This window comes from Arthrobacter arabinosi, from assembly GCF_054511115.1.
The window spans coordinates 418,945-644,041 of the sequence record NZ_JBTNDF010000002.1 but is presented as its reverse complement, the minus strand read 5'-3'; the positions used below and the strand labels follow the sequence as shown (position 1 = coordinate 644,041).

The following is a 225,097-nucleotide window of genomic DNA, read 5'->3' as shown; positions in this document are numbered from 1 at the left end:
CCACGCCATGCCGTGACGAGCGCAAGGAGCAGGAGGACCTGCCCGCAGAGGATCCCCTGCGTCGTCCCGGAACGATCCGCGATCCACCCGAACACGGGCGACAGGGCGTACATTCCGGCGACGTGCAGGCTGATGGTCAGACCGACGACGGACAGGCCGGCGCCGTGGTCGTGGAGGTGCACCGGGGTCATGGACATGAGCGAGACCATGGCGGCGTGGCTCACCGCGATGGTCACGACGGCGAAGCGGGCTGCGGGATTGTCGGCCAGGATGCGGAGCCCTCGCCGGCGTTCGGGGGTCACGCTGCCGGCGGGCCGGGCATCCGCCTGCCGGGCGAGGGCGGTCAGGAGGGGGTCCGGCCGGAGCCCGAGCGCATAGACGGCCGCGGCGCCCGCCTGCGCCGCCGCGGAGAAGACGAAGCCGCCACTGAGTGGGGGGATGCCCAGCACCAGGGCGACGGCCGCGCCGGGTCCGAAGAGATTGGGGCCCAGCACCGCCCCGACAGTGGTCGACCAGACGACGACGGCGAGGCTGCGCCCGCGCGTCTCCTCGGAGGCGAGGTCGGTGGCCGCGAACCGGGCCTGGAGCCCTGTCGCGGAGCCCACGCCCAGGAGCGCGAGCGCGAGGAGCAGCAGGGGGAACGCGGAGAGCGATGCCGCGATGATCGCCAGCACCGCGCCGATGCCGGACACGACGGCGCCCGTGGCCAGGGAGATCCGGCGTCCCCTGCGCTGGGCGAGCGATGCGAGGGGCACGGCTGCCGCGGCTGCGCCCAGCGTGGCCATGGTGGCAGCCATCCCGGACCACGCGCTCGAGCCGGAGGTCTCAGCGGCGAGCAGCGCGCCGAGGGAGAGTGTCGCGCCCGCCCCGAGGCCGCCCAGGATCTGGGCGGCCACGAGGACGCGGATGACGCGGCGCTGCTGGGCCTGCGCGCCGGGCTGCCCTGCCGGGTGCCCGGCCTGCGGCTCCCGGTGCCGGTCGGTCCGCTGCGTGTCCGGCTGCTTCTCCACGGTCCCCACTCCTCCCGGTCGTCACGACCGGAGCAGTCTATCCGCGGGGTGCCCTCAGGCGTTCGCTGCTTCCGCCTTCTGCGCCGGCGTGGTCGTGCCGTTGGTCGGGAAGCCGTCCGGCTCCGCCTCGGGCACCCGCACGGTCGCCATGGAATCATGCGCCTCGGGTGCCGTGTGGTTGCTCGGCTCGAACCGCACGATGATCTGCTTCGAGGTCGGCGTGTTGCTGCCTTCCGCGACCTCGTCGAGCGGGACCAGCACGTTCGCCTCCGGGTAGTACGCAGCTGCGCAGCCACGTGCCGTCGGGTACGAGACCACACGGAAGGCGCGGAGTACGCGCTGCACGCCGTCGTCGTACACGCCGTGGACGTCCACGTTCTGGCCGTCCGCCAGGCCCAGGTCCACGATGTCCTCGGGGTTCATGAACACCACGTGGCGGCCCTTCTTGATACCGCGGTAGCGGTCGTTGTGGCCGTAGATGGTGGTGTTCCACTGGTCGTGGGAGCGCAGCGACTGCAGGATCAGCGTGCCCTCGGGGCGCTCGAGGTACTCGAGGTCGTTCACGGTGAGGACGGCCTTGCCCGTGGGCGTGTTGAACGTCCGGGAGTCCCGCGGCCCGTTCGCCATGATGAAGCCGCCCTTCTGGCGGATCTTCGTGTTGTAGTCCTCGCAGCCCTCGACCACATGGGCGATGTGCTCGCGGATGAGGTCGTAGTCCTTCTCGAAGCCCTCCCAGTCGGCGTCGATCCTGCCGTCGATCGTGGCGCGGGCGAGCCGGCTGATGATCGCCGGTTCGGAGAGCAGGTTGTCGGAGACGGGCTCGACACTGCCCCAGGAGGGGTGCACCGCGCACACGGTGTCCTCGACGGAGACGAACTGCTCGCCGGTCGCCTGGCGGTCGATCTCCGTACGCCCCTTGCAGGGGAGGATGAGCGCCTCCTCGCCGGTGATGAGGTGCGAGCGGTTGAGCTTGATGGAGATCTGCACCGTCATGTCGGTGTTCTCGAAGGCCTTCTCGGCCACCTGGGTGTCGGAGATCGCCGAGACGAGGTTGCCGCCGAGCGCCACGAGCACCTTGACGTCGCCGTCGCGCATGCGCCGGATGGACTCCACGGCGTCGACGCCGTGCTCCTGGGGCGGTTCGAAGCCGAACTCCTTGCCGAGGGAGTCCATGAAGGTCTGGGGCATCTGCTCCCAGATGCCCATGGTGCGGTCGCCCTGGACGTTGCTGTGGCCGCGGATGGGGGAGGCGCCGGCGCCGGGCTTGCCGATGTTGCCGCGGAGCAGCAGGAGGTTGATGATCTCCTTGATCGTGGCGACGCCCTTCTTCTGCTGCGTGATGCCCATCGCCCAGGTGATGATGACCTTGTCCGCGGCGAGGTAGCGGGCAGCGAGCTCGTCGATCTCCTCGATCCGCAGGCCCGTGGCCTCGAGGACCGTGGCGTCGTCGAGCTTCATCAGGTAGTCGCGCAGCTCGTCGAGGCCTTCGCAGTGCTCCTCGAGGAACGCGTGGTCCAGGACCGTGCCCGGGTTCTTCGCCTCGGCCTCGAACACGCGCTTGGACACGGCCTGCAGGAGGGCCATGTCGCCGCCCAGCCTGACCTGCAGGAACTGGTCGGAGATCTCGGTGCCCTTGCCCGCGACGCCCTTGACCTTCTGCGGGTTCTTGTAGCGCTTGAGGCCCGCCTCCGGCATCGGGTTCACGGAGACGATCTGCCCGCCGGACTCCTTGCACGCCTCCAGCTCGGTGAGCATGCGGGGGTGGTTCGTACCCGGGTTCTGGCCCATGACGATGATGAGGTCGGCGTCGGCGTAGTCGTCGAACGTGACCGTCGCCTTGCCGATGCCGATGGTCTGTCCCATGGCCCAGCCGGAGGACTCGTGGCACATGTTCGAGCAGTCGGGCAGGTTGTTGGTGCCGAAGCCGCGGACGAAGAGCTGGTACAGGAACGCCGCTTCGTTCGAGGTGCGGCCGCTCGTGTAGAACGCGGCCTCGTCCGGGCTGTCGAGGCTCTTCAGCTTGTTGCCGACGATCTCGAACGCCTCGTCCCAGCTCACCGGCCGGTAGTGGTCCTCTCCCGCCGGCTTGTACACGGGCTCCACGAGACGCCCCTGCATGCCCAGCCAGAACTCGGAGCGCTCCCGGAGGTCGCTGATGGAGTGCTCGGCCCAGAAGTCCGAGGAGATCACCACGGGCGCCGCTTCCCAGGTGACGGCCTTGGCGCCGTTCTCGCAGAACTCGAAGGTCTTGCGCTTGCCCGGATCGGGCCAGGCGCAGCTCGGGCAGTCGAAGCCGTCCTTGTGGTTCATCTTGAGGACGGTCTGGAGGGTGCGCTTCACACCCATGTGCTCGATCGCGGGCTTCATGGAGTGGTAGACACCAGGGATGCCGGCCGCCCAGTCCTTCGGCCGCTTCGAGACCTCGATGTCCGTCTCGTCGATCTCTTCTACACGGGGTTCCTTGCGCGTCACGGCGACCGTCCTCCTTCGCGGCCCACGGATGGGCACTCCTCGACAGGTGGTGCACCCGCCTTTGTACCTCAGGCCTAGCAGGGTACCGGTGTCGGCCGCAAGCCTCCCGTTGCCGTTCCACCGTGGTTTGACGCGACGGGGCGCAGCGGTGCGGCGAACGACGTCCCACGAGAACTTGTTTAGTTGACCTAACCAAATGGTGGGCGTACAGTTACTTAGAGCAACGAAGTATAGGGATCGGGGGCGGCATGTCCGTAGCGCAGCACACGGCTGCAGAGCTGGTGCACCACATCTTCGACCTGCAGCGCGCGCTCCGGGCGGTCACCGCCGCAAGCATGAAGAACTCCGCACTGGGTCCGGCGCACACGGGAGTCCTCTTCTTCATCGGCGAGGGAGGGCCGCTGCGTGCATCGGCCCTCGCGGCCCGTCTCGGCGTCGGCCCGTCGGCCCTGAGCCGGCAACTCGCGGACCTGGAGCAGTACGGGTTCGTGGTCAGGACGGCGGATCCGCTGGACGGGCGGGCGTGCCTGCTCTCGCTCTCACCGCAGGGCCGTGCGTACCTCTCCGAGACCTACGATGGCCGGGCCCAGACGCTGCGGGAGATCCTGTCCGACTGGACGGAGAGCGAGGCCGCAGCGGCGTCGTCGTCCGTCCAGCACCTCACGACGGCGTTGCGTGCGGCAGGACCGCACGTCACCGGGGCGGCCCACGCGACCGCCGTCGCATCAGGAACAGCATCAGAGAATACGGGCAACGGCGGCCGTCACACCCTGGACCCCGCGTCCGAGATCATGAAGGAAGAACGTTGATGGCCACCCACTCCACCAGGGCGACAGCAGTCGGGGTCTCCGACCGACCACCGGCCCCGCATCCCGGGGCCGCCGAGCCCATGAGCCACCGGCAGATCCTGCAGGCCCTGACCGGCCTGCTCGCGGGCCTGTTCACGGCGATCCTCAGCAGCACGATCGTCGCGAACGCCCTCCCCACCATCATGAGCGACCTCGATGGCTCGCAGACCGACTTCGCCTGGGTCATCACGGCGGCGCTTCTGGCCAATGCCGCGACCACCCCGATCTGGGGCAAGTTCGCCGACCTGTTCGACAAGAAGCTCCTGGTGCAGCTCAGCATCGTGATCTTCGTGGCCGGTTCGGTCCTCGCGGGGCTCGCCCAGACCATCCCACTGCTCCTCGCGGCCCGCGTCATCCAGGGCGTCGCCATGGGCGGCCTGACGGCCCTCGCGCAGGCGATCATCGGGACCATCATCGCGCCGCGGGAGCGCGGCCGGTATTCCGGCTACATGGGCGGCGTCATGGCCGTCGCGACGGCCGGCGGACCGCTCCTCGGCGGCTTCATCGTCGACTCGCCGCTGGGCTGGCGCTGGACGTTCTTCGTCTGCGTGCCGCTCGCGATCATCGCCCTCGTCCTGCTGCAGGTGACCCTGAAGCTCCCGGACACGCGCCGCAAGGCCAGCATCGACTGGCTCGGGTCCGTCCTGCTGACGACCGGTGTCAGCCTGCTCCTCATCTGGGTCTCCTTCGCCGGCAAGGAGGGCTACTACGCCTGGTTCTCACGCGAGAGCGCCCTCATGGTGGGCGGCAGCCTCGTCCTGTTCGCCCTGCTCCTCGTGGTGGAGTCGAAGGTGAGCGAGCCGGTCATCCCGCTGAAGATCATCTCCCAGCGCACCACGGCGCTGGCCATACTCGCCTCGATCGCCGTCGGCGTTGCCATGTTCGCCACGTCGAGCTACCTCGGCCAGTACTACCAGGTGGCACGCGGAGCGACGCCGACCGAGGCCGGGCTGCTCACCCTGCCGATGATCGCGGGCAACCTCATCGGTTCGATCGGTGCGGGCGTGCTCGTGACCAGGTTCGGCAGGTGGAAGCGGTTCCTCGTCGCCGGATCCCTCTTCCTCATCGCCGGCCTGGGCCTCGCCGGGACCATCGACCACCTGACCGACCTGTGGATCGTGGGCAGCTACACCTTCGTCTTCGGCCTGGGCCTCGGCCTCCTGCTGCAGAACCTCGTCCTCGCCGTCCAGAACACCGTGGCGGTCAAGGACATCGGCTCGGCCAGTGCGTCCGTCGCCTTCTTCCGTTCCATGGGTGGTGCAGCCGGTGTCGCCGTCCTGGGTGCCATCCTCGGCACGCAGGTGGAGAACAGGACGGCCGAGGGGCTCGCCGCTGCAGGCGTCCCGGCCAGCGGGGGAGCAGCGGGCGGTTCGCTCGACCTCGTCGACCTGCCGGCGCCGATCGCCGAGATCGTGCGGGCTGCGTACGGCGACAGCACGGCCACGATCTTCCTGATCACCGCGGTCATCGCGGCCGTCGGACTCGTGTGTGTCCTGTTCATCAGGGAGACCCCGCTGCGCCGGACGGTCGACTTCGCCCAGGCGGCGCCGGCCGGCCCCGCTGCGTCGATGTCTCCCGCTGCGACCGGCACGACGCCGTCGGTCGCCGGTGCGCCGACGGGCTCCCGGTCCGATGGGCGGCCGGCCGGTGAGGCTCAGCCCGTGGTCGCCGCGGTTGCCGCGGCTGCCGTGGAGCAGTCGGGCGCGGTCGTCCCGTCCGGGTCCGACGACGGCGGCTCGCAGGCCGCGGGCGCGTCCGACGTCGTCGCCGTCCAGCCGTCCCACGGCAGGCACAGCGCCGGTCCGGTGGAGATCCACAGGGTCGACGTGCAGCGGGCGGCCAGGGAGCTGTCCGAGCTGAGCGATCTGTCCGGGATGTCCGGGTCGTCGGCGCTGTCCGAGCTCTCCGCCCTGGACGCCGACCTCGAGGACCGTGCCGGGGCCAACCGCTAGCCGGACCAGCAGGAACCAGCAGTACGCCGGGCCGCCGGGTTCCCCGGTGGCCCGGCGCCGTGCGGGCGAGGGCCTGTTTGTTCCTGCAATCGACAAACCCTCTTGTCCCCACCGCGGATGTGACGTACGGTACTTCCCATCGGTCGTCGAAACGTTTAGACGAGCCGGTGCCGGAGAATCTGCCGGCCGCCCCTGAGGAGACATCGGAGTCGACATGGCCAATATCCACGACGTCGCACGCGTCGCCGGAGTGTCCATCAGCACTGTGTCCTACGCCCTCAGCGGCAAGCGACCGATCGGGGAGAAGACCCGGCTCCGCATCGACGACGCGGTGCGCGAACTCGACTACATGCCGAACGCCGCCGGTCGGATGCTCGCCGGGACGAGGACCAGAATCTTCGCCCTCACTGCTCCGCTGCGGAGTGATACCTACGCACCCGCGCACATGGCCTTCGTCCTCGCGGTGGCGACGGCGGCGAGGAAGTACGACTACGACGTCCTCCTGCTGACCGAGGACGAGGCGATCGACGGGCTCCGCCGGGTCTCCGCCAGCAGGCTCGTGGACGGGATCATCGTCCTGGACGTCTCCATCCACGACGAGCGGGCCGATCTCGTACGCTCGCTCGGCGTCCCTGCAGCGCTGATCGGCGTCCCGGGGAGGTCCGAGGGGCTGGTCTGCGTCGACCTGGACTTCGAAGCCGCCGCGGCGCTGGCGGTGGACCAGCTCGTCGATGCGGGACACTCCTCCGTCGCGCTGCTCGGCCATCCGGAGGCGGTGTACGAACGCGGTTCGAACTTCCCCACACGGTTCCGCGACGGGTTCCTGCGCCGAGCTGCGGAGCGTGGGGTCCACGCGCGCTTCTCGATGGCAGAGACGGGTGCCTCGCCGGTCCGGGCCGCCCTGTCCGCACTGCTCGACGCCGACCCCGCACCCACGGGACTCGTGGTCCATGCGGAGGAGGGCGTGTACCGCACCGTCCTGGATGCCACGGGGGAGCGTGGACTGTCCATCCCGCACGACCTCTCCGTGATCGCCGGGGTCCCGACCTTCGACACGTCCTCCTTCACCCCGCCGCTCGACGTCATCCCGCTGATCCCGGCGGATTCCTGCAGCCGCGCGGTCGAGCTCGCCGTCCAGCAACTCGACGGCGTCGTCGAACCCCGCGTCGAACTCATCGCCCCCGTCTACCGTGACCGGGGGTCGGTCGCGGCTCCTCGCCCCGGCCCGTAGGCCCGACCCGACCCACCCCGTCCAGTTCGACGAGGGCATCCTTCGCCCACAGTCGAAACGTTTCGATAAAGAGCCGTTCCACGGCCACCACCACTACAAGGGAGTAGGCATGAAGAAGAGCAGAATGATCCTGGGGGCAGCCCTGACCGCTGCCGCGGTCGCCTTGTCCGGATGCTCGGCGTCCGAGCCCGACGCCGGAGCCGGCGGTGAGGGGGACACCCTGAAGCTCTGGCACTTCGAGAGCGACACGAGCGCCATGGGCATCGCGTGGACGGAGGCCATCAAGGTCTTCGAGGAGGAGACGGGCGCGAAGGTCGAATTCGAGGAGCGCAGCTTCGAACAGATCCGTTCCACAGCCAGCCAGGTGCTGAACTCGGACGAGGCCCCGGACCTCCTGGAGTACAACAAGGGCAACGCCACGGCGGGCCTGCTGTCCAGCCAGGGCCTGCTGACCAACCTCGACGAGGCCGTGGACCAGTACGGCTGGGACGACAAGCTGGCGCCGTCGCTGCAGACCACCGCGAAGTACGACGAGCGGGGCATCATGGGCTCCGGCAGCTGGTTCGGCGTCCCGAACTACGGCGAGTTCGTCGAGGTCTACTACAACAAGGACATGTTCGCCGAAGCGGGGCTCGAGGTGCCCGCGACGCTCGACGAGTTCGAGGACGTCCTGCAGGCGTTCACCGACAAGGGCATCACCCCGATGGCGGAATCGGCGGCCGAGTACCCGCTCGGCCAGCTCTGGTACCAGCTCGCGCTGACCCAGGCCGACCGCGGCTGGGTCGAGGACTACCAGCTGTACAAGAACCCGGTGGACTGGCAGGGCGAGGAGGTCTCGTTCGCCACGGAGACCGTCAAGGACTGGACCGACAAGGGCTATATCTCGCCCAACGCCACGGGTTCCACGGCGGAGGATGCCGGTACCGCCTTCATCAACGGGACCAACCCGATCTTCTTCTCCGGCAGCTGGTGGCACAACCGGTTCACCACCGAGGCGACCGGGTTCGAATGGGGTACGTTCCTCTTCCCCGAAGCCGAGCTCGCCCCGGGTTCCGCGGGCAACATGTGGGCCGTTCCCGAGAAGGCGGCCAACAAGGAGCTGGCCTACGAGTTCATCGACATCACGATGCGTCCCGAGATCCAGAACCTGATCGGCAACAACGGTGGCGTGCCCGTCGCCGCCGATCCGGCGGACATCACCGACGAGAAGAGCTCCGAGCTCATCGCGAACTTCAACGAGCTCACCGAGAAGGACGGCATCGCGTTCTACCCGGACTGGCCCACGCCCACGTTCTACGACGAGCTGAACGCCGGCCTGCAGGAACTGATGAACGGTACGAAATCGCCGGAGGAGTTCCAGGACCAGGTCGGCGAGCAGTACCAGAGCGGCGTCGACGACATCGTCGGCTGACCGACGCCCCTCCCCGGCCGCGTCGCCGCCGTCCGTTCCCGGGCCGGCGGCGCGGCAGGGGCCCCTGACTACCCCTGTCCTGGAAGGTGCACGCCCATGGCGATCACAACCCGGTCGAAGGGGCGCTCCCCGCGCCCCACCGCCAGTCTCATCCCCGGCTCCAGTCCCAACGCCTTCTGGCTGTACCTGCTGCCCGGCCTTGCCCTGCTCACGCTCATCATCGTGGTGCCGCTTCTGTGGAACGTCTACCTGACCTTCACCTCCTACCGGGGTATCCGCCCGCCGGAGTTCATCGGCCTCGAGAACTGGGTGGAGCTCTTCGGGGACACCACCTTCTGGACCTCGTTCCGCAACTCCGTGGCCATGATCATCGCGATGGTGGTGGTGCCCACCGTCGTGGGTCTCGTCCTCGCGGCGATGCTGTTCGACCTCATCGGACGGAAGTTCGGCGGCCGCCTCGCGAGCTTCCTCCGTGCCACCTACTACCTGCCGCAGATCCTGCCCGGGGTCATCGCGGCGATCGTGATCGGCTGGATCCTCCGGCCCGAGAACGGCGCCCTGAACCAGGTCCTCGCCGCCGTCGGCCTCGGCGGACTGCAGGGCAACTGGCTCGGGGACCCGGACACCGCCCTGCCCAGCATCATGGTGATCATGGTCTGGGTGCAGCTCGGCTACCCCGTGGTCATCTTCATGGCCGCCCTGCAGCGGGTGGACCCCGAACTCTACGAAGCCGCGGAGCTCGACGGCGCCAACTGGTTCCAGCGCTTCCGGGCCATCACGGTCAGCATCATCCGCCCCGAGATCTTCGTCGTCACCCTCACGTGTGCGATCGCGGCCCTCAAGGTCTTCGGCCCCGTCTACGCCCTGACCGGCGGCGGGCCGGGCACCTCCACGATCGTGCCCGCGTACTACGCGTACAGCGAGTTCTTCCAGTCCCAGCAGGTGGGCTACGGCGCGACGATCGCCACCGCGCTGACGGTGGTCATCGCCGTCGTCAGCATCATCTTCGTCCTCGTGCAGACGAGGCTCGAGCGCAGCGAGGAGGCACGCTGATGGCAGTCCCCACACTGACCGCACCCGAGGCGGTCCGGGAACCACCCCGACCACGACGGCGCAGCGGGCCGTCCCGCAAGACCGCCGGCGATTGGCTCATCCTGGCCGTGGCGATGCTGATCGGACTGCTCATTGCCGTCCCGTTCCTGCTGATCCTCGCCAACTCGTTCAAGTCACCCACCGACTACGCGTCCGGCGGCCCGCTCTCGCTGCCCTCGGCCCTCTACGTCGACGGCATCACCGCCTTCTGGGAGCGCGTCGACTTCCCGCGGAAACTCTGGAACAGCTTCTTCATCAGCACCGTGGTGGCCGTGCTCGCCGTCGGGATCTCGATGTTCAACGCCTTCGCCCTCGGCATCGGGCGGGTGCGTGGCCGCACCTGGCTCGTACTCCTCATCCTCCTCGCCAATATGCTGCCCCAGGAGGTGCTGCTCTACCCGCTGTACTTCATGTTCCGGCAGGTGGGCCTCTACGACAGCGTGTGGGCCGTCATCATCATCTTCACCGTCATCCAGAGCGCGTTCGGCACCTACCTGCTGGCCTCCGTCTACGGGACGTTCCCGAAGGAGCTGCTGGAGGCGGCGTCACTGGACGGCGCGAGCCGCTGGCAGATCCTGTGGCGCGTCATCTTCCCCATCTCCAGGCCGACCCTGAGCGTGCTGCTCATCTTCTTCTTCATCTGGACCTGGAACGAGTTTCTGATCCCGCTGACGTTCCTGGTGGGCAACGACAACCAGACCGTCCCCGTGGCGATCACCGTGCTGCAGGGCGACCGACTCATGGACGTCACCACGACGAGCGCATCCGCCCTCCTCGGGCTCCTTCCCACGCTCATCTTCTTCCTCATCTTCCAGCGCACCCTCACCAGGGGCATCACAGCAGGAGCAGTCAAGTAACCATGAAGTTCACCGACGGATTCTGGCACGTCCGCCCCGGCGTCGATGCGCAGTACGCGCAGGAGGCCTACGACATCGAGGTGGAGGACGGTAGGCGACTGGTCGTCTCGGCCCCCACCAAGGTCATCGAGAGGCGGGGTGACACACTGAACCGCGCCCTCCTGACGGTCACCCTGAGCACCCCGCTGGACGGCGTGATCGGCGTGCGGATCGAGAACCACCGCGGCGACACCCCGCATCGGGGGTTCGAGCTCGTCGGTGCGGAGGACGGCCTGGGCACGGCCACAGCGGACGACGACGGCGGTGTCCTCACCGCGGGCGGCCTCACCGCGCGCGTCGGCAGGGGAGGCCCGTGGGATCTGTCCTTCCAGGCCGACGGCCGCACGCTCACCTCCAGCGGCCACAAGTCGGTGGGTCGGATGGGTCTCGCGCCGGACGCGCCCGTGACCGCCGAGCCGACCGGGGTCACCGGCGTGACGACGACGGGCCGCGCCCCGGCGTCGTCGTACCTCCACGCCCAGCTCTCCCTCGGTGTCGGGGAACTGGTGTACGGCCTGGGAGAGCGGTTCGGTCCGCTCGTGAAGAACGGGCAGACCGTGGACATCTGGAACGCGGACGGAGGCACGTCCAGCGAGCAGTCCTACAAGAACGTCCCGTTCTACCTGACGAACCGCGGCTACGGCGTCTTCGTGAACCACCCCGAGCACGTGTCCTTCGAGGTGGGCTCGGAAGCCGTGGAGCGCGTGCAGTTCTCGGTCCCGGGGGAGACGCTCGAGTACTTCGTGATCCAGGGTCCGACGCCCGCGGACATCCTCGAGCGCTACACCCGCCTGACGGGACGCCCGGCGCGGGTACCCGCATGGTCCTACGGGCTGTGGCTGTCCACGAGCTTCACCACCGACTACGACGAGCGGACCGTAACCCACTTCGTCGACGGCATGGCGGAGCGGGACCTGCCGCTGAGCGTCTTCCACTTCGACTGCTTCTGGATGCGGGAGTTCAACTGGACGGACTTCGAATGGGATGCCCGTGTGTTCCCCGATCCGGAGGGCATGCTGAAGCGCATGCACGGCAGGGGCCTGCGGGTCAGCGTCTGGCTGAACCCGTACATCGGGCAGCGGTCCGCCCTCTTCGACGAGGCGGCGCAGGCGGGTTACCTCCTCCGCCGCGCGGACGGGTCGGTGTGGCAGTGGGACCTGTGGCAGGCGGGCATGGGCCTGGTGGACTTCACCAACCCTGACGCGACGGCCTGGTTCCAGGACAAGGTGCTGACCCTGCTCGGGCAGGGTGTCGACGCCATCAAGACGGACTTCGGGGAGCGGATCCCGCTCGGCGTCCGCTGGCACGACGGAACGCCCGCGGAGACCATGCACAACCTCTACCCGCAGCTGTACAACAGGGCAGTCTTCGACGTGCTCGAGAAGGCCCGTGGCCAGGGTGAAGCCGTCCTCTTCGCACGGTCGGCAACCGCCGGCGGGCAGCAGATGCCCGTGCACTGGGGTGGCGACAACTCGTCCTCCTTCGAGTCGATGGCCGAGACGCTCCGCGGAGGGCTCTCCCTCGCGCTGAGCGGCTTCGGGTACTGGAGCCACGACATCGGTGGCTTCGAGGGATCACCGGACCCGTCCGTCTTCAAACGGTGGGTCGCCTTCGGCCTGCTCTCGAGCCATTCCCGCCTGCATGGATCCACCAGCTATCGCGTGCCGTGGGCGTTCGACACGGGTGAGGAGACCGTGGGTCAGAGCGCCGTCGAGGTCACGCGGACCTTCGCCCGCCTGAAGTTGTCCCTCATGCCCTACCTGTACGCCGCCGGGCTGCAGGCCCATGCGACAGGCACGCCGGTCATGCGGCCCATGCAGCTCGCCTTCCCCGAGGATCCGGCCGTCGCGCACCTGGACCGGCAGTACATGCTGGGGCCCAGCCTGCTCGTGGCACCCGTCTTCTCGGCCGACGGCGCTGTGGAGTACTACCTTCCCACCGGGTCGTGGACCCACCTGCTCACGGGGGAGGTCGTCGTCGGAGGCGGCTGGCGGCAGGAGACGCATGGTTTCGACAGCCTGCCCCTGTGGGTACGGGAGGGAACAGTGCTCGTCACCGGGAGTGCGGACGACCGGCCCGACTACGACTACCTCGCGAATCCGCTGGTCACCGTGTACCCGGGTGCCGGTGATGGGTCCGGGGCCGACGGGACCCGTGTCCGTGTGGTCACCCCGGCCGGTGCCGAGGGCGAGTTCCGCGTGTCCCGTACCTCCTCCGGATACCGGGTGACAGGCCCTGCCGGTATCGCGTTCCGGTCGCGCCTGGCGGGCGGCGGGGAACACCTGTCCGATGGTGGGGTCGTCGACCTCCCCGCCCGGCCGGAACCGGCGGGGGCCGATCGCTAGGTCGGTGCAGCCATGCGATCAGGCGATGCCGGTGGTGCCCAGCAGCGATCCGACCAGGTAGGTGAAGGCCATGGCCAGGGCGCCGCCGATCACGAGCCGGATCGTGGCGCGCCGTCGGGAGCTCCCGCCCACGTGCGCGCTGATCGCCCCCGTGATGGCGAGCGCGACGAGCACCGCCACGAAGGTGATGGGGATCCGGAGTTCGGCCGGCGGGAGGAGGATCGCGAGCAGGGGCAGGACGGCGCCCGCGGCGAAGGAGGCCGCCGAGGCGAATGCCGCGTGCCAGGGGTTGGCGACCTCGAGTTCGTCGATGTTCAGCTCCGCGGAGAGGTGCGCTGCGAGGGCGTCGTGCTCGGTCAGTTCGGCCGCGACCTGGCGGGCGGTCGCCGGCGCCAGTCCCTTCTGCTCGTACAGGCCCGCGAGCTCGGCGAGTTCGCCGTCGGGATCCTCCGCGAGCTCCCGGCGCTCCTTCTCGATCAGGGCTTCCTGGCTGTCCTTCTGGCTGCTGACGGAGACGTACTCGCCGAGCGCCATCGACACGGATCCACCGACCACGGCGGCCGTACCCGCCACCAGGATGGGCGTGACCGCGTTCGTCACGCCCGCGACGCCGACGACGGTCGCCGCGGTGGAGACGATGCCGTCATTCGCGCCGAGGACGGCGGCACGCAGCCAGTTCAGGCGCCCTGCCACGCTGTTGTCATGGGGTTCGCTGCGCTGTACCGGCATCTCCGTCATGCAAGCAGTAAAGCACCGGGTCCCCCGCCCGGCCACACAGGACCGGCTTGCCTTGCCACCCCCAGTAGCATCGAGGAGTGAAACCCTTCCTGCTCCTGGCCACCCGCGCCGACGACTACGCCGCCGACTCCGAGTACCGGAGTTTCCTCAGCTTCGGCGGCCTCGGCGAGGGCCAGCTTCGGCGGGTCCGGCTCGAGGCGGAACCCCTGCCCGCCTTCGACCCCGCGGACTATTCGGGGATCTTCCTCGGGGGCAGCCCCTTCAACTCCTCCGACCCCGAGGAGTCGAAGAGCGCAGTGCAGCAGCGGGTCGAGCGCGAACTCGGCCGGCTGCTCGACACGGTCGTCACGGAGGACTTCCCGTTCTTCGGCGCCTGTTACGGTGTCGGCACCCTCGGCAGGCACCAGGGCGCCGTCATCGACACCACCTACGCGGAGCCGATCGGCGCGATCGACATCACCCTCACCGCCGACGGCCGGGCCGACCCCCTGCTCGCGCAGCTGCCGCCGTCGTTCTCCGCCTATGTGGGCCACAAGGAGGCGTGCGCCACGTTGCCGTCGTCGGCGGTCCTGCTGGCGTCCTCCACAACCTGCCCCGTGCAGATGTTCCGCGTGGGCGAGAACGTGTACGCCACCCAGTTCCACCCGGAGCTCGACGTCGATGCGCTCGTGGGTCGCATCAGGACCTACCGCCACGCCGGGTACTTCCCGCCCGAGGAGGCGGACGACTACATCGAGCGGGCGCGTGCCTCCGCGGTGGACCAGCCGGCGGCGATCCTGCGTGCGTTCGTCCGCCGATACGCCCGCGACTGACGTGCGCCACGGCGGGGCGCGCCCCCAGCTCACCGCCCTGAGCCGTCACCGGACGGACCCTCACCCTCCCAGGAGGAGATGCTGGGCTCAGCCTCGTACGTGGTGGTCCGGCTTCACCGCTGCCCGCAGGCCGCGAGCGATACGCAGGGCAGGAGTGCGACGACGGTCGTCAGGCTGCCGGCGGCGGGGTTCTTCCGTGACTGGGTAGAGGCTCAGCGCCTCCTGGCGTTTCTGCTCCGCCCTGGACGCGATGTCCTCCGTGAAGCCGGCCACAGGTGAGCCGGGTGTGAGGGCATCGGGGGCGTTCTCCTGCGAGGCGGGCCGGTAGGCCCAGCCGGTGCCGAGATCCGTCAGTGACCGGTGCTTCACGTCGTAGAAGCCGTCCCTGACACCGATGGCGGTCCCGGCCGCACCGGCTGCAGCCGCCAGGAAATGCAGGTGGAATCGCGTGGTGACCCAGGTCTGGTCGGCCCGCAGCGGCAGCCCGTCACGCCACACGGACATGAACGGGATGAAGGAGTCGGGATCCATCAGGTCGCCCAACGCGTCGAAGGCCGGCCGGTCCACGCCGGGAATGGCCTCGACGTACTGGATCGTCCTGCCCTCCGCACGGGCCGCCGCCACGGTGGCCCGGACGTCGTCGATCACCTTCCTGCTCTGCTCCTCCGACTGCAGGTCGCTCTGGAGGCAGAGCACCAGGTCAGCGCCACCACGGGCCAGTCCTCGTTCCCGCTCCTCCATCACGCCGAGGAAGGCGTCGTCGAGGCCCAGGGCGACGTCGAGCAGCGCGGCGGACGGCTCGTCCCGGACGCTGACGTGATCGAAGCCCTGCAGGAGTTCGATCGCGGTGCGCGGGCGGTCGTCGCCTTCTTCACGCGCCCCCCTGCCGATCATCGGCACCACCGAGAGCCCGGTGCCGTACAGCCTCGCTCCCGTGAGCGACTGCGCGGCGACGGCGCCGGCGACCAGGCCCGCATGGAACGGCCAGAGGTCGTTCAGGTAACCGCCGCCCAGGAGATGGATGCTCTCCACTTTCCGGAGTCGCTCCAGCCCCAGGTCATAGGCCGGGGACCCGAGATTCCGCACCAGGTCGTCGACGCGTCGCATGACGACGTCCGGGTCGGCGGAACCTGCCTCCCAGCAGGACCGCCACAGCGTGTTCGTGACGTGCAGGCGTGGATGCAGGCCGTGGAAGAGCTCGGATGCAAGACCGGGATTGGGGCAATCCAGCCACACCTCGGTGTCCGGTCGCGTAGCAGCCAGGTGCTTCAGCCAGGCCGCCGCGATGAGCTCATCACCGAAATTCGGGTGGCCTGCCGGGGAAATCAGGTAGATGGAGGACATGACCCGTGAGCCTATCAACAGGAGCGATCGCCTCAGGGCCGCCTGCAGGGAAACGTGTCCTGACGCGGGTCGGTGCCGGGAGGTACTGTCGGACCACAGGCCGCGCATGGCGACACAGAAGAGGTAGCTGCTATCCGTTCCCGCACGAAGACCCCACCGGCCGGCCGCGCCGTCCCCGTCGTCCCGGCCCCCGGCGAGAAACGCCACCACCAGGTGCTGATCATCGGCGGCGGCAATGCCGGCGTCTCCCTGGCCGGGCGGCTGCGCAGGTACCGGGTCAAGGACGTCGCCGTGATCGAGCCGAGAAGCCGGCACCTCTACCAGCCGCTCTTCTCGCACATCGCCGGCGGCACGGCGGACGCCCTCGAGGCCGTGCGGCTGCAGGCGGATGTCATGCCGCGGGGAGTCACCTGGATCCAGGACAAGGCAACGGACGTCAGTACCGGCTCCAGGACGGTGCTGCTCGAGTCCGGCAGCGCGGTCACCTACGACCACATGGTCGTCTGCCCCGGCATCCAGAACGACTGGACCGCCATCCCCGGCCTCAAGGCCGCGATGGAAGGGCCGCACGGCGCCTCGAACTACGAGTACGAGCTGGCCCCCAAGGCCTGGACGCTGTTCCGGGACCTCACCCGCGGCACCGTCGTCTTCACCCAGCCGCCCGGACCGGCGTCGTGCGACGGCGCGGCGCAGAAGCCCATGTACCTCGCGTGCGACCACTGGCAGCGCACGGGCGTGCTCCAGGACATCCGCGTGGTTCTCGCCGTGTCCACGCCCACCATCTTCGGCATGGACATCATCGACGAGGAGCTCACCCGGAAGATCGAGGAGTACGGCATCGAGGTCCGCTACAGCACGGAGCTCGCCGCCGTCGATCCGGAGGGCCGCACGGTCGAGCTGGCGAACAGCGTCACCGGCACCTCGGAGACGCTCGGCTACGACGTCCTCCACGCCGTGCCGCCCCAGTCCGCTCCCGAGTGGCTGAAGTCCACGGACCTGCCGGCGCACGGCGCGCGGGGCGGGTTCGTCGAGGTGGATCCCGTGATCCTCCGGCATCCGCGCTTCCCGGACATCTGGTCCCTCGGTGACGCCGCCTCCACCCTGAACTCGAAGTCCGGGGCTGCGCTGCGCATGCAGACGACGGTCCTCGCGAAGAACCTCCGGGCCGTCCTCAAGGGGAAGAAGCCCACGGCCGAGTACAACCACTACTCGGCGTGCCCGTTCGTGGTCAGCCACAACACCGTCGTCTTCTCGGAGTTCGACGACAAGTACAAGCCGATGCCCACGGTGCCGGGGTGGGACGACCTCGCCCGCGAGCGGCGGCTGACGTATGTACTGGACCGGTTCGTGCTGCCGAAGGTCTACTGGAATCTCATCCTGAAGGGCCGTGCCTGACCGTCCCGCAGCCCCTGCACCTGCTCCGGGCAGCCCTCGTCGTCGTGCGTTCCACACCCTTGTTCGGGCCGGAGCCGCCCCGTAGCATCCGGTCATGGAGATCATCGAGTACCACCCCCGGCGTGACCAGCTCGTGTATACCTTCGGTGGTAGTGCTCCCGTCCTGACGGTCCGGCCCGGGACGGCGCTCAGGCTCTGGTCCGAGGACGCCTTCAACAATGCCCTCACCTCGGTGGACGACGTGTCGGGGGAGAAGGTGGACCTGAACTTCGTCAACCCGCAGACCGGCCCGTTCTACGTCGAGGGTGCGGAACCGGGGGACACGCTGGCGTTGCACGTCGTCGATCTCACGCCGGCACGCTCCTACGGCGCGTCCGCAACCATCCCGTTCTTCGGCGGACTCACCAGCACCGACCGCACGGCGTCCCTGCACGAGCCCCTGCCCGATATCACCTGGATCTACCACGTGGACACCGAGCGGCGGACCGTCGGATTCCAGTCGCGGCTCGGGGACTTCGAGGTCGCCCTGCCGCTCGAACCGATGCTCGGGACGATCGGCGTCGCCCCGCCCGGTGGGGAGGTGCGGTCCTCGCTGGTGCCCGAACGATTCGGCGGCAACATGGACGCACCGGACGTCAAGGCGGGCACCACGGTCTACCTGGGCGTGAACGTGGAGGGTGCACTCTTCTCCATCGGCGACGGGCACTACCGCCAGGGCGAGGGTGAGGCCTGCGGCACCGCCGTCGAGGGGGCGATGCACTCGACCCTCATCGTCGATCTCATCAAGGGCGGCGCTCCGGCGTGGCCGCGGCTCGAGACGGACTACCACTGGATGGCCGTCGGGTCCTCGCGCCCCATGGAGGATTCGTGGCGGATCGGGCAGCTGGAGATGGTGCGCTGGTTCGAGGGCCTCTTCGGGCTGCACCGGCTGGACGCCTACCAGCTCCTGACGCAGACCGCGCTGGCCCCCATCGCGAACGCCGTCGACGCCAACTACAGCGTGGTGGTCAAGGCCGCCAAGGCACTCTTCCCCTCCGCCGATGCGTACGGCGGCCTCCACGCGCACCTGCGACGGCAGGGCGCCGAGCTCCACTGATCCCCGTCACCCGCACCTACTGCCACCCGCCACCTCCCTCATCGACCGAAGGATTCCCATGGACCTGCATCTCGACGGCACGACAGCACTCGTCACCGGCGGTACGAAGGGCATCGGCCGCGCCATCGTCGAATCGTTCGCCGCGGAGGGCGCGAATGTCGCGTTCTGTGCCCGCGATGCCGCCGAGGTCGACGAGACCGAGGCGGCCCTGGCGACGTCGGACGGGCGGGTGGTCGGCCGCGTGGTCGACGTCGGCGACGCGCCGGCGCTCGCAGCCTGGGTCGCGGCCGTCGCGGACGAGTTCGGCAGGATCGACTCCGTGGTCAGCAATGTCAGTGCCCTCGCGATCGAGGACTCGGAGGAGAACTGGGAGGCCGGCCTGCGCGTCGACCTCATGGGTACGGTGCGGCTGGTCAAGGCATCGCTGCCGCACCTGGTGCGGAGCCCGACGGCGTCCATCACCGCGATCTCGAGCGTCTCGGGACGCGAAGTGGACTTCGCGTCGGGCCCCTACGGGACGGTGAAGGCTGGACTCATCGCCTACATGGCCGGCCTCGCGTTCCAGCTCGCCGGACAGGGCATCCGGGCCAACACCGTCTCGCCGGGCAACACGTACCACGAGGGCGGGGTGTGGCCGAGCATCGAGCAGGGCAACCCCGACCTGTTCGCGACGGCGATGGCCCTGAATCCGACAGGGCGGATGGGCACTCCGCAGGAGGTGGCGGACGCCGTCGTGTTCCTCGCGAGCCCGCGCTCGAGCCGCACCACGGGCGCGAACCTCCTGATCGACGGCGCACTCACGCGCGGCATCCAGTTCTGATCCGGGCGGTTCCATCCCGGGCGGCCCAAGCCCGGCCATTCCCGACGAGCGCCACGACGGGCGCCACGACGGGGGCGCCGGACCAGCCGGCACCCCGCCGCGCGTGCCTACTCCGACAGGAAGCTACTCCGGCAGGAAGCTACTCCGGCAGGAAGCTACTCTGACAGGAAGCGGAGCAGGATCTCGTTGATCTCGGCGCCGTGGGTCCAGAGCATCCCGTGCGGGGCGTCCTCGATCTCCACGTACTCGGCGGAGGGGAGGCGCTTGGTGAACTCGCGGCCGGTGAAGTCGATGGGCAGGATGCGGTCGCCGGTCCCGTGCACGATCAGGGAGGGGACGGTGATCTTCTCGACGTCGCTCCGGAAGTCGGTCAGCCAGGAGTCGACGACGGCGAACGACGCGTACCAGGACGCCCCCGAGGCGATGTTCCAGGCGTTGCGCAGTGCTTCCTCGCTGAGGCGGTTGCCGAGGAAGTCGTCCGTGTTGAAGAAGTCCTTGTAGAAGGTCGTGAACCAGGCGTAGCGATCCTCGACAGCGGCGCCCCGGATGCCGTCGAACACCGACGCCGGGACGCCGGAGGGGTTGTCGTCGGTCTGGAGGAGGAACGGCTCGAGCGAGGCCAGGAAGACGGCCTTCGCCACGCGTGCTTCGCCGTAGGTGCCGATGTAGCGGCCCACCTCGCCGGTACCCATCGAGAAGCCGACGAGCACGGCATCGTTCAGGTCGAGGGTCTCCAGGACCGTGTTCAGGTCCGCCGCGAAGGTGTCGTAGTCGTAGCCCGTCGTGGGCTTGCTGGACCGGCCGAAGCCGCGCCGGTCATAGGTGATGACGCGATAGCCCGCCGTGAGGAGTGCAGCTGTCTGCTTCTCCCACGAGCCGCCGTCGAGGGGATAGCCATGGATGAGGACGACCGGGCGGCCTGCACCGTGGTCCTCGTAGTAGAGCTCGATGTCCGTGCTGTTCTCGGTGCCGACCTTGATGAAACCCATAGGTGTGGTCCTTGTCTCGAGCGGGGAGAACGTTCGTTCTCCCTCGGTCGCCAATATAGAGAACCATCGTTCTCAATTCAAGTAGAATGGCAATATGACAGACACCGAGGTCCGACGTCGCATCGTGGAGACCGCGGACGCGCTCTACAACGCGAAGGGCATCCAGGCCGTCGGCATGGATGAGCTGCGTGCTGCCGCGCATGTCTCGCTCAAGCGGGTCTATCAGGAGTTCCCGTCCAAGAGCAGCATCGTCATGGCCGTCCTCGAGCGCCGGCACCGCTCATGGACGGAGGGACTCGATGGGCAGGTCCGTGCCGCCAATGGTCCGCGGGCACGCCTCCTGGCGATCTTCGACTACCTCGCGCAGTGGTTCGGCGAGGACTCCTTCCGCGGCTGCGGCTTCATCAACAGTTTCGCGGAGCTCGGCGCCGTGAGCCCCGAGGTCGCCGACTACGCCAGGAAGCACAAGGAATCGTTCCAGGACTACGTGGGGGATCTGGCCGAGGCGGCGGGAGCGCCGGTGTACCTGGCGCCGCAGCTGTCCATCCTCGCCGAGGGCGCCCAGACGACGGCGGCGATCGCCGGCTCCTCCGAGGCGGCAGGCCAGGCGCGCCGGGCCGCCGAAGTGCTCATCGACGCGGCCCTCCGCGAGGGGATGCGGGGAGCGGCTTAGCCGGTCAGGTCCTGGTAGTCCGGGTGGTCCTCGATGAAGGCCGCCACGAATGCGCACTGCGGGACGACCGCGAGATGCCGTGCGCGGGCGTCGTCGAGCGCATATCGGATGAGGGTGCTGCCGACGCCGTGACCCTCGACGTCCGGATCCACGACCGTGTGGGTGAAGGTGATCGAGTCACCGGACCGTTCGTAGGCGGCGGTCCCGACGGCGCTGCCGTCGAGGGTTGCCACATAGCGGCTCTGGGTGTCGTCGTTGCTGATCCGGACTCCTGTGGTGTCGGTGCTCATCCGCCCACCCTCGCATCCGCTCCGGTCCGGGTCAACGTGCCTGTCCGGGATGGAGGCAGCCCGTTTTCCGTATCGGGTCGTCGGGTCGCGGCGCTCCGATCGATCCTTACCGCTGCTGGGCGGTTCAGCAGGTACGGTCGGAGCCATGACTCCCAACATCCTGGTGACCGGTGCGAGCAGGGGCATCGGCGCAGCCATCGCCCATGACCTGGCGGGACGCGGGCACCGTATCGCCGTCCATGCCGGCCGGGACGGGCGCGCCGCCACCGCCGTCCGGGACGCGCTTCCGGGCGACGGGCACGCGGTGGTCGTCGGCGACGTCGGCGACCCCGACGCCTGCAGGCGCATCGTCGACGAGGCCGTCGGCGCGCTGGGCGGGCTCGACGTCCTGGTGAACAACGCCGGCATCTTCGAGGCGCATCCCATCGACACCGTGTCCTTCGACGACTGGCAGGCGGCGTGGCGCAGCACGCTCGACGTCAATCTCCTCGGCCCTGCCAACCTGGCGTGGCTCGTCGCACGGCATTTGCTGGACCGGCCGGCGGGCCCGGAAGGCGGTCGGCTGGTCAGTGTCGGATCACGCGGTGCCTATCGCGGAGAGCCCGTCACCCCTGCGTACGGCGCGAGCAAGGCTGCGCTGCACGCGATGACCCAGTCCCTCGCCGTGGCGCTCGCGCCCCACGGGATCCTGACCGCCGCCGTCGCGCCGGGGTTCGTCGAGACCGACATGGGCAGGACCGTGCTCGACGGTCCGAAGGGCGACGCGGTGCGGGCGCAGAGCCCGTTCAACCGCGTCGCGACGCCGGAGGAGGTGGCGCAGACCGTCGCCTGGCTCGCCACCGATGCTCCGCTCTGGGTCAGCGGCACCGTGGTGGACGTCAACGGGGCGTCCTACCTGCGGTAGGTGAGACGCTGTGGCCGGGGGAGGGGTGCCTAGAGGAGATGGATCCCGCTGTGGGCGAGGGCTCGCAGGTCCGTCCGTCGCTCGAGGTGGCGGCGGAAGAGCTCGACGTCGGAGCCCTCCGCGGAGGCGAGGGATGAGCTTGCCGCGATGAACGCGGTGCCGAGGCGGAAGAGTGTCCGCGACGCGAGTCCTGCGTGGGATGGTGCCGTGAGTGCCGGGTATCCGGCGTGAAGGGTTGCGCTGGTCATGACGTCTCCTGGGTGTCGATGAGGGGGAATGCGTTGAAGTGCAGCTGGACGGGCCGGGTGCCCGGGGTGCCCGGCTCGGCGCGGTAGGCGTCGAGCCTCTCGCGCAGGATCCCGCTCAGCTCATGGGTGAGCGCTGCGAGCTGGTCCGCTGTCAGGTGGGCGTTCATCGTCGCGATCATGGCGGCGTCCGCCCATTCCGACGGGACGGCCTCGCAGCCACTGGCCATGAAGGTCGCGAGCGCCTCAGCCCGGCCGCGTTCGAACCGGCGGTTCACCTGCCGGGTCGCTTCCCGGGTGGTGGGGTCCTGTTCCAGTTCGGGGGTGCTGAGCGTCAGTGACCCGCGGGGGCGTTCCCACCAGCGCTCGCGGGCGGTACCGCGATTCTCCACCTCGCGGACGAGCCCGTAACGGGCCAGCTGCCTCAGGTGGTAGCTCGTCGCCCCGCTCGATTCGCCGACCCGCTTGGCGATGCTGCACGCGGTCTGCGGACCGTAGCTGGACAGGACCTCCAGTAGCTGGACCCTGAGGGGATGCGTGAGGGCCTTGAGTGCTTCCCCGTCGAGGACGCGGTTGCCGTCATCGGAAGCGTGTCCTGCTGTGCCCATGGTCTCTTCCATGCGACCAGCGTGCACTTACAAAGAAGTGTTTGCAATACTTTCTTTGCACTTTTCCGGTCTCTTCGTCGGCGGGTGCCTGCCGCCGTCGTCGGGCCATCCCGGGCACCGCGGGACGTCTGGTGCGTGACGCGCGATGACGCTGGCAGGTGGACGACGGCGCACCCGTGCACCTACGCTCGACACCAGAATCAAGAGCTCCAACGCAAAACCCTGGTTCGTTGGACGGCAACCCTCTCGCTGTAGCGGGGTGCCCCAGGTGAGGATTCGGCCCGGCACAGGCAGTGCGGGCAAGTATGGCGCTTCCGCCTCGGTGGTGCCCCGACATGAGGACTCCGCATGCCCACACCACCGCGCCGTATCCGTTTCAATGCCTTCGACATGAACTGCGTGGGCCACCAGTCGCCGGGGCTCTGGCGTCACCCGGACGACCAGTCGTGGCGCTACAAGGACCTGAGTTACTGGGCCGACCTCGCGAGGACCCTCGAGAAGGGCCTCTTCGACGGCATCTTCATCGCCGACGTCCTCGGCACCTATGACGTCTACGGCGGGTCCAACGAGGCCACGTTGAGGCAGGGCACGCAGACGCCGGTCAATGACCCGTTCCTGCTCGTCTCCGCGATGGCGCTCGTCACCGAACACCTCGGGTTCGGTGTCACCGCGGGCACCGCGTACGAGCACCCCTACCCCTTCGCGCGGAGGCTCTCCACGCTGGACCACCTCACCGGGGGACGTGTCGGCTGGAACGTGGTCACGGGCTACCTGCCCTCTGCGGCACGGAACATGGGCAACGAGGACCAGCTCGAGCACGATGCCCGGTACGACCACGCGGACGAGTACCTCGAGGTCCTCTACAAGCTGCTCGAAGGGTCGTGGGAGGACGATGCCGTGGTCCGCGACCGCGAGACCGGTGTCTTCACCGACCCGGCCAAGGTCCACGACATCGACCACGACGGAACGTACTTCACGGTCCCGGGGATCCACCTCAGTGAGCCCTCGCCCCAGCGGACGCCGGTCATCTACCAGGCCGGAGCGTCCTCCCGTGGCATCGCTTTCGCGGCCGGCAACGCCGAGGCGGTGTTCGTCGCTGCACCCACAAAGGAGAGGCTGAAGGACGTCGTCCAGAAGATCCGCGATGCGGTGGAGGCCGAGGGTCGGGATCGCTACTCGGTGCGGATCTACACGCTGCTCACCGTCATCACGGACGAGACGGAGGAGAAGGCCCAGGCGAAGCACGCCGATTACCAGCAGTACGTCAGCTACGAGGGAGCCCTCGTGCTCGTCTCGGGGTGGCTCGGCGTGGATCTTTCCGCCTACGATCCGGATGAACCGCTCGGCAACGTGAAGTCCAATGCCATCCAGTCCGCTGTCGCGAACTTCCAGAAGGTGAACGACGACGGGTCGCCGTGGACTGTGCGGGACATCGCCGAGTCTGCGGGTATCGGTGGGCTCGGCCCGCGCATCGTCGGCTCCGGTGCGCAGGTCGCCGATGAGCTCCAGGCGTGGGTCGAGGAGACCGATATTGACGGTTTCAACCTGGCCTACGCGATCACGCCGGGGACCTTCGAGGACGTCATCGAGTTCGTCGTGCCGGAACTGCAGAAGCGGGGTGCGTATCCGACGGAGTACACGGAGGGCACACTGCGCCAGAAGCTGTTCGGCAAGGGTGACAAGCTGCCCGACGAGCACCGCGGTGCGCAGTATCGGCTCCAGCCCGTCCGCCCGTAGGGTGCGGCTGTCCGGTTCTCGAGTCGTTGGGGGAGCGCGCGTGGCGTGCGGTGACCATCGATGACGGTACGCGGGAATAGGCCTCCGCTGGCGGCGGAACACCTGCACGAAGGTGGCCAGCTCGACGGTGCGAGGACTAGCGTCGAAGACAAGGCATCCGACGACACGTCAAACGACAGAAGGAGTTCCCATGTCACGCGTAGCCATCATCGGTGGGCACGGAAAAGTAGCACTGCACCTCACCAAGATCCTGACCAGCCAGGGTCACCAGGTCAGTTCGATCTTCCGCAACAAGGACCACGCGGGCGATGTCGAGCAGGCCGGCGGGACCCCCGTCGTCGCCGACGTCTCCGAGCTGTCGGTGGCGCAGATGGCCGACGTCTTCCGTGGTCATGACGCGGTCGTATGGTCTGCCGGCGCTGGTGGCTCGAGCCCGGAAGCCACGTATGCGGTGGACCGCGATGCGGCCATCCGTTCGATGGATGCGGCACAGGAGGCCTCGGTCGGTCGATACGTGATGGTGTCCTACCTCGGTGCACGCAAGGACCATGGCGTTCCGGAGGACAACGGTTTCTTCTCCTATGCGGAGTCGAAGGCTGCTGCTGACGAGTACCTGCGGAACACGGAACTCGCGTGGACCATCCTCCAGCCCGGGTCCCTGACCACGGATCCCGGGACCGGGAAGATCGAGGTGTCCGCGAAGCCGCAGCAGGACTCGGTGGCCCGTGAGGACGTGGCTCTCGTAGCCGCAGTCGTGCTCGGCAACCTCGGTACGGTGGACAAGACCATCCAGTTCAACAGCGGTGAGACGCCGGTCGCGGAGGCCATCGAGGCCGCACTGTAGTCCGACGACGGCGGTACGAAGGCGGCGCCCTCCGGTGGGGTGCCGCCTTCTGTGCGTCGGGCGATCAGCGCTCCTGTGTGGGTGGTCGGTCCTGAACCGGCACCGGTCGCACCGATCGCACCGGCCGTACCGGCCGCACCGGCCGCAACGCGCAGTATTGCGCGGTATTGCGGGCACCGCTCTGGACGAATCGAGCCGGACTGGGCCGGACCACGCGGGGTCGAACGGTGCGGGGACGAACTGCGCCGGGACGCACTGTAAGCACCAAGAACAGCGAACATCAGGCGCTGTGCTCCGAGACGTCCGGGGTGCGTTCTAGAAGCTTCGGCTCGGCCGGGCATCGCCGTCGATCAGTGCTCCGTTGACCACTCGCCCGGCCTGCCAGTACCGGTTCCGGCGCGCGATTCCCGGAGGACCCAGAGTCCGAGGCGCAGTGAACCACGGAATGCCATGTCGGGACTGGACGCTCCATGCATCCTGATGGATGACGTGGTGATGACGGGAACACAGGAGGACGCCGTTGTCGATGCTCGTCGTGCCACCTGCCGACCACGGCTCCAGATGATGGGCTTCGCACCAACTGGCCGGGATGGAGCAGTCAGGAAAAGCGCAGCCCTTGTCCCTGGCCACGAGCGCTCGCCGAAGGTGTGGCGGAAAAAGGCGCTGCGCCCGTCCGATGTCGAGTATCTGACCGCTGCTGCCCAAAACCAGCGGGATGATGTCCGCGTCGCACGCCAGCTTCCTGATGTTCCTTGCGCTGATCTGCTCGGAGAACACGGAGTAGCCGGCCCGCTGAGTCGCGCCGAGGAGATCGTTGTAATCGATCGTCACCATCACCTGCGGACGATGGCCACCCGTCGATGGAAGGGCCGCAGTGCTCAAGGCGACTCTACAGGCGGCAACGAGTCCTTCCAGGAGTGCCTGGGCCCTCGTCTGAGGTGGAGGATCGACGAAAGCACTATGGGACTCGTCCACGCCCTGGCCGTCAAAGCCGTCAAAGCCGGTCGAGCCGGTCGAGCCGGTCGAGCCGGTCGAGCCACCGGCGATATTCGGGGTTTGGCCGTGCGTGGCATCGTCCGTCCTGCCCGATGCACCGCGCGGGTTGGCGGTCGAATTCATGACCGTTGCCAGATGTTCGAACTGCTCGTCCGTTGCGCCGATCTCGAGGAAGTGGAGTCCGTGGCGTCTGCCCTTGAGGAAGACGCCCTGCCGTGCGCGCAGCACCTTGTCCGTTGGTTCCTGCCCGTCCTGATCGAAGGCGCTCTCCCAACTGCGCGCGATCACGCGAAGGATGTCTTCGTCGGCTTCGATCGCCTGCCGTGTCAGGTGCTGCTCCGTCGACTCGAGCTGCTCTGGTGTCGCGAACGGGTCCACCCGCTGCACCGCTTGTGCGACGATGATCGCGGCACGCCCACTCATGCGACCTGAGGCCATTGCTGCCCCGAGTGTCGTGAGCCGCGGTGGAATCGTCGCTCCGGTCGGCGACACGCGGGGGAGAACCAGGTCTGCCAGGGTCAACCGTCGCTTTGCTTCCGCCCGGCTGATACCCAGTGTGGCGCGAAGGAAGTCGGCACAGTTCCTGAATCCGTTGGCGGATGAGGTGCGTCCCTCTTCGGCATCCCTGCCAGGGTCGTCTGTGCTGACGGACCGCTCTGCCCGCGCCAGGAGCGAACCGCCGGCCAATCGATCACCATCGGGGTCAGCGAGGTTGTGCTCCTCGGCCAGCCTGGCTGCCAGGACCTGCAGGTAGTCGACGAGCTTCGAGGCGTTTTCGACATCGACGATGAACCGCACGGCCTCCTTCCTCGTCATGACTCGGTGCTCTTGACTCACGCCTCGTGCGCACTCGCCAAGCGCGTCGCACGCCCAGTCCAGAGGACTCGGCGTCGCGTTGACGGGCTCGATCGGTGCGATTGCCATACCTGAATTTTATCGAACACACCTACTATTTCGGCGGACAGAAGTGTTATGTGGATAAGAGTGGCCTCCTCCGTCCACATACCCCGGCTGCTGTGAATATGGTGCGGCAGGGCACTGTCGAGCACTTGAATGCCGCCCTGACCCGGTTGGTCCCTGCTACGGCGTCGCCGCCCCGCCAAGGTGCGTGACGACGGCGCCGGCCCATGCACCGGCCCCGTTCTCGCCTGGGTCCGACGGCTCGGTCCCGTCGGAACTGCGTGAGCGGTTGTTCGGACGATACGGCCACGCGCCCGTCGGCGGCTGAGCGAGCTTCACCAGGCAGCCCACCGCCGTCGTCCCGCCGTGCCCCGGGTCACCCCGGCGCGGGCACGCTACCGCCGTCGTCCTCCGGTGAGTCCGCCGATGAGGCCCCAGGTGCGTCGCCCGCCCGCCACACGAATTCCGGCACCGTCCCGTTGATCTCCCAATCACCCACGATCCTCGACTTGTAGATGACCGGATTGTGCGACGAGATGGTGCGGGCGTTCCGCCAGTGCCGATCGAGCTGGAGGCCCCGGCGGGTCGATGACGCCCCGAGCGCGTTGAAGATGGTCGCCGCCGCCCGCTGAACCTGGTCCGTCACCACGATCTGCGCCTGCGACGACGCGAACTCCACCGCAACTGCGGCGGAGTCCGCGTCTGCACGTGGGAGGTCGAGGTGTGCCTCGTAGGCCTCCTGCACCAGTTGGGCCACTCGCAGTGCTGCAGCCTCGGACGCGAAGGCAAGCGCCGACACTTCTCCCACGACCTGCTGCACCTGGATGTCCTCACTGGGTCTCGTACCGTTCCCGTGGCTGAAGGTGCGGCTCCGCCCCCGGACCTCCGCAGCCACGTCGCGGACAGCCGCACGCGCGATCCCGGCAAGGGTCGCCACGTGGACGAGCTGGTACACGCCGGTGTCGTACGGTGGATGCTCCGTCTCCGTGATCACGTCCGCCCCGGACACGACGACGTCGCGGAAGATCGACGTGCCGCTGGCCGTGAGGCGCTGGCCGAAGCCGTCCCAGTCGTCAATCACCTCGACCCCGGGCGCGTCCCGCTGCACGAGCGCGATGACGTCGACGCCGTCGGCCGTCCGTGCACCCGTTTGGATCCAGTCCGCGTACAGGCTCCCGGTGGTGTAGTACTTGGTGCCGTTCACGCGGTAGGAGTCACCGTCGCGCGTGATGGTGGTACTGACACCGCCGACCGGCACCGGCCCGGTCTCCGTCCACGCGTTTCCGAGCACCGCGCCCTGGGCGACGCGGCGCAGCCAGACCGGATCGTCGGCGTACAGGCGGTCCTCGACGAACGCGACATGGCAGCGGAGGGCCTGCGCCAGGTTCGACTCCGCGGCTGCCAGTTCGATCAGCAGCCGGAAGAACTGCGGGGCGCTCACCCCGCTCCCGCCGTACTCGACCGGCACCCGCAGCGCCGTGAATCCTGCGTCCGCGAGTTGCCGCACCTGGGCGTGCAGGAGGATCCGCTCGTCCTCACGCTTCGCCGCACCGGCAGCGATCTCGTCGAACAGCGGACGGAAGCGCTCGGCAAGCCGTACGTAGGTGGACGGAGCGTCGGCGGAACGGGCGTCGGCTGTGGTCGAGAGGGTGTCGGTGGTCATCGGTCGGCTCCTGCCGGATCGTGGTCGGGGGTGGAGGTGGGCGCGCCGGGTTTGCCGGGTGCAGCACCGGATACAGCACCGGGAGCACCCGGAACGACGCCGGCAGGTACGCGGGCAGGCATGTCGGGTACGGCGTCGAGCAGTGCACGCGTGTAATCGGTGGCCGGTGCCGTGAAGATCGAGGACGCCGTACCCGACTCGACCACGCGGCCGTCCTTCAACACGAGGACGTCGTCGCTCACGTGGTGGATCACGCCGAGATCGTGGCTGATGAACAGGTAGCTGAGTGCGAGCTGCTCCTGGAGATCCGCGAGAAGGTCGAGGACCTGAGCCTGGATGGAGACGTCGAGCGCCGAGACGGGTTCGTCGAGCAGCAGGACCCGTGGCTGCAGCGCCAGGGCCCGGGCGATCGCGACGCGCTGCCGCTGACCGCCGGACAGGGTGAGCGGTCGCCGGTCGACGAGGTCCAGGGGGAGACCCACCTGCCCGAGGAGCTCTGCCGCGCGGTCCCGTCGCTCCCCGGGGAACCCGATGGAGCCGGCGTCGAGCGCGTCGGTGATGACGCGGCCCACGCTGAAGCGGGGGTCGAACGAACTCAGCGGATCCTGGTTGACGAGCTGGATATCCGGCCGGTGGGGGCGGCGGAGGGCCTCGGTCCGCACGGCGCTCCCCACCCACGGCAGACCACCGAGGGTGACGGTCCCGGCGTCGGGCTCGGTGAGGCCGAGCGCGATGCGCGCCGTCGTCGACTTGCCGGACCCCGACTCACCGACGATACCGAGGGTCTTCCCCGCCGCAAGTGTGAAGGAGACGTCGTCGACGACGGTACGGCGTGTGCCGCCCGGCGCAGCATAGGTCTTCACGAGGTTGCGTGCCTCGAGCGCCGGGGCGTCGGCGGAGAACGCGGAGGGCCGTGTGGGCCTTGACGCAACGGACACCCGGGGGACCGCCGAGAGCCGGGTGCCCTTGCCGGCCGCGGACGGGACGGCGTCGATCAGTTGACGTGTGTATGCGTGGCGCGGGTCGCCGAGCACCTCGGACGCCCGTCCGGACTCGACGATCCGCCCGTGCTGCATGACGGCGATCTCGTCGGCGAGGTGACTCACGAGGGCGAGATCGTGCGAGATGACGATGAGCCCGCGGCCCTGCTCCTTGAGCCCCGCGAGCAACTCGAGGATCTGCGCCTGCACCGTGGCGTCGAGCGCGGTGGTGGGTTCGTCCGCGATCACGAGCCGCGGGTTGAGCACCGTGGCCTGCGCGATCAGTGCCCGCTGCCGGAGCCCGCCCGACAGCTCGCCGGAACGCTGGCGGGCACGGACCTCGGGGTCGGGGATCCCGGCGTCGCGCAGTGCGGCGTGGACGCGGTCCCTCCGCTCGTCCCGGCCGCGGACGCCGTGGGCGCGGAGCGCTTCGTCGATCTCCTGGCCGACCGTGCGGAGCGGATCGAGGGAGACGAGGGCGTCCTGCAGCACATAGCCGATGTCCTTGCCGCGGAGTCCCCGCCACTGCCGTTCGGAAAGGCGGGTGGCGTCCCGGCCGAGGACGTCGAGCCGGTCCGCCGAGACGCGCGCGTTGGGAGCGTTCAGGCCCACGAGCGAGCGTGCCGTGACGCTCTTGCCCGAGCCCGATTCGCCCACGAGGGCGAGCGCCCGTCCTGGCGCGAGGGCCAGCGAGACGTCGCGCACGACGTCGACCGTGCCCCGCGGCGTGGTGAAGGAGACGTTGAGGTTGTCGATCGCGAGCAGCGGCTGCTCGGCGATGGTCCTGATGTCGGTGTTCCTGGTGTCGCTCACGGTCAGACCTCTGCTTCGAGTCGGCGCTGCAGGTGGTGTCCCACCACGGTGGTGGTCAGCGCGGCGAGGGTGATGAAGATGCCGGGGAAGGCCGCGATCCACCAGGCGACCTGGAGGTAGTTGCGGCCGTCGGCGAGCATGGCGCCCCACTCGGCGGCCGGAGGCTGCGCACCTAGGCCGAGGAAGCTGAGTGACGACGCCCAGACGATCGCCTGCCCGATCCCGAGCGTGACGAGCACGAAGAGGGGCCGCGCCACATTGGGGACCACCGTGTGCCAGAGGATGTGGGACCTCGACCGGCCGAGCGCCAGGGCTGTTTCCACATACGGGGCCGCGACCACCTGCAGGGTCTGCGTGCGCAGCATCCTTGCATAACCGGGGGCAGAACCGACCCCGACGGCGACGGCGGCGGTGACGACGCCCGTGCCGGACACCGCGATGACGATCAGGGCCAGGAGCAGGCCCGGGAAGGCGAACAGGATCTCGACGAAACGGCAGATCGCCGAGTCCAGCCACTTGCCGGAGACGCCGGCGGTGATGCCGAGTGCGCCCCCGAGGACCAGGCCGATCGCCGTGGCGGCGAGCCCGAGCAGCAGGGACTGCCCCGTGCCGGCGATCACGCGGGAGAAGACGTCCCGCCCGTTCTGGTCGGTGCCGAACAGGTGCGCGCCGCCCGGGGACTGGAAGGCGTCGGCGGGATCGATCTCGAACGGGTCCTGCCGCAGGAAGACGGACGGTACGACGGCGGCGAGCACGAGGAAGGTGAGCAGTGCGGCAGCGATCCAGACCCCGATCGGGGTGGTGCGGACGAGGCGTCGGGCGCGGGATGGAGCGGGCGGCGCGGCGGGGACATGGGCGCCGCCCTCCGCCGTCGTCGTGGGGTCGAGGGTGAGGCTCATGCTGCGGATCCCTTCGGGTTCGTGCGGGGGTCGACCACGCGGTAGAGGACGTCCACCACGAGGTTCACGAGGATGTAGACCGCGGCGATGATGACCACCACGGCGAGGGTGACGGGCAGGTCGCGGTTCACGATGGCGTCCACGAGGGACCGGCCCAGCCCGGGCCGGGCGAAGATGATCTCCGCGACGACCGCGGAACTCACGAGGGAGCCCACGGCCCAGGCGGAGAGGGTGATGCCGGGCAGGATCGCGTGGCGGAGGGCGTGGGTCAGCCGGACGGCGGTGTCGCTCAGGCCGCGGGCCCGGGCGCTCAGGACGAACGGCTGGGCGAGGGCGTCCTCGAACGAGGACCGGGTGACCTGGGCGATGAACCCGGCCAGGGGGATCGCGAGGGAGAGCGCCGGGAGCACGAGCGACCGGAAGCCGTCGTTGCCGGCCACAGGGAACCAGCCGAGGGTGACCGCGAAGACCACGGCGAGCATGATGCCCACCCAGAACTGGGGGAGGGAGGCGAAGAACACCTCGACGGCACGGCCGGCGCCGTCGAGCGCGCGCCCCCGGCCGACCGTCAGGAGGGTGCACGCGAGGGCGATCACCCAGGCGAAGAGAAGGGCGAGCCCGGCGAGCTGCAGCGTCGGCAGGATCTGCGGCCCGATGATCTCCAGGACAGGGACCTTGAAGATGTACGAGACGCCGAAGTCGCCCGTGACGAGGTCGCCGAGATAGGAGAGGTACTGGACGGGGACGGGCTGGTCGAGCCCGTACTCGGCGCGGACCGCCGCGACCGTGTCCGCGGACGGCGAGGAGCCCGCACCGCCGAGGATCGCCGTGATCGGATCGCCCGGAGTCAGGCGCAGGACGAAGAACGTGAGGGTCACCGCCGCCCAGAGGACGAACAGGCTACCGGCCGCCCGCCTCGCGATGACCTTTCCGGCGGTACCGGCGGTCGCCGTCGTGCGGGGTGCTGCAGTGAGGGAATCGAGGGACTGGGTGCTCATTCGGAATCCACCGTCGTGACGTCGTAGAGGTAGGGGAGGGACAGGCTCGGCTCGAGGGCGAGGTTCCGGTAGCGGTCGCTCCGGAGTGCCACCTGGCTGGCCTGGTTGTAGAGGGGCAGCTGCAGGGCGTTGTCGCTCACGATCTGCTGCGCCCGGTAGTACAGGTCCGCGCGTTGCGTGGGATCGTCCGTGGCGAGGGCGTCGTTGAGGATGCCGTCCAGCTCCGGGTTGCGGAAGCCCGATCCGTTGGGTACGAAGCCCGCTGATTCCGTGTACTCGGAGGAGAACACGATCCGCAGGACGTCGGCCGTGTTGGTGTTCCAGTAGTCGGCACGGAGGTCGTAGTCGAAGGTGTTGCCGAGTTCGCTGACGGTCGCGCCGTCCCCGTTCTCGATGAGTACCTCGAACCCGGCCTTCTTCGCCGTCGCCTGGATCTGCGTGACGAGGGCCTGATGCGCGGCGGGCCACGCGCCGGGTGTGTAGGGGAAGTGGACGGTCAGGCGCTCGCCGTTCTTCACGCGGTAGCCTTCGTCGTCGCGCTCCGTCCAGCCGGCCTCGTCGAGCAGGCGCGAGGCCTCCTCCGGGTCGGGATCGTAGACGTGCTCGAAGTCGGGGGAGTAGAAGCCGGTGGCGGAGCTCAGCGGCCCGCCGGCCCGCGTCACGGTGCCGAAGTAGACGCTGGTGATGCCGGCGTCGACGTACGCGCTGCGCAGGAACGCCTTGCGGACGTCGATGTCGTCGAACGGTGCACGCGTCGTGTTGAGGATCAGGTTGGTCGGATTGCCCGGCCTGTCCTGCAGGATCAGCTCGACGTTCGGGTCCGCCCCGGCCTCGTCGACATGGACGGACGGCATGAGGTCCAGGGCATCGACCTGACCGGCCCGCAGGAGTCCGTAGCGCGTGGAGTCCTCCGGGACGATCCTCCATTCGATCTTCTCGATGTGCGCGGGACCCTCGTGCTGCGCGTACGGCGGGGCCGAGTTGTAGTCCTCGTTCCGGACCAGGCTGACCCTGGACTGGGGTACGTAGTCCACGATCCTGTAGGGTCCGGTCCCCACGGGAGCGTTGCAGTTCTCGGCCTGGGGGCGCTCGAGCGCCGCCGGTGATTCTATGCCGAGGAACGGCTGCGCGAGCACCTCGAGGAACGCCGCGTACGGGCGGTTGAGGGTGACGACGGCCGTGGTCTCGTCCACGACCTCCGTGCCCACGTACGGCGTGAGGTAGCCGCCGGCCGTCCCGGACTGCGTGTCGGGATCGATCATGTGGTCGAGGTTGGCCTTGACCGCCTCCGCGGTGAGCTTGGTGCCGTCGGTGAACCAGACGTCGTCGCGCATGGTGAAGGTGTAGGTGAGGCCGTCCTCGGAGACCGACCAGTCCGCGGCCAGCCATGGGTGGATGGCGCCCTCGCTGTCCTGGGAGACCAGTGAGTCGAGGTAGTTCGCCGCGATGGATGCCTGTGGCATGTCGCCGTTGACGTGGGGGTCCAGGCAGGAGATGTCCTTGCCCGTGGCGAACACGAAGGTGTCGTCCTCGCCGGCGGCCGCTGACCCCCCGCAGCCGCTCGTGGTGAGGACCAGTCCCGCCGCCGCGGCGAGCAGGGCGATGCTGCGGGGTGCGGAGGGGTGGGGTGCAGGCGGGCGGGGGGATCGGCGGGTGGGCCGGGGAGTGGCGGTGCTGGGACTTGCTGTTCTCACGCGGTGCTCCTGAATCATCGCCCGATGGAGGGCTGATACAGGTCGCCGGCAGGCGCCCCGGGCATGCAGGAGCACGGAGGGACAGACCAACGAAAGCGAGTAGCTTCTCCATCGGTCCTGGCAGTAGCACCGTTCCCCGTTGCTACACGGGGAGGGTTGCTGCGGCGTCGTCGATCCAGGTCTCTCGGCCGCTCGGGATGGTTATGGGTCCAGCTAAGCGCACGGGACGGCGGGGACGCCAGAGGCCCCCGTCACAATCGGTCACGCAGCGTTACGGGAGGAGGCACAGGGCCACACCGCGCCGCCGTGATCCGCGCCAGAGCGCCGTCGAGCGGCTTACAGTCCGTCGGCCGCGTGGAAGGTGCGCAGCGCCTCGACGACGAGCCTGTGGTCCTCGAGCTGCGGAAGGCCGGAGACGGTCACGGTGGCAACGGGGCCGACGTCCTTGATGTACAGGGGGAACGAGCCGCCATGCGCTGCGTAGATCGTCGTGTCGAACAGGGGATCGTCCTCCACGCGCCCTCCGTTCCGCCGCCCGCGGAGGCCGACGAGCAGGGAGGGAACGAGATAGCGTTCGGCCGTGAGGCTCTTGGCGTCGAGCCAGTAGTCGTTGTCGGGCGTGGTGCCGTCGAGCGCGGCACGGAACAGGATGTGGTCCGGCCGCCGGATGCAGACCGCGATCGGCAGGTTGCGTCCTACCCCGAGCTGGACGAGCAACTGCCCCAGGGCGACGGCGTCGTCGTTCGTGAAGCGGGTGAACTGGAGTTCGGCGACTTCCCTCTCGACCGTCTCGATCAGCGCTTCGAGCGCCTCGGCAGACTGGTTGCTGCCGCCGTCGGGATCGAACGACTGGACGGCAGAAGGGAGGGCGTCATTGCTCATCTCCCTAATTTACGTGGTTCACGGGACGTGGCGGGTTTTTCCTCGGTCGGCGAGCAATTTTTCCGGGGATGCGGTGCGGGTACCACGTGTGCCAGTCACCCTGGTCGACGTCAGAGTCCGGGTGCGCAGGGACCCGTGCCGAGAAGCGCGAGACCGGCGAGATCGCCCTCCCCGAAGGAGAGCTGTCCGACGTTCTCCGCATACATCAGCTGACCGGGGTCATCCACATGATCGAGCCCGACGACGTGCGCGAGCTCATGCATGATCGTCGCCCGCAGGTACGCGCGCCCGTCCGGGTAACCGAGGGAGGTGGCCGCGTCGGTCGTGTCGAGCTGCACCTGCCCGCCCACGTACACCAGCGGTTGCCCGGGTGCCTGGGCGTAGTCGCTGCCGCCCAGCCCGGCGACGTCCCCGGCCAGGCCCGGGATCTCCGCCTCACTGGTCCAGGTGAAGAGCACCGGCACCCACGCCTTCCCGTACAGCTCCGGCTGGTAGAGGTCGCGCTCCTCGCTGGGCGCCTCCGTCGTCGTGCCGTCGTCGACGAACCGCAGGCCCGTGGCGGCCGACACCGCCGCCACGGCCTCCTGTACCAGCCCCTCCGACCCGATCGGGGCGTTGTCCGGCCGGACGACGTAGTGCACGGGCCGGCACGGATCGTAGGCCACCCATGGCTGGTCCTCGACGGGCGAGTCCATCAGCGTGAACGCCGTCGACGCCGGTGCGGGTGGGGGCGTCCCCAGCGGAATGTCGCTGGCCTCGACTCCGCGCGGCGGGACGTCGGCGCCCGGCACGTAGGGCAGCGCGACCGGCAGGACGAAGCGGTCGAACAGCGGCGGCGTCGCGTACAGGGCTGCGATCAGGAGCAGGGCGGCCACCGTGCCGAAGCGCCGCTTCCGGCGCCTTCGACCGGGCGACGAGTGCTTCCGGGGCGGCCCGTACACCGGTGCGGCCCGCCAGGGTGGGGGGGCGGACGGCGTGCCGAGGGCGTCGTCGAGCGACCACTGCGGGATCCTGCCCGACGGCGACCGCCGGACGGCCTCCAGCCGTGCGTCGCGGCCCTCGTGGTACCACTCACGATCCATTGCCCCCATGCGCCCCGCGCTTCCCCCCGCCGACTGATGTCCGTCCCATCCTGCTGTGCTGTTGCCGCAGGATGGGGGGCGTGTCGCGAGTCCTTGGGGAAACCTGAGGGAAGACTGGGCTCGGCACGGTGCTGCAGCCGCGGCGTCGTGCCTGCCGTCGCGGGGCCAACGGCGCAACAGACGGCGTGTCGCAGGTCGACACGCGCTCCGACACGTCGAACCCGTGCACGACGGCGCGGGCCTCCCCGCAGCCGGGGAAGCCCAGGAAACGACGACGGCCCCGCCCAGGACGGAAGCCCCAGGAACGACGACGGCCCCACCCGCCAGCCGGAGGCAGCGGACGGGGCCGAACCTAGGAGACGGCAGCGCCCCTGCGGACGTCTCGTACTGCTGCCATGCCTTCACGCAGCACCCGATCGGCGAGCGGGGACGCGCCGGGCAGGATCCGGGCCACCCGCTCGACGATGCAGGAGGCCGCGCCCGTCCGCTCGGAGTGCTCGACCACCGCGTCCCACAGCTCACGGACGGTGTCGCACGCGCTCGTCCGTCCCGTGCTCCCCGCAACGATCCACCGTTCTCCGGTCACCCGGACGACGGGTGCGCCGGGCAGGCCGGCGGCGACGGCATTGACGAGCTGGGCGACGAGCAGCAGGTCCCGTGTCGTCCGGACCGGCCCGAGCACCGGATCGGCGACGACGGCGCGGCCGCATGCACCGCACATCAGGCCGGTGCGCCTTCCGTGCCCTGCGCCGTCATGGCATCACGTCTCCCGAGTTGGGCCCGAGGGTCTGACCGACGAAGAGGTTCCCACCGGGATCGCTCGCGAGGAGCAGGGCCGTCGGTGCGACCTCCGCCGGCACGCCGAACCTCCTCAGCGGTAATTCCTTCCGTTTCGCCACTTTCCAGTCCTCGGAGATGCCGTCGACGAGCGGTGTCTCGATCGGCCCCGGGGCGATGCAGTTGGCGAGCACGTTGTCCGCCGAGACCTCGAGGGCGAGTGCCTTGGTCATGCCGATCACTCCCGCCTTCGCCGCGCTGTAGTGACCCAGCCCCATCCCGCCCTTGATGCCGAGCTGCGACGAGATGTTGATGATCCGCCCCCACCGCCGGCGCCGCATAGGTCCGACGACCTCACGGCAGCAGAGGAACACCCCGGTGAGATCCACCGCGATGGTCTCCGTCCACAGCGCGAGCGTCATGTCCTCGAGTGGGGACTCGGTGAGCAGTCCGGCACTGTTGACCAGGACGTCGACGGTTCCGATCCCGTCCCGCGCCTCCGCGAAGGCGTCCCGCACGCTCTCCTCGTGCGCGACGTCGACCTCGATGATCCCCGGGCCCGCGACCCGATCCATCACCACCACCCGGTCCCCCTGGGCGGCGAACGCCTCGGCGATCGCCGCCCCGATGCCGCTGCCACCGCCGGTCACGACGACGGCCCGGGGCCCCGTGCGGCGACCGTCAGGGCCCGCCGTCACGCGCGCATCTTGATGGTCAGGCCGCCGTCGACGACGAGCGACTGTCCTGTGACATAGCGCGAAGCGTCGGACGTCAGGAACCCGATCACATCCGCGACTTCCTCCGGCCGGCCGACGCGACCCCACGGGATGTCCTTCCCCGCCCGCTCGAGCCCTTCCGGGCCGAGGGAGTTGACGGGGTCCAGGGACTGCGGGGTCTCGATCAGACCCGGGATCACCGCATTGGCACGGATCTCCCGGGGCCCGAGCTCGGATGCGACACTGCGGATGAGCCCGAGGACGCCCGACTTCGCCGCGGCATAGTGCGCGTGTTCCTCCCAGCCGTAGATACCCCCGGCGATCGAGGACACCGCCACGAGCGCCCCGGGGCCCGTCATCCGCTGGGACGCCGAGCGGAGCGTGCGGAGCACCCCGGTCAGGTCGACGTCGAGCATCGCGTTCCAGAGGTCGTCCGTCAGCTCGTTCAGAGGGGCGTTGCGCAGGATGCCCGCGTTGGCGACGGCGTAGTCGAGGCGCCCGTACTCGTCCAGTGCGCGCTGCGCGAAGGCGTCCACGGAGTTCGTGGACCGTACGTCCACCTCGTGGATGACGGCGTCACCGCCGGCGGCACGCACACCGGAGAGGGTCTCCTCCGGATCGTGCGGGTCGCCGGGGAAGGTGCCGATGACGGTGCGGACGTTCCTGCCTGCGTAATGGACGGCCAGGGCGCGGCCGATCCCGCTGGCGGCACCCGTGACGATGGCTACCTCAGACTGCTGCATGTGGTTCCTCGAGGGCCACGGCCGCGACGGGCCGTGCCGCGATCATGAGGACACCGGAGAGCAGCGTGCCCAATGCTCCCACCCAGAGGGCGCCGGCGCCGGTGCCCGCCTGTGCGGCGACGATCGTGAACAGGGCTCCGCCGAGAATCGTCCCGGGCTGGCTCATGGCGCCGATGAACGCGACGCCCGTGGCACGGCAGCTCACGGGGTAGCACTCGGCCATGAAGTACTGGATCGCGGCATACGGCCCCACCAGGAAGAACAGGCCGGTCCCGTACGTGACGATGATCAGGAACGGGCTGGACACGAGCGGGCTGAGCATCACGGCGAAGGACAGGCCCGAGATGATCCAGCCCACGATGATGGTGCGCTTCCGGCCCACCTTGTCGCCGATCCAGCCGTGGAACACGTAGCCGAAGTAGGCGAGGAGGTTGATGACGATCAGCATCCAGAAGGCATCCGACAGTTCGACGCCCTTGGCGTTGGCGAGCACCGAGGTTCCGAGGACGCTGAAGATGGCGATGCCGAAGAAGTTGAGGATCCACGCCAGCGAGAAGACGATCGTGTTGCGGCGGAACTCCGGCTCCCAGATGCGCTTGAGGGGGGAGGTGGAGGAGTGCTCGACGCCGTAGGCGGCGGCCAGCGCATGCGCCTCGTCGGTCCGGCCGCCCTTCTCGAGTTCGGTCAGCTTGTGGTGGAGCTCGAACTGCGGGGTCTCCTTCAGCTTCTTGCTGATGAGCAGCACGATGATGATCGCGGGGATGGTCGCCATGAGGTACAGCGCACGCCACCCGAGAAGGGGCAGGAACACGAGGGCGAGGGCGCTGGCGAGCAGGAAGCCCAGCGGCCAGCCGCCCTGGATGAAGGAGTAGTGGAAGCCCGGACGCTTCCGCTTCCGCTCGTCCTCGGTGACCTGGTAGACCTCGTTCATGTAGGTGGCGTTGACGGCCTGCTCCGAGAAGCCCAGCCCGCCGAAGGAACGCACGACGACGAGGAGCGAGTTGCTGATGACGCCGAGGCCGGCAGGGATGAAGGCGGTGACGCCCGAGACGACGGCGGTGCCGCCAACGGTGACCATCATGCCCTTCCGGCGGCCCAGGCGGTCGATCACGGGGCCGATGCCGAAGCAGACGATCGCCGTTCCGACGGCGATCCAGGTGTTGATGGCGTACGCCTCGGGGGCGGTCCAGCCGAACTCCGACTGCATGGCCGGCAGGAGCGTGCCGAACAGGCCGTAGTCGAAGACCGCGACGGTCCAGGCACACAGGGCGAGGACGGTCGCCGTGCTGGTCTTCTTCTTGGAGAACACGGGGAACTGCCGTTGCTCGTTCCCTGTCGGCGTCGAGAGATCGACGCCCGCCTCTTTGATGGACATCAGTTGCCTTCCTTTCGGGGGTTTCGTGCCAGGAACGAGTCGGCGATCTGGTCGAACGTGTGCCAGGTGACGCCCTCGTGGGAGTTGAAGTGCTGGATGAGGCGCTCGAGCATGAGGAGGACCTGCGGCCGGCCCGAGACGTCGGGGTGGATCGTCATGGTGAAGACGGCGGAGTCCATCTCGGCGTAGACCCAGTCGAACTGGTCCCGCCACATCTGCTCGATGTCCCGCGGGTTGACGAAGCCGTGGGAGTTGGGTGCGGCCTTGATGAACATCATCGGAGGCAGGTCGTCGAGGTACCAGTTCGCCGGGATCTCCACGAGGTCGGTCTCCTGCCCACGGACGAGCGGCTTCATCCAGGCCTCGGCGGGCTTGGAGTAGTCGATCTTCGTCCAGCTGTCACCGACCCTCACGTAGTAGGGCTCGAAGTCGTTGTGCATGAGGGAGTGGTCGTACTTGATGCCGCGCTCGAGCAGGATCTCGTTGGTGATGGGCGAGAACTCCCACCACGGTGCGACATAACCGGTGGGGCGACGCCCCGAGACCTTCTCGATGAGCTCGATGGACCTGTCGAGGATCGCCGTCTCCTGCTCGCGGGTCATGGCGATCGGGTTCTCGTGGGAGTAGCCGTGGACACCGATCTCGTGTCCGGCGTCGACGATCATGCGGGTGAGGTCCGGGAAGGTCTCGAGCGAGTGGCCCGGGACGAACCAGGTGGAGGGTAGCGAGTACTTCTCGAAGAGCCGGAGGATCCGGGGGCCGCCGACGTCCCCGCTGAAGAGCCCGCGGGAGATGTCGCAGGGTGAATCCTCGCCGCCGTAGGAGCCGAGCATTCCGGCAACTGCATCGACGTCGACGCCGAAGGCGATCTGGATGTCTTTCGTCATGGGGTGGCCTTTCCTGGTGCGGATGGGTCGTAACTGGACAGCGGAGGTTCAGGGAGGTTCAGGGAATCCAGGTCGCCCCGGCGGCGGATCTCGTAGCCCACCTGCGCGGTGGGCAGCCCGAGCGAGAGCAGGGCCTGCAGGAGCGTGCGGGCCTGGGGTGGACGGAGCAGCCCGGAGGGAACGGCTCCGGCGTCCTCGAGCGTCCTGCCGCCGCCCGCTCCGTACACGCCCTGCACCGGTCCCGCGTGCACGCGGGTGCTGGTGACGACGACCACGCCGCCCTGCACGGCGTCGCGCACGGCGTCGCACAGCTGCGCGTTCGCGTTCCCCAGGCCGGTGGCCTCGAGCACGATGCCGCGGGCACCGGCGGCCACCGCTGCGCCGAACAGGGCTGCATCGGCCCCCGGGTAGCAGGCGACGACGTCCACCCGGAGGCCGGCCCCCGGCGGGGGAGTGCCGAGCGGCGCGGGACGGCCCGGCGCAGGCCGCAACAGGATCTCGCCGGTGGTCGTGATCGATCCCGCCGGTCCCAGCTCCGGATTGCTGAACGCGCGGAGTCTCGTCGTCTCGGTCTTCCGGGTCGCAGGGAGGGTGAAGATCTCGCCGTCGAACACGATCAGCGCGCCCCGGCCCCGAGCCTCGGGTGACGCTGCGAGGGTGATGGCGGCACGCAGGTTCTCCGGGCCGTCCGGGTCCGGGCTGTCGGCTGCGCGCTGGGCACCTGTGAAGATGACCGGCCGTGGGTCGTCGTGGAGGAGGTCGGCGAGGTAGGCGGTCTCCTCCATGGTGTCCGTGCCGTGCGTGACGACGACGCCGAGCGCAACCGGGGATTCCAGTGCGGCCCGGATGCCTGCGCAGACCGCCAGCATGTCGTCGAAGGTGAGCAGGTAGGAGCCCTTCTGCATGAGGTCCACCACCTCGACCGCAACGGCTCCGGAACCGGCCGTAGCGAGAACCGCGCTGCCCGCGTCGGCGGCCACGGTGGCACCTCCGGCGTCGTCGGCACGGGAGGCGATCGTGCCACCCGTCGCCAGGAGTACGACGTGCCCGGTGAGTGATTCCATCGGTGCTCTCTCCTTACCCAATCGTTTGGGTGAGTGCTGCGGAACGCAGGTCCATGAGGTGGTTCGAGAGGTGATGCGGCGTGGACCAGCGGGGGAACTGGACGAAACCCAAACGTTTGGGTTAACTGAGGAAAACCATAGGATGTGACCTGGGTCTCGTCAATGGATCGGCGGAGATTTCACAGGACGGAAACACACCCACGGGCGGGGCGGGAGGAGGACGCGTGAATGCAGCAGGCAGGGGGCGGGCAGCAGTGACCCTGAAGGACCTCGCCGCAGAACTGGGGATCCACGTCTCGACGGTCTCGCGCGTGCTGCACTCGGATACCGAGGTGGCGCGGGGTGCGGCCTCGAAGGAGACCGCCCGGAGGGTGCGCGACCTCGCGAAGCTGAGGGGCTACTCACCCGACCCGCAGGCGACCAGCCTGCGCACCCGACGCACGCGGGCCATCGGCGTCATCGTGCCCCGACTCTCCGACATCGTCCTCGCGACCATGTACGAGGGAGTCGAGGAGGCAGCTGCCGAGAGCAAGCACTCGACGTTCGTGATGAACTCCCACGACGACCTCGACGAGCAGCGCCGCAAGGCGGAGATCATGCTGGCACGGCGGGTGGACGGCTTGATCCTCGGTGATGTCCATGCGGGCAGCAGCCTCGTGGACGACCTCACTAAGCGGCACGTGCCCTTCGTCCTCATGAACCGCCGCTATCCCGGATTCCCCTCCTCCACCTGCGACGACACGGGCGGAGGTCGCCTGGTCGCGGATCATCTGTGGGACACGGGGCACCGCTCCGTCGCGATCATCGCCGGTGAACCGTATGCGAGCACGGGAATGGACCGGACCGCGGGCTTCGTCGAACGGTGGCGCGACCTGGGAGGCGAGGTACCGGGGGACAGGATCGTGCCGTCACGTTTCGACACGGAGGGAGGCCGCCGAGCGGGTGAGGAACTGCTGCAACAGGCCGGTCCGGCCCCGACGGCCGTGTTCGCCGTCAACGACTTCGCCGCCATCGGAGCCATGGGTGCGTTCCGTGCCGCAGGGCTCGTCGTGGGCCAGGACATCGCCGTCGTCGGCTTCAACGACACGTCCCTGGCCGCGCAGCTGCCCATCCCGCTCACCTCGGTGCGGTCACCGATGCTCGAGATCGGCAGGGCCGCCGTCGGCATGCTCCGGCGCGTCATGGCCGGCGAGGATGTCGCCTCGGTGCGCCACACACCGGAACTCTTCGTGCGGGAGAGCAGCGCGTCCGTCGCCATCCGGGAGGCCGAGGGCTCCCGGATCGGCTGACGCGCTGCTCTACCCCCAGACGGCGCGCCGGACCTTCGCCGCGTCGGCCCGCGCTGCGAGGGCCTGGTCCATCGTCACGGGCTCGAAGTGGGTCAGCGTCCCTGGTGCGCTGCGGGCGACGACGTCCATGTCCGCGCTGATGACCGTCGCCACCATCGCGTATCCGCCGCCGGACACGGCGTCCCTGTGTAGCACGATCGGTTCCTTGCCGCCCGGCACCTGGATCGATCCGATGGCATAGCCCGCGTCCACGATGTTCGAGGGATCCGATCCTGCCCCGAAGGGCTGCGTGCGAGGCTTCCATTCGAGGTCCGGACCGGAGTAGCGCAGCCCGGTGCGGTCGGCCACGGGAGTCAACGTCCACGCTGCGCTGACGAGGGTCTCCATGCCCTCCGCGGTCAGGCGGTGGTCGTAGAGGCCGGGCATGATCCGGACCGTCACCTCCTTCGGATATCCGGGGCGCAGCTCCTCGGGAATCGCATCCATCGATGGTAACGAGCCCGAAGCGACGCCCACGGGCACGGTGTCACCGGCCTTGAGCGTGCGGCCCTGCAGGCCGCCGAGGGCACCCAGCGTGTAGGTGCTGCGGCTCCCGAGGACCTCGGGCACGTCGATCCCGCCCCGTGCAGCGACGTAGTAGCGCGTCCCGCCCGAGAGCATCCCGAAGGACACCTCGTCGCCGGCGGCCAGCGACAGGCGGCTCCACTCGTCCACCGGCGTCCCGTTCACGCGCACCTCGACGGGCGCGCCCGTGACCGCGATGACGGCGTCGGTGTCCGTGGTGAAGCGTGGCCCGAGGTACGCGCATTCGAGGACGGCATCACCGGCCGTGTTGCCCACCAGCGCATTCGCCATGGATGCGGACAGCTGGTCCATGGCGCCGCCCTGCGGGATGCCCACGTTGTAGTGACCGAACCGGCCCCGGTCCTGGACCGAGGTGGCAAGGCCGGGTTCGAGGATGTCAAATGCCATCGAGCTTCTCCAGAATGTCCCGGTTGTGCGCGGAGGGGTCGGTCAGGGCCTTCTGCAGGTCGAAGGTCACGGGCGTCTGGCGGTAGGTGAAGGTTCCCGCGTCCACCTCGGCCTGGATCGCCCTGTATTCGTCCTCGTCGACCGGCTTGAACTTCACGATGTCCCCGGGGCGGAAGAAGATCATGAAGTCCGAGAAGTCGGCGAGCTTCTGGGCGGGGTCGAAGATCGGGGCCGCGGCGATCCCGAACATCTGATACCCGCCGGCGCCCCGCACCGAGTAGATGCAGGCGAAGCATCCTCCGTGGCCCACCGTCAGCGGCGGGGTGTCCGTGCGCGGACTGAGGTACTTCGGGACCTCGAGCTGCTCCTCCTGCGGGACGATCTGGAACATGAACGGCAGCCCGGCGACGAACCCCACCATGGACACCAGCCACGGCGACTCGTGGTGCTTCCGGATGAACTCCTGCGGCGAGGACAGGCCGTTCTCCTCCGCCGCGAAGTCCAGGTCCGTGCCGTCGGGCCGCTGGTGGCCCTTGCGGAAGCGTGCGCCGGTCTCCCGGGTGTAGGGGTCGTCGTACCAGACGGGGACCTCGATGATGCGCGTTTCGAGGGTCTGTTCGCTCAGGTGCGCGACCTCCTCCTCGACCTCCCGCACGAGTGACTCCAGGTCGTCCGGCGGCACCGTGTCGGGGTCGAAGCGCAGCAGCAGGGAGGCGTTGGCGGGGCAGATGTCCACCACGCCGCCGATTCCCCGCGCGGTGAGCCGGGCCGCCATCGCGTTCGCCTTGAAATTCGCCGCGAGGCTCATGCTCTCGGAGATCTCGACGAAGAGGAATTCGTCACCACCCCACGTGTAGCGGGCAGCGTCGAGGTGTGTGGGTGCGTGGCTCATGCGTTCTCTCCGAGGAGGTCCGGGGTCGATTCGATGAACTTCGAATGGTGGGTCATGTCCCGTACCTCGGGGCGGTGGAGGACCGTCGACAGGAGTGGGAGGGTGGTCCTGACGCCCTCGATCCTCACCTCCGCCAGTGCTCGCGCGGAGCGCCGGATGGCCTCGGTGCGGGTCTCGTCCCACACCACGAGCTTGGCGAGCAGGGAGTCGTAGAACGGTGCGACGGCGGACCCCGCGACGACGCCGGAGTCGATCCTCACCCCGGGGCCGCCCGGCCAGTCGAGGCGCGTCAGGGTGCCGGGGCTGGGCAGGAAGCCCTGCGACGGGTCCTCGGCGTTGATGCGGAACTCGAAGGCATGGCCCCGGAAGGTGACGTCCTCCTGCCTGAGCCGAAGGCGGCCCGTGGCGGCGACCAGGAGCTGTTCCCGGATGAGGTCGATGCCGGTCACCATCTCGGTGACCGGATGCTCCACCTGGAGCCGGGTGTTCATCTCGATGAAGGCCGCCTGCTCCCGGTCCGGGTCGTAGAGGAACTCGACGGTTCCCAGACCGGCGTAGCCGCACTGGCGGCCGAGCTCGATGGAGGAGGCACGGATGGTGTCGCGGACGTCGTCGGACAGGAGCGGGGCGGGGGCCTCCTCGATGATCTTCTGCTGGCGGCGCTGCAGCGAGCAGTCGCGGTCACCGAGGTGGATGACGCGCTCGCCGTCGCCGAGGATCTGCACCTCGACGTGGCGCGCACGGGAGACGAATTGCTCGAGGTACACCGTCGGATCGCCGAAGGCGGCCTGTGCCTCCGCCCGGGCGACGTCGAGGGTCTGGAGGAGGTCGCCCTCCTCGGTCACGAGGCGGATGCCCCGCCCTCCGCCGCCGGCGGACGCCTTGACCACCAGGGGATACCCGATCTCCCGCGCGATGGGCAGGGGGTCGACGTCGGGGTCCAGGGCGCCGTCACTGCCGGGCAGCGTCGGCACGCCCGCGTCCTGCGCGGCCTGCCGTGCACGGGACTTGTTGCCCATCAGTTCGATGGCGTCGGGTGAGGGACCCACCCACGTGATGCCGGCGTCGAGGACGGAACGGGCGAAGCGGGCGTTCTCCGACAGGAAGCCGTACCCGGGATGGAGCGCGTCGCACCCGGAAGCCTCGGCGGCCGCGAGCACCGCGGCGCCGTCGAGGTAGCTCTTCGCGGCCGGTGCCGGACCGATCACCCGGACGTCGTCGGCGAGCGACGCCGCGTAGGAACCTGCGTCCGGTTCGCTCGCGGCGAGGACGGTCCCGAATCCCAGTTCCCGTGCCGCACGGATGACGCGGACGGCGATCTCGCCGCGGTTCGCGATCAGGAGGCGTTCCATCCGCTAGCCCTCGGACACCGTGGCGATGACGTCGCCGGGATTGACGGTCCCGGAGTCCTCGACGGCGAAGCTCTCGAGGGTGCCGGCCACATCGCTGCGGATCTCGGAGAACTGCTTCATGATCTCCACCACCCCGATGGTCTGGCCCGCCTCGATGGCATCGCCCTCGTTCGCGTACGGGTCCTTGTCCGGACCGGGTTTGCGGTAGAAGATGCCGGGCAGTGGGGAGACGATGTCGGCCATGGTGGTCCTTTCGGGGGCAGGTGGGATATCAGAGGGCGTCGAGGGCGGAGCGGACCGCTGCCGCCACCTCGGGGGAGTTGGGGGCGTCCGAGTGGACGCAGACGCTGTCGAACGGGATGGTGAGCCACGTGCCATCGGAGGCTTCGACGACCCCGTCCGTCAGGGCGCGCGCCACGCGACGAGCGGCGGCGGCAGGGTCGGTCGGCTCCGGGCGGCGCTGGATGAGGAGCTCGCCGGCCGGCCCGTAGTTGAGGTCCACGTAGAGCTCGGCCACGAAGGGCACCCCGAGTTCCTCGCAGACTGTCTGGTGTGCGGTCCCGGCGATGCCGTAGACGGGGACGTCGAAGAGCTGCGCCACCCGTGCGGCGCCCCTCATGAGGTCCGCGTCCCGTGCCAGCATGCCGTAGAGGGACCCGTGGGGTTTGATGTGGCTGAGGCTCGAGCCCTCCCGCCGCAGGAAGGCGCTGAGCGCACCCACCTGGTAGAGCATGATGTGCTCCACCTCCTGGGGGGACAGCTTCATCTCCCGACGCCCGAAGCCCACGAGGTCCGGCAGTCCGGGATGGGCCCCGATCAGTACGCCCTTCTCCTTCGCCGCGGCGACGGTCTCCGCCATCGTGTCCGGATCCCCGGAGTGGAAACCGCAGGCCACATTGATGGCGTCCACGGTCTCGAGGAGGGCGGGATCGTTCCCGAAGGAGTGGAGGCCGAGGGACTCGCCCATGTCCGAATTGATCGTCGGCGTCCCGCGCCGGTCTGCAACGTCCGTCATGCGACAACCATAGAGACGGTTCCGGTGCCTATATAGTGGGCGCTTGCCCTCGGTTCTCCCTCGCCGGAGGGCGGATGCACACAGGAGGCCTCCATGATCGTCGCTGATCTGCTGGCAGCGGATGCGCTTCAGCTGCGCCTCCATACGCCGTCGTCCGTGGAGCGGCTGGGCTGGGACATCAGCTGGTGTGCGCCGGCGGAGACCATCGACCCGACGCCGTTCCTCAGCGACAACGTCGTCCTGCTGACCAACGGGATCGGGCTGAACATCGAGGACCAACGCACGTGGACCGCCTATGTGGAACGGCTCGTCCGGGTCCGGGTGGCGGCCATCGCCTTCGGGACCGGGACGGCGCACCGGCTCGTCCCGCCGGGGCTGGTGCGGGCGGCGACGGACCTCGACGTGCCGCTGCTGGAGATCCCGCAGACCGTCCCTTTCCTGCAGGTCCACCGCCACGTGACGAACGTCCTGGAGGTGGAGCGCTTCACGGCCGTGAACCGGTCCTGGGAGCTGGCGCAGGAGTGCGCGCAGCTCGCCGCCTCCGGCTCCCACCTGCAGGCAGTGCTCGACGCCGCCGCGCTCGCGGCCATGGGCCGGCTCGCCATCGTGGACGCAGCCGGCGTGGTCATCGCGCGCTCGCCGTCGGCCTCGGTCTGGACCCAGGCGGACCTCACGGACCAGCCGGCTGCCGGGCAGGGCAGCATCCCGCTGCCCATGGGCAGCGGTGACTCGTTCCAGCTGGTGGTGCGGGAGGCGACGTCGGACCACCCCGTGGCGACGCTGCTCGCACCGGCAGCCTCGATCATCGCCGTGCAACTGCAGACCGCGCTCCACACCACGACGCACAAGGAACGCGAACTGGAGACCCTCCTCGACCAGGTGCCCGACTGGTCAGGCGTCGCCCTGGAGGAGTTCGCCGGGACTTTCCGGTCCACCGGCCTGGACGTCCACCGGCCCACGCTCGTGCTGGCCGCGACCGCGGGGCGCCGCAACCTCTCCAACGCCTGGCGCATCCGCCTCCTGCTGCAGTCCCGGTTCGACGACGTGCGGGTGCAGGTCCGGTCGGGCATCCTCTACGCCTTCGCCCAGGGGCCCCTGGACGGCGCTGACGTGGAGGATGCCGCGACTGAATTGCTCGCCGCGTGTGTCCGGGAGCTCCCCGGCCAGCCCCTCGTGCTCAAGGGTGCCTGCCGGACCATCGACGAGCTGCGCCTGGGCATCCACCAGGCGGGGATGATGGTGGGGGAGGTCCGCGCGCCCGTGCGCGCCCCGGATCTGGGGATCCGCTCGCTGATCGCCTCCACGGCCTCGTCCGGTGCCCGCGCCGGCGCGCACAAGCTCCTGGCGCCGGTCATCGAGTACGACGCCGCGCACGCGGTGGATCTGCTCGGCACGCTGGAGGCGTTCCTCGAGCACGACGCACAGCCGGGGCGCACCGCGCGGAAGCTGTTCATCCACCGCAATACGCTGGCCCAGCGCCTCGGGAAGCTCGAGGCCCTGCTCCGCGTGTCGCTGACATCGCTCGACGGGCAGGCCACCTGCCTTCTGGCGCTGCAGATCCTGCGCTCGGGGCCGCCGGCGTCGCACACGGCGGCGTCCCTGATCGATCGCCGCTAGCAGCGGTCGCGCCCCGGGAGCGACGACGGCCCCGCCCGCCACCCGGAGGCAGCGGACAGGGCCTTGGTCGATGAGGGCCTAGGAGGTCCGGATGTCCTTCGTGTCGTAGTCGAACCGGAAGGTCACCGTGGTGTCGGTGATCAGGTGCAGTTCGTGGTTGGCGCCGTCACGCGTGCCGAACCGGCCGTAGTTCTCCTCCCACGAGCCGTTGACGAGGATCTTGAACTGGTAGGTCCCGGCAGGCAGCTGCAGGGTGTGCAGCCAGAGGTTCTCGGTCGGCTCCCAGTCGAACTGCAGCTCGCGGAGATCGGTGCTCCAGTGGCCGGCGTCGCCGAAGAGCGGGGCGAAGTCGCCGGACAGGGCCACCGACTGCGGCTGGTCCTGCCACGCGAGGTCGGCGGTCGAATCGGGGGTCGCGCCGGGAGTTGCGTCGGGGGTCTCATCGGTCGGCGACGCGGCGAGCGCCTCGGCGGCGGAGGCGACGAGGTCGGCCGGAGGCTCCTCGGCCACAGCGTCGGGCGAGATCTCGAGGGTCGGGGTGACGTCCGGCGGCGTCGGATCCTCGGACCCGGACGCCTGCGCCTCCTCGCCCAGCTGCTCGGGTGCCTGGGGTGCATGGACGACGGCCTCGGCCTGCTCGGGCACGGGAGCGCCACTGATCATGGCGTTGACGAACTGCTCCGGGTCGGTGAACGCCGCGACGGCACGGACGCCCTCGTCGGTGGCGGTCCAGCCGTTGCGGCCCTTGACGAGCCACCCGGCCTTCACGAGCTTCGACGTCGCCGTCGTCAGCGCCTTGAAGCCGCGGGGGACGCCGCCGGAGAGGAGCTCCGCCTCCTTGTCATCGAACGGTACTTCCGCGACGGACTTGGCCATCAGCTCACTGGGCGCGATGACGGAGCCGGACGCCTGGTGGTCGGCTAGCAGGGCGAGGGTGGTGCGCAGACGGGCGTTGGTGCGGTTGCGGGGGGCGATGGCGATCTCCTTCATGGTGTTCCTGCGGCTGACTGCCGTTCGTCGGGACCGACCAGCCGCGCGGTGGACGTTCCGGGGCATTCCTACCGCGGCGCGCTCCGTGGCGCAAGGGCCGACGACGACAGCACACTGATTTTATCGTCAGGACGGCGCTTCTTCGTGCCGGGGAGCGCGGACCGCCATATCCCGTCATCTGACGGACCGGTGCGCATGAGACGGACGACGCCGACCAGGTCCCAGAGTAGGAGACGACGTCGGGCGAGCAGAACCTCGCGACTACCCGATTCTGCTCCGTCGGCTACCTGCCGGCACCGGGAGGACAGCGGGAGGGCTGTGCGCGCCCGGGTGCTATCGTGCGCTGGATGGCGTCCCTCGCAGCTCCCCGGCGCACGTCCACCGTGCGGACGACGGCACGCATCGTGCTCGGCGCCTTCCTCCTGTTCGCGGGCACGGCCCACCTGGCGTTCGCCCGAGCGGAGTTCGCCGCACAGGTCCCGGGCTGGCTGCCGCTCGACACGGACGTCGTGGTGGTCGCGTCGGGCGTCGTCGAACTGGTGCTCGGCGCCGCGCTCGTGGGCCTAGGCCGGTACCGGGTGGTCGTGGGCTGGGTGGTTGCAGCTTTCTTCGTCGCGATCTTCCCCGGCAACATCGCCCAGTACGTCGACGGCGTCAGCGCGTTCGGGCTCGAGACCGACGCTGCCCGCCTCACCCGCCTGTTCTTCCAGCCCGTGCTCGTGGTGTGGGCGCTGTGGTCCACGGGAGCGTGGCGGGATCGCCGGACACTGCTCGGTGAGGGTCGACGTCGATACGCACCGCCGGATTAGAGCGCCACACGTCGGCAATCCTCAGTATGCTTCGTAAATCAGGCGATAGCTCCGCTTCTGCCCACCCGCACCTCGAGGAGACACCATGAAGACCCTCCGCCCCCTGCAATCCGTCGAGAAGCTCGAGAACGCCACCGGGCTCGACCCGATCGTGACCACGATGCGCGGCGTCGTGCAGGCCGTGATCAAGCCCGGCGCCCTGCGCGACATCCTGCACGGCGTGCCGATCGGCCACCCGCTGCACCCGCTGATGATCCTCGTGCCGACGGGCACCTGGTTCTCCGCGGCCATCCTCGATGCGATCCCCGGGTCGAAGAAGGCCTCGGCCATCCTGATCGGCACCGGCGTGGTCACGGCCGGCCCCACCGCCGTGGCCGGCTGGACCGACTGGTCGGAGGGACACGAACAGCAGCAGCGCGTCGGTATCGTGCACGCCGGCGCGAACATCATCGCCGTCGGGCTGTACGCGCTCTCCCTCGTCCAGCGACTGCGCGGCAAGTCCGGCAAGGTGCTCTCCTACACCGGGCTCGTCGTCGTCTCCGCCGGCGGTTTCCTCGGTGGGCACATGTCCTACCGGCAGTCGCTCGGCGCCAACCACGCCGAGGACGTGCCGCACCGTGTCGAGCCCGGCTGGCACCCGATCGGCGCGCTCACCGACCTCCCCGACGGCAAGCTCGAGCGGAAGATGCTCGGCGAGGTCCCGCTCGTCGTCTTCCGTCAGGGCAACGAGGTGTCCGTCCTCTCGGACACCTGCAGCCACCTCTCGGGACCGCTCAACGAGGGCACAGTGACGTACGACGACGGCGCCTGCGTGGTCTGCCCGTGGCACAACAGCACGTTCTCGCTGAAGAACGGCGAGGTCAGGCAGGGCCCTGCGACGTCACCGCAGCCGTCGTTCAGGACCCGCGTCATGGCCGGACTGGTCGAGGTGTCGCTGCCCAACGCGGGCTGACGGCGTACCCCGGGGCCCGGTACGGAGGCGTCGGGGCAGCACGCCCCCGTACCGGTTCCCGGGTCTTCGAGGGCAGGGGGTGCATGTCGTGCCGCCCTGGGCACGCTGAGCCACCCCGGACCTATCGACCGTTCGCCCCATCTGCCCCGATACCGCAGCCCGTCGCAGCCTGCCGGTAGCCGCGGCACCATCGATGCGCGACCCGGGCATCAGTCGGTCGCCTGACACGACGATGCCCGGCACGCGTAGTGCAGGGCATCGTCCTGGGGTCTTCGATCAGTTGCTCAGTAGTTCAGTGATTCCTTGATCGATGAACTGCTGGTCCGCGGGATTGAAGGGAGCCAGATGCCCCCAGATGGTCGGAATAGGTCTGGCGGTGGCGTCCGGTATGCGGCTTGCTTCGTACTCGCTGTCGATCGGCGGAAAATACCGGTCCGTGTCGGCGTTCATGATGATCGTCTTCGCGCGGATGGCCCCGAGTGCCGCGTCGAAGTCACCGCCGAAGGTCGGGTGGTCGCCGAGATCGTTGTGGGTCCACGTCTGGATCTGAGCAAGGAGGTCGTTCGCGTCGCACTTGAGGAAGAACGGTTCCCAGAAGATCTCGATGAACTCCTCGATACTGCTCGCACCGAAGCCGCGGTATACCTCTTCGCGGTAGAACGCCTCCGAGAAGCCCCATCCGGCGTAGATCGATGCGAAGGTCCGGAGGCCTCGGACCGGGGGCTTGTCACCGTAGAAGCCGTCATTCCAGTCAGGGTCGGCGGTGATGGCACGCACGAGCGCGTGCAGGAATACCTTGTTGTACTGCGCTGTGCGGGCGGAGCCGGAGATCGGCGCTATGGCCTGCACCATCTCCGGATGCAGTGCCGCCCACGCGTAGGTCTGGCACGCACCCATGGACCAGCTCGAGACGAGCCGGATCGTCTCGATACCGAACTGCTCGGTCACGAGCCGGTGCTGGGCATTGATGTTGTCATAGGCGGTGACCCGTGGGAAGGTGCCCCGGCCGAACGGGGGAGGCGTGTTGCTCGGCGAGGAGGAGACGGCTGCGCCGAAGTGGTTCGGCACGATGATGAAGTACCTGCTCGGCTTCAGGGCGCGGTCCTCACCGGTCATCCACGTTGCCGTATCCGTCGGAGTAGCAGTGAACCAGGTCGGGCAGATCACGACGTTGTCCTTGGCGTCGTTCAGCTCGCCCAACGTCGTGTACCCCAGCTGGGCGGACGGAAGGACTGAGCCCTTCTGAAGGGTGAAATCCCCCAGGTCGAAAAGCCTATGCTCCATGACATTGCTCCCTTCGCCGGGGCTCCCTCGTTGGAGCTCAGCCTGATCGTACAGAGGACCTCGCTCCCGGGTACAGGCTCAGCGCGCCACAGCGATGGGGTACAGGTCGGTCGCCTCGAGCATCACGGATTCGATGCTCGCCGCCAGGGCACCGTCCGTCTCCGACGCCGCCTTCGCCTCGGTCCAGCGGGGGTCGGCGCCGAACGCCGCCCAGTTCGCCTTCGGATCGCCGTCGTGTTCGAGGAGGTAGACGAGGACGTCGTCGCTGCCGACCGGCGTCCAGTAGCCGAGGCTCCTCATGTTGTGTTCGGTGAACAGGTCGATGGTCGAGGAGCGGAAGCGCTCCACGAGGGCGTCCATCTTGCCGGGGTTCGCGGTGTAGGTGCGGAGTTCGTAGGTCATGGTTCTCCCGGTGCGTGCTGGCTGGTGGTCAGACCCAGACTAAGCCCGCGAGCGAGCGCCTTTCGTGGCGGACCTCTTCCGTCGGATCACGCAAGTCGTCGGACGATGAGCCTGGGCGGTTGTCGACGCGGGTCGTTCCGGGATCACGCACGATGTGGAATGTCAGTGGTGCGGGAAATCATGGATCGACGCCACCGTCTGAAAGGAGCCCGGATGATCGGAACTTCCGTTGGCGAGCTGACCGCTACTGAGATCGACTGTGCGCCCGTCGACGACGCCTTTCTGGACCTCCTCCTGCACCCGGCCGCTGAGGAAGCGTTCCAGTGGATGGCCAGCGTCGATGGCTGTTGCAGCGACTGGCGGGACCTGGGGTCGCGGGCCCGGGTGGTCCGTCTGATCCGGCTGATCGCCGCCAGTGGTGACTGGCTGATCATCCAGTCCAAGAACCTCGACCGCGGTCCGTCGGGACGATACGCCCAGGTCATGAACACGGGAAGCGGCTACCTCGTGGAGGTCGCCTACTGCGATGACGCAGGGACCCACAACTGGCGGATCGGACTGGGCGCGGAGGCGGACGACGCCGGGAACAAGCCTCACGCCGCCGTCGCACCGATCCAACAGCTCGGCTTTGCGGCCGTCACCGAGGTGCTGGATTCCTGGCTGCGCGGGCACGGCATACCCCTCGGGTACGGCGGGGCACTGCACGTGTACAGGTGACCCGTCCGGACGGCCGACGACGCGGTGTCCCACGTACGGCACAAAGCAATCGGGAGGCGTCAGGCGAAGAGCCCCGGACGACGGCAGGTCAGGTAGGTGTTGAGCTCCCGGGCCCGGCGCACCTCTGCCTGGTCCACGCCGGCGAAGAGCAGTTCCTCACCGTCGCCGGCGAGCCCGAGGAACGTCCCGTAGGGGCCTGTGATGCAGCTCAGCCCGGTGAAGCCCGGCGCCGTGTGGTTCGCGTAGGCGATGTACACCCCGTTCTCGAGGGCCCGCGCGGGCACCAGCAGCGTCGAGATGCGCTCGGCGTTGTAGGTGTGCACCGGCGGCCGGTTCCCGACGTCGCCCGTGGCCGGCACCGCGGTGGGGACGAGGAGCAGATCGGCGCCACGCTGGGCGGCGCTGCGCACGAATTCCGGGAACTCGACGTCGTAGCAGATGCCGAGCGCCACGCCCATGCCCAGCAGCGGGACCACCTCGGGAAGCTCGTCGCCGGGGACGAAGACGGACTGCTCCTCGGCCCCGAACAGGTGCGCCTTCCGGTACCGGGTCAGCTCCGCGCCCTGGTGGTCGAAGAGGGACGCGGTGATGTGCCGGGCGTCCGCGGTGGCCTCGACGGAGGATCCGACGAGCGCGATCCGGTACCGCCGGGCGATGCAGGCGAGCGCGTCCCGTACCGCCTGCCCGTCCGACTCCGCGACGAGCGCGGGAGCGTAGCCGGTGGCGAAGAGCTCCGGGGTCACGAGGATCTCCGCGCCCTGGGCGGCCGCGCGGGCGGCATGCCCGTCGAGGCGGCGGAGGTTCTCCTCCACGGCGCCAACCGTCCCGGCGGCCTGGAGCACAGCGAGAGCGGGCACCGCTGCTCCTTCCGGGAGGCCGGGGATGCGGGGTTCCGCCGGGCAGATTTCGACGGCCGATCCATTGACAGCCCTCATGATAGGCACAACGATGTACCAGAACCGAATGACATTCGATTATTGGAGAAGCGCATCATGGATCCAGCTGACGCCACCACGGCAAGCGATCTGCAGTCCAGGCTCGGCGAGATCGCCGCCCACGAGGAGGACGACGCCTCCCGCGCCGCACTCTCGGGACGGCACCTCGGCCTGTACGCCCTCGTGACCCTCGGGATCACCCTGCTGGGCTTCCTGGTGCTGGCGCTGTGAGCACGAAGAACCCGCAGAGCACCGGCAGCACCCAGATGAACACGAACGACGTCGGCAACGGCGGATCGCTCGGCTCGCTGCCCCTGCTCCGCAGGGAACGGATCTGGAACGGCGCCGACTTCACCGGCGTCAACATCAGCCTCGCCATCGCCACCTGGGCGTTCCTCGTCGGCGGGTCGACGGCGCTGCTCGTCGGTTTCCAGCAGGGCATCGCCGCCATGATCATCGGCAACGCGATCGGCCTCGGGTTCATGATCCTGGCCAGCGTCGTCGCCAGCCAGCGCTACGGCGTGGAGCAGTACACCATCCTCCGGCCCGTCTTCGGGCTCGTCGGGGTGGGGATCCTCGTCTTCACTGTCATCCTGATCACCGAGATGGGCTGGTCCTCGCTGCTGGCCATCATGGTCGGCCGGGCCGTCACCCAGGTCTCCAACTCCACGTTCAGCACAGACTTCGGGCCCGAGAGCGTCATGGTCACGGTCTTCGCCCTCCTCGCGATCGCAGTCTCCTGGTGGATCCTCTCCCGCGGACCCGTGACCATCGGCCGGTTCAACAAGTTCATCGCCCCGGGCCTGATCGTCGTGACCGTCTTCCTCATGGTCTTCCTGGTCCTCAACACCTCCTGGGGCACGCTGTTCAGCGCCGCGCCGCTGGCCCCGTTCGAGGACGAGCGCCTCAACTTCGCCCTCGCCGTCGAGTTCAACGTGGGCGTCGGCGTGTCCTGGTACCCGGTCATGGGGTCCCTCGCCCGGCTGACCAAGACCCCGACGGCCGCCCTCTGGCCGTCCTACCTCGGGCTGTTCGGTGCCACCCTGATCGCGCAGGTCGTCGGCATGGCCGCCGCCCTGACGCTCGGGGATTCCGATCCGACCGTCTGGATGCTGCCGTTCGGCGGCCCCGTCCTCGGCGCGTTCATCCTGCTGTTCATCGCGTTCGCGAACATCACGAGCACGTCGTCGATCGTCTACTCGACGGTGCTCGCCATCCGGCAGGCGAGCGGTACTCTGCTCTCCGGGGTCCGGTGGGCGTGGCTGTGTGCGGCGTTCTTCGTCCTGCCGGCCGTCCTCGCGTTCTTCCCGGGGTTCATGTACCAGCGGTTCATGGTGTTCGTGACCCTCAGCGGCGCGTTCCTGGCTCCGATGTGCGGGGCGATCATCGCCGACTACTTCCTGCTGCGTCGCCAGCGCGTCGTCCTCCAGGACCTCTACCGCCACCGCCAGACAAGCGCCTACCACTTCCACGGTGGCGTCAACTGGGCCGGCATGGCCGCCGTCGTCGCCGGGGCCGCCTTCTACCTCGTCATCTACAACCCGGTCACACTGACCGCACTGCCCGTCTTCGGCTACATCACCGCGTCCTTCCCCGCCGCCATCGTCGGCGGCGTCGTCTACTACGCCCTCGCCCGCGTCCTCTACGTCCGCCGCGGCCTCGGCGGCTACGCGACCGGTCCCGAGCAGGAAGTCGAGGGTCGCGCATGAGCCGCACCTCCCGCGCCGCCGTCCACCGCCGCGGTTCGCAGGACCTCGACCTGACCGCCGTCGACGTCGCCGATCCCGCCCCGGGCACCGTCCTCGTCCGCATGGGCGCCTCGGGCGTGTGCGGATCGGACCGGCACGTGCTCGACGGCGACTGGACGCTGCCCTCGCCCACGGTGATGGGCCACGAGGGCGCGGGGACCGTCGAGGCGATCGGCGACGGCGTCACGGACGTCGCGGCGGGCGACCACGTGATCCTCTCCTGGTTCTACCCCTGCCGGCGCTGCACCGCGTGCCTGTCGGGGAAGTCGTATGTGTGCACGGGCAGCCGGTCCGAGGAGTGCCTCCTGCCCGACGGCAGCAGCCCGCTCACCCTCGACGGCGACCGCGTGTTCCCGTACCTGACCGTCGGGTCCATGAGCGAATACGCGGTCGTCCCCGAAGCCGGCGCCATCCGCATCCCCGACGAGGTCCCGTTCGACGTCGCCAGCCTCATCGGCTGCTCCGTCGCCACCGGCTTCGGAGCGGTCGTGAACGACGCCGGTGTCGAGGCCGGCACGTCCGCCGTCGTCGTCGGGACCGGCGGCGTGGGGCTCTCGATCATCATGGCGCTGCGGCTCGTGGGCGCGAACCCGATCATCGCCGTCGACCTCAGCGAGGAGAAGCTCGCGGCGGCGCGGGAGTTCGGCGCCACCCACACCCTCGTGCCGTCCGACGGGCTCGCGGAGGAGGTCGCCGCGATCACGCAGGGAGGCGCCGCCTACGCGTTCGAGGCGATCGGCCGGGTGCAGACCATCGAGTCCCTTCCCTCGCTCATCGCCCCCGGAGGCAAGGCCGTTCTCGTGGGACTGCCGCCGGAGGACAGCCCGGTCTCCATCGACGCGCTGATGCTCGCGGAGAGCGGGAAGTCTCTCATCGGCTCCAACTACGGCTCCACCGTGCCGGGGCGGGACTTCCCGCGCCTCGCCGCGCTGTACCTCGCGGGGCGGCTGCCCGTGGACCGGCTCATCTCGCACCGGATTAGGCTGGACGAGGTCAACGAGGCCTTCGACGCGATGCGCCGGGGCGAGCGGGCGCGCAGCGTCATCGTGTTCTGACGACGACGAGGGGGACGACGACGACGGCGACGACGACGGCGGGAGCCTCGCCGAACCGGGACAGCAGAGGGCGGCTCAGCCGCCGGTACAAGGGGGAGCATGGGGCGGCCACGCCAGGCGATTCTGTCGCCGGAGAAGATCTATCGGGCAGCACTGGAGCTGGTGGACGAGTTCGGCGATTTCACGCTGCCGGGGCTGGCGAAGAAGCTGTCCGTCAGCCCGTCCTCGATCTACCACCACGTCCAGGGACGCCCGGAGATCATCAACGGGATCCGGTCCGTCATCGGCTCCGACGCCCTGGCGGCGGGGGACTTCTTCACGGCGGGTCCTGATTGGCGGGACCGGGCCGCCGCGTGGGCGAGGAGCTACCGCAGCGCACTCGGCCAGCATGCGAAGGCCATCCCGCTGCTCGTGGGGGAGGCCGTGACGGACACCGCGACGCTGGACATCTACGAGCACCTCGCCGCGGTGTTCGTGGAGCAGGGCTTCGCGCCGAACGACGTCGTGGTGGCCGTGACCGTCCTCGACAGCTTCATGCTGGGGTCCGCGCTGGACATGGCGTCCCCCGAGCTGTCCTGGCTCGCCGACGCCGAGGGCCAGCCCGCGCTGCACGGTGCCTTCGCCGGCGCCTCCCTGGACGGGAAACGCTCGGACCTCGGCTTCGAGGCGGGCGTGGCGGCGATCATCGGGTACCTCGAGACGCTGCTGCCGGTACGCTCCTGACCGTGGGTCGTCCCGTCGGCACGGTTCGTCGACCCGGTCGACGGCATAAGGGCTAGGGTCAGCGAACAACCAGGGCGCGGTCGACCATCGCACCCGGTGTGACCGGGAGGGTCGACGCATGCTCATTGCCGTAGCTCAGGAGGACGTACGCCGGGTCTACCGTCGAGGATCGGTCGGGCAGCTCGTGACGGCGCTCGTGTGGGCAGCGGCCGTTATCGTCGCCTCACAGGGTTCCTTGATGAGCGCCGCGTGGGCCCTGTTCCTCGGGGGAATCCTGATCTTTCCGCTGACGACCCTCGGGCTGCGGATCCTCGGCGGTCCATCCTCCTTGCCGAAGGGTCACCCGATGTCCGCGCTGGCGTTCCAGCTGGCCATGCAGATCCCCCTCGGCGTCCTCGTGATTCTCGCCCTCACCGCACCCCAACCGGGCCGTTTCTTCCCTGCGGCGATGGTGCTCGTGGGGGCCCACTATCTTCCGTTCGTGTTTCTCTACGGCATGAGCTCGTTCCTGCTGCTCGCCCTGCCGCTGATCGTCGTCGGCGTGCTGATCGCGGTGGTGACACCCGAGTGGTCGCTGGTGGGAGCATGGTTCACCGTCGCGGCGCTCCTGGTGTTCGGCGTCGTCGAGTTCCTCCGTGACCGGCAGCTGTCTCCTGCGGACCGGGCCCGCACGGCGGACGCCTGACGCTCGGCCCGTGGCAACGCTCAGGACGGCGGCGTCCGGACGAGCACGGTGTCGCGCAGATAGGCCACGAACGCGTCGGGCTGTTCGAACAGCGGACGGTGTCCTGAGGTCGCAAGTTCCGTGGACTCCTTGACCGGGGCCTCGAGCAGCTCGAACCATTCGGCGAACGGCTCGGCGCGGCCGCCGGCCTCGTGAGCGCCCTGCACGAAGTAGACGGGGACCTCGAGGCTGGTGACGTCGGTGCGGAAGTCGGTGTCCTGGAGCTGGGGGTAGATGACGGAGAAGGTGTCCATGAACGCGCCGAGCAGGTGGATCTGGTCGGTGAGCGTGTACTCGGGGACGAGGAAGTTCTCCGAGAACCCGCCCTCGCCCTCCGAATTGCCGGTGTGGTCGTAGGGGTACACCTGGTGTTCGTAGGCCAGTGCGGTCTCGTAGTCCAGCATGTCCTCGTAGGGTGGCGGGCCGATCCGTTCCAGCTCCTCCACCAGCGCAGTATCGCCGGACCGCTCGGCCCAGGCGAGGGTGTCCTGGTAGAAGATGGTGTCGGTCTCGAGCGGGTCCACCATCTGCCCGGTGCCGATGTACGCGTGGTAGAGCTGCGGCTCCTGCTGGACGGCGAGGATGCCGTAGATCGTCCCGCCCGACTGTCCCGACAGGTAGATCTTGTCCTCGCCGAAGCGCTCCCGCAGGACGTTCGTGACGGTGATCGCGTCCTCGACGGAGCTCTCGAGGGTGAGAGTGGAGGCCGGGTCCAGCTCCGGGTAGGACGTCCCGGTGCCCCGCTGGTCCAGGGTGGCGACGACGAAGTGCTCCTCCAGCTCCTGCAGATGGTTGCGCATGGCGCCCAGCTCGGATCCGCCCGGGCCGCCGGCGAGGAACAGCAGGACCGGCTTCTCGACGTCGACGCCGCGCAGCATGAGGCCGAGGTCCTTGCCTCCGGTCTCCACCGTGGTGAGCTCGGCGATGCTGCCGGTCACGGGTTCGCCGTCGGCGGCCTGGATGGGATCGGTGCCGGCCGGCCGGGCGAGAACCACCGCGAGCGCGATGAGCGCCACCGCCGCAAGGGCGGCAACAGCACGGCGGACGACGACGCCGGCACCCGTCCGGTGGGTTTGGTCGGGGGAGCGCGTGAATCGTCGCGCCACTCCGGCGCCGAGCGCTGCGCCCAGGATCATCGCGGGCAGGGCAAGGAGGGCGTGGAAGCCGCGCCCGACGATGAACGCGAGGATGCCGTAGGGGCTGGTGGCGATTTCATCGACGGTGGGTCCGTCGGTGCCGATGCGCGTGAGTTCGAAGACGACGACGACCACGACGGGGGCGGCCAGCATCACCCACCGCGACCGGAGGATGAAGCCGGCGGCGACGCCGACCAGCAGGCAGAGGAGCATCGTCCCGAGCGACTCCGCGGTGGTGAGGGGGCCGCGGGGAGTCCACCAACCCAGCAGGAGGCCGCAGCCGACGGCGACGGCCAGTGCCACGGCAGCGCCCACGCGGCGGTCGGCCCAGACGGGCTCCATCAGTGTTCGCGCGCGCGTGGAGGGAGTGGGGTCTGCGTCGAGTTGGGTGGCCATCGTGCGTCAGCTGCCTTCCGGAGGTGGCGGGCCGGGATCCTCCTCCAGCATTCCGGGACGGCCCCGGCCCAGATAGGGCCGAAGGTCCACGCGGCGCTCCTTCAGTTCCAGCAGGCCTCGGCCCTCGTGACGACCTCACGCGCGCAGTCGTCGGTGTCGGCAGATTGATCGCCGTCCTAGGAAGCTGGATTTCTGTCGTCTTCGGGGCTACTTGCGTACGTTTCTCCCAGGGTCTCCACCGCCTTCACCATCAAGCTGAGCCCATTCAACAGGTCCTTATCCTCGGTCATTTCACGGCAGTTGTGAGTTTGTCCACCCACGCTGGGAAGAAAGAAGAGCATGCTCGGTACTGCGGCGTTCATGACCAGGGCATCGTGTCCGGCGACAGTCTTCATGGGGCGGCTCGACAACTGACAGCCGGTCGCTGCTCGTTCGAGGATTTCGACGCCTTGTGGCCACATGCGCGTAGTCTCACGCAGCGACTCGGCAGAGACTTCCAGACTCGCCCCTGTCAACCGGCCGATCTCTTCGAGGACCATGTCGAGCTTGGTCCTCGAAGCGGTCAGGATGGCGGGGTCGTCGGACCGCAGCTCGACCTTGGAGCGGACTTCGGACGGGGTGCAGTTCGGGGACTCGGGAGTGATCCGGAGAGAACCGACCGTCGTGTGGAGTCGACCATCGGGCTGATCGAGGCCCATGTCCCGCACCGCGGTGACCAACAGTGCGGTCGCGTACAGCGCATCAACGCGCTCGGCCATGGGGGGTGGACCAGTATGTGTCTGCAAGCCCGTGACCTGGACGTCCAGTTTCAGAGCACCCCACGCGCCCTCCACGACGCCGATGTCCACACGTTCGCGTTCGAGTATGCCGCCTTGCTCCACGTGGACCTCGAGGTAGGCGGCGGGCAGGGGGACCTCGTCGGTTCCCAGAGCATCGATCTTGGCCAGGCTTTCTCCGAGCGTGGCACCGCAAGAATCTGTCGCGCCAAGAGCAGCGTGGACCGGGATGCGGCCGGTGAAGACGCTGCTACCGAGCACGCTCGGCTGGAACCGGGCGCCTTCCTCGTTGGTCCAGTTCACCACGCCCAGGTTGAACGGCAGCTCACCTGACCGGATCTTCGGCTCGAGAATGCGTGCTGCCCACAGTGCGATCACCACACCGGTCTGTCCGTCGAATCGTCCGCCGTCCGGCTGCGAGTCCAGGTGCGAGCCGAGGAGGATCGTGGGCCGTTCGTCCGGGGGGAGCACGAACCCGAAAAGGTTCCCGACCGCGTCACGTGCCACTGTGTAGCCGCGTTCCCGGAAGCTGGACGTCAGAAGGCTCCGGGCTGCACCATCCGCCGGTGTGCCGGTCAGGCGATGGAGGCCACCGTTCTTCGCTCCGATCTCGGAGAATGCACTGAAGGTACGCAGGAGCCCGTCCCGGTCGTCAGCGCCGACCATCAGATCAGATCCAGCCACTCTTCGAACTGTGGGTGCTTCGAGACGAGGAAGCTGCGGTAGAGCTTCCAGGTGCCGTATTTGTAGTAGTCGAACTCCTCATCCCGGACCGCATTGTTGATCAGGCCCCACAGCCCCCACTTGGTATCACAGATCATGCGGCACACCATGACACGAGCGAAGAACGGCTCGTCGTCCTTGCCCCGGTAGCGACGGACGAGTACCCGGGTATCGTCCACGCTGGTGAACATCTCCGTGAAAAGAAGAGCAAGCTCGTAGGTCACTTCGTTGTTGGCTGCGTAGTCGAAATCAACCAGCTTCACTGACCCGTCGTCTCCCAGCAGGAAATTGCCCGGCATCGGATCGTTGTGCGCGGGGACAAGGGTCAGCCCGGAGGCGCGAAAGCGCTCGGCCGCGCGACCATACGCCTCGACGACGTCGTCAGCCCAGGAGGGTAGGGCGATCGCAGAACCGCGGACCTGATCCAGGTGCTCGTCCACCATGTCCAACATCGTCTTGGTCTGGGGTAGTGGCGGCGTCTTGTGCCACGCCTGATAGATGTCGATGATCTTCTCCAGAAGTTCCATGCTCTGGAAGTCGAGAGTCGTCGCGGTTCGGTAACCCTCCCCAAGGAACTCGGAATACTCGATCCCGGTCTCGGCGTCGAAGAACAGGACGCGCGGGCTGATGCCGACCTCTGCTGCCTGACGGGCGGCTGCGTTGGCCACCGAGCGGTCGATGAACGCCTCCGTGCCCGGGCCGGGGATCTTGGCGAATATCTCGTGGTCGATCCCGGTCATGGTGAGCCGGAAGTTGTGGTTCGTCAGGCCCCCTGGGACCGGATTGACGACCGGTGTGGACCCTGCCCATTCCGGGTTGCGGCCGGAGCTGTCCGAGAGTGTGTCGATGTCGGTCTGGGTAGTCATCAGGACAGTTCCTTCTCTAGTTCGGTCATGAAGTGACGGTCGGCGAGGGCGATTTCGGCGAGGGTCATGTGCCAGAGTCCGTACTTGATGGAGTCGAGGTTCTCGTCCGGGTCGGTGGCCGCGCGCAGGGAGGTGAGCAGGGACCACCGCAGGTGCTCGATGAGCGAGATGACCTGCACGACGGCGATGTCCTTCGATGAGGCCTCCGGCATCACCTCCCGAATCAGTGCCTCCGCGCTGAGCACCGTGGGGCATGCCTCGGAGACCAGGAGGGCCGTGTCATGGACCTGGGACAGCTGTGCGGCTGAGCCCCAGCCGACGATCCTCACCTGGCCGTCCCGATGGACCATCAGATTGGACGAGGTCGCTTCGCCCTGCGAGGGTCGCAGCTCGACGCCTCTGCGGTACTCGAGCAGTACCTCCCTGAAGCGCAGCAGGTGCTCGACGCCGGTTGTAACCCGTGGATCGAGGGCTACTCCTCGATCGCGGCACTCCTCCTCGAGCTGGATAAGGTCGGCGATGGGACTGCGTGGGGCCAGGTTCAGATCGAGTGCAGCAAAGGCTCTACGCGTGCTGAGAAGGTTCGAGCGGAACTGAGGGTCCGCGTAGTAGTCCAGGCGCACCACGCGCCAGTCGTCCGCCAATTCCTCCACGAGGAGGATGCCGATTTCCTGGTCGTAGGCGTGGACTCTGGGGCCGATTCCGTTCTCGCCGGCCGCCACCGCTGCCTGGATCATGCTGTGGCGGTTGCGCCAGGACCACGCATGGCGACTCATCACCTTGGCGATGACCCGGCCGTGTTCCTCGCTTAGGCCACGGACAAGCGTGTTGTCGGAGGCCCACCAGCTAGGGGAGGGCAGCTGGGGAATGGGGCCGAACCATTGGATCTCTTTGAGATCGCGCATCCGTGTGAACTCCGAAAGCCGTTCCTGAACAGGCATGAAACTTCTCCTTTGATGGTTAGGCGTGGCTCCTCAGCCGTCGTTCTACGGTGGAAACTGGCTCCATCATGAGAGGACGCTGATGGTCCAGGCCGGCGTCATCCGCGCAGCGGTTCGCGGTGTGGGTAAGGGTGGTGAGGGTGGCGTTGAAGAGATCGTGCGACAGCTCAACGGGTACACCTGTTTCGTCCCGCGAGATCCGGTCGATGTCGAACAGTGGAGTCCCAATGGTGACCTTCAGCAGCTGGGCGACGCTCGCGCTGGCCAGGGAAATGTTGATGGTTTCGTCCACGGACGCCAAGTTGACGCCGTACTCCCGCTCGAACATCTCGTACAACGAGTTCAACGAGCGATCGAGCAGGTGCGGAAAACGCGCGGCCGGCAACGTCATCTGCTCCAACGAGAGCGGCTCGGAATCCGCCAGGCGAAGGCGCAGGATGACCAGGACCCGCGCTCCACGACCAAGGCCGAGGGTGGCGGTCTCTGTGGTGTTGGCCCCACGTTCCTCGGTCCTGAGTACGCGAGTGGTCGACAGCATCCCCTGCTCGCTCAGTAGCGCCGGGATGCCTTGAACTCGGTGCAACGGGCGGTGCACCTTGAGTGAAGCATGTGGGTCCAGTCCTCCCAACTGCATGGCGGGATGCTCCTGCCGGACAAGGGTTCCGCCGTTGCGGCCCACCCGACGTTCCACGATTCCCTCGCCCTGCAGCCACTCCAGGGCCTTGCGCAGGGTTCCGCGGGCCACGCCGAGTTGCGACGCCAAGAGTCGCTCGGCGGGGAGCCTTGACTCCCCGCGGTCATTCAGATCAGCCATCAGCATCAAGAGACGATCGACGGTGACGTCTATCCTCATTGGTACATCTGAATGGACCATCGAATTCTCTCGCCGGCAGGCTTCGCGGAATTAGCGCCCAGTATATGATCTGGATCACACCGGCTGTCCAGGCGCTCTTTCTTCGACCCTGGTGATGGTCTGCCGCGCCGGCATGGCAGGACCGGTCAGTTCGGGCGGATCCGGGGCGTGGGGCTCTCGCCGAGCGGGATCCCCGTCGGTGTGCAGGTAGCGCTGAGCCACAATCAACCATCTTCAACGAGGGACGCATTATGACCATTGATGCACGGTTCGAAAATGCTCTGAGTATCCTCGAGGCGGGCTCGGACATGGCCCGGTCCTGGTTCGACGAAGCACATTTCCGCGTTGAACAGAAAGACGACGGAACTCCCGTTACGGAGGCCGACCGCAGCGTGGAGCGACACCTCCGCGACGAGCTCTCACGTCACTTCCCGGACGACGGCCTCCTGGGTGAGGAATTCCCGGAGGTGGAGGGGACATCCGGCGGCCGATGGATCATGGACCCGATCGATGGCACCAAGTCCTTCATCCATGGTGTGCCGCTGTACTCCACGCTCCTGGCGTACGAATCGGCCCGGGGCATCGAGTTCGGCGCCATTGCCCTACCCAGTCTGAATCGTTTGGTCTACGCCCAGTCAGGCCGTGGATGCTTCGATGGGCAGGGCAGGCGATTGGAAACGTCGAGCCGCCGCGACGTGCAGGGAGCCTATATCCTCTCGACGTGGCTCGAGGACTGGCCGACCGAGCTGATCGACCGGATTCAGAACCAGGACGGCGTCATCCGTACGTGGGGAGATGGGTTCGGCTACGCGCTCGTAGCGGCCGGACAAGCGGACGCGATGATCGACTTCACGGTCTCGCCCTTCGACGTGGCTCCTATGCCGGTCATCATGCGAGAGGCCGGGGGGATCTTCACCGACTTCGGGGGACTCGATTCGATCTATTCCGGAGTCGGTCTGGCCACGGCCACCCGCGAGTTGCACGATCGTATGCTGCGGGATCTCGCGGCAACCGGTGGCTCACCAACCCAAGACGCCAGGGATTAGCACGGCTTGCTTTCCACCGTCATCACGAACCGTCGTGCGACAGGTCGTCGGTGAATCGGAAAAGATCCGCGCCGAGCCGGCGGGCCCGGTCGGCGAGCGCATCAGGGGCGTCGGCAGCAGGCGACGACGGCGGGGGCCAGCCCGGCGGGTTTGCTCTGGATGTCGATGTCGAACACCACGTGGTCCGGGTGGGCACTTGGTGTCGTTTGCCTTCCGGATGTGGCGGCCGGGATCCTCGTCCAGCATCACTGAACGGTCCCAGCCCTGATAGGGCCGAACGTCCACGGGGCGGCGTGGGCGAGCCGTCCAGCGGGGCTCTGTCCGAGGACCAATGGCCCTGTGCTCCGTCGTCGCGGACACAACAATGGGAAAGGACACGATTCCGCCGCCCGTGCTGCGGCCCACCCGGAAGCCGAGGCGACATGCTGAAGATCACGAAGGACAAGCCCTCCATTCCCGATCAGCGCGAGGATCGGAAGCGAACGGGTCTCGCCCGGAAGATCGTGGGCGGATTCTTCCTGTTCACGGGAGGAGTGCACCTCGGGATCGTCATGGCCGATCCGCAGCTGTATGCGCCCTTCGCGCAGGAATCGTTCATCCCGCTCGTGGAGAAGGCCTGGGACAGCATCTTCATGGCCGCTCCGGCGCGGTGGGGTCTCGCGCTGTCAGCGGGTGAGGCCACTTTGGGGGTCCTGCTCCTGCGCGGCGGTCAGTGGGCGAAGGCCGGCTGGATCGGCGTCATCGCCTTCCACCTGGGACTCATGCTGTTCGGCTGGGGCTTCTGGCTGTGGAGCGTCCCGGCGCTCGCCTTCCTGATCTGGGCAGCCCGGAAAGACTGGCCGTTCCTGGGGGAGTGACGGGCGGACTCCCGGTTCTGGGTCGGGGCGAACCCAGGCGGAGACTGCCGTCGTTCGCGTCCGGGTTCAGCGTTGGAGATCAGGCGTCGTGTTTTCCCGACGGCGACTCCGACGACGACCCCGGCGACGGCTTGGATGCTGACCGGGCGATCGCGCCGACCACGAGACCGACACTCGCCCCGATGGCGGCTCCGATCGCGATTCCGGGTCCGCCGGCGATCGCCACCCCGATCGCGCATCCGGCCCCCGAGCCGAGGGCGATCCCGATGCCGGGGTAGGACTCCTTCAGGGTTTCCTCTGGGCTTCGCTGTTCCATCGCTCGAGTGTCGTGGCCCTGGTCCGGGGTAGCAAGGGCCGTGCGACCCGTCGTCCCTATGTCGCCACGGCCGGGCGCGAGACCGGGAAAGGGACGAGAGCGCACACCGGAATCCTGCCGTTCTCCTAGGGCTTTCCTTCGCTTCCCGGCATTCAAGCACTCCTAGGCTTGGGCGGCAGGCATAGGGGGAGAACGTGGAAGCAGGTCAGGGTGCCGCCGAACAGGCGCGGCAGATGGGGGAACGGGTCTCCCGGCTGGAGGCGGAACTCGAGCAGGCGCGTAAGGCCCAGCAGGCGTGGCTCGCCGGGGCCGAGGGCGAAGCCCGTGTGGGTGAGCAGCTGCGCCGGCTGGAACCGCACGGCTGGAGAGTCCTCCACGACGTGCATTGGCCGGGCCGGCCGAGGGCGAACATCGACCACATCGCGATTGGACCCGGTGGGATCCTGATCATCGATGCCAAGAACTGGTCGGGCGATGTGCGCCTGCGCAACGGTGAGCTGTGCCAGAACGGCTACGCGCGGAAGCGGGAGACGGCGTCCCTGCTCGAGCAATGCAGCGCCGTTGCCGTTCTGCTCGAGCCGCAGCATCGAAGGATGGCGCAGGGCTGGATCTGTCTGGTGGGACAGTCCGACCTCGAGGGTTCGACGGTTACAGGCACGAGGATCGTGGGCATTGATCAGCTGGTGGATGCGGTGCTTGCGCTACCGTCGGTCCTCGAGGAGCCGTTCGTCAACGCCATTTACGAGTACCTGAAAGGGCTACTGGCAGGGCCGGTGAGCCCGGCGGTGGCGTCAACCGCTTTGCTCGATCGATCCACAGCTGAGTCACCACTGCTCGCTGCCCGGCGGGCAGCAGCCACGCGTTCTGTTTCCGCAGGTCGGCCTGGAGCGACCCCCCAAATTCGCGCTGTGAGGCCTATGAATCGACGACGCCGCAAGAACGAAACCGGTTGGCTCGGTGCCATGTGGCGCCTGGTGCTCTTGGCCCTGGTGCTCTGGATCGGGGCAGGAGCGCTCCAGCAGATCGCCGAATCGCTGTCAGCACCGCCCTCGCAGCCATCACCGGGCGTCGTGCAGCAGCATGTGCCCGGATAGTTCACCGTATGGCGGCCTCAGAAGGGATGTCGACACCGTCCTAGCGGCCGCGGGCCGGGCAGTCCTTCGTTTCCATATGGAGGCAGTCGGCGTGTAAATAACATGAGGTCACTATTCGAAGAAGTCCTCATCAACTTCCACGACGGTGTAAGTCTTGGCCACCTGTACGCCGACCGAATGACGAATCATCAGATCGGTGAGCTGTTTGCCGTCGATCAAAATGATGCGTGTAGGAATGGCGCGGGCGTAGTCGAGGGCTTGAGCCGAGAACCGGCTGGTCGTTATGAAGACTCCTCGCGTCGCTCCACGTCCAGCGAGTGCTCCCACGAACGACTGAATCGCCTCTCGTCCAACGGTTGAATCGGCAGCGTATCGTTTCGCCTGAATGTAGATCTGATCCAGACCGAGCGCGTCCTGATCGATGACTCCGTCCACACCGCCGTCTCCCGTGCCACCAATACGGCGGCCCCGGTTTTCTGCGCCGCCGTAACCCATCGCGAGAAGCAGCTTCACGACCGCTTCCTCGAAGAAGTCGGGGTGGCGGTCCTGAAGCCGCTTCAGCAGGTCCGTTGCAACGTCGGCCCGCAAAAGTTCGATGCCGCTCTCGATCTGCTCGGTGGGATCGAGCTCGGAGTCCTCATCTATCTGCCCTTGAGCGGCGTTGCTCGCTGAGAGATTCTGGGGCCGCGGCTCGTAGTCGTTGTAAGCAGGTATGGCTCGGAGAGTGTTCTTCGTGATTCTGGCACCATTAGCGGCAAGTAGCTCTCTGCCAACATCGGTGATTGTGAAGCGTCCACGTTCTGGTTTCGCAACCGCCGTCGCCCGGGTCAGAGCGGACATGGCCCAGCCGATCCGGTTCTCAGCGCTCGATTGCCCAGAGGCGAGAAGGATGGCCCGTTGGTCTTCAGGAATTTCTTCTTCATCGAGCACATCAGCAATCAGTTCGCGGCGGGTCCTTGTCCTACCGTCCGAGAGAACCCTCAACACCGGCCGCATGAATTCGTGCCACTTCGGCATTGATTCGATCACTGTAGGTTGTGGATCAGACACAGTAGGTCACCTTGCTCGTTGTGGAAGCCATCACTGGCAGCGTACGCAGGGCCAGCAAACAATTTATGGACTGACCCCGTTAAGTGCCTCGATGATCCACAGAAGATAGCTCATCAGCTAAGTGCCGCAGGTCGACGCTTAGCCGGCGTGCACGATCAGCGATCGCATCAGAGCCACCCCTGGGCCTCGGCGACGGGGACAGGTCGGTTGCCACGATTGACGCTGCCGAAGCGTCCCGCTGGATGTCGATGTCGAACACCACGTGGTCCGGGTGGTGCCAGGTCGAGAAGACCTCCACAGGCCGCCCGTGCTGATCGAAACTGGTGCCCTCGAGCAGAAGGACGGGCGATGACGCCCCCAACCGCAGCAGCCGCAGTAGCTCCCGGTCGCCCGGCACGGCCCGGATCTGCCGCTTGCCTGAGGTGATCTGTACCCCGTACTTCTTGCTGAGCACCGCATGCAGCGATGCATCCCGGAGATCCTCGGCGGTCAGATCGGCGAATGTCGGAGCAGGCAACCACGTGTGGATGACGGCGATCGGCACGCCATCGGCTGTCCGAAGCCGCTCCAGCGAGAGCACTTGCTGCGTCCCGAGGAGCGCAGTGGATGCATCGGCGTCCTGCAGAGACAGAGACAGCACCTCCGTGCCGACGGTCGCTCCGGCGCTGCCCAGCTGGGCCGACAATCCGGAGGTGCTATGCACCAGCCGGTGGTGTTCCTGCCGGGGCGCCACGGTGCTGCCACGTCCACGGCCACGCTCGATCAGACCTTCATCGGTCAACGCACCGAGGGCCTGACGGACGACGGACCGGGACACCCCGTACCGTACCTGCAACTGCGCCTCACTGGGCAGGGACGTGCCCGGCGGCAGCGAGTGGTTCAGGATCTGCGCACGCAGATGCCCGCGCAGCTGCAGGTGCAAGGGCTCGCTGCTCCCGGCGTCCAGCGGACGCTCCAGGGAATCGGGGGCGTCTGGTCCAGTCATGATGATCTGCTCCGGCTCAGGGTGATCGAGGACCTAGCTATCGGAGCCGTCCGAGGAGGACGACGCGTCGTCCTCCTCCTCGATGACCTTCCCGTCGTGGACCCGGTTGAGCTCGATGCCCTCGAGGTAGCTGGGCACGGGCGGGTCGAGGTCTTCGTCGCTTGTCATGATTCCGATCCTAGGTGCCAACCCGCTACTTCTTCTGCGCGGTCTGCCAGACGTGGTCCCAGCCCGGCGCCAGCGCAGCGGCGCGGCGCATCGACAGCACCAGGCTCGCCTCGCGCGCGATCCCCTGACCCGCGATGTCGAACGCCGTCCCGTGGTCCACCGAGACACGGACGACCGGTAGGCCGACGGTGATGTTCACGCCGTCGTCACCGTAGACCGCCTTGAACGGTGCGTGGCCCTGGTCGTGGTAGCAGGCGATGACCATGTTCCACTTCCCCTTGACCGCCGCGGGGATGAGCGCGTCCGCGGGGATGGGCCCGTGCACGTTGACGCCCTTCTCACGCGCGGCGGCGACGGCGGGGGCGAGGATGTCGGCGTCCTCGTCGCCGAACAGGCGGTTCTCGCCGGCATGCGGGTTCAGTCCGGCGAGGCCGATGGGCTCGTCCGGTTTGCCGAGCGCTTTCGTGAACGCGCTGACGAGCTCGATGACGTTGGTGGTGCGCTGCGGGGTCACGTCCTCGATGGCCTGGCGCAGGGAGACATGGGTGGTGAGGTGGAAGAAGTAAAGGTCGCCCGCCGAGAGGACGAGGCTGAAGTTCTCCACGCCGAACTCGTGCGCGAGCAGCTCCGTGTGGCCGGGCCACTTGTGCCCGCCGGCGTGCATCGCGGCCTTGTTGAGCGGAGCGGTGACGATGCCCTGTACCTTGCCCTCGCGGGCGAGGCGGCAGGCCTCGACGACGAAGCGGTAGGAGCCGTCACCCGCGGCGGGACTCAGCTCGCCGAGCTTCACGTCCGCCAGGGACGGGCCGGTCTGCAGGAGTTCGATGATGCCGGGCTCGTTCGTCGCGTCCTCGATCGAGGTCAGGACGCGGACCGTGTCCGGGTCGCCGCCGATGTTCTTGACGCCCTGGCGCATGGCGGCCTCGTCGCCGATGACGACGGGCACGCACTCCTGCCGGACGTCGTCGTGCCCGAGGAGGGACTTCGCGGTGATCTCCGGCCCGATGCCGGCGACGTCGCCGAGGGTGACGGCGAGGGTGGGGATGCTCATGAGTATGCCTCCGTGGAGTGGGCGAGAGTGGTGGTGAGTTCGGTGATGGTGTCGAGCAGGGCATGGACCGGGCCGAAGCCGCCAGCCTTCGTCACGACGATCTTCCCAGCCGCGGTGCCGCCTTCGACGACGCCGACCGGGATGCCCTCCTGAATGGCGCCGGTGATGCGCAGCGCCCGGGCGCGGGTGGCGTCGAGGACGGCGCGGGCGCCGTCCCCACCGACGAGCACGAGGGCACCGACCTCGGTGGAGTCGAGCGTCTGCTGCACCACCGAGGCGAGGCTGCGTGCGATGGCCGCTCCGCTCAGCGGCAGTCCGGTGCCCGTGGCCTCGGGGGAGAGGACGACGACGACGCGCGGTAGGGCGTCCCGTGCCGCCAATTCCCCGGTGGCCCACTGCGCGAGCCGGTCCGGCTGGTCGAGGAGGGCGGCGTCGGGCTGGAGCACGTGCACATCGGCAGGGTCCAGGTGCGTGCGCAGGTGGTCCGTCTGGGCGCGGGCGACGTCGTGCAGGGAACTGACGACGACGACGATCCGCTGCCCCTGGGCAGCAGGAGCGGATTCCGCACGACCCCGCACAGCTCCGGCATCCGCCCATGCTGCGGCCATCGCAGCCGCGAGTCCGGCGGACCCGGCGGGTACCGCCGTGGAGCCGGCCAGGACGAGAGCCGCCGCGAGGGTGCGCAGGTCGTCGTCGGACGTGGCATTCACCACGACCATCCGGCCGTTCGCGGCCTCCCGGAGGGCCAGCGCGTCCTGCTCCGGCCGGCCACTGAGGCTGATGGTCGTGGTGCCTGGCAGGAGGTGCGAGAACTCGCTCGTCGGAACCGGAGTGACCGGGTCGCGGCCCGCTGGGGAGTCCTCGACGGGTCCGCCGTGGACGCGCAGCAGGCCGTCCTGGACGGTCCTTCCCATCGCCGGGTAGGCCGGGCACACGACCGCGAAGCAGCCGGGGTGCCGCTCCTGCCACGCGTCGAGGGCGCCGGACACCTGCGCCGGGACGCTGCCGCGCATGGTGGAGTCGATCTTCAGGTAGAGGCGGTTCGCGCCGGCGGTGACGAGGTCGGCCACCGCCCCCGCCGTCGCCGTCCGGGCGCTCGCCGTGTCCATCGCCCGGGCATCGGAGTTCATGGCCAGGGCACTGCCCGGAACTGCCGACCTCGGGATCAGCTCGCCGAGGAGCAGCCGGGAGGACCAGCCTGCGCGGGAGAACTGGACCACGGAGTCGGTGGCGCCGGTGACGTCGTCGGCGGCAATGCCGACGATAGGTGCGGTGGGTGTCGTCACTCGTTGTCCCCGGCCCGGCGGCGGCGGGTGGTGGGCGCGGACGGGTCGCCTGCGGGCGGGAGTTCGGAGGCGGAGGTAGGGACGACGCCGACGGCGTCGTCCGTGTCGAGTCCGCCCTGGCGCTTGAGCACCCAGGTGGCGAGGAGCGGCGCGAAGATCGCGGTGACCAGGACGGCCGAGGCGACCTGCGCTGTCGCGACCTCCACGAAGGGGGAGAAGCTCGGATCCGCGGCAGCGACGATGGCCGGCGTGGCGATGGAGTTGCCCGCCGTCGTCGCGGAGGCGATGCCGATGCCGGACTTGATGCCGCGCCGGAGGATGAACCGGTAACCGAAGTAGACGAGGGTGCCGGTGATCAGGGTGGCGGCGATACCGACGAAGATGCCGCTGAGGCCACCGGTGATGACGTTGCGGAGGTCGATGCCGGTGCCGAGCGCGAAGGCGAAGAACGGGATGACGATGTTCGGCACGGGCCGCATGACCTCGGTCCACTTCGCGTCGAGGTTGCCGACGATGAAACCGAGGATCAGCGGGATGACGGCGGCGAGGAGGGTGAGGAACGGGATGTTGCCGAGGCCTGAGATGCCGAGGAAGAGCAGGGTGAAGAAGGGGCCGTCGTTGATGGCGGAGGCCATGTAGGCGCCGCGGTCGCGGTAGTCGCCGTAGCGGCCGGTGAAGGCGAGCCAGAGGCCGCCGTTGCTGTTGTCGAAGCTGGCCAGCAGGGCGAGGATCGAGATGCCCAGGATGCCGTCGATGCCGACGACGAGGCCGAGGCCCGCGACGAGGGCGGCGGGGATGATCGTCTTGAACAGCAGGACGACGCCGGTGGTGGCGAGCACGGGGCCCGAGGCCTTCGCGGTGATCTGCATGCCGGTGGCGAAGATCAGGACGGCGATGAGGGGGAGAGCTGACTCGGCGAACAGGGCGGTGGTGAAGCTGCCGAGTTCGAGGAAGCCGGGGGTGAACGTCCCGACGATCGAGCCGAGGATCAGGGGGATGAGCATGAGGCCGCCGGGGATGCGGTTCATGCCGTCGAAGAGGGGGATGCGGGATTTCGGAAGCGATTCGGCTGCCATTGGCGAATCTTCTCTCTGTGCGGGAGGTCTGTGCGGACGGGAGAGTGCGTACAACTAGTACGGACACGATGTACCTACTGTAAGACGCGTGGGGCACGTCACACAAGAAAGAGCCATCCGTTCGCCGGGCCTGGCAGAAGTACTTCGGAGTCTTCACTGTCGTGGCACACGTCCACCTGACCTGACGGGAACCGATGTTGATCATCACCTTGAACGGCGACCGTGGGTGCCGCGCCGCCCGCGCCGAGCAGTGACCCCCTCGACGACCGCCGCGTCGGCACTGGTGGTCATTCCCGCGTTCGGTTCGCCGGAGCTGACCGATGCGGTGGTGCGTGACCTGGTCCGCGACGGGAGCGACCTCGACCCGGCCCTGCGCATCGTGGTGGTCGACAACGCCGGTGACTACGTTCTCCCCGAGGGGCGCATCGAGGTCCACCGTCCGGGGCGCAACCTGCGGTGGATCGGCGCCGCGAACTGGGCCCTGCAGACGGCGTCGCGCGATGGACAGGCGGTCTGCGTGGTGCTGAACAATGACATCCGGCTGTCGCGGGGGTTCCTCGACGGCTTGCTCGCGCCCTTCTCGACCGCGGACGACATCGCGCTCGCCGCGGCCTGCTACGACGATTTCTGGCTCCACCAGCGGGCCTCCGCGATCCCGGGCACCGCCGCGGAGTACGTCCCGCGCGACGTGCTGCGCGACGTCGATTTCTGTGACGGCACCGCCATAGCGTTCGCGGTGCCCTCCGTCGTCGAACTGGGGGGTCTGGACGAGGTCACCTTCCCGCGGCACGGCTACGGGGCGGACATCGACCTGGCGATCCGCGTGCGGGCGGCCGGCCTGCGGTGCGTGGTCACTGAAGGCGCCTACGTCTCGCACCTGAGGCGGCAGACGATGAACCGGACCGGTCAGAGCTCCGAGGGGAACCGGGCGGAGATCCTCCACGGTCTGGACGCCAAGTGGGGCGCCGGGTGGCGGGCGGACGTCGGGCTCGGCCCGGACTCGTTCCCCGCCCACAACACCGGGAGCGGGGCGTCGTGGTACCTGACCCCTCCGGCATGGTGAGCCGTCCCGGACGATCCCCGGGTCGGATCGTCTACGCCGGTTTCGCCACGCGCCACCACAGCGGCGGCGTGCACGTGATGACCCAGCACGTCCGGCTGCTGCGTGAGCTCGGCCACGAGGCCTGGTTGTGGCTGCCCGACGAGGACGACCGCACCGACTGGATCGCCGACGACGTGCCGATGCTGTTCGGCGCCACCACGCCGATCGGCGCCGACGACCTCCTGGTGCTGCCGGAGACGCCGACCGTCCAGGGCCGCGATCCGGCCCCCGGAGCCCGCAAGGTCATCTTCAACCAGAACCACTTCTACACCTTCGCCGCCGGCGCCCCCGGCGACGACTTCCCCGGGTGGTCGCCGGCGCCCGCCATCTGGGTGGTGTCCGCGGAGAGCCGTGACGTGCTGTCCGCCGCGCTGCCCGGCCTTCCGGTGAGCGTGGTGCCCAACCCGGTCGACGGCGAGCTGTTCGCCCCCGGCGCGGCCGGGCAGCTCCGGGTGAGCTGGTTCCCCAAGAAGCGGCCGCGGGAGGCTTCGCTGCTGAAGCGGCTGCTGGCCGACGACCCACGGCTCTCGGGAGTTGAGCTGGTGGAACTGGTCCAGGCCCCACGGGCGGAGGTGGCCGCCACCCTGGCGGGCTCGGCGGTCTTCGTCGCCCTCGGGCACACCGAGAGCTTCGGTCTGCCGGTCGCCGAGGCGCTGGCCTCAGGCTGTCTCGTGGTCGGGTACGACGGCGGTGGCGGGCACGAATTGTTCGAGGCACCCGGCGCGTGGCGGGTGCCGGATCAGCGACCGCTGCTGGTCCGCGACCGGGTGGCGTCCCTGATCCAGGACCTCGACGCTCTGGCGCCGGTCCGCGCGGCGAACCGCCGCTGGGTGCTCGACCGCTATCCGTTCGCCCGGACCGGCGCTGCACTGCAGGAGGCGGTCGCGGCCGCGTGGGCCCGGCCCGGCGCCGACGCCGTGGCCGTGCATCCGGTCGCCTGGCTCGACACCCTCGGTCCGAACTTCACAGCGTATGCGTGAGGGTTCAGTGGGCGCCCTTCACGACGTTGACGAGGTCCTCGCCGGCCACGTAGCGGCGAACCTGCGCGTTGACCAGCGCGAAGGCTCGTGGGCCGGACTGCGCAATCGAGCCGGCGGCGTGCGGGGTGATGATCAGGTTCGGCGCGTTCCACAGCGGGTGGTCGGCAGGCAGGGGCTCCGGCTCCATCACGTCCAGGGCGGCGCGCAGCCGCCCGGACGTCAGTTCCGCGAGCAGCGCCGGGGTGTCCACGACCTTGCCGCGCGCCACGTTGACCAGCAGGGCGCCGTCGGGCATCCGGGACAGGAACTCCGCGTCCACGAGCCCTGTCGTATCCGCGGTGAGCGGAACGGTCAGCACCACCACGTCAGCCTTGGGCAGCAGGTCCGGCAGCTCGGAGGTGGCGTGGATGCCGTCCCGTGCCGTGTGCGCCACGAGCACGGGAACGGCGTCGAAGCTCCGCAGCCGGCGCGCGGTCTGCTCGCCGAGGTCGCCGGCGCCGATGATCAGCACGCGCTTGTCGCGCAGGTCGTCGGCCTCCATCGGATCCCATCGGCCCTGTCGCTGCGCTTCACCGAAGTGGGGCAGTTGCCTCAGCGTCGCCAGGACGACGGCCAGCACCAGTTCGGCGACGGCCGAGCCGTGCACCCCACGCGCGCTGCACAGGGTCACACCGTCCGGGACGTGCTCGAGGATGTCCTCGACGCCCGCACTTGTCAGCTGCGTGACCTCGAGCTTCGGCATGGCGGCGAACTTCCCGGCGAGGTTGGTGGAGTCCTCGACCTGCGGCACCCAGAAGACGGTCTCCGCCAGGCGCTCGGGCTTCTCTCCCTCGCCGTCCCAGACGATCACCTCGACCCCCTCGGGGAGGGCTCCGAGGAGATCACGGGCATTCGAATCGGGTACACAGATGACAGTCATTTCGTCAGTCTAAACATTCCTCCGACGAGGCAGGGCTATCGTGTCAACAGGACTTCTACAGAGCTGAGAAATTCACCCACGCTGGCGGGAAACACCCGTGCCCGATAAATCAGCCGCGCCTGTCGGTGCGGCTTCGAAGGCAGAACCGAACTTCCACAGGAGACGCGTCATGGCCATCACACAGCTCACCTACCCCCATCAGGAGCCGGAGCTCACCGGCGAGGACACCCGGCTCCGCAACTGGGCCAGGAACTCCCGGCTGGGCCCGCCCGGCTCGGTCGTCGCGCCGGCCACCGAGGCGGAGCTGTGCGACTTCCTGTCCTCCAGTGACGGCCCGGTCCGGATGATCGGGAACCGGATGTCGCCCGGCCGGATGATCGAGGTCGCGGACGGGGCCGGCACGCTGCTGGACCTGAGCAGGCTGAGCGGCCTGATCTCCAGCACGGAGGACACGGCGACCTTCGCCGGCTCGACTTCCCTGGCCGAGGTGTACGCGTTCCTCACCGCGCGGGGGCAGATGCTGGACGCCTCACCCGGGGTGATCGCCGAGCAGACGCTGGCCGGCGCCCTGTCCACCGGAACCCACGGTCAGGGCCTGCAACAGAGCTCGATCGCCGGCGCCGCGCTGGCCATCCGCATGGTGCTGGCCGACGGCACGGTCGCGGAGTTCGACCATGACCACCCGGACTTCCCCGCCGTCCAGCTCGGCCTCGGCTCACTGGGCGTGATCACCGCCGTGACGTTGCGTGCACGGGAGTCGATGATCTACACCTGCGTCAAGAAGGCCGTCGACGCCGGCACCCTGGAAACGGATCTGGAGATCTGGAACCGGGAGAACATCCTGGTCAAGGCGTGGTGGTTCCCTCGGGAGAACCAGGTCCAGGTGTGGACCGCCAACGAGGCGACCGAGGGCGAGATCTCCCGGTACCGCGCCGGCGGCAGTCAGCTCGTGGAATACGCGACGACCAATGCGTCCATGAACAGCACCGTGGAGTCCACGCTGCAGCAGCTGCGCGATGACAGCAAGGGTCTCGCCGACAACGGCAGGTCGCTTCGCACGGTGTCACGCTTCCGGGACTTCACGGACGTCACGGGTGACATCTACCAGGTGTTCTGCCGGGGGATCGCGACCCCCCAGATCAACGTCGAGATCGGCATCCCGCTCGCGCAAGCCGGAGCCGTCATCAGGAAGATCAAGGACTGGCACGCGGAGACGCGTCCCACGATGCACTACCCGGTGATCCTCCGCTGCACCGGCGCGTCCGACGGATGGCTGAGCCCGTCTCATGGCCAGGACACCTGCTACTTCGGCTTCGTGGTCTACTACGCGGCCGACGGTTCGCTGTCCGAGGAGGGAAGCAGCTTCCTTCGAGCCGTGGAGCGGGCCCTGGCCGAGGAGGGTGGCCGGCCCCACTGGGGCAAGTACTTCGACGAGTCGCTCTACGACTGGCCGGCGCTCTACCCCCAGTGGGAAGCCTTCCGCCGGGTGCGCGAGACGCTGGACCCGGAGCACCGGTTCGCGAATGCATTCACTGTCGCTCTACTCGACTGACCCGACCCCGCCACTAGGACAGGAACACTACTGATGAACGCCTGGGTGACCTTGCTGACCCAACCCGACTACCTGATCGGGGTCCGGACGCTGCGTGCCTCGCTCGAGCGCTCCGGCAGCACCGCCCCTCTCGTCGTCATGGTGACCGAGGGGATAGACGAGCAGGCCCGGCGCCTCCTGCAGGACGACGGCTGCCTCTTGCGCGACGTGGCACCGTTGCGGCCGGCCGGGGGATCGGCGGACAGCTACGCCAACGCCCGGTTTGCCGAGGTGTGGACCAAGCTGGCCGTCTGGGGCCTCACTGAGTTCGAGCACGTCGTCTTCCTGGACGCCGACATGCTGGTGACCCGGAACATGGACGAGCTGTTCTCGCTGGACCTACCCGACGGCGGCATCGCCGCCTGCCACGCCTGCCGGTGCAACCCCAACCGGATCGCGAGCTATCCGCCGAGCTGGACACCCGAGACCTGCTTCTACACGCACTGCCGGGGCGGGGACCACGTCACCGAACCGGGGACGACGGACAACTACCTGAACGGCGGCTTCCTCGTGCTGTCGCCCGACGAGGCGGTCCTCGCCGACATGGTGGACCGGCTGGCCAGCGTGGACGACCTGTCGCACTACCCGTTCGCCGAACAGGACTTCCTCAACGAGTTCTACCGCGACCGCTGGCGTCCGCTGCCCTACGTCTACAACGCGCTGAAGACCCTGCCGCACCAGCACCCGTCCGTGTGGGACCCGGCGGCGGTGAAGAACATCCACTACATCATCGACAAGCCATGGGCGAAGCCGCTCGACCCCGCTGACCGGTACGTCGAGGTGAACCGGCTCTGGTGGGAGATGGCCGACACCCTCAGCGCGCCCGTCGGCTCCTGACCTCGCAGGCGAAGGTGCTAGGTTTCGACTCCGCTATCATGTGGCGGGGTTCGAACCTGCCGCGCGTTCCGCGCCGCGAGCGACCACCCGCTTATCATCGACCGGTGCGAGACCATTACACGAAAGCACCTTGGGCGGCAGGACGAAGCATAGAACGGAAAGCCTGAAATTGCGGCAACGCGTCTAGCCGAAACAGGCGACTGTCCTGCGGAAGCGATGGGAAGATTCACACCTTGTCCAAGCGCGGAGGTTCCCTCGGTAGAGCGGTGTTGGGCTAATTGCAGTGCAGCAGACTAGGTAGATGTCCTCGATATCGACAGGCCGTAGCGGAATCGGTGGCTGAGAAACCGTGAGGCCGTACTGGTTCGCGACGAAAGCAATATGGCCTGTTGTTTCGCGCGCACTCTCAGAGCCTGCGCGACCAAGTGCTGCTCGCATGGAACGTTGAACTCGGTTCGTGTATGGGGCGCTCAGGCGTGCTGCAAGGTCGTCTTGCCGCTCTCCGAGGGAAGGTGCCGTGTTGTTCCACGAACCCGATTGCGGGCCGACGCGCTCAGGGCGTCCTTCCGCACCAGGTGAGCGTTCGATCACGCCGGTCTTCCGGCGAGTAATTCCTGTTGGGAGACCCATTCTCGCGCGACGGGATCGAGGAACTCGGAGTAGTAGACCCGCATTTCTACGTGTCTCAGCTCGAGGAGTTGGGGGTGCACGCTCAGCGAGGCGAGGCTTTGATCGCCAAGCACGCCATGAAGGACACCACAACCGACATGACCAGCGAGCCGGCCGAGTAGGGGAGCGACGGGGTGGCACGGCAGGGAGGACCTGCCGTCCCCGTCAGCGCCGGTGTGTCATCCTGTGGGCATGGTCGATCTGCAAGTGCAGAAATTGGAGGCCGAAGCCAGGCGTGTCCCCGACCCCGGCGGGCCCCTGAGCAACTACTCGGACGCGCTGGAAGCGTGGGCTGCCACGCGCCCCGAGCTGCCCTATAGAAGGCTAAAGCCCATCATCGACCGCTTGATGTGGGAGCACCGATAGATCTCGCAGGCATCAATTGATATGGGAGCTGCCGGTAGTTTGAGAGACGCTCCAAGCCCTACTGGGTCTCAACAGATGTCCTCATCACGAGGGAAACCCGGAGACGGAACCATGTCATGCGGTTTTCGTCTCCACCCCTTCATGCGTCGACTTAGGGCGTTGATTGAGGGCGTTGATCAGCAGCGTGGTGTGTGGCGGCTGGGATGCTGGGTACATGACAGTCCAACCCCCGGACGACGGGCAGCCCAGGCCGCTGCGGTTCCTGACCCTGCAGCAGGTCGCCGAGGAATTGAACACCACCCCGAGCACCATCCGGGCACTCATTGCCTCGGGGGAGGTGCCGGCCATCCAGATCGGCGGCCGCGGCCAATGGCGTATCGAACGGTCCAAGCTCGAGGAATACATCACCGCCGCTTACACCAGAGTTCGCGCCGACATCGCGAAGGGTGAGATTTAAAGGTGGACGCTCAGCAGCGTGAAGCGCTACTGGCGGAAGCGCGTGCCATTCCGGACGCGGGCGGGCCCCTCGCCGAGTATAACGACGCGTTGCAGGCCTGGGCCGACTCTCACCCCGAGGTCGACCGCGGGGAGCTGACCCTGATCATCATTCGACAGCTCAGGGAGCATCGGTAGACCGCTCAGGACGACCTACGACGGACGGTCGTCTTGTCCGTCACGTGCGGGGGTGACCGCACTCAACCACACCCAGCCCTCACGCTGGATGTCGATCATGGGTTCGAGGAAGCGGATCTTGACCGCGGTGCGGGTGTAGGAGAGGGCATGGGCCTGGACCCGGATGGCTTTGGAGGGGTAGCGGATCCACGCGTACGCCCGGCTAGGCTCCGGAAAATCGGTGGCAGGAGTGTTCTCGAGGTCGAGCTCGGCCGCGGTGAGCATGATGAGTTCCTCGCGCATCACGAACTCCTCGATCCGCTTTTCCATCGCCCGGGCGTAAAAGGCCTTGTACCTGCGGTTCTGACCCATAATTCGCTACGTGCTTCGCTATCTCCGGTGTGTATCGACCCGGCACGAACCGTTTACACCCGATCGAAACCCGATAAACACATTGATCGTGAGCCGATCAGGGATCGGTCAGAAGTCCTGACAGTGGCTGGTGTCCGGTTAGAAGCCGTCGACGGTGGTGACGCGGCGCAGCCGCCAGTCCGTCGAACGGGGGTCCGCGCTCATCTCGAATTCCAGGACCGGGGACGCCGGCCCGGTCTGTGCTTGAAACCGCCAAAACCGGGTACCAGCACTACCCCCAGGCATGGGTAGGGGAGTAGGGGCAGAGGCGGGCCCGGGTCGGTTGTCCGGACTGGACCAGGAAGCAGGGGTGCCGATGACCTGCCAGAGCCCGCCCCGCCAGCGCAGCGCCAGCGGGAGCCCTGAGGGCAGGAACCGGACGGCCGCAGTCTCATCGAGCACCAGATCGACGTCCGGCCCACCTTTCGTTGCACCTTTGGCCCCACCACCCGTCCTGCCGCCTGCCTTACCGCCCTGTGCGGGGGTGTGCTGGTGGGTCGTGTTCCTGCGGTGGGTTGTCGTGGTCGCCATGGGTGTGTCTCCTGATCCTGCCTGCCGTCCCTCGAACAGGTTCCTTAAAATAGAACACAGGTTCGATTATATGGGAAGTTCGAACCTGACCACCGAACCCGGTTGCTGACACGAGGGGTGTGGGGCATCCACGTGTGGTCGGGTGGAGCCCGAAGGGTGGAGCTCAAAGCCGTCCCCAGGTGGGAGCGCCGCACCCCGTCCCGCGTGTCCTCTGGTTACCCTCGACACCATGAACCGCACGAACAGTACGGACCAGACAGACCGCACAGGTCAGGCGGACCAGGCGAACCCGGTTGATGACATGGGATCAGACGGTACTGCTGATCCGATGGATGAGCTGGCCGCATTCATCCTCGCGCGTGTCACCGACGATCTGGAAGTGCTCGCCGGGGCCGGGGTGATGCCTGTCCAGGTGGGCGAGCGGCTGCTGGCCGAGTGTGAGGTCAAGCGTAGCCTGGTCGGACACGTCCAGAGCATCGATTGGGCGTATGAGCCGGCCGGGGATCAGGACTACATGCGGACGGTCCTCGAGCTGCTCGCCCTACCCTGGGCCGCGCACCCCGCCTACAACCCGGACTGGGCGACCTGACGCCGATGCAGACCCCCATCCAAGCCTCTTCTGACTCGACGGAGACGCCGTCGGAACGTCGAGACGACCTGACGAAAGCTCCCGCGGGCGTGGATGAGCCGATCCTGTCCGGGGACGAGTGCCTGTGGGAGGCGTGTGAAAGCCGGCAGGAGTGGCTGCTCATGTACTCCCGCGGTATCCCCGTGCTGGTGATCGCCGACTGGTGCAGGGTCGCCGTGAAGCGCGTGGTCCGGGCCGTCGACCGGCAGATCGAACGCGACCCGGCATGGTTCGACCGGTGCTGGCTGATCCATGATCAACCCGCGTGGCCGGCGAACGGGAAGCATTGCCGCCGGACCCGGGAGCAGGCGTGGTGGGAGCACTATGCCCGCCTGACAGCGCATGTGCGCGAGCACGGGAGGATCCCGGCGCAGAACGACAGCCAGGAGGCTCGCGTGCTGTATCGATGGGTGGAGAACCAGCGCAGGAACCACGACGCCGGCACCCTCACCCCCGACCGGACCGAAGCCCTCAACAGGCTGGGAGAGTGGATAGGCACCCGGAGAGGCAACGCCGACGCGCTGTGGGCGCGGCGCCTCGACGAAGTTCGGCAGTTCAGGGCCGAGAAGGGCCGATTCCCGTACTCGGACCAGGATCGGTACCCCGAGGAGCGAACACTCGCCATCTGGCTTGTCCGGCAACGCACCTGGCACCGCAAGAACCGGCTACGACCCGATCGACTTCAGCAACTCGACCAGGCCCTGCCCGGCTGGTATCCGTTGCGCCACGTTTAGTTCTCGTTGAATCAAAGTTGTCGTGGTTGAGGCTGCGTACCGCTTACTCTGGCCCACCCTGCGGACAGTACGAGGCAGCGCAGGCAATCGGACTTCGATCGTTTCTCCTGCTCTAGCCCCACCTCGCATCCATGGAGGCTGTGCACGGCCACTGCTCGCTCGAGGTGAGCTATCCCATGTCGGTGACGCAGGTGGTTGTATGCAGACGGGCCCTTGGTTCCTGCTGTGCAGCATGTGTGCGGGAAAAGCAGCGGATCGGAGGGAGCTTTTGCCGTGCCCATGTGCGCAGGAAGTGCAGCAATCATTCAGGACGATCAAACCGTTCACCTCTGCATGCTGCAACAATCCAAGGGTGAGCGACGAAAGCGAGTCCCCAGATCCCCAGCCCGACCCAGGTGTAGAGAGAGAAGCGCCAGCCGAGGAGGGCGTAACAGAGGGTGTCGTTGTCCGGCTTGAAGACATCATCAAGCAAGCGAACGAGAACAAGCGATCGATTGATGCCCTGGTGCAGGACTCAAAACCTTGGGCGCAGCTCCATCCCACCAAAGACCTAGCTTCGAGTATCAGCGGAATGTTCTCTTCCTGGCAGGCTCAGAACTCGGAATTATTATCGGCTATTGCTCCCATGGATGCTGTTCGCGCGTCCATGACCGGACATCTCGGGCTCAGCAAATCGGTGGCCGAGTTAATTGGACGACAGAATCAGCAGGTTGCAAGGTCATTCTTCAACGCATTTGGGGCGATAAGCGAAGCGCGCCGGAGCATCGGCGCACTAGAGGGGATTCTCAACAGGCCCGGTTTTGCAACTGGCACCCAACGCTTCCTAGCGACAACTGAAGATTTAAGGTATGGCTCCGGCAGGACCGTCTGGCACTATACGAGCGGATACGTCCTGATGCAGGTCTTAAGTAAGGACTACCTGTGGGCGTCAATCCCGCATAACTTAAACGACTCATCAGAAGTCAAGCATGGGTTGGACATCATTCGGCGGGCTTTCGATCAGGGACTGGCAGAACTCGCAAGAAACCCGAAGTATGTTGACAAGGGGTTGGACTCCTTCAGGCAAGCCGTCGATAGAATATTTAATGAGAGATTTTTGAATGAGGTTCTAAATGAGATTTACATCATCTCGGCTTCCGCGAGCCAGGACAGCCTCACCCTATGGCGCAACTACTCGGGCGGAGATGGGTTCGCCATCGGGATCCGTTCGGGTGTGACACTGTCGGCGGACGGTATATCTGAGAGTCCAGAGGCCAACCAGGCAGACGCTAGGGACGCTGTTCCTCCGATCCGTGGATGGTACAAGGTGGCTTATGGGGAGAAGCAGAAGAGGCACCTAGCGCAGCACTTCGCCGCTAATGCACTTGAGGACATGAAGAAGGCTCTGCCTTCCAACCGATCACAGTTGTTGCGGGAGCAGCGCAAACACATCCTAATTTTGGCGTCGACGATGAAGCACATTGCCTTCAAAGATGAGAACGAAGTCAGGTGGATCACAACGAACTGGATGCCTGTCGAGGTGATGCCTCGAGGCTCTGTGGTGCATTACGAACACACTCCTCAAGGCATCGTGCCAGTCCTGCACGTTCGAACGGCATCGGAAGATGAAGCAAAACCGCTCCCAATTAAGGGAATTCGATGCTCGCCCGCATCCCGCGAGGGTGTGGAGCGGACTATTCGAGGACTGCTCGTGGATCGTGGTTATAAAGCAGCGAGCAAGGACGTGCGGCAGTCAAAACAGCCCTATAAGGGGTAGGTGGATCAGGATAACGGTGCAGCAGACCCGGCGCGTATCTGAGATTCGCTCAGGTTGCTGCTTCTCTTCGGTTCGCAGCCTCCGCGGACTACTATCGAGCGAAGCTCATCACGCGACATGAGGACGGCAGCATGGTTATCCTCCACCCGGCCCGCTTGGGATTTCTCACGGTCGTTCTTAGTGCTGCGTTGTCGCTTGCCTCCTGCACGACCGGCTTCACTTCAGGTGAGGGACCAACGGACGCACCGGCTGGAACACCTGCTGAGACGGCTGTTGAAACGATGTTGGGGACACCTACCTCTGAGCCAACGTCCACGGTTCCGTCATCACCTCCGTCGACGAACTCGGGTAGCCCGTCGAGTACAGCTTCGCCTTCTCCTACTTTCATCACTGACGATGAGCTGTCCGGTGACGCGCTTAAGACCTTCTCGGGAACGTGGGAGGACGTGGACTATGCATTCGATCTGCCGTCAGGTTGGGCTGTTGTGGATGACCCTTCCGGGCCCGCTGGAGTGTACGTCATCAATTCGCAGAGCGTTCGTGTAGCAAGTCTTAGCATCCTTGTGGCATGGGGGGCGGAGTGCTCGCCTGACAGTTGTGTTGACCGTCCTGCTACCTACCTGGGGGATTGGGCGGGCGGGGCGCCGTTGTCGAAGTCCGGCCCCTTCCTTGTCCGAAGCGTCGCGATGGATCTGTCGGCCTTTCCGCGAGAGCGCGAGGTGAATGATTGGCCGACGAACGTTCAGGTGGTTACCTCCCTGAGCTCCAATACAGGGGCACCCTCGCAGACCATGGCGCCTCGATACATGTATGGGCTGGGCCAGGTCGAGACGGGCGTCGTAGCTTCCAACGGGGTGACTAGTCGAACCATCCTCTTCATCTCAACCCGGGACTTCAACACGCTGCAGGAAGCACAGGACTATGCAGGATCGGACGAGCACCGGAAGATCCAGAAGATCATTGCGTCCTTCCGCGAGCAGAAGAACTAGGCGCGCTATCCGAGTCCTGCACCTTCATCATTCGATCAGCTCGGCTGACTCATCCTGCGTCGTCGGAGCGATATGTCAGGGTGAAGTCATGAAGAAACTCACGACATCAGTCGCCCTTACATTTGCTGCTGCCCTTGCCCTGTCGGGATGCGGGGGAGCGGACGCACCCACGACTGAGACAGTGGAGTCGGCTGCCCCGGTAACGGAGGATGCACCCCAGGTTCCAGATCTGGTCGGGTCGTGGAAGCAGAGCAACCCGAACAGCGAAGAGAACTACCAGCAGGCCACGGTCACCGCGGACACCATCACGATCGAATGGGTCGCCGACGGCGGTAACACGACGTCGATCTACTGGGTCGGGACCTTCGAAGCACCGACGGAGGAAAACGGTTCCTTCACGTCCGTGCGGGATAAAGAGGCAACCGACTCTGCCTTATTGGCATCCACCGAGGACAGCAAGGACTTCATGTTCGAGGGAGAAGCCATCAACTATAAGGTCAGCGCGCTCGGAACGACGACAACGGTCGAACTCGAGAAGAACTAGAACGAGCAGCGCCCCGATGAGCATCGCTCATCGGGGCGTCCCGGCCCTGATCGTTCAGGCGACCGTGAGGAGGCCGACCTACTTCGGGCCTTCGCTGTACGCGTCGACGATGGACCGGGTGATCCGGCCCCTGGAGCTTGAGCTGTACCCGTTGTCCTGCGCCCACTGGCGAATCTGCTGCGTGTCCTCACGCTTGGACCGGCTGGTCGATGCCGAATGCTGGCCGCCCTGACCCTTCCGACCGCCGCGTGCCTTACGCGCCTTGTCCGCATACTCCGACAGGACGGACCGCAGCTTTTCAGTGTTCTCCGTCGTCAGATCGATCTCGTAGTCGGTGCCGTCGACACCGAAACGGACTGTTTCCTGTGCTTCTTCACCGTTCAGATCATCAAGCAATTGAACCTGTACATGCTGTGCCGTTATTACTCCCGAGGCGCTCGATGTGGATTAGTTAATCCCAGCTACTCACCTTATCGCACTGATTGCTTTCGAGCCGCCGATATCTCTTGGCGAACAGATTTCTGTCTAGGATCTTGCAGCTTCAAAAGCGGCGTCCTGAACCTCCATTGAGGGCCCACTCCAAGTACTAGTGATCGCTATAGTGATCAGCCCTGAGCGCTTTCTAACGTCTTCCTCGGTCCACATCGCAGGGTGGTTTTGGACGATTTCTTTATTGAGCACTAGAAGGCTGAAGGCGTCAAGCAGCGTTCGCTTGCCCTTACCTGGCTGACCGCCGTCAACTAGTCCGGTTGCTTGATTATCTGTCCAAGGACGGTTGGACAATGAACCGTTCAACGATTTAGTGACTAGTGTGAGGTTCCCGATTGTGTTGACGAGCCGATCGCGGCGAGCTGCTTCCTCAGGGGTCAGCTTGGGCGTTGAGTCCCAATGGGTGCGCCATCCCTGAGGCATGATGTGTTCTATTTCTAATCCACTGGGGACGCTCACCGATTCATGTTTGTGGCTTTGGCCTCGAAGTTGCTGCTCCACCGCACCAAGTACCACTCGGAGCCGCCATTGGCGGATATTCCCGTACAGCTTTACATCGGGAAGGGCGGTAAGCATCTCTTGGTCGGAGGGCCAGTAGCGGGTCTCGGCGGTTTGTTCCGAGAGGAAGCGCTGGATAGCAGTTCCAGCCTCGTTCGCCTCGATTCCGCCCAGCGCTTTCAAGATAGCGACCATGAAGCGGTTCACGTCTTTCGCGGTCTTCCGCAGGAGCGTGCGGCGGATGACCCAACTCTCGATAGCATCGAGTGCAATCCGAAGCTGATCACGAGGAACTGCATGATTATCGGACAGGAGCCAGAGGAAGACTGGTGTCGTGGCGGCCAGTTCCATGGTTTCGATGACGCGGGAGCGGAACCGCCCCTCAGGTGTCGTTTTGTCGAGCTCGCTTAAACCCCGGTAGGTATCAGCGTCTTTGCGCAGCTCCGCCATCAACGCTTCTGCGCCGTCGGGAGACGTCATTCTCGAATCTGCGTAATCGGCGAAGACCCTGAACACCAGCTCTGCTTTGACTTCCTCTTGGAGGCGCATTGTCAGCCAGTACTGTAAGAAGATGTCTACGCGGGAACGGCTCTGCCTGCCCTGGGAGATCTCGTCACGCCACCATACGGTGTCGAAGTCAGCCCAGTAAGTACTAGACCACTTGTCCACGTCAACGCCAACCTTTTCAGCTTTGCGGAAAACCCAGTTCTTGATGAGGTCGGCCTTTAGCAGTGGCGTGCCTCGGTCGTTCAGCGTTTCGAAGATCAATTGGGAGTTCTCATGACCCGACAGATCTATGGCAACGACGACTAGTCGATGCTCGAGGGTGGCGCATAGTTCCTCAGCGCGTTGTTCCTCGCTGCTGGGCGGAACGATCCCTTCTTCGTCGGCCACTCCAATCAGCCAGCGTTCTGCTTCACGACGGAAAAATTGATGTGCCTCTAGGACGCGGTGCTCGCCACTCCAGGGTTCGGTTGGATCCATTACATGGGCGAACGGTGCTCGGTCTGCCTGGGACGGCCACAGTTTGAAGCGCTCGACGCGACCTTTGAAAGCTGCTGCTTTGTTCAGGATCAATTCCTCAAGCTTCTCCGCTTCATTCGCGTGTCCTCGCTCGGTGACAACCTCATGTGTGGCGTCGAGGAGTAGCTGAAGCGTTGTCATGCGCTGTTGACCGTCGATGACGTCGTGTCGCGTCACGTCACCGGACGAGGCCTTTTTCGACTCGTAAACCACCGCACCCAAGAAGTGATTGGGGATTGGGGGCTTACTGTTATCGAGGAGGTAGCTCTCGGCGACTCGGACCACATCGTCCCACAGCGGTGCCCATTGGCTTTCTTCGTCCCACACGTAGGGGCGCTGGAATGCGGGAATTTCGTAGTGACGACGACCCTCGAAAAGGTCTCGGGGGCTGCGGGGGTGAGATTCCACTATGTATGCCTTCCAGATAACGATGTTCTTCGTCACACGGTATCGCTCATCTCGTTCGTTTGACGCAGCCAGCTTCTCCTAGGCCGAACCGTTCAGGTCTCTAGACGTGCGACGGCGGTGCACTCACACGCGAATGCCAAATATTGAGTCGGTAACACGGCTCTTCGTAGATGAGCGTGGTTAGGACGGTCGGAGGCCGACGCGGCGGGCTGGGCCATCGCTGGCGCGGCGTGGTGCGGGAGGAAAGAGGTCAGGGCCTCTTTGAATTGGTAGCGACCAAGCAACCAAAATTCAGAAGAGACCCTGACATGAATCACTCTATGTCGTGTTCCGATAGCCGCTGGTGCACGCGCGTTGACCTGTTGCTCGGTGTCAGTGGTGTTCACGTCACCTCCGTCGTGGCAACGCCGGCCGGCCTGATGCTGGACGTCAAAACCGGGGAGAACGTCACCGGTTGCCCCGAGTGCGGCGTCGTCGCGGTCGGGCACGGGTGCCGCCCGGTCCGGCTCCACGACACCCCGTGCTTCGGCCGGTACGCCTGATCTGGGCCAAATGCATCTGGCGGTGCCCTGACCCGGGCTGCCCGAAAACAACGTTCACCGAGGAGCACGCGTTGGCTAGTCCCCGCGCCAGACTAACGACGCGGGCCGTCGGCTGGGCGGTCGACGCACTCTCGCGCTATGACACGTCGGTCTCGGCGCTGGCTCACCAGCTCGGCGTCTCCTGGCACACGCTTTGGAACGCGATCAGACCCGAAGCGACCCGCCGCACCACGGCCACCGGCCGGCTCAGCGGGGTCAATGCGCTCGGCGTGGACGAGCACGTCTGGTGCCATACCGGCCCGCCCGGCACGGGCATGGTCACCGGCATCGTGGATCACACCCTCGACGCGGACGGCGCTGTTCACGCCAGGCTGCTGGATCTTGTTCCGGGACGCTCCGGGAAGGCCTACGCAAACTGGCTCACAGGCCAGGGCGTCGACTTCACGGCCAACATCTGGACCGCAGCCTTGGATCCGTTCCGCGGCTACGCCAATGCGATCCGCGATGAACTCCCGGCGGCCATCACGGTTTTGGACGCGATCCACGTCGTGAAGCTCGGCTCGGCCATGGTCGATGAGGTCCGCCGCCGCGTCCAGCAGGACACCCTGGGACACCGCGGACGCAGAGGTGATCCGCTCTACGGGATCCGCCGGACCCTGCAATGCGGCGCCGAGCACCTCACCGACAAGCAAATCGCCCGCTTGGATACCAAGCTCGTCCTCGGGGACCCGGACCACGAGGTGACCCTCGCCTGGCAGTGCTACCAGCAGCTGCGCTCCATCTATCATGCCAAGCCCGAGACGGGCCGGGCCCTGGTCGCCGGAATCCTCACCGCATTCCCGAGCTGTCCCATCCCCGAGATTGCCCGCCTGGGCCGGACCCTGCGGCACTGGAAGACCGCGATCCTGGCCTACTTCGACACCAACGGCGCGTCCAACGGACCCACCGAGGCCATCAACGGCGTCATCGAAACCACCCGCCGGATCGCCCGCGGCTTCCGCAACTTCACCAACTACAGACTCCGCTGCCTACTCGCCGCCGGCGGCCACCGCCCCTACCGCGCCAAACGAACCAACCACGCCTAAATGCGAAGGGCCGCTTTACGTGCCTGCCAATGCACCGCTGATCGAGTGGGCGCCGTAACTGATGAAACAGGCCCTGCCCGTTTCACGGCCTGGGCTGAGTGCCCGTACGCATCGGTCGCCACTAGGGCTGAAGATCGCCGGCATGGTGCCGGCGCTCCTCTTAGGACGAGACGGACAGGGCTCTTGCCGTTCGTTTTTTGTCCCCAGTGCCTAGTTCTACTTCCATCGCAATCCGTGGACGGGACACCGGTTTTAGAGTATTGGCCGCACTAACTAGGGCGTGCACATCGGACATTCGCGCATACCAGGAATCCGAGTCGCCAGGCTCGAGTCGGTGCGGGAACGAGGGCCCAAGACGATCAGCCAAGGGACTGAAGGAAAGGGCGCCGCCAAGCAGGACCACCGAGTATTTGCTGACAGTTACCGGAGCCCGCCCAATGTTCGTGACAGTGATGCCAACAACTTCCTCGTCGGTGAAGCCCTGCGCTCTTACGTTGCGTAGGTCTTTTGGCTGTCCGTCGCGCTCAACGGCGCCGACAGCGGCACCGTGGGCACCAAAGGCACCATGGCTAAGAACAACCCGCACCCGTCGCCCCTCAAGCATCCATGCAGCAATCTGCCAACCCAGCGACAAGACTGCGAGCACGGCACCAAAGCACGCGATGACAAAAGCGGCTACATCCACAACAACTCCTGACTAGTTGTTCTGTGTCATGACATTGGTGACGGCCTGGTGGAGGCGTCAGGCTGGGTGTGGTAACCCAAAGGGGCGGGCAGCGGATGCCCGCCCCTTTGAGCTTCCTATGCCGCCGAATCCTCATCCGTTTCACCAGCAAGGTACCGGCGGTACCGGATAGCCGCCAGAAGCCTGGCAAGAGCGTTGCGGTCCTTGTTGGAGAGCAGCGCCGAAGTGAACTTCTGTTGCCGGGAATCGGTGTCAAGGACGATATTGAGGAAGCTGTCCTGGACATCGGGGGATCCGTAGAAGTCGGCATCCGTGTTGGCCTTCGCCAACTCGACCTGCTCCTCATCTCCCTTGGCCGCGCGAAGGGTTTCATCCAGGTACTTGATGGCATCCTCGTCGCTGAGGTCGGTCCCGGAAAAGAACTCGTTGATCGAGGCTACGATCTCCTCCCACAGGGAATACTTGGGGTCTTTGAGTCCGGGCGCGCCCGCACCCACGAGTGGCGTCAGCGGAGTCGTTTCACCGGTCTCTAGATCCAGCTTCTGGCTTCCCTCCTCTTCGATCCGGTAGTGGGTCATCTCGAGACCGGAGAGGTCCACGGAGATCGCCGATGGCGGGGCCGTGAGGATTCGATCGAGGGCTGCGTAGAGGATTGACCGTTTCTCCAGCTCAGGATCCTTGTAGTCGACGATCTGGGAGAGGAACCGATAGGTTCTGACGTACTTTCCAAGATCAGCACGAAAAGCTTCCAAGACCTCTTGCCCGGTCTCGTCTCCGCTGGTGGAAGCGTGATGGTGTCGTGTGTTCCAGTCGTGGGCGATGGGGTTGACGACGCCATACATCTGGCTATTGGAGCGGGCAAGGGAGGCTTCAGTAGCCCGGTCAAACACGTCGGGGTCGTACAGGCGGGCGGCGTCGAGCTTCATGGCGAGGATGTGGACTTGGTTCAGGTCGGTCACCTCAGAGAGAGTGGAGCCACGGTAATACGGGTCGAAGGCTTCGAGGATCTGGGCGGTTTCGTTGACGAAGTCCAGAACGAACACGTCCTCGGCGCTTTTACCAGGGTAAGTCCGGTTAAGCCGGGACAGAGTCTGTACGGCCATGACGCCACCGAGCTTCTTGTTGACGTACATTGCACACAGCAGGGGCTGGTCGAAGCCGACCTGATACTTGTTGGCTACGATCATCACCTGGTAATCGGGGCCATTGAACGCCGCGTCCAGCGCCTTCCCGCGGGTGCCAGGGTTCATCGACGATTCGGTGACCGGCACATCGTCACCGAGGACCTCATCGTCCACGACGGATCCGGAGAACGCTACGAGGGCGGCTAGGTCGGTGTACCCGCGGTCGGTGATGTACTTGGACAGTAGTTTGTGGAACCGGACGGCCTCCTTGCGGGAGGAGCACACGACCATGGCCTTCGCGTTGCCTGCGAGTCGGCCGGCGACGTGGTCGCGGAAGTGCTCGACGATGATGCCAACCTTTTGGGTGATGTTGTGCTGGTGCAGGGTCACCCAGCGGCCCACCTGCTTTTTAGCGGTTGCCTCATCGACTTCGCCCGAGTCGTGTCCATCCTTGATCAAACGGACGGCGATGTCGTAGGGCGTATAGTTCTGTAGCACATCCAGGATGAAGCCCTCGTGGATGGCCTGTCGCATCGAGTATCGGTGGAAGGGAGCCGGGGCAGCGCCGGGGGTGGTGGCACGGCCGAAAAGTTCAATGGTCTTCGCCTTCGGGGTGGCGGTGAACGCCAGGTAGGAGATGTTGGCCGCTTCGGCACGTTGGGCCATGGTCGCTGCAAGGATGTCATCGGCGCCGATCTCAGCACCCTCGCCAAGGTCTTCGCCCTCTTCAGGCGTGAGGACCTCGCGCAACTTCGCCGCGGCATTGCCCGACTGGGAGGAGTGAGCCTCGTCGGCGATGACGGCGAAGTTGCCGCCGAATTTGGCTGCCTCGTCCTGAAGCCGGTCCAGTGCGAATGGCGCGGTCTGGATGGTTACAACGATGATTGGCGTCCGCTTTTTCAGTGCGTCGACGAACTTGACCGATTTCGAGTCCCCGTCGTCGTCCGAGATGGAAGCGATTTGGGACGAGATCATGTCCAGTTGGCGTAGGGCACGGGTCATTTGTCCATCAAGGACGTTGCGATCCGTGACCACGATGACCGAGGAAAAAACCTTTCTGCCATCGGTGTCATGAAGGGCCGCCAAGCGTTGGGCGGTCCACACAATGGTAGAGGTCTTGCCGGAGCCCGCTGAATGCTCGATCAGGTACTTGCCACCGGGGCCAACGGCCGTTACGTCCTCGACGATCCTCTCCACGGCGTCGAGCTGGTGGAAGCGGGGGAACCGGATGGATGTGGATTTCCGGACCTTCGCGGTCGCCGGGTCGATCTTGTCCTCTGTGACGACCAGCATGTAGCGCATCAGGATCTTAATGAACATGTCCCTGTCCAAGATGTCCTGCCAGAAGTACGCCGTCGCGTCGCCGTCCGTGGATGGCGGGTTGCCCGGGCCTTCCTGGTAGCCCTTGTTGAACGGGAGGAAGGTGGTCTTGTCGCCGTCCAGTTTCGTGGTCATGGATACCACCGAATTGGTAACCACGAAATGCACGAGGGCGCCCCGGCCCCATGTCAGCAGTGGCTCGCCCTTGTCTCGTCCCGGGTCTGTGGGCTTGCGGGAGTGGGCGTATTGCAGTTCCCCGTGTTGGACGGACTGGGTGAAATCAGTCTTCAATTCGATGGTCCCCACAGGAATGCCGTTGCAGAACAGCACCAGGTCGAGGGACCGGTTCGGGCGAGATGTCGAGTAGTGCACCTGGCGCATCACGCGCAGCCTTATGGCTGCGAACTTGGCGACTAGGTCCGGGTTCTTGTCTTCGGCCGGGCGTGCCACGCAGACGGTGAACTTTCCCTGTCCGTGCCTGAACGGGTTCTTCAGGAAATTCAGTGTGCCGCCGCCCTGTTCGACCGGCATGGACATGCGCTTGACGGCATCGTCGAGGAAGGTATCCCGCCGGGCCGCGTATCCGGTGGAACCTGGCTCGCCCAAGACCTTTGTCAGCACGTCCGGATGGGTGTCGGCGAACCAAGCGAGGAAGTCCTCTGGGAAGAGGGCGCGCTCCCGGTCGTATCCGGCATCGGTCGGCGAGTACAACCATCCTTGGGCGGAGAGGGACTCGCAAATCCCGTCCTCCATTGACTTTTCCAGGTGGGCCGCAGTGCTCATGCAAACTCCAATTCGGTGGCGGGAACTTCGATGCCGGTGGTCGGGTCCAAGCGCCCGGTGACAGCCGCGGCGATGACAGCGGCTCGTCGTTCGTGAAGCAGTTCAATCGACTCCTGAGCAGCGGCGATCATGCGGTCCATCCGATGCACGGAATCATGGATGCTATCGATTACGCGCTGAAGCTCGCCTTCGTCGCGCGGGCACGTGATGCGAAGATTCATCAAAGCCTCCGCCGTGAGCTTCGGCTGCGCTGCCCCGGTGATGTATGGAGACAAGTCCATCGAGTCAATCCTGTAGGCCCAAAATTCGACCGGCCCGAAGACAGGCCTTAGGACATGTGCGTGGTTGTTCACCCAGTACCTGCCAGAGGCCGGGAAGGCGATGGGGTAGGTCCGCATCCGGAGATTGGCCCCGTCTTCGGAAACCAGCAGCAGCGACTCATCAAAGAGGTAGTCAGCGACGTAATCGATGATCCCAGAAGCCCCGTAGTAGGGGTAATCACCGCCAAAATCTGCTCGTTCGGTTGTACTCAGCGGAATCCGTCGGCTGTCCAAGGACTTTAGTACAGACCGGACAGGCCGAACGGCCCATGATGCTGGCATGGGGCCAAGAGTCGCATAACCGGAATCGATAAGCGGTTCCCCTTGCACGCCTTCGGTAACTGCATGCCGTATCAACGCGCGGCGGCGCTCAAGAAGGCCGCCGACAAGAGCCTCTTGGGCGGCGATCATGGCGTCCATTTGAGCGGTCTCCCTATCCAAGAAGTCCGCAATGACAGTTTGCATGGGCAGAGGTGAAACGACGCACGGAAGGTTCTTAACGTCCTCGAATGTCAAAGACTGCCGGACACCTCCGCCGAACGAATAGAAGACCTTCGCCTGGTCGTAGCACCGCATGAGGTATGCGAAAAATCGTGGCTGTACGCTTTGTGGCCTGAACGTCACGTATGCAGAAGTGATGATGCCGGCCTGATCTGCCAAGGCCGATCGGAGACTTCGCTTGTCATTCTGCAGATCGGTAAAACGGAATACGACATCACCTGGTTCAACAATGTTGTACGTCACGTAGCTTGCGGGCACTAGCCCGTCTGGGGACTCAATGTCTTTCTGCTTCAACTTTCCGTACGACAGCGAGAGTAAATTGGCTTCAGCCATTCCCTCATTCGGCTTTTTGACCTCACAGCCCAGGACGCGAAGTGGCGCTACCGACCACCCCTCAGGAAGCTGTACCTGCCACGGAGGTCCTGCTGGAACCTTCTGATTCATGCTTTCACCTCGGCGAAAAGTGCTTCGATCTTGGCGATCGAGGCCTGGACGTCGGCATCGATTTCGGCCAAGGGCCGGGGCGGCTCATAGGTATAAAACAACCGGGTAAAGGGGACTTCGTAACCGATGGTGCCGTGCGGGTTTGCCACCCAAGCGTCGGGTGCCCAAGGCAGCACTTCCCGCGCCATGTAGGCCTCGAGGTCCTCATCCAAAGGTATCGATTCAGTGTGACTCAGCTTCGGGTCCGATAGGGGCTTGCCTTTGCGGTCGTTGACCAAGTCGCCGGCGGGGTCGGACACGGCGAAGGATTTCGTTATGGCGTTGCTAACAGGGGTCGACAAGGTTACGCCCACGGATCGTTCGGAGGCCTGGAGCGAAAGCTTGAAGGCGTTCTCATTGGTGTAAACCGTTTCCGGCGGGAGCCGCTCCAAGATGGAACAAACGTTGCCCCTCTCGTCATCTTGAAGCTTCGCGATCGGCTTGGCTGCCATGGCGGCGGCGATGTTCTCCGGGGTGGCTTGGAAAATCTTCCGGAGGGGACGTTCGATGGTGATGGTCCGATAACCGAAGTCATCGTTAGCGAAGACCTTGGAAACAACTGGGTCTGCTTCGTCGTACTCCCCGTAGAGGCGAGTGATGGTCTTGATGTCTTCTTCGGAAAGCATGCGTCGCTTTGAGCCGAGCGCCTTGCGCATCTTCACCCACATGCCGCTCGCGTCGATCAATTGAACGCGACCCTTTCGCTCCGGTTCCTTTTTGGTTGTCAGAACCCAGACATAAGTAGCGATGCCGGTGTTGTAAAACATGTCGGTAGGCAGGCCGACAATCGCCTCGACCATGTCGGACTTGATAAGCCAGCGGCGGATCTCTGATGGAGCGGATCCAGCGCCGCCGGTGAACAACGGGGAGCCATTCAGAACGATGGCACCGCGGCCACCGCCCTCTTCGGCTGAGCGCAGCTTGTGTACCAAATGTTGAAGAAACAGCATGGCGCCGTCCGAGACGGGCGGTAGACCTGCTGCGAACCGGGAGTCGTCGCCGTCCCGCTCCTTCTCGGCACGTACAGCGGCCTCGTTCTGCTTCCAATCGACACCAAACGGAGGGTTGGACAGAGCATAGGAGAACGTGCGGCCCTCCAGCAGGTCGTTGGTCAGGGTGTTGCCGTGTTTGATGTTGGAAACGTCTTGGCCTTTGATCAGCATGTCGGCTTTGGCAATTGCGTACGTGCGGCCGTTGATCTCCTGACCAGCGAGTACCAGCCGGGCGTCCGGGTTGTGTTTGTGCACCCATTCGTCGGCTACGGAGAGCATTCCGCCGGTGCCGCAGGTTGGGTCGTAGACTTGGCGGAGATTGCGCGGGTTCGATAGGTCCTCTGAATCCGGGGTCAACAGCAGGTTGACCATTAGTTGAATGACCTCTCTGGGGGTGAAGAACTCGCCCGCCTCCTCCTTGGAGGATTCCATGAACCGGCGGATCAAATCCTCGAACAACTGCCCCATTTCGAAGTTTGAGACGGTGTCCGGGTGGACGTCCACCTGGGAGAACCGGTCTATAACCACGCCGAGAAGCTCATGCTTGGCGAGCTTGTCAATGACTTCTTGGAACCGGAACATATCGGGGTCGGTAAAGATTTCCCGCGTGTCTTCGTCGAACCCCTCAACATAATTCTCGAGGTTATCCGCCAGGTTGTTGGGGTCACCAAGGTCGGTAAGCGTGTATTGGGAAGTGTTGTAGAACTTTTGGCCTGAGGCACGTGTCAAGATCCGGTCCCGTAGCAGATCGGGCTGTCCTTGCGTTGAGGGCAGGACCGCTAGCACCTTGTCTTTGGTGGGGGCTAGGACTGCGTCCAGACGGGCAAGTACGGTGAACGGCAGGATCACAGTTCCATACTCATTGGGTTTGAATGGGCCGCGGAGTAGGTCGGCGATTCCCCAGACGAAGTTGGCGTCGGGCTTGGTCATTTGGTTTCCCCTCGGATGGCGGCTTGCTGCACTGAATACTTAATCATGGGTTGCCTCTGCGGAACGGCTGTTCTGCCGCCAGCCGTTGGTTCCAGGGCGCGCCGTTGCGGAGCTTCGGTTGAAAGCGCGCCCAGATATCGTGTCTGCGGATTAGATTTTGGTGACATGAACGGCTCCGGCGGCGACTGCTTCCGCCAAGATATTGCGTGTTGCTTGCGCCCTGGCTGCTAGTGTCTTCGCCGTTTCGGTTAGCGCGCGGGTTTCGGTTAGCAGTGCTACGAGGGCATCCTGCTCGGCGCGTGGAAGAAGCGGAACTGGCAGGTCAGTAATCTTGACCCGTCGCTGAGAAACACCTTGGGAGTGAGAGTTCAGGTTGTGCTCGGTGGAGATGATCTCGGCAAGATAGCCCGGGATCAGGTTCTCGTCGAGCACACGAAGCAACTGGTATGTGGGGGCGTGAAGAATTTTGCCGCCCTCCTCGTCCACGCGTGATGCCAGACCACCGAGGGTCTGCACCAAGACGTCCCCGGGTTTGGTGAATACCGGCTGTTCGACAAGTGCAGTGTCGACGAAGCTTTCGACTGGCCCCGACCGGCGTATCCAGTTTCCGGTGACCACGGGGGTGCCTTCGGTATTAGATAGGTCTGATTCGGGGACGCGGTACTTGGGGCGAAGCTGCTCGATACGGCCGTCTTTTATCAGCTGACCCACCGTCGTTTGAGCGACAGGTGCTGTGCGGGTTTTGATCTCGACACTGGTCTGCAGTTGCAGATCAGATAGCGCACGGGTGGCTTGGCTTAGTGCTGCGAGCTGATCGCGCACGTTGGTGGCCTCTGGTGCCTCCGCAGGTGATTTCATCCACCGGTGTGGTGTGAGGTCGCCTCCAGCAACCAGAATGTCCTTTACGCTTATCGCGGTCGCAGGCATACTTGCGGGCACTGTTTGCTCCCGCCGCCAGGCCTGAAGTGCTTCAGCGATTGCAGGAATATCGACCGTAACCGTTGTCCGATCCAGTCGATCGCCGTGGTCTGTTTGGTCGATGAGCAGTACCCGTTCAGGATCAGCGGCCTCGCCCGGTCGGGCCAGGATCCAAAGGGTCAGTGGAATCGAGGTAGCGATTGCCATGCCTGCGGGAAGGGCTACGATTGCTTCGACGCTACCGGATTTGAGCATGTTCTGGCGGATTTGAGCTTCTTCTCCGCCGCGGAAGAGGCTGCCGGTGGGCAGGTAGCAGGCACAGCGTCCGCCGGGGCCCAGGTGCCAGATACCAATTTGGGGCCAGGCAAGATCCAGTACTCGCTTCGGAGCGCCAAAAATGAACCGTTGGTCCCAGGTCAGGTCTCGTGCGGGGTTACGTAGGCCGTATGGCGGGTTCATCACCACGACTTGTGCGTGGCCTTCGGCAAACGCGTCGTTGGATAGGGTGTCGCCCAGGTACACGTCGAAGTTGTCCACGCCGGAGAGCAGGGCGCGCTGCAGTGCCATGGAGCGGCTGGACCCATTAATTTCCTGACCGGTCACGTGAACGCGGTGGGTGCCTTCTTTTGCAGCGGTTAGCAGCAGTCTTCCAGTGCCGGCCACTGGGTCATGGACAGGGCCAGGGATATCAGCCATAGCGTGGGCTGCTAGTTCGACCAAATCTTTGCTGGTTGCGAACTCTCCGGCTGATTTGCCCGTGGCTTCGGTCACACGGTCATAAAAGGCTTCGAAAGTCTCGCCGAAGGCGTCGGGTCCGATCATGCCGAGGGCATCCAGTACCGGGTAGAGGGATTCCCTCAGGTCACGCGGATTGCGTACCACAGTGCTGTCCTTGAGGGAGTCGAAGAGGCCCCGCTTGTCTGTCTCACGCTCGAAGTACTCCATGCCGCGCTGAATTTCTTCCAACGGACTGTTGGTCGTCCAGTTGCGCCAGGACTGCCAACGGAACTCCGCAGGCAGGTCCCTGCAGAAACCAGGGGAGGCTGGATCGGATACGTAACGCCACGCGATGAGGGAAGTCACTACGCTGACGCCGCCACGGTAGTCGAGCCCATGGTCTCGCCAAGCATTCATTGCAGCCCATAGGGCCCGGTATGCGTCGTCGCCGGCAATCTTTTTGCCGTTCGCTTTCATCCAGGCACGGACTTCGTCCGCTCTGTAGCGGGGACTGTTGGGTGTACCTATACCTGGCACGGGCTTGGGGAAGTCCTCAGCGCTGGCCCATTTGGTGGCCGCGGGACGGCTCACACCGCCGAGCTCAGCGATTTGTGCCTTATTCAGGCTCAAGCCGGTGGTAATCATGCGGTCTCCTGAACGGTGCGAAGTGTGGTGGTGATGCTGGTGGGGAATGGCGAACCCAAAGGGACCAAATCGGGGCCGGCCGCCAAACGCATGCGCTTGGACAGGCCGACATTGGGGGCGATGACGGTAACCGGGCAGCCAGCAGACTTGATTGCGGCAACGGTGTTCGCGAAGGCGTGGTCACCCGAGGCGATGACGACGTGATCGTAATGACTAGCGACCCAGGTTGGGTCATTCAAATCCTCAAGCAGTGCTTGATCAGCTCCATCCTTGCCGGAGCGGATCTTGCGGCATGCGGGACCCTTCCAGGTGAAGCACACTACTGCGGCGTTGTTCTGGTTGGAGGCGATAACGGTGTGGTCGCCGGCCATGAAGGTGACGGCGGCGTTGATGCGAATTTGTACTTTACCGACCTGAGGTGCAGTGAGCGCGGTGCCGCTACCAACCATGTTTTCGATGTCAATGACGAACAGGGTTCGCCCGGGAGTCTGCTGCCGCAAAGCCTGTCGGCCCGCGTCCTTACTTGTGAGTTGTTCGGTGGTTTCTGGGGCCGGTGTCCTCCTAGAGGAGGTTGCTGGGTTAGTGTTCATACCCAGAACGTTACAGCACCAAGGCCCGGGCTGTCAAGGTTAACATTGTTAACCAATCTAAAACGGTGCCGCAGACGAGAACCACACCGACGAGGAGCGTCTCGCCAAAGGATGGCGACCTCAACCGGTCAATGCACCACCTGGGATTTTGAGGGTATCGCGGACTGGCTGGAGGTGAGGTGGGTTTGGTAGAGGTCGTTGGAACTGGCCCATTTCAGAACCTGCCGGGGACGGTCGTTGATGAGGTTCGCGATGTCATCGAGGTCTTTGGCTGTGAACCGTCGAAGGTCGGAGCCTTTTGTGAGGTACTGGCGGAGCATCCTGTTCGTGTTCTCGTTCGTCCCGCGCTGCCAGGGGCTTCCCGGGGCGCAGAAGTAGACATTCATGCTCAGGTCCGTGGAGAGCTGCTGGTGCTCTGCCATTTCCCGACCACGGTCCCAGGTCAGCGACCGGCGCAACGGCTCGGGAATTGCCTTGAACGCATTGGTCAAGGCGACACGAACGGCCTCCGCCTTGTATCCGTCGGGAAGATGGACGACTTTGACGGCCCGGGTCGTGCGCTCGACCAGCGTCGCCACCGCGGACGGTCTCTTTCCCATGACGAGGTCGCCTTCCCAGTGGCCGACCTCGACACGGTCCTCGATCGATGCCGGCCGGGCGGTGATGGGCACCATGTTCTTCAACCGGCCTCGGCCCAACGATTGCTTGGCCTTCCGTGGCCGGCGGATGGTGCTCCCTGAGCGCAGATGCTGGGACATGCCCCGGTCGAGTTCACGGCGGTAGACGTAGTAGATCGACCGGTAGATCCCTTCGTGGGACAGGCGCATCGCCGAGTCCTCGGGATAGGTCAGTTTCAGCCAGGCGGCGATTTGCTGAGGTGACCACCCCAGGATGAGCTTCGCCTTCACGACCTGCAGCAGCGCCGGTTGTTGCTTGAGCCGGGTCGGCTTGGGCCGCTTCATTCGAGAGTGAGCCGCCTGCTCAGCAGCCGTTGCCCGGTAAGCGGCTCGTCCGCCGTTTCGCGCGAGCTCTCTCGAAATGCTCGAGTGAGACCTCCCCAGGGCCACGGAGATACGGCGCAGCGACAACCCTGTTGCAACACCGCGAGAGATTTCCTCACGCTCCTGATGAGTCAGGTGCCGGCAGTTCCGCCGAGGAACGCTCGGCTTGATGCCGCCGTAGCCCCGAAGAAAGTACTGGACCACGTGCGCCGGCTGCCCCACCCGGTCACCGACCTGACGGAACGACTCGCCGTCCCGCCACCCCTCCCAAATAGTCTGCTGCTGCTCCGTCGTGAACTCCACACGCACCTCCACCACTCATCCTGCCAAGGAGTGGTGCACTGACCGGTTGAGACCGCCATCCTTTGACCGGACCGCCGGCAGACCCTGACGCCGGATCGGCAAGCTTCAGCATCGGCGGGGAAGTGCGTAGCCGCGTCGCGTCCCAGCAACGTGTCTCACGCGGCGCATTCTCACTGGGAGGGAAAAGGACCTTTGAAGAGTGCAGGGGGGTCGAGTTCAACAGTCTAGGTATGTTGCGGACGGCACACTGAACCAGAACGCCGACCTGCAGTGCAACCAGCTCGCTGGGCGCACCAAGGCGAGCATGGCTGTGATTGCTGAATATGGGCGGTAGTACTGATACCGAAAGGTCACCGCCGATCACGCGAAGGTAGACGGGCCCTGGGGTTGAGGGCAAGAGAGGGCGCATCGGCGGGCATCGGAAAAGTCATTGGTGCGAGCTGGGGACGGTGCGCCGCTATCTGAGGATGCGAGCACCACCCGGACGCACTCGGACGGGTTTCGGTTGAGGGCTAATTGTGACGTCGATTTCCTTCGTAGCATGCTGAGGTGAAACTTAGTGTCACTAAGTCCTAGACCTCAGACACTTAGTGACCTAGATTAAGTCGGTCTAGACAGTAAAGTTAACTGAAAGGCTCAATGCCATGCCTCGTCTCGATCTCACCAGCTTGACCCTCACTGCTGCACAGAACATCCAGACCGCGAATGACGTCCGTCGCGACCCCGCTGTCGTCAAAGCAGCCAAACAGTTCGCGAAAGACGGCATCCAAGCCGGCCGCTCGGGGCAGGCCCTGCTTCGCGAGGCTCGGTCATCTTGGGATCGACACAGCCACTGGCGAGAAAACCGATGAGCGGCTTCAGCGCGGAGGCTATGGGTCTCGTGATTCGCAAGCACCGCCAGGCTCAAGCACCTCCAATGACTCAAGATGAGTTGGCAAAGCGCGCTGAGTACGGCAAAGGCGGTGCCGTCTCAATTTCCCGGACTGAAAGCGGGCTAGTAAGTCCCGGTGAGCACCGTCTGATCGCCGTAGCCCTCGCACTGCACTTGACGCCTGAGCAACTTCGCCAGGAGGCAAAAGATCTGACCATTTCTCTCGCTGATCAGCGAGGACAGCGGCCGGAAAAGCTGCGTGAACAGGTGGCGGAAACAAGAGAACGCCACGCCAAAATCAATGACAACGTAGCCGAGCGGTCCAGAATGACCCAAGAGCTAGGGGAAGCATTCAATAAGGTTCACGACGACGCGCGCGACAAGTTCTTCATGACGTTCGTCAAGCTGGCCGAGAGCATCAATGGGGCACCCGGACCCGAAAAGCCAAATGACCAGGAGGTCGAGAGCAGGCGCGAGATACCTGCCGCAATCCATATCGGAGCCATGTCGGCGGGGATCGCCAATGCAATCCGTGGTGCAGCGGCCGGTGGCGCGGTCGGGGCAGCTGCCGGCGGCGCTGCAGCCTATGGTGCTTTCACTGCCGTCGCAATGTTCGGAACCGCTTCCACTGGAACAGCCATTTCAACCCTCTCCGGAGTGGCTGCGAGCAATGCAACCCTCGCATTCCTTGGCGGGGGGACCCTGGCCGCCGGCGGCGCCGGTATGGCCGGGGGAGCTCTTCTACTCACAGGCATGGTCGCAGCCCCGTTGGCCGCGATGGCCGCCGCCGGCTTCTACGTCCTAAAGCAGCGTCGCAGCAAACAGGAGGAGGAGCGGCTGCGCACTGAGATCGAAGCTGCTGAGAAAGCTCTAGACCAGTCACAGCAAGGGTTCAACGTGATGATCGACGTGCTGGAACGTGCCGCAGAAATCATGGAATACGTCAGCATCCATGGTACCCACGCCCTCGAGAAGTGGAGATCGAATTTGCCCCCGGAGCCACGAGACTGGGCAACACTGGGGCATGAAGGTCAGGAACGGTACAAGGAGTTCCTAACCACGGCGGGATGCCTCCTCGCCGTGAGCAGCATTAACATCAGTGCTCTCTTGACAGCAGATCCCGAACCTCTTCGCGAGATGGAGAAAGCTATCGACGAGACGCTGGGATACGCCAGTCGGACGATCCGGTCACTCATCTGAGAGACGACGCGGAGCTAGCCATGTCTCGCCTCACAACCGGGTACATGGCATTGCTAGGCAGGATTCTTAGGACAGAATTTTGTTGCTTCGGGTTCGATAATCAGTGACTCTAGATCGACCCATCCAGATCCTTACTGTGGTTCCTCTGCTCCAGGCAGGACGCCGGACCACGTCGAGCCCCCCGAGTTGGGAAGCACTGCGTTCTTCATGGCGGAATCCCCAGTGACACCGCCGGATTCGTAGTAGGACTTGAGGTCAGGCACGTTGGGGTTGAACGGCGTATAAAGCCCTGGGGCGAGAGCAACAACTTGACCGTCAACGAGTCGGCCTTCAAGAGAGTTCGCCACTCGCCAGTCGAGTGAGGCAACATTCACGATGAGCGGGTAGCCGGGATAGGCGGCGCTGACCTCGTCTGCCTTAGAGGTCGTAGGCGTTGGAACAGCCTGACTTCCCGACCCAGTGTCGTATGGTCCACAAACGGTCAGTAGTTCGGTGGCTGCTGCTTTCCACGCAGTCATGTCCATGTCCGAGGACGCTTGCGTCCCGTCAGCCAACCCGATGATGTCATCCATAGGGGCCAAGAGTTCCGACAGGAGGGGCACCATCTCACCCGAGGCATGCTCAGCGATTCCCGATACTTCCTCTTTCAGAAGGCGGGCGCTGTCGAGTACGGCAGCCCCGTCACTCTCCTCGCTGAGTTCTGTTACCAGGGAGATGGCTCCAAAGAGTGGGCCGTCAGAATCAGTGCCGAGAAGCTGCGTACACGTCGTCTCTTCCGAAACTTGGAACGCCGCTTTGGCGGGCTCCGTGGTAGCCGAAGACTTCGGCGTCTGAGGAAGAGCGCTGGAAGACGGGCTTTCTGATGATTCAGGTGCGGCTTGAGGTGCGCCGCAGCCAGTGACAAGAATCAAAACGAGCGCAGGGATCGCGACGTACTTTTTCAAGGTTCCCCTAAAGGCAATGGATGGTGCTATCCAAGCGCTGGGACCGTCCATCACTCCGCCCAGGGTCTCTTTGGACAGCCGGGTTCATCGATCTCGTGTCGTTGCGTACTGAATAGTGGTTGTAAGCAAGATGGTAACGGTCACGACCGCTAATTCCAGTACTAGATCCCCTTCTTGCCATTAGAGCTGGCTGCACATCAGCAGGCTTCGTGAAATCGGGCAGTTCGTTTTCGACGATCGGCCACTATGCAGTGTCGCTGCGCCAACCCGGGTGCGCGCTGGCCAAGGAACTGCTCACCGAAGCCCAGCCAGTCAAAAAGGGCTTAGGGAGGGGAGTGGGTGCGGGTCAGGCAAGATCGCGTTCGCCGCCAGAACGTACCAGTAGCGGGTGGTAGCCCACATGAACCGTCGCTCATTTGGTAGGGCTGTCAGTGCCGCCTGGATCTTGCTCTATGCGCATGTAACTGGTGAAACGGGGAATCCGGGACCTTTTGCGGGAACCGTGGAAGGCGCCGTCGGTTGAAAAAGTGACCTCAGGTCCTTGCCACTGACGAACCGAAGCTGGTGCTTGGGCTTGGACCCAGGTGCGAAGGCGCTCAGTCACGGGCTGCATGGCTGCGTCGACGATCGTTTTCATTGTCGTCAGGAGGTCGGCGAACCGTACGGCGATCGCTGCTGGCATCGGGTGGATGACGCTCATGCCCCATACCTGGATAACTTGATCGGTCTCGCCCAGAAAAGCGACGGGCAGGGGCATGACCAGGTCGGACTGGGAGTGCGCGACGGTCGTGTTCCGGTACTTCCGAATCGTGTCGTGCGTTGCGACGAGCTCGGCCGGTATGCCAGGGAACTCAAGCATCTGGTCGAGGCGGGTGCGGACGTTGGAATGGATGAAGGGGCGGATGTAGGCCGTGACCGCGTGGGACGTCAGCGGCTCCCACACCTCGGAGCCCTCTCCACTGTCCAGCGCTTTGCCCAACGAGTGCGCAGCCTCCGATAGGTCGTTGGCATGACTCGTGAGCGCTACCAGGAGTCGGGTGTCGGGGGAGTCGGGGAGAACAACGAGCTGCGACCGAGCGGTGCTCGAGCCGTCACTCCCTTCGTCGGCCTGGCTATCTCCAACATTGGCATGGGGCACCTGCTTGGATTCACGCACGAGTCTGTCCCTGGTGGGTGGTGACCCATTGCTGGGCGTCGAGGTTCGCGATGCGCCGGTAGAGGGTGGCACGGGACATGCCGAGATCGCGGGCGACGTGGGAGGCGGGTTGTCCCTGTTCAATGAGCCGGCGGGCGTTGGCGATCTGGCTGTCGGAGAAGATGGGCAGTCGGCCGCCGAGATCCAGGCCTGCGTTCCGGCGCTTGATATTGGAGTCGTTGACGCGTTCGCGCTTGATCTCGAGTTCCATCTGGGCCAGGGCCGCCATGACGGTGAAGACCATGGACCCCATTGGGGTACCCGTGTCGACGTTTCCCCCGCCGAGGTTCAGCACCCGGAGATTTACCCTCTGCGCTCGGAGCTCGTCGGCCAGGGCGAGCATGTTCGACGTCGAGCGACCGAGCCGGTCGAGGGTCGTGACGATCAGCGTGTACTGCCTTGAGTGTCTTATCGAACTGAGGGCGTCGGGCGTGAGCGCCACTCACGCCGTGATCGACATAGAGGTCATCACGCCGAACGCCGGCGGCAAGCAGATCAACGATTTGCCGATCGGTGACCTGCGCCCGCGTCGACACCCTCGCGTACCCGATCAACTTGCCCACGCCACTCCTCAACATCGCATGCACCGTCAAAACTGTCTTGCAACCGATGCATCTGTCACAATTTCCCGCCCCTGCTTATGAGACAGGGTATCAAGACATAGGAGGAGTAGTAATGGCGGGAGATAAGCTGTGTCTTGTCCCACTGTCTTGCAACCCATGGGTTGCAAGACTTTTTGGGGTGCGAGGCGACATGGGCAGGACAGCTGGCAGGACTATTTACTGTACATATTTCGAGTGGTGGGGTTATCTAGTGGGACAGTAACCAGGAAAGACGATGGGAAAGGTTTGGTCGAGTGGCAATCGAATGGATTTTGCTTCCGGTACCGGAAGAGGATCATGCGGAGTTAAAGCAACTGGTTGCGCACCGACAGCTGCAGCGAGGCGAGGAGCCCTCCCCATCGATGGAGGAGCTAAGCGAGGAAAATTGGCCGTCGATATGGTGCAGCGCGCCGCCTTCGACAAGCATGAGGCCTGGCCCGTTCCTGCGCTGAAGCGTCTGTCCGAAGGGTCGACGCTTACAGCGCAACGGTGGGCCGCCGTCATGGACTTCTGTGCACGGAACCCGGAAGCGATCTTTTCGACCAAGGAGGTGTCAGCGAAGACGGGTATCCCGGTCAGTGCCTGGCGCGACGCATGCCGAAAAATCAGAGCTCACCTCAGGAAGCACTACCCAGAAGTGCCCAAGTGGGAACACGAACCCATCGCCGGGGCGCCCATGTGGCCGCTGGTGGCCATCCCAGGTCGTTATTTGAAGGTGTCCGATCAGCTGTACGTTGGCATCTCCGCAGAACAGGCAAAACTTTGGATCAGTATCCGCTGATCACTACCAACACGACAACAGCCCGCGACACCGAACCGCACTGCAGGACAAGGCATGGGGTGCCTCCCTCAGCCCCGATCTCGACGGGACTTGACGATTTCGAGCGCTCTTTCCCAGCTCGGCCGCGCTGGCTTGTGGTTGGCCCCGGGAGGCGCCAACGCGTACGCCTCTACGTGTTCAGGTTCGACATTCAAACGCCTAACATAATCACGTGCCTTGCCCCCGAAGGCGACGACTGTCGCGTTCGGGAGCATCGCCAGTTGAGCCCGAAGGTAGCGCTGAGCGCATCTGTGGTCCTTCTGGCCGCCGATCTCGTTATCGATTGAACACAGGCGGCCCTCGGTGAGCCACACGTGCCGAAGCTGCTCATCGAATGTGAGATCGGGGTACAGCTGATCCATGAACCAGCGGACATTGCGATGGAACAGATCCGTTCCCGCCGCGAAGGACTGATGAGCATGACGGATCCCATGCTCAAGCAGCGTATCCGGACCGTCCTGAGGGTCATAGACCTCCATGGGATGAGGATGCCCCGGTTCCGCGAAGACCATCACGACCTCTACGTCCTCGAGCGCACCCGTTGCGCCCAGGAAACCGCGCGGTATGTGTCCCGATTCCGGGGACCACCGTGCCTCCCGGCAGTTGCCGAAATTGCTGCAGGGAAGGTACGCCTGACGTAACAACGCTGATAGTTCGTCGTCCGGACGCATCTAAGAACCCCCATACCTGAAGACAGACAGTGTAGTCACAGCCCGGAATATCGGCACCAATGCCGGACGAAGGACTTACTCGGCACCATCGGGGCGCGCACCGCTGAACCAGCGAAGGCAAACTGAGCAGAATATCGAAGAGTCGGGGGCTTCGATGAGCCTGACCGGCCAGCCATGGTCGAATACGCGTTGCAGTTCGGAGTGATAAAGCTTGTCGTAGTCTTTCTTGCAAAAGTACTCGCCAGCCCACAGATAAATTTCGTGAATGGGATATTTCTGTTCCGTCAGGTGGCTCAGCCCTTCGATGATGCGTTCTATATGAGCGTCGCTGCCGTCATTCGTTTGCACAATGCTAAATTTCATCGTTCCGCCTGACTGAATTGATGAGCGCCTCAAAAGGACCGGATTCTGCCCGAAGGAAGTCTCCAAGGCAGCGCTTTCCACAATTCCGACAAGAACGTCGGGCTCTCCGCGAGAAACCGACCAGCCCGACGTTGCCTCCCTGTACCGACTGGCGGCAAACATGTTAAAGACCTCAAGTCCACTGAGTGGGAAATCGCGGTCGGTCAGCGCTACAGGAATCCTCCAGGAGCCGAACCGTGAACGAGCATTGAGATGAATCACAACTAGGCTAAGCCCACCAAGATCGAAAATGAGCGACGGTATTTCATCAATCTCGAAGTACGTTCCAGGTTTTCTTTTTTGCTCCGCCGATATCCATGCGGACATAACGGTGGAGTAAGCCGGTGCGTTGATACTGTAGTGATTAAGAGTTGTGCTGTTCCAGGCGTTCCGCCTGGCGGTGAGCAGGTGGATATCAGATCGGCGAATGAAGGCCACGGGCGTGTCCAACAAATGTAGATCCCGAGAGAGGGACACGGGCTTGATCAACATGCCTAGCCCCGTACGCAATCTCGTGCCGAGGCCGGTCCCGCTGAACCAGCCTCGGGCGGCACTCTGAGTCGGATCAAAGGGCGCTCAGCGTCATAGCGGCGACTGGCGTGCTCCACGGGCTGCAGCTCTCCTAGTTCGGCAAGCCGCTGGTGGGCCTGCTTACTGCTTCGAACAGTGCCGCGCTTAGGGGGCATTATCGATCCTTTTGTTCGTCGCGAATTCGGGTGTGATTCGACTTCCCCCTAGAAATCTCAAACTGGTATGCCAGATGGTCGAAGTTCAGCTGATGTTCAGCGGTGATAGTGAGTTTCCCGGCAGGTTCACCAAGCTTCAACACGGTGCGGTCGGGTAGCACGGTTAGTGCGTGGCCGTCGAATAGTGCGTGGCAGTTCGGGCATAAACACAGGATGTTTTCGAGGGTGTCAGGGCCGTTGTGTGGGATGCCGAGGGGTCGGATGTGAGCGCCTTCGGAGTATGGTCCTGCTGCTGTTATCAGGCGAGTTCGGCAGATTTGGCAGGTGTTGTCGTACAGCCGTTTGACGGATGCTGCGACCTCGTAGTTTCGCACGATGCGGTTGACACTTGAGGTGCGGCGTTGTGTTGGAAGGTCCTCGCCGCGGGTCAGGGCTGCGGTAACTTCTCCGGGGATAAGGCTCTCGCCAGCTAGGGCTCGGAGTTGGTAGATCAGAATTTTGTACCCGTCTCGTGTGCCCCAGCTCCAGCCGGAAACGGTAAACAGGCCTAAATATAGGTAGTCGGTGTCCGGTCTTTTGCCGGTGAGCACGGATTCTTTGACGAGAACTCGGACCGGGCGTCCGAGCTTGTAGTTCTCGACGAGTCCAAGGTTCCCTTTTTCCAGTTGTTGATCAGCGATGTGCCGGCCGGTGTTCGCGTCCCTGCCGCCGAACCCTGTGTAGGTGATCAGGTCACCTTGAACCCTGTCGTCTGAATACCCATCCGACAGGCAGATGGACTGGGTTCCTTGCGCTTGCCCGGCGATGCCAGCCTGGGTGGTTCGGTGGACGCCAGCATCGTAGGCTTCCCGACGGTCCTTGAAGACTGTCCCAGCCGGGCAGTCCGGAACCTCCCCATAGTAGATACCTGTCGTTGAGGGACTCGGCACCTCGATGAGTTCGTAGCCGAACCGCCTTAACGCCCGCCTCGTCTCGCCGCCTCCGGAAAATTCAGCCACCGCCAGCGGGCCCCGGTCTGGGTACTGGTATCCGTAGGCGACCGACAGCAACGGCTTCGAATCAATCCGCAGACCATCAACCTCCGCGAAGTACCTGGAGGACGGACGGTGCCCGTACTTCGCAAGGAACGCATCCCTTCCCATCGCGCGAAACTCTTCGGCAGCCTGAGCGACAGCCGACGTGAGGGTGAGCTCGGACAGTGACCTCATAAGTAGCCCCCAAACCTAAGTGATGAGTAATTGATTAGAAGGATAAAGGAATACAATCTAGGTCCCTACCGATCGTTCCAGGTCGTCGATGGGGCCGTGGAGCCCTATTTCTTGAATCATCAGGGATAACGCTGTAAATTCACTTTGCCCCGTCAGATCGGTTCCCTGAGCTGCTTCACATACGGTCTCGCGGGAAAAGTTCGCTCCGCGCATGTGTTTCAACCACGACTTGAAGTTCTCCTTCGAAAATCCATTTCTTCGGGCGTGTTCATACTCCTTCGATAAATCGTCCCATGTCGTGTTCTCCAGCTTGAAAGCTGCAGGAGAAAGGTAACAAAGAATATCCCTTTTCGACAACCCGAAGGGCTTGATCCTATGAATCAGATTGGTATCGATTGCGCGTTCTCCGAGTTCTTGAAGCCAAACAACTTCCCCACCGGAGCCTAATTTGCTGAGTTGCGCGAGCGTTGACCTTGCGGCCTTCCGCTGACCAACTGCATATTGTTGAGTTGCCTGCTCCCAGATTCTCAGAGCATCAGGGCCCCTAACATTGTCGAGTACGAACACGACCGAGGCCGCCGAGGCATCGAACAGTATCCTGGCATCGGCGATGGAGCGGGCGTGGGTTGCTCCGTTAATCGGTATGAGTCGTCCACCAGCGTCCTGGATCTCCTTACCCAGGGCCGCCTTAAGCACTATCTCGTCGTGCGCTCCTTCAACGAGCACAAAAACCCGCGTTAGTTGAAGGAGGTCACCAGGTGTAAGCCCCAGCTCTTCAGCCGAACCCGCGACCAAAGCACTTGACCCTAGGTCAACCGGACGAATCATTGTCGGGAAGCCACGCAACCGAGTTACGTGCTGAAGCCTCACTCCATGGCGCACATCTAAGAATGATGGGGCATGTGATGCAGCAAGGATCATCAGATTCGGCGATCGTCCGCATAATTTACTGAGCATGCGGGGCAACTCCTGCTCACGTGCACGATGCAACCCTCGTTCAGGCTCATCAATCAGGAATACCTGGGGCCGGGTCGTATCGAGACCTGATGTCGCCCATTGGAGAGCAGCAAGAGCCCAACGGAGTTCGGCTCCCGACAAGCGGCCAAGCCCCAGCTCTGCACCGCTAGATGATGCATACCACTCGGGAATCTCTCCTACAAACCATTCATGGGGCGACTTCAGCTCAAGTCTTAGCTCAAAGTAATGAGGTCCCGTAACCTCTAGAAACTCGTTGGCCTCGTTTTCAAGCTTCGACACAGCTGCCAGAAACTGAGGGTTCAGTTGAGTATTTTCGGCGTCCGCGATATCAATCAAGTCCCCAAACTCGTCCGCTAGAAAAACGAGTTGGTTATTTGTCGTATCGCGAATCGACTCGATGGTCCCGTTGTCGGAAATCACGTGCACCGGCAGGGCTGTTATATTGCCGATGGGCGAAACGGGCAAAGGGAAGTTGCTGGGCCACCCGGTAATGAAATCCCGTTCCAATCCTCCCGTTTCCGCCGAGATGGTCGTCCAAGGGGTTTCTCCGAACGCTGCGACAGGACTTGCCTCCCCCTGGAGAGCATCAAAGTTGAACTCTGTGCCCATCGCCCCGGAGAGGATGTCTGTGATCTGGTGCCGGTGTCGTTGGAGGCTATTGCTGAGAGCTTCCAGTTGATCACCTTCTAGCGCGATACTAAGGTATGAGCGCCAGGCGGGCCGACTTGGGGAACCAATCGGAACGAGGCAGAAGAAGATTGCTTTTTGCTGAGACAGTGGTGGGTCACTCCAGATCCACTCAGAATCCAGCTCCTTGCGTAGTAGGTGGTTCAGCATCCATTGCCAGCGTTCGAACCGTGTCGCGCCGACCGGAGCACTTGAGTCCTCTTTCTGGTTGAAGAACGACTGCTCAATCGATTCTTCGAACCTAGATACGTCGAATCCAGTGAAGGGCTCGGAGAGAGAGGTCAGCTGCACGTGGAGGCAAGACCGACTGGACGAAGGACCACCGGCGTGATTGGGCCCGATGCCTCTGAGAACAGCTTCAGCCTCCTGGAGAATGGTAGTTTTTCCGGTCCCGTTGAGTCCGTACAGGGCTGACAGACCCTCGTCAAAGTCGAGGTGAACAGCGTTGAGAGGGTTTGGTCCGAAAAGACTGATTCCAAGAAGACTAAAACCTTGTCCAGTCAGGGGCATACGAATCTCCGATTAGTGTGAGGCGTAGATGAATCTGCTTCGCCTCAGCTTAGGGTTTGTGAGCTCGTATACCAGTACGCGACGCTGCCACAGCACTATTTATTCCGCTTCGGCGAACGAGCGACGGCCCGGTCGTTCCGATGGTGGCGGTCCTATCAACTCAACGCGCCGTGGGGAATACTAGGCCTGGATCATCTGGTGTCTCCCTCATTGCTACGTCTTGCGGATGCCGTTAGAGAGTTGCCCTGCTCCGCCAACCAGTCCAGTAATTTCCTTCGAGCGGCGGTGCGACGTCCGCTTCGAGGGTGGTCATTCCGTGGCGTGAAGCTATCCTGAAGGCCCGTGCGCAGCGTCGCGCCGGGTTGCAGGAGACAGGTGCCGTACATGCCGCAGGTTCCCACGCCCAGCAACACCCAGAACGAGCAGAACCCTCCGCCCTCCCAGCTCGATCGCATCACGGAACTCGCCGGTGACCTCGCCGGACAGTTCGAACTGGTGCCGCTCCTCGAACGCGTCCTCGGGCACGCCGCCGCCCTCCTCGGGTGCGAGAGCGGCTCCATCTCGATCGTCCACGAAACCGAGGGCTACTACCGCAAGGAAGTGGACCAGGGCGTCGGCTGCCGCGAGGGCCAGACCTTCCCGCTGACCGAAGGCCTGACCGGGCAGATAGTCAAGACCCGCGGCACGGTCATTCTCAACCGCTACGCGTCCGTACCCTCGGGCCACATCGACCCGGCGGACCCACGGTGGGGGAGCGCCGTCATCGGCGTCCCCATCACATGGGCCGGCACTATCATCGGCACCTTTGCCATCTTCAGTGACGGTCCCGGCCGGGTCTTCAGCCCCGGCGACGCATCCCTCATGGAACTCTTCGCGAACCACGCCGCCATTGCCATCATGAACTCCCGGCTCCATCAGGCCGCCGCTGCAAAGGAACGGGAAGCTGCCGTCGCGAGCGAACGTGAGCGCGCCGTACAGGAGGTTCACGAGACCATCGGCCGGTCCCTCGGCGTACTCCTGCTGCACCTTGACCGCGCAGATAAGGCGACACCGGGGGGATCGCCCTCCACCCAGCACATCGACTCCGCCCGGGTGCTCGCCCACGAGGCGCTCTTCGAAACCCGCCGCACCGTGCTGGGACTTGGGCCCTCCAGCCTGGCCAACCGCACGCTCGAGGAAGCGGTCCGCCAGGAACTCGACCGGGTGAGCTCGAACGATCCGATGGACGTGACGCTCCTCGTGACCGGCAATCCCCACGAGCTGGTGCCTGTCGTCGCCCATCAGCTCTTCATGATCATCCAGGAGGCCGTGGCCAACGCGGTGGCACATGCCTGCGCCACGGCGTGCCGGGTGGGTATCTTCTACGGCACCACCGGCATCACGGCCGTCGTCGAGGACAACGGCCGCGGGTTCGAGGGCCAGGAGAGCACGGACCTGAAGGGCAGCAGGCTCGGCCTGCACGGCATGGCCGCCCGGGCCCACTACCTCCGGGGCGAACTTCATGTGGAGTCGACGCTGGGCTGGGGGACGAGCATCCGGGCACAGGTGCCGTACTCCTCGAACGGCGACACTTTCCGCGAACGGTGGAAGGTCCTCGTCGCCTGCACCCAACCGCTTCTCCGCGCAGGGCTCGTCCGGCTGCTCGAGACGTCCGAGCCGTCTGTGCAGGTCCTCGGCGAGTTCGGGACGCTCGAGGACCTCACCGAGTCGGTGTCCCTCCTGCAGCCGGACATGATCGTCCTCGACGAGCACCTGCTGTCCCGGTATGCCGAAGCCCGGGTGGCGGATACGGACACCGTCGAGCGGCCGGTGGTCGCCGTCGTCGACCATTTCGCGGACGAACTCCTGGCAGCCGCCGCGTCGTCTGGAGTGCGGGGCTTCCTCTCACCCTCTTCCGCGCCGGCCGAGGTGGCGCGCGTCGTCGTCGCCGCCGCCCGCGGCGACGCCCTGCTGGACGGGGCGATGTTCACGCGGCTCACGGAGAGTCGCGCGGCGGATACAGGTGAGGCGATATCACTGACGGCCCGCGAACTCGAGGTGCGGAACCTCCTGGCCGAGGGGCTGGCGGACAAACAGATCGCCACGCGGCTCGCCATCTCGGTGAAGACCGTCGAGAAGCACGTGAGTGCCATGCTGCGGAAGACCGGGGCACGTAACCGCACCATGCTGGTGGGTCTGCAGCACCAGGGTCAGGCAATCGCGAACTCCAGATAGGCGGCGGCGCCCGTCCTCAGCCTATGTACGGAAGCACCACCCCAGTGGGTTGTTGCCCTCGTGGACGGGAACGACAGAGAGCAAGTACCTAACACAACGAGCTCCTCTGCGTTGGTAGGTCAGAAACTGTCTTAGAACCGACTGCTCTGTCATGATTCCGCGCCCAAGGGCGATCCCTGGCTAGCCCAGATACTACTCCCACAAGTTCGAGCAGGACGGGTGAAGTACCCGCATGAGGCGAAAACTCGCGGATTTTATGGTGCTGAATCATATGAATCCAGAACGCATCTACAGCCAATCTGACGTACAGACCCCGACCACGAGCACTTCTTAGACGAAATATGGCGAGACAAGTTCCCAAGACATGAAGAGGCCTGAAATCTCGGGAGAGTATTTGGCATGGGCTGGGCCGTTGCAAGTGCCTTGTAATGCTTTAGATCTTTCGAACAGTGAGCGGGAGGCTTGTTTGGGGGAAATCCGCGTTCAGCGAGGCGACGGAGTCCAATAACTCCCGTCGAAGACGAGCCCAACGGTTCTTGAAGTTTGTGGCCAAATTCGACTCCTGGCGAAAGGGTCCGCACGCCCAACAAGCGGAGCATAGAGGGCTTGTGCCGTGCATCGTGTTCGCAGGAGGAACACCCGATGACAACTAATGACCGGACATGTCGGCGCCGAGTGCAGGCAGTTCCAGTCTTGGCACGGGCCCCACATGCCGTACTCAATCGGTGGATAATGATGATGACAGCCCTTCGTCCACTCGCTCAACCTTGATTCCATCCGCCCAGGTGCGGGCCGGGCGCCACACCTTCCATAGATCGCCGTTGTAGGTCCTTGCATACCAAGCAGCGAGCCCATGCTCCTTAAGCTGAAAATCGAGCTTGATAGTGCGGGGATCAACGGACTTCCTTTGTTCAAGTGCTTCTAGGAAATCACGAGGCATCGCCCTCCGCACCGTCAAGCCGCGTGCATTACGGACGTACCAGCGCCCCGGTGTTGTCGGATCGGAGGTCTCTACGAACCATCCATGGTTACCGGGGAGAGAGGGCTCGGGCTGCTTCCTTCGCCAGATTGCAGAGTCGGCTGTGATTGGCACCCCGTCCTTGCGTAACCTCTGAATGACCTCGTCGCTGTAGTCCGGCTGGTCGGCGTCCTTTTCTGGCTCGGCCTCATCGGGCGCCTCATATTCCTGAGCGGACTCTTGCTCAGCCATCCCAAGCAGCAGCTCGCGCATCTGTAGCACCGCCTCGTTTACGCTTGAGACGGTTGCTTGTAGGGCACCTGATTCCTCCGCTTGTCGGCTAGCGATGAGGAAGGTCAACCAAATTGCGATTACTGCGGTGACAGCACCGAGGGCAACAGCAACGGCGTTCGGGGCAAGGAAGGCTGCCACTGCAGTCGCGGCGCCTGCCACAAGACCGAGGCAGAGCAATATGAGAGGGCTTAGCAGACGCTTTCTTGGCGATGGAGTTGTCACAGCACTAAGGCTAGTGGCACGCGATGCTGCAACCTATGGCTTGTCTGGGCGTGTTCTTAAGTCGCGAGACCGAGGCATCGCGCATCCCGTAAACAGATGCTTAGCACGGGCACGAGGTGATTGGTTCTGTTCAGCCTAAGCTCCTCAGGCCATACTCATTGTCATGTCGGCTTTCGACCAGCTCGAGCGCGACCATCTTCCACCCGCAGTAAGTCAGGCAACTCAGTCCTACGCACGGTTGTTTCGATGCAAGGAGTGGTCTTACCTATCCGCGCAGCTATAGGTCAATCAACGTGATCGCAGACCTCGGCAGGTGGTAGATGGTCCCGTCAGTCCAGTCCTGCAACGATCGATCCAAGAGCCCTGGGCAGTTGGTGTCAACGTAAGTGTCAAGTTCGCTGATGAGTGAATCGGGTGAATCAAATCTCTTGCCTAGGAAGCGTCCACCATCCTCGTGTTCGACGCGATTGACTAGGAGGCGCGGACAATAATAGCCGTCCTCCCGGCGCTCAACCCCCCATGTGAAGACGTCGCCGCAAGTTTCGTTCACGTACTTCTGGACAGCCTGTTCCCCGCTGAACTGCTTCACCGAGTGGCTGGGCCCGAGGAACTGCTTGATGCGGGCCACGGTTTTGGGACTGTAGTCCACGACAGTTACGGGAAGTCCTGCGCGAAGTGCGGTTGCAACGAAGTGGCGGGCGCTTAGGTCGCTAGGGGGAAGGAGTATCCAATGATCGTAAGACTCGTTGCTGATTGGAGGCGATCGAACGCAGTCTTCCACTGTGCTTTTAGAGCGTGGTTTGAGTAAAACGCACCCTTGGTGCCCGTCGGCGGGATGATGAGTTGCTTCAAATCGGCGTAGCGGGCAGCCTGCTGCCCACGAGCTACTTCTGAAGGGCTAGTGTTGGTGCTCCATCTGCCGTCATTTCGCATGATGGTTACAGGATCTGATGGGGACGAATCGAGACCTGGAAAACCCCAGTTGGTCGAACCGTGGAGCTTGAACAGCTCAGGTATGAGCTCTGTGTACATCGCAGCGCCCGTGGACAAGCCATGACTAATAGGACTCCGCCTGTTCAGGGGTATCTCATAGATCTCCCCCCAGTTGTCGAGCCTGCGTTGTGCAGATGCTGCTCGCTCAATAAGGGTGTCGTAGTTGAACGTGACGAGAGTTGCCTCTGTGTCGAACCAGGTCGCCACGAGCCGTTCGAGCCACACGGGTAACGGGTCTTCAAGGGCCAGCCTTTCGGTTCGCTCGATGGCACGCAACGGCAGCACTAGCGTCACTGAAAGTGGCCTTGTTTCTCAGATTCTTTTGAAGCGATAACCACGGTTGATCGACGGAGAGGTACGACATCCATCGCTCAAGGTCATCACCGAACGGACGGAGTATGTCGTCTGCAACCTCCAGTTGCTGCAGCACCTCTTTGCGCAAATCTGCCAGAGTTGGCATCCTCTCGCTAATAGCACGAGAGAAACCGGCACCCAGAAGGAAATATTCTTCGCCGCTCACAAATCCTCGGATCCTCGGGCAGCTGATTCACTGAAGTTCTGCCGTGTGCGACGCTTCGCTGCTGCATCGCTGTCGAGTCCCAGCTTCTTCAAGTCGTCCTCGCTCCATCTGTCCCCAGCTGCTCCAGCGTATGCCTTCTTGTCCTCACGCTCGGCTTCCGCGAGCTGGCTCGTCTACGCGCTTGCTTGCAAGCACCGGATCGGTGACGGATGCGATGCGGGAGTTGAGGAATTTGCATGCCTGGTTTTCGATGGTTTCGAGGTTGATGGTAGCCATGCTCATCACCCTAATGTCGGCACGGATGTGCGTCACTAAGCGCAGCTTCCATCAGCCGGCAGGCTAGCCGTTGAGGTACCCGTTGGCAGGACCATTGAACCCATCCTCGATGTTATCTGGGTCGTATCGGGCTGTGTTTCGTCCCAGCGTGAAGTAGGGCGGTCCGATGTTTGCTCGGCGCCATTGAGCATGCTCTCGGTTTGTGACGCTGTACAGCGCGGGCACGTCCTTCGGTGCCATCATTGTGCCCACCCTGAGGCCCTCTTTCATCTTTGCCCTGCGTTCCTTTCGGCAACGCCGTCAACACTTGGACGCGAGGTGAATTGGCACGGTGAAGAGGTCGGTCCGTGGAATACCGCAAGCGGAGCGAGAATATGCCGCGCAAGCCGGCCTTGAGAGCCTTGCCAAGAGAACGGCGGACAGTACAGTCACCAGCCGAAACGGAACTGCGCAGCCAATCGGTCAATCCAGAGGCGAAGCGTCGTACCGCTTGCGTGAGCATCCCACCCGGCACAGGTAGCCGTGCGAGACGCAGACAAGTTTTTCAGCGGGGCAAGCTCAGAGGATAGTCACGAAGACCGAGCGGCGGTGGCGTTGAGGATGAACCGGGCCGTCTCCTGCGGCTGGTCCCAGTGCGGGAAGTGCCCGCAGTCCTCGAAGACGTGCAGGGTGGCGTCCGGATAGAGGGACATGGCAACGGCGGCCTCGCTGAGCGGGGTGACCCTGTCCGCCCGGCCCCAGCCGAACGCCAGAGTGCCCTTGATCGTCCCCTGGGGCGCTCCTGCCTGGCGCGGTCCGTGCGCGAGCGACTTGCGCGCCTCGTCAAGACTGGGCGAGGTGGCGAATCCGCGAAGCTCGGTCAGGACGAGGTCCGGGTCGAGCTTCCAGGGGGCCGCGGAGAACTGGGCGAGCAACGCCGTCCGGCCCGCAGCCTGCTGGACGAGTGACGGCAGGACGGACTGGAGGCGCCGTACCAGCGCAATGGACGCGGTGATGCTGCCGTTGAAGATGCGCACCTGGGTGTCGCTCCAGAATCCTCCCGGATCGAGGGCGACGACGTTGCCGGCGTGCCCCCGCCGCGCCAGCTCGACCACGATCCGCCCACCCATCGAGCTTCCGACGACATCCACATCGCGCAGGTTCTCCTGCTCGAGGAACTGCTCGACGGCGTCCGTGAGGGTTGCGATGGTCACCTCGCCCGCGAGCGGCTCGCTGCCGCCGAATCCGGGGAGGTCGATGGCGATGACTTCACGCTGTTCCCGCAGCAGGGGGAGGACGGGGTCCCAGGTGCGGACGCTCGAGCCGAGCCCATGCACGAGGACAAGTGGCCTTCCGGTGCCGGTTCGTTCGGTATTCAACATGTGCGGAGCCTTTCGTAGCCGGCGCGGGAGCCCAGTCTATGCAGGCACGGAGCGCTGCAGCCGATCCCGCGGTGGCTATGGCGCAGGAGAACCGCTCTGTGAGAATGAGCCCATGAGTCAGACACGCACCCTTCATCATCGGGAGTCCATCACCATTCAGGCGTCGGCGGACAGCCTCTACTACCTCGTCTCCGAAATCACCCGAACCGGCGAGTGGAGTCCGGTCTGCACGCGGTGCTGGTGGGACGACGACGCCGTTGCAGGCCAGGTGGGTTCCTGGTTCACCGGGCACAACGAACTCCCGCACCGCACCTGGGAGACCCGGTCACAGGTTGTGGCTGCCGAGCGCGGCCGCGAGTTCGCTTGGGCGGTCGGCGGCGACAGAGTCCGCTGGGGCTACACGCTGACTCCGGCCGGCACCGGGACCACTCTCACCGAATCCTGGGATTTCCTGCCGGGCGGCATCGCCATGTTCAAGGAGAAGTTCGGCGACGATGCGCCCGCCCAGATCGCCGACCGCACCCGGCAGGCGCTCGACGGCATTCCGCAGACACTCGCCGCGATCAAGCGGATCGCCGAGTCCAGCCGCGAGGGTGATCGGCCCTAAGACCGTGACCCTGCAGTACCAGAATCACGCGACCGCGAACTCCAGATAGGCTGCGGCGCCGGCGGAGGCGACTTCCTGGTCCTGCTCGATGGTGCCGGTGGAGACGCCGATCGCACCGATGATACTGCCGTTCCGCACCAGCGGGATTCCGCCGGGGAACACCACGAGGCGTCCGCCATGGGCGTCGCTCAGCCCGTGGATAGGGCCGTGGGGACGAGTGAGTTCCTGCAGGTCGCCGGTCTCGCACTGGAAGGCGATGGCCGTGTAGGCCTTGTTGATCGCGATGGTGATGCTGCCGATGTTCGCGCCATCCATGCGCACGTGCGCCTTCAGGTTCCCGCCGGCGTCGACCACGGCGATGTCCATGGGCTGGCCGATCTCCGTGGCCTTCGCTGCCGCGGCGTCGATGACGATGCGGGCTTCTTCCGACGTGATGGTTTCGAGTACTGATCCGGGTGTCATGGTGTCCTTCGTCGTTGAAGTGGGAGGCCGTGCGGCCGCGGCCCACTCAACCATCCGCATCCGCTGCTGGCGAGGTGGTGATTACCCGGGGTGGTGATTCCCCCCAGGCCGGGGGCGGGAGAACCCCCATACCCAACGCAGGGGAGCACACCTAGCGTGAAGGGCAGCCTGACCAGGAGGAATCATTGTGGCCGTAGTACCCCTGAAGGACATCGTGGACCCGGCATTCGCGGCACGCTACGGCGTGCCCGCCATCAACATCTTCAACGACCTCACCATGGAGGGCGTGCTCGCCGGCGCCGTGGAGGCCAACTCCCCGGTGATCCTGCAGACCTCGGTGAAGACCGTGCGCAGCATCGGCTCCCGCGTGCTCTTCGACATGTGGCAGTCGATGACACGCGGCATCGAGGTGCCCGTCACCCTGCACCTGGACCACTGCCCGGACCGCGACGTCGTCACCGAATGCCTCAAGGCCGGCTGGAACTCGGTGCTCTTCGACGCCTCCAACCTCCCGGTCGAGGAGAACCAGCGCCAGACCGTCGAGGTCGTCGCGGAGGCCCGCAGTTACGGCGCCCAGGTGGAGGGAGAGATCGAGGCCATCACCGGCGTCGAGGACGACCACGGGTCCGACGAGGTCTCCAAGCAGCAGAGCCTCGAGGTGGCGCTCGCGTTCATCGACGCCACCGGGATCGACGTCTTCGCCCCGTCTATCGGCAACGCCCACGGCAGCTACAAGGCAGCACCCGTGCTCGACGTCGACCGCGTCACCCAGCTCGTCGAGGCCCGCAACGTGCCCATCGCCCTGCACGGCGGTAGCGGGCTGAGCGCCGACCAGTTCGCCGACCTCATCGCCCGTGGCTGCGCGAAGGTCAACATCTCGACGGCGCTCAAGGAGACGTACATGCAGTCCAGCCTGGCGTTCCTCAAGCAGGCCGAGCAGAACAACAAGTGGGATCCGCCGTCGCTGTTCAAGCACACGCGGGCCGACGTCGTCGCCCTCACCACGGATCTCTGCACGCAGTTCGGCAGCGCCGGCAAGGGCGGCCGCTGAGCATGCCCGCCCTCATCTTCGACTGCGACGGCGTGCTCGCCGACACCGAACAGTACGGCCACCTGCCCGCGTTCAACCAGACCTTCTCCGAGTTCGGCGTCCCCGTGCAGTGGAGCGTGGACGAGTACGCCGAGAAGGTGAGGATCGGCGGCGGCAAGGAGCGCATGCGCAGCATCCTCACGCCGTCGGTCGCCTCGTCGCTCGGCCTGCACGACGACGCCGCCACCGACGCCGCGATCCTCGCCTGGCACAAGCGGAAGACCGAGATCTACAAGGGGCTCGTCGAGAGCGGCGTCATGCCCGCCCGGCCAGGCATCGCCCGCATCGTGCAGGAAGCGCACGACGCCGGGTGGACACTCGCCGTCGCCTCCACCTCCGCGGAACCCGCGGTGCGCGCCGTCCTGACGCACGCAGTCGGAGAGGAGTTGGCCGTGCACTTCGCGGTGTTCGCCGGCGATGTGGTGCCCGCGAAGAAGCCTGCGCCGGACATCTACCTGCTCGCTCTGCGGGAGCTCGGTGTTTCACCGCGGGAGGCGATCGTCGTCGAGGACAGCGGGAACGGGTTGCGCGCCGCCGTCGCCGCCGGCCTCACCACCGTGGTGACCGTCAGCGGGTTCACCCGCGAGGAGGACTTCACGGGCGCGGCGCTCGTCGTCAGCTCGCTCGGCGACCCGGACGGTGAGCCCGTCGAGGTCCTCGCCGATCCACACGGCGTCGGCGGCAGCGGCGCCGTCACCCTCGCCACGCTCCAAGCCCTCCTCGACGCTTCGTCGACAGCGCCCTCGACTTCCCCTGCACCGTCCACCGGAACGGAGACACCATGAGCACCACCAAGATCGACGACGTCGAATACGTCGTCCGCTCCCTGGCGCAGACCGCCGTCGAGAAGGAGAAGGAGTTCGGCGACCTCGACGCCGTGGTGGGCGACGGCGATCTCGGCTACTCCCTCGCCCGCGGGTTTGAGAAGGTCCTGGCCGACTGGGACACCCTCAAGCGCGACGACGCTGCCACCTTCCTGCAGCAGATAGCCCTCGCCATCTCCAGCAGGATCGGCGGGACCTCCGGGCCGCTGTGGGGGACGGCGTTCCTGCGGGCGTCCGCCGCCGCGAAGACCGTCGACGCGATCGACGGGGCCGCCGTCGTCGCCATGCTCCGCGGTGCCACCGACGGCATCAAGGCGCGCGGCAACTCGGACCTCGGCGACAAGACCCTGCTCGACGCCCTCATCCCAGCCACCGACGAGCTCGAACGCCAGCTCGCCGCGGGGGCCTCGCCGGAGGAGTGCCGCGCTGCCTTCGCGGCGAAGGTGCGCGAGTGCGCTGATGCGACGTCGACCATGGAGGCCAAGCGCGGCCGCGCCAGCTACAGCGGCACCCGCAGCATCGGTTCGCCCGACGCCGGGGCGGTAGCCGTGGCCGTGATCGTCGAGCGCATCGTGGCCGACTGGCCCTGACTCTTCCTTCCCACCCGTCCAACCCTCACAACGATGTGGAGCCTCCATGAAGAAGTTCGTCAATGATCCGCAGCAGTTCGTCCCCGAGATGCTCGAGGGCCTGGCGCTCGCCAACCCGGACACCCTGAAGTACGTGCCCGAGTACAACCTGATCATGCGCGCTGACGGCCCGGACCAGAGCAAGGTGTCGATCGTGCAGGGCTCCGGCTCCGGCCACGAGCCGGCGCACGTGATGATCGTGGGCAAGGGCATGCTCGACGCCGCGTGCCCGGGTGACGTGTTCGCGGCCCCGCCGTTCGACTACGTGTACGAGACAACCAAGATGATGGCATCGCCCAAGGGCGTGCTGCTGCTGGTGAACAACTACACGGGCGACAAGATGGTCTTCGAGATGGCGCAGGAGATGTCCTCGGCGGACGGCATCGAGGTGAAGACGCTGTTCATCAACGACGACGTCTCCGTGGAGGACTCCACCTACACGATCGGGCGCCGCGGGGTGGCGGGCAACTTCTTCGTCATCAAGGCCGTCGCGGCCGCCGCCGAGCGGGGCGCGGACCTGGGCGAGGTCATCCGGATCGGGGAGAAGGTGAACTCGGTGACACGGACCATGGGCGTCGCGCTCACCGCGTGCACGCCGCCGGCGAAGGGGAGCCCGCTGTTCGAGCTGGGCGACGACGAGATCGAGATGGGCGTCGGCATCCACGGTGAGCCGGGCCGCCGTCGGGCGAAGATGATGCCAGCCAACGAGATCGTCGAGGAGATGCTCGTCCCCATCGTGAAGGACCTGCCCTTCACGGAGGGCGACCGCGTGGCGCTCATGATCAACGGCCTCGGCGGCACCCCGATCAGCGAGCTGTACCTGCTGTACGGGCAGGCGCACAAGCGCCTCGCGGAGCAGGGGATCAGCGTGGGCCGCAGCTATGTGGGGGAGTACTGCACGTCCCTGGACATGGCGGGTGCGTCCATCACGCTGGTGAAGCTCGACGACGAGATCGAGGGTCTGCTCATGGACCCGGCGGAGATCCCCATCCGCGTCTTCTAGATCCACGGCGTTCTCGAGTCACCCCGCACGACGGCGGGCCGCTCACCTTTCGGTGGGCGGCCGCCGTTCTGCGTCGTCCATGATGTTGCTGTCCGCTACGGTCAGTGAGAACAGATAGCCTGAGCGCGCATCGACTTCACTTTTTAGGGGACATTCCTTGGATCTACTGGGTGGCGCGAGCCTCGACCTGTTTCACCTCCTCACCTGGATCGTGCCCGCCGTCGTCGCGCTGGTGGCCGGCGTCCTGCTCCGACGCAGTCTTCACTGGATCGCCCTCGGTGCCGTTCTCCTCTTCGCAGCACTGAACGCCGCTGCCGGGATCTACGTCCTGAACCACTTCGATGATGCGCGGTGGTCCCCCGAGGGAAGGGCGGCGCTGAGTGCTCCGTCGCTCTCCGGGACGCCGCTGGTGGGGGAGTACCTGGAACCCCTCGACTCCGCACTGGAAGGAGTCGTGGGCGGCGTGAACGACTTCCGGGCATTCCAGCAGGCCCTCCCCGTGACGCTGGATTTCCTCGCTACGTCCGGGTGGGCCCTGCTGGTGGCGGTGCCGGTGGCCGTTCTCGCCGCGTGTGTGGCCTTCGCACGAGCCCGACGCCGGAAGGCGGAGTTCACGACGTACCGCGCCACTGTCGATGCGCTCAGGGACGAGCTCGAGCAGGTCAAGCGGCAGATCGCAGCCGGGTACCCCACGTCGGCGCCGTCTGCAGCACCGTCCGGGGCACATGCAGTCGCCGGCGTGGGGCCGCGGCCGACACCCGGAGGCTGAGCCGGGGTCGCTCCCTTCGTCTGCTGCAGGCGTTCTAGGTCTCCTCGCGGCGGGTCACCGTGCCCGCCGTATCACCGCCGTCGATGACGAACTCGGCTCCGGTGACGAACGACGACTCGTCGGACGCCAGATAAAGGACGAGGTTCGCGACTTCCCCTGGATGGCCTTCGCGCCCGAGTGCCACGTGGCTCATGTCCGACTGGATGTCGGCCGTCATGGGGGTGGAGATGACCCCGGGATGGACCGAGTTGACCCTGATGCGCTGAGGTCCCAGGTCCAGGGCAGCGCTCTTGGTGAGTCCACGCACGCCGAACTTCGATGCCGTGTATCCCGGGATCTGTTCGTAGCCGCGCATGCCGGCGATCGAGGAGATGTTGATGATCGACCCGCCTCTGGACTGTGTGAGTGCCGGAAGTGCGGCTTTGATCCCGTTGAACGTGCCGGTCAGGTTCACGGCGATGACAGCGTTCCACTGTTCCAGGGTGTACTCCCCGATGGGGGCGAAGTTTACGATGCCGGCATTGTTCACCAGGATGTCCAGACCGCCGAATTCCTCGACGGCGGTGGCGACGGCAGCCTGCCAGTCCTGCGGATCGGTCACATCGAGGTGGACGTAGACAGAGCCAGAGCCGATTCGCTCCGCGGTTTCCTGTCCGTCCTCGTCCAGGATGTCAGCGATGACGACCCTCGCCCCTTCGCCATGCAGCCGCAAGGCGACAGCAGCGCCGATGCCGCGTGCACCCCCGGTGACGAGGGCTACCTTGTCGATGACTCGTTCCATGTGATGCTCCTTCGGTGTTGTCGGCTCCGCTGGTGGAGTTCCAAGCCCCGGAGCCCTGGGCCTGGAACGGTCTTCAGGCCGGCTTGGAAGCCGGTGGGTTCGGCGTCGAGCTCAGATTCGCGGTCGGCAGATCGAGCAGCCTGACCACTTCGTCGTCCTCGGTGGATGAGAAGTCCTGGTAGTAGTAGCCCACAGCCCGGAACTTCGACGGTGACACCAGGCTCACGAGCTCGTCCGCTTCCTTGAACGAGGCCACGGTCCGGGCCGGCGCGACAGGCACTGCCAGGATCACCCGTGCCGCGCCGAGCTGCCTGGCCGCCTGGCACGCCACCCGCGCAGTGGAGCCGGTGGCAACACCGTCGTCCACCACGACGGCGATGCGCCCCTGAAGGTCCACCCGGCTCCTTCCCCGCCGGTAGCGGGTGCGCCGAGCCTCCAGGAGCCGGCGCTCCTTCGTCTCCACCGTTTGCAGATCCTCATCAGTGACCTTGGTCAGCGAGAGGACGTACGTGTCGAGAACCCGGGTGCCGCCCTCCCCGATGGCGCCCATGGCGAGTTCCGGCTGGAACGGCACCCCCAGCTTCCGCACCATGATCACGTCCAGGGGCGCGCCGAGGGCTTTCGCCACCTCGAAGGCCACCGGAACACCTCCACGGGGCAGACCCAGCACCACCACGTCCTGACCCCGCAACCCTGCGAGCCTCTGTCCCAACTGCCGGCCGGCGTCGGTCCTGTCCCGGAAGGTCGTGGACTGTTTCCTCTGCACGCTCTTCTCCTCGGGTGACGACCGCACCATCGCGCCTGCGTGGGATTCGATCCTCAGCCCCGTTCATGGCCGGTGGTCAGAGGCTTTCGTCCCCCGTGTGGGCGCGGAGCGGGCTGCCGATGGTGAAGGCTGGTTCAGAGAGTGTCGGGAATGGGGCGTCCCGGGAAGAGTGTGGCGTACTGCTTCCGATACAGCCTGCGCCCGATGAGGCGGTAGGCGAGGCGGACTGGAAGGGGGATTTCCTTGAACAGTTCCTCCCGGTCGCCGGGGGGATTGGTGGCGAGCACCATGCCGAGATAACCGACCAGGAACTTCTTGTCGAATGTGTCGAGACCGTGCTGCCCGACCGCGTCTATTTCCTTCTCGGTCATCACCCGGTCCACGACGGGCATCACTTCCGTGACCTCCCGGCGCAGGTGCACCTGAAGGACTGACGAGAGGTCCCTGTACCGTTCGGCGAGGTTCATTCCCGTGCTGGCGTCCGCCGTCTCCATCCAGCGCAGGCGGACGGGCTCTATGCTTTCGAGCCGCTGCGTGACCTGTCGATGGTGCTCGAGCATCTGCTCCACATGCAGTGCGCACACGGGTGCCCTTTCCGCCAATTGCGGATACATGAGGAGATCCTCGCCTTCATGATGGACGTGGAGCACGTTGTCGAAGTTCCCCAGCACCTCCCCGACGTAGGCGGCGCGGGCCGTGTCGCCCGGCTCGACGGACTGCACCAGGCCGGGCGCCTCGTCGTACGCCCAGAGGAAGAAACGGTGAATGCGTCGCATGCCTGCGGTCCCGGTGCAGAGGACGGGCCCTACGGGTACCGGCGGCGCTGTCTCGCCGGGTTTCACGGTGAAGAAGTCGGTCATGGGATCGCCCCCGATGGTATCGATCGAGACCAGAGCCCGCCCCCGCCAGGGAAAATCATAAGCACCGCCCTCACGCCACACAATGGTCCGGCCGATGTGTGATTTTGAATGGCCGCCCTCAGTGCAACTGAAGGTGGGAGAGGATGTAGCCATGGACAACGATGTATTGCAACCTTCCATGATTGCGCGGCTCTTGGAGGAAATTTCGTGGGAGAAGGCTGTCAAGTACCGTGCGGGTGGCCGTGGCATGGAGAACGTGCTCACTGCGGAAGTGATGATGGGGCTGGACCTCCTGCCACGGGACCACTTCTTCGCGCAGGTGGTCCGATCATGCTCGGGAGCGGTTGAGGCGCGGGCCCGGTTGATCGAGCACGTCGAACTGGCCGAGATGTCGCTGCTTCCCGGGGACATGTCCATCAACCCTGATGGAGTTGCGAGCAAGAACTTCATCGTGCAGCCTGACGCGATCATCCAGTCGCCGGACGTTTTCACTTTCGTCGAGGCAAAGCGCATCAAGTCCAGCTCCTTCCAGCCCGAACAACTCGCGCGGGAGTACGTAGCAGTGATGAGCAACGCGGGTGAACGGATGCCAATACTGTTCCTGCTTGGAGTCGAGCCGCCCGTATCCGTGCAGAGGCATGGCAAGATGCCACTGCATGACGCGATACGACTACACCTTCCCGCAGTTCTGGAGCGAGCGGGCGGCATCGGCGTTTCGGAGGAGGAGCTGATGGCAAGGCTCGACGACGTCGTGTGCTGGATCTCGTGGGACACCTTGGCTACCTCCCTAAGCACGCAGACAAGGTCATTCTCCTGCGGCGACGCCAGTACCGAGGCTGCTGTCCTGCGGCTGGGGAATCAGCTGACGAGCGCGATCGCTTGGCACTCCTAGCCAGGGTCCGACTCCTCCGGCGCGACTCGATTGGACGATCACCGGTGATTGTTCACGAGGAATGTCTCGACCCAGGATTAGGGTGAGAGACAACCATTCAACGCAGGGGGATTTGTGGATTTTGCAGAACGATTGACAGCGCTCGCCGCGAAGGTGCGGCAGCAAAGGTCTCAGATAGAAACCGAAGAAGCGACGAAGAACGCCTTCATCATGCCGTTCATCTCGACCATTCTCGGATACGACGTCTTCAACCCACTCGAGGTCGTCCCCGAGTTCACCGCAGACGTCGGAGTGAAGAAGGGGGAGAAGATTGATTACGCGATCATGCACGGCGGCACCGTTCAAATACTTATCGAGTGTAAGAAGTCGAAGGAACCGCTGAAGATCGAGCACGCCTCCCAGCTGTACCGGTACTTCGCCGTCACCAACGCTCGGATTGCCATCCTCACCAACGGGGAGGTATACGAGTTCTTCACGGATCTGGACGCACCGAACCGGATGGACGCGAAGCCCTTCCTGGTACTGGACCTCAACGACATCGACGAGACCCTGATACCTGAGCTGATGAAGCTGACGAAGGAGATCTTCGATCTCGATTCGATCATCAACGCGGCGGGTGAACTGAAGTACATCGGCCAAATCAAACGAACGCTCGCGGCTCAGTTCAAAGAGCCGGATGCGGAGTGGATCAAGTCATTGACCATGCGTGTGTACGACGGGGGTGCCTACACACAGAAGGTGCGTGACCAGTTCACCACGCTCGTAACGAAAGCTACCAAGCAGTTCCTGAACGAGCAGGTGAACGAACGTCTCAAGACAGCCCTTGGTGCTCCCAACTTCCCAATGGCCAGCGATTCCGTGATTGCCGCGACCGTGACCAGCGAGCAAGTGGTAGAGGACGACCTGAACGAGACAGGTGTAGAAACCACGCTCGAGGAGCTCGAGGGGTACCAAATTGTGCGAGCCATCGTCTGCAATGAAGTGAAACCAGCTCGCGTGGTCCAGCGTGATGCAAAGTCCTACTTCGCGGTGTTGCTCGATGACAACAACCGAAAGCCGATCGCCAGGTTGCACTTCAACCGCGTTCAGAAGTACCTAGGCGTTTTCGACGAGCAGAAGATCGAGCAACGCATCCCGATCACTTCGCTCGACGAGATCTACGAGCACGCGGATGCGCTCCGCTCAAGCGTCAGGGCGTATCTGACAGTGGGCTGATCGCTCGCTGCTCCTCTAGGGTGCTGAGTCCCTCGGAATTCTCGTCCCTCGTTCGTCTGGCCCACTTCGGCCGCGAGAACTCGATCTCTCGGAGCTTCTGTACCTGGGGCTTTGCCTTGCCAACGGCCCCAGGTACAGAACTCGCGGCAGTACCGACGAGCTGGCGAGTCTGGGCGGTCAGGTCGGTCAGGGACTTCCGCCAGGACTCGCGTTCCACGACACCATAGACAAGGGTCTCAAGCCCATAGATCGTTGCGAACTTGGCGACTGTCGCCTGGATTGTTTCGGCGGAGTCCAGGGTGGACTTGCTTCGTAGTGGACTGATTACTCGGGAAAAGTCATTGATGGTTGCTGTGCTGCTTACAGCGTCATTCAGCTTCTGAAGACGTTGAGCAGTGAACTCGCGTCGGCGCGCAGCTGAGGTCTCGATCGCTCGAACGTGGTGCTCGACTTCCAGTGGCTCGTTCTTCGCGACATGGGCGACTTCGAGGGCGTCAAAGCGGTCTTGGTTCGCCTGGCATGCGGCGAGAAGGACCAACCAAGACTGGAGATCAGTACGACTTGCATGCTTGATCGCATCCGCACGTTCCGACACACTCCCGGCAGCCAAAGATTCGACGATGACGTCGAGTTGGTTGAGAGCGTACGAGGTCGACTGGGCCAGTGATGTGCTGTGGCCGGATACCTGTGCCCAGGTCGTTTCGCTGACCCGTCCGGTCTCTTCGTACAAGGCATACGCTTTTTCGAGAACCAGAGTGACGCCCTGGACGTCCCCTAGTGCCTGCGCTCTGTTGTCCGACATCAACCGGTCGAGCTTGATGTCCATGGCTTCGACGAGCTGTTCCAAATCCGCGAGAGCGGCCTTGAGCGCAGCCGCCGCGCTGAGTGCAGCGACGTTGGACATGACCATCGGGTTCATCTGAGCCGGCTCGAATTTTGCCGTCGAAACGATACGCCCTTTCGCGCCTCGAATGACGCCGGCAACCGGGCCGTCCTGATTGAATTCAGCGTACTTCTTGAGGAGCCCAGCGGAGTCGGATGCCATCGTAAATGTAGTACCGACGACGGGTGACCCATGCACAGCGCTGAGGCCGGCGGCTGCCGCAACGGCATCAATCGTTGCGCGTCTGGCTTTCTGGCCCAGTTCAGGGCGTATCGCCAACTCCTGCATGAACTTCTGCACAATGTCAGTAGTACCAACGAGGGCGACTTCGCCACCAGTGATGACTAGTGCCAGTTCTTCGCTTTGTTGCTCCATGGACTCATCTAACCAGTGATGCCTTTACAAGGAGTGCTCATTCCGAACCATTCCCACGAGGGTCAGGACTCTGCCCGCTTGGGCCGTCGTAACTTCACCGTTCCTGGCTCAGCTCCGTCCGAGGAAAGGCCCTCCTCGTTCAGCAGGGCCGGTAGGTCTTACCGCCGGGTGCATAGCAGCGGGGGCCGGTGTAGCCGGGGTAGGGATCCGCAGCCGCAGGGGGAGCAGGAGGGACGTACGGCGGTGCGGGCGTGATATATGGCTCGGGTACGGGGGGCAGGTTCCGGATGCGCTCCTGTTCAGCGGCTGCCGCGGCTTCGGCTGCCAACCGGTCAGCTTCGGCGCGAGCGATGTCCTCGGCTTGCACGCGTTCTGCCTCGATGCGAGCAGCTTCTGCAGCCTCCGCCTGAAGGCGTTCCGCCTCGACGCGTGCGGCTTCTGCTGCTTCCGCCTTGATGCGTTCTGCTTCGACGCGTGCCGCTTCGGCTGCCTGGGCTGCCTTCTCCCTCGCGGCTGCAGCCTGAGCCACCTTCTCAGCTTCCTTGAGGGAGGCGGCCTTCGTGTTGGCTGCGGCGAATGACCGCTCACCCTTGCTGATCTGGGTGTCGAGGTCACGGACCAATGCGGCAGTGCGATCGGCTCCGAGTGCAAGGACACGGACCGTGTCCTTGCCTGCTTCCAGTGCTCCTCGGGCTGCCTTGGCCGCGGTCAGGGCAGTGAGGATGCCAGCGGCGGTTGCAACGGCCGCTGATTCGGTGTCGCCGACGGGCGCCGCCGTGGCCGCCGTCAGGGCTTCCACAGCGTCGGCCACTTCTGCCGGCACCGTGCAGCCCGCAGCATCGTCCAGTAGCCCGACGCCCTGGGCGGAGGCCTCGCTGTAGGCGGCCTGCACCTCGTCGTAGTACTTCTTGTTCGGCTCGATGAGAATTGGCACACCCAGGCCCACCCGAGCAAGTTCTGCGTTGACAAACGTTTTGTCCTCGATGAACACGGCGGCCAGTACGCGGTCGTACCTGTCCGTCCGCTCGACGTCGAAGTCCAGCCCGACCCGCGTACCGGGCGGCGTCAGCGCTTCGAGCTTCTGGGTAGCCTCGGGGCCGAGGCACTCGACCGGCTTGTCCGGATGCTTGGTCTCCGGGGTGTCCACGTTCAACAGACGGACGGTCTGGTCATCGCCGTCGAAGTTGATGACGAGGGTGTCTCCGTCGATCACGCGCACCACAGTGCCGGGCTCGTAGTCGACCGCCGATGCGGCGGATGGGTCGGAACCGTCACAGGCAGTCAGTGTCGAGGCGAGAACCGCGACGGTCAAAAGGGTCGCTGGCGCGAGCCGGCGGAAACGAGCATGCTTCATCGATCTTCTTCTGCAGGTGGGAATGAGGATTCTGCCTGTCGCCCCGAGAGTTGGTCCGTTATCCGGATTCAGATATCCCGAGGTATTACTGCCACGGAGGGCGACATCAAAGATCTAGCATAGATTCGAAGTTCTGCTCCTGGGAGCTTTCGCCAGTTGCTCGGCAATGCTGAGCAGAAACTGAGCTTCGATCACCATCGCACGAAGGCACCGATCGACTCGCCGACCAGGAAGTGCTGCCGCAACGAGAAAGTCGGATCGCGTCACGTTCACAAGGTTGACGGACTTCAAGACGGTTGTGACGAGCGAGGCGGAAATAGCGGCTCCCGACTGCCAGCGCCGAGGATTTTGTGCAGAAGTTGAGGTTCCACGGGAATGCTGGGCTGGAGCAACTGCAATGCTGAGGCGCGCGGTATTCTTCGATCACTCGTCTCACTACGATGACCGCCCACTCATGCGGCGGCGTCGACACCTCCGGGAGTTTCCATCAGTTTCTTTTCACGTCCGCCCGCCCGCAACACGTCATCGCCGACCAGGCCAAAGGTGCGGACCTCGACTGCGATCGTCGCCGGACTCGCCCTGTTCCTGGTCATCATCGGCCTCATCACCAGCGGCCTCAGTGGGGCACTCATCATGGCCGCCACGTTCGCCCTCTTCACCGGGCTCTACACCCTCCTGACCAACCGGCCGTCCTGGGCGCGCCTCGGAGGCCGCAAAGCCGGCGCGATCACCGCCGGTGCCGCCGTCGTCGCCATGCTCGCCGGAGGCGCGATGGCGCCGGCATCGGAGACCGTACCGACCGCCGTCGCCGAGCAGGCGACCGAATCGGCCGAGCCGACCACCGCCCCCAGCACCAGTGCTCCCACCGGGAGCGCGACGCCGTCAGCAAAGCCGACGCCCTCGGCGAAGCCGACACCGTCCACGAAGCCGACGCCGTCACCCACACCCAGCCCGACGCCGTCGGACGTCGCCCCGCTCGACTCCGACACCCCCGCGGACGTGACGGGCACGCCCCGCGCGCCGTCGGACCAGCCGGCTTTCGACACCACCGCGCTCGCCGTGCTGGAGACGCTGCCCATCAAGGGTCGCGCGCCCAAGACCGGGTACGACCGCGAGCAGTTCGGGCAGGCGTGGGCCGACGTCGACCACAACGGGTGCGACACCCGCAACGACATGCTGAACCGCGACCTGACGGAGATCGTCCACGCCAACTCGGTACCCTGCAAAGTGCAGTCCGGCATGCTGGACGACCCGTACACCGGGACCCAGATCCCGTTCCTTCGCGGCCAGGCGACAAGCAGCGACGTGCAGATCGACCACGTCGTCGCGCTCTCCGACGCGTGGCAGAAGGGTGCCCAGCAGCTGACCTTCGACCAGCGCGTCGCGTTCGCGAACGACCCGCTGAACCTGCAGTCCACGGACGGCCCCACCAACCAGCAGAAGGGCGACGGCGACGCCGCCACCTGGCTGCCGCCGAACAAGGGCTACCGCTGCGAGTACGTGGCACGGCAGGTGTCCGTCAAGGCGACCTACACCCTCTGGGTCACGCAGGCCGAGCACGACGCTATGGCGACCATCCTGTCCGACTGTGCCGACATGCTCGCTCCGACGAACCAGGTGGCGCCGTCGGTCGCAGCACCCGCGGCACCGGTCGAGACGCCGGAACCCGCGCCCGTCGTCGTGCCTGCGCCAGTCGTGCCTGCGCCGGCCCCGGCTCCAGTGGCACCTGCGCCCGTTGCGCCGGCTCCTGCACCTGTTGCGCCAGCACCGGTGGCTCCGGCTCCGGGCGTCTACTACGAGAACTGCGACGCCGTCCGAGCAGCAGGAGCCGCCCCGATCGCGGCAGGCTCGCCCGGCTTCCAGCCGAAGTTCGACCGTGACAAGGACGGGTGGGGCTGCGACGGCTGACCGGATGCGCCACAACGAATGACGGCGGGGCAGTCACGTCACGTGACTGCCCCGCCGTCGTCTTTCCGGGTGGACCTACATGCTCCACAGCTCCGCGTGGATGTCCGTCTCGTCCGACCACCGCCGGTGCAGGGCGAACAGTTCGTCCACGATGTCCTGCGGCAGCGGCGTGATGTCCCGGCTGTACGTGAGCAGCTCGCGCAGGTTCTCCTCGCGGCTCGCCGAGCCGACCGTGGACACGACCTGGGGTGTGCTGTGCGCGAAGCGGATGCAGAACTCGGCCCAGCTCTCGATGCCGGAGCGCTCGAAGATGGGCACCACCTCGACGGCCCGCTCCTGCAGGTACGGCTTCCACGCGGCACCCGGCACGTCGCGCAGCTCATGCACGGGAGCGCCGGCCACGGTGCGCATCGAGATGATGGCCTTGTCCTGTGCCAGCAGTTCGTCCCACAGTTCGTTCGACGCGAAGCGCTGCAGCGGGTTGAGGTAGAAGATGTAGCCGTCGATCAGCCCGTCCAGGTGTCCGGCCCGCAGCGCCGTGAGCGGGGCCTCGGAGGTCCACGGGAAGATCTCGAGGACGAAGCGCCGCACGAGGCCCTCGTCCTTGATGCGCTGCAGCTCCGCGAGGGTGGGCCCACCGGACGGCATGTCGTCCGCGAATGCGCCGATGCCGGTGAGCTGCCCGATGTCGATGGAGCTGATGCCCAGTGGCTCGATGTTCTCGGCGATCGTGGCGCGGACGTCGTCGGCCGTTCCGCCGCCCAGCTTCACGATGACCGGCGGGACCTTGGTGCGGTCCTCCTCGAAGGCCGCGCCGAGCACCTCGAGGGCGTGGTCGTACTGGCGGGAGGTATGGAGCCAGAGTCCGGCGTCGATCGCCGTGCGGGCCATGTGTGCCTGCTGCTCGCGGGGGACGTCGTCGTGCCCGAGCCGCGTGGTGCCGTAGATGAACGGGGGGAGGTCTGTCAGAGGTTTTATTGCCTCAGGCTATCGGCGGGAGGCGTCCGCGGACGGAAGCCTGCCGGGACGGGAGGAGAAGGTGCGGCAGAATGGAAGCCATGGACCGGGCCGCAGAGATCTCCGCTTTCCTGCGCTCGCGACGCGCACGGCTCTCACCCGCCGACCTCGGCGCCCCGTTCGACGGCCGGGTGCGCCGCGTTCCCGGGCTCCGCCGCGAGGAAGTGGCCCGCCTCGCCGGGATGAGCGCCGACTACTACATGCGGATCGAGCAGGGCCGGGGCGGCGCGGTGTCCCTCGAGATCATCGACGCCATCGCCCAGGCCCTCCGCCTCGACACCGTGGAGCGGAACCACCTCCTCAACCTCTGCGGCACCCCGACCCCGCACCATACGCCCACGTACGAGCCGCAGCGGGTGCGGCCCGGGCTGTACGACCTGCTGTCCGTCATGGAGTCCGTCCCCGCGATCATCCTCGGCCGCCGCACGGACGTGCTCGCCAGCAACCGCCTGGCGCGGGCCCTGATGACCGATTTCGAGGCCCTCCCAGCCTCCCACCGCAACTACGCCCGCTTCATCCTGCTGGACCCGAAGGCGCGTGAGCTGTACGAGGACTGGGAGCAGGTCAGCGAGCAGACCACGGCGATGCTCCATCTCGACGTCGGACGCTTCCCGGACGACCGACGACTCGCCGACCTCATCAGGGACCTCCGTGAGGGCTGCCCCGAATTCCCGCGCTTCTGGGACGACCAGAACGTGCACGAGAAGGACCAGGGCGAGATCCGCTTCCATCACCCGGTGGTCGGCGACGTCACGCTGCACTACCAGACCCTGCTCGTCCCCGGCGAAGCGGACCAGAGCGTCTGCACCTACTACGGGGCGCCGGGGTCCGGCAGTGAAGCGGCGCTCGCGCGCCTGGCCCGGGCGACGACGTCGGCCCCGACGCCCGCCTGAACGCGCCTGCCCGGCAGCACTTCCTGTGGTCTGGCTCACGGATTCGCCTAGCCCTGCGCAACCTAGGTTCAGCGGGGTAGGGCTCGCGCCCTGACGGACCCTCCGGGGGTGATGGACTGAAGTCCGGACGAAACCCTAACGGCAGGAGCCCCACCGATGACCCAAGCACCCGAGCACCACTCGGTGCCCGCCGGCCTGCGCCTGCTCCACGAGGAGCTCGTGGGTGCGGCGGAGGGCCTGCAGGACGATCAGCTCTCCGCGCTCGTCACCGAGATCCAGCAGGCGCGGCGCGTCTTCGTCACCGGCGGAGGGCGCAGCGGGCTCGCCCTGCGCATGCACGCCATGCGCCTCATGCACCTCGGCCTGACGGTCCATGTGGTGGGCGAGACGACGACGCCGGCCATCGGCGACGGCGACCTGCTCCTCGTCGCATCGGGTTCCGGCACGACGGCGGGGGCCGTCGCCGCAGCCGAGACCGCGGGCAGCGTCGGCGCCCGCGTCGCAGCGGTGACCACCGACGGCGAGTCGAAGCTCGCGAACCTGGCGGACAGCGTGGTGGTCATCCCCGCCGCGCAGAAGACGGACCACGGTGGCACGGCCTCGCGCCAGTACTCCGGGAGCCTGTTCGAGCAGGCCCTGCTCCTGGTGCTCGACGCCACCTTCCACACCCTCTGGCAGGCCGACGGCACCCCCGCCGAAGACCTCTGGCCCCGGCACGCGAACCTCGAATAGCGCGCGCCACCCTCACTCCTCATCCCAGCCAACAAAGGACACCTCATGAAACTGCAACTCGCCATGGACGTACTGACCGTCGACGACGCCCTCGAGCTCTCCGGGAAGGTCGCCGAGTACGTCGACATCATCGAGCTCGGCACCCCGCTGGTCAAGAACGCCGGCATGACCGCCGTGACCGCCATCAAGGAAGCCCACCCGGACAAGATCGTCTTCGCGGACCTCAAGACCATGGACGCCGGCGAGCTCGAAGCCGACGTCGCCTTCAAGGCCGGCGCCGACCTCGTGACCGTGCTCGGCGTCGCCGACGACTCCACCATCGCCGGAGCCATCAAGGCCGGCAAAGCCCACGGCAAGGGCGTGGTCGTGGACCTCATCGGTGTCGACGACAAGGCGGCCCGCGCCAAGGAGGTCACCGACCTCGGCGCCGAGTTCGTGGAGTTCCACGCGGGCCTCGACGAGCAGGCCCAGGAGGGCTACGACCTGAACACCCTGCTCACCGCGGGCAAGGAGTCAGGCGTCGCCTTCTCGGTCGCCGGCGGCGTGAAGCTCGCCACCCTCAAGGACGTGCAGGCCTCGGGCGCCGACGTCGCCGTCGTCGGCGGTGGCATCTACAGCGCCGACGATCCCGCCCAGGCCGCGAAGGACCTGCGCGACGCCATCGGCTGACCGCCCCGTCCCGACCGGGACGCCGCACGGCATGACGGAAGACCGGCCACCGCGCGGTGGCCGGTCTTCCGTCGTACCACGGGAGCCCGGGCCCCGCCCTCGCGTTGCGTCGGTCACACCTGATGTACTCGTGACAACGCCAGCCGCTTCCCGGAAGGACACCATGACCATCGACACCGCCGTCTTCGAGCTCTCCGACGCCGCCACCACCGCCATGCACGAGCTCTACCGGCACCTCCACGCCCACCCCGAGCTGTCCATGCAGGAGACGCACACGGCCGCGTTCATCCTCGAGAAGCTGAACCACCTCGGGCTCGAGGCGTTCATGTGCGGCGGCACCGGCGTCGTCGGGATCCTCCGCAACGGCGACGGGCCCGTGGTCGGTTACCGCGCCGACACCGACGGCCTGCCCATCGCCGAGGACACCGGCCTGGACTACGCGAGCACGACGACGGGACACCTCGCCGACGGCACCGAGGTCCCCGTGATGCACGGCTGCGGCCACGACACCCACGTGACCGTGGGTCTCACCGCCGCACAGCTCCTCACGGAGAACCGTGACGCCTGGTCCGGCACGGTGGTCTTCGTCTTCCAGCCCGGCGAGGAGACCGGCGAGGGCGCCGAAGCCATGGTGGAGGACGGTCTGTGGGACAAGGCGCCCATGCCGTCGATCATCTACGGGCAGCACGTGTGGCCGGGTGTCGCCGGCACCGTGAACATCAGCAAGGGCACGGCCATGGCCATGGCCGATTCCTGGAAGGTCACCGTCCACGGCCAGCAGGCGCACGGTTCGCAGCCGGACCAGTCCATCGACCCGATCGTGCTCGGCGCGCACATGGTGGTCCGGATCCAGACCATCGTTGCCCGCGAGGTGCACCCCATGAAGTCGGCGGTCGTCACGGTCGGCACGTTCCACGGCGGCCTGAAGGAGAACATCATCCCGGCGTCGGCGGAGTTCACCGTCAACGTGCGCACGTTCGACGTCGACGTGCGGGAGCGCGTGCTCGGTGCGCTGCGGCGCATCATCAGCGCCGAGGCCGCCGCGTCGGGTGCTCCGGAGCCCGTGATCGACGAGATCACGAGCTTCCCCCAGTGCTATAACGACCCCGCCTCCACCGAGGACCTCATGGCCGCGCTCGGCGGGGTGCTCGGCGAGGACGCCGTCATCGAGTCCCCGCCCGTGATGGGCAGCGAGGACTTCGGTCTCCTCGCCGAGGCCATCGGCGTGCCGAGCGTCTACTGGTTCTTCGGCGGGCACCCGCAGGGCGTGCTCGACGGCGACGATCCCGTCCCGGGCAACCACTCGCCGTTCTTCGCGCCGGCGATCGAGCCGACCCTGACCACCGGCGTGCGGGCCGCCATGACGGCGCTGCTCTCGAAGGTGGGGACGGCCGCGTGACCGGTGCGCTGCACGAGCTCTCCGCCGTCGACCTGACGGCGGCCATCCGCCGTCGTGACGTGTCCGCACGGGAGGCGCTCGAGGCGCACTTCGACCGGATCGACGCCGTCAACGGCCGCATCAACGCGGTGATCACCGAAGACCGGGAGGGCGCCGTCGCGCTGGCCGCCGCCGCCGACGAGCTGACGGCGTCGGGCGCGGACCTGCCGCCGCTGCACGGCCTGCCGATGACGCACAAGGACACCCACAACACGCGGGGTCTGCGCACCACGCAGGGCTCGACGATCTTCAGGGACTTCGTGCCGACGTTCGACGACCTGATCATCGGGCGACTGAAGGGTGCCGGCGTGGTCACGACCGGCAAGACGAATGTGCCGGAGTTCGCCGCCGGATCGCACACCTTCAACGAGGTGTTCGGGACCACCGTCAACCCGTACGACACGAGCCGCAGCGCCGGCGGCAGCAGCGGGGGAGTGGCGGCGTCGATCGCCGCCCGCATCCAGCCGCTGGGTGACGGCAGCGACATGGGCGGCTCGCTGCGGGTCCCGGCGTCGTTCTGCAACGTCGTCGGGTACCGGCCGTCCATCGGCGTCGTGCCCTCCGTGCCGACGCGCAACGCGTGGGCGTGGCTGAGCCGCACCGGACTGATGGCACGGGACGTGGAGGACATCGCGCTGGGCATGACGGCGATCGCCGGCCCCGACCCCGCCGTCCCGTACGCCTACCCCGTGCAGGGTTCGTTCGGCGCCGGGCTCCAGCGGGACCTGACCGGTCTGCGGATCGGATGGTCGCCCGACTTCGGACTCGACGTGCCCGTCGACTACGAGGTGCTGCGCGTCCTCGAGCGAGAGCTGCGGGTCTTCGAGCGCCTCGGCGCGATCGTCGAGGAGGCAGCACCCGACCTGCGCGACGCCGACCAGGTATTCGGCACCACGAGGGCGTTCGACTTCGTGCTCGGCCTGGGCGACCTCGTCGCGAAGCACGGGGACGCCATCAAGCCCGAGATCCGCTGGAACGTGGAGCAGGGGCAGCAGTTGACGGCGCAGGACCTGGTCGACGCCGCCCTCGCCCGGACCCGCCTCGACGCCGGTGTGCGCCGCTATTTCGGACGGTACGACGTGTTCGTGAGTCCGGCGGCGCAGGTCCTCCCGTTCGACGCCGCCGAGCGGTATCCGACGTCGCTGAACGGCGTCGCGTTCGAGACGTACCTCGACTGGATGCGCTCGGCCTGTCTGGTCTCCGCAACGGGCCTGCCCGCGGTGTCGGTCCCGGCAGGGTTCAGCGCGGACGGCCTGCCGGTGGGGCTGCAGATCGTGATGCCGCACGGCAGCGACGTGGAGCTGCTGCAGGTGGCCTACGCGTTCGAGCAGGCGACGTTCTGGGCCAAGCGGGAGCCGGAGCTCACCCATGCCAGTGACTGGGAGCGGCCAGGTCCCCGGGGATGAGCGTGCCCGCGTCGCCGTGGGCGGCGTCGAGCTGGGACTGCGTCACGTAGAGGGCCTTGGAGAGATCCGCCCCACCGAGCCGGGCATCCCTGAGATCGGTGCCGAGGAGGTCCGCCCCGGAGAGGTCGCATTCCCGCAGATCGGCGGCGATGAGGTAGGCGCCCCGAAGGTTCGCCCCGTGCAGCGGCCGGGACCTGAAGGTCCGGCCCATGAGGTCCGCTCCCGGAACGAGGGCCGTGTCCAGGTGGTCGTCGCCGGTTGCGAGGTAGGACGCCCTGATCTCCTCGCTGACGTCCATGAGCGTCGATCGCACGCGCGCGTGGAGAGAACCCAGGTCCAGCGCGAGGACCTGCTGGGCCCCTCCACCCATCGCGCGCTCAAGGGTCGACCTGAGGTGGTCGACCGTGTGCGAGGTATCCGGATCGAAGGTCCTGGTGCCGGCTTCGGCCAGATACCAGAGCATCTCGTGGAGCTGCCGGACCACCGTGAACGCCGCGAACATCTCCTGCGCCGTCCCGGGTTCTTCTGTCCAGCTGACCCCGCGGAAGAGGTTCTGCGAGACGTTCTGGCCGGCACCGAAACAGTCGAAGACGGTGCACCCGCGGAAGCCGCGGGGCCGCAGGCGGTCGTGGATGGTGCAGGAGAAGTCGGAGTCCAGATTCCGGCAGGGAGTTCCTGCCGGCTTGTCGACGGCGAAGTCTGCTGAGCGCGAGAATCCGAGGGCCGTACAGCAGAGGGCGAAGCAGCTGCTGCAGTCCGGGCGTAGGGTCTCCCTGATCAGGGTCTGGGTGGAGGGCGCGGAGTCGCGTGATGTGGAGGGCATGGGTTCTCTTCGTCTGGGTTCGGTGAGGGGCCGGGTGCCTGGGGAACTCGCCAGGGAGTTCCCATCGAGGGCACAAGGAACCACCGCTTCCATGGGAAGCGAGCGGGAACCGCTGCAGGGGCTCTGGATCACGGAGAGAAGAAGAATGTCACTGCGCCCAAAATAGCACTGGCGCCCGGTCCGCCGTCTACTGTTCGGACATCGTGGCCGCTCGGACGACGGCCGGGTCGTGGGCGTCCTTTGTCAGCTGCATTCCTGCCGACTCGGCCTGGGCATGGCACCATTTGCTCAATCCACCAGGGGCGAGATCGGCCAACGTGACTCCACCCTTCAGGTGCTGACCCACGAACGAGCCGAACAGGCCGATGTGTACGCCGCTCGACCGCAAGTGGGCGTCCTGCAGTGCAGCGAGTAAAGCATCCCGGAGATGCTCCGAGCTGGGTTCGGACGCAGGTACGAGGCGCGTCACGTGCCCCTTGAGGTGACCCGCAGCAGGAGTCTTGGAGGGTTTCGTGACTGGCACCGGAGCCGTCGTCGGAGTCGGAGTTGGAGCGGGAGCGGGAGCGGGACTTTCGAGCAGCGACGCCAGCTCGACGTGCAGCGCCGCCAGTTCGCGGTGGATCGCCGCCATGCGGACGGCAGGATCGGGCTTCAGGGGGGTCAGAACGGCAGGACGCCCACCGCGGACACAAGGATCGCGGGTGCAGCGAGCAGCCAGCCGATCCGCCGTCGTCGTGCCTGCTCCACCAGCCGGTGCAGTGCGTCGAAGGAGCCGGCGACCTCCACGGGATCGCGGAGCGCCGACGGTGCTCGCCGCCAGGTCGAGGGCTGCGCGGCGGCCGCGGCCAGCAGGGCGACCTGCTGTGGGGTGTGGATGACCGGGCGCCTCATCAGCCAACGCAGGAGCTGGCGTTCGGTGAGCACGGCGACGGACCTGTGCTTCTCCTTGACGGTGACCTGCTGTGCGCCGACGACGACGATCGCCGCCTCGGCGGTGACCGGGTGGCGGACCGCCGCCGAGAGCAGCTTTCCCGCCCGTACGGCCTCATGCTCGGAGTTCCGGATGTACGGGTGGCGCGTCCCGGCGACCAGGAAGGTGCCCTTCGCCGTCCAGATCCTCTGACCCGGGTGCCGCTTCGTGTTGAGGGTGAAGACGCCCGTGGGGCCGATCACCACGTGGTCTATGTCGGCCGACTTCTCACCGACCGGTACGGCGTGCAGGACGGTCCACTCCGGGCCCAGGGCGGCGAGGGTGCGGCCCACCGCGCGCTCGCCGAGCGCACCCCAGTACCAGGGGAGGCTCGCGGCGTCGAGCAGGCGGACGCCGAACGCCCGCGCGACGGGACCACGCGGATCACGGCAGCCGCGGACCTCGAGCAGTTCCTCCATCACTGACTGTCCCGGGGCTCGCCGCCGCAGAAGACCGAGGCCCTCCGGTTCGGTGTGCCGGACGTCGCTCTCCAGCGGCTCGGCAGCACTCATGGCGTCGTCCTCGTGCTCATCTGGGTCCCCATCCGGCTGCCGCCTCGCTCACGCATACGGGACCGGGGCGGGCTGAGTCCCGCCCCGGTCACCACGAACCTATCGGCCACAGCTCGACGGCGGGTCGCGTCGATGCGCGGTTTGTCGTCAGGATTGCGTCAGCATTCCCGCAGGCGGCGCCGCGGGGGGTGCGGGGCGGCGGGTTCGACGGCGGCTAAGCTGACCGGGGCCCCCGAACCGGTGGCGACGGCGTCAGGGAGAACAGTGCACGGTCTCAACTTCACCGCGATCGACTTCGAGACCGCGAACAGCAAGCGAGGCTCGGTGTGCGCCGTGGGTCTGGCGAGAGTGATGGACGGCGTCGTCGTCGAATCCGCGTCCTGGCTGATCCGGCCGCCGCGCTCCGTCAGTGAGTTCTCCCCGATCAATGTCGCCGTCCACGGCATCCGTCCCGCGGACGTCCGCTCGGCCCCGGGGTGGCCGGAGAGCCTGCAGCGCATCATGGGCTTCGCGGGAGACGATGCGTTCGTCGCCCACAACGCGCCCTTCGACCGCTCCGTGCTGCGCGGTGCGTGCGCGGAGTCGGAGCTGGCAGCGCCGGAGAATCCGTTCCACTGTTCGGTCGTCCTCGCCCGCCGACTCCTGGGCCTCGAGGTGAACAAGCTCCCGCACGTCGCGAAAGCCCTCGGCCTGGGCGCCTTCCGGCATCACGATGCCGGGAGCGACGCCGAGATCTGCGCGGCCGCCGTCGTCGCCATCGCGCGGAAGCACGCCCTGCACTCGCTGGATGTCCTGTGGCCGGCAGCTCAGGCCCGGGAACCCGTCCGCAGGCGCGCCACAGCACTCGGCAGCCACCGGCACAGCGCCCAGTAGCCCACCCCGACGGGAAGGCACCCGACCACCGCGACGACCTGCCCGAAGGGCATCAGCACCGGGTAGACCAACCAGTGCGTCAGGTAGATGTACAGGGACGCGGCGGCGAGCCAGCCCGTCACGCGGCGGAGGACCGAGGGCACGGGCAGCGCCGGCACCCACGTGATGAGCAGCAGCCCCATCACGATGGTCACCTCGCGCAGCGGATCGTCGAAGGAGCCCGGCACGGTCAGCGCGGCAAGGGCTGACACCAGCAGGCGACGGCGGGTGTCGTCCGCCCGCGCGACCGCCCACCCGAGCATGAACAGCCAGAACACCGGCAGGGGCTTGGGCAGGCCGGGATCGACGATGTCGTACCGGCTGAGCAGGGTGACCGCCAGGAGCCCGAGCGCGAAGCCGAACGGTACGCGGCGCTCGAGGCGGTCCAGCCAGGGGATGGCCAGCAGGGCCATGACGGCGATGAGCACGTAGACGAGCATCTCCACGAACCAGAAGTGCCACTCGCTGGTCACCTCCTGCGGCCCGATCATGCCGTTGAGCAGGAAGATGTTGGCCACGCTGTAGTCGCTCGTGAGGACGTAGGCCACGCCGATGAACGCGACGGACGGGACGACGATCCTCGCCAGGCTCCGTGCCTGGCGCCGCAGCCGGGTGGACCGCGGCCCGGTCAGCTGGAACCGCGCGAAGTTGAAGCCCGCGATGACGAAGAGCAGGTGCGCGGTGTGGAACGTGAACAGCTCCACGTGGGCCGCGACGATGCAGACGGTCGCGACGGCCCGCAGGACGATCGACGGCTCCAGGAACGAGACGAGCCGACGGCGCCGCGGCTTCCTGCGGCCGGACAGCTCCCCGACGGTCCGAAGATGCCAGCCGGCAGGCAGCAGGCCGAGGGCGGCTTCCAGCCGGACCGACAGCGCCACGTAGGAGAGCGAATCGCCGTCGAGCGTGACGAACGTGTCCGTGTCCTTCACGTCGGCACGGTCCAGGCACTCCGCGAAGATGCGTGCGACGTCGGCGGGCCCTTCCCGGTCCTCACGGGCGTCCGGGGCGGGGACGGCCGCGGGGGCCGCGAGGCGGAGGACCGCGGGATAGTCGATCTTGCCGGTGCCCAGCCGGGGCAGGCTCTCCACGGCGTGCAGCGCGATGGAGGTGCGGGGGAGCCCGAGGTCGGCGGCGAGGACCTTCGCCAGCATGCCGCCCTCGTGCTCGCCCTCGACCGCGATCACCAGGCCGTCGTCGTCGGAGCCTGCGACGGCGGCGGCGGCGCCCAGGTCGGCGAGGATCCGCTCCACCTGTCCGAGATCCACCCGCAGCCCGGCGATCTTCACGAAGCGGCTGCGGCGGCCCACCACCTCGTAGAGGCCGTCCGGGTGCCGCCGGGCGAGGTCGCCGGTCCGCAGCTCGTGCACTTCCCGTCCGAGCGCGAAGTCCTCGGGCCTCTCGGCGTAGCCGAGCATGACGTTGGGGCCGGTGTAGACCAGTTCACCGTGCGGCAGGCCCTCGACGGGGTCGATGCGGAAGGAGCCGCCGGGGATCGGGACTCCGATGGTCCCGGGATTCTCCGCAGCCAGATCGGGCGGGAGATACGCCATGCGAGCGGTGGCCTCCGTGGCGCCGTACATGACGAACAGGTCCCAGCCCCGGCGCTGGCCCGTCTCCGCCCAGGACCTGACCTTCTCCGGGGCGAGCCGCCCGCCGGCCTGCGTGACGTAGCGCAGGTTCGGGAGGTCCATGTCAGCGAAGCCCACGCGGTCCAGCAGGTCGAAGCTGTAGGGGACGGCGGCGAAGGACGTGGCACCGCGCTCGCGGAACACGTCCCAGAAGCAGGGGTCGACGACGGACAGGTCCGTGAGCACCAGCCCGGCGCCCTGCGCCAGATGGCTGTTGATCACGGACAGGCCGTAGCAGTAGGAGAACGGCAGGGTCGTCGCGGCGCGGTCGTCGGGGCCGATGCCCAGGTACTCGGCGATGGACCGCGCGTTCTCCTCGAGGTTCGCCCGGGACAGCCGGACCAGCTTCGGGGAACCCGTGGATCCCGAGGTGCTGACGAGCAGCGCGAGGTCGGGGTGGAGGTCGTGCAGCGTGCCGGGCCGGCGTTCGACGACGTGGAGGGAGCCGTCGGCGGTTCCCATCAGCACGTCGGGCTCGTAGGCGGCGACGAGGGACTCCACGGCGGCGGGCTTGTCCGCCGGGACCAGCAGCAGCGGGTGGCCGGCCGAGATCGCCGCGAGGTAGGCGACGAGGGTGTCGAGGTCGTTGCGCGCGGCGAGCAGCACGAGCCGTCGCTCCGCGCCGAGGCGCACCACGACGTCGTCGACCCGCGCCGCGAGCTCCCGGTACGACAGCACGCCGTCGGCGGTGAGGATCGCGGGCCGGCCGCCGTGGCGGGCGAGGTCGGTGAAGGTGGCTTCGGAGAGATCCGGGTCGATGCGCATGGGGTCGATGCTCACGGGGTCACCGGCCTCGGGGCGTTGCGGGGCGGCGTGGTGACCGCCCGGTCTCCGACGAGGAGTGTGGGGTGGGTACCGGCGGCCACGGTCACGACGACCGGCGTGCCGACCGGGTGGCGCACGTCATGGGGTTGCCAGGAGCGCAGCGTCCGCCCCGAGGCGAGCGTGACGTGGTGCAGGACGAACGCCCCGTGGTACTCGACGGCCGAGACGTGGGCGGTGGCTTCCGGGGACGCGCGCAGGGCCACCTCGTGGGGCCGGAGGACGACGTCGACGTCCACGTCGCTGTCCGCCCACCCCGGGACCGTGGAGACGACGCCGATCTCACAGGTCAGCAGCGCGCGGTGCACGTGGGCGGGCAGGAAGTCGGCGTCGCCCATGAACGAGGCGACGAAGCGCGTGGCGGGCTGCTCGAAGACCTTCTCGGGCACATCGGCCTGCTCGATCACGCCGTCGTGCATGACGACCACGCGGGTCCCGACCGACAGCGCCTCGGTCTGGTCGTGGGTGACGAGGACGCCGGTGGTGCCGGTCTCCCGCAGCGTCGCCACGGTGTCACGGCGCACCTGGGCGCGCAGGGACTCGTCGAGGCTGGAGAACGGCTCGTCGAGGAGGACGACGGCGGGGCGTGGCGCCAGCGCACGGGCGAGTGCCACACGCTGCTGCTCTCCGCCGGAGAGCTCGTGCGGGTACCGCTCCGCGAGGTGGGCGAGCTGGACGAGGTCCAGGAGGTCGCCGACGCGCTTCCGGCGCTCGCTCCGCGGCAGCCGGTCGAGCCCGAACTCCACGTTCCGGGCGACGCTCAGATGCGGGAAGAGGGCGTGGTCCTGGAACACGAGCCCCACGCGGCGGTTCTCCGGGTTCACGAACCGGGTCCGGTCCGCGACGACGTCGCCGGCAACGGTGATCGTGCCGGCGTCCGGCCGTTCCAGACCCGCCACGAGCCGCAGGGTCGTCGACTTGCCGCACCCGGAAGGCCCGATCAGCGTGACGAGTTCACCTGCGGGGATGGTGAGGTCGAGCGACTCCACGCCGCGGGACGAGCCGTAGCGCTTGGTCACCCCCTCGAGGGTGAGCGCGGGCGGGGCGCCTGCCGTGGCGGGGCCGGTGGGCGGCGCGCTCTCCATCTGTGCCGTCACTGTCCTGCCTTTCCGGGAACGGTCCCGTGCACGTCGCGTCGCCGGGTCTGGCGGACGAGGACGAAGACGGGGATGATGGCGACGGCCACGATGACCAGGGCCGGGAGGGACGCCTTCTCCCAGAAGTTCTCCCTCGCGAGCTCGTACACCCACACCGAGGCCGTGGTGAAGCCGAAGGGCCGCAGGAGCAGGACGATGGGCAGCTCCTTGACGGCGTCGATCACCACGAGCATCAGGGCGACCGCGACGCCGGGGCGGGCGAGCGGCAGATGCACCCGGCGGAGGATGCGGCGCGGCGCGGCTCCGAGGCTCAGCGCGGAGGACGTGACGGTCGGGGCGATCTTCTCGAGGCTCGCGCTGACGGACTGGTAGGCGGGGGCGAGGAACCGGATCACGTAGGCGTAGAGGATGCCGGCCACCGATCCCGTGACGATCAGCCCGGTGCCCCCGGGGATCCCTGCGCCCTCCAGGGCGCGGTCGAGACCCGCGAAGGACAGCAGGACCCCGATGCCGATGACGGCGCCTGGCACCGCGTACCCGAACGTGGTCAGCTGCGCCGCGAAGGAGACGACGCGGCCGCCGCCCATGCGGATCGCGTGGCCGACGCCCATGGAGACGGCGACGCAGGCGATTGCGGTGATCAGTGCGACCAGGAGGCTGTTGGCCAGGTATTCGGCGAAACGCGGGTCCGCGAGGAAGGCGGAATCCGCGACGATCTGCCCGGCCGCCCAGATCAGCAGTTGGGCGACGGGGATGAGGAACCCGGCGGACAGCGCCGCCACGCAGAGGGCCGTCGCGGTCCAGGCGCGGACACCCCGGAGGTGTTCGGGCTGGAAGCCCTGGCGGCGCCCGCCGTGCTGGTGGTAGCGCGCCCGGCCGCGCAGGCCCCGCTCGGCGGCCAGCACGGCCACCGCGAACAGCAGGACGAGGACGGCGAGCTGCGTCGCGGCGTGGAAGTCGAACGTGCCCTTCCAGACGAGGTACACGCCCACCGAGACGGTCTGCACGTTGAAGTACTGGACGGTGGCGAAGTCGGTGAGCGTCTCCATCATCACCAGGGCCAGGCCGGCGGCGAGGGACGGCCGGGCCAGCGGCAGCACCACGCGCCGCAGGGCCTGCCCGCGGTTGGCGCCCAGGGTGCGGGCGGCGTCGTACGTCCCGGAGGACTGCTCGATCAGGGCCGAGCGCGCCATGAGGTAGACGTACGGGTAGAGGGACAGCGTCATCACGAGGATCGCGGCGGGCAGCGACCGGACCTCGGGCACCCACACATCGGTCCCGAAGACGGCCCGCAGGAGGGACTGCACGGGTCCGGCGACGTCGAAGACGGACAGGAAGACGAACCCGAGGACGTAGGCCGGCACGGCCAGCGGCAGGACGAGCAGCCACACCAGCAGGTTCCGGAGCGGGAACCGGTAGGCGGTCACGAGCCACGCCAGCCCTCCGCCCACCACGAGCGCCCCGGCGCCGACGCCGAGCATCAGGGCGAGGGTGGTGAGGATCATCGGGATCAGATCGCGCGGCGGGGTGGTGCTGCCGAGGCTGCCGAGGCCGTCGATGATGACGGCGAGGACGGGGGTGGCGACGACGACGGCCACGGCGACGACCAGCGTGGACCAGGCGGGACGGCCGACGCCGTACGTCCGGTAGCGCCGGCGAGGAGGCCGCGGCTCGGCGAGTGTCGCCGTGTCCGTCACTTGTATCCGGCCTCGGCGAGCAGGTCGACGGCGTCGGCGTTGAGCGTCCCGTAGGCCTCGGCGTTGAGCGGCATGCGCTCGAAATCACCGAAGCCGGCGATGAGCGGTTCGGGCTCCACGGTCGGGTTCACGGGGTACTCGTGGTTGGCGTCGACGAAGGCGTTCTGCCCGTCGGTGGCGAGCCACTCGATGAGCTTCTGTGCGTCCTCCGCATTGTCCGATCCCTCGACCACGCCCGCGCCGGAGATGTTGACGTGCGTTCCGGCACCCTCCTGGCTCGCCCAGAACAGGTCTACGTCGAGATCGGGGTTCTCCTCGAGGGTCCGGGCCAGGTAGTAGTGGTTGTTGATGCCGACGTCGCAGGTCCCGGCATCGATGGCTTCGAGCAGCAGGATGTCGTTGCTCAGGATGTCGACGTTGTTGGCCACCCAGCCCTCGACGATCTCGAGGGCCCGCTCCCGGCCGTGGAGGTCGATCAGGCCGGCCACGAGGGACTGCGTGTAGGCGGAGGTCGCGTCCCGCATGCACAGGCGGTCCTTCCACTTCGGGTCGGCGAGTCCTGCGTAGGTGTCGGTCGCGTCGAACTCGGCGGGGTCGACGGCGCCGGGGTTGTACGTGACGGTCCGCGCACGCAGGGCGAGCCCGTACCAGCGGCCCTCGGCGTCGCGCAGATCGTCGGGGACGGCCTCGTCGAGGACCGGGGAATCGATCCCTGCGAGTTCGCCCTGGCGCGCACCGTTCCACAGGTTGCCGGCGTCGACCGTCATGAAGACGTCGGCCGGGGTGTCGTCGCCCTCGGCCTTGAGGCGCTCGAGGAGTTCGGCGTCGTCGCCGCTGATGAACTCGACGGTGATCCCGGTCTCGTCCGTGAACTGCCCGAAGGCGCCTTCGAGGTCGTAGTGCCGCGCCGAGTAGATCTGCAGGTCGGCCGAGCCGCCGCCGATGGCGCTGCAGCCCGTGAGGATCGAGGTCAGGGCGGTCAGGCCGACGAGGGTGGTCGTCAGGGGGCGCGGGTGCATCCGGGTCTCATCTCACGCAGGGGGAAGTGGTGGGGAGAGCACGCGGCCCTCATAGGCAAGGGTAGCCTAATCTAAGTAGGAGCTGCCATTCGGTGGACGGTTGTCAGCTCAGGATGTCCTTGGTGCTGAACCGTCCGTAGGCCAGGGTCCCGAACACGGCGATGTAGCCGAGCTGCAGGAGGGCGTTGTCGAGGAAGCTGTCCCACACGATCGGTTGCCGCAGGAAGTCGGCGAATCCCAGCCAGTAGTTGGTGAACAGCCACGGGTGCAGCCATTCGAGCTGGGGGAGCGCGCCGAGGATCTGCGCGACGGCGGCCAGCGCGGCCGTCGCGGCCATCGCCCCCACGGGGATGGTCGTCAGCGTCGAGATGAACAGTCCGATGGCGCTGAGTCCCATGAGCGACACCGTCACGTACAGCGCGAGCAGCAGGAGGCGGCCCAGATAGCCGACGACGCCCACGGTGTCCCCGGAGAGGAGCGTCACCGGGCCCACCGGGAACAGCAGCGCCCCGATGACCGCGCCGGTGACCACGACCGTCAGGGTGGCGACGAGGCAGAACAGGGCGGCGCCCGCGTACTTCACGAGCAGCAGCCGGATCCGCCCGGCGGGGGCGACGAGCAGGTACCGGAGGGTGCCGAGGTTGGCCTCACCGGCGATCGTGTCTCCCGCGACGACGCCGATGGTGAGCGGCAGGAACAGTGGGATGGCCACGGTGATCGCCGTGAGCGAGACGAACAGGCCGTTCTGGGTGATGCTGTCGAGGAACGCCGGGCCGCGTCCGCTGGCCGACCCGCCGGAGGAGACCCGCACGACGACGGCGATGAGGACGGGGATCAGCGCCAGCGCCCCGATCATCGCCCAGGTGCGGAGCCGCCGGAACAGGACGGTGATCTCGGACACGACGAGTGGGAGGCCGAGGGAGCGTTCAGCCGGCAACGTCGAACCCCTCTCCGGTGAGTGCGACGAAGCGGTCCTCGAGCGAGGCGCCGCTGACCTCGAAGCCGCGGACCCGCACGTCGGCGCGGACCAGGGCGGCGTTCACAGCCTCCGGCAGGAGCCCGGGGACGGCCAGTTCGGCGGCGACGACGTCGTCGCGCCCGTGGGGTTCGGGGTGGAGGCCGAGGCTCGCGAGGACGCCGCGGGCATCGGTGACGTCGGGCGTGGTGACGCGGACGCGGGCGGCGCCCCCGGACCGCAGCTCGTCCAGCGAGCCCTGCGCCACGAGCCTGCCCGCGCTCATCACGGCGACCATCGTGCACATCTGCTCCACCTCGGCGAGCAGGTGGCTGGAGACGAAGATGGTGGTGCCGTCGTCGGACAGGGACCGGATGAGGCTGCGCACCTCGCGGGTGCCCTGCGGGTCGAGGCCGTTGGTGGGTTCGTCGAGGATCAGCAGGTCCCGCGGGGCGAGCAGCGCGTTGGCGATGCCGAGGCGCTGCTTCATGCCGAGCGAGTAGGCGTGCGCCCGCTTCTTCGCCGCATGGCTGAGGCCCACGCGCTCGAGGGCGGCGTCCACGCGCAGGTTGCGCGTGGCGGGGGAGGTGTGGCGGTCGGCGGCGTCGAACCGCTGGAGGTTGGCCCGCCCGGAGAGGAAGGGGTAGATGGCGGGACCTTCGACGAGGGCGCCGACGCGCGGCAGGACGGCGCGCGCGTCCTTCGGCATGTCGCCGTCGAGCAGCCGGATCCCGCCGCTCGACGCGGCGGCGAGGCCCAGGAGCATGCGGATGGTGGTGGTCTTCCCCGACCCGTTGGGGCCGAGGAAGCCGAAGACGGTGCCGCGCGGGACGGCGAGATCGACGGCGTTCACGGCTTTCTGGCGGCCGAACTCCTTCGTCAGGCCGCGGGTCTCGATCGCGAAGCTGCCGTCGCTCACCCGCGGACCTGCACCGGACGTGCGGGGTCCGCGGGGTCCTGGCCCGTCACCGCCGGGCTGCGGCGACGAGCTGGTCCACGCCGACGGCGCCCGCGAGGATGCGGCCGTCGTCGGTGACGAGCACCGAGACCAGGGAGGTCTGCAGGGCGCTGCCGCCGTCGACCTCGGTCAGGGCCTGCTCCAGCATGGCCTGCGCTCCGGCAACCTCCTGGGGGTCCATGCCGGGCTTGATGTCCATGATGTCGCCCATCCCGGCGGCCTCACCGCTGCGCGGGGCGAACCCGAGCTTCGCGGCGGTTCCCGCGGGCAGTTCCACGATGGTGCTCCAGCCTTCGCCGAGGACCACGGGCTCATCCGTTGCGACGGGCTCGTCCTTCGCCTCCATGCGGGCCTTGGCGTCGTCCGCCGTGGGTGCCTCGGTGACGGTGGCGTCGGCGGGCGGGGTGAACTCGAAGATGCCGGGGTCGGGGGTGCTGAAGTCCACGGCGCTGAAGCCGGCGGAGAACGCGGCGTCCTCCTGGCCCTTGGCCAGGACGGTGACGCTGAGCGGGACACCGGTCTCGGAGTCCACGGACACGGCGATGGAACCGATCAGGGTCGCGGTGTCCTCGGGGGTCAGCAGCAGCTCGTACGCGCTGCGGCCGGCCACGCGGCTCGTGCCGTCGACGGTCACCTCGGTGGTCGGGTCGATCGTCGAGAGGAACACCTCGGCGAGCTCCGCGGGGGTGCGGGGGACGTTCTGCAGTTCGGGGTACTCGACGGCCTTCTCCTGCAGTGTCGCCTCGAGCTCTGCCTTCGCGGATTCGCGGTCGGGCAGGACGGCGTGGATGGCCTCGTTGGCTCTGGAATCGTAGAACCAGGCGTCGTCCCGGTTGACGACGACGTCGCGCTGGGCCAGCTGGTCGAGGACCTGGACGCGTGCCCGGTCCGGCCCGTCGACGTACACCTTGGCGGTGTGGTCGGCGGTGAGGAGCTCCAGCGCCGTGGAGGTGGGATCCGAGCTGGAGGTACGGCCCGGAGGTGTCGCCATGCCGATGTCGGGCAGGCCGAGATCCGAGGACTGCTCGACCGTGCCGGAGTAGGCGTCGTCGGAGCTGGTGGCCACGAACTCGAGCAGTTCCTGCGCGGTCTTCGCGGGGAGCTGCGGTTGGGCTTCCGCGACCGCGGAGCCACTCACCGCGGCGGTGACGATGACGACCGGGACGATGCCGGCGGGGAGCCAGCGCCAGTTCTTGTTCATGACTGAGCCTTCCGAACGAATCTGTGCCCCATCTGCTGTCAACGCTACACCTGCAAGCTGGACGTTCCGTGGGCACGGGCATAGGAAGAACGAGTGGACGAGCCGGCACGTGCCGGGCACGAAAAAGGGGCGGCCGGAGCCGCCCCTTCAGTGGTGCTCGGACGAACTAGCGGGTGACGCGGCGGCGGCCCGAGAGGCTCTCGGCGACGCCGATCAGGAGCACGGCCGCGATGACCGAGACGATGAAGCCGATGACGTTCAGTTCCATGACCTGTCCGGTGCCGAGGAAGCTCGCGATGGTGCCGCCGATGAGGGAGCCGACGATCCCGAGCAGGAGCGTGGCGATCAGGCCGAGGTTCTGCCGGCCGGGCTTGATGAGTCGGGCGAGGGCGCCGATGATGAGGCCGGCGATGATGAATCCGATCATGATGAATCTCCTTCTGGGAACCCGCGCTGCGCGGGAAGCATGGTGTCCTGCCGGTCGGGCACCCTGCGGCTGCGCGCTGAACGGTGTGGCAAGCTCGGCGTATGCAGCCGTGGGTCTTGCCACGGGCATCGATCGGTTCAAGGATAGTCGAATGCGAAGCTTACTGAGTAATCACGATGCGTCGACGTAGCCATCGGAGGACCTCGCACGGTTCGAGTTTCGCCGGGCGGACGACGCCGCAGGGCGCCAGCCGGGTCATCGGCCTCGTGGTCGGCTGGCTGCTGGTGCTGGTCGGCCTCGCTGCCCTCGTCCTCCCCGGGCCGGGCCTCCTCGCGCTGGTCGCAGGCCTCGCCGTGCTCGCCCAGCAGTACGAGTGGGCGCGGCGGTGGCTGCAGCCGGTGAAGCGGAAGGCCTTCGCGGCGGCCGCGAAAGGCGTGGAGACCAAGCGCAACATCGTCCTCAGCTTCGCGGGTGCCCTTGTTCTCATCCTGCTCGGGGTCCTCTGGGGCCTCCAGCCACCGGTCCCGGGATGGTGGCCGGTGAGCGAGAGATGGTGGATCCCGGGTGGCTGGAGCGTCGGTTCGGGCCTCGTCGTGTCCGGCGTGCTCGCGGCCCTCTTCATCGTGTACAGCATCCGCCGCTTCCGGCCGCAGCGATGAGGGCCGTCGGGGGGATGCGCCGATGACCTTCCAGGAGGCGATGGAGGGCGTCGGCAAGGCGGTCGACGCCGCAGGGGTGGCCGCGATCGTCATCGGAGCGGTGATCGCCGCCCTCGTCGCCGGGGCGGCACTGCTTCGGCGGCGTAGCGATGACGGGATCTACCACCGCTTCCGACAGCGCCTCGGGCGGTCGATCCTGCTCGGCCTCGAACTGCTCGTGGCCGCCGATATCATCCGCACCGTCGCGGTGACCCCGACGTTCGAATCGGTGGGTGTCCTGGCCGTGATCGTGCTGATCCGGACCTTCCTGAGCTGGTCCCTCGAACTCGAGATCAGCGGTCGCTGGCCGTGGCAGAAGGCGTCGGCCGGCCAGGCGGCTGCCGCGGACGGCGCCGCGGGCTGAGTGGGGCGCGGTCCCGGGAAGGCCGCACGACGACGCGCCCCGGGCGGGGCGCGTCGTCGCTGGAGGGACGTGCCGGAGGGGCTACCTGCGGCCGTACTCCAGGCGGGTGCGCTCCAGCGTGCCCTGCGGCTCGGGCGCCGGCTCCGCGCCCCCGGGCTCGGGCGGCAGGGCGTTGGTGGTCGCGTAGAGGTACCTGCCGTCGACCTCGACGTCCGCCGGCAGTGTGACCTCGCGGAAGGGCACTGCCTCCTCGGATCCCGCCGCGATGACCGAGATCCTGTTGGCGAAGAGCTCGGCGACGAACAGGTTGCCGCGCCGGTCGAAGGCCAGTCCGGTGGGAGAGGTCAGACCGGAGGCGACGAGCTCGACGTCGCCGGACTCCGGATCGAGACTGCGCACCGACCCGAGCGTCGGATCCTCCGGAACCCCCGGCAGCGACGTCAGGTACAGCAGGCCGTCGGGCCCGAACTCGATGTCCGTGGGGACGGGTTCCGAGTTGAACGTCGCCCCGAGGACACACTCGGGCAGCACGATGCCCTGCTCCGCGAGGCCGGCGAGGAGTTCCGGCGTGGCCGGCGTCGGAACGGGTTCGAGGACCGTCGCATCGACCGTCCCGCGCCGCGTGTCGACGGTCCAGATCACATTGGCCCCGGCATCGGCGACGTACGCGTAGCGACCAGAGTCGGAGACCGCCGTCGCATACGGGTGCGAGTAGACCTCGCCGCCACGCGGCAGCAGGAAGGAGCCCAGCTCTTCCGGAAGCTGTTTCGTGCACTCCGGTGTGAGGTCCTGGAACCCGTACTCGTTGCCGCCGTCGTAGTTGTTCGCGGTCTCGAGTGCAGCGAAGTCCGCGAGCACGTGCGTCTCACCGTCCTCGAGGACGCTGAGGTTGGCCTCGAACCCTTCGGTGCTGTCGCCGACGCTCTCGGTGTAGTACACCTCGCCGTGACGGGTGGACACTCCACCGATCTCGATGCCGGGACGGTCGAGCAGTGTGGTGATCTTGCCGTTGTGCTTCACGCGGGTGAGTTGGCCGGCGAAGTTCTGTGAGACGTAGGCGGCGTCGCCGCGGCCTATCCCCACGCGGAGGGGGCCGAGGAGTCCGGTGGCGAGCTCGGTCGTGTCGCCGGCCGTCACGGTTCCGCTGCGGTGTGCGGAGATGGTGAGCGGCGCGGCCGTGGCGGTGCCGGCGGTGGTCAGGAGGGCGACGGCGAGTGCCGCCGCGGCTATGGGCGTGCTTCTACCCTTCATGATGGTTGTCCTTGGGTGCGAGTCATCACGAGACGCTGTGACCGGCCCCAGCACCGAGAAGCGGCGGGAGGCCGCTTTCCGACGAGCGCGGCCCTGATGTCGAGGGGGATCCGCGCTCCTGTCATGGTAGGACCGCTCCGCGGGAGTGTCGAGGGCGAGGGAGGTGCCGGTCAGCCGGGGAGGGCCTGCGCCCTGTCCGTCAGCTCGCGTGCCTTCTCCTCGGCGCCGGCCTCGGAGTACAGCCGTGCCGCATTGGCCAGGTGGTGGGCCGCCTGCCTGGGGGACTTCCGCCCGGCATGGTACAGGCCGAGGCTCTCCTCGAGCTCGGTCTCCGCTTCGAAATCGAGCAGGTCGCGCTGGTCGACCACGCGGTTCAGCAGTTGTTCGGCAGTCCCGAGGTCAGCGGTCAGGAGGGCGAGCCGGGCCCGCGTGAGCACCAGCTCCAGTCGCTTGTCCGGGGTTCCCACGAGCTGCAGTCCGAGGTCGGCATGGTGCAGCGATGCACGGACGGAGTCGTCGACGAGGCCTGCCTGGAGCTTCAGGTTGGCGCTCGCCTTGTGGAACTCGGCCCACGTCTCGACATCTGTCTGAGGCAGGAGGAGCCTGGCGGCGAGGGCGTGCTGCTCGCATCCCACCTGCACCTCGCCCCGACGGAACGCCACGTTGCCGATGGTCCACGCCCCGCGGGCAATGAGGAGGGAGGGGACGGCCGGTACCCCTCCAGCGATATCCAGACTCATCGCCACGTCCCACGCCTCGTCGAGATCGCCCTTCACCGAGAGACCGGCGATGAGGATGAACGCAGCCTGCAGGCGGGTCGGCGCATGTGAGGGTAGTTCGGCCGCTGCCTCCAGGGACCGTCGTGCGAGATCGATCGCCTCGGGAAGACGGCCCGTGTTGCGAGCGACCGTCGAAAGCCGCATGAGGACCACACACCGCAATTCCGGTGTGGGCACCATGAGGGACGACGACGCCAGTCGCAGAAGGACGGTCTCGGCGTCCTCCAGGCGGCGCAGATCGATGAGTTTCTGCGCCTGGAGCAACGACATGTCCCACCAGGCCGGCGCGTTGCCCTGCCCGTGGGCGATGCTCGCCGCGTGCTCCGCCTCGGATGCCGCGAGGGCGTCATCCCGGAGATCGCGCGCATAGTTGGCCGCCAGCATCGCCGTGGTCAGGCCGGGATCGTCGTCGACAGGTCGCTGCTCCACCCACCAGCCCAGCGTCCGGACGTCCATGCCGAGGCGTGCCGCGAAGTGCTGCACCATCTCCGGCGTCGGCTGGCGCAGATTCCGTTCGAGGAGGGAGACGAAGTGGGGCGAATAGACGCCGTCGCACAGTTCCGCCTGTGACAGCCCTGCGGCGTCGCGCGCCTGGCGCAGCATGTCCCCGAATCGCATGATATTCAGTCCCCCAGAAGATGCGGCCACGCCGGCCCGCGTCCCTGCGGGCTCACTCCGTGGCATCCCCTGTCTAACAGATGCTTCGGACAATCAGGAAAAGCGCCGACACCCGCGGTCAGCCGAGCATCCTGAGGTAGGTGGAGAAGCCGGCCGGTACGCGGCCGACGGTGCGCGACGACGTCGTCACCGTCAGTGCCCCGGAGGCGGTCCACCGCACGCCAGCCGTCTTCGCCCGTTCCGCCAGGCGGACGTCCTCGTCCTGTTCCATCGGGCCGAAGCCGCCGAGCGCCTCATAGGTACTTCCCCTGATGCCCAGGTTCGCGCCGTGCACGTGGGGGTGTCCGTCGTCGGGGAGGTAGGCGTCGGACCACAGCTGGAGCCGCTCGGCGTTGCCCGGCGTCACCGTGGGCCGGACCGTCCCGAGGACGAGGTCGTGGCTGCTGCCGAGGCGGTGGTGCTGGACGAGCCAGTTCCGCGGCACCGTGGTGTCGGCGTCGGTGTTCGCGATCCAGGTGCGGACGGGCAGGCTGCGGGACTTGGCGAGCGCGAACCTGACACCGGCGTCGCGGGCCGCGCCGACGGAACCGAAGCTGCCCGAGATGACGGACACACCCGGCACCCTGCGCGCCTCGACCGCGGAGTGGTCGGTGCAGCGGTCGAGGACCACGGTCACGGAGACGAGGATCCGCGGGACGGTGCGGAGCAGGTGCATCCGGGCGGCGTCGAGCGAGGCCAGGCACGCGGCGATCCGCTCCTCCTCGTCACGGGCCGGAACGACGACGGCCAGCTGGCCGGGGATCACACCAGGCCCTCCCGCCGGGCGACCGAGGCGGCGGGAGGGGGCACGAGGACTTCGAGGAGGAAGTCCTCCTCGGTGTGCAGGGCGAGGGTGGCGAGGCCCGACCGCTCGCGGACCCGACGGTGGACGGTGTCCCCGTCCAGTTCCCAGCCCTCGATGGGGTGGCGCCAGTGGCACAGGACCAGCACGCCGTCGTCGTCGAGGGATCGGCCGATGAGCCGGATCACCTCGTCGAGCTGGTCCGATGCGAGGAAGTAGCCCGTCTCGGAGAGCACGATCAGGTCGAAGGGCCCGTCCTCACGCGGCCAGTCCCGGGGGACCGTGGCGAGCCTGGCGCCGGCGGCGGCGTGCATGATGACCGCCTCGTTGGTACGGCGCACCGCGGTCTCGCTGGTGTCGAGCGCCAGCAGGGTGTCGGAGACGGCCGCGAGGTCCTTCGTGAGCGCGCCCACCGAGGACCCGATCTCCAGGGTCCGGCGGAAGCGGTGCCGCGGCAGGCTGGCGATGGTGAGGGCGCGCTTCCGCTGCTCGTAGAACCGCTCGGCGACCTCCCACGGGTCCGCCCGGTCGCGGTGCAGGCGCTCGAAGGCCGACTGCCCACCGCTGACGAAGAAGGACTCGAAGGTCCTGCCGAAGTGTTCGAGGACGCCCGGTGTCAGCAGGACCTCGTCGCCCGGCGCGTCCGACAGCGGCAGTGTCTGGGAGACATGGGTGGCGAGGGCGGAGCCCTTGCGGGCGTGGTCTCCGGCGTCGAGCTGGTACAGGGCCAGGCCGGCGAGCTGCTCCGCCTGCTCCTCCGCCGTGCCCCAGTGCCAGAGCCAGATCGGGTACTCGAGCAGCGCGATGCCGCGCTCGCGGCACACCTGCGCCGCCGCGAGGCCGACGGCGTCGTGGTCCGTATGGCCGTCATGGCGCCAGGGTGCGGCCACCAGTGTGCGGGTGGTCTCGCCGTCGCCGAGCTCGCGGGCCAGGACCGTCACGACGTCCCCGGCGGTGATCCCGCCGTCGGGCAGGCCCTCGAAGGTCAGGTGCACGGCCGGGGCCAGCACCTGCAGCGCGTTCGCCACTTCGCTGCGCCGCAGCTCCGCGAGCTGCCCGGGCGAGTAGGTGGGGGAGGACGGGTGGGACGCCTCGCCGTCGGTGAGGACGACGACGTCGCACTGCACGCCGTCGCGCGCGAGCCGGGACAGCAGGCCGCCGGCGCCGAGCGTCTCGTCGTCGGGGTGTGCGGCGAGGAGGATGAACCGGGAGGGCAGCCGTCCGTCGAAGAGCTCCTCGATCTGCAGGTCGTCACCCGGTCCGCGGTCCTGCTCCCAGGTGCGCCAGTGGCTCTCCGGCGTCCCCTCGCCGTCGTGCGTGAAGCTCACCATGCCGTGCCGGCCTGCTCGGAGCCGTCGAGCACGCGCCGGCCGAGGGCGGCGTCGTCGCGCTGCGCGTGGTGCTGCCGCAGGTACAGGTGCAGGTCGGCGACGCGGGCGGCGTGGCGCTCGTCGAAGGCCAGGGGCGCGGGGCCGAGCCCGTGGGCCGCCGCCTCGAGGACGAGTTCGGCGCAGTCGAACGCCAGGGACCGCACACGGGCTGCGAGCAGTGCGCCCTCCTGCCCGCCGGCGCGGCCGTCGTCGACGGCGTCCGCCGCGGCGGCCAGTACGGTCCGGGTCCCGTGCAGGGCGGCATCCACCCTGCCGAGGTGCATCAGGGCGATCTGGTCCGGGGCGCGCCGATGGGAGGCATCGAGGAGGGTGCGTGCGATGCCGAGGGCACCGCCGAACCAGCACGCCGCCACGCCGATCCCGCCCCAGGCGAAACCGTCCCGTGCGAGGTACCAGTCGCCGGCTCCGACCGGGAGGGCCGGAGCGGCGTCGAAGCGGACCGGGCAGCTGGTCACCGCCGGGAGGCCGCGGCTGACCCAGGCGCCCGCGGACTCCGGGGCGACGCCGTGGGCGTGCAGGTCGACGGCGAAGGCCCTGCGCTTCCCCTCGCCCACGTGCGCGGTGACGATCGCGGCGTCGAGGTGGTCGGCGAGGGAGCACCAGGGCTTGGTGCCCGTCAGCGTCCAGGAGCCGTCCGGCCCTTCCACCGCGGAGAGTGCGACGCCGGGCCCTTCGGCTGCGAACACGCCCCACGTCCCGGCGCCACCCGGTGATGCGCCGGGCAGGTCCTGCGGGCTCATCCCGGCCTGGTCGAGGATGGCCAGGGCATCGAGGTGGGGTTCGACGACGCGCGCCACGGTCAGGTCGGCTTCGGCGAGGCCGGCGAGGAGCTGCCAGGTGAGGACCGTCCTGCCCGATCCCGGCAGGGGCACGACGGCGCCGAGTTCGCCGGCGAGGGCCAGGGTGCGCGGGAGGGAGCCCCGGGCGGCGTCGACGCGGTCGGCGAGGACGTCCAGCGGGTGCGCACCGGCGTGCGGGGTCTCGGAGCGCAGCATATCCGCAGTCTACTGACGCTCAGGCCTCGGGCGGCAGCGCCTCGTGGTGTGGCTGACCCTTGGTGCGCCGCTCCTCCTTCATCTCCGCTTCGAAGAGGTGGCGCTTGCCGTCGACGAGGGAGTCCCGGGCCTCCTTCTCGAAGGACTTGAACTCCGAGTAGTAGTTGTCGTCGTAGTCCTCCATGATCTGGAAGGTCCAGCGGCCCTCGATCACGTTGCGGCCGATGATCTCGGTGGCGAGCCTGTCGGCGATGTCCGTGTGGCCGGCCTTGCGGAACAGCTCCTCGGCCTCGGAGAGGTTGAGGTCCGCCTTGCCGGTGAGGCGGTGGAAGCCGTAGAGATAGCCGCGCGCGTGTTCGACGACCTCGAGGGCTTCGGAGAGCTTGCCGAGTGCCTCGACGGTGATGTCGGAGACGCCGTCGGGACGCTGGTGGTTGGTATCGGGACCGGGGGTGTCTGGGGTAGCCATACCTCGTACGGTACCCAGATCCACCCCCGTCCAGACAGTACGTCTCCGGCCGGCGGGGCGGCCCGGCTGCTAGCCCAGCTCGGGCTTCGCGACCACGGCGATGTCGTCGTCGCCCGCTCCCGCACGCTGGGCGTCGGTGAGGGACTGCAGGACCGCCGTCACGGCGGGCAGGGGATCGGGGGTGGCGCGCAGCATGAGCCGGGCGTCCTTGGCGAGCAGGTCGGCCGAGAACTGGGTATCGCTGAACGTGCCTCCGGTGATGACCGGCCCCTTCATGCCGGCGATGGGAGCGAGGCCGGTGCCCTCGAGCAGGTCCAGGACCGCGGCGGCGTCGAGCCCGTTGGCCCTGCCGAGGCGCAGCGCCTCCACGAGTCCCTGGAGCGTGACGCCCAGCGCGAGGTTCGCGAGCAGCTTCCCGGTGGCGGCGTCGGCCGGCGTCGCGACGCGGCGCAGGCGCCCGGCGTCGCCCCACAGCGCGGCGAGGGGCTCGACGACGTCGACATCACCCTCGGTGCCGCCGAGCAGGACGCCGAGTGTGCCCGCCCGGGCGGGGGCGAGGCTCCCGATCACGGGCCCGTGGACGTAGCGGACGCCGGCGGCCGTCGCGTAGTCGGCGAACTCGCGGGCGTCCTCCGGGGAGACCGTGGTCACGTCCAGCCAGACGGCCTCCGCCGGGATCCCGAGACCCGAGAGCACCACCTCGCGGACCGTGTCCGGGCCGAAGAGCACCGTCATTACGACGTCGGCACCCTGCACCGCCTCCTGGGCGGAGTCCGCCCGGGTGGCCCCGGCGTTCCGCAGGGCGTCGACGGCGCTCGCGGTCCGGTTCCAGGCCGTGACGTCGTGGCCGGCCCGCAGCAGGTGTGCGCCGAGTTCGTGGCCCATGCGTCCGACGCCGAGCAGTGCGATCTTCATGGTGGTCCTTCGGTTGACGGTCCGTGTGTCCGGGTGGGGTGTCAGTCGGCGCTGACCTGGTGGCGGAAGGTGTCCCGGCGGGCGTGGAGGCCCCAGATGAGGTCCGCGAGGACGTTGGGGTCCTTCTCGGGATCGCCCTCGATGATGCGGCCGCCGATGATGAGCTGCGAGACGTGGATGCCCTCCTCGCCGAGTACCTCGTGCAGCAGCTGGGCGTAGGCCGCCTGGCCCGCGAAGGCCACCGATGTGCCGGTCACGGAGCGGCCCGGTTTCACGGCCGAGCCTCCGTTGACGAAGAGGATGGTGCCGCGGTTCTCGCCGAGGAACCGCATGCCGGGCAGGACCTGGTGCACGGCGGCGACGGGCCCGTAGATGGAGAACTCGACCGGCCCCACGAGGTCCGCCGGGGTGGTCTCCAGGACGGGCCGCATGAAGTCCTTCTGCGGGAGGGGGCTGTACTGCAGCACCTCGATGGGCCCGAGCGTCTCGGTCGCCGCTTCGAGGGCGGCGGCGACCGAGGCTGGGTTGCGGACGTCCGCGGCGAAGCCGCGGGCCTGGATGCCCTCCTTGCCGAGGTCTTCGGCGAGGGCGTCGAGCTTGCCCTGGCTCCGGGAGATGAGGGCCACCGAGAAGCCCTCGGCTCCGAACCGGCGTGCCACGGCGGCTCCGAGGCCGCGTCCTGCTCCGATGATCGCGATAGTAGTCATACCGGGTGCAATTCATCAGCCTGCTGAATAATTCCGTGTCGGCGGACCAGACGTCAGCGGAGCGTCCCGAGGATGGTGCGCTGGATGACGACGGCGGCGGCCCCGCGGGCCCACTGCGCGAAGTCGGTCGGCTGCCGGCTCAGCCGGATGGGGGACGCCTCCGGGTCCCGGTGATCGCCGATCGCGGCCTGCAGGGACGTGCCCGCGACGTCGGCGAGGTCCATGCCCTCGCCGGAGAGGATGACGAGGTCCACCATCGTCAGGTTCGCGACGGCGGACACCAGCAGGCCGAGACCGGCACCGGCCGCCTGCGCGACGCCGAGCGCCGCGGGATGGCCCTCGCGTGCGAGCGCGAGGATCTCCTCGTAGGAACGCTGCTCGCCCGTGGACGCGGCGAACCGGGCGCGGATCGCCGGGATGGTGAGGACGGCCGACGCGCAGCCGCGGTGGCCCTCCGGGCAGCGCGGGCCGTCGGGGCCGAGCGGATAGTGCCCCACGAGGCCCAGGCCCGCGTCGGGCGGGGCGATGACGGCGTCGTTGATGACGAGCCCGTAGCCCACGCCGGCGCCGACCGTCAGGACGGCGAAGTCCTTCTCCCCGCGTCCGGCGCCGAACCACTGCTCCGCGATGGTGAGGGCGACGACGTCGTTCTCGACGACGACGGGCAGGCCCGTCCGCTGCTGTACGAGGTCGGCGAGGGGGACGTCGCGCCTCCCGAGGAACGGGGCCCGGAGCACGGAGGAATCGGCGTCGACCCTGCCGCCGATGCTGATGCCGATGCCGCTGATCCGGCCGACCGCGCCGAGGCCGGCGACGGCGTCGACGACCGCGCCGACCACGTCCTCCACGGCATGGCCCGGCAGCGCGCGCTCACCCGACCCGACGACGTCGGCCTTGAGGTTCGTGGCGACCGCCGAGGCGGTGTCGCCGGTGACTTTGACGCCGACGAACCGGTGCGCGTCCGGGCTGACCTCGAGGGGACGGACGGGCCGGCCGATCGAGGCCGCCCCCGCTGCTCCGGCCTCCCCGGATTCGCGGAGGACGCCGGCGTCGAGCAGCGGCCTGCTGAGGCGGGTGAGGCTGGCGACCGACAGGTTGAGGCGCGCCGCGAGGTCCGCACGGGAGATGGGCCCCCGGATGAGGACCTCACGTGCCAGGGCGCGGGCCGGGCTGGACGTGGCGAGCGAGGTGACGGCGTCCACCGCAACACCTCCCTGCACTCGCCGGATCTTTGACATCTCTTATTTTCTATCGCAAAAATAATCGGGAGTGGAGTACCGACCGGGTCCGGCGCGCGCGGCGCCCGACCGTCCGTCCCCCACGTCCCCCTACGAGAGGCACACTATGACTTCTACGGTCAATCCCGACATCGAGTCCGCCGCCGACGCCCCCGGACTCTCGCCCGAGGCGCTCGCGGAGCGCATGCAGGATCCCGACTGGTGGCGCCAGGCCGCCGTCTACCAGATCTATCCCCGCAGCTTCGCCGACTCCGACGGTGACGGCATCGGTGATCTGAAGGGCATCACGTCGCGCATCCCGTACCTGAGGTCGCTCGGGGTGGACGCCGTCTGGCTCAGCCCGTTCTACCCGTCCGCGCTCGCGGACGGGGGGTACGACGTCGACGACTACCGCGACGTCGACCCCAAGCTCGGCACGCTCGAGGACTTCGACGAGATGGTCGCCGCCCTGCACGCGGCGGGCATCAAGCTCGTCGCGGACATCGTCCCGAACCACACCTCGAACCGCCACGAGTGGTTCCAGGAGGCCCTCGCCTCCCCGAAGGGATCCGCCGCCCGCAACCGCTACATCTTCCACGACGGCAAGGGCCCCGACGGTGACGAGCCGCCGTCGGACTGGGACTCCGTGTTCGGCGGTCCCGCCTGGGAGCGCACTGAGGACGGGCAGTGGTACATGCACATCTTCGCGCGCGAACAGCCGGACCTGAACTGGGACAACCGCGAGGTCCGCGATGACTTCCTGAAGACCCTCCGCTTCTGGTCGGACCGGGGCGTCGACGGCTTCCGGGTGGACGTGGCCCACGCCCTCACCAAGGACATGACCGAGCCCCTGCCGTCCAAGGCCGAGCTCGGCCCCGAGGGCGGCAACAACCAGGGCAGGCACCCCTTCTGGGACCGTGACGAGGTCCACGAGGTCTTCGCCGAATGGCGCCAGGTGTTCAACGAGTACACGCCGCCGCGCACCGCCGTCGCCGAAGCGTGGGTCCACGCCGACCGCCGCGCCCGCTACGCGAGCCCCGAGGGGCTCGGCCAGGCGTTCAACTTCGACCTCCTCAAGGCGGACTGGAACCCCGCCCAGTTCCGGGACATCATCACCAAGAACCTCGACGAGGCGACCTCCTCGGGGGCGTCGTCGACCTGGGTCTTCTCCAACCACGACGTCGTGCGGCACGCCACGCGCTACGGCCTGCCGCCCGCCGGCGCCGACAGCGAGGACGGCCAGGACGGCTCGGCCTGGCTCATGAGCGGCGGCACCGAGCCCGCGCTGGACCGCGAGCTCGGCGAGCGCCGTGCACGCGCCGTCTCCCAGCTCATGCTCGCCCTGCCCGGCTCCGCGTACCTGTACCAGGGGGAGGAGCTCGGCCTGCACGAGGTCGCGGACATCCCCGACGCGGACCGGCAGGACCCGACGTTCTTCCGCAACAAGGGCGTGGACGTGGGCCGCGACGGCTGCCGCGTCCCGCTGCCGTGGACGCGCGACGGCGAGTCCTTCGGCTTCGGCTTCCGGGGTGCGCACCTGCCGCAGCCGGCCTGGTTCGGCGAGTACGCCGTCGAGGTGCAGGAAGCAGACCCGGCCTCCAACCTCGGCTTCTACCGCCGCGCCCTGGCGCTGCGCCGGGAGCTGCAGGGCGGGGAGGACCTCGCGTGGGTCGACGAGCCCTCGGCCGACGTCCTCCACTTCACGCGCCCGGACGGCTGGCACTCCGTGACCAACTTCGGGTCGACGCCGGTGGACCTCCCCGGGGGCACGGTACTGCTGAGCAGCTCGCCCCTCGCGGACGGCAGGCTGCCGGGCGACACGACGGCCTGGCTCGTCTAGGAGGACTTCCGCTCCACGCGACGGCGGGTCGCCCTTCCGGGGGTGGCCCGCCGTCGTCGTTGCTGCCCGCGGAAGCGCGTTCGTCCGGAGGGGAATCGGTTGCGGCCCGATTCCGCACCTCGGAATACTGGAGGGACACACGCGAGGGGGAGGGCAGCGGCATCGGCAGGTCACAGGAGCACGAGGAGAGGCTGCGCAGGGCGGCCCAGTACCGCGCCGCCCAGGGCCACGCCGGTGACGCCATGGCCGAACCGGACCGCCAGGACGACGACGGTGCCCCGGCCGACGGGGAGATGGCGCCGCTGCGCCGGGGTGAGGACGAGGTGAAGCGCGCCCGCCTCATCGTCGACCGCGCCGTGGCGGCCGGCGACTTCGACGACCTGGCGCTCGCGGGCAAGCCGATCCCCGGGCTGGGGGAGGCCCACGACCCGGACTGGTGGGTCAAGGGGTTGATCCAGCGCGAGAACATCACCGGCCTCGGCCCCCGCGCGATCCTGCTGCGTACGGAGGACGCAGAGCTGGACGCCCGGCTCGACCGCCAGTACAGCGAGCGGCAGGTCCGCGAGGTCCTCGAGGACTTCAACTACCGGGTGATCGACGCCAGGCGCCAGCTCCTGGGCGGCCCGCCCGTGGTCACCCCGCTGCGCGACGTCGACGCCGAGGTGCAGCGCTGGCGCGACCGCCGGGCGGCGGCCCGCCGTGCAGCCGAGGCTGCCGCACCTCCCGCACCGCGCGAGGGCTCGTTCTGGCGGCGTCTCTGGCGGGGCAGGAGCTAGTTCGGGACGACCCCGAACAGCACCTTCTTCTTCACCATGCACCAGATGGCCAGTGTCACGACGGCGTGGACGACGAGCCCCTGCCAGATGCTGTCCGGATCCAGCCCGGGGGTGTTGGCGACCGCGAGCACGAAGAACACGTGGACGATGAACACGTACAGGCTCGCGCGCCCGAGGGGGATGTACAGCCAGCCCGTCAGCCTGCTGATGGGGTGCCAGAACGCCGTCAGGATCACGTGGGCGGCCAGGATGAAGAAGGCCAGGTTGATGAGCCTGCCGGGTTGGAGGATCACCCTCACGTACTCGGATTCGTACAGGGTCTCGTAGAAGCCCGGAGGGATGAACGGGAGGCCGAGTGCCAGCGCGTGGTTGAGCCAGAGGGTCCCGAGCGCGAGCGCGTAGGCGCCGGTGGCGGCGCCCACGAAGACCTTTCCCCGGCGGGTGCTGAGGGCCTCGATGATGGCCCGGCGGTGGTACCCGAGGACGGCGCCGTGGACGAAGACGACCTGCCAGGTGAGCAGCGGGAAGACATCCTGGAACTGCGAGGGGAGGACGTGCACGTGGAGGATGCTGTCCACGACGTACAGCGCCCAGCTCAGGGTGAGCAGCAGCCACCACAGCCTCTTCCGCAGCATCAGGACGAGCAGCGGGACCGTCAGCGTCAGCACCACGTAGAGGCCCATGATGTTGAAGGCCCACGGACCCATGGCGAGGAGCAGGAAGTCCCGGACGGCATAGCCGGGTGGCGGGTAGTCGAGGAGGCGCGTGACGTTCGGGTAGAGGTCGTACACGCGGCCCGCCGCCTCGGGTCCGGTCCCGCCCGTTCCCCGGTCCGTGAAGGTGGTCAGCACGGACCCGTCGATGAACGGGACGAGTGACAGCAGATAGACGGTGACGACCACCACCAGGGCCGTGACGTAGAGCTTGACCGCCCTTCTGGTGGTTCCCTTCGCCGCCTCCACGGCTCCGCGCCGCTCGACCGCGATGGGGTGCACCATCCCGAGCACGACGCCGGACAGCAGGACGAACAGTTCGGCACCGGTGATCGTCCCGATCAGGTTGCGTGAGACGAAGGACCAGGGCCCGGCGACCTCGATGTGGGTGACGACCACCGACGTGATGATCCAGCCACGGAGCAGGTCGAGCCGGGCGTCACGCGGCGCGTGCTCGTCCGGGTAGCGCCACTGGGGGACCACGCGTCGGGCCACTCCCGCCAGGAGGACCAGCGCGAAGAGCCCCACGACGCACAGGACCAGCCAGCCCATCACCGCGCTGACCGGTGCGCCGGCCTGCCACACCTGCCGGGTCGACGCGTTCGCATCGTCACGGCCGACCACGTCGGTGATCGGCCCGAGCCGCACTCCGGGTGCCGCGTCCAGGGTGTCGCGGAGCGCCGCGGCCGTCGCCTCGTCCGCGCTGAGGCCCCAGTCCACCGTGTGGTCCTGGGCCTCGGGCTCGGGGCGCGACGCTTCGAGCCACGAGATCATGCCGATCTCGGGGTACTCCTCGGCGGTCGTCGGGTCGAACAGCTGATCCAGCCACGCCTGTTTGATCTCGGCCTCGGGAGCGCTGCCGGCGTCCTCGGGATCGTGCAGGGCGGCCGTCTGGATGAAGAACCTCTTGCCCTTCGCCGCCGCGTACTCCTTCGCGAAGTCGATCCGCGGGGCCCCTGGCGCCGCGCCGTAGGTGCCGGCGAGCTGGTCGGCGAACTTGTCCGGCTCGGGGACCACCGACGTGGTGATCGCGCCGGAATACTGCCTCGTGCCATCGGTGCTCGTGGTGGCGCCCTGCTCGTAGCTGCCGAAGTGGTACAGGGACAGGCCCACCCAGTCCACGGCGTCGTCGCCCGGATAGTAGGGCTCGTAGGGGTCGTCGCCGCCGTCGATCAGGCCGTTGCCGTTCGTGTCGAGTGCGGCGGCGGAGTCGAGGTCGTCCACGGCACCGTAGGCCTCGGTGAACGGGTAGCCGGCCGCGTACGACGGCGCCCAGACCATGGCGGCGCCCGGCACCTCCTCGTGCACCCTGTCGGCGACGGTGCGGAAGGCCCTGGTGTAGGCGTCGGGCTGCTGGCCCCAGCCGTACCATGTGCCGTTCATCTCCGGCGCGAAGCGGAGGAAGAATCCGGTGCGGAACTGGTCGCTGATGCGGGCGAGGGTGCCCGCGAGGTGCGCGGCGTCGGCGTCCGTGAGCTCGTCGAGCGGTTTCGACGGTTCGAGGGTCACGACGGCGAGGGAACCCAGGGGTGCCTCCTGCCGGGCCAGGTCGAGGAGGTCACGCTCGGCGTCGGCGTCGAGCGGGTAGGCGAGCGGCCGGCTGAAGAGCGAGGGCGTGATCCCGGTACGGTCCGCGTAGGCGCGGGCGTTGTCGGACGACCAGTCCAGTTCGGGGCCGAAGTAGCGGCCCTCGGCCGGCGCCGTCGGACTTCCGGCGGGCGCCGTGGCGGCATCGGAGGCGGGCAGGGTGCCGGGTGTCGCCTGCGCGGGTCCGGCACCGGCCAGGAGCCCTCCGACCAGTGCCATCAGGGTCAGGCCGGCCCTCCATCGCCGTTTCCGTCCCGTGGGGAGGGGGCTCATCCCTTCGCGTCTTGGCGGGCCTTCGCCTTCGCGATGTCCGCCTGGTAGTGCTCGTACCCGCGGTAGCGGACGGCTTCGATGATGACGCTGAAGATGACGAGGTCGAAGATCACCCAGACGATGTTGACCGACGTCCCGAGGATGTCGGCCTGCCCTACGATCATGCGGATGATGCCGATGATCATCGCCCCCACCAGCAGTCCCATCGCCCAGAGCTGCGGCTTCACGAGGTCCCAGCGCAGCGTGCTGCCCTGCTGCAGGGTCTTCGGCGTGACCGCGAAGTCCAGGTCGCGGCCGAGGTAGACGTTGCCGAACGCCGAGGTGATGGAGCGGATCCAGACGGGGAACAGCGCGAGGGAGTACTGCTGGCCGCGCCAGGTCTTCACGCCCTTGCCGACGACGGCGAACAGGAGCTGGTTGACCAGCAGGAACGGTATCAGCCGCAGGAAGAACTCGGTGCTGATGGAGTTCACCGGGAGGATGCCGAAGACCAGGTAGATGATGGGCGCAGCGAGGTAGACGACTGCGGCGAACCCGGAGAGGTAGCTCCACATCGTGGCCCCGTACATGAGCTTCTGGGCGAAGGTCAGGCCCTTCTGCGCGAAGGGGTTCTCGCGGAACAGCACCTGGATGGTTCCCTGCGCCCAGCGCAGGCGCTGGGTCAGCATCGAGTTGAGGTCCTCGGGCGCCAGGCCGTCGGCGAGTTTCTCGTGGTGGTAGGCGGACTCCCAGCCGAGGGAGTGCAGCCGCATGCACGTGGCCATGTCCTCGGTGACGGAGATCGTGGCCATGGGCATGACGGCCTGCGCCTCGCCGGCCCGCTCGGCGTTGACCGACTCGATGAGGACGCGGACGGCGTCGATCGCCCCGAGCGGGGACCAGGAGCGCTGTGCCAGCTGGTCGAGGGCGGTGTCGTCGACGACGGCGAGGACCGGAGTGCTCGCCGACGCGCCCTGCAGGCCGCCCTCGAGTCCCTCGATGCCGAGGTCGGTGAGGTCGGCCAGGGACGCGAGATCATCGTGGAAGGCGGCGATGTCCCCGGCGACCAGGGTGCGGGTCACCGCCAGGACGCGCTGCTGGAATTCGTAGGTCACCTCGGAGATGCCGTGGCCCTTCTGCAGGCGGCGGCGGACCCGGCGGAGGTCCTTCGCGACGAGGTCCAGCGCCTCGGCCACGCGTTCGTTGTCCGCGCCGAGGTTCTTCTTGGCCTTCGCGATGACCCTGTCGGAGGTCTTGAGCGCCTTGTGGAGGGCGAGTTCGATCTCCGTGACGTAGCGCGTGACCCCGAGCTGCATGAGCGCCTCGCGGCGGATGATCGCGTTCGAGCCGCAGAAGAAGGCGGCGTTCCAGCCGTCCTTGCCCTGCTGGATCGGGCCGTAGAAGAGCGGCGCCTGGCTGCCCAGGGGGTCCGAGTCCGGGACGTTGACGAAGACCTGCGGTGTCTGGACGAGGGCCATCTTCTCGTTGGTGAAGTACCCGAGGGTCCGGTCGAGGATCAGGGGATCCGGGATCTGGTCCGCGTCGAGGATGACGAGGAACTCGCCGTCCGTGGACATGAGCGCATTGTTGAGGTTGCCGGCCTTGGCATGGCGCGGCATGTCCTTCCAGTCCGCCGAGCGCGTGATCCATCCGATGCCCTCCGCCTCGGCGGCCGCCCGGACGTCGGCGCGGTTGCCGTCGTCGAGGATCCACGTCTTGTGCGGGTAGCGGATGGCCTTCGCGGCCCGCGCCGTGGTCAGGACGAGGTCGAGCGGCTCGTTGTAGGTGGTGATGAAGACGTCCACCGTGAGGCCGGCGGGGGCCTCCGGGGGCTCGCGCCTCCTGAGCTTCCACACGGTGAAGCCGAACAGCAGGGAGTCGATCAGGGAGTACGTCTCGGCCAGGACGAGGGGGATCGCGATCCACCAGGCGTCCCAGTTGATCGAGAAGAGCCACCGCCAGACGATGTAGTTCAGGCCGAGGACCGCCGTCACGAGCACGATGGCCCGGATCAGCAGGGTGCGCCCGCCGAAGGAGCCCTCCCGGCCCGCAGGATCCACGGAGAGATCGGTTGTCACTGTCCCCATGCCGCAGCACACTCCACTTCTGCTTCCGTGCACGGAGGCACCTTCGGTGACTTATGTGCGCCGGGCCGGCCGCACTGAGACGCTCACCGGGCCTCGGGGGCCATGAAGCACTGGAACCAAGGTACCCGAGGTGCCGCCGTCGACCGGCCGGGTTGCGCGTTCCTACGTGTCGGCGTAGCGCCCGGCCCGGCCGAGGGCGTCGCGCAGGCCGTGGACGTCGAAGCCGGACTCGTCGGGGAGCTCCACGACCGACGGCCGGGCGACGGCGGGGCGGGCCGGCTGGGACCCGATGTGTCATCCGCGCGGGGTGTCGTCCGTCCACACGTAGAACTTCTCGGGCCGGCCCGCGGACCCGTATTGCGGGACGATCCTCGCCTGCCCGCGCGCGACCAGGAATTCGAGGTACCGCCGGGCGCTCACGCGGGCCATGCCGAGCCGGCCGGCGACCTCCGATGCCGACGTCCCTCCGCCCTGCCCGCGCAGGTCCAGCACGACGGCGTCGAGCGTCGGGGCCGAGAGGCCCTTCGGCGTCGCGAGTGTCGTGGTCCCCGGCGTCCCCGGCGTCCCCGGCGTCGCGGTCCTGCCGCCCGCTGCCGCCGTCGTGCCGAGGAGCTGGTCGATCCGGTGCTGGTCCAGCGCCGGGGAGGTCTCCCCGGCGTGGGCGTCGAGCTCGCGCCGGTACGCGACGTAGTGGTCGAGCCGCTGGTTCAGGACCGCCGCGCTGAAGGGCTTCACGAGGTAGTGCAGCACTCCGCCGGCCACTGCGGCCCGTACGGTGTCGAGTTCGCGGGCGGCGGTGATCGCGATGACGTCGACGGGTTCGCCGGGCCGGTTCCGCAGCGCGCGGAGCACCTCGATGCCCGACATGTCCGGGAGGTGGATGTCCAGCAGCACCAGCCGGGGGTGCAGCTCCTGCACGAGGTCGAGGGCCCGTGCGCCGGTGTGCGCGGCCCCGACGACGTCGAATGCACCGTGGGCCAGCAGGAACCCGGTGTGGATGCCGGCGACCTCGCGGTCGTCGTCGACCACCAGCGTGGGGACCAGCGCGGGCGTGCTCACGGCACCTGCAGGGTGGACCGGGGCACGGCGGCGAGCGACGGCGCGAGCCAGACCGTGAACTCGGCGCCGCCCAGCTCGGACCCGTCGACGACGACCTGCCCGGCGCGCCGGCGCGCGATCCGGTCCACGAGCGCGAGGCCGAAGCCGCGCGTACCGGTCCGGCCGCCGTCCTTGGTCGAGTACCCGGAGGAGAAGATCCCGGCGACGTCCTCGGGCGGGACGCCGGGTCCGTCGTCGGAGACCGTGATGCGGACGCCGTCGTCCGTCGTTTCCAGGTGCACCATGACCTGCCCCTGGCCGCGGTCGGCCACGGCCTCCAGGGCGTTGTCGATGAGGATGCCGAGGACGGTGACGACGTCGGTGGTGCCGTCGGACTCCAGCGTCGAGGTGTCGTCGATGGACAGCGTGATGCCCTTCTCTGCGGCGATGGTGCTCTTGGTCATGAGCAGGCTCGCGGCGTCCGGGTCCCGGATACCCGGGGCGATCGAGCCGGAGACCAGCGAGCCGCCGTGCCCGGACCGCGAGATGAAGTCGACGGCCTGCTCGGTGCGGCCGAGTTCGAGCAGGCCGGAGATGGTGTGCATGCGGTTCGCGAACTCGTGCGCCTGCGCGCGGAGGGCCTGCGTGGCGTCGCGCTCGCCGTCGAGGTCGGTGAGCAGCTGGTAGAGCTCGGTGCGGTCACGGAGGATCATGACGCGTCCCACGCGGACGCCGTCCACCAGTGCATCGGAGGTCCGGGCGAGCAGCACGCGCTCCCCGGACAGCACCGTCTCGTCGGTGTCCGAGGGATCGGAGAGGAGACGGGCGAGGGCCGGTTCCATGACATCGGCGGCGGGCCGTCCGGTGGCGTCGTCGTCGAGCCCGAGCAGTCTCTTCGCCTCGTCGTTGAGGAGCGCGATGCGGTGGTCGGCGTCGACCGCGACCATGCCCTCGCTGATGCCGTGGATCATGGCGTCGCGGGTCTTGAGGAGGGACGCGATCTGTTCGGGTTCGAGCCGGTGGATGCGGCGCCAGACGAGCCGCGAGATCCAGATGGCGCCGGCCGAGCCGACCAGCGCTGCGACGATCAGCCACACGAGCAGGCGGGGGAGGTCCTCGTGGAGGACGGCGTCCAGCTCGGACTCGAGGACTCCCACCGATGCGGTGCCGATGATGGCGCCGTCGCTTCCGTGGACCGGGACCTTCACGCGCCAGGACTCGCCGAGCGTCCCGGTCTGCGTACCCACGAAGATCTGCCCCGAGAGCGGCACGGAGGGATCGGTGGAGACGGGCTTGCCGATCAGTTCCGGGTTCGGGTGGGAGTACCGGATGCCCTCGGCATCGGTGACGACGACGTACGTCACCCCGGTGGACTGGCGGATGAGGTCGGCGATCGGCTGGATGGTCGCGCTGGGATCCGCCTCGCCGAACGCCTCGATCACGGAGGGCAGTTGCGCCACGGACTGGGCGACACCGACCATGCGGTCCTGGTACTGCTCCCGGATCTGCAGCCGCTGCATCGCGACGGCGGTGGAACCGGCGACGGCGACGATGACGAGCACGATGGCCAGTTGCAGCAGGAACAGCTGCGATCGAAGCGGCATCGTCCTGATCATCCCCATAGTGTGACACGCCCCCTCACGTCACAATCGTCCGTTCCCGTCGGACGGCGATGACCACAAAGACCAATACGAGCACTACGACCGCATGCTTTACCCCCGCTCGGAAGCCTTCCTAGCCTGAGATCAGCAGTGGTGACCCGCATCACATCTGGCAGTCCATCCGCAGTACATCTCAAGGAAGAGAACAACCATGACGATCGATCGCACAACGGCGCGCCGTTCGAGCCTCACCGCCCTCGCCCTCGCCTCCGCGCTCGCCCTCTCGGCCTGCGGCTCCATGACGGAGAGCACCACCGCCGGGGAGGCGGAAGGAACCATCGAGAAGCTCAACATCGTGGTCCCCGCCGATCCCGGGGGAGGGTGGGACCAGACGGGCCGGGCCATGGAGACCGACCTCAAGGAGAACGACCTCGTGGGCAGCGCCTCGGTCGTCAACGTCGGCGGCGCCGGCGGCACCAACGGCCTCGCCAAGCTCGCCACCGAGACGGACCCGAACACCCTCATGGTCATGGGCTATGTGATGGTGGGGGCTGTCGAGACCAACAATGCGGCCAACCGCATCGAGGACACGACGCCCATCGCACGCCTCACGGAGGAACCCCTCGTGATCGTGGTGCCCGCGGATTCGCCCTACCAGACCGTGCAGGACCTTCTCGACGACATCGAGGCCAAGGGGCAGGGCGTCTCCATCACGGGCGGCTCGGCCGGAGGCGCGGACCACATCCTCGCCGGTTCCGTCCTGAAGGAGGCCGGCATCGCGCCCGAGAACCTGAACTACATCCCGTACTCGGGCGGCGGCGAGTCCCTGGCGGCCCTGCTGGGCAACAAGGTCAACGCCGGCATCTCGGGCGTCGGTGAGTACGCCGAGCAGGTGAACGCGGGGAAGCTCCGGGCCCTCGCGGTCTCCGGCGAGGACGCCGCACCGCAGCTGCCCGACACGCCGACCCTCACCGAGGAGGGCATCGACCTCGTGCTCACCAACTGGCGCGGCGTCGTCGCCCCCGGCAGCATCGACGACGCCCAGGCGGACGCGCTCACGCAGCTCGTCACCGACCTGCACGCGACCGACACCTGGAAGGCGACCCTCGAGGAGAACAACTGGGCGGACGCGTTCCTGGCCGGCGAGGAGTTCGAGACGTTCCTCGACGAGGACATCGCGAGCGTCAAGACGACCCTCACCGACATCGGGCTGCTCTAGACCATGAGTACCTCCGTGCAGAACGCCGGGAGCGGCACGGCTGCCGCTCCCGGCAAGCCGATCGGTGAGCTGGTCTTCGCGCTCGTCATCGTGAGCATCGGCGTCGTCGGCTTCGTGGCGGGCGCCGGCATCCAGACGCCGCCGTCGGCCAGCGACATCGGGCCGCGGGCGTTCCCCTTCGCCGTCTCGGCGCTGCTCCTCGCCGTCGGACTGGGACTGGTGTTCCAGGTGCTCCGCGGCCACCGGGGGGCCGCCGACGAGGGCGAGGACGTCGACCTCGACGCGACGACCGACTGGCTGACCGTCGGGAAGCTCGCGGCGTTCATGCTGCTGCACGCGTTCCTCATCGTCCCGCTCGGCTGGCCCGTCGCCGCCGCGATCCTGTTCTTCGGTGCTGCCTGGTCCCTCGGGGCCCGCCCGTGGTGGCGCAACCTGGTGACCGCCGTCGTCCTGGCGCTGGTGCTGCAGTTCGTCTTCGCCGGGCTCCTCGGCGTCTCGCTGCCTCCGGGCTTCCTCGAAGGGTTCGGTGTGTTCGGTGGATAACTTCTTCCTGCTGATGGACGGCTTCGCCACGGCGATGCAGCCCATGTACCTGCTCTTCGCGCTCGGTGGCGTGCTCGTCGGCACCGCGGTCGGCGTCCTGCCGGGCATCGGGCCCGCCATGACCGTCGCGCTGCTCATGCCCATCACCTACAGCCTCGAACCGACCGCTGCGATCATCGTCTTCGCCGGGATCTACTACGGCGGCATGTACGGCGGGTCCACGACCTCGATCCTGCTGAACACCCCGGGGGAATCCTCCTCGATCGTCACGGCGCTCGAGGGCAACAAGATGGCCAAGGCCGGCAGGGGAGCAGCGGCGCTGGCGACGGCGGCGGTCGGCTCGTTCGTGGCCGGCACCATCGCGACCGTCCTGCTCAGCTTCGTGGCACCGTATGTCGCCGCCTTCGCGGTGCAGATCGGCCCCGTCGAGTACGTGGCCCTGATGATCGTGGCGTTCCTGACCGTCGGCGCGCTCCTCGGGTCCTCCGTGCTGCGCGGCCTGGCCTCCCTGGGGCTGGGCCTGTTCATCGCGCTCGTCGGCTTCGATTCCCTCACCGCCCAGCAGCGCTACACCTTCGGCAGCCCGTTCCTGGCGGACGGGATCGACGTCGTCCTCGTCGCCGTCGCGCTGTTCGCGGTCGGCGAGGCGCTCTACGTGGGGTCCCGGCTCCGGCACGGGCCCATCAAGGTCATCCCGGTCACCGGGGGCTGGACGAGCTGGCTCCGTAAGGAGGACCTCCGCCGGTCGTGGAAGCCGTGGCTCCGCGGCACGATGATCGGGTTCCCCGTGGGCACCATCCCCGCGGGCGGCGCCGATGTCGCGACGTTCCTCTCCTACGCCTCCGAGCGCAAGCTCGCGAAGGGCGAGAACAAGCAGCAGTTCGGCAAGGGCGCCATCGAGGGCGTGGCCGGTCCGGAGGCGGCGAACAACGCCGCGGCCGCCGGTGTCCTCGTCCCGCTGCTGACGCTGGGCATCCCGACGACGGCGACCGCCGCCATGATGCTCGTCGCTTTCCAGCGGTACCAGATCCCTGTGGGACCGCAGCTGTTCGAATCGAACAGCACGCTCGTGTGGGCGCTCATCGCGAGCCTGTACGTCGGCAACCTGATGCTGCTCGTGCTGAACCTGCCGCTCGTGGGTATCTGGGTCAAGATCCTCCAGATCCCCAGGCCCTACCTGTACGCGGGGATCCTGGTGTTCGCGGTGCTGGGCGCGTTCTCGGTGAACTTCACGCCCATCGACGTGATCATCCTGCTGATCGTGGGCATCCTCGGGTTCTTCATGCGGCGCTTCGGCTACCCGATCGCGCCGATGGTGGTGGGCCTGATCCTGGGGCCGATCTTCGAGAGCCAGCTGCGGCGGTCGCTCGCGATCTCGCAGGGCGATCCCGTGGCGCTCGTGCAGTCACCGGTCGCGGCGACGATCTACGTGGTCCTGATCGTCATTCTCGCGCTGTCCTTCCTGCTCAAGCGTCGGCAGGCTCGGTTCGAGGCGATGGTCGCCGCGAACGCCGACGCCCCCGCCGTCGTGCGGGGGACCGCAGCCGGCTCCGAGGCAGCAGTTCCCACCACCGCTTCCACGACCGCTTCCACCACCGCTTCCACCACCGCGACGCCGGCGGGCTCGCCCGACCGAGAGGACACCGACCGATGAGCACGATCGTGGTGGGTTACGTACCCAATGCACTGGGGGAGGCTGCAGTCTCCGAGGCCGTCGAGGAGGCTCGACGCCGGGGGTCGGAGCTGGTGGTCATCAACACCACGCGCGCCGACCGCCTCGTGAACCCGGCCTATGCCGACGACGACGACGTCTCGAAGCTCGACACCCTGCTCCAGGCTACGGGCGTCCCGTTCTCGGTCCGCCACAGTATCTCCGAGGCGACCGCGGCGGAGGAGGTCGTGGATACGGCGGAGGAACTGGACGCCGAACTGATCGTCATCGGGCTACGGCACCGGACGCCCGTGGGCAAGCTGATCATGGGGTCGACGGCGCAGGCCATCCTGCTGTCGGCGCGTTGCAACGTCCTGGCGGTGAAACTGCCCTGACGGGTGGCTACTGGCTACGACGACGGCGGCGGGTCACCCCAACGGGTGACCCGCCGTTGTCGTCTGCCACGCCGGTTCCGGCCTCGCTGCGCCGGTTCCAGGGGTCCCCGCCCTCCGACGCCCGAGGTGTTCCCGTCGCCATCAGTGCGGCTTCCCTCGTGCGGCGTTCCACCGATCCGAGCCGGGCTGTCCGCCCCTGCTCCGGCCAGGCCCTCATCGTCGTGGGAGCCCGTCCGGCGGGCGGTTCCGCGATCGAGTGCGAGGTGGCCCCCGAGGAATCCGGACCCTGCCACGACGACATTCCCGGCCAGGCCGAGCCCGGTACCCAGGGCGAAGCGGCCGCGCCGGCGGGCGATCAGCGAGCCGAGGTGCAGGAAGACGGCGATGTCGGTGCCCAGTGCATGCACCGCCGCGATACGGCGTTCGGGTCCCTCCATGCCGGCCCAGTCACCGGCACCCGAGATCGCCGTCGGCACGGCGGCCACCACCCCGGTGCCGACCAGAAGCGTGGCGCCGCTGCGGGATTGCGCTCCACCGCCCAGGTCGAGGATCGATGCGCTGAGCCAGCATCCGAGCGTCACGTCGGTGAGTAGCGGATGGATCGAGTGCCCGAGGACACCGGTGTGGAAGGGGCTGCGCCGCGCCCAGTCGATCACCGGTCCATAGATGACCTCCTGTGCCCGCGCCACCTTCTCCGAGAGGGGGCTCGCGCCCACGGACCGGGCGATGTGCTGGGGAAGCGACGACTCATCCACGATGCAGGACGCTAGACCCGCGAGGGGTGGCTGCACAGGGTCGGAAGTCCTTCCGGCAGCGCGAAGGGCTCGTCCGGAGCAACGGATGGCAGGGGGGAGCTGTCCATCGTCGACCACGCGACTGCGCGACGCCTGGGAAGCCGAGGTCTCCCACGGGCCACCGGGCACCGGGCGCCGGGAGTCAGGCCGCGGCTGGATGGATGATGAGGTCGACCACCGAGTGCACCGGCCGGAGCGCTCTCCCCGGCCGAGTCCTCCCCGGAGGGGGAGCCCCCGGCAGGGGCGGCGCTTCCGAGACGTAGGAGTGGCCGGTGGGGGTGCGCCGCTCGATCGCGTGCCGTGGTCCGGGCAGTGGATGCGACGACCAGCCGAGGGATTCCTTGATGTAGTTGCAGCTCTCGCACAACCCCTGCCCGCCGTCGGCGTTCGTCGTACCGGAGAGGCGCCACGGAATGATGTGGTCGCTATGCCGGATCGGCGCGTCACAGTACGGGGTGCGGCAGGTCGCGTCCCTTGCTGCGATCAGGCGTCGAAGACCGGGCGGGAAGAGGCGGGCCCGTGACTCCATCGCCACCAGTTGGCCGGTGTCCGGAGCGGTGTAGAGCCGTCGCAGCCAGACCCGGGCAGCGGAGTCACCCGTCTCGCGGGCGCCATCGCTGCCAGGGACGGTCGTGGTGTTGCTGGGGGCCGCGGTGCCAGGGACGGTGTTCCGCCTGCCCGCGGCATTCCTGCGCGCGGTGCCACAGGTGTCGAGGCCGCCCCGGATCAGATCCCGGGCGTACTGAGCCGGGACGCACCCGTAGCCCGGCAGGTATGCGGGCTCGCTGTCCCCCTGGAGCAGGGTCCGGTCGGTCATGATCAGCTGGACTTCTGCCTGTACCGCTCCGGCAGGCGAGCCGGTGAGACGGTCGACGAAGGCGTCGGCCATCAACTGCCCACGTCCGCGCCCATGGCTCTCCCCGGTGCTGACCTGCGTGTCGGCGTGACGCGAAAGCGCGGAGTACGCACCGATGGCTTCCGCTGCGGGAAGCAGGGCGGTCAGGTAGGCCATGGTGTCCGGAGCGGGCCGGCAGCTGACATGGCGTTCACCGACCGCCTTGCGGGCTCTCGCCACGGCGGCCTCCGGCTCGAGCCGGTAGGCGATCTTGCGCGTCCTGTTCTTCAGCCCCTGCGTGCCGACACCTTCGAGAGCGCCGGTGTCGGCCGCCAGTTCCGTGTCCACTGCCTGACGGTTCTCGGCGCTCAGGCAGACGGTCTCGCGGACGACCACGGTGGTGCGCCACTCGTTGAGCCGGCCGGATTCCAGGGCCGCGAGAGTGTGCGGCATGTCGTTCAGCAGTGTCCGAGCGAAGCCCAGCAGCCGCGAACCCTGGTGCGGGGACTCCCGCCGCGCCAGCGCGATTTCGGCGCCCACACCCCGGCCGCGCTGATCCGCCGGCACACCCGCGGCCGCCTCCGTTCGCCGTCGAGCGGTGTCCAGCGCCAGGGCTGCGCGGGCCTGGTCGGCCGCCAGCACACTCTTCAGGTCCTCGATCGCTCGTATGCGGGAGACCAACGACTCCTCGTAGCCCTCAGGGACCGCGTCGGGCATGTCGGCTGCAGGCGGCCTGCCACAGGAGGGGCAGGCGACAGTGCGATCGCCTCCTGCATCATCGCCCACCGAGGAGTCAGCAACCAGGGAGGAGCCAGTAGCCAGGGTGGAGCCAGTGGGCCACAACGAGGTGGACCCGACCGAGGATGCAAGGCTCGTGATCCAGCCACGCACCACGGATGTGCTCACGCTCGGCCTGTAGGGGCTGAGCGTGAATCCTTCGCCGCTGCCATCATCGAACATGTGTACTATTTTATTACTTTAACAATAGAACATAATAACTATTTCTGTCCGTGGGTGCTGCTTCTCGACCTTCGCGTCGCGGAACTGCTCGAGCCCGGAATCCTCCGCAGCACCTCGCGTCCCGTGCTCGATGGCCGTCGTCGGGGGTTGGCGCGGTTGTTGCCCGATGACACTCCCGGCAAGGTGTCCCCCTATGGTGCCGCGAGCGGATGGTTCCAGGGTCCGGCGCGCAGTACTCCCGTTGCGCAGCCGGCCCGAGGTGCGCGTCACGACGCCAGGGGAAAAGTTCGCCGAAGCTTTCGCTGTGTGCTGCCGTTCCTGGTCGTGGACTTGAGATTCGTCAGCCACTATGGGTATATCCGTTGCCCTAGTGAACGGATGGTCTTCCCAACCCCCACCCGAGCGGACTTCCTGTTGCCGATCCCCCTGTCCCTTTCCGCACCGATCCCGTCGGACCTGCCGACGTCGCTCGCGGCCCGTGAAGCGGAACGTCAGAGGCTGCGCTCCCTCCACCGTTCGAACCTCCTCGACAGCGGCGACGAGGAGCGCTTCGACCGCCTGACGCGTCACGCGCAGGGCCTCTTCGGGGTGGCGACGGCGGTCATCTCGCTCATCGCGGAGGACCGCCAGTACCTCAAGTCGTCCGTGGGATCCTTCCCCCGCACCTTGCCGAGGAGCGCAGCGTTCTGCAACGTGACCATCGAGGGCGAGGAGCTCCTGGTGGTGCCCGACCTCCTGGAGGACGGGCGGTTCCGGAACAGTCCGCTCGTGGTGGGCCCGCCCTTCATCCGGTTCTACGCCGGTGTCCCGCTGCGCGGACCCGGTGGCTGGTTCGTGGGCAGCCTGTGCATCCTCGACACCGAGCCCCGGCATCTCGACCGCCGGGGGCTCCTGCAGCTCCGCCGCCTCGCCGACCAGGCCGAGCTCGAGGTGAACGGCGCCACCTAGTCTTCCGGCGCGTCCCTGTTCCTGCTCGCGCGTCTCCTCATCCGCGTCCTCCGGCGCCTCGAGGGCGACGGGCAGCCCGAAGGCGGTGCCGTACAACGGGAGTCAGGAGCCCGACGTCGTCCCGCGGGAATGCGGGACAGCACCGGTGCGCTGCACCGGGTATGAAGAAGATCGGGTTCCTGTCCTTCGGCCACTACCAGGACGTGCGGGGCTCGCTCGTGCCCACCGCGCAGGAGGCCCTCGTCCAGGCCGTCGAGCTTGCCGTGGCGGCCGAGGAGCTCGGTGTCGACGGCGCCTACGTGCGCGTGCACCACTTCGCACCGCAGTACTCGGCTCCCTTCCCGTTGCTCGCCGCCATGGCTGCCCGGACGAAGACCATCGAACTCGGTACCGGCGTGATCGACATGCGCTACGAGAACCCGCTGTACATGGCGGAGGAGGCCGCGGTCACCGATCTGATCAGCAACCGGCGCCTGCAGCTCGGGATCAGTCGCGGATCACCCGAGACCGCACTCGACGGCTGGCGCACGTTCGGCTACGCCCCCGTCCAGGGGAGCAGCGATGCGGACCTGGCGCGCGAGAAAGCCGCACTCTTCCGCCAGGCGATCGCCGGCCACGGGATCGCCGACCCCAACCCTCGGATGTCCGGCAGCGCCGGCAGACTCCCGATCGATCCGGTCTCGGTCGGGCTGTCCGAGCGCATCTGGTGGGGCTCGGGAACCCGCTCGACGGCGCAGTGGGCGGGGGAGCAGGGCATGAACCTGATGAGTTCGACCCTGCTCACGGAGGACACGGGTGTCCCCTTCGACGAGCTGCAGGCCGAGCAGATCGGCATCTTCCGCAAGGCGTGGGCGGAGGCCGGCCATGGCTGGACCCCGCGGGTCTCCGTGAGCCGCAGCATCCTGCCGATCGTCAGCGAGGCCGACGAGTACTACTTCGGCGTCCGCGCCCAGCGGGAGTCGAGGGATCAGGTGGGGATCCTCGACGGCGCCCGGTCGCGGTTCGGCCGCAGTTACATCGGTGCACCGGATGTGATCGCCGAGGAGCTCGCCGCCGATGCCGCGGTGCAGTCCGCGGACACGCTCCTCGTGACGATCCCGAACCAGCTCGGCGTGGATTTCAATGCGGCGCTCCTCGGAAACATCGTGAAACTGGTGGCTCCTGGGGCGGGGTTGCGCTGATTGCCGGTCCAGATGCTTCTCACCGACGCGAACCTCCGCTACGGTAGAACAATAAGCATGCTGACCTTATTGGGGGACAGCATGACAGGGAACCCCGAGGAGACGCCGTGCATCAGGTCCAGCTGGAGCTGATGCACGACGCGCTCTCCCTGGGCAACCTCGCTCCCGAGCGGGTGTGGCTGCGCTACTGCGCGATCGGCGGGCAGCAGACCGCGCCCCAGGTCGAGCGCTTCCTGCGAAGCGACCCGAGCCAGGGTGGCCCGAACCAGGGTGTCGCGAACCAGAGCGACCCGGGCATGACGGAATTCGAGCGGGACGTCCTCGCGCACGCCATCAACGAGCTGCTCTGGGACCAACGCCTGGCCAGTCACGTTCCCTACCTCCTCGACTCGACCGGTGCCGCCCGGGCCACCGACGGCCCGAGCATCAGCGCCGCCGCCGCGTGGCTGCTCACCGAGGAGGAAGCCGAAGCCGAACGTCTGCTCAGTCTCACCGCAAGCGGCCTGCTGGCCTCCGGCCCGGCCGAAGCGCTCGACGCCCTCGTGGTCGAGGCGCGCGACGCGTTCGGCGTGAGCTCTGCGAGCGTCTCCCTGATCGGCGCGGACCACCAGTACCTCAAGGCGTCGGTCGGCCCGCTCCGCCAGCTCCTGCCCCGGCGGGAGAGCTTCTGCAACGAGGCCATCCGCTCGTCCGAGCCCCTCGTGCTTCCGGACACCCTGGGCGACGAACGCTTCCGCTCCCACCCGCTGGTGGTGGATGAGCCGTGCCTGCGGTTCTACGCCGCGTATCCGCTGCGCGGACCCGGCGGGTGGAATATCGGGACCTTCTGCATCCTCGACCAGCGTCCCCACGGCTTCTCCGCCCATGAACGCGAGGTCTTCCACGGGTTCGCCCGCCGTGCGCAGCGCGAGGTGAGGCAGCACCCCAGCGGCGGCGCGGCGCCGCCCGCCGCCGTCGAGTCCTGACGCCGCCTACCACTGACGCCGCCTACCCCGACCAGGCCGGCTCACTCCTCCAGGAGCGCCCGGGCCGATTTCTCCGCCGCCTCCGCGTCCGCCACGGCCTGCCCTGCCGCGTCCGTCTCGCGGGACAGTGCCGCTCCCTGATCGTCGACGTCGGCCAGTTCCCGGCGTAGTGCGCCGAGGCGTTCCTCGAGGTCCTCGATCGAGGCGGTCAGGCCGTCGCGCCGCACGCCGATCCGGGCCGATGCCCTGGTCGCCGTCGCCAGTCTCTCCTGGGCGTCGGTGAGGGTCTCACGTGCCGCGGCCAGCGCCTCCTCCGCGTCCTTCCGCCGGCGCGGTGAGGCATCCGGAGTCTGCTCCGCCGAGCCGGGGGGCGTGAAGGGGCCCGCGACCGCGCCGTCGAGGTCCACCGGATCCCACCCGCTCGCCTCCAGGGGACGCACGAGCCTCCCGGTCAGGACGGCGGCCGCCGCTGCGGGATCGGCGAGGGCTGCGCGCAGGGTCTGCTCGACGGCGGGGAGCGCCGCAGGCCCGACGTCGTGCCCCACCTCGGCGGCGGCGTCCAGCGACCGGCGCGCGACGGCGGCGAGGAGGCGCTGCCGCTGCTGGCCCAGCGCGTGCAGCTGCGCCCGATCCAGGCTCGCCTGCGCCTCCTTGAGCGACGCCGCGAGGTCCAGCACCTGCTCCACCTCGCCGCGCCGGCGATCGACGAGCACATTGACGAGCCACGCAGCCGCCGCAGGCTTGGGCAGCCTGCGCAGGGCAGCCGCGAGCTCCCTGTCGTCCGACGCCGCCTCCTTCGCCGCGGCATTGCGCGCCGCGGTGAAACGGTCGAGCGGAAGGGCGTACAGGGTGCCGGCCCATTCGGCGAGGTCCATGGCGGCTGCCTCCTCTGTCGGTTCCGTATGCGGCCCGTCGTCGGGCGCGGGATCCTCCAACCGTCCCACGGGAAGGGCGATCCACCCTTCCCGGCGCGCCTGCTCCCGATACTCAGGCGGCACCGGGTCTGTCAGGCCGAGGGCGTGCGGGCGGGCGGTCCCTGTCGATCCTGCTGCCGGATCCACGCCGCCGGTGAGAACGCCCGATTATAGGCATCCGCACCCGCGCCCTCCAGCGGGAATTGCTCCTCCCCGCGGTGTCGGCCTGCGGGTAGAGATGGAGGGACCACGGTCCGCCACCGAACCGACAGTCGCCAGGAGAACAGTGCATTCCTCGATCGCAGACCAGACCACCGACCAGCTCGGCGGGCCGCTCGGCGTGCTCGTCCGGCCGAGGCGGGACCACGTGAAGCTCTCCGCCCTGACGGAACGGCTACCGGTCATGCGCGCGGGAAGGGACCGGACCACGCGGTTCACCGCCGACGAACCACACGAGACGCCCACCCCCTGGGAGGAGAAACCCTGATGGATGCCCGATGCCCCAGCTGCAATTCCACGCTCACCGCACTCGGTGAGGACCAGTGGCCGGCGGAAGGGCCGGTACCACCCGGCACGCTCGCCGTGTTCCAGTGCGAGCAGAACCACAGGATCACCGTGGGGCAGAGCCAGGTGGGGGCCTAGCCGTACCCGATCGCACGGCTGTACCCGATCACACGCCCGCGGCGTCGTCGATGATCCGGGTGAGCTCGTCCCGCAGGGCGGTGGCTTCCTCGAGGGAGAGCTCGAGGCGCTCGCCCTGCTCCACCCAGCCGATGCCGACCGTCGGGCGGCTCTCGCCGTCGGCCGAGGAGGACAGGCCGACCGCCAGCGCCCGGCCGCCCGTGTGCGTCACGTCACCGACGATCAGCTCGCCACCGTCATCACCCGCGACCGCCATGGCTCCTCCTTCGTCATCCGTGCCTGCTGCTCCTATGCTAGGCGCGCACGGGACAGGCGTGTCCACCACTTCCCGCTGGTGATGGCGGCCCGTGCCCTCCGCCGCCGGGCTATCCTGCGCCGGCGGGACGGATCGCGAGGTTCGGGTGCAGCAGCTCGAAGCCGTCGTCCGTGAGGGCATTGCGGTCGATGTCGTCCGGCAGCAGCACCACCGTGACCCTGCTGTCACGCATCACGGCTCCGGCCGTGCCGCGCTCGAGCGGCGCACACTCCAGGCCCACCCCGATGCCTTCCTCCGCCAGCAGGCAGACGGTGTCCTCGCTCGCGCCGCCGGCAGTCGGCCGGGCAGCGAAGTATTCGACGCCGTCGCGCTCGGCCAGGAACCGCGTGGTCACGAGGTCGACGCCGTCGAGGTCCGTCTGGATGGTCAGGACGTCCTGCTCCGCCTGATCCTGCTCCAGGACACCGAGCACCGGCCCTCCCGCGCACCCGGACAGCCCCAGTACCGCGCACGTGGCCGCAGCCAGGACGCGGGTTCTCGTGGTCGGACGCATGCATCTCCTCGGCGGGCGGAACAGTGGGTCCCTCCAGCCTAGCGAAGCAGACGCCGCCTAGGCTGGGGCCATGGACTCGAGCAATACCCTGGCAGGACGCACCGTCGTGGTCACCGGGGTGAGCCGGCGCAAGGGCATCGGCTACGCCGTCGCCTCCCGCCTCGCCGGGATGGGCGCCAGCCTGTTCCTCCACCACTTCGCACCGCACGACGACGAGCAGCCCTGGGGTGCCGACAGCATCGACGACGTCGTGGCAGGCATCCGCGGCCGGATGCGGGACGGAGCGGAGCTCGCCCATGCGGGGATCGACCTCGCCGAGCCCGACGGCGGCGAGCGGCTCATCGCGGCAGCGGCAAGTGCCCTCGGCCATCTCGACGGCCTCGTCTGCAACCACGCGAGGAGCGGGGGCGACGGGCGGCTCGGCGAGATCTCCTGGCAGGACCTGGACGCGCACTGGCAGGTGAACACCCGGTCCACCATCCTGGCGACGAAGCACTTCGCCGACCAGCACGACGGACGGGACGGCGGCCGCGTCATCTGGATGACGTCCGGCCAGGTGGCCGGTCCCATGTCCGGGGAGATCGCCTATGCGGCGTCCAAAGCGGCGCTCGCCGGGTTGACGGCGTCGGTCGCCGATGACCTCGTGGACCGGCGCATCCTGCTCAACACCGTCAACCCGGGACCGGTGAACACCGGCTATCTGGACGAGGACACCGCCGATCGCCCCTCGGAGGTCCTGCAGGACGTCCTCGCGCACTGCCCGTCCGGGCGCTTCGGCGAGCCGGACGATCCGGCACGGCTCATCGCGTGGCTTCTGAGCGACGAGGGCCGCTGGATGGTGGGCCAGGTGCTCAGCACCGAGGGCGGGTTCCGCCGCTGGTGACCCGCTGGTGACCCGCTGGTGACGGATTCCTACCGTTCGAAGACCATCCGGCCGCCCACGATCGTCAGGTCCACCGCCACCGTGTGCAGCTCCGGGGCTGGGATGTCGAACGGGTCGACGCCGAGAACCACGAGGTCCGCGCGGGAGCCTTCCCGGATCTCGCCCGCCGTCGACCGCGTGACACGGGCGGACCCCGCCGTGTAGGCGGACAGCGCCGTCGCCAGGGTCAGTGCCTCGCCGGGCACCAGGGGCGGGATGCCCGGGTGGTCGGGGTGCGTCCGGTTGACCGCCACGTGGATGGCCTGCCACGGATCGGCGTCGGACACGGACCAGTCCGAGCCCATCGCGAGCGGCGCACCACCGGACACCATGGACGCGAACGGGTACTGCCACTGCGCCCGGTCCTCGCCGATGAGGGGCACAGTGAGGGACCGCATCTGCTCGTCGCTGCACGCCCAGAGCGCCTGCGCGTTGACGGTCACCTCCAGCTCCCCGAAGCGCGGGACGTCATCGGGGTGCACGAGCTGCACGTGGGCCATGGTGTGCCGCGGCCGCCAGTGGCCGTCGGACGGCACCACGGCCCGGGCGTGCGCCACGGCGTCGAGGCCCGTGCGGACGGCGCGGTCGCCGATGGCGTGCAGGTGGAGGTCGAACCGCGCGGCGTGCAGGGCGGCGACGACGGCGTCGAGCACCTCCGGCTGCAGGTAGGTGGGGCCGCGGTCGGTGTCGGACGCGGACGGAGGGACGCAGCCGCAGCCGGCGGGCTCGTAGGGGTCCAGGAGCGCGGCGGTCCTGTTCTCGGGCACGCCGTCGATCATGATCTTGGCGCTCGACGTGGGGAACCCCGCCTCCGCGTTGATGCGTCGACGCTCGCGGAAGTCCCCGACGAGGTCCGGGACGTCCTGCAGGGTGAGCCCCCGGGGGACCCAGAGGGCACCGGTGGCCCGGCCCGTGAGCCGACCCGAGGCCGCGAGCGAGCGGTAGGCGGGGGCGGCGTCGGGGTAGCCGGCGTAGTCGCCGATGATCGCCTCCTGCCAGCCCGTGACGCCGAGGGCGTTGAGGTGCCGCTGCCCGTGGAGGATCCCGGCCTCGACGGCGTCCTGGGTGAGCGGCGGCAGCAGCCGGGCGACGAGGGACATCGCCCCCTCGTGGAGGACGCCGCTCGGTGACCCGTCGGCCCGGCGCTCGATCCGCCCGTCCGGTGGGTCGGGCGTGTGTCCGTCGATGCCGGCCCGCTCGAGCGCAGCCGTGTTGACCCAGGCGCTGTGGTGGTCGCGGTTGATGAGGTAGACCGGCCGGTGCGGCACGACGGCGTCGAGCACGCGGGCGTCGGGGAAGCCGCCGTCGTAATCGCCCTTGTACCAGCCGGCCCCGGTGATCCAGTCCTGGCCCTGCCGCGCGGCCAGGACCGTCGCGTCGGCGTAGGCGGCCACGGCATGCTGCACCCCGGCGGCGCCCCGGTGTTCCGCCAGATTGCAGGCGAGCGCTTCGATGCCGCCCATGAAGGTGTGCGCGTGGGCGTCCGTGAAGCCGGGCGTGAGGAGGCGTCCACGGAGGTCGACGACGTCGGTGCCGGGGCCCGCGGCGGCCAGGGCGTCGGCGTCCGTCCCGACCAGCGTGATGGTTCCGCCGGTGACGGTGACCGCCGTCGCGGAGGGGTGGAGGGACACGCCGTCGAACACGCGGCCGCTGTGGAGGACGAGGTCGGCGGGCATCAGAAGCCGACGAGGGGATGGGGCACGTAGTGCTCCTCCAGCGCGAGCACCTCGTCGTCCGTCAGGTCGAGGTCGAGGGAAGCCAGGGCGTCCTCGAGGTGCTGCGGCCTGCCGACCCCGACGATCGGCGCCGACACCACCGGATTGCGGGACACCCAGGCGAGGGCCACCTGGGCGCGGGTGACGCCGCGGGCCTCCGCGACCCTGCCGACGGCCTCCGCGACGCGGCGGTCGGCGTCGAGGGTGCCGTAGAGGGTCCTGCCGAACTCGTCGGACTCGGACCGCGACGTCGTCTCGTCCCACGGGCGGGTGAGCTTCCCGCGTGCGAGGGGGCTCCACGGCAGGACGCCGATGCCCTGGTCGGCGCACAGTCCGTACATCTCGCGCTCCTCCTCGCGGTTGATCAGGTTGTAGTGGTCCTGCATGGTGACGAAGCGGGTCCAGCCGTTGATGCGCTGCAGGTAGAGGGCCTTGGAGAACTGCCACGCGTACATCGAGGACGCCCCGAGGTAGCGCACCTTGCCCGCCTTCACGACGTCGTGCAGGGCTTCGAGGGTCTCCTCGAGGGGCGTTGCGGGATCGAACCGGTGGATCTGGTAGAGGTCCACGTAGTCGGTGCCGAGGCGTCGCAGGCTGTTGTCCAGTTCCGCCAGGATCGCTTTGCGTGACAGCCCCGCGCCGTTCGGCCCCTCGTGCATGCGCCCGTGCACCTTCGTGGCGATCACGGTGTCCTCGCGCCGCGTGAACTCGGCCAGTGCCCTGCCCACGATCTCCTCGCTCGACCCGTCCGAGTACACGTTCGCGGTGTCGAAGAAGTTGATGCCCGCCTCCACGGCGGCGCGGATGAGGGGACGGCTCTGCTCCTCCGGCAGGGTCCAGGCATGGTTCCCGCGGTCGGGGGAGCCGTAGCTCATGCAGCCGAGGGCGAGGGGGGAGATGTCGAGGCCGGTCGACCCGAGCTTCACGTAGCGCATGCGTCACCTTTGCTGGCGTGGGAGATGTCCTCCCAGCCTAGTTCGGGCGGCCCCCGGGCTGCGAAGGAGACCCTGCGATGTCCGCGCGGGACCTGCTCCTGCCGCTCCGGCACCACGACCCCGGGGTGGTAGGGCAGGATGGCTGTGTGACACGCGAGAATCCCGAGAGCCACAGCGGCGGGAGCGGCACCCCCGCCGGTCCCGGAATCCCGGCTGCCGCCGGCCCGGTGGGCGAGCCGCACGGCTCCACCGTGGCCCGCCGCTTCCGCCCCCGCGCGCTCGGGGACGGGCTGCGCATCAGTGCGGCCTGGACGGCCCGCGCCCTGATCGTCCTCGCCGGCCTCGTGGTCCTCTGGTACGTGACCGGGGCGCTGTGGTCGATCGTGCTGCCCACTCTCTTCGCGCTGCTCCTGTCCTCCGTGCTCTGGCCGGTCAACAGGTTCCTGCGCCGCGGCCTGCCGAAGATCCTGGCCGCCCTCGTGACACTGCTCGGATTCCTGGGGATCGTCGTCGGCATCGGCGCGGCGACCCTCCCCGCGATCGCGAGCGGCGTCTCCGAGCTCTCCGTCCTGGCCCGCGACAACATCGCCGACCTCGTGGACTTCGCCGCCGGACCGCCGCTGAACCTCGACGTGGCCAGCCTCGACGACCTCGTCGACACCGCCCTGACCCAGCTCCAGGCGAACGTCGGGAACGTGGTCTCCGGGATCACGACGGGGCTGAGCGAGCTGACGTCGCTGACCGTCGTCGTCCTGCTGGCGCTCGTCTTCACGTTCTTCTGCCTCAAGGACGGCGACCGCTTCATGCCGTGGGCGTCCCGCTGGACGAACTCCGCCGCCTTCGGCCACGCCTCGACGATCGCGAGCGGGACCTGGAAGACCCTGTCCGCCTACATCTTCGCCCAGGCCACCGTCGCGCTCGTCGACGCCGTCTTCATCGGGCTGGGCCTCCTGCTCCTGGACATCCCGCTCGCCATCCCGCTGGCCGTGCTCGTGTTCTTCTCCGCCTTCATCCCCGTGGTCGGGGCGATCGTGTCCGGGCTCGTCGCGACGCTCGTCGCCTTCCTCGCGTACGGGTGGGTGAGCGCGCTGGCCGTGCTCGGGGTGGTGGTGCTGGTGCAGCAGCTCGAGAGCAACTTCATCCAGCCGCTGCTGGTGGGCCGCACGCTCGAGATCCATCCCGCCGTCGTCCTCGCCTCCGTCACCGTGGGAGGGACCCTGTTCGGCATCATCGGCGCGTTCCTCGCGGTCCCGACGACGGCGGTCGCGATCGTGGTGCTCCGCTACCTCCGCGACCTGTCCATCGAGAACAGGCCGGAGACCGGGGCGGCCGCCGGTGACTAGGCGCCCGGTGGTGGCAGTCCTCGAGGGGGCGCGGCCCGTACGGGGGCTCGAGCGCGTCGCCGACCTGGCCGAGGTGAGGATCACCCGGGCTGCCGGGCTCGACCGGGCGCTCGACGGCGCCGACGTGCTCTACCTGTGGGACTACTTCTCGGGGGCGCTGCCCGCCGCCTGGCATGCCGCCGGATCCCTGCGGTGGCTGCACGTCGCCGCAGCCGGCGTGGACAAGCTCCTGTTCCCCGGGCTCGTGGCCTCCGACGTCGTCGTGACCAACGCGCACGGCGTCTTCGACCAGCCGATGGCCGAGTACGTCCTCGGCGCCATGCTCCACTCCGCGAAGGGCTTCGGCCCGCTGCGCGACCAGCAGCGGGCCGGGCAGTGGAGGTGGCGCGAGGGCCGGAACATCGCCGGGACCCGTGCGCTCGTCGTCGGTACGGGCAGCATCGGCCGCCGCACGGCGCGGCTCCTCCGCGCCGTCGGGGTGCAGGTCGAGGGGGCGGGCCGCACCGCCGTCGGGCACGACGACGACTTCGGCCGCATCCATGCCTCCGCCGACCTGGCGCACGTCGTGGGCGACGTCGACTGGCTCGTCCTCGTGGCACCCCTGACCCCGGCCACCGAGCACCTCGTCAGCGCGGAGGTCATCGCAGCGCTGCCGTCCTCCGCCGTCCTCATCAACGTGGGCCGGGGCCGGCTCGTGGACGAGGGGGCGCTGGTCCGCGCGCTCACGAGCGGGGCGCTCGCGGGTGCGGTGCTGGACACGGTCGCCGTCGAGCCGCTGCCGCCCGGCCACCCGCTGTGGTCCCTGCCGACGGTCCTCGTCACCCCGCACATGGCGAGCAACGCCGATTCCTGGCTGGACGACCTCGCCGCGCAGTTCGAGCGGAACTTCCTGCTGTGGCTAGAGGGCCGGCCGCTGCCCGGCGTCGTCGACAAGGCGCTCGGGTACGTGCCCTCGAGGCGGTGACCGGGTCCGTACGCAGGTGACGGTCCGGGCCGTCGGGGATTCGCGCGGGCCACGCGGCGGGTGAGACGATTACCGCTGCCGCCACCCGCCGATCAGGAGCCACCCGTGCGCATCCGCCCGCCCCGTCCGGAGACCCGCAACAGCGCCCGTTCGGTGTGGTTGTTCTTCGGCCTCATCCACCTCGGATTCCTCGCCCGGCTGCTGCCCTTCATCCTCGCCGGGGGAGTGCTCAGCGACATCCGCTTCTACCGGCAGTGGGCGTACCAGGCCCTGGGCGACGGCGTGTGGCAGGGCATCGACACGGCGTGGGTCTACCCCGTCGGCGCACTCGCCCCGATGCTCGCCGCCGCGGTGTTCGGGCCCTACCTGTACCAGTTCGCCTGGTTCGTGCTGTTCGCGGGCCTCAACGCCGTCGGCGTCGCCGCCCTGATCCGGCGGGGCACGCCGTCGTCGTTCACCGCGGCCTACTGGTGGCTCACCGCCACCGCGCTCCTCGGACCCGTGGCCGTGGGCAGGATCGACGGGCTGACCGCGCCGCTGGTCATCACCGCGCTGCTGATCGTCGCCACCCGACCGTTCCTCGCCTCCCTGGTGCTCAGCGCCGCCACCTGGATGAAGGTGTGGCCTGCCGCGGTGGTGCTCGCGGCGCTCGTGGTCGTCCGGGAGGGCCGGCTCCGGATCCTCGCTGCGGGGGTGGCGCTCACGGCGGGCATCGCCGTCGTCGTCGCGGTGTTCGGCGACGTCCGCAACCTCACCGGGTTCCTGAGCGCGCAGGGCGCCCGGGGCATGCAGCTCGAGGCGCCGCTCAGCACGCCGGGCGTGTGGCAGGCGATCACGGGGGCCTCCGGTGCCTACTTCTTCGAGGACGAGGTCATCAACACCATGGAGGTCCGGGGTGCCCTGAGCGGACTCGTGGGGGACCTGATGTCGCCGCTGCTCGCGCTCACGGTGGTCCTGGTCGCGGTGTTCCTCGGGGTCGCGCTGCACCGGGGTGCCGAGCCGGGGGCGCTGCTCGCCACCGGGTCACTGGCCCTCGTCAGCACGCTCGTCGTGTTCAACAAGGTGGGGTCGCCGCAGTTCATGCTGTGGATCGCGGCGACGATCGCCGCGGCCCTCGTGCTCGACCGGGCGGCCGAGTGGCGCTACCCGGCGATCGCGATGCTCGTGACCGCCGCGCTGACGACGCTCGTCTATCCCGTGTTCTACGACGCCCTGCGCTACGACCTGGATCCCGCCGTCGCCGTCCTGCTGACGCTGCGGAACCTGCTCGTGGTGAGCATCTTCGGGTGGTCCCTCGTCCGGCTGGGGCGCCTCACCGCGCGGGCGCGGTCGGCGGCGGAGGCCGCCTCGCCTAGGGGTGCCTGACGCCCTCCCCGGCGAGTACCGCCCGGTAGCCCTCGCGGTAGGTCGGATACGTGAAGGTGAAGCCGGTGGACCGGAGCAGGCTGCTGTCCACGCGGCGGGCACCGCCCCGGCTCGGTGCCGACGCACCCGGCGGCGGTTCCGGCAGGTCCAGTTCGGCGGCCAGGAACCGCAGCACCTCGCCGAGGTCCACGGGCAGTTCGTCGCTGCCGAGGTAGACCGGTGCGGGGGACGCGACCTCGGCGACCAGGTGCACGATGGCCGCCGCGGCGTCGTCGCGGTGGATCCGGTTGGTCCACTGCGGCGCTGCGGGAAGCACCGCGCTCCCGCTCCGCACCTGGTCGATCAGGCGCGTGCGGCCGGGGCCGTAGATACCCGAGAGCCGGAGCACCGTCCCGTGGTCCGTGCCCTCGAGGAGCAGCTGCTCGGCCTCCCTGATCAGGCGGGCCGTGGGGGCCGTGCTCTCCGCGGGTGTGTCCTCGGTGACGAGAGCGCCGTCGAAGTCCCCGTACACCGCGGTGGAGGACACGAAGAGGACCCGCCGGGGCGTGACGCCGTCGCGCTCGAGGGCGGCCAGGACGTTCCGGGTCGAGTCGACATAGGCGCTGCGGTAGGCGGCCTCGGTGCGGCCCCCTGCGGCCGTGGCGAGAACGACGACGTCGGTGTCCGCGGGGATCGGCGGCAGGTGCCGCGTGAGGTCGACGGACACACCCTCGATCGGGGCGGGGAGGAGCCCGGCGGAGCGGCGCCAGCCGACCACGCGCTCGCCCCGGGCGGCCAGCCGCAGCCCCACCTCGGTCCCGAGATCCCCGCAGCCCGCTATCAGCACCGTCATCGCGTGTCAGCCTTCCCCGTGCCGCCGGCCCCGACGGCCACGCACGTCGCCAGTCTAGGCGGCCGTCGCGTCACCGGGCGCCGTTGTCCATCGGGCACGTGCGCTCGAGGGGTTCACGTCCCCGACGGCTGCGCGTCCCACGCGCCGGTGGTCCGCGTCCCGGCGGCGGCGGGGGCGTCTGCGGCGGCGTACACCCGCACCCAGTCGACCCGCATCTCCGCGGTACCGTCCGCCGTGCTGTCGGGGAACCAGTCGAGTTGGAGGGTCTGATGCATGGGCCCCGGAGGCTGGCGGGCGGGCGTCGCGTCCTCGAACCACTTCACGCCGTCCACGTACCCGACCACCCCCGCGGGCGACCAGTCCACCGCGTAGTTGTGGAACCGGGACACGTCGAGGGCTCTCGACACGGAGACCTGCGAGTCCGCGCAGGAGTAGTGAAGGAAGAACTTGATGACGTTCCAGTCGCCGGTCGTCTCCGCGAAATTCACTTCGCCGTCGCACGGCCAGTTCCCGGAGTCGGGCCAGAGGATCGACACCATGTGGTATTCGTCGTCGCCGGAGCCCGCCGCCCGGATCTCCCACCGACCGTACTTCTGCCGGGCGAACTTCGCGGACATCCCCGCCGTCGTGCCGTCGGCGGTCCCGCTGAGGACCGCCGCCGTCCCGTCCACGGTGACCTGCCGGGGGCTGCGGATGCCGTGACCGGCGTGGCCGGGGGAGTCGTAGACGTCCCACTTGCCGGCGTCCGGCGCCCCGGTGTAGTCGAACTCGTCACCGGCGACCACCGGACCCCAGCCCTGGGCGGCGGCTGCCGTCGTCTCCTCCCGGGCGGGAAGGGACGCGGGGGGCGCGACAACCGGTGCGGAGTCACTGCCGACCATTCCGGCGAGCAGGAGGAAGGCCCCCACCGTCACCGCCGCGAGGAATGACGCCACAAGGGCTCGGGATACGGTGGTCATCAGGCACTCCCTCGGCGGGTCCCGACGGGTGGCAGGAGCCGCGTGTGAGGTAGAAGTATTCCACACGGCCCCGGGCGGGACTCAGTCCCGGATCCGCACCGCGCTCTCGCGCAGGTACAGGTCCACGCGGGTGTACGCGTCGCGGGTCAGCGCCTTCCAGAGTTCCACGGCGAGGCGCGGGTCCTCCTTCTCGATGTCCCGGATGGCCTGCGCCGTCAGGACCTTGACGTGCACGTCCTCCAGCGCCTTCACCGTGGTCTCCTGGCGGTTGTCGCTGCCGAGGGCCAGTTCGCCGAAGGTCATGCCGGCGCTGAGCGTCGTCAGTTTGAGCCGTTCGCCGCTGGGCCCGGGCACCGAGGTGACGATCCTGCCGGAGAGGATGAAGTAGACGCCGCCGAAGGACTGGCCCACGCGCCGGACCACGTGCCCCTTCTCGTACGCGCGGTCCTCCATCCGGCCCGTGAGGGACTCGACGTCGTCGTCCGTGAGGGGGCTCAGCGCCGGACACTGGGCCACCTCGACCCTCGACGGCAGCAGGAGGTCCCCGCCGTACCGCGTGATCAGTTCGTTCTCGCACCACTCGACCGCGGCGGTGCGGGTGTCGAACGTGGGGACGGGCCGGTCCACGTCCTTGAAGGTCTCCGCGAGGGTTCCCTCGCCGTCGATGAGCACCAGGTCGCACCCGACCTTCGCGAGGTTCTCGCGCACCTCGCCGAGCAGGCGGAGGGAGACGTCGGCGACCTCGTCGACGCGGCGGAGGTCGAGGACCACGAAGTCGACGTCGTCGTCGAGCCCGCTCAGTTCACGCACCATGGACTCCGTGCCGGCGAACAGGAGGTCGCCGTTGAGCTCGATCACCATGGCCTGGTGTCCGTGCTCCCGGAGGACGTCCATCGCCTCGTCGGTCCGGCGGATACCGGACGGCGACGCCAGGATGTCGTAGCGGGCCCGGATGGCCGACTTCCCGGCCCGCGCGGCCCGCACGAAGTGCAGCTCCATGTCGCGGGAGAGGCGCTGGCTCGTCGCCATGCCGCGGACGCTGCTGCCGTGCTCGTCGAGGGGAGGCGAGTAGATGGCGAGCCCCACCTGGCCCGGCAGGACGGCGATCGTCCCGCCGCCCACGCCGCTCTTGGCGGGCATGCCCACCGTGCTGATCCACGAGCCGGCGTCGTCGTACATGCCGCACGTCGTCATGACGGACAGGACGCGCTCGACGGCGAGCAGGTCCAGCACCTCGACGCCTGTCAGCGGGTTGCGGCCCGCGTTCGCGAGGGTGGCCGCCATCACCGCGAGGTCCATGCAGTTGACCATGACCGAGCACTGCCGGAAGTAGTCCTCGATGACGGGCGTGGGATCGTCCTCGATGATGTCGAAGGACCGCAGCATGTAGGCGAGCGCGCGGTTCCGGTGCCCGTGCTCGAGCTCCGAGCGGAAGATCTCCTCGTCGACGCCCAGCTGGCGGCCCGCGAACTGCGAGTAGGTGCTGAGGATGCGCTTGAACCGCTTGTTGCCGCCCCGTGACCGGACGAGGGAGGTGGCCGTGAGCGCACCGGCGTTGATCATCGCGTTCGAGGGACGGCCGCTGCCGGGCGCGAGGGAGATCTCGTTGAACGTGTCCCCGGAAGGCTCGACGTCCACCTTGGCGTCCACGGCCTCCATGCCGAGGTCGGCCAGCGCCAGCCCGTACGTGAAGGGCTTCGAGATGGACTGGATGGTGAACTCCTCGCGGGTGTCGCCCACCTCGTACATGTAGCCGTCCACGGTGGTCAGGCAGATCCCGAAGTTGTCGGGATCCACGTTCGCCATGGCAGGGATGGTGCTGTAGGGCTTGCCGTCCCTGAGATCGGAGATCTCCCGGTGGATGGTCTTCAGGTAGCTCTCGATCGGGGATTCCATGTCCTCCACACTACGGGTGCGGCGTGTTGCGTCCGGCCGTGCGGTGATTGGATGGAGGCCCGGCCGAACGACGAACGGACCCACCGATGCCACCGCGCCCCCCGCGCAGCACCCCCGCACCACGCCTGTCCCTGCAGCCGCCGACGGGGCTCACGCGCGTCGACGCGCCGCAGCTCCTCGACGGCGATCACCGGGAGGGCGAGCACTACGAGCGGGTCGTGCTCGACGGCGAGGACCTCGCCGGGATCACGCTGCAGGAGTGCGTGCTCGGGGCGGTGTCCCTGAACGACACCGAACTGCGTGGCGCCCGCTTCCTCGGCTGCTCCTTCGAGGACCTCTTCGCGCCGGTCCTGCGGGCCCCGCGCAGCATCTGGCGCCGGACCTCGCTGCGCCGCACCCGGTGGGGTTCCGCGGAGCTGTACGACACCAGGCTAGACGGCGTCCACCTCGACGGCGGCAAGCTCGACTACGTGAACCTGCGTGCCGCCCAGCTGACGGACGTCCTGGTGAGCGGCTGCATCATCGGCGAACTGGACCTCACGGGGGCCCGGGCCACCCGCCTGGCGTTGCGGGACTGCACCATCGGCACCCTCACGCTCGACGGCGCCCGGCTGGAGGACACCGACCTCCGCACCAGCAGCTTCCGCGGCATCAACGGTCTCGACGGGTTGCGGGGCGCCACGATCGACGAGCACCAGCTGCTCCTGCTGGCCCCCGTCCTCGCGGAGGGCATGGGGCTGCGGGTCGAGGCCTGATCTCCGTCAGCCCCCGGGCGGTCGGTCGTCAGCGGTCAGTCCTCGATCATCTGTCGCGGGGGGAGGGGCGGGCCCGGCACCCCGTTCGCCGGTTCCGGCACGGGCCACGCGGGGACGGTCCGCGTCCGGGCGATGCCCCGCCGGTCCGCGAGCCGGACGATGGTTACCGCCGTGACGGCCATGGTCGCCGCGGACAGGGCGAGCCCGCTCACGGACCCCTCGGTGGAGTTCACATCCACGAGGCCGAAGGCCCCGAGGAGGAAGATGGTCATGTTGTTGACCGCATGGACCGCGATCGCCGCCTCCAGCCCACCCGTCCGCCAGGTGATCCAGCCCGCGAAGATCGCGAAGACCGCCACGTCGACCTGCCCGAGCGGGTCGTAGCCGTGGCCGAGGACGAAGAGCGGCACGGGGAGCAGGATCGCGAACGCTGGGTGCCTGAGCCAGCTGCCGATGGCCTGCATGAGGAACCCGCGGAACACGTACTCCTCGGCTGCGGCCTGGAACGGGACGGCGAGGACGGACAGGGCCAGCAGGATCAGCAGGGTGGAGGTCTCCGGCGGAGGGGGCAGAAGCTCCGCCTCCGCGGGGAAGAGCGCTCCGATGCCGAAGGAGACCGCGAGGTTCACGAGGAACACGGCGACGGCGACGGCCGCGCAGGTGGCGAGCCACCGCCACCGGATGCGGCCGGCCACGGACGAGAGGAGGCCGATCGGTCGGGGTCCCATGATCAGGGCGGCGAGGGCGAGCGCCGGGATCATCAGGATCAGGGAGGCGAGGGTGAAGGCGAACATCACGGGGTCGGTGAGATCCAGCACCGACAGGGACTCGAAGTAGGACCCCACGCCACCGGACGAGAGGCTCGCGAGGGCGAGGCCCGTGACCAGGGCCAGCAGCACGAGAACGAGGTAGAACACGCCGCCGAGGAGGGCGGTGATCAGCGGCTTCCACCAGCGGTACTGCGGCCAGGAACGCGCCAGCCGGTGGAATGCGTACTGCCGCTCGAGGTGTTCCATCCCCCTACCGTAGTGCGGCTTCCTCGACGTTCCCTGCAGTGCGTCCGGACACCTCCTGGCGGTGCCGGATGTGCCCGAGGAGGGTGACGACGGCGGAGAGGAGCGCCGACACGGCGATGCCGAGCCAGAGGCCGACCTCCAGGGTCAGGGCACCGACGACGGCGCCGGCCATGATGAGGGCGATCGCGGAGGCCCGGCGGGCCCAGAAGGGGCTCTTCCCGCCGGCGAGACGCGAGTCCGAGGCGAGGCCGGTCATGGTGGATGTGACGACGACGGTGGTGATCTCGGCGACCTTCAGGCGCTTGGCCGTCGCGGCCTGGATGCCCATCACGGTCGCGAGCACCGACGTCGTGATGCTGCCCAGGATCTCCTCGGCCCTCACATCGACCACGGCCGTGTACACGGCGAGGAGGGTCAGGCCCGCCGTCACCGTCAGGAGGGTGCTCGAGGTGTGACCGGACCACCCCTCGGGCCCTTTCCGCAGCGCCCGGCCGGCCAGAGCCGCACCCACCATGAAGAAGACCAGGGCCAGTGCGGGCCGGAGGACCGGCAGATCGGCGCCGCCGGCGAACGCCATGCCGAGGAGCACCACGTTGCCGGTCATGTTGCCCGTGAAGACGCGGTCGAGCCCCAGGTAGCCGACGGCGTCGATCACCCCGGTGGAGAAGGTCAGGGCGAGCATGAGCCACAGATGAAGGCGGTCCGTCGCCACCCGATGCTTCGTCACGATGATGTCCTTTGGTTCCAGCCTTGCCGTGAATGTATACGAAGCTTATCGTCGTACGGGTGATTGTATTCAATGCAGTCGCACGAGGTTCTCCAGCGGAAAGTGACCCGATGACGTACACACCCCCTCCCTCCTTCACCACCCGACCCACGCTGCAGGGCACGTTCGGCATGAGCGCCTCGACGCACTGGCTGGCGACAGCCTCGGCGCAGGCCGTGCTGGAGCGCGGCGGCAACGCGTTCGACGCCGCCGTCGCCGGGGCGTTCGTGCTCCACGTCGTCGAGCCCCACCTCAACGGACCCGGCGGGGACATGACGGGTGTCTTCGCCACCGCGGAGGCTCCCGACCGGCCGGTCGTCCTCATGGGCCAGGGGCCCGCCCCGGCCGCCGCGACACGGGAGCACTACCGCGCCGAGGGCCTCGAACTCGTCCCGGGCGCCGGCGCCCTGGCTGCCGCGGTGCCCGCCGCCGTCGACGCCTGGCTCCTCCTGCTGCGCGACCACGGCACGTGGGAACTCGAGGACGTCCTCGCCTTCGCGCTTCGGTACGCCCGTGACGGCCACCCGGTCCTCGCCCGCGTCGGGGCGACCATCGCCGCCGTCGCCGACCTCTTCACCGAGCACTGGCCCACCTCCGCCGCCCTGTGGATGCCCGAGGGCAGGCCGCCACGGGAAGGCGAGCTGATCCGCAACGAGGCCTACGCCCGCGTGCTCGGCTCCCTCGTCGACGCCGGGGCGGACGTCGGAACGAGGACCGAGCGGATCGACGCCGCACGCCTCGAGTGGCGCACCGGGCTCGTGGCGCGGGCCGCCGTCGCCTTCAGCCGGACACCGCACCGGCACTCCTCCGGGCTCGACCACGCCGGCGTCCTGGAGCTCGAGGACTTCGCGGGCTTCGAGGCCGGCTACGAGGACGCCACGACCCTCGAGTTCCGCGGCCACACCATCGCGAAGACCGGACCGTGGGGCCAGGGCCCGGCCCTGCTGCAGACGCTCGCCATCCTCGACGGGTTCGACGACGAGCGGCTCGATCCGTCCACCGCGATCGGTGCCCACACCATCCTCGAGGCGCAGAAACTCGCCATCGCGGACCGCGAGGCCTACTACGGGGACGCCGACGTCCCGCTGGACCAGCTGCTGTCCCCGGAGTACGCCGCCGCGCGGCGGGCGCTGATCGGCGATGAGGCGTCCCTGGAGTTCCGACCCGGGACCGTGCCCGGCCTCACCGCCTTCACCCCGCCGCTGCGCACCGACTACATCCCGCCCGCCCTGGTCGGGGGAGGCGGCTTCGCCGGGGTGGGCGAACCCACGGTGTCCCGCAGCGGTGAGACGCGCGGCGACACGTGCCACATCGACGTCGTCGACGCCGCCGGCAACATGGTCTCCGCGACGCCGAGCGGCGGCTGGCTGCAGTCCTCCCCGACCATCCCCGAGCTCGGGTTCTGCCTCGGGTCGCGGCTCCAGATGACGTGGCTCGAGGAGGGCGCACCGTCCGGCCTCGAGCCCGGCAAGCGGCCGCGCACCACCCTCACGCCCACGCTCATCCTGAAGGACGGCGCGCCCGTCGTCGCCCTCGGCTCACCCGGCGGAGACCAGCAGGACCAGTGGCAGCTGCTCTACATCCTGCGCACCATCGTGGGCGGCTACACGCCGCAGCAGGCCATCGACGCGCCGTCCCTGCACACCACCTCCATCCCGGGATCGTTCTGGCCCCGCACGTGGGAGCCGGGCGGCGCCGTGGTCGAGGACCGGCTGGGCGAGGACGTCATCGCGGACCTCGAACGCCGCGGGCACGTCGTCACGCGGGCGGGGGACTGGTCGCTGGGCCGGCTCTCCTCCGTCACCCGGGACCCAGCGACCGGCGTGCTGTCCGCCGCCGCCAATCCGCGCGGCGCCCAGGGCTATGCCGCAGGACGCTGAAGCCGGGCGCGACGTCCCCGCGCGCGACGTGACGAGCCGGAGGGTCGACGCCGGTGCGGCCTGACCAGGATGCCGGGGCAGCCCAGCGCGTCCTCGGCGCCGTCCGCCACGACATCATCTTCGGGGTGCTGGCGCCCGGCACCCGGATCATCGAGGCCGCACTCGCGGCGACGTACGGCGTCTCCCGCGTGCCCGTGCGGGAGGCGCTGCGGGCGCTCGAGGCGGAGGGGTTCGTCGAATCCCGGCCCTACGCCGGCTCCACGGTGGCGGCGATCCCGCTCGACGACGCCGAGGACCTCTTCGCGGTGCGCGGGGTCATCGAGGCGACGATCGCACGGCGCGCGGCGCGCCGGGCCGCCGCCCAGTTCGGCGCCGACGCACCGGACCATGCCTGGTGGTCCGCCCGGCGGGCCCTCACGGACATCCTCGGCGACGGCGACCGCGCGGTGGCGGCCGACGCCCTCGCGGAGCTCCCCGAACTGAACATCCGCTTCCACCTGGGTGTCGCCGAGCTCAGCGGCAGCTCATCGCTCGCCGCCCTGCTCCGGCAGATCTCCGGCAAGATCGAGTGGCTGTACGCGGCCGACGTCGACCATCGCGGGAAGCAGTCCTGGGGCGAGCACCGGCTCATCATCGCCGCGATCGACGCCGGCAACGGGGCGGAGGCCGAGGCCCTGATGGCCGGGCACGTGGAGTCCTCGAAACGCGGCTACCTGGAGCGCTTCGCCGCGTCCGGACAGGCATCCGGACGGGCATCCGGAGGGCCGTCCAGGGTCAGAGGAACGGACGCAGCGGAGCGAGGATGATCTCGCTGGCGCGGGCCACCAGGTGGCGGCTCTCCCACTCCTCGCGGGTCAGCTCGCGGCTGTTGGAGGAGTCCACCGCGAAGATCTTCTCCATCGTCGCCGCGAGGTCCCGGTCGAAGATCTCGAGGTTGATCTCGTAGTTGCCCGTGAGGCTGAGGCGGTCGATGTTGGCCGTGCCGACCGTGCTCCACTCGCCGTCGACCGTCGCGGTCTTCGCATGGATCATCGAGTTCTGGTAGAGCAGGATCCGCACGCCAGCGTTGATGAGGGAGGAGTAGAACCCGCGGGACAGCCAGTCGGAGACCACGTGGTTGGAATCCTCGGGGAGGATCACCCGGACGTCCACGCCGCGACGGCTGGCGCGCAGCAGGGCGTCGAGGATCTGCCGGTCGGGGATGAAGTACGCGGTGGTGATGAAGACGTGCTTGTGCGCGCGGTTGATCGCATCCAGGTAGACCCCCCGGATGGGATAGACCAGCATGGCCGGGACGTTGTTGACCGCGCGGATGCGAGGCTCCCAGTAGGTGGCGCTGAGGTCCGGCAGTTCGGGCCGCTTGGGGATGGCCCGGAGGTTCCAGAAGCTGACGAAGGCCTCGCGGAGCTCCCAGACGGACGGCCCGCGGATCTCCAGGTGCGTGTCCCGCCATTTCGTCGCGTACACCGTGCCCAGGTTGTAGCCGCCCACGAACCCGACCTCGCCGTCCACCACGAGGACCTTGCGATGGTCGAGGCCCGTGCCGCGGATGTTCGTGAAGACGATCGACGGGCGGATGACCGGGAAGCGGTAGGCGTTGACGGCGGGGTGGAAGTCGTAGAAGAACGGATTGACCACCAGGTTCGCGAAGCCGTCGTAGATGACGAAGACGTCCACGCCGCGGTCCGCGGCCCGGTTCACGGCGTCGCGGAAGCGCCGGCCCACCTCGTCGCCCTTCCAGATGTAGGTCTCGAGCAGGATCTGCTCCCGGGCGCCGTCGATGGCGGTGATCATCGCGTCGAAGAGGTCCTCGCCGTACGTGTAGACGGTGGTCTCGGTCTCGGCGATCGTGGTGTGGAACGTGCCCGGCTGCGGGAAGGCCGGGCGCCTGGTGCGCCGGCTCCTCTGGTACACGTCGACGGCGACGACGCCGGCGATGACCACCGCCTGCGCCGTGACCATGGTGAGCACCCCGCGCTTCACCGTGCCGCGCGCGAAGCCCACCATCGTCTGACGCCTCAACCAGCCCATGCCGTCAGCGTATCGTGTCGCCCGGCCGGACGGCGGAGGCCGGCCCGCGCCTAGTGCCCGCCGACCTCGAGCGCCTGCACGACCGCCGACTCCACGCCCGCGAGCCAGGGGAACCCGTGGCCGGGCAGGACCGTCGCCGCGGCGGTGGAGCGCAGCGCCTCGAGGGAGTGCAGCGCGGTCGCCATGTCGGCGGTGGCGGCACGGGCGACGACCTGCGGGCCGGGGTGGCCCGTGTAGGGGTCGAGCGTGACGAGGGCGTCGCCGCTGATGACGGCGTCGCGGTCGGGGAAGTGCAGGGCGCAGTGGCCCCTGGTATGCCCCGGCGTCGGGACGAGGAGGGGCGAGCCGGGCAGCGCTGCGGCCACCTCGGGGGTGAGCGGCAGGGTGTTCCGCACGCCACGGACCGCGACGGCGCCGGCGATGGTCATGCGCAGCAGCCCCGGCACGGCGCGTGGATAGCGCAGCGGATACAGGAACGGACTCCGCTCCCGGTCGTAGCTGTAGGGGTGCGCGGCGATCCGGGCGTCGTCGGGGTGGCAGTAGACCGGGATGCCGTAGTGGGAGCGCAGGTGCTCGGCGGTCCCCACGTGGTCGAAGTGCCCGTGGGTGAGCACGATGCCCCGGATCTCCTCGACCGTGCGCCCGATCCGGGTCAGTGCCTCGACGAGCACCCTCTTCGACCGGGGCAGCCCGGTGTCGACCAGGAGGAGGCCGTCGTCGTCCTCCACGAGGTAGACGTTCGTCCTGGCGTGCTCGAGGTAATGGACCCCCGGGGCGATGTCCGTCCTGATCATGCGTCTGTTCCGCTCGTCGTCATGCTCCGACCCTAGGGGGCAGGCGCCTGCTCGGGGAGGGGCTCGATGAGGTCGGGGCCGTTGTTGCGCACCGACCCGACGCGTGGTCCGACCAGGCGGGGCACCAGGTGCGGGTCGGGGATGGCGTCCAGGAGTTCCTGCACCGCCGGCCGGGTGTCGTTGCGTGGATCCAGCCAGTCACTCCGCAGCCCCGGTGACACGATCACCGGTGTGCGGTCGTGGATCTCGCCGAGGGCGTCGCTCGCCGGGCGGGTGATGATGGTGCAGCTCACCACCCATTCCCCCTCGGGGTGGCCGGCGGACGCCGTCGCCGGGTCGCGCCAGAACTCGTAGAGCCCGGCGAAGCCCAGGAGGGACCCGTCGGCACCGTGCAGGTAGACGGGGGTCTTCGAACCGTCGGCGTTCTTCCGCCACTCGTAGTACCCATCCGCGGGAACGATCGCGCGGCGCTTGAGCGCGGCGGACCGGAAGGACGGCTTCTCCAGCACGGTCTCGCTGCGGGCATTGATCATCCGTGATCCCACGGACGCCGACTTCGCCCAGGAGGGGATGAGCCCCCAGCGCGCCGGTTCCAGCCGGCGCGTGAGCTCGCCCGTGTGCGGGTCCAACCGCTCGACGACGAGCTGCACGGTGTCGGTCGGCGCCACGTTCCACGACGGCCGCACCTCGTCCTCGACGGCCTCGTCGACGTCGAACGCGTCGACGAGGTCCGCCTTGTTCCCTGCGATGACGAATCGTCCGCACATGCCGGGGCCTCCTGTGCTCGCGTCCTGGCCGCCGTGCTACTTCTTCCGGCGGTCCAGGATGAGGGCCAGGGCGATGCCCGTCATCCAGCTGTCCTTCGCGAGGGCCATGCCGTCCGGGCTCGGGCGGATGCCGTCCTCCATGGTCATCTCGGGGGTCCGGAGGTACATGGTCAGCATCCCTGCCGAGAAGGCGAGCAGCGCGAGCCCGGCCAGCCGGCTGGGAACGAACGGCGCGAGGAGCGCCGAGCCGATCCCGATCTCCGACGCAGCGAGGAACTTGCCGAACTGCTGCGCCTCGAGTTGGCCGACCTGGGGGAACGCCCTGGACGCCGCGGACCGGAGATAGGCGGCGGTGCCCTCGTCCAGGTCGGTCTTCCCGAGCCCCGAGTTCAGGATGTAGGCGCCGGTCACCAGGCGGAGGGGGATGTGGGTCGGACGGAATCCCATGGGAGTGCCTTTCTGCGCGGATGATCGGTCGCCTGTGAGCCTACGGGCCGCGGTGCCGCCCCGCCAGCCCGGCCTGCACGGCATCAGCGACGCGCGGAAGGCCCGAGCGCGGCGGCGCATGTTTCCTGACTGTTTCGCGCCGTGCCGTCGGGAGTTCACGGACACGGGTGGGGCCTTCTGCTTTGATGGCAAGCAAGCCAGCGTGCCCACCAGCCATCGGAGAAGGTCTCATGGTCCCCCGGACAGCAGAACACCCCCGGCCCCAGCACTTCGTCCTGCACATGAGCGACACGCACCTGCTCGGCGGCGATGCCCCGCTGTACGGGGCGGTGGACAGCGAGCAGCGGCTCCGGGAGGTGTTCGAGGACCTCGAGGTGTCCGGTGCCCGCCCGGACGCGATCGTCTTCACCGGGGACCTCGCCGACAAGGGGGAGCCGGGCGCCTACGCGAAGCTCCGGGCGATCGTGGACCCCGCCGCGGAACGGCTGGGGGCGACCGTCATCTGGGCCATGGGGAACCACGACGACCGCGCGGCCTTCCGAGCAGGGCTCCTCGACGGCGTCCCGGCGGGACGGTCCGACGCCCCGGTGGACGCCGTGCACTTCGTCGACGGCCTGCGCATCATCACCCTGGACTCCACCGTGCCGGGGCACCACCACGGCGAGCTCGCGGCCGGGCAGCTGCGCTGGCTCGCCGCGCAGCTGGAGGTGCCCGCGCCGCACGGGACCATCCTCGCCCTGCACCACCCACCCGTGCCGAGCGTCCAGGACCTCGCGGTCCTCGTGGAGCTGCGGGACCAGCGCTCCCTCGCCGACGTCGTCCGCGGTTCGGACGTGCGGACCGTCCTCGCCGGGCACCTGCACTACTCGACGACGGCGATGTTCGCCGGAGTCCCCGTCTCGGTGGCCAGCGCCACGTGCTACACCCAGGACCTGATGTTCGACGGCGGCGGCACGCGCGGCCGGGACGGCGCGCAGTCCTACAACCTCGTCCACGTCTACGAGGAGACGATCGTCCACTCGGTGGTCCCCGCGGGGCGCCACGCCACGGTGGGGGAGGTGGTCCCCCACCAGGAGACGCAGCGCCGGCTCGAGGCCTCCGGCGTGACCATCCCCGGGGGCGGGCGCGCCCGCGTGCTCACCTCGGCCTGAGACCGCCCGGGCGGGGGCAGCGTCGTCAGGTGCGCAACGCGTCGGGGAGGCCGACGGCGAAGAGCGTCCGCGGATCCTGCAGCAGCGCGGGCGGATCGACCTCGGAGCGCTCCAGCCAGCCGTCCAGCCGTACGGTGCGGACCAGCCCGTCCTCGTGCATGAAGACCCGGCCCACGTGCCCGGTCCGGAAGCGCCGGCCCTCCGCGTCGGCCAGCGCGACGGCGTCGCCCTCCTCCAGTGATTCCTCGAACGCGTGCAGCTGCCGCTCCCACTTCGGGGAGGCATGTCCGCCGGCCGGGACGGGCGGCATGAGCAGCACGGCCGTCCCGTCGTCGTGCGCGCGCACGGCGTCCCCGCTGCGCCAGATCCACAGGCGCCGGCCTGCGGGCTCCGTGGGCACGCGTTCACGCTCCGGTGCGGGCCAGACGTAGGGGAGGTCCTCGGGGACGCCGGGGAACCGGCTCCGGTAGATCTCCGGCGCCTTCTGGACCAGATTGGACCGGTGGCTGGCATGCAGCGCCGGGTCCCCGAACCACGGCGGCAGCGGTACGTCGGGCTCGTCCAGCACGGACGGGGCGAACTCGAGGATCTGCCGGTGCGTCGCATCGGCGTGGCCGCGGGACACCCATTCGGCCACCATGGCCAGTCCGTACACGGTCAGGGCCGGGACGTAGCCCATCCACATGCGGATGGCCGGATGCTGCCGCCACCCGTAGTCGGGGATGACGAGGGCGCGCAGCACCTGCAGGGTCTCGACCCGCTGCTTGCCGAGCCTCGCCTGGTCCAGCACCCGGGCGCTGGCCTCGAAGTCGGCGTACGGCAGGAAGGTCTGCATCGCGTCAGTCTGGCACGCGCGCCCGGCACCCTGGGGCGCACCCTAGATCTCCCAGGGGGCCTTGACCGGGAAGTACTTCTCGAGGAAGTCCGTCACCAGGTGGGCCCGCTCCTCGGCGGCGACCTCGGGGAAGCTGCCGTCGTTGAGGCAGAAGAAGTCCTGGTTGCGCTTGTCCAGCATCTTGTTGAGGCTCTTCAGCCCGGACCGCAGCGTGGTGTCCACGTACTTCACCTTCGCCATCTCCTGCGTGACGGCGCGCCCCGTCAGCAGCGCGTAGTAGTGGTACAGCGAGTTGGTGACCGAGATGTTGTCCTTGGCGCGGAAGCGTGATGCCGCCGTCGCTGCGAACTCCGCGGCGAACTCCGCCTCCATCTCCAGCAGGACGCTCTTCCGCAGGGGAGCGGCGGTGTGTTCGAGGTGCCGCGTGGTGATCCGTCCGAAGCGCTCGTGCAGGAGGCGCCGGTTCACGCGGGCGGCGTTCTCGAAGCCGCTGCGTTCGGCGTCGTTGTCGCCCAGGCCGATGCGCGTGTCCGCCTGGATGAACTTCGTGACGCCTCCGGGGGAGAAGAACATGTCCGGGGCGACGGGGCGTCCGAAGAACATGTCGTCGTTGGAGTACAGGAAGTACTCGGAGAGCCCCGGGATGTGCTGGAGCTGCGCCTCGACGGCCTGCGAGTTGTGGGTCGGGAGGACGGACGGGTCCCTGAAGTGCTCCTCGGAGCGCACCAGCGTGACCGACGGGTGGTCGGCGAGCCAGGCGGGCCGGTCCGAGTCGGTGGCGATGAAGATCCTGCGGACCCACGGCGCGAACATGTAGACGGAGCGCAGGGCGTACTTGAGCTCATTGATCTGCCGGAAGCGGGCCTCGTGGTCATCGCCCTCACCGACCACCACGCCCTCCATGCGGGCGGCGCGTGCGGCCCGGTACTCGGGGCTGCTGCCGTCCACCCAGGAGAAGACGAGGTCGATGTCGAAGTCGATGTCCGTGGCGTGATCGGCGAACATGTTGTCGATCGTCGGCCAGGTCAGGCCGTGGCGTTCCACCTCGCCGCGCACCACCTCGGCGGCGGGCAGGGTGCGGCGGGTGAGGGAGTTCTCCACGGGAAGTTCGATGGCGCTCTCCCCGAGCGCCCACAGTTCGATCTGCACGCCGGCCGACGGGCCGTACGCGAGCCCGCCCAGGGGCTCGATGCGCGGCCGGAACAGGCGGAAGATGCGTGCCTTCCCGCTGCTGGAGAGCTGGCCGTCACCGACCAGGAGGGTGGTGCGGCGTTTCGTGTCCACGGTGCGCGAGTAGAACGGCTCGTCCCGGCACGCCTCGACGAGCGCGGCGCGCAGCCTGTCCCGGTTGACGAGGTCGACGGCGATCACGGGCCGCTCGTCGTTGCCGCGCACCAGCAGGAACCCGATGCCGGCGTCGTCGAGTGCCCGGCGGATGAACAGCAGGTCCTCGACCATCGCCTGGTGCGGCGTGCGGTCCTGGTTGATCAGGGTGAAGCGCCGCTTGACGGTCGTGATGTCGGGACGTCCCTCGAGCCGGGCCACCGCCGCGCGTGACGCCGACTCGAGGATCTCGGCTTCGTTCTCGGGCTCGGGCGCGCCGAAGTAGATGTCGTGTTGGGCGGCCGTGTCGGTAATCGGAACCTCCGGAGAGTGCGTGCGGGTTTGCTCTCATGATAGGGCCTGCGTGGACCCGGCACGTGCGACTGCGCACCATACCGCGTCCGCCGAGCGGCGTCCACCCCTCCGTGCCCGGGAACTCTCCTGTCGCCCCGAACCTAGTCCCGTCCGGAAGGCTCGCGGTGGGCGCCGTGGGCGAGTTGCCGGGTCAGGGTGTCGATCTGGAGGCTGACGCTCGCGAGCTGCTCCTGGACCTGCGCGTCCGCCTCCCCGGGCTGCGCGCCGGCCTTCGCGACGGTCTCCACGAGCCAGGAGGCGAACGCCGCCGTGACCGCGCTGAGCACCCCGATCCCGCCGATCATGAGGCCGGCCGCCACCAGGCGCCCCGTCCCGGTGACGGGGTAGTAGTCGCCGTAGCCCACCGAGGTGACGGTGGTCAGGGCCCACCAGAGGGCGTCGGGCAGGGTCACGATCGTGGCGTCGGGGGCGTCCTGCTCGACGTCGAGCACCGCGAGTGCGCCCGCGTAGCCGAGCACCGTCATGGCCGTGACGACGTAGAGGACCAGATGCCCGCGCAGGGCGTCACCGCCGGACCGGTTGAGGACGCGCAGCAGGGGGATGAGCCGGAGCAGGCGCAGCGGACGCAGCATGGGCAGCAGCAGGATCACGAGTTCGTGCAGGTGGCGGACGAACCACCGGCCCCGCGCGGGCGCCAGCAGGAGGCTCACGAGGTAATCGGCGAGGAAGAGCCCCCACACGCCCCAGACGACGGCCTCGAGGAGCCGGGCCTCGGCGGGATCCGGGTCTCCCGTGACCTGGAGCGTGTACGCCACGAGGTAGAGGACCGCGGCGGCGACCATGGGGAGCTCGGAGCGGCGACGCCACTGCGCCTGCATCGTCGACTGGTCCCCGCTCATCGTCCGTACTCGCGATACAGCTCGCCCACGGGGACGTCCACGGCGAGCCGATTGTCCGGGCCGGGGAGGGGGCAGGCCCATGCCTCGTCGTAGGCGCAGGACGGGTTGTAGGCGAAGTTGAGGTCCACCACGAGGCGCCCCGGCTCCCGGCCCTCGCCGAGGTGCGCGCCCTTGACGGTGTCCAGGACGTAGCGCCCGCCGCCGTACGCGCCGCCGGGCCTGCCCGACGTGCCGTCGCGGAGGGGCAGGAACAGCCCGCCGCCGTAGGATCCGAGCTTCCAGAGGGCGAGCGTCCCGAGCCCGGGCAGCACGACGCTGCCGAGGCGGCGGAATGGCACGACGCCGTCCGTCGCGGTGGCGACGTCCATCACCTGTCCGGCGCCGTCGTCGTCCAGTGCCGCCTCGAACCGGAAGGCCGGGTCGTAGGGAGCCACTGCGAGCCCCGGGAAGGACTCCTTCGCGCGGTCCGAGAGGGCCGACGCCGGATGCGTGCGGAACAGGGCGTCGCGGCCTTCCCGCCACACCGCGTGGGAGGCCTCCGGCGACTCCGACGCGGCCCGCTCCCGGACGTCGTCGTACAGGCGGAAGACGCGCCGGCGCCAGTCCGCGGTGGCCAGGGCGGTGGTGAGGGCCGTCATGGGCCCAGCGTACCGGCGGGATCCCGGCGGACCTGATGGTTGCCTGCGCGTACTGTGGCTGGGTGACTCTCGGCATCTTCTGCATCGTGCTCGCCTCGATCCTCCTGGGGGCCATCGCGCAGCGTATCGCCGGTCTCGGCTTCGCGCTGCTGATCTCGCCGTTCCTCGTGATCATCCTCGGCCCGCACGCAGGGGTCCTCCTCGTGAATCTCTGCGGTGTGGTCTCCTCCGCCATCATCGTGGGCCGGGTGTGGAAGGACATCGACTGGAGCATGTTCCGGTGGCTCGTCGTCCCTTCCCTGTTCGGGTCCGTCCCGGGCTCGTTCCTCGCCGTCGTGGTCCCGGCGGCCCCGCTGTCGGTCACGGTGGGCGCCGTGGTCCTCGTGGCGCTGACCGTCTCCCTGGTACTCCAGCGCTCCGACGTCGTGGTGCGCGGCAACGCGCCGAAGGTGATCGCGGGCTTCACGGCCGGTGTCACGAACTCCATGGCCGGGGTCGGCGGCCCGGCCGTCAGCGCGTACGCCGTCCTCTCACGCTGGCCGCAGCGACCCTTCGCCGCGACGCTCCAGCCCTTCTTCGTCTGCATCGGCTCGGTCACGCTCGTCACCAAGCTCCTCCTCGACCCGGCCCAGGCGCCCGTCCTCGCGCCGTGGATGTGGGCCGCGATCGGCTTGACCATCGTGGCCGGCATCATCATCGGCGAGAAGCTCGGCCGCTTCGTCCGGGACCACCAGGCCCGCCTGTTCGTCATCGTGATCGCGTTCATCGGTGCGGGCCTCGCCGTCGTCAAGGGACTCCTCGACCTCCACGGGTGACCGGTGCCACGCCGTCCCCGTGCGTGATCCGCTCCGCGTCGGTGGGCGCCCGGGGCTCCTGCCGGTGGCACCATGGAAGGGATGAAAATCCCCACCAAGCCCCGTGCCCTTCCCATGCCCCTGTGGCTCCAGGGGGTGTTCGAGCTCGGGCAGGCCGCCGTGATCTCGGCCCTGCTCGTGGTGCTCCCGGTCGCCGCCGTCTGGCTCACCGGGGGCTTCGCGGACCGGACCGCGGAGTCCGCCGCGCGCCTGGCCGGCCAGGGCTGGCTGGTCATGCACGGGGTGCCCCTCGTCCTGCACTTCCCGCCGGGGCTCGTCGGGGCCGAGGCGGTGTCGGGGCTGCTGCACGTCGTCCCCCTCGGCCTGGTCCTGGTGCCGCTGTTCCTCGCCTGGCGTGCGGGGCGCCGCCTCGCCCGGGCCTCCTACACCGACCAGCTCTGGCAGGCGCTGCTCGGCGCCCTCGTCACCTATGCGGCGATCGGCGCGGGCATCGCGTACGTCTCGACGACACCGGACGCCTCCGCATCCCTGGTGGCGGGAGCCCTGATCCCTCCCGTGTCCGCCGGGATCGGGCTGATCACCGGCGCCTACCGTGAGGCGGGCGCCTGGAGCCGGCTGGTCGGCGTGGACTTCGCGGCCTGGGTGGGCCGCACCAGCCAGCACTCCCGCTGGGCGGGGTCCTACGCCTGGTCGATCGTCCGTTCCGGATTCATCGCCGTCCTGATCGCCGCGGGCCTGTCGGCCGCCCTCCTCGCCGTCGCCATCGGGCTGAACTGGGCGGGCATCGCCGCGATCTACGAACGGCTCGACGGCGGGATCGCCGGAGCGTCCGTCATCACCCTGCTGCAGCTCGGGCTCCTGCCCAACCTCGCCGTGTGGACGATGTCCTGGTCCACGGGTGCCGGCTTCGCCCTGGGTACGGGAAGCTCCCTCACGCCGCTGGCCAGCACCGTCGGGCCGCTTCCCGCCCTGCCCGTCCTCGGCGCACTTCCGGCGGGCCAGCTCGCGTACGGGTACGCCGCGCTGGCCATCCCGGTCCTCGCCGGACTCCTCGCCGGCTGGTGGTTCTTCCGTGAGGGTGAGAACCACTTCGACGAGTGGCTCGTGCTGCGCAGCAGCCGGCGGTGGCTCACCGCCACGGCGTCGACCCTCGCGCTCGCCGGGCTCATCGGCATCACCGCCGGACTGGGCGGCGCCGCCGTCGCCCTCCTCTCGCGCGCCTCGCTCGGCCTGGGCCGCTTCACGGACCTGGGGCCCGACCCTCTGGCGGTCGCCCTGTGGCTCGCCCTGGAGGTGGCCGTCGGCGCTCTGCTCGGGCACGCCCTCGGGCCCCTGCTCGAGCGGGAGCCGCGGCGGCGCTGAGCAACGCGCGCGGCAGGCGGCCCTACGCCCCGCCGATCCCGTCGAGGTTCCGCAGGCCGTCCTGGCAGTCCTTCTGCGCCTGGAGGGTGAGGGCGCGTGACATGCAGTCCTCGTAGGTCCGGGTGAGGGGCCAGAGGACGATCGACGCGGCGGTGCCCGCCGTGAGGAACAGGGCGGCGGCCAGGCCGAGGGAGGTCGCGAGCACCACGATCCGGGGGAGTTTCGCACCGACGGCCCTGACGAGCCCGACGACGCCGGCGGCCAGGGCGAGCAGCGCCAGGACGAGCGCGAGCACCTTCCACGGGAGCACGAGTCCGCTCGTCAGCGATGCCCCGAGGAGTGCCGCGAGGAACAGGCGCAGCCAGCGGCGGGCCGATGCGGCACGCGCTGCTGCGGGGTCCTCCGGCGCTTTCCGCCCCGTCCCGGATCCCCGCGGACGGGCCTGATCGGTGTCCTGCTGCCTCGTGGGTCCTCGCCTCGCCATGGTTCAACCCTAGGCGAGGGAAGACCTTAAGGTTGAGTCATGCGCATCGTAGTCCTCGTCTCCGGCTCCGGATCGAACCTCCAGGCCGTGATCGACGCCGTCGCGGAGGGCCGCCTCCCCGTGACCGTCGCCGCCGTCGGGGCCGACCGTCCCGGCACGGGCGGCGTCCGGCGTGCCGCCGCGGCAGGTATCCCGACGTTCGAGGTGGACTTCCGGCAGTACGGGGAGCGGACGGACTGGAACCGCGCCCTCACCGACGCCGTCGCGGCGCACCGGCCGGACTACGTGGTGTCCTCGGGGTTCATGCGGATCGTCGACCAGCACTTCCTCGACGCGTTCCCCGATCGCTACCTCAACACCCACCCGGCGCTCCTGCCGAGCTTCCCCGGAGCCCACGGCGTCCGTGACGCCCTCGCCTACGGCGTGAAGGTGACGGGCTGCACCGTCATGATCGCCGACGCCGGCGTGGACACCGGACCCATCCTCGCCCAGGCCGCCGTGGCCGTCCTGCCCGGCGACACCGAGGAGACACTCCACGAGCGGATCAAGGTGGAGGAGCGCCGGCTCCTGATCGAGACCCTCGCCGCGCTTGCCGGCGGACCTGCGGTCTCCGCGCGGATCGGGGCCTGAGATGCCCCTGGTCGCCAACGCCGTCTACGTCGGCGGGAAGAGGCACATCAGCCCCGACACCCTGGACCAGACGTTCGAGATCATGCGGGAGAGTGGCGGCATGGGCTGGATCGGCCTGTACCGTCCCGACCGTGAGGAGATCAGCGCCGTCGAGGCGGAGTTCGGCCTCCATGCGCTCGCCGTCGAGGACGCCACCAACGGGCACCAGCGGGCGAAGCTGGAACGGTACGGCGACACCCTCTTCCTGGTGCTGCGGCCCGCCCGCTACCTCGACGCCGAGGAGAAGGTCGAGTTCGGCGAGCTGCACATCTTCGTCGGGCAGGACTTCGTCGTGACCATCCGGCACGCGGAGTCGCCGGACCTCGGGGTGGTGCGCCGGCGGCTCGAGGCGGATCCGGAGCTCCTCCGCGCGGGGCCGCAGGCCGTCCTCTACGCGCTGCTCGACCAGGTGGTGGACGAGTACGGACCCGTGGTGCAGGGTCTGGAGAACGACATCGACGAGATCGAGAACGAACTGTTCGGGGGAGCCCCTGACGTCTCGCGGAGGATCTACGAGCTGCACCGGGAGGTCATCGAGTTCCAGCGCGCAGCGCAGCCCCTCGACGCGATGATGGACGCCCTGCTCCGGGGGTCCGAGAAGTACCGGATGGACGACGAACTCACGCGGAACCTCCGCGACGTGCAGGACCACGTGATCCGGGTCGTCGAGCGCATCACGACGTTCCGCACCCTGCTGCAGAACGCCCTGACGGTGCACTCCACCCTCGTGGCCCAGCGGCAGAACGAGGAGATGACGCGGATGACGGAGACCTCGCTGACGCAGGGCGAGGAGGTCAAGAAGATCTCCTCCTGGGCTGCGATCCTCTTCGCGCCGACCCTCATCGCCTCGATCTACGGCATGAACTTCGATGCCATGCCCGAGCTGCACTGGAGTCTCGGCTACCCGTTCGCGCTCGTGCTCATGGTCGCGATGGGCGCGGGCCTGTACTGGGCCTTCAAGCGCAACGACTGGCTCTAGGCGTACGGCGCCGCACACGACGACGGCCGGGACCCCGTGGTCCCGGCCGTCGCCGCGTGCGGTGCTTCCGGCGGGTCAGCGCGTGCTGATCACGTGCGTCCTGTGGTCGTACACGAAGGTCACGGGACCGCCCGCGTGCTTGAGGGCGATGTTGCTGCCGTCACGTCCGCCGCCGGCACCGTAGTTCTCGGCCCAGCTGCGGTTGAGGGCCGCCTTGTACTCGTAGCTGCCCGCGGGCAGGTCGGCGACCTCGAGGATCCAGGTCTGCGACGCGGCGTCGAACGTCATCTGTGCCTGGTCGCACGCCGGATCCCAGTCCCCGCCGCAGCCCAGTTCGGAGTCGAGGCTGCCGGCCACGGCCACGGTGCCGGGCTGTTCGATGACCGACCCGACCGTCACGGTCCTGATGTCACTCACCGAGGTACCGATCACGGCCCGGTACCGCACCTGGGTGCCCTCGGCGAGGCCGAGGGCCGTGAGGTCGTCGACGGCCGTGTAGGTCGGCGACGAGTCGTCCGAGCCGATGGCCGTCCACGCCCCACCGTCGATGCTGCGCTCGAGGGTGACGGCGTACTCGGAGTCCTCCGGACTGGCCGTGGCGGTGACCGTGACCTCACCCTGCACCTGAGTGCCCTCGGCGGGGAGGCCCATGGTCAGCCGCGGCTGCGGCACGGCTGCGGACACCGCCGCGGAGGTCCGGGTGTGGCGGGCGTTGTCGAGGACCACGGCGCGGTAGTCCACGGCCGTCCCGGCGGGCAGGGCGCTCGTGTCGTGGTAGACGCTGTAGGGCGCGTTGTCGTCCGTGCCGATGCTCGTCCACGCGGAGCCCGGGGTGCGGGCCTCGAAGGTGACCTCGTAGAACGAGGAGCCGGCGACGTCGGCGGCCACCTTCATGCGGCTGTTGTCCTCGGCGGCGGGTGCCGGCTGCTGCAGGCCGATCACCGGGGCGGCCTTGGAGTGCGGGATTCTCCCGGCCAGCTCGTAGACCACGGTGGACAGTGCGGGGACCGTCACGGTGAGGGTGCCGTCGGCCGCCGACGTCGCGTGCTTCGGGGCGTCCCCGTAGACGAGGCCGAAGGCGCGCTTGCCGGCGTAGGTGGGGATGGCCGCGGTTTGCGGCTCGGTGCTGTTGTTCAGCGCCACCACGTACTCGCGCTGGTCCTTCGCGTCGGTGCGGGAGAACGCGTAGATGCCGGGGCCCTCGGAGGCGTACCGGTGCTGGTGGGCGCCGTTGCGCAGGGCCGGGTGCTCCGAGGTGACGTCGGCCAGGGTCGCGATGCCCTGGTACAGGGGGTGGGTCGTGTCGAAGTTGTCCGTGGCGTGGGTCGCGTCGGTGCCCAGCAGGTCGTCGTCGAGGTATTCGGGGACCTGGCTCGCGAACAGCGTCTGCCGCGCGTCCTGGTCGCCGCCCGGGCCCGTGAAGCCCTGCTCGTCGCCGTAGTAGATCACCGGGTTGCCGCGCGAGAAGTACATCAGTTCGTGCGCGAGGGTGTCACGGGCCACCAGCTCGTCGTCGGCGGCACCGGGGTTGTCGCTCGCGATGAAGCTGCCGATCCGGCCCATGTCGTGGTTCCCGAGGAAGGTCGGGAGGCTGTAGGCGTTGGAGTCGGCGTCCGTGTACCAGTCGTCGCCGGCGAAGAAGCGCTGGAGATCGCTCGCCGGGGCGCCCTGCGACGCGTAGCCGCGGGCCGCGGCCTGGAACGGGAAGTCGAGGACGGACTGCATCCTGTTGCGGGTCGTGAACTGCGAGGTGAAGGACTTGGTGGTGTCGAAGACCTCGCCGAACATGAAGAACTCGTCCTTGCCCTGCGCCTGCGCGTAGGAGAGCACCTCGGGGCCGAACTCCTGCCAGAACTCGTCGTTGACGTGCTTCATGGTGTCGATCCGGAAGCCGTCCACGCCGAAGTCGGCGATCCACGTCTTGTAGATGTCGATCATGCCGTCCACCACCCGGGGGTGCTCGGTGGAGAGGTCGTCGAGGCCGAAGAAGTCGCCGTAGTAGGCGTCCTCGCCGGCGAAGGTCGTGTCGCCGCGGTTGTGGTACAGCGTGGGATCGTTCAGCCATTCGGGGACCTTCAGGTCCTTGTCGGCCTCCGGCACCACCGGGACGTACGGGAAGGAGGTCTCGGCGTCGAGCGCGGGGAAGGTGTCGGTGCCCGCGTAGTCGCGGTCGTCGAACGCCGTGCCGGCGGCGTCGCGGTACGGCTCCTCGTCCTTGGAGATGTAGGGGGCGCGCTCGCCGGCGTCGTAGCCGATCACGTCCGCGGTGTGGTTGGTGATGATGTCGAAGTAGACCTTCATCCCACGCGCGTGCGCGGCGTCGATCAGGGCCTTCAGGTCCTCGTTGGTGCCGAGGTGCGGGTCGATCTGCGTGAAGTCGGTGATCCAGTAGCCGTGGTAGCCGGCCGAGTTGTCCTCGGGCTGCACCGCGCGGTTCTTGAAGCTCGGGGTGAGCCAGATGGAGGTGGTGCCCGTGCCCTGGATGTAGTCCAGTTCCTGGAGCAGGCCCTTGAGGTCGCCGCCGTTGTAGTAGCCCTTCCGGGTGGGGTCGAAACCGGACACCGACGGGTCGGCGCCGAGGCCGCCGTCGTCGTTGGCCGTGCTGCCGTTCTTGAAGCGGTCGGCCATGACGAAGTAGAAGTTCTCGTCCGTCACGGCGGAGCGCAGCGAGTGCTGGGCCGACGCGGCGGGGGAGTCTGCCGGGTTCTTCGGAGCGGAAAAGGCGGGGGGTGCGGCGACTGAACCGGCAACAAGGGCGGTCAGCACGACGACGGTGGCGTGGCGTGGTCTCACGGGGTCTCCTTCGGGGGTCAGGCACCAGCGTGTCTGACGTCACACGGCGAGTCAATCCTCCCCGCGCAATTTACGTGAAAACTATTTCGCACCCCGCTAGGCTAGTAGTGGCCTTAGGCCACTACTGATCCGTCGAGCACCGTTGGGACCACCATGACCTTCCCCCGCCATGCGGCCACCGCCGCCCTCACCCTGCTGGCCCTCACGGCCTGCGCCGCCCCCTCCGGAACGGCGCCGGCCGCACCGGCGGACGCGTCGCCGTCGCCGGCCAGTTCGTCGGCCGCCGCGGTGAACATCCAGGCGCCCGCGACCAACGAGCTCGCGGGGGAGGCGAGCGCCGGCGGCGCACGCGCGTTCCTCTACTACTACTTCGACGTGAAGGCCTACGTCCTCCAGACCGGGGACGACACCGCACTCCTCGCCCACCTGGACGGCGCCGCGGCCGAGCAGGCCGAGGCCGAGCGCCTGAACGCCGTCTACGCCGACGGCGGCTGGGTGCTGGGTGGGCAGCCCAAGGTGGAGAACGTGTACCTCACCACGCCGGAGGAGGACGTGGTGGAGGGTGCTGATGTCACCGCCCTGATCCCCGTCAACCCGGACGCGTACACCGAGTTCGCGGAGGACGGCTCGATCACCACACAGCGCCCGTTCTCGCCCGAGGGCACCGTCTACAGTGCGACCGTCCGCTTCGCCGACGATGCCTGGAAGGTCGTCTCGCTCGAGGAGACCCCGGACGCTGAGCTGCCCGAGTCCTAGCCGGCGCGGCTCAGCGCAGCCCGGCGGCCTTCGTCTCGGGCGCGTTGAAGGCCATGAACACGACGGCGAGGACCACGAGGCCGCCGATGAGCGCGAACGTGAGGGGCAGGCCGAGCAGGGGCCACAGCAGGGTGCCGAAGATCAGCGGCACGAGGCCCGCCCCGATACGGGAGATGGTCGACGCCCAGCCGAACCCGCTGCCCCGCAGCTCGGTGGGGTAGAGCTCGGAGACGTAGGTGTACAGCACGGGGATCGCCACCTGCACCACGAAGCCGAAGGCCAGCAGCCACGCCGTGGCGACCGCCGGCAGGTCCAGGGTCAGCGCGAAGGCCACGAGGAGTGCCGCCGAGCCCGGGCCGGTGATCGCCAGCAGCCACTTGCGGCCCACACGCTCCACCAGCAGGGCCGCGGCGATCACGCCGAGGAAGCCGACGCCGGTCATGAACGTGGTGGTGATGAACGCGACGGACTGCGCGTAGCCGGAACTGATGAGGATGCGCGGCATCCACGTGAGGGCCCCATAGTAGACGAGCAGGATGGTCAGGAACAGGCTCCAGGCCGTCAGGGTGATGCGCCAGTCGAAGCGCCAGAGACCCGTGAGCTGTCCGGAGATGCTGCCGAGCGAGAGCCGGGGTGTGTCCTCGGGCTCCGGCAGGCGCCACGGACGCTCCTCGGCGCCGGTCCTCGCCACGAGGTCGTCGATGACGGCGCGGGCTTCCTCGCGCCGCCCCCGCTGCACGAGGTACAGCGGCGACTCGGGCACGCTGCGCCGCACCCAGAACACCAGCAGCGCCGGCAGCACCATGACGAGCATGGCGTACCGCCAGTCGCCGGTCTGCGCGACGATCGCCGTCGTCACCACGCCGCAGAGGAAGGCACCGATCGGCCACCAGGCGTCCATCGCCGTCAGGACCCGGCCGCGCTGGCGCCGCGGCGTGAACTCGCCGACGAGCGCGTAGTCCACGGGGATGCAGCCGCCGAGGCCGAAGCCGGCCAGGAACCGGAACACGCAGAACCACACGATGTCCGGGGAGAACGCCCCGAGCACCGTGAAGAGCGCGAAGACGAGCAGCGTGAGGGTGAACGCCTTCTGGCGGCCGATGATGTCCGCGACGGATCCCCACGCGAAGGCGCCGACCGCCATGCCGATCAGGTTCGACGTCGCGATCCACGCCGCCTGGCCCGAGGTGAGCCCCCAGTCACCGATGAGCAGCGGGATCAGGTAGGCGTTCAGGGTCACGTCCCAGGCATCGAACATGAAGCCGAGGCCGCCGATGAGGAAGATCTTCCCCTGGACCTTCCAGCGCCAGGGGAGATCCTGCACGACCTGGTCGCCGGTGGGGAGGTGCGTCTCGATGCTCATGGTGCCTTCGGGGAGGGTACGGGTACTGCGAGAACTGTACGCACCTTTTCTCCGCCGGAAGGCAGGAAAGACCGGATCAAGGCCCCTTCCGCGGTCTTCTCCGCCCTTTCGGGCACGGCGCCGCCGGAAGGGCACGCCTATAGACTGGAGGATGACCCAGCAAAGCGACCTACGGAGATCTGCGTGAGCCTGCCCCACCTCGACCGTGTCCCCATCCGCCGAGCACTCATCTCGGTGTTCGACAAGACCGGACTGGAGGAGCTGGCGCAGGGACTGCACCGCGCGGGTGTCGCCATCGTCTCCACGGGCTCGACGGCGCAGCGCATCGCCGCAGCGGGCGTCCCCGTCACCGAGGTCTCCGAGGTGACCGGCTTCTCCGAGACCCTCGACGGCCGCGTGAAGACCCTCCACCCCAAGGTCCACGCCGGCATCCTCGCCGACCGGCGTCGCCAGGAGCACATCGACCAGCTCGCCGAGCTCGACATCGAGGCGTTCGACCTCGTGGTCGTCAACCTCTACCCCTTCGTCGAGACCGTCCGCTCGGGCGCTGAGCCCGACGACGTCGTCGAGCAGATCGACATCGGCGGGCCGGCGATGGTCCGGTCCGCGGCGAAGAACCACCCGTCGGTCGCCGTCGTCGTCGATCCCGCGCGGTACGGCGACGTCGTCACTGCCGCCGCGGAGGGCGGCTTCGACCTGAGGGCACGACGCCGGCTCGCCGCGCTCGCCTTCGCGCACACCGCCGCGTACGACACCGCCGTTGCGTCCTGGACCGCCGAGCAGTTCGAGATCGACGACGACGACGCCGCCTGGCCCGGCTACGCGGGCCTCGCCCTCGAGCGGTCCGAGGTGCTGCGCTACGGCGAGAACCCGCACCAGCAGGCCGCGCTGTACGTGGAGAAGGGTGCCACGCCGGGCATCGCGCAGGCCGACCAGCTCCACGGCAAGGCCATGAGCTACAACAACTTCGTCGATGCGGACGCCGCCCTGCGCGCGGCCTTCGACTTCGACGAGCCCGCCGTCGCGATCATCAAGCACGCCAATCCGTGCGGCGTCGCCGTCGGATCCGCCGACGCCGAGGACCCCATCGCCGATGCGCACGCGAAGGCCCACGCCTGCGACCCGGTCTCCGCGTTCGGCGGCGTCATCGCCGCGAACCGCGAGGTCACCGCGGGCATGGCCCGGACCGTGAAGGAGATCTTCACGGAGGTCGTGATCGCGCCGTCCTTCTCCGCCGAAGCCGTCGAGATCCTCTCCCAGAAGAAGAACATCCGGCTCCTGACCCTGCCGGACGGCTACGGACGGAACCCGGTGGAGTTCCGCCAGGTCTCCGGGGGAGTGCTCATGCAGGTCGCCGACGCCCTCGACGCGGAGGGCGACGACCCCGCAGGCTGGACCCTCGCCGCCGGTGAGGCCGCCGACGAGGCTACGCTCGCCGACCTCGCCTTTGCCTGGAAGGCCTGCCGCGCCGCCAAGTCGAACGCGATCCTGCTCGCCGCCGGCGGCGCCTCCGTCGGCGTCGGCATGGGTCAGGTCAACCGCGTCGACTCGTGCCGGCTCGCCGTCGAACGCGCCAACACCCTGGGCAGTACCGAGCGCGCCCGCGGGTCGGTGGCGGCGTCCGACGCCTTCTTCCCCTTCGCCGACGGCCTCCAGATCCTGCTCGACGCCGGAGTCCGGGCGGTCGTGCAGCCGGGCGGATCGGTGCGCGACCAGGAAGTGATCGACGCCGCGAATGCCGCCGGCGTGACGCTGTACCTGACGGGCGCGCGCCACTTCTTCCACTGACGCCACCCGCTATCCGCCGTTAGGCGGAGCCCGACGAAGCTCGGTAGGTTAGAGCCGATGGGCAACCCCAACCACCCGCACACCGCAAGAGCTCCAGGGAGACGCCAACCCATGGCCAAGATCATCTACACCCACACCGACGAAGCGCCGATGCTCGCCACCTACTCGTTCCTGCCGATCGTCGAGGCGTTCGCGTCCACAGCGGGCGTCGAGGTGGAGACCCGGGACATCTCGCTGTCGGGGCGCATCATCGCCCTCTTCGGTGACCACCTCACCGAGGACCAGCGGATGGAGGATGCACTCGCCGAGCTCGGCGCACTGGCGAAGACGCCGGAAGCGAACATCATCAAGCTGCCGAACATCAGCGCGTCCATCCCGCAGCTCAAGGCGGTCATCGCCGAGCTCCAGGGCCAGGGCTACGCCCTGCCGGACTACCCTGACCACCCGACGACGGACGAGGAGAAGGACGTCCGCGCGCGATACGACAAGGTCAAGGGCAGCGCCGTGAATCCCGTGCTCCGCGAGGGCAACTCGGATCGCCGCGCCCCCGCGTCCGTCAAGAACTACGCGCGGCAGAACCCGCACAGCATGGGTGCCTGGTCGCCGGAGTCGAAGACGAACGTCGCGCACATGACGGGCGACGACTTCCGCTCCAACGAGAAGTCCGTCGTCATCCCGGCCGACGGCACCGTCTCGATCCGGCACGTCGCCGCCGACGGCACGGTCAGCGTGCTCAAGGACTCGTTCCCCGTGCTCGCCGGCGAGGTCGTCGACGGCACCGTGATGCGGGCCGCCGCCCTCAACGACTTCCTGACGGCGCAGGTCGCCCGGGCCAAGCAGGAGGGTGTGCTCTTCTCGGCGCACCTCAAGGCCACCATGATGAAGGTGTCCGACCCCATCATCTTCGGTCACGTGGTCCGCGCGTTCCTGCCCGAGCTGTTCGAGAAGTACGGTGCCGAGCTCACCGCCGCGGGACTGAGCCCGAACAACGGCCTGGCCTCCATCCTCGGCGGCCTCGACAAGCTGCCCGAGGATGTCCGCGAGGGCGTCCGGCAGGCCATCGCGCAGGGCATGGAGGACGGTCCAGCGATCGCGATGGTGGACTCCGACAAGGGCATCACCAACCTCCACGTGCCCAGCGACGTGATCGTCGACGCGTCCATGCCCGCCATGATCCGCAGCTCCGGTCACATGTGGGGACCGGACGGCAAGGAAGCCGACACGCTCGCCGTCCTGCCGGACAGCAGCTACGCCGGCATCTACCAGGTGGTCCTCGACGACTGCCGCGCCCACGGCGCCTTCGACCCCACCACGATGGGAACCGTCCCGAACGTGGGCCTCATGGCCCAGGCCGCCGAGGAGTACGGCAGCCACGACAAGACCTTCGAGGTCCAGTCCGCCGGTACGGTCCAGCTGGTCGACGGCGAGGGCACGGTGCTGATCGAGCACGACGTCGAGCCCGGCGACATCTGGCGGGCCTGCCAGACGAAGGACGCCGCGATCCTCGACTGGGTGAAGCTCGCCGTGACCCGTGCACGAGCCTCGGCAACGCCGGCGGTGTTCTGGCTCGACAAGGACCGCGCCCACGACGCCAACCTCATCACGAAGGTCAAGGAGTACCTGGCCGAGCACGGTACGGATGACGTCACACTCGAGATCATGACGCCCGTCGACGCCACGGCCTTCACCCTCAAGCGCATCCGCCAGGGCGAGGACACCATCTCCGTCACCGGCAACGTGCTCCGCGACTACCTGACGGACCTGTTCCCGATCCTCGAACTGGGCACCAGCGCCAAGATGCTCTCCGTGGTCCCCCTCATGAACGGCGGCGGGCTCTTCGAGACCGGGGCCGGTGGGTCGGCTCCCAAGCACGTTCAGCAGCTCGTGCAGGAGAACCACCTCCGCTGGGACAGCCTCGGCGAGTTCCTCGCCCTGGCTGTCAGCTTCGAACACCTGGCGACGACGACGGGCAACGCCCGCGCGCAGATCCTCGCCGACACGCTCGACCGGGCGACGGGCACCTTCCTGCTCGAGAACAAGTCGCCCAGCCGACGGGTCGGCGAGATCGACAACCGCGGGAGCCACTACTTCCTCGCCCGCTACTGGGCCGAGGAACTGGCCAAGCAGGAGCAGGATGCCGAGCTCGCGGAGAGCTTCGCCCGGGTGGCCGAGGCGCTGACGGGCAACGAGGACACCATCGTGTCCGAGCTGCTCGCCGTCCAGGGGTCACCTGCGGATATCGGCGGGTACTACCACCCCGACGTCACGAAGGTGACCCAGGTGATGCGTCCTTCGGCGAAGCTGTCGGAGGTCCTGGCGATCCTCGCGAAGTAGGTCCCACTTCCGCACCCCAGCCGGTGTACCGCGTCCGCGGTACACCGGCTCCTGCGTGTCCGGAGGGTTTACAGGAGATCCTCGGTCGGTTTAGGGTTTCTCCTAGGTCTCAGCCTGGGGGGTAGTGCGATGAACGCTCATGAGCGTCGGTCTCGTCCTTCCAGCGCGCGCACCTTCCTCCTTGCCGCAGCCGGTGCTCTCGGCCTGATGGCCGTCGGTGCATCCGCTGCGACTGCGGCCGATGCACCTCCCGGCCCCGGTCTCCTCGGTTCGGTCACCGGGGCCCTCGATTCCACGGGAGCGGCCGCAGGGCTGTCCGCGGTCACCGATCCGCTGCACAACGTCGCCGCCCACGCTGTACCGGCGTCGGGATCGCCATCACTCCTTCACGATGCTCCCGTACTGCCCGATCTCGTGGCACGCGTCCCCGACGTCGTCAGCGCGCCGGCAGGCACGGTCCTCGTACCCGTCACGACCCTGGTCGATGGTGTGCTCGCCGAGGTGCCGATCGTCCAGTCGGTGGTCCCCGCGGGGACGGTTGCCGGAGTGACGGCTCCTGTGGTGGGTGTCGTCGACGGGGCCGTGGGCGGGGTCACCGGTCCGGTGCTCGAGGTGGTTGCGCCCGTCACCGGGATCATCGACCCGGTCGTCGACGTCGTCGTGCCTGTCCCGGATCAGGGTGTCCTGCCTCCCGTGGTGTCCGGTCCCCAGGCGCCGACTCCGATCCCCGTGCCGATCATGCCGTCGGCTCCGGCGGACGGGGTCCTGCCTGAAGCCGGTGCGGAGCCGATCACGCCTGGGCCGGCGACGCCGGAAGCATCCGCCGACGGCCGCGCCGCCTCCGGTGCAGACGTCGCGGACGCGGACGCGGGCACGCTCCGCGGGACTGCTGCGGCTGCTCCGGTCTCGCCCGCAGGGTCGGCCGGAGCCGGTCTTCCCGCTCCGGATCAGCAGATCGACGTCGTCGACGTCGCCCTTCCCGCCGACGGCGGGATGGTGCGGGCCGTCCCGGAGGTCCCAGCGCTGCCGGCGGCACCGCCGTCGCCCTCCGCGGCTCCTCCGTCCTCCATGACCGGCGCCGGGTCTGCGGCGCCGCTCGCCGCGCTCGGCGGGGCGTTCTTCCTGGTCCTGCCGGTCCTGGGCCGGGCCGGCCGGCTTTCCATGTCTTCCGGGCTTCCCTCGGGCCCGAGCTTCGATCCCGGTTCATCTCCTGATTAGTGGCGGCCTCGCCGCGCGTTCCCGCGCGACCGATGCCAACGGCGCCAGCGCGCGCCTTCATGCCACGTCGATCTACAGGAGAACATCATGCGTACATGCATTCAGCGAGGGCTCTACGGGGTCCTCCTAGCCGGGGGCGTCGTCGTCCTCGGAGCAGGAGCCGCGACAGCGGCGGACCAGTCCACCGGAACCACGACGGTCGACGCCGGCCTGGGCGCCGCCGTCACGGCACCGCTCTCGGCCGGAACCACGAGCAGCTCGATCATCGGGGAGACCGTCGCAGTGCTGGGCGGATCCGTCGACCTCCCTTCCTCCGGCGGCGTCCTCGATGGGGGGCTGCTGGACGGCGGGATCCTGGACGGCGGGATCCTGAACGGCGGGACTGCCACCGGGAATGTGATCGCCCCGGAGGTGGTCGTGCCCGTGAACGTCGGCTGCACC

The 225,097-nt window shown here is 67.8% G+C and carries 207 protein-coding genes, 3 pseudogenes and 2 riboswitches (1 of these 212 cut by a window edge); of the genes and pseudogenes, 89 read left to right on the top strand and 121 right to left on the bottom strand.

What is annotated here, in order from left to right; all coding sequences use genetic code 11:
* A protein-coding gene (locus ACX80P_RS07140; RefSeq protein ID WP_459277365.1) for an MFS transporter crosses the window boundary here: on the bottom strand, nt 1–1,010 show its 5' portion. The gene continues 310 nt to the left of window position 1, outside the view; 1,010 of the gene's 1,320 nt are visible here — the first part of the coding sequence; the start codon lies at nt 1,008–1,010; its stop codon lies off the left edge, out of view.
* Nucleotides 1,011–1,064: 54 nt separating this feature from the next.
* The gene (locus tag ACX80P_RS07135; protein WP_459277364.1) at nt 1,065–3,482 is read right to left on the bottom strand and encodes an FdhF/YdeP family oxidoreductase; all 2,418 of its coding nucleotides are present in this window, start codon (nt 3,480–3,482) and stop codon (nt 1,065–1,067) included.
* A 248-nt stretch (nt 3,483–3,730) separates the two neighbouring features.
* Between ACX80P_RS07135 and ACX80P_RS07130 the strand changes: the two genes are divergently transcribed.
* The 7 genes from ACX80P_RS07130 to yicI all read left to right on the top strand — a co-directional run bounded on the left by ACX80P_RS07130 (nt 3,731) and on the right by yicI (nt 13,257).
* Nucleotides 3,731–4,291, top strand: coding sequence for a MarR family winged helix-turn-helix transcriptional regulator (locus tag ACX80P_RS07130; protein WP_459277363.1), 561 nt, complete (start codon nt 3,731–3,733; stop codon nt 4,289–4,291).
* An 80-nt stretch (nt 4,292–4,371) separates the two neighbouring features.
* A complete protein-coding gene (locus tag ACX80P_RS07125) occupies nt 4,372–6,282 on the top strand; it encodes an MFS transporter (protein WP_459277517.1) in 1,911 nt (636 codons plus the stop codon).
* A gap of 214 nt (nt 6,283–6,496) precedes the next feature.
* A complete protein-coding gene (locus ACX80P_RS07120) occupies nt 6,497–7,513 on the top strand; it encodes a LacI family DNA-binding transcriptional regulator (RefSeq protein WP_459277362.1) in 1,017 nt (338 codons plus the stop codon).
* A gap of 109 nt (nt 7,514–7,622) precedes the next feature.
* Nucleotides 7,623–8,924, top strand: coding sequence for an ABC transporter substrate-binding protein (locus ACX80P_RS07115; RefSeq protein WP_459277361.1), 1,302 nt, complete (start codon nt 7,623–7,625; stop codon nt 8,922–8,924).
* A gap of 96 nt (nt 8,925–9,020) precedes the next feature.
* Nucleotides 9,021–9,977, top strand: a complete 957-nt coding sequence (locus ACX80P_RS07110; RefSeq protein WP_459277360.1) for a carbohydrate ABC transporter permease — start codon at nt 9,021–9,023, stop codon at nt 9,975–9,977.
* On the top strand, nt 9,977–10,873 hold the full coding sequence (locus ACX80P_RS07105; RefSeq protein WP_459277359.1) for a carbohydrate ABC transporter permease: 897 nt from the start codon (nt 9,977–9,979) through the stop codon (nt 10,871–10,873). Before ACX80P_RS07110 ends, ACX80P_RS07105 begins: the two co-directional genes overlap by 1 nt.
* Before the next feature lie 2 nt (nt 10,874–10,875).
* Nucleotides 10,876–13,257: an alpha-xylosidase gene (yicI, locus tag ACX80P_RS07100; protein WP_459277358.1), complete on the top strand. Its 2,382-nt coding sequence runs from the start codon at nt 10,876–10,878 to the stop codon at nt 13,255–13,257.
* Between the two features lie 18 nt (nt 13,258–13,275).
* Here yicI and ACX80P_RS07095 read toward each other — a convergent pair whose 3' ends face one another.
* A complete protein-coding gene (locus ACX80P_RS07095; RefSeq protein WP_459277357.1) occupies nt 13,276–13,995 on the bottom strand; it encodes a VIT1/CCC1 transporter family protein in 720 nt (239 codons plus the stop codon).
* Between the two features lie 77 nt (nt 13,996–14,072).
* Between ACX80P_RS07095 and ACX80P_RS07090 the strand changes: the two genes are divergently transcribed.
* Complete coding sequence (locus ACX80P_RS07090; protein WP_459277356.1) at nt 14,073–14,807, top strand: glutamine amidotransferase; 735 nt, start codon at nt 14,073–14,075, stop codon at nt 14,805–14,807.
* An 87-nt stretch (nt 14,808–14,894) separates the two neighbouring features.
* Here ACX80P_RS07090 and ACX80P_RS07085 read toward each other — a convergent pair whose 3' ends face one another.
* Nucleotides 14,895–16,151 (bottom strand): polysaccharide pyruvyl transferase family protein, encoded by a 1,257-nt coding sequence (locus ACX80P_RS07085; protein WP_459277355.1) that lies wholly within the window; start codon nt 16,149–16,151, stop codon nt 14,895–14,897.
* Between the two features lie 213 nt (nt 16,152–16,364).
* On the opposite strand from ACX80P_RS07085, the gene ACX80P_RS07080 reads away from it, so the two are divergent.
* From ACX80P_RS07080 to ACX80P_RS07070, 3 genes are all read left to right on the top strand, one after another.
* Complete coding sequence (locus ACX80P_RS07080) at nt 16,365–17,546, top strand: NAD(P)/FAD-dependent oxidoreductase (RefSeq protein WP_459277354.1); 1,182 nt, start codon at nt 16,365–16,367, stop codon at nt 17,544–17,546.
* 94 nt (nt 17,547–17,640) lie between these two features.
* Entirely contained in the window at nt 17,641–18,642 is a 1,002-nt protein-coding gene (locus ACX80P_RS07075; RefSeq protein WP_459277353.1) for an acetamidase/formamidase family protein, read from the top strand.
* A gap of 58 nt (nt 18,643–18,700) precedes the next feature.
* A complete protein-coding gene (locus ACX80P_RS07070; RefSeq protein WP_459277352.1) occupies nt 18,701–19,462 on the top strand; it encodes an SDR family NAD(P)-dependent oxidoreductase in 762 nt (253 codons plus the stop codon).
* A 155-nt stretch (nt 19,463–19,617) separates the two neighbouring features.
* Here the strand turns inward: ACX80P_RS07070 and ACX80P_RS07065 are convergent, their stop codons facing one another.
* Entirely contained in the window at nt 19,618–20,451 is an 834-nt protein-coding gene (locus ACX80P_RS07065; protein WP_459277351.1) for an alpha/beta fold hydrolase, read from the bottom strand.
* Between the two features lie 94 nt (nt 20,452–20,545).
* Between ACX80P_RS07065 and ACX80P_RS07060 the strand changes: the two genes are divergently transcribed.
* Nucleotides 20,546–21,124, top strand: coding sequence for a TetR/AcrR family transcriptional regulator (locus ACX80P_RS07060; RefSeq protein ID WP_459277350.1), 579 nt, complete (start codon nt 20,546–20,548; stop codon nt 21,122–21,124).
* Here ACX80P_RS07060 and ACX80P_RS07055 read toward each other — a convergent pair.
* Complete coding sequence (locus ACX80P_RS07055) at nt 21,121–21,414, bottom strand: GNAT family N-acetyltransferase (protein ID WP_459277349.1); 294 nt, start codon at nt 21,412–21,414, stop codon at nt 21,121–21,123. The two genes, ACX80P_RS07060 and ACX80P_RS07055, sit on opposite strands and share 4 nt — an antisense overlap.
* 145 nt (nt 21,415–21,559) lie before the next feature.
* On the opposite strand from ACX80P_RS07055, the gene ACX80P_RS07050 reads away from it, so the two are divergent.
* On the top strand, nt 21,560–22,318 hold the full coding sequence (locus ACX80P_RS07050; RefSeq protein ID WP_459277348.1) for an SDR family NAD(P)-dependent oxidoreductase: 759 nt from the start codon (nt 21,560–21,562) through the stop codon (nt 22,316–22,318).
* A gap of 29 nt (nt 22,319–22,347) precedes the next feature.
* On the opposite strand, the gene ACX80P_RS07045 is transcribed toward ACX80P_RS07050, so the two are convergent.
* Both ACX80P_RS07045 and ACX80P_RS07040 read right to left on the bottom strand, forming a co-directional pair.
* On the bottom strand, nt 22,348–22,566 hold the full coding sequence (locus tag ACX80P_RS07045) for a hypothetical protein (protein WP_459277347.1): 219 nt from the start codon (nt 22,564–22,566) through the stop codon (nt 22,348–22,350).
* Nucleotides 22,563–23,183 carry a helix-turn-helix domain-containing protein gene (locus tag ACX80P_RS07040; RefSeq protein ID WP_459277346.1) on the bottom strand — a complete coding sequence of 207 codons (621 nt, stop codon included), beginning with the start codon at nt 23,181–23,183 and terminating at the stop codon, nt 22,563–22,565. The genes ACX80P_RS07045 and ACX80P_RS07040 overlap by 4 nt, the downstream gene beginning before the upstream one ends.
* A 186-nt stretch (nt 23,184–23,369) precedes the next feature.
* A riboswitch (SAM riboswitch) is annotated at nt 23,370–23,483 on the top strand.
* A 36-nt stretch (nt 23,484–23,519) separates the two neighbouring features.
* Here ACX80P_RS07040 and ACX80P_RS07035 point away from each other — a divergent pair.
* On the top strand, nt 23,520–24,908 hold the full coding sequence (locus ACX80P_RS07035; RefSeq protein ID WP_459277345.1) for an LLM class flavin-dependent oxidoreductase: 1,389 nt from the start codon (nt 23,520–23,522) through the stop codon (nt 24,906–24,908).
* A 190-nt stretch (nt 24,909–25,098) separates the two neighbouring features.
* Nucleotides 25,099–25,752 (top strand): SDR family oxidoreductase, encoded by a 654-nt coding sequence (locus ACX80P_RS07030; RefSeq protein WP_459277344.1) that lies wholly within the window; start codon nt 25,099–25,101, stop codon nt 25,750–25,752.
* Nucleotides 25,753–26,067: 315 nt separating this feature from the next.
* Here the strand turns inward: ACX80P_RS07030 and ACX80P_RS07025 are convergent, their stop codons facing one another.
* The 14 genes from ACX80P_RS07025 to ACX80P_RS06960 form a co-directional block, all read right to left on the bottom strand.
* The gene (locus ACX80P_RS07025; RefSeq protein ID WP_459277343.1) at nt 26,068–27,672 is read right to left on the bottom strand and encodes an HNH endonuclease signature motif containing protein; all 1,605 of its coding nucleotides are present in this window, start codon (nt 27,670–27,672) and stop codon (nt 26,068–26,070) included.
* Between the two features lie 352 nt (nt 27,673–28,024).
* The gene (locus ACX80P_RS07020; protein ID WP_459277342.1) at nt 28,025–29,311 is read right to left on the bottom strand and encodes an acyl-CoA dehydrogenase family protein; all 1,287 of its coding nucleotides are present in this window, start codon (nt 29,309–29,311) and stop codon (nt 28,025–28,027) included.
* Nucleotides 29,308–31,104 carry a dipeptide ABC transporter ATP-binding protein gene (locus ACX80P_RS07015; protein WP_459277341.1) on the bottom strand — a complete coding sequence of 599 codons (1,797 nt, stop codon included), beginning with the start codon at nt 31,102–31,104 and terminating at the stop codon, nt 29,308–29,310. The genes ACX80P_RS07020 and ACX80P_RS07015 overlap by 4 nt, the downstream gene beginning before the upstream one ends.
* A gap of 2 nt (nt 31,105–31,106) precedes the next feature.
* Nucleotides 31,107–32,003 carry an ABC transporter permease gene (locus ACX80P_RS07010; RefSeq protein ID WP_459277340.1) on the bottom strand — a complete coding sequence of 299 codons (897 nt, stop codon included), beginning with the start codon at nt 32,001–32,003 and terminating at the stop codon, nt 31,107–31,109.
* On the bottom strand, nt 32,000–33,001 hold the full coding sequence (locus ACX80P_RS07005; protein WP_459277339.1) for an ABC transporter permease: 1,002 nt from the start codon (nt 32,999–33,001) through the stop codon (nt 32,000–32,002). Before ACX80P_RS07005 ends, ACX80P_RS07010 begins: the two co-directional genes overlap by 4 nt.
* Nucleotides 32,998–34,695, bottom strand: coding sequence for an ABC transporter substrate-binding protein (locus tag ACX80P_RS07000; protein ID WP_459277338.1), 1,698 nt, complete (start codon nt 34,693–34,695; stop codon nt 32,998–33,000). Before ACX80P_RS07000 ends, ACX80P_RS07005 begins: the two co-directional genes overlap by 4 nt.
* A 105-nt stretch (nt 34,696–34,800) precedes the next feature.
* A riboswitch (SAM riboswitch) is annotated at nt 34,801–34,899 on the bottom strand.
* Between the two features lie 132 nt (nt 34,900–35,031).
* Complete coding sequence (locus tag ACX80P_RS06995; RefSeq protein ID WP_459277337.1) at nt 35,032–35,577, bottom strand: heme-degrading domain-containing protein; 546 nt, start codon at nt 35,575–35,577, stop codon at nt 35,032–35,034.
* A 110-nt stretch (nt 35,578–35,687) separates the two neighbouring features.
* Nucleotides 35,688–36,659 carry a matrixin family metalloprotease gene (locus ACX80P_RS06990; protein ID WP_459277336.1) on the bottom strand — a complete coding sequence of 324 codons (972 nt, stop codon included), beginning with the start codon at nt 36,657–36,659 and terminating at the stop codon, nt 35,688–35,690.
* A gap of 352 nt (nt 36,660–37,011) precedes the next feature.
* On the bottom strand, nt 37,012–37,380 hold the full coding sequence (locus ACX80P_RS06985; RefSeq protein WP_459277335.1) for a hypothetical protein: 369 nt from the start codon (nt 37,378–37,380) through the stop codon (nt 37,012–37,014).
* Between the two features lie 31 nt (nt 37,381–37,411).
* Nucleotides 37,412–38,134 (bottom strand): SDR family NAD(P)-dependent oxidoreductase, encoded by a 723-nt coding sequence (locus ACX80P_RS06980; protein WP_459277334.1) that lies wholly within the window; start codon nt 38,132–38,134, stop codon nt 37,412–37,414.
* Nucleotides 38,131–38,895, bottom strand: a complete 765-nt coding sequence (locus ACX80P_RS06975) for an SDR family NAD(P)-dependent oxidoreductase (protein WP_459277333.1) — start codon at nt 38,893–38,895, stop codon at nt 38,131–38,133. Before ACX80P_RS06975 ends, ACX80P_RS06980 begins: the two co-directional genes overlap by 4 nt.
* Nucleotides 38,882–40,270 (bottom strand): MFS transporter, encoded by a 1,389-nt coding sequence (locus ACX80P_RS06970; RefSeq protein ID WP_459277332.1) that lies wholly within the window; start codon nt 40,268–40,270, stop codon nt 38,882–38,884. The genes ACX80P_RS06975 and ACX80P_RS06970 overlap by 14 nt, the downstream gene beginning before the upstream one ends.
* Nucleotides 40,270–41,157 carry a polysaccharide deacetylase family protein gene (locus ACX80P_RS06965; protein WP_459277331.1) on the bottom strand — a complete coding sequence of 296 codons (888 nt, stop codon included), beginning with the start codon at nt 41,155–41,157 and terminating at the stop codon, nt 40,270–40,272. Before ACX80P_RS06965 ends, ACX80P_RS06970 begins: the two co-directional genes overlap by 1 nt.
* Nucleotides 41,154–42,221, bottom strand: coding sequence for an asparaginase (locus ACX80P_RS06960; protein ID WP_459277330.1), 1,068 nt, complete (start codon nt 42,219–42,221; stop codon nt 41,154–41,156). The genes ACX80P_RS06965 and ACX80P_RS06960 overlap by 4 nt, the downstream gene beginning before the upstream one ends.
* Before the next feature lie 224 nt (nt 42,222–42,445).
* Here ACX80P_RS06960 and ACX80P_RS06955 point away from each other — a divergent pair, with 224 nt between their 5' ends.
* Complete coding sequence (locus ACX80P_RS06955; RefSeq protein ID WP_459277329.1) at nt 42,446–43,510, top strand: LacI family DNA-binding transcriptional regulator; 1,065 nt, start codon at nt 42,446–42,448, stop codon at nt 43,508–43,510.
* 9 nt (nt 43,511–43,519) lie between these two features.
* On the opposite strand, the gene ACX80P_RS06950 is transcribed toward ACX80P_RS06955, so the two are convergent.
* From ACX80P_RS06950 to pxpA, 5 genes are read right to left on the bottom strand one after another with little or no spacing between them, the layout of a single operon-like run.
* Nucleotides 43,520–44,482: a 5-oxoprolinase subunit C family protein gene (locus tag ACX80P_RS06950; RefSeq protein ID WP_459277328.1), complete on the bottom strand. Its 963-nt coding sequence runs from the start codon at nt 44,480–44,482 to the stop codon at nt 43,520–43,522.
* Nucleotides 44,472–45,374, bottom strand: a complete 903-nt coding sequence (locus ACX80P_RS06945) for a 5-oxoprolinase subunit B family protein (protein WP_459277327.1) — start codon at nt 45,372–45,374, stop codon at nt 44,472–44,474. The genes ACX80P_RS06950 and ACX80P_RS06945 overlap by 11 nt, the downstream gene beginning before the upstream one ends.
* The gene (locus ACX80P_RS06940; RefSeq protein ID WP_459277326.1) at nt 45,371–46,726 is read right to left on the bottom strand and encodes an acetyl-CoA carboxylase biotin carboxylase subunit; all 1,356 of its coding nucleotides are present in this window, start codon (nt 46,724–46,726) and stop codon (nt 45,371–45,373) included. The genes ACX80P_RS06945 and ACX80P_RS06940 overlap by 4 nt, the downstream gene beginning before the upstream one ends.
* 3 nt (nt 46,727–46,729) lie before the next feature.
* Nucleotides 46,730–46,969: an acetyl-CoA carboxylase gene (locus ACX80P_RS06935; RefSeq protein WP_104049356.1), complete on the bottom strand. Its 240-nt coding sequence runs from the start codon at nt 46,967–46,969 to the stop codon at nt 46,730–46,732.
* Between the two features lie 28 nt (nt 46,970–46,997).
* The gene (gene pxpA / locus ACX80P_RS06930) at nt 46,998–47,741 is read right to left on the bottom strand and encodes a 5-oxoprolinase subunit PxpA (protein WP_459277325.1); all 744 of its coding nucleotides are present in this window, start codon (nt 47,739–47,741) and stop codon (nt 46,998–47,000) included.
* A 93-nt stretch (nt 47,742–47,834) separates the two neighbouring features.
* Here pxpA and ACX80P_RS06925 point away from each other — a divergent pair, with 93 nt between their 5' ends.
* Complete coding sequence (locus tag ACX80P_RS06925; protein ID WP_459277324.1) at nt 47,835–49,358, top strand: helix-turn-helix domain-containing protein; 1,524 nt, start codon at nt 47,835–47,837, stop codon at nt 49,356–49,358.
* 78 nt (nt 49,359–49,436) lie between these two features.
* Here ACX80P_RS06925 and ACX80P_RS06920 read toward each other — a convergent pair whose 3' ends face one another.
* Entirely contained in the window at nt 49,437–50,348 is a 912-nt protein-coding gene (locus ACX80P_RS06920; protein ID WP_459277323.1) for a pullulanase X25 domain-containing protein, read from the bottom strand.
* A gap of 347 nt (nt 50,349–50,695) precedes the next feature.
* Between ACX80P_RS06920 and ACX80P_RS06915 the strand changes: the two genes are divergently transcribed.
* On the top strand, nt 50,696–51,157 hold the full coding sequence (locus ACX80P_RS06915; RefSeq protein WP_459277322.1) for a DoxX family protein: 462 nt from the start codon (nt 50,696–50,698) through the stop codon (nt 51,155–51,157).
* 85 nt (nt 51,158–51,242) lie between these two features.
* A complete protein-coding gene (locus ACX80P_RS06910; protein WP_459277321.1) occupies nt 51,243–52,109 on the top strand; it encodes a Rieske (2Fe-2S) protein in 867 nt (288 codons plus the stop codon).
* A gap of 276 nt (nt 52,110–52,385) precedes the next feature.
* Here the strand turns inward: ACX80P_RS06910 and ACX80P_RS06905 are convergent, their stop codons facing one another.
* Both ACX80P_RS06905 and ACX80P_RS06900 read right to left on the bottom strand, forming a co-directional pair.
* Nucleotides 52,386–53,393, bottom strand: a complete 1,008-nt coding sequence (locus ACX80P_RS06905; RefSeq protein WP_459277320.1) for an alpha/beta fold hydrolase — start codon at nt 53,391–53,393, stop codon at nt 52,386–52,388.
* A gap of 78 nt (nt 53,394–53,471) precedes the next feature.
* The gene (locus ACX80P_RS06900) at nt 53,472–53,795 is read right to left on the bottom strand and encodes an NIPSNAP family protein (protein ID WP_459277319.1); all 324 of its coding nucleotides are present in this window, start codon (nt 53,793–53,795) and stop codon (nt 53,472–53,474) included.
* Nucleotides 53,796–54,008: 213 nt separating this feature from the next.
* Between ACX80P_RS06900 and ACX80P_RS06895 the strand changes: the two genes are divergently transcribed.
* A complete protein-coding gene (locus tag ACX80P_RS06895) occupies nt 54,009–54,512 on the top strand; it encodes a hypothetical protein (protein WP_459277318.1) in 504 nt (167 codons plus the stop codon).
* Between the two features lie 59 nt (nt 54,513–54,571).
* On the opposite strand, the gene ACX80P_RS06890 is transcribed toward ACX80P_RS06895, so the two are convergent.
* Nucleotides 54,572–55,369, bottom strand: coding sequence for a nitrilase-related carbon-nitrogen hydrolase (locus ACX80P_RS06890; RefSeq protein WP_459277317.1), 798 nt, complete (start codon nt 55,367–55,369; stop codon nt 54,572–54,574).
* Nucleotides 55,370–55,504: 135 nt separating this feature from the next.
* On the opposite strand from ACX80P_RS06890, the gene ACX80P_RS06885 reads away from it, so the two are divergent.
* The 3 genes from ACX80P_RS06885 to ACX80P_RS06875 are packed head-to-tail and all read left to right on the top strand — an operon-like array spanning nt 55,505 to nt 58,250.
* Nucleotides 55,505–55,678: a hypothetical protein gene (locus ACX80P_RS06885; protein WP_459277316.1), complete on the top strand. Its 174-nt coding sequence runs from the start codon at nt 55,505–55,507 to the stop codon at nt 55,676–55,678.
* Nucleotides 55,675–57,156: a purine-cytosine permease family protein gene (locus ACX80P_RS06880; RefSeq protein WP_459277315.1), complete on the top strand. Its 1,482-nt coding sequence runs from the start codon at nt 55,675–55,677 to the stop codon at nt 57,154–57,156. The genes ACX80P_RS06885 and ACX80P_RS06880 overlap by 4 nt, the downstream gene beginning before the upstream one ends.
* Nucleotides 57,153–58,250 (top strand): alcohol dehydrogenase catalytic domain-containing protein, encoded by a 1,098-nt coding sequence (locus ACX80P_RS06875; RefSeq protein WP_459277314.1) that lies wholly within the window; start codon nt 57,153–57,155, stop codon nt 58,248–58,250. Before ACX80P_RS06880 ends, ACX80P_RS06875 begins: the two co-directional genes overlap by 4 nt.
* Here the strand turns inward: ACX80P_RS06875 and ACX80P_RS06870 are convergent.
* Nucleotides 58,237–58,362: a hypothetical protein gene (locus ACX80P_RS06870; RefSeq protein WP_459277313.1), complete on the bottom strand. Its 126-nt coding sequence runs from the start codon at nt 58,360–58,362 to the stop codon at nt 58,237–58,239. The two genes, ACX80P_RS06875 and ACX80P_RS06870, sit on opposite strands and share 14 nt — an antisense overlap.
* On the opposite strand from ACX80P_RS06870, the gene ACX80P_RS06865 reads away from it, so the two are divergent.
* Both ACX80P_RS06865 and ACX80P_RS06860 read left to right on the top strand, forming a co-directional pair.
* Nucleotides 58,350–58,973 carry a TetR/AcrR family transcriptional regulator C-terminal domain-containing protein gene (locus ACX80P_RS06865; RefSeq protein WP_459277312.1) on the top strand — a complete coding sequence of 208 codons (624 nt, stop codon included), beginning with the start codon at nt 58,350–58,352 and terminating at the stop codon, nt 58,971–58,973. The two genes, ACX80P_RS06870 and ACX80P_RS06865, sit on opposite strands and share 13 nt — an antisense overlap.
* A 118-nt stretch (nt 58,974–59,091) precedes the next feature.
* Nucleotides 59,092–59,658 (top strand): DUF7010 family protein, encoded by a 567-nt coding sequence (locus ACX80P_RS06860; protein WP_459277311.1) that lies wholly within the window; start codon nt 59,092–59,094, stop codon nt 59,656–59,658.
* A 20-nt stretch (nt 59,659–59,678) separates the two neighbouring features.
* On the opposite strand, the gene ACX80P_RS06855 is transcribed toward ACX80P_RS06860, so the two are convergent.
* From ACX80P_RS06855 to ACX80P_RS06835, 5 genes are all read right to left on the bottom strand, one after another.
* Nucleotides 59,679–61,229 (bottom strand): alpha/beta fold hydrolase, encoded by a 1,551-nt coding sequence (locus ACX80P_RS06855; protein WP_459277310.1) that lies wholly within the window; start codon nt 61,227–61,229, stop codon nt 59,679–59,681.
* 176 nt (nt 61,230–61,405) lie between these two features.
* Nucleotides 61,406–62,671, bottom strand: a complete 1,266-nt coding sequence (locus ACX80P_RS06850) for a Zn-dependent hydrolase (protein ID WP_459277309.1) — start codon at nt 62,669–62,671, stop codon at nt 61,406–61,408.
* Nucleotides 62,671–63,594: a phosphotransferase gene (locus ACX80P_RS06845; RefSeq protein ID WP_459277308.1), complete on the bottom strand. Its 924-nt coding sequence runs from the start codon at nt 63,592–63,594 to the stop codon at nt 62,671–62,673. The genes ACX80P_RS06850 and ACX80P_RS06845 overlap by 1 nt, the downstream gene beginning before the upstream one ends.
* On the bottom strand, nt 63,594–64,499 hold the full coding sequence (locus ACX80P_RS06840) for a hypothetical protein (RefSeq protein WP_459277307.1): 906 nt from the start codon (nt 64,497–64,499) through the stop codon (nt 63,594–63,596). Before ACX80P_RS06840 ends, ACX80P_RS06845 begins: the two co-directional genes overlap by 1 nt.
* Before the next feature lie 55 nt (nt 64,500–64,554).
* Nucleotides 64,555–65,388 (bottom strand): GntR family transcriptional regulator, encoded by an 834-nt coding sequence (locus ACX80P_RS06835; RefSeq protein ID WP_459277306.1) that lies wholly within the window; start codon nt 65,386–65,388, stop codon nt 64,555–64,557.
* A 251-nt stretch (nt 65,389–65,639) separates the two neighbouring features.
* Here ACX80P_RS06835 and ACX80P_RS06830 point away from each other — a divergent pair, with 251 nt between their 5' ends.
* Nucleotides 65,640–66,434: an inositol monophosphatase family protein gene (locus ACX80P_RS06830; RefSeq protein WP_459277305.1), complete on the top strand. Its 795-nt coding sequence runs from the start codon at nt 65,640–65,642 to the stop codon at nt 66,432–66,434.
* A 422-nt stretch (nt 66,435–66,856) separates the two neighbouring features.
* On the top strand, nt 66,857–67,291 hold the full coding sequence (locus tag ACX80P_RS06825) for a hypothetical protein (protein WP_459277304.1): 435 nt from the start codon (nt 66,857–66,859) through the stop codon (nt 67,289–67,291).
* A gap of 79 nt (nt 67,292–67,370) precedes the next feature.
* Here the strand turns inward: ACX80P_RS06825 and ACX80P_RS06820 are convergent, their stop codons facing one another.
* Nucleotides 67,371–67,607, bottom strand: coding sequence for a hypothetical protein (locus ACX80P_RS06820; protein ID WP_459277303.1), 237 nt, complete (start codon nt 67,605–67,607; stop codon nt 67,371–67,373).
* Between the two features lie 194 nt (nt 67,608–67,801).
* Here ACX80P_RS06820 and ACX80P_RS06815 point away from each other — a divergent pair, with 194 nt between their 5' ends.
* On the top strand, nt 67,802–68,701 hold the full coding sequence (locus ACX80P_RS06815) for a nuclease-related domain-containing protein (protein WP_459277302.1): 900 nt from the start codon (nt 67,802–67,804) through the stop codon (nt 68,699–68,701).
* A gap of 111 nt (nt 68,702–68,812) precedes the next feature.
* Here ACX80P_RS06815 and ACX80P_RS06810 read toward each other — a convergent pair whose 3' ends face one another.
* From ACX80P_RS06810 to ACX80P_RS06785, 6 genes are all read right to left on the bottom strand, one after another.
* Nucleotides 68,813–69,751, bottom strand: coding sequence for a restriction endonuclease (locus ACX80P_RS06810; protein ID WP_459277301.1), 939 nt, complete (start codon nt 69,749–69,751; stop codon nt 68,813–68,815).
* A gap of 79 nt (nt 69,752–69,830) precedes the next feature.
* Nucleotides 69,831–70,673: a GntR family transcriptional regulator gene (locus ACX80P_RS06805; RefSeq protein ID WP_459277300.1), complete on the bottom strand. Its 843-nt coding sequence runs from the start codon at nt 70,671–70,673 to the stop codon at nt 69,831–69,833.
* A gap of 96 nt (nt 70,674–70,769) precedes the next feature.
* Nucleotides 70,770–70,904, bottom strand: a complete 135-nt coding sequence (locus ACX80P_RS06800) for a hypothetical protein (protein ID WP_459277299.1) — start codon at nt 70,902–70,904, stop codon at nt 70,770–70,772.
* A gap of 25 nt (nt 70,905–70,929) precedes the next feature.
* Nucleotides 70,930–71,955 carry a 4-hydroxythreonine-4-phosphate dehydrogenase PdxA gene (pdxA, locus tag ACX80P_RS06795; protein WP_459277298.1) on the bottom strand — a complete coding sequence of 342 codons (1,026 nt, stop codon included), beginning with the start codon at nt 71,953–71,955 and terminating at the stop codon, nt 70,930–70,932.
* The gene (locus ACX80P_RS06790) at nt 71,952–73,241 is read right to left on the bottom strand and encodes a four-carbon acid sugar kinase family protein (protein WP_459277297.1); all 1,290 of its coding nucleotides are present in this window, start codon (nt 73,239–73,241) and stop codon (nt 71,952–71,954) included. Before ACX80P_RS06790 ends, pdxA begins: the two co-directional genes overlap by 4 nt.
* The gene (locus tag ACX80P_RS06785) at nt 73,238–74,317 is read right to left on the bottom strand and encodes a 2-keto-3-deoxygluconate permease (protein ID WP_459277296.1); all 1,080 of its coding nucleotides are present in this window, start codon (nt 74,315–74,317) and stop codon (nt 73,238–73,240) included. The genes ACX80P_RS06790 and ACX80P_RS06785 overlap by 4 nt, the downstream gene beginning before the upstream one ends.
* A gap of 250 nt (nt 74,318–74,567) precedes the next feature.
* On the opposite strand from ACX80P_RS06785, the gene ACX80P_RS06780 reads away from it, so the two are divergent.
* Both ACX80P_RS06780 and ACX80P_RS06775 read left to right on the top strand, forming a co-directional pair.
* Nucleotides 74,568–75,380 carry a glycosyltransferase family protein gene (locus ACX80P_RS06780; protein WP_459277295.1) on the top strand — a complete coding sequence of 271 codons (813 nt, stop codon included), beginning with the start codon at nt 74,568–74,570 and terminating at the stop codon, nt 75,378–75,380.
* Entirely contained in the window at nt 75,353–76,399 is a 1,047-nt protein-coding gene (locus ACX80P_RS06775) for a glycosyltransferase (protein WP_459277294.1), read from the top strand. The genes ACX80P_RS06780 and ACX80P_RS06775 overlap by 28 nt, the downstream gene beginning before the upstream one ends.
* A gap of 4 nt (nt 76,400–76,403) precedes the next feature.
* On the opposite strand, the gene ACX80P_RS06770 is transcribed toward ACX80P_RS06775, so the two are convergent.
* Nucleotides 76,404–77,318: a 2-hydroxyacid dehydrogenase gene (locus tag ACX80P_RS06770; protein WP_459277293.1), complete on the bottom strand. Its 915-nt coding sequence runs from the start codon at nt 77,316–77,318 to the stop codon at nt 76,404–76,406.
* Nucleotides 77,319–77,487: 169 nt separating this feature from the next.
* On the opposite strand from ACX80P_RS06770, the gene ACX80P_RS06765 reads away from it, so the two are divergent.
* The 5 genes from ACX80P_RS06765 to ACX80P_RS06745 all read left to right on the top strand — a co-directional run bounded on the left by ACX80P_RS06765 (nt 77,488) and on the right by ACX80P_RS06745 (nt 81,414).
* A complete protein-coding gene (locus ACX80P_RS06765; protein WP_459277292.1) occupies nt 77,488–78,870 on the top strand; it encodes a D-arabinono-1,4-lactone oxidase in 1,383 nt (460 codons plus the stop codon).
* Between the two features lie 33 nt (nt 78,871–78,903).
* Nucleotides 78,904–79,746, top strand: a complete 843-nt coding sequence (locus ACX80P_RS06760; RefSeq protein ID WP_459277291.1) for a glycosyltransferase family 8 protein — start codon at nt 78,904–78,906, stop codon at nt 79,744–79,746.
* A gap of 861 nt (nt 79,747–80,607) precedes the next feature.
* A complete protein-coding gene (locus ACX80P_RS06755; RefSeq protein ID WP_459277290.1) occupies nt 80,608–80,781 on the top strand; it encodes a hypothetical protein in 174 nt (57 codons plus the stop codon).
* A 214-nt stretch (nt 80,782–80,995) separates the two neighbouring features.
* Nucleotides 80,996–81,238, top strand: coding sequence for a helix-turn-helix domain-containing protein (locus ACX80P_RS06750; protein WP_459277289.1), 243 nt, complete (start codon nt 80,996–80,998; stop codon nt 81,236–81,238).
* Between the two features lie 2 nt (nt 81,239–81,240).
* On the top strand, nt 81,241–81,414 hold the full coding sequence (locus tag ACX80P_RS06745; protein ID WP_459277288.1) for a hypothetical protein: 174 nt from the start codon (nt 81,241–81,243) through the stop codon (nt 81,412–81,414).
* A 15-nt stretch (nt 81,415–81,429) separates the two neighbouring features.
* Here the strand turns inward: ACX80P_RS06745 and ACX80P_RS06740 are convergent, their stop codons facing one another.
* The gene (locus tag ACX80P_RS06740) at nt 81,430–81,723 is read right to left on the bottom strand and encodes a hypothetical protein (RefSeq protein ID WP_459277287.1); all 294 of its coding nucleotides are present in this window, start codon (nt 81,721–81,723) and stop codon (nt 81,430–81,432) included.
* An 841-nt stretch (nt 81,724–82,564) separates the two neighbouring features.
* On the opposite strand from ACX80P_RS06740, the gene ACX80P_RS06735 reads away from it, so the two are divergent.
* From ACX80P_RS06735 to ACX80P_RS06715, 5 genes are all read left to right on the top strand, one after another.
* Nucleotides 82,565–82,924, top strand: a complete 360-nt coding sequence (locus tag ACX80P_RS06735; RefSeq protein ID WP_459277286.1) for a DUF6221 family protein — start codon at nt 82,565–82,567, stop codon at nt 82,922–82,924.
* A 5-nt stretch (nt 82,925–82,929) separates the two neighbouring features.
* Entirely contained in the window at nt 82,930–83,697 is a 768-nt protein-coding gene (locus ACX80P_RS06730) for a helicase associated domain-containing protein (RefSeq protein WP_459277285.1), read from the top strand.
* A 352-nt stretch (nt 83,698–84,049) separates the two neighbouring features.
* Entirely contained in the window at nt 84,050–85,453 is a 1,404-nt protein-coding gene (locus ACX80P_RS06725; RefSeq protein WP_459277284.1) for a DUF2971 domain-containing protein, read from the top strand.
* A gap of 791 nt (nt 85,454–86,244) precedes the next feature.
* The gene (locus ACX80P_RS06720) at nt 86,245–86,442 is read left to right on the top strand and encodes a hypothetical protein (RefSeq protein WP_459277283.1); all 198 of its coding nucleotides are present in this window, start codon (nt 86,245–86,247) and stop codon (nt 86,440–86,442) included.
* Nucleotides 86,443–86,530: 88 nt separating this feature from the next.
* Complete coding sequence (locus ACX80P_RS06715) at nt 86,531–86,986, top strand: hypothetical protein (RefSeq protein ID WP_459277282.1); 456 nt, start codon at nt 86,531–86,533, stop codon at nt 86,984–86,986.
* 78 nt (nt 86,987–87,064) lie between these two features.
* On the opposite strand, the gene ACX80P_RS06710 is transcribed toward ACX80P_RS06715, so the two are convergent.
* A complete protein-coding gene (locus ACX80P_RS06710; RefSeq protein WP_459277516.1) occupies nt 87,065–87,409 on the bottom strand; it encodes a histone-like nucleoid-structuring protein Lsr2 in 345 nt (114 codons plus the stop codon).
* Between the two features lie 102 nt (nt 87,410–87,511).
* Entirely contained in the window at nt 87,512–89,440 is a 1,929-nt protein-coding gene (locus ACX80P_RS06705; protein WP_459277281.1) for a DUF262 domain-containing protein, read from the bottom strand.
* A gap of 272 nt (nt 89,441–89,712) precedes the next feature.
* On the opposite strand from ACX80P_RS06705, the pseudogene ACX80P_RS06700 reads away from it, so the two are divergent.
* Nucleotides 89,713–91,031: pseudogene (locus tag ACX80P_RS06700) on the top strand (ISL3 family transposase).
* A gap of 801 nt (nt 91,032–91,832) precedes the next feature.
* Here the strand turns inward: ACX80P_RS06700 and ACX80P_RS06695 are convergent.
* The 6 genes from ACX80P_RS06695 to ACX80P_RS06670 all read right to left on the bottom strand — a co-directional run bounded on the left by ACX80P_RS06695 (nt 91,833) and on the right by ACX80P_RS06670 (nt 102,349).
* Nucleotides 91,833–94,943 carry a type I restriction endonuclease subunit R gene (locus tag ACX80P_RS06695; RefSeq protein ID WP_459277280.1) on the bottom strand — a complete coding sequence of 1,037 codons (3,111 nt, stop codon included), beginning with the start codon at nt 94,941–94,943 and terminating at the stop codon, nt 91,833–91,835.
* Nucleotides 94,940–96,097, bottom strand: coding sequence for a restriction endonuclease subunit S (locus tag ACX80P_RS06690; RefSeq protein ID WP_459277279.1), 1,158 nt, complete (start codon nt 96,095–96,097; stop codon nt 94,940–94,942). Before ACX80P_RS06690 ends, ACX80P_RS06695 begins: the two co-directional genes overlap by 4 nt.
* Nucleotides 96,098–96,204: 107 nt before the next feature.
* Nucleotides 96,205–98,169 (bottom strand): type I restriction-modification system subunit M, encoded by a 1,965-nt coding sequence (locus ACX80P_RS06685; RefSeq protein WP_459277278.1) that lies wholly within the window; start codon nt 98,167–98,169, stop codon nt 96,205–96,207.
* 150 nt (nt 98,170–98,319) lie between these two features.
* Nucleotides 98,320–100,449, bottom strand: a complete 2,130-nt coding sequence (locus ACX80P_RS06680) for an N-6 DNA methylase (RefSeq protein ID WP_459277277.1) — start codon at nt 100,447–100,449, stop codon at nt 98,320–98,322.
* Nucleotides 100,446–101,039: an NYN domain-containing protein gene (locus ACX80P_RS06675; protein ID WP_459277276.1), complete on the bottom strand. Its 594-nt coding sequence runs from the start codon at nt 101,037–101,039 to the stop codon at nt 100,446–100,448. Before ACX80P_RS06675 ends, ACX80P_RS06680 begins: the two co-directional genes overlap by 4 nt.
* Nucleotides 101,040–101,167: 128 nt before the next feature.
* Entirely contained in the window at nt 101,168–102,349 is a 1,182-nt protein-coding gene (locus ACX80P_RS06670; protein WP_459277515.1) for an IS30 family transposase, read from the bottom strand.
* Nucleotides 102,350–103,190: 841 nt separating this feature from the next.
* On the opposite strand from ACX80P_RS06670, the gene ACX80P_RS06665 reads away from it, so the two are divergent.
* Nucleotides 103,191–104,414 carry a helix-turn-helix domain-containing protein gene (locus ACX80P_RS06665; RefSeq protein ID WP_459277275.1) on the top strand — a complete coding sequence of 408 codons (1,224 nt, stop codon included), beginning with the start codon at nt 103,191–103,193 and terminating at the stop codon, nt 104,412–104,414.
* Nucleotides 104,415–104,545: 131 nt separating this feature from the next.
* Here the strand turns inward: ACX80P_RS06665 and ACX80P_RS06660 are convergent, their stop codons facing one another.
* The 4 genes and pseudogenes from ACX80P_RS06660 to ACX80P_RS06645 form a co-directional block, all read right to left on the bottom strand.
* Complete coding sequence (locus ACX80P_RS06660) at nt 104,546–105,409, bottom strand: hypothetical protein (RefSeq protein WP_459277274.1); 864 nt, start codon at nt 105,407–105,409, stop codon at nt 104,546–104,548.
* A gap of 361 nt (nt 105,410–105,770) precedes the next feature.
* Nucleotides 105,771–106,514 (bottom strand): hypothetical protein, encoded by a 744-nt coding sequence (locus ACX80P_RS06655; protein WP_459277273.1) that lies wholly within the window; start codon nt 106,512–106,514, stop codon nt 105,771–105,773.
* Complete coding sequence (locus tag ACX80P_RS06650; RefSeq protein WP_459277514.1) at nt 106,507–106,764, bottom strand: helix-turn-helix domain-containing protein; 258 nt, start codon at nt 106,762–106,764, stop codon at nt 106,507–106,509. Before ACX80P_RS06650 ends, ACX80P_RS06655 begins: the two co-directional genes overlap by 8 nt.
* Nucleotides 106,762–107,131 (bottom strand): annotated as a pseudogene (locus tag ACX80P_RS06645) (recombinase family protein); the annotation flags it as partial. The pseudogene ACX80P_RS06645 and the gene ACX80P_RS06650, both read right to left, overlap by 3 nt.
* Nucleotides 107,132–107,540: 409 nt before the next feature.
* Here ACX80P_RS06645 and ACX80P_RS06640 point away from each other — a divergent pair.
* Nucleotides 107,541–107,936, top strand: a complete 396-nt coding sequence (locus ACX80P_RS06640) for a hypothetical protein (protein WP_459277272.1) — start codon at nt 107,541–107,543, stop codon at nt 107,934–107,936.
* A 68-nt stretch (nt 107,937–108,004) separates the two neighbouring features.
* On the opposite strand, the gene ACX80P_RS06635 is transcribed toward ACX80P_RS06640, so the two are convergent.
* From ACX80P_RS06635 to ACX80P_RS06620, 4 genes are all read right to left on the bottom strand, one after another.
* Nucleotides 108,005–108,454 (bottom strand): hypothetical protein, encoded by a 450-nt coding sequence (locus tag ACX80P_RS06635; protein WP_459277271.1) that lies wholly within the window; start codon nt 108,452–108,454, stop codon nt 108,005–108,007.
* A gap of 267 nt (nt 108,455–108,721) precedes the next feature.
* Nucleotides 108,722–109,486: a hypothetical protein gene (locus ACX80P_RS06630; RefSeq protein WP_459277270.1), complete on the bottom strand. Its 765-nt coding sequence runs from the start codon at nt 109,484–109,486 to the stop codon at nt 108,722–108,724.
* Nucleotides 109,487–109,733: 247 nt separating this feature from the next.
* On the bottom strand, nt 109,734–110,942 hold the full coding sequence (locus tag ACX80P_RS06625) for a YDG/SRA domain-containing protein (protein WP_525929886.1): 1,209 nt from the start codon (nt 110,940–110,942) through the stop codon (nt 109,734–109,736).
* 57 nt (nt 110,943–110,999) lie between these two features.
* Complete coding sequence (locus tag ACX80P_RS06620; RefSeq protein WP_459277268.1) at nt 111,000–112,898, bottom strand: OLD family protein; 1,899 nt, start codon at nt 112,896–112,898, stop codon at nt 111,000–111,002.
* A gap of 603 nt (nt 112,899–113,501) precedes the next feature.
* Here ACX80P_RS06620 and ACX80P_RS06615 point away from each other — a divergent pair.
* Nucleotides 113,502–115,331, top strand: a complete 1,830-nt coding sequence (locus tag ACX80P_RS06615) for a hybrid sensor histidine kinase/response regulator transcription factor (RefSeq protein WP_459277267.1) — start codon at nt 113,502–113,504, stop codon at nt 115,329–115,331.
* A 718-nt stretch (nt 115,332–116,049) separates the two neighbouring features.
* On the opposite strand, the gene ACX80P_RS06610 is transcribed toward ACX80P_RS06615, so the two are convergent.
* The 5 genes from ACX80P_RS06610 to ACX80P_RS06590 form a co-directional block, all read right to left on the bottom strand.
* Nucleotides 116,050–116,649, bottom strand: a complete 600-nt coding sequence (locus ACX80P_RS06610) for a hypothetical protein (RefSeq protein WP_459277266.1) — start codon at nt 116,647–116,649, stop codon at nt 116,050–116,052.
* Nucleotides 116,650–117,082: 433 nt separating this feature from the next.
* The gene (locus ACX80P_RS06605) at nt 117,083–117,433 is read right to left on the bottom strand and encodes a hypothetical protein (RefSeq protein WP_459277265.1); all 351 of its coding nucleotides are present in this window, start codon (nt 117,431–117,433) and stop codon (nt 117,083–117,085) included.
* Nucleotides 117,434–117,507: 74 nt separating this feature from the next.
* Complete coding sequence (locus ACX80P_RS06600; protein ID WP_459277264.1) at nt 117,508–118,092, bottom strand: SIR2 family protein; 585 nt, start codon at nt 118,090–118,092, stop codon at nt 117,508–117,510.
* Between the two features lie 370 nt (nt 118,093–118,462).
* Nucleotides 118,463–118,594: a hypothetical protein gene (locus tag ACX80P_RS06595; RefSeq protein WP_459277263.1), complete on the bottom strand. Its 132-nt coding sequence runs from the start codon at nt 118,592–118,594 to the stop codon at nt 118,463–118,465.
* Nucleotides 118,595–119,163: 569 nt separating this feature from the next.
* Nucleotides 119,164–119,955, bottom strand: coding sequence for an alpha/beta fold hydrolase (locus ACX80P_RS06590; protein ID WP_459277262.1), 792 nt, complete (start codon nt 119,953–119,955; stop codon nt 119,164–119,166).
* Nucleotides 119,956–120,067: 112 nt separating this feature from the next.
* Here ACX80P_RS06590 and ACX80P_RS06585 point away from each other — a divergent pair, with 112 nt between their 5' ends.
* Complete coding sequence (locus ACX80P_RS06585; protein WP_459277261.1) at nt 120,068–120,562, top strand: SRPBCC family protein; 495 nt, start codon at nt 120,068–120,070, stop codon at nt 120,560–120,562.
* A 24-nt stretch (nt 120,563–120,586) separates the two neighbouring features.
* On the opposite strand, the gene ACX80P_RS06580 is transcribed toward ACX80P_RS06585, so the two are convergent.
* A complete protein-coding gene (locus ACX80P_RS06580) occupies nt 120,587–121,024 on the bottom strand; it encodes a GlcG/HbpS family heme-binding protein (protein WP_459277260.1) in 438 nt (145 codons plus the stop codon).
* Nucleotides 121,025–121,211: 187 nt separating this feature from the next.
* Here ACX80P_RS06580 and ACX80P_RS06575 point away from each other — a divergent pair, with 187 nt between their 5' ends.
* From ACX80P_RS06575 to ACX80P_RS06555, 5 genes are all read left to right on the top strand, one after another.
* Nucleotides 121,212–122,075 carry a class II fructose-bisphosphate aldolase gene (locus ACX80P_RS06575; protein WP_459277259.1) on the top strand — a complete coding sequence of 288 codons (864 nt, stop codon included), beginning with the start codon at nt 121,212–121,214 and terminating at the stop codon, nt 122,073–122,075.
* A 2-nt stretch (nt 122,076–122,077) separates the two neighbouring features.
* On the top strand, nt 122,078–122,899 hold the full coding sequence (locus tag ACX80P_RS06570; protein ID WP_459277258.1) for an HAD-IA family hydrolase: 822 nt from the start codon (nt 122,078–122,080) through the stop codon (nt 122,897–122,899).
* Entirely contained in the window at nt 122,896–123,528 is a 633-nt protein-coding gene (dhaL, locus tag ACX80P_RS06565) for a dihydroxyacetone kinase subunit DhaL (RefSeq protein WP_459277257.1), read from the top strand. The genes ACX80P_RS06570 and dhaL overlap by 4 nt, the downstream gene beginning before the upstream one ends.
* Nucleotides 123,529–123,574: 46 nt before the next feature.
* Nucleotides 123,575–124,570: a dihydroxyacetone kinase subunit DhaK gene (dhaK, locus tag ACX80P_RS06560; RefSeq protein ID WP_459277256.1), complete on the top strand. Its 996-nt coding sequence runs from the start codon at nt 123,575–123,577 to the stop codon at nt 124,568–124,570.
* A gap of 157 nt (nt 124,571–124,727) precedes the next feature.
* A complete protein-coding gene (locus ACX80P_RS06555; protein WP_459277255.1) occupies nt 124,728–125,339 on the top strand; it encodes a hypothetical protein in 612 nt (203 codons plus the stop codon).
* 34 nt (nt 125,340–125,373) lie between these two features.
* On the opposite strand, the gene ACX80P_RS06550 is transcribed toward ACX80P_RS06555, so the two are convergent.
* From ACX80P_RS06550 to ACX80P_RS06540, 3 genes are all read right to left on the bottom strand, one after another.
* A complete protein-coding gene (locus ACX80P_RS06550; RefSeq protein WP_459277254.1) occupies nt 125,374–126,120 on the bottom strand; it encodes a glucose 1-dehydrogenase in 747 nt (248 codons plus the stop codon).
* Between the two features lie 73 nt (nt 126,121–126,193).
* Complete coding sequence (locus tag ACX80P_RS06545; RefSeq protein ID WP_459277253.1) at nt 126,194–126,886, bottom strand: phosphoribosyltransferase; 693 nt, start codon at nt 126,884–126,886, stop codon at nt 126,194–126,196.
* 134 nt (nt 126,887–127,020) lie between these two features.
* On the bottom strand, nt 127,021–127,746 hold the full coding sequence (locus tag ACX80P_RS06540) for a hemerythrin domain-containing protein (RefSeq protein WP_459277252.1): 726 nt from the start codon (nt 127,744–127,746) through the stop codon (nt 127,021–127,023).
* Nucleotides 127,747–127,897: 151 nt separating this feature from the next.
* Here ACX80P_RS06540 and ACX80P_RS06535 point away from each other — a divergent pair, with 151 nt between their 5' ends.
* Both ACX80P_RS06535 and ACX80P_RS06530 read left to right on the top strand, forming a co-directional pair.
* Complete coding sequence (locus ACX80P_RS06535; RefSeq protein ID WP_459277251.1) at nt 127,898–128,638, top strand: hypothetical protein; 741 nt, start codon at nt 127,898–127,900, stop codon at nt 128,636–128,638.
* A 114-nt stretch (nt 128,639–128,752) separates the two neighbouring features.
* Nucleotides 128,753–129,853 (top strand): type I restriction endonuclease, encoded by a 1,101-nt coding sequence (locus ACX80P_RS06530; RefSeq protein WP_459277250.1) that lies wholly within the window; start codon nt 128,753–128,755, stop codon nt 129,851–129,853.
* On the opposite strand, the gene ACX80P_RS06525 is transcribed toward ACX80P_RS06530, so the two are convergent.
* Together ACX80P_RS06525 and ACX80P_RS06520 are read right to left on the bottom strand one after the other, a co-directional pair.
* Complete coding sequence (locus tag ACX80P_RS06525) at nt 129,828–131,111, bottom strand: hypothetical protein (protein WP_459277249.1); 1,284 nt, start codon at nt 131,109–131,111, stop codon at nt 129,828–129,830. The two genes, ACX80P_RS06530 and ACX80P_RS06525, sit on opposite strands and share 26 nt — an antisense overlap.
* 139 nt (nt 131,112–131,250) lie before the next feature.
* Nucleotides 131,251–132,465 (bottom strand): thermonuclease family protein, encoded by a 1,215-nt coding sequence (locus ACX80P_RS06520; protein WP_459277248.1) that lies wholly within the window; start codon nt 132,463–132,465, stop codon nt 131,251–131,253.
* A gap of 543 nt (nt 132,466–133,008) precedes the next feature.
* Between ACX80P_RS06520 and ACX80P_RS06515 the strand changes: the two genes are divergently transcribed.
* The gene (locus tag ACX80P_RS06515) at nt 133,009–134,373 is read left to right on the top strand and encodes a GmrSD restriction endonuclease domain-containing protein (RefSeq protein ID WP_459277247.1); all 1,365 of its coding nucleotides are present in this window, start codon (nt 133,009–133,011) and stop codon (nt 134,371–134,373) included.
* A gap of 75 nt (nt 134,374–134,448) precedes the next feature.
* Here ACX80P_RS06515 and ACX80P_RS06510 read toward each other — a convergent pair whose 3' ends face one another.
* Complete coding sequence (locus tag ACX80P_RS06510; protein ID WP_459277513.1) at nt 134,449–135,321, bottom strand: aldo/keto reductase; 873 nt, start codon at nt 135,319–135,321, stop codon at nt 134,449–134,451.
* A gap of 110 nt (nt 135,322–135,431) precedes the next feature.
* Between ACX80P_RS06510 and ACX80P_RS06505 the strand changes: the two genes are divergently transcribed.
* The 5 genes from ACX80P_RS06505 (at nt 135,432) to ACX80P_RS06485 (ending at nt 140,528) form a co-directional block, all read left to right on the top strand.
* Nucleotides 135,432–136,283, top strand: coding sequence for a helix-turn-helix transcriptional regulator (locus tag ACX80P_RS06505; RefSeq protein ID WP_459277246.1), 852 nt, complete (start codon nt 135,432–135,434; stop codon nt 136,281–136,283).
* A 156-nt stretch (nt 136,284–136,439) separates the two neighbouring features.
* Nucleotides 136,440–137,015 carry a 6-phospho-3-hexuloisomerase gene (hxlB, locus tag ACX80P_RS06500; RefSeq protein WP_459277245.1) on the top strand — a complete coding sequence of 192 codons (576 nt, stop codon included), beginning with the start codon at nt 136,440–136,442 and terminating at the stop codon, nt 137,013–137,015.
* Between the two features lie 45 nt (nt 137,016–137,060).
* A complete protein-coding gene (gene hxlA / locus ACX80P_RS06495; RefSeq protein WP_459277244.1) occupies nt 137,061–137,684 on the top strand; it encodes a 3-hexulose-6-phosphate synthase in 624 nt (207 codons plus the stop codon).
* 163 nt (nt 137,685–137,847) lie between these two features.
* Nucleotides 137,848–139,083 (top strand): amidohydrolase, encoded by a 1,236-nt coding sequence (locus tag ACX80P_RS06490; protein WP_459277243.1) that lies wholly within the window; start codon nt 137,848–137,850, stop codon nt 139,081–139,083.
* Nucleotides 139,080–140,528: an amidase gene (locus ACX80P_RS06485; RefSeq protein WP_459277242.1), complete on the top strand. Its 1,449-nt coding sequence runs from the start codon at nt 139,080–139,082 to the stop codon at nt 140,526–140,528. Before ACX80P_RS06490 ends, ACX80P_RS06485 begins: the two co-directional genes overlap by 4 nt.
* Here ACX80P_RS06485 and ACX80P_RS06480 read toward each other — a convergent pair.
* The 3 genes from ACX80P_RS06480 to ACX80P_RS06470 form a co-directional block, all read right to left on the bottom strand.
* Entirely contained in the window at nt 140,485–141,351 is an 867-nt protein-coding gene (locus tag ACX80P_RS06480) for a pentapeptide repeat-containing protein (RefSeq protein ID WP_459277241.1), read from the bottom strand. The two genes, ACX80P_RS06485 and ACX80P_RS06480, sit on opposite strands and share 44 nt — an antisense overlap.
* Before the next feature lie 187 nt (nt 141,352–141,538).
* Complete coding sequence (locus ACX80P_RS06475) at nt 141,539–141,982, bottom strand: hypothetical protein (RefSeq protein WP_459277240.1); 444 nt, start codon at nt 141,980–141,982, stop codon at nt 141,539–141,541.
* A gap of 29 nt (nt 141,983–142,011) precedes the next feature.
* Nucleotides 142,012–142,833, bottom strand: coding sequence for a nuclease-related domain-containing protein (locus ACX80P_RS06470; protein WP_459277239.1), 822 nt, complete (start codon nt 142,831–142,833; stop codon nt 142,012–142,014).
* Between the two features lie 264 nt (nt 142,834–143,097).
* Here ACX80P_RS06470 and ACX80P_RS06465 point away from each other — a divergent pair, with 264 nt between their 5' ends.
* Entirely contained in the window at nt 143,098–143,706 is a 609-nt protein-coding gene (locus ACX80P_RS06465; protein ID WP_459277238.1) for a 3'-5' exonuclease, read from the top strand.
* Here the strand turns inward: ACX80P_RS06465 and ACX80P_RS06460 are convergent.
* The 8 genes from ACX80P_RS06460 to ACX80P_RS06425 form a co-directional block, all read right to left on the bottom strand.
* Entirely contained in the window at nt 143,640–146,156 is a 2,517-nt protein-coding gene (locus ACX80P_RS06460) for an AMP-binding protein (protein ID WP_459277237.1), read from the bottom strand. The two genes, ACX80P_RS06465 and ACX80P_RS06460, sit on opposite strands and share 67 nt — an antisense overlap.
* Nucleotides 146,153–147,295, bottom strand: coding sequence for an ABC transporter ATP-binding protein (locus ACX80P_RS06455; RefSeq protein ID WP_459277236.1), 1,143 nt, complete (start codon nt 147,293–147,295; stop codon nt 146,153–146,155). The genes ACX80P_RS06460 and ACX80P_RS06455 overlap by 4 nt, the downstream gene beginning before the upstream one ends.
* A complete protein-coding gene (locus ACX80P_RS06450) occupies nt 147,292–148,992 on the bottom strand; it encodes an ABC transporter permease (protein WP_459277235.1) in 1,701 nt (566 codons plus the stop codon). The genes ACX80P_RS06455 and ACX80P_RS06450 overlap by 4 nt, the downstream gene beginning before the upstream one ends.
* The gene (locus ACX80P_RS06445; protein ID WP_459277234.1) at nt 148,989–150,011 is read right to left on the bottom strand and encodes an extracellular solute-binding protein; all 1,023 of its coding nucleotides are present in this window, start codon (nt 150,009–150,011) and stop codon (nt 148,989–148,991) included. The genes ACX80P_RS06450 and ACX80P_RS06445 overlap by 4 nt, the downstream gene beginning before the upstream one ends.
* Before the next feature lie 103 nt (nt 150,012–150,114).
* Nucleotides 150,115–150,948, bottom strand: a complete 834-nt coding sequence (locus tag ACX80P_RS06440; RefSeq protein ID WP_459277233.1) for an ABC transporter permease — start codon at nt 150,946–150,948, stop codon at nt 150,115–150,117.
* A complete protein-coding gene (locus ACX80P_RS06435; RefSeq protein ID WP_459277232.1) occupies nt 150,938–151,885 on the bottom strand; it encodes an ABC transporter ATP-binding protein in 948 nt (315 codons plus the stop codon). The genes ACX80P_RS06440 and ACX80P_RS06435 overlap by 11 nt, the downstream gene beginning before the upstream one ends.
* A 46-nt stretch (nt 151,886–151,931) precedes the next feature.
* On the bottom strand, nt 151,932–153,125 hold the full coding sequence (locus ACX80P_RS06430; RefSeq protein WP_459277231.1) for a LolA family protein: 1,194 nt from the start codon (nt 153,123–153,125) through the stop codon (nt 151,932–151,934).
* 166 nt (nt 153,126–153,291) lie between these two features.
* The gene (locus tag ACX80P_RS06425; RefSeq protein WP_459277230.1) at nt 153,292–153,552 is read right to left on the bottom strand and encodes a GlsB/YeaQ/YmgE family stress response membrane protein; all 261 of its coding nucleotides are present in this window, start codon (nt 153,550–153,552) and stop codon (nt 153,292–153,294) included.
* Nucleotides 153,553–153,728: 176 nt separating this feature from the next.
* On the opposite strand from ACX80P_RS06425, the gene ACX80P_RS06420 reads away from it, so the two are divergent.
* Nucleotides 153,729–154,211 carry a PGPGW domain-containing protein gene (locus ACX80P_RS06420; protein ID WP_459277229.1) on the top strand — a complete coding sequence of 161 codons (483 nt, stop codon included), beginning with the start codon at nt 153,729–153,731 and terminating at the stop codon, nt 154,209–154,211.
* Nucleotides 154,212–154,233: 22 nt separating this feature from the next.
* Nucleotides 154,234–154,614 (top strand): DUF1622 domain-containing protein, encoded by a 381-nt coding sequence (locus ACX80P_RS06415; protein WP_459277228.1) that lies wholly within the window; start codon nt 154,234–154,236, stop codon nt 154,612–154,614.
* Nucleotides 154,615–154,695: 81 nt separating this feature from the next.
* Here ACX80P_RS06415 and ACX80P_RS06410 read toward each other — a convergent pair whose 3' ends face one another.
* The 9 genes from ACX80P_RS06410 to ACX80P_RS06370 all read right to left on the bottom strand — a co-directional run bounded on the left by ACX80P_RS06410 (nt 154,696) and on the right by ACX80P_RS06370 (nt 163,818).
* Nucleotides 154,696–155,865 (bottom strand): ScyD/ScyE family protein, encoded by a 1,170-nt coding sequence (locus tag ACX80P_RS06410; protein ID WP_459277227.1) that lies wholly within the window; start codon nt 155,863–155,865, stop codon nt 154,696–154,698.
* Nucleotides 155,866–156,035: 170 nt separating this feature from the next.
* Nucleotides 156,036–157,262 (bottom strand): helix-turn-helix domain-containing protein, encoded by a 1,227-nt coding sequence (locus ACX80P_RS06405; RefSeq protein WP_459277226.1) that lies wholly within the window; start codon nt 157,260–157,262, stop codon nt 156,036–156,038.
* 118 nt (nt 157,263–157,380) lie between these two features.
* Nucleotides 157,381–158,067: a glycosyltransferase family 2 protein gene (locus tag ACX80P_RS06400; RefSeq protein ID WP_459277225.1), complete on the bottom strand. Its 687-nt coding sequence runs from the start codon at nt 158,065–158,067 to the stop codon at nt 157,381–157,383.
* The gene (locus ACX80P_RS06395; RefSeq protein ID WP_459277224.1) at nt 158,064–159,434 is read right to left on the bottom strand and encodes a PIG-L family deacetylase; all 1,371 of its coding nucleotides are present in this window, start codon (nt 159,432–159,434) and stop codon (nt 158,064–158,066) included. The genes ACX80P_RS06400 and ACX80P_RS06395 overlap by 4 nt, the downstream gene beginning before the upstream one ends.
* The gene (locus tag ACX80P_RS06390; protein WP_459277223.1) at nt 159,428–160,489 is read right to left on the bottom strand and encodes an acyl-CoA dehydrogenase family protein; all 1,062 of its coding nucleotides are present in this window, start codon (nt 160,487–160,489) and stop codon (nt 159,428–159,430) included. Before ACX80P_RS06390 ends, ACX80P_RS06395 begins: the two co-directional genes overlap by 7 nt.
* Nucleotides 160,490–160,508: 19 nt before the next feature.
* Nucleotides 160,509–160,958 carry a hypothetical protein gene (locus tag ACX80P_RS06385; RefSeq protein WP_459277222.1) on the bottom strand — a complete coding sequence of 150 codons (450 nt, stop codon included), beginning with the start codon at nt 160,956–160,958 and terminating at the stop codon, nt 160,509–160,511.
* A gap of 69 nt (nt 160,959–161,027) precedes the next feature.
* A complete protein-coding gene (locus ACX80P_RS06380) occupies nt 161,028–161,873 on the bottom strand; it encodes an NAD(P)-dependent oxidoreductase (protein WP_459277221.1) in 846 nt (281 codons plus the stop codon).
* A 41-nt stretch (nt 161,874–161,914) separates the two neighbouring features.
* The gene (locus ACX80P_RS06375) at nt 161,915–162,580 is read right to left on the bottom strand and encodes an SDR family NAD(P)-dependent oxidoreductase (protein WP_459277220.1); all 666 of its coding nucleotides are present in this window, start codon (nt 162,578–162,580) and stop codon (nt 161,915–161,917) included.
* 53 nt (nt 162,581–162,633) lie between these two features.
* A complete protein-coding gene (locus tag ACX80P_RS06370; protein WP_459277219.1) occupies nt 162,634–163,818 on the bottom strand; it encodes an ROK family protein in 1,185 nt (394 codons plus the stop codon).
* Nucleotides 163,819–164,002: 184 nt separating this feature from the next.
* On the opposite strand from ACX80P_RS06370, the gene ACX80P_RS06365 reads away from it, so the two are divergent.
* A complete protein-coding gene (locus tag ACX80P_RS06365) occupies nt 164,003–165,637 on the top strand; it encodes a glycoside hydrolase family 13 protein (RefSeq protein ID WP_459277512.1) in 1,635 nt (544 codons plus the stop codon).
* A gap of 242 nt (nt 165,638–165,879) precedes the next feature.
* Nucleotides 165,880–166,413, top strand: coding sequence for a DnaJ family domain-containing protein (locus ACX80P_RS06360; protein WP_459277218.1), 534 nt, complete (start codon nt 165,880–165,882; stop codon nt 166,411–166,413).
* Here ACX80P_RS06360 and opgC read toward each other — a convergent pair.
* The 4 genes from opgC to ACX80P_RS06340 all read right to left on the bottom strand — a co-directional run bounded on the left by opgC (nt 166,410) and on the right by ACX80P_RS06340 (nt 173,706).
* Complete coding sequence (gene opgC, locus ACX80P_RS06355) at nt 166,410–168,986, bottom strand: OpgC domain-containing protein (RefSeq protein ID WP_459277217.1); 2,577 nt, start codon at nt 168,984–168,986, stop codon at nt 166,410–166,412. The genes ACX80P_RS06360 and opgC overlap by 4 nt on opposite strands.
* Nucleotides 168,983–171,052: a glycosyltransferase gene (locus tag ACX80P_RS06350; protein WP_459277216.1), complete on the bottom strand. Its 2,070-nt coding sequence runs from the start codon at nt 171,050–171,052 to the stop codon at nt 168,983–168,985. Before ACX80P_RS06350 ends, opgC begins: the two co-directional genes overlap by 4 nt.
* A 294-nt stretch (nt 171,053–171,346) precedes the next feature.
* Nucleotides 171,347–172,111, bottom strand: coding sequence for a response regulator (locus tag ACX80P_RS06345; RefSeq protein ID WP_459277215.1), 765 nt, complete (start codon nt 172,109–172,111; stop codon nt 171,347–171,349).
* Complete coding sequence (locus tag ACX80P_RS06340) at nt 172,108–173,706, bottom strand: ATP-binding protein (RefSeq protein ID WP_459277214.1); 1,599 nt, start codon at nt 173,704–173,706, stop codon at nt 172,108–172,110. Before ACX80P_RS06340 ends, ACX80P_RS06345 begins: the two co-directional genes overlap by 4 nt.
* Nucleotides 173,707–173,902: 196 nt before the next feature.
* Here ACX80P_RS06340 and ACX80P_RS06335 point away from each other — a divergent pair, with 196 nt between their 5' ends.
* Genes ACX80P_RS06335 through ACX80P_RS06320 form a run of 4 tightly spaced genes read left to right on the top strand, consistent with a single transcriptional unit; the run spans nt 173,903 to nt 177,499 of the window.
* Complete coding sequence (locus tag ACX80P_RS06335; protein WP_459277213.1) at nt 173,903–174,910, top strand: Bug family tripartite tricarboxylate transporter substrate binding protein; 1,008 nt, start codon at nt 173,903–173,905, stop codon at nt 174,908–174,910.
* Between the two features lie 3 nt (nt 174,911–174,913).
* Nucleotides 174,914–175,453, top strand: a complete 540-nt coding sequence (locus ACX80P_RS06330) for a tripartite tricarboxylate transporter TctB family protein (RefSeq protein WP_459277212.1) — start codon at nt 174,914–174,916, stop codon at nt 175,451–175,453.
* The gene (locus ACX80P_RS06325; RefSeq protein ID WP_459277211.1) at nt 175,446–177,107 is read left to right on the top strand and encodes a tripartite tricarboxylate transporter permease; all 1,662 of its coding nucleotides are present in this window, start codon (nt 175,446–175,448) and stop codon (nt 177,105–177,107) included. The genes ACX80P_RS06330 and ACX80P_RS06325 overlap by 8 nt, the downstream gene beginning before the upstream one ends.
* Complete coding sequence (locus ACX80P_RS06320) at nt 177,104–177,499, top strand: universal stress protein (RefSeq protein WP_459277210.1); 396 nt, start codon at nt 177,104–177,106, stop codon at nt 177,497–177,499. The genes ACX80P_RS06325 and ACX80P_RS06320 overlap by 4 nt, the downstream gene beginning before the upstream one ends.
* 14 nt (nt 177,500–177,513) lie before the next feature.
* Here ACX80P_RS06320 and ACX80P_RS06315 read toward each other — a convergent pair whose 3' ends face one another.
* Both ACX80P_RS06315 and ACX80P_RS06310 read right to left on the bottom strand, forming a co-directional pair.
* Complete coding sequence (locus ACX80P_RS06315; RefSeq protein WP_459277209.1) at nt 177,514–178,254, bottom strand: DUF2231 domain-containing protein; 741 nt, start codon at nt 178,252–178,254, stop codon at nt 177,514–177,516.
* Between the two features lie 181 nt (nt 178,255–178,435).
* A complete protein-coding gene (locus tag ACX80P_RS06310) occupies nt 178,436–179,845 on the bottom strand; it encodes an HNH endonuclease (RefSeq protein WP_459277208.1) in 1,410 nt (469 codons plus the stop codon).
* A gap of 621 nt (nt 179,846–180,466) precedes the next feature.
* On the opposite strand from ACX80P_RS06310, the gene ACX80P_RS06305 reads away from it, so the two are divergent.
* The 3 genes from ACX80P_RS06305 to ACX80P_RS06295 all read left to right on the top strand — a co-directional run bounded on the left by ACX80P_RS06305 (nt 180,467) and on the right by ACX80P_RS06295 (nt 183,182).
* Nucleotides 180,467–181,036 carry a GAF domain-containing protein gene (locus ACX80P_RS06305; RefSeq protein ID WP_459277207.1) on the top strand — a complete coding sequence of 190 codons (570 nt, stop codon included), beginning with the start codon at nt 180,467–180,469 and terminating at the stop codon, nt 181,034–181,036.
* 161 nt (nt 181,037–181,197) lie between these two features.
* The gene (locus ACX80P_RS06300; protein ID WP_459277206.1) at nt 181,198–182,217 is read left to right on the top strand and encodes an LLM class flavin-dependent oxidoreductase; all 1,020 of its coding nucleotides are present in this window, start codon (nt 181,198–181,200) and stop codon (nt 182,215–182,217) included.
* Nucleotides 182,218–182,324: 107 nt separating this feature from the next.
* Nucleotides 182,325–183,182, top strand: coding sequence for a GAF domain-containing protein (locus ACX80P_RS06295; RefSeq protein ID WP_459277205.1), 858 nt, complete (start codon nt 182,325–182,327; stop codon nt 183,180–183,182).
* Nucleotides 183,183–183,223: 41 nt separating this feature from the next.
* Here the strand turns inward: ACX80P_RS06295 and ACX80P_RS06290 are convergent, their stop codons facing one another.
* Complete coding sequence (locus ACX80P_RS06290) at nt 183,224–184,057, bottom strand: transposase (protein WP_459277204.1); 834 nt, start codon at nt 184,055–184,057, stop codon at nt 183,224–183,226.
* Nucleotides 184,058–184,382: 325 nt separating this feature from the next.
* On the opposite strand from ACX80P_RS06290, the gene ACX80P_RS06285 reads away from it, so the two are divergent.
* Together ACX80P_RS06285 and ACX80P_RS06280 are read left to right on the top strand one after the other, a co-directional pair.
* On the top strand, nt 184,383–184,583 hold the full coding sequence (locus ACX80P_RS06285) for a hypothetical protein (RefSeq protein ID WP_459277203.1): 201 nt from the start codon (nt 184,383–184,385) through the stop codon (nt 184,581–184,583).
* Nucleotides 184,583–184,738, top strand: coding sequence for a hypothetical protein (locus ACX80P_RS06280; RefSeq protein WP_459277202.1), 156 nt, complete (start codon nt 184,583–184,585; stop codon nt 184,736–184,738). Before ACX80P_RS06285 ends, ACX80P_RS06280 begins: the two co-directional genes overlap by 1 nt.
* A 28-nt stretch (nt 184,739–184,766) precedes the next feature.
* Here ACX80P_RS06280 and ACX80P_RS06275 read toward each other — a convergent pair whose 3' ends face one another.
* Entirely contained in the window at nt 184,767–184,994 is a 228-nt protein-coding gene (locus ACX80P_RS06275) for a hypothetical protein (protein ID WP_459277201.1), read from the bottom strand.
* A gap of 109 nt (nt 184,995–185,103) precedes the next feature.
* Nucleotides 185,104–185,547, bottom strand: a complete 444-nt coding sequence (locus ACX80P_RS06270; protein WP_459277200.1) for a hypothetical protein — start codon at nt 185,545–185,547, stop codon at nt 185,104–185,106.
* A gap of 70 nt (nt 185,548–185,617) precedes the next feature.
* Between ACX80P_RS06270 and ACX80P_RS06265 the strand changes: the two genes are divergently transcribed.
* On the top strand, nt 185,618–186,430 hold the full coding sequence (locus tag ACX80P_RS06265; protein ID WP_459277199.1) for an SDR family oxidoreductase: 813 nt from the start codon (nt 185,618–185,620) through the stop codon (nt 186,428–186,430).
* Nucleotides 186,431–186,459: 29 nt separating this feature from the next.
* Here the strand turns inward: ACX80P_RS06265 and ACX80P_RS06260 are convergent, their stop codons facing one another.
* Both ACX80P_RS06260 and ACX80P_RS06255 read right to left on the bottom strand, forming a co-directional pair.
* Nucleotides 186,460–188,145, bottom strand: a complete 1,686-nt coding sequence (locus ACX80P_RS06260) for an amidohydrolase (protein ID WP_459277198.1) — start codon at nt 188,143–188,145, stop codon at nt 186,460–186,462.
* Nucleotides 188,145–189,119 (bottom strand): aldo/keto reductase, encoded by a 975-nt coding sequence (locus tag ACX80P_RS06255; protein WP_459277197.1) that lies wholly within the window; start codon nt 189,117–189,119, stop codon nt 188,145–188,147. Before ACX80P_RS06255 ends, ACX80P_RS06260 begins: the two co-directional genes overlap by 1 nt.
* Before the next feature lie 146 nt (nt 189,120–189,265).
* On the opposite strand from ACX80P_RS06255, the gene ACX80P_RS06250 reads away from it, so the two are divergent.
* The 3 genes from ACX80P_RS06250 to ACX80P_RS06240 all read left to right on the top strand — a co-directional run bounded on the left by ACX80P_RS06250 (nt 189,266) and on the right by ACX80P_RS06240 (nt 192,791).
* Complete coding sequence (locus tag ACX80P_RS06250) at nt 189,266–190,462, top strand: AI-2E family transporter (RefSeq protein WP_459277196.1); 1,197 nt, start codon at nt 189,266–189,268, stop codon at nt 190,460–190,462.
* Between the two features lie 10 nt (nt 190,463–190,472).
* The gene (locus tag ACX80P_RS06245; RefSeq protein WP_459277195.1) at nt 190,473–191,426 is read left to right on the top strand and encodes a D-2-hydroxyacid dehydrogenase; all 954 of its coding nucleotides are present in this window, start codon (nt 190,473–190,475) and stop codon (nt 191,424–191,426) included.
* A gap of 105 nt (nt 191,427–191,531) precedes the next feature.
* Complete coding sequence (locus ACX80P_RS06240; protein ID WP_459277194.1) at nt 191,532–192,791, top strand: glycosyltransferase 87 family protein; 1,260 nt, start codon at nt 191,532–191,534, stop codon at nt 192,789–192,791.
* Here the strand turns inward: ACX80P_RS06240 and ACX80P_RS06235 are convergent.
* The 3 genes from ACX80P_RS06235 to glsA all read right to left on the bottom strand — a co-directional run bounded on the left by ACX80P_RS06235 (nt 192,778) and on the right by glsA (nt 196,478).
* The gene (locus ACX80P_RS06235; protein WP_459277193.1) at nt 192,778–193,623 is read right to left on the bottom strand and encodes an NAD-dependent epimerase/dehydratase family protein; all 846 of its coding nucleotides are present in this window, start codon (nt 193,621–193,623) and stop codon (nt 192,778–192,780) included. The two genes, ACX80P_RS06240 and ACX80P_RS06235, sit on opposite strands and share 14 nt — an antisense overlap.
* Before the next feature lie 113 nt (nt 193,624–193,736).
* Complete coding sequence (locus tag ACX80P_RS06230) at nt 193,737–194,582, bottom strand: glycoside hydrolase family 16 protein (RefSeq protein ID WP_459277192.1); 846 nt, start codon at nt 194,580–194,582, stop codon at nt 193,737–193,739.
* An 81-nt stretch (nt 194,583–194,663) separates the two neighbouring features.
* Entirely contained in the window at nt 194,664–196,478 is a 1,815-nt protein-coding gene (gene glsA, locus ACX80P_RS06225) for a glutaminase A (protein ID WP_459277191.1), read from the bottom strand.
* Nucleotides 196,479–196,564: 86 nt separating this feature from the next.
* Between glsA and ACX80P_RS06220 the strand changes: the two genes are divergently transcribed.
* Nucleotides 196,565–197,233, top strand: a complete 669-nt coding sequence (locus ACX80P_RS06220; RefSeq protein ID WP_459277190.1) for a pentapeptide repeat-containing protein — start codon at nt 196,565–196,567, stop codon at nt 197,231–197,233.
* A 35-nt stretch (nt 197,234–197,268) separates the two neighbouring features.
* Here ACX80P_RS06220 and ACX80P_RS06215 read toward each other — a convergent pair whose 3' ends face one another.
* Nucleotides 197,269–198,249, bottom strand: a complete 981-nt coding sequence (locus ACX80P_RS06215; protein WP_459277189.1) for a CPBP family intramembrane glutamic endopeptidase — start codon at nt 198,247–198,249, stop codon at nt 197,269–197,271.
* Between the two features lie 4 nt (nt 198,250–198,253).
* Complete coding sequence (locus ACX80P_RS06210) at nt 198,254–198,976, bottom strand: YoaK family protein (RefSeq protein WP_459277188.1); 723 nt, start codon at nt 198,974–198,976, stop codon at nt 198,254–198,256.
* A gap of 110 nt (nt 198,977–199,086) precedes the next feature.
* Between ACX80P_RS06210 and ACX80P_RS06205 the strand changes: the two genes are divergently transcribed.
* Nucleotides 199,087–200,895: a gamma-glutamyltransferase family protein gene (locus ACX80P_RS06205; RefSeq protein WP_459277187.1), complete on the top strand. Its 1,809-nt coding sequence runs from the start codon at nt 199,087–199,089 to the stop codon at nt 200,893–200,895.
* Between the two features lie 53 nt (nt 200,896–200,948).
* Nucleotides 200,949–201,701 (top strand): GntR family transcriptional regulator, encoded by a 753-nt coding sequence (locus tag ACX80P_RS06200; protein ID WP_459277186.1) that lies wholly within the window; start codon nt 200,949–200,951, stop codon nt 201,699–201,701.
* Here ACX80P_RS06200 and ACX80P_RS06195 read toward each other — a convergent pair.
* Genes ACX80P_RS06195 through ACX80P_RS06180 form a run of 4 tightly spaced genes read right to left on the bottom strand, consistent with a single transcriptional unit; the run spans nt 201,670 to nt 204,934 of the window.
* A complete protein-coding gene (locus ACX80P_RS06195; RefSeq protein ID WP_459277185.1) occupies nt 201,670–202,926 on the bottom strand; it encodes a phospholipase D-like domain-containing protein in 1,257 nt (418 codons plus the stop codon). The genes ACX80P_RS06200 and ACX80P_RS06195 overlap by 32 nt on opposite strands.
* 50 nt (nt 202,927–202,976) lie before the next feature.
* Entirely contained in the window at nt 202,977–203,720 is a 744-nt protein-coding gene (locus ACX80P_RS06190) for an MBL fold metallo-hydrolase (protein ID WP_459277184.1), read from the bottom strand.
* Between the two features lie 32 nt (nt 203,721–203,752).
* Entirely contained in the window at nt 203,753–204,487 is a 735-nt protein-coding gene (locus tag ACX80P_RS06185; protein WP_459277183.1) for an SOS response-associated peptidase, read from the bottom strand.
* 36 nt (nt 204,488–204,523) lie between these two features.
* On the bottom strand, nt 204,524–204,934 hold the full coding sequence (locus ACX80P_RS06180) for a hypothetical protein (protein ID WP_459277182.1): 411 nt from the start codon (nt 204,932–204,934) through the stop codon (nt 204,524–204,526).
* A gap of 230 nt (nt 204,935–205,164) precedes the next feature.
* Here ACX80P_RS06180 and ACX80P_RS06175 point away from each other — a divergent pair, with 230 nt between their 5' ends.
* On the top strand, nt 205,165–206,085 hold the full coding sequence (locus tag ACX80P_RS06175) for a phosphodiesterase (RefSeq protein ID WP_459277181.1): 921 nt from the start codon (nt 205,165–205,167) through the stop codon (nt 206,083–206,085).
* Between the two features lie 25 nt (nt 206,086–206,110).
* Here ACX80P_RS06175 and ACX80P_RS06170 read toward each other — a convergent pair whose 3' ends face one another.
* The 4 genes from ACX80P_RS06170 to ACX80P_RS06155 form a co-directional block, all read right to left on the bottom strand.
* Nucleotides 206,111–206,920, bottom strand: a complete 810-nt coding sequence (locus tag ACX80P_RS06170; RefSeq protein WP_459277180.1) for an MSMEG_6728 family protein — start codon at nt 206,918–206,920, stop codon at nt 206,111–206,113.
* 42 nt (nt 206,921–206,962) lie between these two features.
* Nucleotides 206,963–208,378 carry a stealth family protein gene (locus ACX80P_RS06165; protein WP_459277511.1) on the bottom strand — a complete coding sequence of 472 codons (1,416 nt, stop codon included), beginning with the start codon at nt 208,376–208,378 and terminating at the stop codon, nt 206,963–206,965.
* Nucleotides 208,379–208,698: 320 nt separating this feature from the next.
* Nucleotides 208,699–209,457, bottom strand: a complete 759-nt coding sequence (locus tag ACX80P_RS06160; protein ID WP_459277179.1) for a potassium channel family protein — start codon at nt 209,455–209,457, stop codon at nt 208,699–208,701.
* Complete coding sequence (locus ACX80P_RS06155; protein WP_459277178.1) at nt 209,454–210,095, bottom strand: DUF1684 domain-containing protein; 642 nt, start codon at nt 210,093–210,095, stop codon at nt 209,454–209,456. The genes ACX80P_RS06160 and ACX80P_RS06155 overlap by 4 nt, the downstream gene beginning before the upstream one ends.
* 62 nt (nt 210,096–210,157) lie before the next feature.
* Between ACX80P_RS06155 and ACX80P_RS06150 the strand changes: the two genes are divergently transcribed.
* Complete coding sequence (locus ACX80P_RS06150; protein ID WP_459277177.1) at nt 210,158–210,910, top strand: TSUP family transporter; 753 nt, start codon at nt 210,158–210,160, stop codon at nt 210,908–210,910.
* Nucleotides 210,911–210,991: 81 nt separating this feature from the next.
* Nucleotides 210,992–212,272 (top strand): cell division protein PerM, encoded by a 1,281-nt coding sequence (locus ACX80P_RS06145; RefSeq protein WP_459277176.1) that lies wholly within the window; start codon nt 210,992–210,994, stop codon nt 212,270–212,272.
* A gap of 22 nt (nt 212,273–212,294) precedes the next feature.
* Here the strand turns inward: ACX80P_RS06145 and ACX80P_RS06140 are convergent, their stop codons facing one another.
* Nucleotides 212,295–212,756 (bottom strand): hypothetical protein, encoded by a 462-nt coding sequence (locus ACX80P_RS06140; protein WP_459277175.1) that lies wholly within the window; start codon nt 212,754–212,756, stop codon nt 212,295–212,297.
* A gap of 39 nt (nt 212,757–212,795) precedes the next feature.
* Here ACX80P_RS06140 and purN point away from each other — a divergent pair, with 39 nt between their 5' ends.
* Nucleotides 212,796–213,386 carry a phosphoribosylglycinamide formyltransferase gene (gene purN, locus ACX80P_RS06135; protein WP_459277174.1) on the top strand — a complete coding sequence of 197 codons (591 nt, stop codon included), beginning with the start codon at nt 212,796–212,798 and terminating at the stop codon, nt 213,384–213,386.
* Nucleotide 213,387: 1 nt separating this feature from the next.
* On the top strand, nt 213,388–214,404 hold the full coding sequence (corA, locus tag ACX80P_RS06130; RefSeq protein WP_459277173.1) for a magnesium/cobalt transporter CorA: 1,017 nt from the start codon (nt 213,388–213,390) through the stop codon (nt 214,402–214,404).
* Nucleotides 214,405–214,479: 75 nt separating this feature from the next.
* On the opposite strand, the gene ACX80P_RS06125 is transcribed toward corA, so the two are convergent.
* Nucleotides 214,480–217,197 (bottom strand): alpha-amylase family glycosyl hydrolase, encoded by a 2,718-nt coding sequence (locus ACX80P_RS06125; RefSeq protein ID WP_459277172.1) that lies wholly within the window; start codon nt 217,195–217,197, stop codon nt 214,480–214,482.
* 153 nt (nt 217,198–217,350) lie between these two features.
* Here ACX80P_RS06125 and ACX80P_RS06120 point away from each other — a divergent pair, with 153 nt between their 5' ends.
* Complete coding sequence (locus tag ACX80P_RS06120; RefSeq protein WP_459277171.1) at nt 217,351–217,953, top strand: DUF6318 family protein; 603 nt, start codon at nt 217,351–217,353, stop codon at nt 217,951–217,953.
* Between the two features lie 10 nt (nt 217,954–217,963).
* On the opposite strand, the gene ACX80P_RS06115 is transcribed toward ACX80P_RS06120, so the two are convergent.
* Nucleotides 217,964–219,316 (bottom strand): MFS transporter, encoded by a 1,353-nt coding sequence (locus tag ACX80P_RS06115; protein ID WP_459277170.1) that lies wholly within the window; start codon nt 219,314–219,316, stop codon nt 217,964–217,966.
* A 183-nt stretch (nt 219,317–219,499) separates the two neighbouring features.
* Between ACX80P_RS06115 and purH the strand changes: the two genes are divergently transcribed.
* From purH to ACX80P_RS06095, 4 genes and pseudogenes are all read left to right on the top strand, one after another.
* The gene (gene purH, locus ACX80P_RS06110) at nt 219,500–221,104 is read left to right on the top strand and encodes a bifunctional phosphoribosylaminoimidazolecarboxamide formyltransferase/IMP cyclohydrolase (protein WP_459277169.1); all 1,605 of its coding nucleotides are present in this window, start codon (nt 219,500–219,502) and stop codon (nt 221,102–221,104) included.
* A 111-nt stretch (nt 221,105–221,215) separates the two neighbouring features.
* A complete protein-coding gene (locus ACX80P_RS06105; protein ID WP_459277168.1) occupies nt 221,216–223,438 on the top strand; it encodes an NADP-dependent isocitrate dehydrogenase in 2,223 nt (740 codons plus the stop codon).
* 207 nt (nt 223,439–223,645) lie between these two features.
* Complete coding sequence (locus ACX80P_RS06100) at nt 223,646–224,656, top strand: hypothetical protein (protein ID WP_459277167.1); 1,011 nt, start codon at nt 223,646–223,648, stop codon at nt 224,654–224,656.
* 87 nt (nt 224,657–224,743) lie between these two features.
* Nucleotides 224,744–225,097 (top strand): annotated as a pseudogene (locus ACX80P_RS06095) (hypothetical protein); the annotation flags it as partial.

What these genes read in the sequence shown, in the direction of transcription:
- ACX80P_RS07110 (WP_459277360.1), top strand. Translation starts at nt 9,021, where the DNA reads ATGGCGATCACAACCCGGTCGAAGGGGCGCTCCCCGCGCCCCACCGCC.
- ACX80P_RS06735 (WP_459277286.1), top strand. Translation starts at nt 82,565, where the DNA reads ATGAACCGCACGAACAGTACGGACCAGACAGACCGCACAGGTCAGGCG.
- ACX80P_RS06680 (WP_459277277.1), bottom strand. Translation starts at nt 100,449, where the DNA reads ATGATTACCACCGGCTTGAGCCTGAATAAGGCACAAATCGCTGAGCTC.
- ACX80P_RS06845 (WP_459277308.1), bottom strand. Translation starts at nt 63,594, where the DNA reads ATGACTACCCAGACCGACATCGACACACTCTCGGACAGCTCCGGCCGC.
- ACX80P_RS06280 (WP_459277202.1), top strand. Translation starts at nt 184,583, where the DNA reads ATGGATGCCCGATGCCCCAGCTGCAATTCCACGCTCACCGCACTCGGT.
- ACX80P_RS06220 (WP_459277190.1), top strand. Translation starts at nt 196,565, where the DNA reads ATGCCACCGCGCCCCCCGCGCAGCACCCCCGCACCACGCCTGTCCCTG.
- ACX80P_RS06570 (WP_459277258.1), top strand. Translation starts at nt 122,078, where the DNA reads ATGCCCGCCCTCATCTTCGACTGCGACGGCGTGCTCGCCGACACCGAA.
- ACX80P_RS06820 (WP_459277303.1), bottom strand. Translation starts at nt 67,607, where the DNA reads ATGGAACAGCGAAGCCCAGAGGAAACCCTGAAGGAGTCCTACCCCGGC.
- ACX80P_RS06940 (WP_459277326.1), bottom strand. Translation starts at nt 46,726, where the DNA reads ATGGAACGCCTCCTGATCGCGAACCGCGGCGAGATCGCCGTCCGCGTC.
- ACX80P_RS06800 (WP_459277299.1), bottom strand. Translation starts at nt 70,904, where the DNA reads ATGACAAGCGACGAAGACCTCGACCCGCCCGTGCCCAGCTACCTCGAG.
- ACX80P_RS06260 (WP_459277198.1), bottom strand. Translation starts at nt 188,145, where the DNA reads ATGCCCGCCGACCTCGTCCTCCACAGCGGCCGCGTGTTCGACGGCGTG.
- ACX80P_RS07030 (WP_459277344.1), top strand. Translation starts at nt 25,099, where the DNA reads ATGTCACGCGTAGCCATCATCGGTGGGCACGGAAAAGTAGCACTGCAC.
- ACX80P_RS06835 (WP_459277306.1), bottom strand. Translation starts at nt 65,388, where the DNA reads ATGAGGATAGACGTCACCGTCGATCGTCTCTTGATGCTGATGGCTGAT.
- ACX80P_RS06950 (WP_459277328.1), bottom strand. Translation starts at nt 44,482, where the DNA reads ATGGCATTTGACATCCTCGAACCCGGCCTTGCCACCTCGGTCCAGGAC.
- ACX80P_RS06100 (WP_459277167.1), top strand. Translation starts at nt 223,646, where the DNA reads ATGGCCGTCGGTGCATCCGCTGCGACTGCGGCCGATGCACCTCCCGGC.
- ACX80P_RS06105 (WP_459277168.1), top strand. Translation starts at nt 221,216, where the DNA reads ATGGCCAAGATCATCTACACCCACACCGACGAAGCGCCGATGCTCGCC.
- ACX80P_RS06865 (WP_459277312.1), top strand. Translation starts at nt 58,350, where the DNA reads ATGGGGCGGCCACGCCAGGCGATTCTGTCGCCGGAGAAGATCTATCGG.
- ACX80P_RS07020 (WP_459277342.1), bottom strand. Translation starts at nt 29,311, where the DNA reads ATGACCACCGACACCCTCTCGACCACAGCCGACGCCCGTTCCGCCGAC.
- ACX80P_RS06895 (WP_459277318.1), top strand. Translation starts at nt 54,009, where the DNA reads ATGATCGGAACTTCCGTTGGCGAGCTGACCGCTACTGAGATCGACTGT.
- ACX80P_RS06360 (WP_459277218.1), top strand. Translation starts at nt 165,880, where the DNA reads ATGGCCGAACCGGACCGCCAGGACGACGACGGTGCCCCGGCCGACGGG.
- ACX80P_RS06305 (WP_459277207.1), top strand. Translation starts at nt 180,467, where the DNA reads ATGGTCTTCCCAACCCCCACCCGAGCGGACTTCCTGTTGCCGATCCCC.
- ACX80P_RS07120 (WP_459277362.1), top strand. Translation starts at nt 6,497, where the DNA reads ATGGCCAATATCCACGACGTCGCACGCGTCGCCGGAGTGTCCATCAGC.
- ACX80P_RS06310 (WP_459277208.1), bottom strand. Translation starts at nt 179,845, where the DNA reads ATGCCCGACGCGGTCCCTGAGGGCTACGAGGAGTCGTTGGTCTCCCGC.
- pxpA (WP_459277325.1), bottom strand. Translation starts at nt 47,741, where the DNA reads ATGACGGACGTTGCAGACCGGCGCGGGACGCCGACGATCAATTCGGAC.
- ACX80P_RS06900 (WP_459277319.1), bottom strand. Translation starts at nt 53,795, where the DNA reads ATGACCTACGAACTCCGCACCTACACCGCGAACCCCGGCAAGATGGAC.
- ACX80P_RS06395 (WP_459277224.1), bottom strand. Translation starts at nt 159,434, where the DNA reads ATGGTGAGCTTCACGCACGACGGCGAGGGGACGCCGGAGAGCCACTGG.
- ACX80P_RS07095 (WP_459277357.1), bottom strand. Translation starts at nt 13,995, where the DNA reads ATGACGGAGATGCCGGTACAGCGCAGCGAACCCCATGACAACAGCGTG.
- ACX80P_RS06635 (WP_459277271.1), bottom strand. Translation starts at nt 108,454, where the DNA reads ATGGAGGTCTATGACCCTCAGGACGGTCCGGATACGCTGCTTGAGCAT.
- ACX80P_RS06915 (WP_459277322.1), top strand. Translation starts at nt 50,696, where the DNA reads ATGGCGTCCCTCGCAGCTCCCCGGCGCACGTCCACCGTGCGGACGACG.
- ACX80P_RS06230 (WP_459277192.1), bottom strand. Translation starts at nt 194,582, where the DNA reads ATGACCACCGTATCCCGAGCCCTTGTGGCGTCATTCCTCGCGGCGGTG.
- ACX80P_RS06390 (WP_459277223.1), bottom strand. Translation starts at nt 160,489, where the DNA reads ATGCTGCGCTCCGAGACCCCGCACGCCGGTGCGCACCCGCTGGACGTC.
- ACX80P_RS06270 (WP_459277200.1), bottom strand. Translation starts at nt 185,547, where the DNA reads ATGCGTCCGACCACGAGAACCCGCGTCCTGGCTGCGGCCACGTGCGCG.
- ACX80P_RS06650 (WP_459277514.1), bottom strand. Translation starts at nt 106,764, where the DNA reads ATGGAACTCGAGATCAAGCGCGAACGCGTCAACGACTCCAATATCAAG.
- ACX80P_RS06415 (WP_459277228.1), top strand. Translation starts at nt 154,234, where the DNA reads ATGACCTTCCAGGAGGCGATGGAGGGCGTCGGCAAGGCGGTCGACGCC.
- ACX80P_RS07010 (WP_459277340.1), bottom strand. Translation starts at nt 32,003, where the DNA reads ATGAGCCTCACCCTCGACCCCACGACGACGGCGGAGGGCGGCGCCCAT.
- ACX80P_RS06740 (WP_459277287.1), bottom strand. Translation starts at nt 81,723, where the DNA reads ATGGAAAAGCGGATCGAGGAGTTCGTGATGCGCGAGGAACTCATCATG.
- ACX80P_RS06340 (WP_459277214.1), bottom strand. Translation starts at nt 173,706, where the DNA reads ATGATCAGGACGATGCCGCTTCGATCGCAGCTGTTCCTGCTGCAACTG.
- ACX80P_RS06860 (WP_459277311.1), top strand. Translation starts at nt 59,092, where the DNA reads ATGCTCATTGCCGTAGCTCAGGAGGACGTACGCCGGGTCTACCGTCGA.
- ACX80P_RS06470 (WP_459277239.1), bottom strand. Translation starts at nt 142,833, where the DNA reads ATGAGTGCTGCCGAGCCGCTGGAGAGCGACGTCCGGCACACCGAACCG.
- ACX80P_RS06205 (WP_459277187.1), top strand. Translation starts at nt 199,087, where the DNA reads ATGACGTACACACCCCCTCCCTCCTTCACCACCCGACCCACGCTGCAG.
- ACX80P_RS06335 (WP_459277213.1), top strand. Translation starts at nt 173,903, where the DNA reads ATGACGATCGATCGCACAACGGCGCGCCGTTCGAGCCTCACCGCCCTC.
- ACX80P_RS06840 (WP_459277307.1), bottom strand. Translation starts at nt 64,499, where the DNA reads ATGCGCGATCTCAAAGAGATCCAATGGTTCGGCCCCATTCCCCAGCTG.
- ACX80P_RS06350 (WP_459277216.1), bottom strand. Translation starts at nt 171,052, where the DNA reads ATGGGGACAGTGACAACCGATCTCTCCGTGGATCCTGCGGGCCGGGAG.
- ACX80P_RS06490 (WP_459277243.1), top strand. Translation starts at nt 137,848, where the DNA reads ATGACCATCGACACCGCCGTCTTCGAGCTCTCCGACGCCGCCACCACC.
- ACX80P_RS07005 (WP_459277339.1), bottom strand. Translation starts at nt 33,001, where the DNA reads ATGAGCACCCAGTCCCTCGATTCCCTCACTGCAGCACCCCGCACGACG.
- ACX80P_RS07130 (WP_459277363.1), top strand. Translation starts at nt 3,731, where the DNA reads ATGTCCGTAGCGCAGCACACGGCTGCAGAGCTGGTGCACCACATCTTC.
- ACX80P_RS07060 (WP_459277350.1), top strand. Translation starts at nt 20,546, where the DNA reads ATGACAGACACCGAGGTCCGACGTCGCATCGTGGAGACCGCGGACGCG.
- ACX80P_RS06290 (WP_459277204.1), bottom strand. Translation starts at nt 184,057, where the DNA reads ATGGACCTCGCCGAATGGGCCGGCACCCTGTACGCCCTTCCGCTCGAC.
- ACX80P_RS06480 (WP_459277241.1), bottom strand. Translation starts at nt 141,351, where the DNA reads ATGCCCTCCACATCACGCGACTCCGCGCCCTCCACCCAGACCCTGATC.
- ACX80P_RS06960 (WP_459277330.1), bottom strand. Translation starts at nt 42,221, where the DNA reads ATGGAATCACTCACCGGGCACGTCGTACTCCTGGCGACGGGTGGCACG.
- ACX80P_RS06830 (WP_459277305.1), top strand. Translation starts at nt 65,640, where the DNA reads ATGACCATTGATGCACGGTTCGAAAATGCTCTGAGTATCCTCGAGGCG.
- ACX80P_RS07065 (WP_459277351.1), bottom strand. Translation starts at nt 20,451, where the DNA reads ATGGGTTTCATCAAGGTCGGCACCGAGAACAGCACGGACATCGAGCTC.
- ACX80P_RS06195 (WP_459277185.1), bottom strand. Translation starts at nt 202,926, where the DNA reads ATGGGCTGGTTGAGGCGTCAGACGATGGTGGGCTTCGCGCGCGGCACG.
- ACX80P_RS06770 (WP_459277293.1), bottom strand. Translation starts at nt 77,318, where the DNA reads ATGACTGTCATCTGTGTACCCGATTCGAATGCCCGTGATCTCCTCGGA.
- ACX80P_RS06695 (WP_459277280.1), bottom strand. Translation starts at nt 94,943, where the DNA reads ATGAGCACTGCGGCCCACCTGGAAAAGTCAATGGAGGACGGGATTTGC.
- ACX80P_RS07055 (WP_459277349.1), bottom strand. Translation starts at nt 21,414, where the DNA reads ATGAGCACCGACACCACAGGAGTCCGGATCAGCAACGACGACACCCAG.
- ACX80P_RS06825 (WP_459277304.1), top strand. Translation starts at nt 66,857, where the DNA reads ATGCTGAAGATCACGAAGGACAAGCCCTCCATTCCCGATCAGCGCGAG.
- ACX80P_RS06255 (WP_459277197.1), bottom strand. Translation starts at nt 189,119, where the DNA reads ATGCGCTACGTGAAGCTCGGGTCGACCGGCCTCGACATCTCCCCCCTC.
- ACX80P_RS06905 (WP_459277320.1), bottom strand. Translation starts at nt 53,393, where the DNA reads ATGGAGCATAGGCTTTTCGACCTGGGGGATTTCACCCTTCAGAAGGGC.
- ACX80P_RS06885 (WP_459277316.1), top strand. Translation starts at nt 55,505, where the DNA reads ATGGATCCAGCTGACGCCACCACGGCAAGCGATCTGCAGTCCAGGCTC.
- ACX80P_RS07040 (WP_459277346.1), bottom strand. Translation starts at nt 23,183, where the DNA reads ATGGAAGAGACCATGGGCACAGCAGGACACGCTTCCGATGACGGCAAC.
- ACX80P_RS06300 (WP_459277206.1), top strand. Translation starts at nt 181,198, where the DNA reads ATGAAGAAGATCGGGTTCCTGTCCTTCGGCCACTACCAGGACGTGCGG.
- ACX80P_RS06370 (WP_459277219.1), bottom strand. Translation starts at nt 163,818, where the DNA reads ATGTCAAAGATCCGGCGAGTGCAGGGAGGTGTTGCGGTGGACGCCGTC.
- ACX80P_RS07035 (WP_459277345.1), top strand. Translation starts at nt 23,520, where the DNA reads ATGCCCACACCACCGCGCCGTATCCGTTTCAATGCCTTCGACATGAAC.
- ACX80P_RS06580 (WP_459277260.1), bottom strand. Translation starts at nt 121,024, where the DNA reads ATGACACCCGGATCAGTACTCGAAACCATCACGTCGGAAGAAGCCCGC.
- ACX80P_RS06920 (WP_459277323.1), bottom strand. Translation starts at nt 50,348, where the DNA reads ATGAAGGAGATCGCCATCGCCCCCCGCAACCGCACCAACGCCCGTCTG.
- ACX80P_RS06945 (WP_459277327.1), bottom strand. Translation starts at nt 45,374, where the DNA reads ATGAGCCACGCACCCACACACCTCGACGCTGCCCGCTACACGTGGGGT.
- ACX80P_RS07105 (WP_459277359.1), top strand. Translation starts at nt 9,977, where the DNA reads ATGGCAGTCCCCACACTGACCGCACCCGAGGCGGTCCGGGAACCACCC.
- ACX80P_RS06850 (WP_459277309.1), bottom strand. Translation starts at nt 62,671, where the DNA reads ATGGTCGGCGCTGACGACCGGGACGGGCTCCTGCGTACCTTCAGTGCA.
- ACX80P_RS06120 (WP_459277171.1), top strand. Translation starts at nt 217,351, where the DNA reads ATGACCTTCCCCCGCCATGCGGCCACCGCCGCCCTCACCCTGCTGGCC.
- ACX80P_RS06985 (WP_459277335.1), bottom strand. Translation starts at nt 37,380, where the DNA reads ATGTGCGGTGCATGCGGCCGCGCCGTCGTCGCCGATCCGGTGCTCGGG.
- opgC (WP_459277217.1), bottom strand. Translation starts at nt 168,986, where the DNA reads ATGAGCCCCCTCCCCACGGGACGGAAACGGCGATGGAGGGCCGGCCTG.
- ACX80P_RS06265 (WP_459277199.1), top strand. Translation starts at nt 185,618, where the DNA reads ATGGACTCGAGCAATACCCTGGCAGGACGCACCGTCGTGGTCACCGGG.
- ACX80P_RS06965 (WP_459277331.1), bottom strand. Translation starts at nt 41,157, where the DNA reads ATGACGAAAGACATCCAGATCGCCTTCGGCGTCGACGTCGATGCAGTT.
- ACX80P_RS06160 (WP_459277179.1), bottom strand. Translation starts at nt 209,457, where the DNA reads ATGAGCGGGGACCAGTCGACGATGCAGGCGCAGTGGCGTCGCCGCTCC.
- ACX80P_RS06720 (WP_459277283.1), top strand. Translation starts at nt 86,245, where the DNA reads ATGGCGCCTCGATACATGTATGGGCTGGGCCAGGTCGAGACGGGCGTC.
- yicI (WP_459277358.1), top strand. Translation starts at nt 10,876, where the DNA reads ATGAAGTTCACCGACGGATTCTGGCACGTCCGCCCCGGCGTCGATGCG.
- ACX80P_RS06445 (WP_459277234.1), bottom strand. Translation starts at nt 150,011, where the DNA reads ATGCACCCGCGCCCCCTGACGACCACCCTCGTCGGCCTGACCGCCCTG.
- ACX80P_RS06190 (WP_459277184.1), bottom strand. Translation starts at nt 203,720, where the DNA reads ATGATCAGGACGGACATCGCCCCGGGGGTCCATTACCTCGAGCACGCC.
- hxlB (WP_459277245.1), top strand. Translation starts at nt 136,440, where the DNA reads ATGACCCAAGCACCCGAGCACCACTCGGTGCCCGCCGGCCTGCGCCTG.
- ACX80P_RS06405 (WP_459277226.1), bottom strand. Translation starts at nt 157,262, where the DNA reads ATGCGATTCGGGGACATGCTGCGCCAGGCGCGCGACGCCGCAGGGCTG.
- pdxA (WP_459277298.1), bottom strand. Translation starts at nt 71,955, where the DNA reads ATGAGCATCCCCACCCTCGCCGTCACCCTCGGCGACGTCGCCGGCATC.
- ACX80P_RS06925 (WP_459277324.1), top strand. Translation starts at nt 47,835, where the DNA reads ATGATCGTCGCTGATCTGCTGGCAGCGGATGCGCTTCAGCTGCGCCTC.
- ACX80P_RS06320 (WP_459277210.1), top strand. Translation starts at nt 177,104, where the DNA reads ATGAGCACGATCGTGGTGGGTTACGTACCCAATGCACTGGGGGAGGCT.
- ACX80P_RS07125 (WP_459277517.1), top strand. Translation starts at nt 4,372, where the DNA reads ATGAGCCACCGGCAGATCCTGCAGGCCCTGACCGGCCTGCTCGCGGGC.
- ACX80P_RS06520 (WP_459277248.1), bottom strand. Translation starts at nt 132,465, where the DNA reads ATGAAGCATGCTCGTTTCCGCCGGCTCGCGCCAGCGACCCTTTTGACC.
- ACX80P_RS06430 (WP_459277231.1), bottom strand. Translation starts at nt 153,125, where the DNA reads ATGAACAAGAACTGGCGCTGGCTCCCCGCCGGCATCGTCCCGGTCGTC.
- ACX80P_RS06550 (WP_459277254.1), bottom strand. Translation starts at nt 126,120, where the DNA reads ATGGAACGAGTCATCGACAAGGTAGCCCTCGTCACCGGGGGTGCACGC.
- ACX80P_RS06765 (WP_459277292.1), top strand. Translation starts at nt 77,488, where the DNA reads ATGGCCATCACACAGCTCACCTACCCCCATCAGGAGCCGGAGCTCACC.
- ACX80P_RS06760 (WP_459277291.1), top strand. Translation starts at nt 78,904, where the DNA reads ATGAACGCCTGGGTGACCTTGCTGACCCAACCCGACTACCTGATCGGG.
- ACX80P_RS06665 (WP_459277275.1), top strand. Translation starts at nt 103,191, where the DNA reads ATGAGCGGCTTCAGCGCGGAGGCTATGGGTCTCGTGATTCGCAAGCAC.
- ACX80P_RS06910 (WP_459277321.1), top strand. Translation starts at nt 51,243, where the DNA reads ATGAAGACCCTCCGCCCCCTGCAATCCGTCGAGAAGCTCGAGAACGCC.
- glsA (WP_459277191.1), bottom strand. Translation starts at nt 196,478, where the DNA reads ATGGAATCCCCGATCGAGAGCTACCTGAAGACCATCCACCGGGAGATC.
- ACX80P_RS06535 (WP_459277251.1), top strand. Translation starts at nt 127,898, where the DNA reads ATGGACAACGATGTATTGCAACCTTCCATGATTGCGCGGCTCTTGGAG.
- hxlA (WP_459277244.1), top strand. Translation starts at nt 137,061, where the DNA reads ATGAAACTGCAACTCGCCATGGACGTACTGACCGTCGACGACGCCCTC.
- ACX80P_RS06970 (WP_459277332.1), bottom strand. Translation starts at nt 40,270, where the DNA reads ATGTCCATCAAAGAGGCGGGCGTCGATCTCTCGACGCCGACAGGGAAC.
- ACX80P_RS07075 (WP_459277353.1), top strand. Translation starts at nt 17,641, where the DNA reads ATGGAGATCATCGAGTACCACCCCCGGCGTGACCAGCTCGTGTATACC.
- ACX80P_RS06585 (WP_459277261.1), top strand. Translation starts at nt 120,068, where the DNA reads ATGAGTCAGACACGCACCCTTCATCATCGGGAGTCCATCACCATTCAG.
- ACX80P_RS06330 (WP_459277212.1), top strand. Translation starts at nt 174,914, where the DNA reads ATGAGTACCTCCGTGCAGAACGCCGGGAGCGGCACGGCTGCCGCTCCC.
- corA (WP_459277173.1), top strand. Translation starts at nt 213,388, where the DNA reads ATGCCCCTGGTCGCCAACGCCGTCTACGTCGGCGGGAAGAGGCACATC.
- ACX80P_RS07070 (WP_459277352.1), top strand. Translation starts at nt 18,701, where the DNA reads ATGGACCTGCATCTCGACGGCACGACAGCACTCGTCACCGGCGGTACG.
- ACX80P_RS06525 (WP_459277249.1), bottom strand. Translation starts at nt 131,111, where the DNA reads ATGGAGCAACAAAGCGAAGAACTGGCACTAGTCATCACTGGTGGCGAA.
- ACX80P_RS06420 (WP_459277229.1), top strand. Translation starts at nt 153,729, where the DNA reads ATGCGTCGACGTAGCCATCGGAGGACCTCGCACGGTTCGAGTTTCGCC.
- purN (WP_459277174.1), top strand. Translation starts at nt 212,796, where the DNA reads ATGCGCATCGTAGTCCTCGTCTCCGGCTCCGGATCGAACCTCCAGGCC.
- ACX80P_RS06935 (WP_104049356.1), bottom strand. Translation starts at nt 46,969, where the DNA reads ATGGCCGACATCGTCTCCCCACTGCCCGGCATCTTCTACCGCAAACCC.
- ACX80P_RS06145 (WP_459277176.1), top strand. Translation starts at nt 210,992, where the DNA reads ATGAAAATCCCCACCAAGCCCCGTGCCCTTCCCATGCCCCTGTGGCTC.
- ACX80P_RS06660 (WP_459277274.1), bottom strand. Translation starts at nt 105,409, where the DNA reads ATGGACGGTCCCAGCGCTTGGATAGCACCATCCATTGCCTTTAGGGGA.
- dhaK (WP_459277256.1), top strand. Translation starts at nt 123,575, where the DNA reads ATGAAGAAGTTCGTCAATGATCCGCAGCAGTTCGTCCCCGAGATGCTC.
- ACX80P_RS06115 (WP_459277170.1), bottom strand. Translation starts at nt 219,316, where the DNA reads ATGAGCATCGAGACGCACCTCCCCACCGGCGACCAGGTCGTGCAGGAT.
- ACX80P_RS06975 (WP_459277333.1), bottom strand. Translation starts at nt 38,895, where the DNA reads ATGCAGCAGTCTGAGGTAGCCATCGTCACGGGTGCCGCCAGCGGGATC.
- ACX80P_RS06365 (WP_459277512.1), top strand. Translation starts at nt 164,003, where the DNA reads ATGCAGGATCCCGACTGGTGGCGCCAGGCCGCCGTCTACCAGATCTAT.
- ACX80P_RS06175 (WP_459277181.1), top strand. Translation starts at nt 205,165, where the DNA reads ATGGTCCCCCGGACAGCAGAACACCCCCGGCCCCAGCACTTCGTCCTG.
- ACX80P_RS06385 (WP_459277222.1), bottom strand. Translation starts at nt 160,958, where the DNA reads ATGGCTACCCCAGACACCCCCGGTCCCGATACCAACCACCAGCGTCCC.
- ACX80P_RS06375 (WP_459277220.1), bottom strand. Translation starts at nt 162,580, where the DNA reads ATGACTACTATCGCGATCATCGGAGCAGGACGCGGCCTCGGAGCCGCC.
- dhaL (WP_459277257.1), top strand. Translation starts at nt 122,896, where the DNA reads ATGAGCACCACCAAGATCGACGACGTCGAATACGTCGTCCGCTCCCTG.
- ACX80P_RS07085 (WP_459277355.1), bottom strand. Translation starts at nt 16,151, where the DNA reads ATGTCCTCCATCTACCTGATTTCCCCGGCAGGCCACCCGAATTTCGGT.
- ACX80P_RS07045 (WP_459277347.1), bottom strand. Translation starts at nt 22,566, where the DNA reads ATGACCAGCGCAACCCTTCACGCCGGATACCCGGCACTCACGGCACCA.
- ACX80P_RS06425 (WP_459277230.1), bottom strand. Translation starts at nt 153,552, where the DNA reads ATGATCGGATTCATCATCGCCGGCCTCATCATCGGCGCCCTCGCCCGA.
- ACX80P_RS06855 (WP_459277310.1), bottom strand. Translation starts at nt 61,229, where the DNA reads ATGGCCACCCAACTCGACGCAGACCCCACTCCCTCCACGCGCGCGCGA.
- ACX80P_RS06475 (WP_459277240.1), bottom strand. Translation starts at nt 141,982, where the DNA reads ATGGCGGCGATCCACCGCGAACTGGCGGCGCTGCACGTCGAGCTGGCG.
- ACX80P_RS06140 (WP_459277175.1), bottom strand. Translation starts at nt 212,756, where the DNA reads ATGGCGAGGCGAGGACCCACGAGGCAGCAGGACACCGATCAGGCCCGT.
- ACX80P_RS06685 (WP_459277278.1), bottom strand. Translation starts at nt 98,169, where the DNA reads ATGACCAAGCCCGACGCCAACTTCGTCTGGGGAATCGCCGACCTACTC.
- ACX80P_RS06755 (WP_459277290.1), top strand. Translation starts at nt 80,608, where the DNA reads ATGGTCGATCTGCAAGTGCAGAAATTGGAGGCCGAAGCCAGGCGTGTC.
- ACX80P_RS06505 (WP_459277246.1), top strand. Translation starts at nt 135,432, where the DNA reads ATGGACCGGGCCGCAGAGATCTCCGCTTTCCTGCGCTCGCGACGCGCA.
- ACX80P_RS06715 (WP_459277282.1), top strand. Translation starts at nt 86,531, where the DNA reads ATGAAGAAACTCACGACATCAGTCGCCCTTACATTTGCTGCTGCCCTT.
- ACX80P_RS06690 (WP_459277279.1), bottom strand. Translation starts at nt 96,097, where the DNA reads ATGGCTGAAGCCAATTTACTCTCGCTGTCGTACGGAAAGTTGAAGCAG.
- ACX80P_RS06625 (WP_525929886.1), bottom strand. Translation starts at nt 110,942, where the DNA reads ATGAGGTCACTGTCCGAGCTCACCCTCACGTCGGCTGTCGCTCAGGCT.
- ACX80P_RS06165 (WP_459277511.1), bottom strand. Translation starts at nt 208,378, where the DNA reads ATGGTCGAGGACCTGCTGTTCATCCGCCGGGCACTCGACGACGCCGGC.
- ACX80P_RS06170 (WP_459277180.1), bottom strand. Translation starts at nt 206,920, where the DNA reads ATGCAGACCTTCCTGCCGTACGCCGACTTCGAGGCCAGCGCCCGGGTG.
- ACX80P_RS06215 (WP_459277189.1), bottom strand. Translation starts at nt 198,249, where the DNA reads ATGGAACACCTCGAGCGGCAGTACGCATTCCACCGGCTGGCGCGTTCC.
- ACX80P_RS06380 (WP_459277221.1), bottom strand. Translation starts at nt 161,873, where the DNA reads ATGAAGATCGCACTGCTCGGCGTCGGACGCATGGGCCACGAACTCGGC.
- ACX80P_RS06540 (WP_459277252.1), bottom strand. Translation starts at nt 127,746, where the DNA reads ATGACCGACTTCTTCACCGTGAAACCCGGCGAGACAGCGCCGCCGGTA.
- ACX80P_RS06995 (WP_459277337.1), bottom strand. Translation starts at nt 35,577, where the DNA reads ATGAGCAATGACGCCCTCCCTTCTGCCGTCCAGTCGTTCGATCCCGAC.
- ACX80P_RS06410 (WP_459277227.1), bottom strand. Translation starts at nt 155,865, where the DNA reads ATGAAGGGTAGAAGCACGCCCATAGCCGCGGCGGCACTCGCCGTCGCC.
- ACX80P_RS06875 (WP_459277314.1), top strand. Translation starts at nt 57,153, where the DNA reads ATGAGCCGCACCTCCCGCGCCGCCGTCCACCGCCGCGGTTCGCAGGAC.
- ACX80P_RS06275 (WP_459277201.1), bottom strand. Translation starts at nt 184,994, where the DNA reads ATGGCGGTCGCGGGTGATGACGGTGGCGAGCTGATCGTCGGTGACGTG.
- ACX80P_RS06750 (WP_459277289.1), top strand. Translation starts at nt 80,996, where the DNA reads ATGACAGTCCAACCCCCGGACGACGGGCAGCCCAGGCCGCTGCGGTTC.
- ACX80P_RS06675 (WP_459277276.1), bottom strand. Translation starts at nt 101,039, where the DNA reads ATGAACACTAACCCAGCAACCTCCTCTAGGAGGACACCGGCCCCAGAA.
- ACX80P_RS06785 (WP_459277296.1), bottom strand. Translation starts at nt 74,317, where the DNA reads ATGGCAGCCGAATCGCTTCCGAAATCCCGCATCCCCCTCTTCGACGGC.
- ACX80P_RS06185 (WP_459277183.1), bottom strand. Translation starts at nt 204,487, where the DNA reads ATGTGCGGACGATTCGTCATCGCAGGGAACAAGGCGGACCTCGTCGAC.
- ACX80P_RS06235 (WP_459277193.1), bottom strand. Translation starts at nt 193,623, where the DNA reads ATGACGGTGCTGATAGCGGGCTGCGGGGATCTCGGGACCGAGGTGGGG.
- ACX80P_RS06590 (WP_459277262.1), bottom strand. Translation starts at nt 119,955, where the DNA reads ATGTTGAATACCGAACGAACCGGCACCGGAAGGCCACTTGTCCTCGTG.
- ACX80P_RS06730 (WP_459277285.1), top strand. Translation starts at nt 82,930, where the DNA reads ATGCAGACCCCCATCCAAGCCTCTTCTGACTCGACGGAGACGCCGTCG.
- ACX80P_RS06990 (WP_459277336.1), bottom strand. Translation starts at nt 36,659, where the DNA reads ATGGATCGTGAGTGGTACCACGAGGGCCGCGACGCACGGCTGGAGGCC.
- ACX80P_RS06615 (WP_459277267.1), top strand. Translation starts at nt 113,502, where the DNA reads ATGCCGCAGGTTCCCACGCCCAGCAACACCCAGAACGAGCAGAACCCT.
- ACX80P_RS06180 (WP_459277182.1), bottom strand. Translation starts at nt 204,934, where the DNA reads ATGGGATTCCGTCCGACCCACATCCCCCTCCGCCTGGTGACCGGCGCC.
- ACX80P_RS07050 (WP_459277348.1), top strand. Translation starts at nt 21,560, where the DNA reads ATGACTCCCAACATCCTGGTGACCGGTGCGAGCAGGGGCATCGGCGCA.
- ACX80P_RS07025 (WP_459277343.1), bottom strand. Translation starts at nt 27,672, where the DNA reads ATGGCAATCGCACCGATCGAGCCCGTCAACGCGACGCCGAGTCCTCTG.
- ACX80P_RS06595 (WP_459277263.1), bottom strand. Translation starts at nt 118,594, where the DNA reads ATGGCTACCATCAACCTCGAAACCATCGAAAACCAGGCATGCAAATTC.
- ACX80P_RS06155 (WP_459277178.1), bottom strand. Translation starts at nt 210,095, where the DNA reads ATGACGGCCCTCACCACCGCCCTGGCCACCGCGGACTGGCGCCGGCGC.
- ACX80P_RS07115 (WP_459277361.1), top strand. Translation starts at nt 7,623, where the DNA reads ATGAAGAAGAGCAGAATGATCCTGGGGGCAGCCCTGACCGCTGCCGCG.